The following is a 230,686-nucleotide window of genomic DNA, read 5'->3' as shown; positions in this document are numbered from 1 at the left end:
AATTTGTAACTTGTTCCCGTTAGGACAAATAACAATCGCTTTTGCGGCTTGTCCCCCTTCGGGGGGTCGGGGGCTATTTCGTAACTCGTCATTCGTAATTCGTAACTCGTATCTCGTCATTAAAATTATGTTTCAATTTCTTACTGACCTCGCTAAAAATAACAACAAAGAGTGGTTCGACGCTCATAAAAACGCTTATGAAAGCGCTAAATTGCAAGCTACCACATTCTTTAAACATATTTATGCTGAAATTGCAGCGCACGACACTGTAGCTCCTCTCAAAATATACCGCATCTACCGCGATTTGCGCTTCTCTAAGGATAAAACGCCTTACAAAACTCACTTCGGTTGCTACATACAGCGCAAACAACCTCATTATCGCGGGGGATATTACGTGCATATCAGTCCGCAAGAAACTTTTATAGGGGGAGGATTCTTCGACCCCAATAAAGATGATTTGTTGCGTATGCGTCAGGAAATCTCTCTCAACCCCGATGATTTCCTAAAAGTAATGACCGATAAAGGCATTGTAAAAGAGTTCGGCGGAAAACTATGGGGCGACGAACTCAAAACAGCTCCCAAAGGCTTTGAAAAAGATGATCCTATGCTTGATTATTTGCGCAAAAAGCAGTTCCTACTCAAACGCGACTACACGCTCCAAGAAGCTACCGCCGAAGGTTTCGATAAAAAAGTAGTACAAGGACTCTTAGCAATGCGCCCCTTTTTCGACTTTATGACCGAAGCCCTCACCACCAATCTCAACGGAGAACCCCTATTCCCTAACACCTAACAATGACCCTAACATTCAACAAAAAATACTTTATCTGGGCATTAGCCCTCTTTGGAGTAGAGTTCCTTATCGCAACGCTATTCAAGAATATCGGATTTATACGTGGCTATCTCGGCGATGTATTAGTAGTGATATTGCTGTATTACTTAGTGCTTTCATTTGTAAAAGTGAAACACAAAGGCAAACTCATTTGGGGCATATTTGCTTTTGCCGTTGCGGTAGAAATACTGCAATATTTTGGAGTAGCCTCTCATTTAGGCTTTGCTAAAGGAAGTATAGGCTATATCATTCTGGGCAATCACTTCTCGTGGGCTGATATAATATGCTATGCCATTGGTTGCCTCATATTACAATTAGCAAATAATAAATAACAATTAACAGGAAATGACACCCTAACCCCTATCCCCTAACCCCTATAAACAACTATGAAACATTTTTTAATAACCTTGTTACTATGTGCGCCGTCAATATACGCACAAAATCCCTTAAAAGGCGAATGGATAACCAACACTCTGTTGGGTAAATTCAAAGAAGAAGACAGCAACTTATTTGAACTTACAAAAGACGAAGATGAAATAGCAGGTTTTGCAACGGTATTTGAAAAGAACGACAAAAATCAATATAAATCATTTTACTTTGCCCCTTGTGGCAACGACTGTTTCCCCTCTATAACAGGAACATTTGAGCTTATTGCCCCCTCGTATGTACGCCTGAATGCCCTAAAATTTGAACAAAGAGGTGATTGTAAACACAAAAACGAAAAGTTGCATAACGATACCGCCGATTATTACATATGTAAAGTCTCAAATAAGAAAATCTTCTTAGTGAAAAGCACTTCAAAAAATGAAAAAGAAGATCAAGAAAAGGCTAAAAACTATTTGTTAGTAACCGGTATAAAGGACAATGTAGTGTATAAACAAAAAACAAAAATGAAGGTGGAAACTAAATATATAGGAGCATTACCTGCGCAAGTAGAGAAATATGCTACTGATATACTTCACTTGAAAAAATTCAAGATACTTGTTTACAATTCATTATATAGCCGAGTAGCTTGGATATTTGCAGTAAAAGACCTCACCACAGGAACGATAACCTATGTAATACAAGAAAATTATTATGATGTAAATAGTAAAGAGGTCGCTCGCTTCTTTGACTATACCGAAGCTGAAATGAAAAAGTTCAGACAATAAAATAACTAACCCCTAACAACTAATGATAGACATAGGCATAAATCTCACTAATAAGCAATTCGCAGGTGAGTACGACAAAATTATAAACCGCGCCATAGAGGCAGAAGTAGATACAATACTTCTTACAGGGACAAGCGTGCGTAGCAGTAATGAGGCTTTAGCATTAGCCAAAAAATACCCCAAAAGACTTTACGCTACCGCTGGCATTCACCCTCACGACGCCAAAACGATGAACGCCGAGAGTATCAAAAATCTGCACGCTTTACTCAAACAGAAGTATGTAGTAGCCGTAGGCGAATGTGGCTTAGACTTCGATCGCGATTTCTCACCGCGCCCCGTGCAAGAAGCGTGCTTTCACGCACAACTCGCTTTAGCTGAAGAAGTGCATAAACCCTTATTCCTGCACGAGCGTGCAGCCTTCGAGCGTTTTACTGCCATACTCGCCGAACACAACCGATTGCCCGAAGGGGTAGTACACTGCTTTACCGGTAGTTTAAAAGAAGTGAAAACTTATTTAGATACTGGCTATTATATAGGTTTTACAGGGGCTGTGAGCGATAGCAAACGCTTTGCTCATTTACAAGAAGTTGTCCGTTACGTGCCTTTAGACCGTATGCTCATAGAAACCGATGCTCCTTTTATGTTGCCCAAGAACGTACCCCAAAGTCAGCTATCTCAGTATCAATCGCGTCGCAATGAACCCGCCTTTTTGCCTTACGTGGCTCAAACCATAGCTCAGTTCAAAAATATACCATTCGAAACAGTGGCTTCAGCAACTATCCTCAATGCGCAAACTTTGTTCAAACTATAAAAACACACTATGGAAATCACTTCTATTATTTGGTGTTTCTAGAAAATTAAATGACTAACAATACTTTAACCACTATTTTATATCAATGAAAATAGCTATTACAGGAATGAGTACCCTCGCTGCCGAGGCTCTTACTCTTCATAACAACATACCCCAAGGCAAGCTCTCTGAACGTGACCAAGCCTTAATAGAAAAACTTAAAAACTCCAATCCCGCTTATGAACCCTTAGATGCTACGGTTCTCTATGCACTACACACCGCTCGTGAGGCTGTAGCGCAAGCTGATTGGCGCGATTTGTGTTTTGGTATCAATATAGGCTCTTCTCGCGGAGCTACGGCCTTGTTTGAAAAACATTATTCTCATTTTCTCGCTGAAGGCACTTGCCAAACCTTAGCTTCTCCTACCACTACTTTGGGTAATATCAGCACGTGGGTAGCCCAAGATTTAGGCAATCAAGGCTTTGAACTCTCACACTCCATTACTTGCTCTACTGCCTTGCACGGTATTGCCAATGCCATTGCGTGGCTAGAAAGCGGTATGGAACAACGCTTTTTAGTGGGGGGTAGTGAAGCACCGCTTACTCCTTTTACCATAGCCCAAGTAAAAGCCCTGAAAATCTATAGCAGTCTGCTCTTGCCTTATCCTTGTCGTGCAATGGATATGACCAAAAAACAAAGCACAATGGTGCTAGGGGAGGGGGCAGGTTGTTTTTGTTTAGAAAAAGGAGAACACACCAATGCCTTAGCTTATATTGTGGGGATAGGTTTTGCCACCGAAAAGCTCACCCATAGTGTATCCCTCTCCAAAAATGGCGATTGTCTGCAAGCCTCTATGCAACAGGCTTTGGCAAGTGCCGGAAATCCCAAAATCGATGCCATTGTAACCCATTGTACGGGTACTATCAAAGGCGATCAAGCTGAACTCAATGCTATAGAAGCTGTTTTTGGCGACAAGAAACCACTGCTCACCAATAATAAATGGCAACACGGACATACCTACGGTGCCAGTGGGGCGCTCAACCTCACTATGGCTGTCAGAATGTTGCAAAACAATCATTTTGAGCCAGTACCCTACCTGCCACCTCCCGAATCTATCCCTGATAAATTACAACATATCTTAATCAATGCGGTTGGTTTTGGCGGAAATGCTATAAGTGTGGTCGTGAGCTGTTAGTAATTTGTATCCCTACACTTTAGCAAAGTTTCACACTTTGCCAAAGTTGATTGCACTGGTAATCAATCATTTTTGAATTATGATATGTATGACGCTGTCCAAAAAGTATCAAAATCATTTTTGCGTCGCTACACTTTGCTAAAGTTTCAGACTTTGGCAAAGTTAATTACTCTGATTATCAACAGCTTTTATAGTATGTTATGTAGGAAAGCCAGCGATAGCTGGGTATGTGCTGCAAACGCCCACACAACAAACACCTGCACAACAAACGCCCGTACAACTAAAAACTGAAAAATACCGCGTAATAGCCAAATTTTTCCCTACACCCTATCTTTCAAACCCTATTATATAATTAATTATAAATGAGTATTTTAAAAATTTTAAACGCAAAAAAACTACAATATTTATCAGAAAAAGATTGTGTTTCAAAAAAAATGTTATACTTTTGCCGGCAGTAATTATTATTAAATTATAAAAAAAGAAAATTATGTCAGACATTGCATCAAGAGTTAAAGCCATTATCGTTGATAAATTAGGCGTAGACGAAAATGAAGTTACTGCAGAAGCAAGCTTCACTAACGACTTAGGAGCTGATTCATTAGACACTGTTGAATTGATTATGGAATTCGAAAAAGAATTTGATATTCAAATCCCAGACGACCAAGCTGAAAACATTGCAACTGTTGGTCAAGCAGTAAAATATATTGAAGACGCTAAACAATAATTGGCTCATAGGCAGTAGGCTATCACCATATCACAGTTGATAGCTTACTGCCTAATTGTTTTTTAAAACCTAAATGCTAAAAACTTAAAAAACTATATGGAGAAAAGACGTGTTGTAGTTACAGGTATAGGGGCTCTTACCCCTATTGGAAATACCGCCCCAGAGTTTTGGGAAGGTCTTGTCGCTGGTAAAAGCGGCGCTGCGCCTATTACCCATTTTGATGCTTCTAAGTTCAAAACTCAGTTTGCTTGTGAAGTCAAAAACTTTAATATCGAGGATTTTATGGACAAAAAAGAAGCCCGTAAACTCGATAAGTTTGCACAATATGCCGCAGTAGCTTCCGATGAAGCTATCAAAGATGCCCACCTTGATATCGAAGCTCTTGATAAAGATCGTGTAGGGGTGATTTGGGGATCTGGCATAGGTGGTTTGGAAACTTTCCAAAATGAGGTAACCAACTTCAATCAAGGCGATGGAACTCCTCGCTTCAACCCTTTCTTTATTCCTAAAATGATAGCCGATATCGCTGCTGGCGTGATTTCTATACGCTACGGCTTTAGAGGTCCTAACTTTACTACTGTATCAGCTTGTGCTTCAGCTGCTAACGCTATGATTGATGCCCTTAACTACATCCGTTTAGGCTATGCCGATATAATGGTGTCAGGTGGTTCAGAAGCAGCGGTAACCATTGCTGGTATTGGTGGTTTCAACGCTTTGCACGCTCTTTCTACTTTCAACGAAAATCCTGCTAAAGCCTCTCGTCCATTCGATGCCAATCGCGATGGTTTTGTATTAGGTGAAGGAGCAGGAGCTGTAGTGCTTGAAGAGTACAACCATGCGGTAGCTCGTGGTGCTACTATCTACTGCGAATTAGCAGGAGGCGGTCTCTCTGCTGATGCCTATCACATGACGGCTCCTCACCCCGAAGGATTAGGTGCTAAAAATGTGATGATCAACTGCTTGAAAGATGCAGGAGTATCAGCAAACGAAGTCGATGCTATCAATATGCACGGTACTTCTACACCGCTGGGTGATGTTGCCGAATCTAAAGCAGTGCTCGAAGTTTTCGGCGAACACGCTTACGATATCAATATCAACTCTACTAAGTCAATGACAGGACACTTGCTCGGTGCTGCGGGGGCAATAGAGGCAGTAGCGTCTATCCTCGCTATCAAATACGGTATTGTACCTCCTACCATCAACTTCGAAACCCCCGATGAAAAAATAGATCAACGTTTGAATTTCACCTTCAACAAAGCACAACACCGCGACGTAAAAGTAGCGATGAGCAACACCTTTGGTTTTGGTGGTCACAACGCGTGCTTATTATTCAAAAAGATATAAACTATAAGTGTTCAACTTAAAGAAAATATTAGCTTTTCCCCGTCTTTTTTCCAAAAAGAAAGACGGGATTTTTTATAATAAAATAAAGAATCTATTAGGCTTTGCCCCTAAAAACTTATCCTATTACAGCGAGGCTTTTACGCATCCTTCTTATCAATTCCAAAAGGCGACGCGCAAAAGTTATGAACGATTAGAGTTTTTGGGCGATGCCATACTTGGCGCAGTAATAGCCGATTATATTTTCACCAATGCCCCCGAGCAAGATGAAGGCTACCTCACTAAAATGCGCTCCAAAATTGTAGAACGCCGCAATCTCAACCAGTTGGGTAAAGATATGGGGCTCTTAGATTTTTTGCGTACCAAGCTCACTCCAAGGCAATTGGGTAATAATATTACGGGCAATCTCTTCGAAGCGCTCATAGGGGCTATTTATTTAGATAGAGGTTATAAAGCCTGCTTCCGTTTTATAGAGCGAGAGCTTATCTTGCCGCATATCAATATCAAAAACTTGGAAGGAAAAGTGATTAGCCACAAGAGTTTATTGATAGAATGGTGTCAAAAACACAAATTGGACTTTGCTTTTGAAGCTGAAGAAGATATGGAAGACCGTTCTGAAACCAAATATTTTGTTGCTAAAGTACACGTACAAGGTTTTTCGGTAACGCGCGCCCGTTCTACTTCTAAGAAAAAAGCCGAAGAAATAGCCGCTAAACGCGCTTGCTACAAAATTCAAGGCAAACAGCACCATAAATTGGACGTACAATGAAAATCCTCCTCCTATCCGATACCCATTCGTACATAGACGACCGCATCCTGCACTATGTCAATGAAGCCGATGAGGTTTGGCATTGTGGTGATTTTGGTAATTTGGCTGTGATTGAAGCCCTTCAAGCTGTCAAGCCTTTACGCGGGGTCTATGGCAATATCGATGGTACCGATGTGCGTCAGTACTTCCCCAAAGTCAATCGTTTTCAGTGTGAACAAGTAGAAGTATTGATGATACATATAGGCGGTTATCCTAATAAATACACTCCTTTAGCCAAACAAGAAATTTTAGCTCACCCTCCCAAACTCTTCATTTCGGGGCATTCACATATTCTAAAAGTACAATACGACCCACAATTTCAATTGTTGCATCTCAACCCAGGAGCTGCTGGCATTTATGGCTGGCAAACAGTACGCACTATGCTCCGTTTTGAAATTGAAGGTAAAGAAATCAAAAACTTAGAAATCATTGAATTAGCTAAGAGATAAGAAGTAAGAACCTCATAGCTGCAACCGCCTTTTTGTATATCTTCTCATTTTGAAAATAAAATAAAAAATTATATCTTTGTCCCTTAATTGATAAAATCATTTTATGGCAAAGAAAAACACAAAAACCCTTAAATTTGAGATATTAGACAAAGAACTACAAAACTTATTATACAGCCGCGACAACTCTAAACTGATTTCAGTACTCAAAGAGGAGAAAAATCCACTACACTTAGAACAACTTGCCCAGTTAGATGTGAAGAGTTGTAAAAATTTAGGTTTCCCTGTACTATGGTCGCTATATGAAAATGATTTTATCCCATTTGAGGAGAATTTTTTATTGGAAAAGCTATGTGATGCTTTGTTTCTAATGAGCAAACATAAGGAAATAGAGAGTTTTATACTAAAAAGACCAGTCATTGCAGAAAAACTTTGTACAAAATTACCTTTTTTTCTTACTGATAACTTTTCTACTAACACTTTCCTATACGATAGTTTGCTTATATTAGCAGAAAAAGGATACTTCAAAGATACCCAAGTACTCCCTAACTTCTTAGAGATATTACTCAGTCCACTAAAAACTACTACTGCCAACAGCTACTGTCGCTTAATTGAAGACTTCAACCCTACAACAGAAGAGCTCCTTCCTTCTCAACAGACTCTTTTTGCCCTGCTCAGTAGCGATAAGACCTCAGTAGTGAACTTTGCTATCAAACTCATCAAGCAAATAGCTGACGAAAAATCCTTTGACTTCCAAGCCTTTGCCGACAACTTTGCGCTTTGTTTTGGTACCCCAAAAATAGCCAAAACCCAGCTTATAGGTTTAAATATCTTAGAAAAATACTATAAAAAGCAAGCCCCTACTAATCCCGACTACCGCGAGCAATTAGCGGTACTTTTCACCGTCCCCGACGTGAAGCTCCAAGAAAAAGTTGCCAACCTCCTCACTACCTATTTTAATCACGAAGGCCTCCCCGAAATCATTGCCTCTTACCGCGATTACCTAAAAGGCAAAGCTCAAGACCTCCTTGCAACCCTAAGTCCATCAGAAAATTCTGAGAACTCCCAAACTGCCCGTGCGGCTCGCACCTCCCACACCTCCCACACAGCTCTCACCCTGACACCTGTTTCCTGCACCCCAACCCCTGAAAAACTCCTCTTCCTCCTTGGCAACTGCCTACGCGAGCGTACGGCTGCTACTATCGACCTTTTCTTTGAAGGACTGGTACAGCTACAAGACCAATTGCCTGAAAACTTCAAGGAGCAACTCGCCCCTTATATCCCGCAGGTCAATGGGATGTATTATTTCAATGTACAGTTGGCAGCCTTGCAACTGCTCCTTGCGGGGTGGGTAGAGGACAGACCTTTGGAGTCTCCTGAGGAGTGGAAAAAGATGAACGCCCAAGTAAGACGCCTTAACACCGAAGAAGAAGAACCTTTCAAGCAAGCGTGTGTGCTCCACAATGTTTGGTATTTGCGTGATGAGATTCCTTACCTACTCTATAAGGTAAAGGCAACGCTTAACAAACTCAAATCGGGTAGCAAACTGCCTTTCCTTTCCACCCCTACGCACGCACCTTTCTATATGGATGCTGAAACCCTTGCCGACCGACTGCTCGCTTATCAAACAGCAGGCAAAGAAGTAGATTTGGACGACTTGGTAGTGGCTTGCAACCGATTGTTATTGAGTACCATTACCCCTGAAGCACAGGAGAAAGTACGCTCACTCTCAGGACAATATGCACTTGCCTTGGGCTACCTCTTCGGACTTTCTGATGTGGTAACCCCTACAGAGGAGCTCCTGCCATTATGGACGCAAATCACCCGCCTAAAACACCCTGACAAAGTATTTACCGAGTTTGAAACTACGACTGCCAAAGACTATCTTTCGGCTGTAAAACCTTTCTTCCCGTCTTACGAGATAGAGGGAGAGTTCAAACAGTTTTTCTTGGAAAAGGTATATGTAGATGACTATTACAACTATACCTTGGCAAGTCCTTTTGATAGCAGCGTATTTGACCGATTGCCCTACAATTGCTACAATGCAGGGGCATACGATCGCTGGGATACTGATACTCTGCGTTATGTAATTTCTCTAAACCCTCAGTATGTAGATGTGCTCTTAGGTAAATACACCCCTCTCTATGTAGGCGATAGTGATGCCGAGACCCAGCGTAATCTGCGTGAGCCTTTGCAACTACTCTTGGAATACGACCTGCCTGTACATCACGGTGGGTGGATATTTATAGGGATGGCTTTGCTTCACGACAAAAAGGAAACCCGCAACCTCGCGGCAGAGTATATCCTCCGTGCCATTAGCCGTGATGAAGACCTCAGTTATTTGCAACACTTTATAGCCGATATCCTCGCCCAAAAACTCACCCCTATCAATCGCTTTGTGGAGTTTTTGGATATGCCCACCCGCGACCCTAAGATAAAGGCTTTCCAAAAAGCAGTAGTAGAAGCTTATTTGCCTTTGGCTGAAAAGCAAGAAAAGAAACCTATGAATCATAAAAAATTAGCCAATTGGCTAATTTGCTAATCAACAAATTATCCTTATCTTTGCCTAATAAATTGATAAATAAAATGAACGACTTTGAATATGCTTATCCGTTTGCCTCGGTTATTGAGGAGGTAACGGCTCACGAGAAGAATTTTATCTTTTCGCACTGCTCTGAACTTAAAGAAGACAATGCTGTGCCTTGTTTTTTCTGGGGTAATATCACTCAACCTTTTGTAGTAGCTAAGTGTCTCGCTACACTGGCGAAGACTGTAGCCTCTCAGTTTGCTATCGCCCCTGGGGTGCTTGCTAAACTACGTGACCCTATTATTTCGGTAGGGAATGGCGAATTGCTTTTTGAGGGGTTCTCGTCTTGTAATAGCGTCTATGCTCGCGTAGGCTTGCGCAACGATGTGTTAGACGGCGATTTCTTACAGAGCGGTTGTACCAATATCGATTTCAATGATGTAACCGTGCGTGCTTTCAATGCCGTAACAGCTTCGGAGAAAATGGTGCTTAGTGTAGGGCAAAAGCAAACACACTTTATTACTGAAAAACACAAAACCGTAGAGAAGAAAGTAACCCTGCCCAATAGATGGATTAAGGGCTTGGGCAATGTGCAAGTATATCTTTCCGAAATGGATTTAGCGCACCGACTTAATAAAGCCGAAGCCATTCAGCTCTTCAGCTCTTTGCCCAAACAAGCTGTGAAAAACGATTATTACTTGGTAAAACGTGGCGTAGGTTACACTTTTGCACCTACCGCTACAACAGGGGCTATCAAAATAGGAGGAGTACATCGTCTCAACCTTTTACAAGGCTTACTCCTGCTTGCCGATAGTCTTTATGTATATCGTAGTAGCAGTGAGCAGTCAGTTGCTTTTGTGTTGCATTTCAAAGGAGTAGAAATGCTTTTCTTGCTGTCAGACAATGTATATCGAGGTTTTTCGGGTGAAGGAAAATACTTGGAGAATATGATTGAAGAAGTGCCTATGGAATGGCTTGTAGGGATTAACAATTTCTTCAAAACTAACGAAGTATTCTCACCTGCAATGGTGGCTATTGAAAACGATGTAAATATGGGAACTATGACCACCCTTCAAGCATCGCTTTCGAGCATAGGGCTATTGGGCTACAACCTCACCGATGGCAATTATTTCTACCGCCGTTTGCCTTTCAAACCCCAGCGTTTGATAAGTCTGAACCCGCGTTTGCAAAATGCCAAAAAACTCACTGAAAATAATGAAGTACAAATCGTAGAACAACGCGGTGATTATGTGAAAGCCAATGTAAAAGGAACAGGGGGAGTGACCCATACCGTTATTCTCGACGGCGAGAAAGTACAATGCACTTGCAATTGGTACACCAATCACCAAACTAATAGAGGTTTGTGTAAACACATTTTAGCTACCAAGATGATAACGAGCTAATTAAGTTAATTTTTATATTAACCCTTATCTCTTATCTAAAAAAATCCCCAAAAGTATTGCAGTCAATAAAAATCTTTGTATCTTTGCAGCATATTTTTATATAAACCAAACATTACCTAACCCCTGACCCCTAGAAACTAACCATTAAATATAATGAATATGACAAAGAAATTCAACCCCGACTATGTGTTTGAAACCAGTTGGGAAGTATGTAACAAAGTAGGCGGTATCCACACCGTTATCGCTACTAAAGCCCCTGCTATTGCCAAACAATTCAGAAGTAAATATATTCTGATAGGTCCTGATATCTGGCAACACAATGAAAATAAAGAATTTGTAGAAAACCCAGGACTCTTCAAATCTTGGCGTGCCAAAGCAGCCTCCGAAGGCTTGCGCGTACGTGTTGGTAATTGGAAAATAGAGGGGAATCCTATTGTTATTCTTGTCGATTTTTCTCATTATGTAAGCGCTAAAAATGAAGTTTTACGTTACTATTGGGATAACTATAAACTTGATTCTTTCAATAGCCCTTGGGATTATGTAGAGTCTGTTCTCTTTGGCTATGCCGTTGGAAAAGTAATCGAGAGTTTCGTGAAATTCAACACAGCTTCACGCGAAAATGTAATCTGCCACTTCCACGAGTGGATGACAGGTAGTGCATTGCTCTATTTAGAAGGTGAAATGCCTAAAATAGGCTCTGTTTTCACTACTCACGCCACAGTCGTAGGGCGTTCTATAGCAGGCAATGGCTATCCGCTCTACAACGAAATGAAAAACTACAACCCAGAAGAAATGGCTTACCGTTTTGGGGTACAACACAAGCACTTCCTCGAAAAAGAAACTACTAAAGTAGCCGATTGCTTCACTACTGTAAGTGAAATTACAGCCCAAGAAGCTCAGCACTTCCTCAGTAGAAAAACTGACATTATCACCCCTAATGGCTTCAACGATGCTATTGTTCCTGCTGAAAAAGATTTTGATAAGAAACGCAAAGCAGCAAGAGAACGCCTCATCAATGTGGCACAAGCTCTGGTAACGCAACCTATTAATGAGAATACTAAAATCGTTGCTATCAGCGGTCGTTACGAGTTCCGCAACAAAGGAATTGATGCCTTTATCGATGCCTTGGGTGCCCTCAATCGCAATCCTAAAAACAAAAAAGAGTTATTGGCTTATATACTTATTCCTACAGCCTATGATGCTCCTAATCAAGGATTGCTCAACAACCTTCACCACCCCGAAAAAACAACCCCTAACGAACAAAAACACCTCACTCACATCCTCCCCGATGTTTATAACGATGCTATTGTAAAACGCATCAACGAGCAACAACTGTTCAATCGCAAGGAAGATAAGGTGAAAGTGATTTTCTGCCCAAGTTACCTCAATGGTAATGATGGTGTGTTCAACCTCTCTTACTACGATTTGCTCATTGGTTTAGATGGCACGGCTTTTCCGTCTTACTACGAACCTTGGGGCTATACACCACTCGAAAGTTTAGCCTTCAAAGTGCCTACCATCACTACTAATTTGGCAGGATTTGGCAAATGGGTGAATGACTACTATCCTCAAAAACAAAAAGCTATAGAAGTAGTCAATCGTACTGATAGCAACTATGGTGAAGTAGTAGGAGCTATCGTCAAAAATATACAAAATCTATTAGATAGCAAAGATGACGATTTTCAAGCATTGCGCGAAACAGCCGGTAAAGTTTCCGAAATCGCTCTTTGGAAAAACTTAGTACAGTACTATATCAAATGTTACGAACTCACCCTCGAAAATATAGAGGATAGAGTAGAAAGTCTTCCTCCGGTAGAAACCGATGGTGTAGCCTATTTAGAAAAATCTAAAGTGGTAAACACTCCTAATTGGCGCAGTGTGATTATCCACCGCGCTATCCCTGAAGCCTTGCAACCTCTCGAAGAACTCGCTAAAAACCTATGGTGGTGCTGGAATGATGAGGCTTACGAAGTGTTCAAATACATTGATAAAGCAAAATGGATAGAAGTGCGCAAAAACCCTATTGCCTTGCTTGATAGCATCTCCCTCTCTCGTTATAAAGAGTTGGAAAACGATGCGGTATTTATGCGTAACCTCTCCAAAGTATATGGTGATTTTCAGGAATATATGGCTAAAAAAACCGAAATGGTAAGTCCGTCTATTTCTTATTTTAGTATGGAATACGGCTTGCACTCTTCTTTGAAAATCTATTCAGGAGGTTTAGGTATCTTAGCGGGCGACTATCTAAAAGAAGCTAGTGATAAAGCTACCAAAATCACTGGGGTAGGTTTGTTATACCGCTATGGTTATTTCACCCAAAAACTGTCCTCAGCAGGTAACCAAGAAGCCGACTACGAAGCTCAAGATTTCTCTAAAATACCCGTAACCCCTGTATTCGACCCCGAGACTGGTAAGTGGATAGTAATTTCTATCGAACTACCTGGGCGTACCCTCTATGCTCGTGTATGGCGTGTCGATGTAGGTCGTATAGAACTCTATCTCCTCGATACCGATTTCGAAAACAACCGCGAAGACGACCGTTCTATCACTCACCACTTATACGGTGGTGACTGGGAAAACCGTCTCAAACAAGAAATGTTGTTAGGTTTAGGCGGTATCAAAATGTTGCGTAAATTAGGTATCAATAGTGATATCTACCACTGCAACGAAGGTCACGCTGCCTTTATAGGTTTGGAACGTCTCAGCGAATTTATCGAACACAACAACCTTACTTTCTCCGAAGCAATGGAAGTAGTACGCGCCTCATCTCTCTTCACTACACACACTCCTGTACCTGCAGGTCACGATGCTTTTGAAGAAGGATTATTACGCGCTTATTTAGGAAGTTACACCGATAAATTGCACGTGAATTGGGAACAAATTCTCGCTCTCGGTAAAATCAACCTGAGCAACCCTCACGAGAAATTCTCAATGAGTAACCTCGCTGCCAACCTCTCCCAAGAGGTCAATGGTGTGAGCTGGCTTCACGGTGAGGTGAGCAAAGATATCCTTAAAGATTTGTGGCCTGGCTATATGCCTGAAGAACTACATATTAGCTATGTGACCAACGGGGTACACCAACCTACTTGGACTGCTGGTCTATGGAAAGAAGTGGAAAACGAAGTCTTTGGTAAAGACTACAAAACGCATCACTACGACCCTAAGAGCTTTGAAGGTATCTATAAAGTATCCGATCAACGTGTATGGGAAATCAAAACTGCCCTCCGTTCTAAACTCTTGCGTCGTGTAGAACAAAAATTGCGTTTAGAGAAAAATACACCTTATTTCTCTCCTCGCCAATTAGTGGAAATCAAAGAGAATTTGCGTGAAGATATCCTTACTATTGGTTTTGCACGCCGCTTCGCAACCTACAAACGCGCACACTTGCTCTTTACCAATATAGAACGATTAGATAGAATTATAAATAATCCTGAACGCCCTGTACAGTTTATATTTGCTGGTAAAGCTCACCCTGCCGATAAAGCAGGTCAGGATTTGATTAAAAATATCGTCGAAATCTCTAAATTGCCACAGTTCTTAGGTAAAATATTGTTCATACCTAACTACGATATGGAACTCGCACGCCACATGGTACAAGGAGTTGATGTGTGGATGAACACCCCTACACGTCCGCTCGAAGCCTCAGGAACCAGTGGTGAAAAAGCAGCGATGAATGGTACAATGCACTTCAGTGTGCTTGATGGTTGGTGGGTAGAAGGCTACCGCGAAGATGCTGGTTGGGCACTGCCTATGGAACGTTCCTACGAAAACCAACAATATCAAGACGAAATGGATGCCGAGACAATTTATAACATCATCGAAGATGAAATCGCACCTATATTCTATGATAAGAATAAAGATGGTATATCATCTCGCTGGTGTGCCCTCATCAAAAATACAATTGCCAAAGTAGCCGTGAATTTCACCACTACCCGTATGCTCACCGATTACGAAAACCAATATTATTACCCCATGACTGAACGCGTAACTAAACTGAAAGACAATAAGTTCGCTACAGCTATCGAGCTTTCTAATTGGAAACGTAAAGTAACTCAAGAATGGGATAATATAAAGGTAGCCGATTTCAAAGTGCCTAATCGCAACGAGCAACTTATTTCTATCGGTAAAACTTACAAAGGTGAAATCACTTTAGAATTAGGTGATTTGCGCCCTGAAGATGTAGGGGTAGAACTTGTAGTCGCTCAACAAAAAGACGATAAATTCAAAGTCCTCTCTACAACTGAGTTCACAGTAGCAGCGCAAGAAGGTAATAAAGCTACTTATCAATTAGAGATTGCTTCCGAATATCCAGGCGCTTTACACTTGGCAATACGAATTTTCCCTAAAAATAATTTATTGCCACACCGTCAAGATTTTGCCTTGGTAAAATGGTTGTAATCTGAATGTAATTAACTTGTAATCAATAAATTAATAACAAATGGAGCAATGTGTAATACTGTTTTAAACACTGTGTTTTCAAGTCTTTTTTTTAGGGTTTATCAATTTTAACAAAAAAAAATGCACTTAAAAATTTATAGATATTAAAATAATACTTATATTTGCCCCCAAATTTAAATAGTAATCAAAATTCATTTTTAAGTATGAAGAAAATCAAATTAACTTTATTTGCTTTGGCTGCTGCTTTTTCAGTAGGAGTTCAAGCGCAAGATGAAAACAGTCCTTGGCAGATAGGATTTGGAGTAAATACCGTTGATATACGTACTCCAGATGCGTTCGGGGACTTGATGAAAGACTGGGGTGGACCAAGCGATATCAATATCCTTCCCGCTGTTTCTCGTCTTTCTGTAGGTAGATATATTGGTGCCGGTTTTTCTGCTGAATTATCTGGATCATTGAACAAAATCGAAAAAGGTTTCGGTTATAACAAAGATCTTGATAACAAAGTAGACTTATCTTTCTGGGCTGCCAATTTGGCTGTGAAATACCACTTGAACTCTCTTTGGAAAGGTGCAAGATGGTTCGATCCATTCTTACAAGTAGGTGGTGGCTATGCAGCTATTGATAACGAAGGTAAATTCCGCGGCTTAGGCGGTGGTGGTGTAAACTTCTGGTTTACTGAAAACATCGGTATCAACTTGCAAACTGCCTACAATCCTACTTTCAAATCTGGCTCTCAAGAAGACTACTTCCAACACGCAGCTGGTATCGCTATCAAATTTGGTAAAAAAGACCGCGATAAAGATGGTGTAGCTGATAAAGATGACCTTTGTCCAGATGAACCAGGTAAAAAAGAATTGAACGGTTGTCCTGATAGAGATGGTGATGGTATCGCTGATAAAGATGACCAATGTCCAGATGAAGCTGGTAAACCAGAATTAAATGGTTGCCCAGATAGAGATGGTGACGGTGTTGCTGATAAAGATGACGCTTGCCCAGATGAAGCTGGTCTTAAAGAATTCAATGGTTGCCCTGATACTGATGGTGACGGTGTTGCTGATAACATAGACCAATGTAAAGATGTAGCTGGTCCTAAAGAAAACAAAGGTTGCCCTTGGCCTGATACTGATGGTGACGGAGTTCTTGATAAAGATGATGAGTGCCCAGAAGAAGCTGGACCTGCTTCTAACAATGGTTGCCCTGAAGTAACTCAAGAAGTACAAACTCAATTGAATAGCTTTGCTAAAACTATTTTGTTCGATGTGAACAAAGCTACTATCCGCCCTGAGTCTGCTACTGTATTGAATAACATCGTTAATGTATTGAACAAATACAAAAACGCTAAATTCTCAATAGAAGGTTATACTGATACCAGTGGTAACAAAGCTAAAAACCAAAAACTTTCTGAAGATAGAGCTTACTCAGTTAAGGCTTACTTAATTGATAAAGGTATTGACCAAGCTCGTCTTACTGCTAAAGGTTTCGGTCCTGAAAAACCTATCGCTTCTAACAAAACTAAGAAAGGTAGAGAACTTAACCGCCGTGTTGAAATCAACTTGGTAAAATAGTTTTAGGAACATTTTTATCTTTATAAAACCAAAAAAAAGAGGCTGCCACTTTCGGTAGCCTCTTTTCTATCTCTAACCCCTAACCCCTATGTCCATAGATATCCAATTGCAAACCTTGCCTAATAACTCTGGCGTCTACCAGTTCTATGACGCCTCCGATATCCTTATCTATGTAGGCAAAGCTGTCAATCTCAAAAAACGCGTCTCCTCTTATTTCCAAAAAGAACACGATAATGCTAAAACACGCATTTTGGTGCGCAAAATCGTACGTATTGAGCATATCGTGGTAGCTACCGAAAGCGATGCTTTACTACTCGAAAACAACCTTATTAAAAAATACCAACCTCGCTACAACATTCTTTTAAAGGACGATAAAAGCTATCCGTGGATATGCGTCAAAAAAGAACGCTTTCCCCGTGTCTTCTCCACACGCCGAGTAGTGAAAGACGGCTCTTTGTATTTCGGTCCCTATACGAGTATGAAAACGGTGCACACACTATTAGATTTGATAAAAGAACTCTTCCCCTTGCGTAATTGCAACTACGATTTGTCGCCCCAAAACGTAGCCAATCACAAGTTTAAAGTGTGTTTGGAATACCATCTAAAAAATTGTAAAGGACCTTGTGAAGGATATCAAAGCGAACAAGATTATAACAATAATATCCAGCAAATAGTCGAAATTCTCAAAGGCAATTTCAAAGAAGCACTCAAGCATTTCAAAGAAGAAATGATGGCATTAGCTGCCGAAATGCGTTTTGAAGAAGCGCATCTCATCAAACAGAAAATACAAAGTTTAGAAAATTACCAAGCTAAATCTACCATTGTGAGTAGTAAAATTACCAATGTCGATGTATTCACTATTGTTTCCGATGAAGAATATGGGTATGTAAACTTCCTGCAAGTGGCTTATGGAGCGATTGTGCGCGCTCATACTTTGGAGATTAAAAAGAAATTAGACGAGACGGATAGAGAGCTTTTAGAATATGCTATTATTGATATTCGCGAACGCTTCTTCTCTGTATCTAAGGAAATTATCGTACCTTTTGATGTAACCCTTTCCGACGGATTACAAGCTACTATCCCTAAAGCAGGTGAGAAAAAACAACTTTTAGATCTCTCATTGCGCAATGCCAAACACTTCCGTCAAGATAGGTTCAAGCAAGAAAAAATACTAGACCCTGAACGCCATACCAATCGCATTCTCACCCAGATGCAACGCGATTTGCACCTCTCGGTACCTCCCGTGCATATAGAGTGTTTCGATAACTCTAACATTCAGGGTACAAACCCTGTATCAGCTTGTGTAGTCTTTAAAAATGCCAAACCAAGTAAAAAGGACTATCGTCATTTCAATGTAAAAACTGTCGAAGGTCCTAACGATTTTGCTTCTATGGAAGAAGCGGTATATCGCCGTTACCGCCGTTTGTTAGACGAACAACAACCGCTGCCTCAACTTATTATCATCGATGGAGGTAAAGGGCAACTCTCATCAGCTCTAAAAGCCTTAGAACAGTTAGAATTGCGCGGTAAGATAGCTATTATAGGCATTGCCAAGCGGTTAGAGGAAATTTATTTCCCCGAAGATAGTGTCCCTTTGTATTTAGATAAGCGTTCCGAAACCCTGCGTGTAATTCAGCAATTGCGTGACGAAGCTCACCGTTTTGGTATTACGTTCCACCGCCAAAAACGCAGCAAATCAGCTATCGTATCCGAACTCGATGGGGTAGGGGGGATAGGCGATAAGACCAAAGAAACGCTCCTCCAACACTTCAAATCAGTAAAACGCATCCGTGAGGCTACATTAGAAGAACTCACAAAGGTCGTAGGTTTTAGAGGTAAAAAAGTGTATGAGTATTTTCACCATCCGTAATTTGCTAATTTGCTAATTATTACATATCTTTGCACTTTCATCATCAATAATTTTAAGTAGTGAAGTATTGTTTCTACATAATAACCTTGCTCTTTTTGGTTGCTTGTACTTCTAAAGAAAAAAAAGCAACCCTCACTCCTTTTACTTTCCCCGAAAATACTGAGCTCATCTACCATATCAATAACCGCGACAACTTCCTGAGTGCCCTTACGAACAATAGCTTTTGGAAAGCTCATAACCCTCGTATATTGCGTTTGCACGAAGTAAAACTCTTAGAAACTTTACCCGTAAATGATGATATATGGGTAGCATTTTCTACTGAAGGCAATTGCTTTTTTATTTGTAAAAAAGAAAATAACGAGAAATCAGCTACTTGGAAAAACGCTTCTGCACAAGTGCAAAAACAAGCCTTGTTTGGCAAAGAGTGGTTCTATACAATTTATGGTGATTACTTGCTCATCAGCGATGGCGAAAAACTTTCTGAGTACACTTCTTTAAACAAACAAAACAAGAGCGATGCTCAACAGGATTTAGAAAAACTACAACAAATTAGCGGTACTGAATGTGTAGCAAACCTATTTTTACAAAAAAACGCTGCCAACGATTATTTCGAACCTTTCTTTGGTGAAAAACCACTTGCAAATTGTAAAAACTGGGTAGCTTTTGATCTCTTTTTAGAAGAAAACAATGTGCGTCTCAGTGGGGTAACCACTATTGATAAAGAGGCAAATACCGATGTGATGCTCCACACTGTTCCCTATCAAAACGATGCGTTAAGTCTAATGCCAGCTCGTGTACTCAGCATCGATGCTTATACTTTTGATGATGCCGAAAAACTGACACAAAACGACAGTATAGCGCAAGAAAGTCCCTTTAGAACTTCAATCAATGGGGTTGCTTTTGGGCGCGTAACCGAAGGTCAATTTGCAGTAGTTTCCTCATTTGATGTAGATGAAACCCTCCAACAGCTACCCGTGCTTTCCGAGGATTTCCAATACAACTTCCCGATGTACGAACTCAACCCCGACCTGCCCGTCGGTTTCTTCACTTCATTTGTAAAAGATTTCATTCCACGTTATGCAGGCGTGTATCAAAAGCAATTGGTACTCACCAAAACCAAAGAACTCCTCATCTCTGTAGTGAATGATATGCAGCGAGGTAATGTATTATCAGCGAATAAAGCCTTTGGTTTATTAGAGGAAAACAGCGCTTCAAATGTTACTTTCTCTCGCATTGTCAATCTCTACGACAATCCATCTTTTAGCAGTCGTTTTCCTGCGATAGCCGAAAATTACCGTTGGGCTCTCTTCCAACAAACACCTCAAAACGATTATTACGTGCTGAATTTTGTAAGTGAAAAACAAACTGAAAGCACCCTTTCTGATGAGATGCGCGAGCGTTTCCGCTTTGCCTTAGACGATGCTATGGCAAGTGAGCCTGTTATTCTCTTAAACCACCGCACCAAACGATTGGAAATTGCTGTGCAAGATGAGAATAACTACCTCTATCTCATAGGTAACAACGGATCACTATTGTGGAAAAAACGCTTAGATGGAAAAATACAAAGCCCTATCTATCAAGTAGATTTGTTCAAAAATGGCTTCCTACAAATGGCTTTCACTACCGAAAAATCCATTTGGGTTGTCGATCGCAATGGCAATAATGTAGCACCTTTCCCTTTACAGTACAAAACTCCCATTACGCCCTTAGAAGTCTTTGATTACGAAAGTAATCGTGAATATCGTTTCCTCTTTGCTGAAGGCAATACTCTTCACCTTTTAGATAAGAAAGGACAAGAAGTGAAAGGCTTCAACCAGAGTGCTAATGGCAAACCTTTGTTTACCCCTAAACACTATCGTTTCAATGGGAAAGATTATCTCATTTACTCATCTAACAATGGCACTTTCAACATCTTGCACCGCAATGGCGAGCCCCGTATTACCGTGAAAGGCGCCTATAGTTTTTCTAACAATCCGCCTTTGGTGTTAGGTAACCTCTTTATGTTCACTAATACTGATGGTACGCTTATCTCTATAGACGAAAAAGGCGGAATGACCCGCAAAAACCTATCACTTACCGAACCTTTTTATTGGGGAGGCAATCGCTATGTACTTACCTCACTTTCAGGAAATATACTCACTATAGGCAATCAGCGTATAGAACTCCCAGAAGGTAAGTACAGTCGCCCTAAATTGTTTCGCATCCGCGGAATGAACTATGTATCAGCAACCGAACAGAACACTCAAAAAGCCTATCTATACAACGAAAAAGGCAACTTGCTAAAAGATTTTCCCGTAGAGTCTATTTCGCCCATCGCTATAGATGTAGATTACGATAAATCTATCTGGGTAGTCACTGAAAAAAATACTACCGAATTGATTTTGTACACAATGAAACAATTTGCTAATGAGTAGATTTACCTTTACTCTGAGAATCCCGAGAACTCCGAGAATTCCTCTTGCCTTACAGTAATTTGCTAATTCCTCTAATTTCCCAACTCTCAACTACTTAAAAACTTTTTCAAAAAATATTCTCAAAAAACTATTGCCATTTCAAAAAATAGTAGTACTTTTGCACGATATTTTGTAAATAGGCTTCGTGGGGATTCCCCAATGAGGCCACATAAACTTATTATATTCACCATAACAATATGGCAAGAGAAAAAACAACAGCTGTTCCTAAATTTGATAAAATTTCGATCGGTTTGGCCTCCCCCGAATCTATCTTAGCCGTTTCACGCGGCGAGGTTACTAAACCCGAAACTATCAACTACCGTACTCACAAACCTGAACGCGACGGGTTGTTCTGTGAGCGTATCTTTGGTCCCGTAAAGGACTATGAATGTGCTTGTGGTAAATACAAACGCATTCGTTATAAAGGCATCGTCTGCGACCGTTGTGGCGTGGAAGTGACCGAGAAAAAAGTACGCCGCGAAAGGGTAGGACATATCAACCTCGTGGTGCCTATCGCTCACATTTGGTATTTCCGTTCTTTGCCTAACAAAATCGGCTATTTGTTAGGTCTTCCTTCCAAAAAGTTGGATATGATTATCTACTACGAACGCTATGTAGTTATCCAACCAGGTATTGCCAAAGGTCCAGAAGGTGAAGATTTACAATATTTAGACTTCCTTTCAGAAGAAGAATACCTCGCTATTACCGAGAGTCTTCCAGCTGATAACCAATACTTAGAAGATACTGACCCCAATAAGTTTATCGCTAAAATGGGAGCTGAGTGTCTCCTCGAACTCCTCGAACGTTTGGATTTAGACGCACTTTCTTACGACTTGCGCCACAAAGCCAACAACGAAAGTTCTAAACAACGCAAAACCGAAGCGCTCAAACGTTTGCAAGTGGTAGAGGCGTTCCGCGAATCCCAAAAGAACCGCGAAAACAAACCTGAATGGATGATAATGAAGGTGATTCCTGTAATCCCGCCCGAATTGCGTCCATTGGTGCCGCTTGATGGAGGACGTTTTGCAACTTCCGACCTCAACGACTTATACCGCCGTGTGATCATCCGCAACAACCGCCTCAAACGCTTGATGGAAATCAAAGCGCCTGATGTGATTTTGCGTAATGAGAAACGTATGTTGCAAGAATCTGTGGATTCACTCTTTGATAACACTCGTAAATCATCAGCGGTAAAAACTGAATCTAACCGTCCGCTCAAATCCCTTTCCGATTCATTGAAAGGTAAACAAGGACGCTTCCGTCAGAACCTCCTTGGTAAACGTGTGGATTACTCAGCACGTTCGGTAATTGTGGTAGGTCCTGAACTAAAAATGTATGAATGTGGTTTGCCAAAGAATATGGCAGCCGAACTCTATAAACCGTTTGTAATCCGTAAACTCATCGAACGCGGTATCGTAAAAACGGTAAAATCAGCTAAGAAAATTATCGACAAAAAAGAACCTGTAGTATGGGACATCTTGGAGAACGTGATCAAAGGTCACCCAGTGCTCCTCAACCGTGCCCCTACATTGCACCGCTTGGGTATTCAGGCATTCCAGCCTAAACTCATCGAGGGGAAAGCTATCCAGTTGCACCCTCTCGTGTGTACAGCGTTCAATGCCGACTTCGATGGTGACCAGATGGCGGTGCACTTGCCTCTTGGTCCTGAGGCTATCCTCGAAGCTCAACTATTGATGTTGGCTTCTCACAATATCCTCAACCCTGCCAATGGTTCACCTATCACTGTACCTTCTCAAGATATGGTCTTGGGGCTTTACTACATCACCAAAGGTCGTAAATCTACCCCAGAGTATCCTATCAAAGGTGAAGGTCTCACTTTCTATTCTGCCGAAGAGGTAAATATCGCTTACAACGAAGGTAAATTGAGCCTCAACGCTTTCATCAAAGTGAAAGTACGCGACCTCGACGAGAATGGCAATGTGTATTATCCTATAGTAGAAACTACTACGGGGCGTGTGCTCTTCAACGAGTTGGTGCCTTTGGAAGTAGGCTACGTAAACGAGGTACTTACTAAAAAATCTCTCCGCGACATCATCGGTCGTATCCTCAAAGCTACCAGCATCCCTGTAACGGGTGACTTCTTGGATAAAATCAAGAATATGGGTTACCGTTTCGCCTTCAAAGGTGGATTGTCATTCAGTTTAGGAGATATCATCATTCCTCAAGAAAAAGTGGATATGATTGCTGAAGCTAATGGTCTCGTTGATGGTATTATGATGAACTATAATATGGGTCTCATCACCAATAACGAACGTTATAACCAAGTGATTGATGTATGGACATCTACCAATGCACAACTTACTGAATTGGCGATGAAACGCATCAGTACTGATCAGCAAGGATTCAACTCTGTGTATATGATGCTCGACTCTGGAGCGCGTGGTTCTAAAGAGCAGATTCGTCAGCTTACCGGTATGCGTGGTTTGATGGCTAAACCTAAAAAATCTAGCGTAGGTGGGGGCGAAATTATCGAGAACCCTATCTTGTCAAACTTTAAAGAAGGTTTGTCAATCCTCGAGTACTTCATCTCTACCCACGGGGCTCGTAAAGGTCTTGCCGATACTGCTTTGAAAACTGCCGACGCTGGTTATTTAACTCGTCGTTTGGTCGATGTTTCACAAGATGTAATCATCAACACCGAAGATTGCGGTACCTTGCGCGGGGTAGAAGTACGTGCGCTCAAAAAGAATGAGGAAGTTGTAGAAACCCTTGGCGAACGCATCTTGGGTCGTGTGTCACTCCACGATGTATACAATCCTCTTACCGAAGAGCTTCTCGTAGCTGCTGGTGAAGAAATTACTGAAAAAATAGTAGATAAAATAGATGCTGCACCTATCGATATGGTAGAAGTGCGTTCTGCACTTACTTGTGAAGCTAAACACGGTATTTGTGCAAAATGTTATGGTCGCAACCTTTCTACCGGTCGTATGGTTCAGAAAGGGGAAGCTGTAGGGGTAGTTGCTGCCCAATCTATTGGTGAGCCTGGTACTCAGCTTACCTTGCGTACTTTCCACGCGGGAGGGGTTGCTGGTAACGTATCCGAAGAAAATAAAACTGAAGCGCGTTTCGATGGTATCATTGAAGTAGAAGATTTGCGCGTAGTAAGTGGTAAAGACAACGAACAAAACCCTGTAGATGTGGTAGTTCGTTCATCTGAGCTCCGCGTTCTCGACCCTACTACTAAAATGGTGCTTCAAACACACGATATCCCTTATGGTGCTCACATCTTTGTAAAAGATAAACAAGAAGTGAAAAAAGGCACTTTGCTTTTCCAATGGGATCCATACAACGCTGTAATCATCTCTGAATACTCTGGTAAAATCGCTTACGAAGATATCGAACAAGGGGTTACTTACCAAGTAGAAATCGATGAGCAAACTGGTTTCCAAGAAAAAGTGATTGTAGAATCACGTAATAAAAAGTTGATTCCTACCTTGCTTATCGTTGATAAAAATGGAGAAACGCTCCGTTCTTACAACTTGCCTGTTGGCGCTCACATTATGGTGGATAACAACAGCAAGATTGAAGAAGGTAAAGTACTCGTGAAAATACCACGTAGTTCTGCCAAAGCAGGGGATATCACAGGGGGTCTCCCTCGTGTTACCGAGCTCTTTGAAGCGCGTAACCCATCAAACCCTGCTATCGTATCCGAAATCGACGGGGTGGTATCATTCGGTAAAATTAAACGTGGTAATAAAGAAGTTATCGTTACCTCTCGTTTAGGCGACGAACGCAAGTACTTGGTTAAACTCTCAAGCCAAATCTTGGTACAAGAAAACGACTTTGTACGTGCTGGTAAACCTCTATCCGATGGCTCTGTAACTCCTGATGATATCTTGCGTATCAAAGGACCTTCAGCTGTACAACAGTACTTAGTAAACGAAGTACAAGAGGTATATCGTCTCCAAGGGGTGAAAATCAACGACAAACACTTTGAGGTTATCGTTCGCCAAATGATGCGTAAAGTCGAAATCCAAGACCCAGGTGATACCCTCTACCTCGAAGGTCAGTTGGTTCACAAAGACGACTTTATCGAAGAAAACGACCGCCTATTCGGTAAAAAAGTAGTAGAAGATGCTGGTGACTCCGAAAACTTGAAAGCAGGACAAATAGTGAGCCTCCGCGAATTGCGTGATGAAAACTCACTCCTCAAACGTTCTGATAAGAATTTGGTAATCGCTCGTGATATCATTCCTGCTACTGCTATGCCTGTGTTACAAGGTATCACGCGTGCTTCATTGCAAACTAAATCGTTCATCTCAGCAGCTTCCTTCCAAGAAACTACTAAAGTGTTGAACGAGGCAGCTGTAAGTGGTAAAATAGATACCCTCGACGGCTTGAAAGAAAATGTAATCGTTGGTCACCGTATCCCTGCAGGTACAGGTCTTAAAGAGTACGAGAAAATCATCGTAGGCTCTAAAGCTGATATGGAACCAGTAGTCGAAAAGAAAAAATCAAGATAAACAATGAACGAAGTAGAAGAAAAAGAAGGACAGTTGAGTATCGAGCTCGACGATAAGATTGCTAAAGGAGTGTACTCTAATTTAGCGATTATCAACCACTCATCTACTGAGTTTGTAGTAGATTTCGTGAGTGTAATGCCAGGGATGCCCAAAGGAAAAGTGCGCAGTCGCATTATCCTTACCCCCGAGCACGCCAAACGATTGCTATTTGCTTTAGATGATAATATCCAAAAGTTTGAACAAGCTAACGGAACAATCTCTAACAGCGACGACCGTCACGCCATACCTCTGTTTGGTGTAACCGGACAAGCCTAATCAACTAGTAGCTAACAACTAACAGTTAATAATATTTTGCCAAAGATGTAAACAGCCCGTGTGGCTCACATCTTTGGCAAATTTTTTTCCGCCATTCGTATTTTGTATTTCGGAATTATTTTGTACTTTTGCCGCCGTCTCATAAGGGGTGCTGTAACAGGCTGAGATCATACCCATTGAACTTGAACGGATAATCCCGTACAAGGAATGAAACTAAGCGAATGGAGCTTGTTTTTGCTTTTGGGTAGCATAAACAGGCTTTTTTTATTTTATTAACACACCAAATAATCACCTCTTTTATTTGTTAAAGAACCTTATTTTTTAATGAAAAATGTACTTTTGTACGCAGCTGTTGCTATCTCTATCTCAGCAATAGCACAACAAGCGGAATCTCCATTGGATTCTATTATCTCTCCAGCTAAGCCTATTCAGCTTGACGAAGTATTAGTATCGTCGGTGAGGGCTACCAAAAAACTTCCCGTAACCTTTTCTAATCTCTCTAAGGAGGAAATTAAGACCAAAAATTTCGGTCAGCAGTTGCCTTTATTGTTAGGTCAGTTGCCTAATGTGGTAAGCTATTCCGAAGATGGTTCGGGCTTTGGCAGTAGCAATATGTTTGTACGCGGGAGCGACTTGTACCGTACCAATGTAACTATCAACGGCGTACCGCTCAACGACTCCGAATCTCAAGGGGTATTTTGGTACAATCTTTCAGATTTTGCCTCCTCTGCCGAGAGCATACAATTGCAACGCGGGGTAGGTACTTCTTCTAATGGGGCAGGAGCTTTCGGCGCAAGCCTCAACGTCCTCACCGATGCCGTACAAGAGCACGCATCAGGGGAACTCGCCAACTTCTATGGCAGTTATAATACTCACAAACACAGCCTTAAACTTTCCACCGGAAAGCTCAACGATCGTTTTGAACTCAGCGGACGCTTTTCTGTAATCAAAAGTGATGGATATCGCGACCGCGCTTCCTCCGACCTTAAATCTTACTTCTTACAAGGCGCTTATAGCCACGGGGGTACGCTCATCAAAGGATTGGTATTTGGTGGCAAACAAAGTGTCTATCTTACCTATCTGGGAGTAGATAAAGAGACCTTAAATAGTAATCGCCGTTACAATCCTGCGGGAGCCTATAAAGATGCCACTGGTAACAAACGTTTCTATGAAAACGAAACTGATAACTATCAGCAAGACCACGCCCAACTGCACTGGACACAACAGTGGAATACGGCGTGGCATACGCAACTCTCCTTTCACTACACCAAAGGCAAAGGTTATTGGGAAAACTATGAGAAGAAAAAATATTCTAAGGTAGGCTTGCCCAAAGTACTCGACGGGGCTGGCAAGGAACAAAAAGCATACATCATTCACCAACAAGGATTAAACAATGATTTCTGGGGTACTACTTTTTCGGCAAACTATCAGAAAGACGGCGTGCAACTGCTCTTTGGAGGATTGCTCAATCGTTATGAAGGGTCGCATTACAAAGATTTGCTATGGGCAGAAAAAGCGCCTTTTGTGTATGGCAATCGTTATAGTTATGAAGGACTCAATACCAAAGAAGAAGCGGCGGGCTACGGCAAACTCACTTGGCAATTTGCCCCTAAATGGAGCTTGTTTGCCGATGTACAATTCCGTCACGTAGGGTATAAGGCGAATAAATATCAGATAGACGAAAGCCTTAACAGTTTCAACCCTAAGGCGGGTCTTACCTTCTTTTTGAATGAACACAACGACCTTTACGTTTCTTATGCACGTGCTACTAAAGAGCCTAACCGCTCCGATTACAAAAGTTATTACGAAGCTTTGCAGGACGATCCTAATGCTAAAAAACCTATCGCCGAGAAACTCAACGATATAGAACTCGGTTGGCGACTCACCACCCCCAAAGTACGTTTGAATCTCAATGGTTATTATATGGCTTATCAAGACCAATTAGTGCTTTCAGGGAAACTCAACAGCACTGGTTATCCTATCCGTGAGAATGTGGGTAAGAGCTATCGTGCAGGAGTTGAAGCCGATGCAATGGTAAAACTCTCAGAGCGTTGGTTCTGGTCACCCAATTTGGCTTTTAGCAAAAATCTAAACAGAGATTATAAGAGTCAAGATGCTGATGTAGCCACTCGCACTATTAGTTGGGGCGACACCCGCATTTCCTATTCTCCTGATGTAGTGCTCGGTAATACCATTACTTTTATGCCTATTGATGGCTTTCAAATAGGGTTGATTTCTAAATATGTGGGTGCACAATATGTAGATAACACCGAACGTGATGAAGCCAAACTCGATGCTTATTTTGTGAATAACCTCAGTTTGCAATACGAATGGAAGCCTAAAAGCACTTTCAAATCAGTGTTGTTTTCGGTAATGGGTAATAACATTTTCAACACCAAATACACTCCTTACGGCGATAATGGTTGGGGAATGGTGTATATTCCTGCTGCCGAAGCGAATTATTTAGCAGGAGTAACACTCAGTTTTTAGGTATATTGTAGGGGCGTTTTGCAAATGCCCCTACAAAACAAAACCTTTATAATATTAAAAAAGCTGTCTATTTAGACAGCTTTTTTTATTTTTCTTACCTCTTACCTCTTATCTTTTTAAGTATTTCTCAAAAGTAAAATTATAAGCGTGTCTTTCGTCTTTTTCAAAGGGTTCAGAGCTTACTAACTCCCATTCTTCAGTATTAAATTCAGGGAAAAACACATCAGCTTCTGGGAAAATATGGTCTACACGAGTGAGCTCTATCACATCGGCAAGAGGCAATGCTTGAGCGTAGATTTCACCCCCTCCTATCACATAAGGAGTGGGGTCTAAGGCAAGCGCTTTTTCAATAGCTTCCTCTAAGGAATTGACTACTATAATCCCCTCTTTAGCATAGTCTTTTTGGCGTGTAATCACTATATGGGTGCGATTAGGCAAGGGTTTAGGAAAAGTCTCAAACGTCTTCCGCCCCATAATAATACAATGCCCTGTAGTGAGGCGTTTGAAATGTTTGAAATCTTCAGGCAAATGCCAAAGCAAATCGCTTCCTTTACCTAAAGCATTGTGCTCATCGGCGGCAGCTATAAGAGTAATCATAGAATTTACACTGTAGGATTTGTGTTGGAAGTAGAACTTTGTGCAGTTTGTTCAACTGATAATTCGCGTTGTGCTTGTTCTTTTTGTGTGGCGAATTCTTTTTCCACAGCAGCTTCCATTTTAATGAGTTTTTTCTGTTGGGCAGCAATGAGTCGTTCGCGTTGTTTTTCTTGCCATTGTTTACCTAAAAATCGATTGAAAATGAACACGTTCATTGCGTGCCATAGCCAGAAGAAAAGCCAAATAAGGCTTGCCCAAATATACCAGTTATAGTCTACCCCATAACCTAATACTTTATTGGCAACAGCAAAAAATATACAGCCTAAAACCATTACAAAGAAGTGAATGTACAAAAGTCTCTTTTGTTTAAGGCGTTTTTCAGCGTTTTTGAAGAGTTCATATTGTTCGGGAGTGAGTTGTTGAGTGTCTGCCATTTTATTTATCATTTTAATATTCAGGTGCAAAAGTAAGAATAATTTGTGAATTAGCCAATTTGTTCTTACTTTTGTGCTTTCATTAGTAAATTGGTAGATTATGATTATACAAATACGTTCCAACAATCCTCACTTATTGGATGTTCTCAATAAAAACCCTAACACCGATTTTGGTATCTATGCCAAATCCCTTCGCAATGGGCAACTCATAGGTAATGCAGTAAATACGCATCAGTACGATGTAGTTTTTCAAGATACTCGTTACAGTTATCTACCTGAAGAGAGCAACCAAATTGATTTCCAAAGCTATTGTTCGCCTTTGGTAATCTTGCATTGTTGCAACGAATTTTTCAAAGACCAATTGCAGGAAAAAGAATCTTATTTCGAACAGGAAATCAAATGGTTGGGCAAAAAGCGCAGTGAAGTGGATAACCAGCCGTGTACTATTGAAGTGAAAAACCTCTATATCAATTCTTCTTGGTACAGTGGCGGACGTTTTTTAATGGAACGTTATTTCAAAAATTGCCAAATCACACCTCTTATCGGTAATAATGTAGCCCTTAAAATAGAAGGAAAAACCATTTTTGAGGCGCTCAACTTGCTCAGCTTTATAGCTGTGATTACGCATATTACCAATGAATACGGCGAATATACTTATATCGACGACTTTTTTGCACAGAAATACGCGCGTATCCTCACCAATATAGACGATGTGCCTTATTTTGTGTTCTATCTCTTTATCAAACGTGCTGTGAAAAGCGAACGCCAACTCAATGAAATTAAACCTGCTTTCGAGGCGTATTTCAAAGCTAAAGGACTCGACATTGAGTTCCAATTTACCGATACTCACGGTAGCCGTATGGAGTTTGCGGTGAAGGAGTTTGGTTTCGACTTTCCTATTTTGGATATAGGCTGTGGTGAACTGAAGTATTATCGTCGTTTTATGCGTAAGAACTACAGCTATAACCACCCTTATTTTGCAACCGATATAGACCCTGCTGTAGCCGAGTATGCCAAAAGTCTTTCTTACAAAATGGAGACTGACAACCTTGTGTTCCTGCGCAGTTTAGATGATTTTGCATACCAAAAACCGGTGAATATCCTCCTTACCGAAGTGATTGAACACAACACTCCTGCCGATGCTAAGACTTTGGTAGAAAGATGTTTGCAAATCCCTTTTCACAAAATGATTATCACCACCCCCGATAGCAGATTCAACAAGTATTATTTTGATGACCCTCAGAACGCTATCCGCCACGACGACCACCATTTTGAGTGGAATGATGTGGAGTTTCACGCTTTCATCAGCGAGGTACTCGCACCTTATCCTCAGTGCGAAGTGCGCTATGTAGGTATAGGTGATAAAATCAACGGTGTATGCCCTACACAAGCCGCTGTTATTCAAGCAACAGGTAAAGCCAGCAAGGGCTCATAGTTAGGTATGTAAGTTTTAGTATTAGAACTATTTTGCCCTCACTTCAGCGAAGTGGGGGCTTTTCTTTATGATGCAAAATTATCAATTGTCAATTAAAGTCTGTATCAGGAAATCCTATCAAATATACTTGTTGTTTGGCGCGGGTAAGAGCAGTATACAGCCAGCTGTAGTAACTTTCGTCAATTACGTAATCTTCAGGTAAGTAGGGCTTTTCAATGAAAATAACATCCCATTGTCCACCTTGACTTTTATGACAGGTAATAGCGTAGGAGAATTTCACTTGTAAAGCATTGAAGTACGGATTTTCTTTCAGTTGTTGATGTTTTTTGTATGATGAAGGTTCATCGTAATAATCGGCGAGCACTTCTTCGTAGAGTTGTTGGTTTTCAGCAGGCGTAAGGGCAGGCGCTTCGCTGTAGAGGGTGTTGAGGAGAATTACAGTATCAAAAGGCGGTTGGTTAGGGTAATCGATGAGTTGTGCAGAAACTTCAGCAAATCTAAAACCGTATTCTTCGTAAAAACTATAGATATGAAGCACCTCTATGATATCGCCATTGGCAATAAAACTCACTTCGGGGTTGTTTTTATACCAAAAATAATTGTTTTTCACGACCATTAGTAGGTCACCAGCAGCTATTTCATCTTCTATATCCAAAATAGTGCGGCGTATATAGGCATTCCACCCTACAGCACGCTTGTTAGAGCGCACAATAATAGCGGTTTCCTCACTTCCGTAAAGTTCATAACTCTCGTTAATAGCATCGGCAATATCCTCGCTACCCGTGAGTCGGGTTACATCAGGACTTTTGAGGTTGAACAGAAAATCGGGTGATTTAGCTTGTCCGAAAAGCGTTTTGCGCAGGCGGGTAGCATTGCGCAAAATCCCCGATTTGTTTTTTTGTCGTAGCACCTCAGTGAGGGTAGTGGAGAGCACCTCTTTGTTATATTGATATTCTAAATGACTCACACTCAATGCCGGACTCACCTCAGTACCCACAGGTGGTAGCTGGGCAGTATCGCCTATAAGTAACAACTTGCAATTTTTGCCCGAGTAGACAAAGCGCATCAGGTCGTCTATATCGGCGAGCATCGATGCCTCATCTACTATAAATAAGGTATTGTAGTGTTTATTGGCACGCAGTTTGAAGGATATTTCAGTGCCCATTGTTGTGGTGTAGTAAAGGTACTTATGGATAGTGAACGCCTGTTTTTTAGCGAAATGCGACATCACTTTAGCTGCCCTACCCGTCGGTGCTAAAAGTACCGCTTGGTGGTGAATCAGAGGAAGTGTAGCGATAAGGCAGCGCGTGATAGAGGTTTTTCCAGTACCTGCAAATCCTTTCAACAAGAATATTTTTTCAGAGGCATTAGCATCAAAAAGATAGTTGGTGAGCATTTGCAAAGCAACTTCTTGTGAAGGGGTAGGGGTATGTTTAAACGCCTGAAAGAGAGCGTTGAGAAAGGATTTTTCGTCCATTGTAAAAAGTATTGAGCGCACAAAAATATAAAAAAAAGTTAAAATAATTTTTTAGTTTCAAAAAAAGATTGTAGTTTTGCGCTATGCCAGTCAAAAAAATTTATTTAATATAATATTAAAACGATGAAAAAAATCTTACAAATTGCATTTTATCTATTAGGATTCGTGTTCTGCTTCCTAATTTACAGATCTATCACAGGTCCTATTGAATTTAACAAAATTAAGGAAAATCGCTACACTGAGGTGATCAAAAAGTTGAAGGACATTCGCAATGTTCAAGATGCTTATTTAAAAATTAATGGTGTTTACGCTAAAAATTTCGACGAACTTACTAAGTTTGTAGAAAATGCACGTTTTACTATCACTTCTCAACGCGATACCAGCTGGGTAGAGTTCGACAAAGGTTTTAACATTGACGTAATGCGTCAAGGAGTGCGTATTGATACCTTAGGATATGTATCAGTAAAAGATTCGTTGTTTAAAAACGATACTCGTTACAAAACTATGGGTGATTTACCTACTTTCAAAGGTGTGAAATCAGGTAAATTTAAAATGGAAACAGGTGAAATTACCGATAAAAACGGTGTAAAATCATCAGTCTTCCAAGTTTATGTGCCTAAAAAAGATATACTAGAAGGTTTAGACAAAGATTTAGTAGCTAAAGAAGTTCAAAAAACTTCAGTAGAAGATGTAAGAGGTCCTAATATCCAAGTAGGTTCACTAACAGAAATCACCGTAAATGGTAACTGGCCAACTTCTTATGACGCAAAAATCGCAAAACAATAAACAATTAGAAACGTATTTCAAGGAATTGTCCATTCAAATCAACTTGGATGGACTTTCTTTTTGTGTGTTTAACCCTGTGCTTACCTGCGTGGAATCTATCTACAATTTTCCTGTGAATTTTAGCTATAAAACTCAGGAAGAAATAAACGAGCAAGTAGAACGTGTCATCCAAAGTGAAGAAGACCTACGCCAAGATTTTACCACCATCAGGGTTTTGCACAACACTTCTCTTTTTGCCCTTATCCCACAATCTCTGTACGGCGGTAAGGACGAGATGTTGGACTATCTTAAGTACAGCATTGATATAAACAATGTCGCCCCCGAAACTGTGGAAATCGATAAGATTCTCTCTGTCGAAACAGTAAATGCTTACGTGCCTAACATCCTTGTAAACAATGCTTTACTCTCCTATTATGGCAGGTTCGACTATCAGCATTTCGCTACCTCACTGCTCAAAATGTTCCTCAAACATTACTCCTCACACGCTTTGGAAGTAATGTATATTTACGCCGAAGTAGGCTCTTTCTACTTTGTAGTCTTCAGAAATAAAAAACTCTACTATTTCAATCGCTTCAGTTATGAAACTATTGAAGATTTTCTCTACTACATCCTCTTTTCTATCGAACAATTAGATATCGATACCGAGCAAGTGCCTATCTATATCACGGGCGAAGTAGACCCTACCGCATTGTTCTACAGCAAAGTAAAATACTACGTACGACATATATACCTTATAAAATATCACAAACAACACTTTGCGGCAGGAATGGATGAACAGCTCATCCGTCGGAATTTCGTGCTCGCACAATCGTTTTAATTTAACGTTATGAAATTATCGAATATATTCATCAATGCATTGAGATTAGTACAAGCTACTTTTGGTATACACCTCTTGGGAGCTCTTCTCCTCTTTGTGGTGGTTTTCACTATATACGCTTTGCTACTCACCACCATTTGGGGAATGCCTATTGAGGGAATCGTAGAACTCAGCAAAAACCCCGAAAGATTGACTGCTTATGTAAATCAACCTCATTTCCTGATAAAATTTTGGTTTTTCTGCTTGCTAATCGATGGAATTATTACCCCTTTCACAGCGGGAGTTTATAAAAATTACGCCGAGGTGATAGCTGGTAGCCGCCCTTCCTTCCGCAACCTTTTTGCTTACTATCACGTGCGTGAAACCAATGATATTTTAGGACACGTGATTTTGCAAATGTGCTTAAAAACCTTAGTTTCAGTAGGTGCTATCGTTATAGGAACAGCCGCTTTAGGCTTAGCGCTTACCACTATCATATCCTTAGTGTTTGTACTCACTGTTCCTATTATCGTATTGGAAGGAAAATCGCTTTTCAGAGCAATGGGACATAGTTACCAACGGATAATGAGAGCACCTTTTACAGCCCTTATCGTTACCGCCTTTGGAATGGTATGCTTATTGATAGGGCTTTTTGCCTTTGGGATAGGAGTAACAGTTACTTATTCCTATTTGTTAGCAGGTATTTTTAGTATCTATCAAGCGACAAGTAACAAATAAGTAACAAATTAAAATATTTTATATTATGTCAGTATCCAATGTTTTAAGCCGCGCAGGCAATCTCTATAAGAGTAGCCTCGCAACCCTTATCTTGGGAGCTTTACTCCTCCTTATAGTCGTAACTATATTATATGTATTTTTCTTACCTTTGGCTTTAGGAGCAGGAATAGGTGAATTTACTGAAACAATAAGAAATTCTTATGATTATCAATCAGATACGCAAAGGATTATTGTAAAAGTGAAAATGAAACTATTAGGCATCTTTATCATCTGTGCCATAACACCATTGGTAGCAGGGTTCTATGAGAATTTTAGGAAAGTAGATCAAGGAGAACCTGCCTCACTTGATTATTTCTTTGTACACTATAACTCACCATACACGAGGCGCTTGCTAACCTATGCTGCCTTACTTACAGTGGCTACCTCATTGCTTTCCCTTTTGATGAATTTTTTTGAACTTCCTATATTGAGTACACTTTTCAATATTTTTATTTCTCTTATATTAACCTTTGTAATACCTATAATTATTTTTGAAAATCAGTCATTTGAACAAGCTGTAGGAGATAGTGTTGAGCGTGTAAGGCTCAATTTTGGCACAGTTTTTCTCTCAGGATTAGTGGGAGGGATTATAACTATATTGGGTGCTTTATTTTTTGGCATTGGGCTTATTTTTTCTTTGCCTTTTATGTTTGCTACATTCTATGCACTCTACACTGAAGAAAGAGGAATCACATCAAATAATAATAAGAATCTATGAAAAAACTAATGTTTTTAGGGCTCTTAGCTATGGGCTCTCTATCGTTGAACAGTTGCAACGAATTGCAACAAGTATTGAATAATACTTCACAAGGTGGCAGCGGTTTTAACGTAGCCAGCGGTCTCAAGCAAGCGCTCGAATTGGGTGTGAGTAGTGGGGTAGACCTATTGAGCAAGAACGGTGGTTATTTTAAAGACCAAGCGGTGCGCATCCTTTTGCCCGAAGAACTCCAAAAAGTAGATAAAACCTTGCGTTCTATCGGCTTGGGCTCTTTGGCAGATCAAGGGCTTAAAGTGCTGAACGAAGCTGCAGAAAATGCGGTGAGTCAGGCGAAACCTATTTTCCTTTCAGCTATACAAAATATGACCTTTACCGATGCGATGAACATCCTCAAAGGTGATAATACTGCCGCCACTACCTATTTGAAAAATACTACTTACAGCTCATTGGAAAGTGCTTTTGCTCCTAAAATCCAATCATCACTTAGCGAAGTAGGAGCTGATAAAGTTTGGGAAAATATCATCAATAAATACAACCAAATTCCACTGGTGAAACCCGTTGAGGCAAATCTCACCAAATATGTTACACAACAAGCTATCAATGGTTTGTTCGTGAAAGTAGGCGACAAAGAAAAAGAAATACGCACCAATGTAGCAGCGCGTACTACTCCTTTGTTGAAATCAGTATTTGCGATGCAAGATAACTAGGTATCAGGTGTCAGGTATTAGAAAATAGAAAAACTGTTTGAGAAATCAAGCAGTTTTTTTGTTTTATGTATGTAAAAAGCTATATTTGCACTCTCATACTAAAAAGACAATTTTATGTTTTATACTCCTTATGAATCAGCGCCATTTTCGCGCTTTACTCCTACTGACTATCTACCAGCTATTGAGAAAGCTATCGCCGAAAGCCTTGCTCAAATCAATAGTATTACACAAAATCCTGACCCCGCTACTTTTAAAAATACAATAGAAGCCTTGGCTTACACAGGCTTGGCGCTCGACCGACTTACAGCTATGTTCTTCAACCTCAACAGTGCCGAGACCAATGACGCCCTGCAAGCTGAAGCCCGACGCATCTCGCCCCTGCTTACTGACTACGGCAATGATATCCGCCTGAATGAAGCTCTTTTCAAGCGAGTAAAAACAGTATATGACCAGCGCGAAAACCTATCACTCACTGCAGAACAACAGACTCTCCTTGAAAAAACTTACAAAAGTTTTACCCGTAATGGGGCTAACTTATCACCCAATGATAAGGGGCGTTTGCGTGAGATTGACAAGCAGTTGGCTACCCTAAAATTGAAATTCTCTGAGAATGCATTGGCAGAGACCCAACATTACCAATGGGTGATTACCGATAAGGAACAACTGAGTGGGCTACCTGATTTTGTCCTTGAGATGCTCGCACAAGAAGCTAAAAAACGCAATGTACAAGGCTGGGTCATTACCCTCGACTTGCCCGTATATACTGCGGTAATGAAATATGCTGATAACCGTGACTTGCGTCAGAAACTCTTTACTGATTATCACAGTCGTTGTGCAGGAGAGAGTGCCTATAACAATGAAGACAATGTATTGCGTATCGCCCAATTGCGACAAGCGCGCGCCTCTTTGTTGGGCTACCCTAATTATGCTACCTTTGCTTTGGAAGAGCGTATGGCGGAAACCCCCGAAAAGGTGATAGCTTTCCTCAACGAACAGTTAGCAAAAGATAAACCTCAAGCTATTAAGGAATTAGAAGAGCTCAAAACCTTCTCTGGTCTCATCGATTTTCAGCAGTGGGATTTTGCTTATTATGCCGAAAAACTTAAACAAGAGCGCTACCAAATAGACGATTCGATCCTCAAACCTTATTTGACATTAGATAAGGCAGTGGAAGGAATGTTTGCGGTGGCACATAAGCTTTACGGCTTGCACTTCACCCTTACCGATGAGGTAGAAAAATACCACCCCGAAGTACAAACTTACAAAGTAACCGATGAAAACGGCAATTTTCTCGCCCTTTTCTACACCGATTTTTTCCCTCGTGCAGGCAAACGCAATGGGGCGTGGATGACCTCGTACAAGGAGCAGTATAGAGATGAACAGGGTAACGATTCCCGTCCGCACATCTCTATAGTGTGCAACTTCACCCGCCCAACAGATACCGCTCCTTCTTTGCTCACATTCAACGAGCTAACGACTCTCTTTCACGAGTTTGGACACGCTCTTCACGGAATGCTTTCCAAGGTAACCTATCCCTCGCTCAGTGGTACCAATGTAGCCCGCGATTTTGTGGAACTCCCCAGTCAGCTGATGGAAAATTGGTGTTATGAAGAAGAAACTTTGCGCCTTTTTGCCACTCATTACCAAACGGGGGAACCTCTGCCTATAGAATGGGTGAAGAAAGTAAAAGCTGTTGAAGACTTTATGAAAGGCATTTTGAATGTGCGTCAGTTAAATTTTGGATTCTTAGATATGGAGTGGCATACCTATCCTCATTTAGAACGTCTTGAAAATGTTCGCACTTTTGAACAGACAGTTACCAAAGCAACACAACTCTATCCGCCTATTGATGTGATGTCTATTTCTCCTGCTTTCTCTCATATTTTCAGTGGAGGTTATGCCGCAGGCTATTACAGCTACAAATGGTCGGAAGCCTTAGAGGAAGATGCTTTGGAAATATTTAAAGAAGCAGGATTTTTCAACAAAACAGTAGCTACACGTTTCCGCAAAGAAATCCTCGAGAGAGGTAGTAGCGAAAAGGAAAGTATTCTCTATAAACGTTTTCAAGGATAAGATGCAGTGCCCCTGCTTACTATGTTTGCCATATCAAATAAATAATCAAATTCAATAATAAAAAATCAAAAACAAAAATGAATCAAGCACTCATCACCGCCATTGCTGAAGGCGATTTCTCAGCTATTTTAAATATAACAAGTCAGCTTACCGATAGTGAGCGTTATGAAACTATAGCAGCTATTAGGGTATTAGACCCCTATTCAAAAAAAGATTTCCCGAGAAAGAACGTTGCACAAAAAGACACTTATTACCATAACCATCTGGTATCTCAAGCTTTTTACTACGCTCTTATCACTATGGTACGTGAGGAAAACGACATTGCTAAAGTGATGATGGATAGAAAGAATTATATAGGCGAACCTTATCAAGAAAACCCTTATAGGCTCTTCCGCTCTCGCTATATACAGCCCGTCATAGACTATTACGAGCAATTTCCTCCTGATGCTTATATCAAAAATGTGCTTAAAAAATGCTATACCAAAGAGATTAACGGACTCTCCTTTGGCTTTCAATGGTATTTCTACAAAAAAGGCTGGATTCCCTTTGACGAAGAGCGCTTCGTCAGAAACTTATTAGAAGTGGATCAAATGGATAACCGCTCGGTAACTGCCGATGCCCAATTCCTCTTCCAATACCCCGAAGCCATTGAAAAAGTACTCCTACAGCTCTATCGTATTGAGGCTAAAGTGCTCGACCTTTCCAAATGGGAAAGCGATGATACCCTGCGCAAGACCAATTATTTGGGTTCGGCTAAGGTAACTACCTATTGGGACGATGTATTTGAATTATTGGTGCATTATGGCTACCAAATCCCCCGTAGTTTTGTAGGGCAGCTTTTAGAATCATTGCTCAACCAATGGAAGAAACCCCACCTCGATTGGCACTGCCGTTTGCTCAAATGGCTTGCCCCTACCCAAGAGGAACTTTTGGCTCATCAACAAACGCTCTTTGCCGTTTTAGGCACTGGAGTAGGCAGTGTGGTAAAGACCGTTATGGAATACATCGTCTCTATTGCCAATGCGCCACAGTTTGATTTTGAGAGCTTTATGCAACAATTCCCGCTCGCCTTTACCGTAGAGAAACAACCTAAAGCACTCTTTCAAGGAGTAGAGATTTTGGCAAAGGAGTTCAAAAAACACCCTCCTACCGATGTCAGCTATCGCGAACAATTGGCAGTACTCTTCACCCAACCCGATGTAAAACTACAAGAAGCTGTAGCTGAACTACTCACCACCTATTTCAACCAAGAAGGTCTCCCCGAAGTCATCGCACTTTACCGCGATTACCTAAAAGGCAAAGCTCAAGACCTCCTTGCAACTCTAAGTCCATCGGAATCATCCGCCCCGTCCGACTTGTCCGACAGGTCAGCCTCGTCCGAGAACTCCAAAACTGCCTGTGCGGCTCGCACCTTAACCCCTATCATCTATCCCCTAACCCCTAATGAAACCCTCTTCCTCATTGGTGATTGTATCCGCGAGAAAACAGCCGCTACTATTGATGTTTTCTTTGATGCTCTCGTGCGCTTGCAAGACCAAATCCCCGCGGATTATGCTGAGCAGATAAAACCTTACCTCAAACAGCTTCTCGCTCGAGAGTGGTTTGTAGGGACGATGCCTCTACTATACTTATTTTTAGACTCTTGGAGTAACCAAAGCCCTACCCCCCTTGTATATGATCCCGACAAGGAATGGAAAGAAATTCAAAAACTCTACAAAGAACATAAATATACACAAGCCGACAAACTCGACAAACCAAGAGTGATGCACATAGCTGCCAATCAAGCACAGCAGACTTTCCCTTATCTCTTTAATAAAATAGCACGTACACTCCAAAAGCTCAAAGAGAAAGACACCTTGCCTTTCCTTTCTACCCCTACACACGAACCTTTCTATATAGAGGCAGAAGTGTTGGTGGATAAACTCTTGCAATACGAAGCCCAAGGCAAAGCCCCCGACTTCGATGACCTGATTGTCGCCTGCAACCGCCTGCTCTTTTGGGAGGTTTCGGCAGCAGCCAAAGAAAAAGCCCAACAACTCAAAGGCGACTATGCTCCTGCTATTCAGTATTACTTAGGTGTTACTGATAAAATACAATTAAACGAAGCACTTCTACCGCTATGGACGCAAATCACCCGCCTAAAACACCCCGATGAGGAGTTCAAAGTATTTGAAAATACTCAGGCAAAGAATATCCTTAGCGTGGTAAAACCTTTTTATATCAAATACGGTTGGGAGAAAAGAACTTATGCCAATGGTGAAGTAGGCGAAGAGTTCACCTATCACTGCAATCATTATTACAAATACAAGAATAAGAAAAGCCGTCCTGCCCTTTACAACTATTACAATACCAATGAAGGAGAATGCACTTCGGCTCAAGAGGCAGAGTATAAACTAAGCCTCAACCCACATTATCCCGATGCGATATTATGTGCTTACATAGCGCTCTGGGCAACGATGAATGAGGCAGACCAAGTGCGCGATATGACTTTGCCTTTGGAAGCTGTTTTGCGTTATGACCTGCGTGTGCGCCACAGCGGTTGGCTGTATATAGGCGCGTGTTTGCTCTTTGAAAAACGCCCCTCACGTGATTTGGCGTATGAATATATTTGTCAGGCAATTGCTCGTGGTGAAGACTTAACTCACTTGAAAACTTACCTTGCCCGAGTACTCGCTTGGGATTACCTGCCTATACCGCGCTTTATAGAATTCCTTGACCGCCCTAATCCACCAGCCGTAAAAGCCTTTGGCAAGGAAGTAGTGGAACTCTATTTAGAAGAAGTGAAAAAGCAGAACAAACTCCCGCGCAATCACAAAAAGTTAGCAGCTTTTAATGATTAGTCACTATTCATTTTTCACTATTAATTTTTTTAGTTATGAAAGAAAACTTACTTTCTGCCATTAAGGCACACGATTTTACCGCTATACGCAATATTTGCTTTGCGCTTTCAGAGGAAGAACGCAATAGCCTTATACATACTTTGCAGACAGCCCGCTGGGAACAACTATATCACAACACTCAAAAAAAAGCTCCTCGCTTAACTTTAGAGGAAAGAAATTATTTTTCGTATTCACTTTTATGTCTTTGTAGGACAAGTGAAGAATTGAAAGAAATAAAGTTGTCAGGAGAAACATTTTCTTCTAATGATCAGATGATACTCTATATGAGTAGAATTCACTTTTCAGAGATATTGAATTTGATAGAAACCCAAGAAGGAAAATACCTCATTACTTTGTTTAAATCTTTTTCTGAAGAAGATTTGCTAACCGAATTTGCCTTTCAGAACCTTTGGACTCTTTATCAAAAGGGTATTATTACCTATAATGAAAATCTCTTTATAGAAAAATTCTTCTTTAGAAACTATAGAAATATCACCGATGAACCTTTTGTCGATTTTCTATTGGAAAACAAGCAAATCTGCGAGAAGATTTTTGCCATAGTCCCCCAACATATCACCCAAGAGGTACCCTATCCTTCTGATGCTTGGAAAGAGTTGTACAGTATTCTGCAAGCTAAAGGATATTTCGCAGATCGTAGTATCGTTGGCAGTCATATAGAGGCATTACTAAATCCTTACAAAAAGAATATCCTTGACTTCTTTTGCCGTATTATTGAAACATTCGAGCCTACCCGTCAAGAACTTTTATCTCATCAAAGCACCCTTTTTGCCCTGCTCAGTAGCGACAAGACATCGGTGGTGAACTTTGTGATGAAACTCATCAAAGAGATATCCAGCGAAAAAGGATTTGACTTCCAAACCTTTGCCGACAACTTTGCCCTGTGTTTTGCTACCCAAAAGATAGCCAAATCACAACTTATAGGTTTGGATATTTTAGCAAAGCATTACAAAAAGCAAGCCCCTACTAATCCCGACTACCGCGAACAATTAGCGGTACTCTTCACCGTCCCTGACGTAAAACTCCAAGAAAAAGTTGCCAACCTCCTCACCACCTATTTTAACCACGAAGGTCTCCCTGAAGTCATCGCCCCTTACCGTGATTACCTAAAAGGCAAAGCCCAAGACCTCCTTGTAACCCTAAGTCCATCAGAAAATTCAGAGAACTCCGAAAACTCCGAGAACTCCCACACCCCAAAAATTGCTCCTGTCGCTCGCATTCCTCATACTTGGGACGACCTGCTCTTCCTTATTGGCGACTGCATTCGTGAGCGTTCGCCTCTTGCTTTAGATCTTTTCTTTGAGGGCTTGAACCAGTTACAAGCGCAAATTCCAGCTGACTTCTCTCAGCAGATAAGTCCCTACCAAAAGCAGTTGGGCGACCAGCCTTTTGAGTTCACTACTTACCGAAAATGTATGCGCTGGGTGATCGATGTTTGGGAGGGCAAAGCCTCGCTCTCTGATGATATTTTTGGCAGAAAACTCTATAACCCTGTGCCTTTCCTCCGTGATAAAACTAAGCGACTGCTACTAAAACTCAAGCAAGGCAACTCGCTTCCCTTTGTGAGTACCCCTACCCATAGTCCTTTTTATATAGATACACAGACATACTTGGAGCGCATTATCCAATATGAAAAAGCTGGCAAAACGCCTATGTTAGAAGATGTTATCGTGGGGCTTAACCGTTTGCTGCCTACGGAAGTTACCGAAGAGCAAAAGCAATTAGCTCTTTCACTCACAGGTGAGTATGCCACTGCCTTGCAATATTACTTTGAGGTAAACAAGCAAATAGCTGTAACTGATGCTACGCGAGTACTCTGGGGGCAAGTGTTACGCCTAAAAGACGTTGATGGGGTATTTTCGGAGTTAGAAATCCCACAAAAAACTAACTTACAAGGCTTGGTACGTCCGTTTTATCTGAAATACGAAGTGAAGCCTACCAAAATTAACGGTGTAGAACGGAATAAGATTATTTTGGAGGACAATTGGGATAAAACTTACGCCACTTATGTGTATTACAACGAGTTTGGAGCCAATTATTACAATGTATCGCCGATGAGCAAGGGGAAAGATGAGGATATTGACTATCAACTCAGTGTGAACCCACGCTATATAGATGGTTGGCTGTGCAAGTACCTGCTCACTTATGCCCAAGGTGTGGACGGAGAATCCCTTACTGAAGCTACTCGTGTGATGAGTCTGCTTTTGCAACACAACTTGCTTATTTATCACAGCGGTTGGCTAATGGTCGCTACTTGTCTTTTAGCCGAAAGGAAGGATTTGCGTGATTTGGCTACTGAATATATACTTTTAGCCCTCCAAAGAGGGGAAACGCTCACCTATCTCGCTGAAGCCATCGGGACGCTTTTAGCGCATAAATACGCTCCTATTGCCCGCTTTGTAGAGTTTTTGGATATACCAACCAGAGACCCGAAAATAAAGCAATTTCAGAAAAAAGTAGTGGAAGCCTATTTGCCTTTGGCTGAAAAACTAGATAAGAAACCTACAAATCACAAAAAGTTAGTAGCTTTTAGCGATTAGTCACTATTCATTTTTCACTTATGAAAGAAAACTTACTTTCTGCCATTAAGGCACACGATTTTACCGCGATACGCAATATTTGCTTTGAGATTTCTGAGGAAGAAAGACAAGAGCTAAAGAGTTATTTTGCCCGAAAGAATTTTAACTTTATCTTTCGGGAAGTTCTCGAAAAAGAAAAAAGATACCATTTCTCTAATAAGGAATTAGCCATTATCTCATACACTATTATGTGTGTGTGCAATACCTTAGAGGAGGTAAGAAAAATAGAACTTTTCCAGAATATAGAACCTTATGTAAAGGGGAATTACTACTATTTTCTATCTTCTTTAGAAGACGAAGTTTTATTAGATTTCGTTCAAACTCCACAAGGGGCTTATATGATAGAAGGTATCCAGCTGATGTATAAGGATAATCCTTTGGAGATGTCTTTTCAAATACTTTGGTCGGTATACAAGGCTGGGTATATTCCTCTTAATGAGGGTGTTTTTATACAAAGAATGTATGACCTCAATTGGTTTAAGGCAGAAGAGTATCTTACTAAATACCTGTTGAAACACCCAGAAACAGTTGTTCTTTTTCCTTCTGTACCAGCGTATATCCAAGATACTATATTTACTACAGAAGAATGGAAAAAAATATATCATACCCTAAACAAAAAAGGATATTTCACTAACAAAAATACGATTCTCCACGCTTTTATTGAAGCCCTACTGAACCCTTGGAAGAAGACTGTGTTGGATATGTATTGCCGTTGGATAGAAACCCTCGAACCCTCCCACCAAGAACTTTTATCTAACCAGCACACCCTTTTTGCCCTGCTCAGTAGCGACAAGACCTCGGTGGTGAACTTTGTGATGAAACTCATCAAAGAGATAGCCAGCGAAAAAGCTTTTGATTTCCAATCTTTTGCTGATAACTTTGCCCTGTGTTTTGCTACCCAAAAGATAGCCAAATCACAGCTCATTGGTTTAGGTATTTTGGAAAATAGCTACAAAAAGCAAGCCCCTACCAATCCTGACTACCGCGAGCAATTAGCGGTACTCTTCACCGTCCCCGATGCCAAACTTCAAGAAAAAGTTGCCAACCTCCTCACCACCTATTTCAGTGGAGAAGGCTTAGCAGAAGTTGTAGCACCCTATCAGGATTACCTAAAAGGCAAAGCCCAAGACCTCCTTGCAACTCTAAGTCCATCAGAAAATTCAGAAAATTCTGAGAACTCCGAAAACTCCCAAACTGCCTGTGTGGCTCACACCTCCCAAACTGCCTGTGCGGCTCGCACTCCTCGCACTTGGGACGATCTGCTCTTCCTCATTGGCGATTGCATTCGTGAGCGCTCTCCCCTTGTCTTAGATCTTTTCTTTGAGGGCTTGAACCAGTTGCAAGCACAAATCCCTGCAGATTACCCAGAGCAGGTAAAACCCTATCTCAAACAGTTACTCTCTAACGAAAGGGCTGTTACATCACTATTCTATCAGTTTTTAGACTTGTGGTGTAGCCAAAGCCCTATCCCTCTTGTTTATAATACCAATAAGGAATGGAATGAATTACAAGAACTCTATAACGAAAAGAAATACTCACAAGCCGAGAAGTTCAACAAACTAAGAGAAATACATGTAAGTGCTAATAAAGCGAAGAAGATCTTCCCTTTTCTCTTCAATAAGATAGCATGTACTCTACGAAAGCTCAAAGAGAAAGAGACGTTGCCATTTATCAGCACCCCCACTCACGCTCCGTTTTATATAGAACCGCTTACCTTTTTAGAACGCATTATTCAATATGAAAAAGCAGGTAAAACCCCTATACAAGAAGATGTTATCATAGGGCTTAACCGCCTGATCTCCACCGAGATTACAGAAGCACAAAAGCAATTAGCTCTTTCCCTTATAGGCGATTATGCTCCTGCCTTACAATATTACTTTGAGGTAAATAAACAAATAGCTGTAACCGATGCTACACGAGTACTCTGGGGGCAAGTTTTACGTCTGAAAGATATTGATGGGGTATTCCCTGAATTGGAAATCCCTCAAAAGCCTAATCTACAAGGCTTGGTGCGTCCGTTTTATCTGAAATACGAAGTAGAACTTACCAAAATCAACGGTGTAGAACGAAATAAAATCATTTTGGAAGACAATTGGGATAAAAAACATAGTACCTATTCGTACTATAATGAACTCGGAGCCAATTATTACAATGTATCGCCGATGGGCAAGGTAATAGATGAGGACATTGAGTATGAACTCAGCCTGAACCCTCGCTATATTGATGGCTGGCTGTGCAAATACCTGCTTACTTATACCCAAGGTATGGATAGCGAAAGCCTCTCGGAAGCTACCCGTGTGATGAGTCTGCTCCTTGAGCACCACTTACCTATCTATCACGGCGGTTGGCTAATGGTCGCTACTTGTCTTTTAGCCGAAAGGAAGGATTTGCGTGATTTGTCTACTGAATATATACTTTTAGCACTCCAAAGAGGGGAAACGCTCACCTATCTCGCTGAAGCCATCGGGACGCTTTTAGCGCATAAATACGCTCCTATTGCCCGCTTTGTAGAGTTTTTGGATATACCAACCAGAGACCCGAAAATAAAGCAATTTCAGAAAAAAGTAGTGGAAGCCTATTTGCCTTTGGCTGAAAAACAAGAAAAGAAACCTACGAATCATAAGAAGTTAGTTAGTTTTTTGATTAACTAATAATTATAATAATAAAAAGTACCTTATGAACAAAGAACTTATCTCAGCCCTTAAAAATGAAAATTGGGCAGAAATCCGCCGTATTGCCTTCGCCCTTCCCGAAGAAGAAAAGGCACAAATCAAAAAACAAACCCAGCACAAAGATTGGGAAAATATATTCGAGAAAAAGCATCTTAGCTACAAAATCGAGTATGTCATCACCTATCTGATGATGTGTGTTTGCCATAATGTAGAAGAACTGCTCAGCGTAGAAAAGCAATTGGATTTCACTTCTGTAAAGAGTTTTCATACACGTATTAAGTATCCTCTTTTCTTTCTGAATTCCCAACACACCCAAGCCTTTATGGATTTTATCCATACCTCCGAAGGAGCGTATATGATAAAAGGTGCCCAACTGGTTTTTGAGCAATCCCCGCGTAGTTTTTCTATCGAAATACTCTTAGCTCTCTATACAGAAGGGATGATCCCTTTCAATGAGGAGATTTTTGTCAAGAACCTATATGATATTGAGTACAGCCGTACACAAGAAACTGAAGTAGCTGAGGTATTACTTGAGTACCCAGAGTTGGCAACGCGTGTGATTCCTCATACGGCTAAGTATATAGATTATGTTATTAGTAGTAGTTTGGAATGGCAAAAAGTCTTTACTTTGCTTTGTAAGAAAAACTATTTCCCTGATAAGTGCTTCGTAACCAGCTTTATAGAAGTGTTGCTCAACCCTTGGAAAAAGAATGTATTGGATATGTACTGTCGATGGATTGAGGGATTAGTACCTACTGAAAAGGAGTTGATCCCAAGCCAGCATACGCTCTTTGCCTTACTAACCTTGGACAAATCATCGCTTATCAACTTTGCGATGAAGTGTATAGCTCAAATAAGTATTCATCCTGATTTTGATTTCGAAGCCTTTGCCAATAATTTTGCACTTTGCTTTACTGTCCAAAAAATCGCTAAATCCCAACTCATAGGGGTAGAGATTTTAGAAAAATACTACCAAAAGCAAGCCCCTACCAATCCCGACTACCGCGAACAATTAGCGGTACTCTTCACTGTTCCCGATGCCCAACTCCAAGAGAAAGTCGCCAGCCTCCTCACCACCTACTTTAACCAAGAAGGTCTCCCCGAAGTCATTGCTCCTTACCGCGATTACCTAAAAGGCAAAGCCCAAAACCTCCTCCAATCCTTACCCTCGCCCAACTCATCAGAGAACTCTGAAAACTCCGAGAACTCCCACACCTCCCACAGTTTCCGCACCCCCAAAACTGCCTGTGCGGCTCGCACCCTAACCCCTGAAGACCTCCTCTTCCTCCTCGGCGACTGCCTCCGTGAGCCTGTAGCTCATACAATAGATGTCTTTTTGGAGAGGCTTATCACCTTGCAAGATAACTTCCCTGCCGATTGGGCAAAGTCCCTTTCGCCTTATATCAAACAGCTCACCAAGCGAGTAGATAAGGAGGAAATCCCTACCGATGCCATTCTCTTGCGAGTTTTGCGTGCGCTGATAGACCGCCGTCCTTTAGCACTTGACCCTAAGTGTAGCTATACGTGGGAAGAACTCTGTAAAAAGCGCAAAAAGCTCTCCGAAAAAGAGTTTGAAGCCTATACGCAGGATTATTATTTAGGCAATGCCCGCCAAGTCCTGCCGTTTCTTTTCCGCAAGGGGCAAATGGTCATTGATTCCATTCTCCTGCACTGCCACTTGCCTTTGCTCTCTACCCCTACACACCTGCCTTTTTATATAGAAGCAGAGGTATTGGTGGATAAGCTTTTGCAATACGAAGTACAAGGCGTACAACCTGATATTGACGATCTCATTGTGGCTTGTAACCGCTTGCTTTTCAGAGAAGTTTCGGCAACAGCCAAAGAAAAAGCGAGACAACTCAAAGGAAATTATGCGCTTGCTATCCAGTATTATTTAGGTTTAACTGATAAGATACAACTAACCGAAGAGCTTCTCCCTCTTTGGGCGCAAATCACTCGTATCAAGCACCCCGATAGAGAGTTTCCAGAGTTTGAAAACACTTCAGCTAAGGATATTCTGGGGGTAGTGAAGCCTTTCCTAATTAACTATGGTTGGCAGGAAGATGAGGGTCATAAAAAATTTACTTTTGGACACCACACCGAGTGGGTAGGGGTAAGTTATACAGATCTAAAGAATGCCTTTCCGTATCGCTATTACAATGCTAATGGTGGAAGTTCGCCCATCAGTACTATTTTTGAATATAAGCTAAGCCTCAATCCTCACTACCCCGATGCAATGCTGTGTGACTATATCAGCACTTGGGTTACAGGCAACGAAGTGCGCGAAATTCGCAATATGTCAGTGCCTTTGGAAGTGCTTTTGCGCTACGACATTAGGGTACGCCATAGCGGTTGGCTCTATATAGGTACGGCTTTGCTCTTTGAAAAACGTCCTTCGCGAGATTTGGCGTATGAATATATCTGTCAGGCAATTACTCGCGGGGAAGACCTCACTTACCTCAAAACTTATCTCGCTCAGGCGCTCGCTTGGAACTTTTTGCCTATCACTCGCTTTATTGAGTTTCTCGATCGTCCCAATCCGCCTGCTGTCAAAGATTTTGGTATAGCAGTGGTAAAGCAGTATCTCAGCATAGTAAAAGAAGATGAATTGCCTAAAAACCATAAGAAATTGGCTAATTTTCTAATTAGCTAATATGCCAATTGCCTAATTGACAAATTATTTTTACCTTTGCCCTTTCAAAAAGAATCTGTACTGATGGAAGACAATACGCCTCAAAACACTGCTTCACAAGGAGATAGCATTATCAAAATCACGGGTATGTACCAAGATTGGTTCTTGGATTACGCTTCGTACGTAATCCTCGAACGCGCTGTACCAGCAATCGAAGATGGCTTTAAGCCCGTACAACGCCGTATTATGCACTCGCTTAAAGAATTAGATGATGGTCGCTACAACAAGGTGGCTAACGTGGTGGGAAATACAATGCAGTATCACCCTCACGGCGATGCGAGTATAGGTGATGCTATTGTACAAATCGGTCAGAAGGACTTGCTCATCGATACCCAAGGTAACTGGGGGAATATCCTCACAGGCGACGATGCGGCAGCGCCTCGTTATATCGAGGCACGCCTTTCTAAATTCGCTCTCGATGTGGTGTTTAGCCCTAAGGTAACCGAATGGCAATCGAGCTATGACGGTCGTAAAAAAGAGCCTATCAGCTTGCCGGTGAAGTTCCCGCTCCTCTTGGCACAAGGCACCGAAGGGATAGCTGTGGGGCTTTCTACCAAAATATTACCTCACAACTTCATCGAGCTCATCGAGGCTTCCATTGCTTACCTCAAAGGCAAATCGTTTGAACTATACCCCGATTTTCCTACGGCGGGCATTATGGACGTAAGTGGCTATAACGATGGCGCAAGAGGCGGACGTGTGCGGGTGCGTGCTAAGATTTCGCAACTCGACAAGAGTACCCTTTGCATCACCGAAATTCCGTTTACTACGAACACCACTTCACTTATAGATTCTATACTGAAAGCCAACGAAAAAGGCAAGATAAAAATCAAAAAGGTAGATGATAACACAGCTGCCAATGTAGAAATATTAGTGCACTTGCCCAACGGCACGTCGCCCGATAAGACTATCGATGCGCTCTACGCCTTCACTGCCTGCGAAACGGCTATTTCGCCCATTACCTGTGTGATAGAGGACAACAAACCGCATTTTCTCACCGTTTCAGAAGTGTTGCGCCGCAGTACTGACCGCACGGTAAGCCTGCTCAAACAAGAGCTCGAAATTGAACTTTCTGAACTCGAAATGCAATGGCACAGTGCCTCGCTCGAAAAGATTTTCATCAGAGAAGAGATGTATATCGACTTCAAAAACTACACCGATAGAGAGAGTTTGTACGAGTATCTATACAAGCGTTTTGAGCCTTTCAAAAAAGATTTACTCCGTGAGATTACCGATGATGATTTGGCTAAACTCACTCAAATACCAATGATTCGTATCACCCGCTTCGACTCTTATAAGGCTGATGAAAATATCCTCAAAATTGAAGCCGATATTGAGGAAGTAAAAAACCACCTCGCAAACCTTATCGACTATGCGATTGCTCATTTCGAGCGCCTGAAAAAAACATATAGCAAAGGACGTGAACGGAAAACTGAAATTCGCGTGTTCGATACCATTGAGGCGACCAAAGTAGTAGTGCGCAATACCAAACTCTATGTGAACAGAGCTGAAGGCTTTGTGGGTACAGGCTTGCGCAAAGATGAGTATGTAGGCGATTGCAGTGATATTGATGATGTGATTGTATTTACCGAAAGCGGTGCGATGTACGTTACCAAAGTAGCTGATAAACAATATATAGAGAAAAATATCATACACGTAGCGGTCTTTAAGAAAGACGACAAGCGCACCGTGTACAATATGATTTATAAGGACGGACAAACGGGCTTCTCCTATATCAAGCGCTTCAACGTTACGGGTATTACCCGCGATAAGAAGTACGAGCTCATTCCGCAACACAAAGAGTCGCGTGTGCTCTATTTCACCGCCAACCCTAATGGTGAAGCCGAAGTGGTAACTGTGAACTTGCGTCAGTTAGGTACTTTGCGCAAATTGCGATGGGATATCGATTTTGCCGATACCCTCATCAAAGGGCGTGGCGTGAAAGGAAATCTCGTGAGCAAATACGCTATCAAGCGCATTGAGCTAAAAGAAAAAGGCGTATCAACTCTCAAACCGCGCAAGATATGGTTCGACGACATTGTAAAACGCCTCAACACCGAAGAGCGCGGCACGTTACTCGGGGCTTTCAAAGGCGATGACCGTATGCTTCTCATTACCAAAGAGGGCGTTGTGAAGACCATTATCCCCGAATTGAGTCTGCATTTCGAGAACAATATTGCCGTAATGGAAAAATGGGTGCCTGAGAAACCTATTTCGGTGATTTACTACGATGGCGAGAAAGAACGCGTGTTTGTAAAACGCTTTGTGGTAGAGAATGAAAACCGCGAAGAGTTAGTAATTACCGAACATCCTAAATCGCAATTGCTTTTCGTCTCTGCCGATTGGCGACCTATGGCTGAGGTAATCTTTACCAAAGAAAAAGGTAAGGAGAAAGAGAATCTTACTGTGAATTTAGAAGAGTTCATCAGTGTAAAAGGTATCAAAGCCTTGGGTAACCAGCTCACCACCGACAAGGTGAAAACTATCAACACCCTTGAGTCTCTTCCCTACGAAGAACCTCAAGAAGAGGAACTTGTAGAAGAAGATTTAGGCGATGAAGAAATTGTCCCTACTCCTGAAAACGATAACAACGGCACCCAAACAGAATTAGAATTTTAATGCATCATACACTTTGCCAAAGAAAAAAACAAACCTTATGAAAAACTATATCACACTCTTTATCATATTGTTGTTGGGAAGGAATGCAGCGGTGGCACAAGAGAACAAAGAAGCTGTACTCCACCAACTCAACCAAACCATTGAGCAGAGTGCTACTTATATACAAGCCAAAGAACAACGTATAGCTTCTTTGGAAAAGGCTCTTAAAAAAGCCTCTCAACCAGCAGAAAAATACGATTTACACAAACAATTGTATGACGAATACCGAAAGTTTAAGGTCGATTCGGCAGTAGCCTATTTGCTGAAAAACGAACAAATAGCAATCTCTTTAAACGATACCGAAAAGCAGGACGAAACACGTATTCTGCTCTCTAAACTCTACTCAGTAAAAGGAATGTATGTAGAGTCGTTACAATTACTTTCTTCTATTGATAAACAGCGTTTAAATAAAACGTTGTTGTGTGATTACTACGAAACATTTCACACCTATTACAGTCATTATGGGCAAAGTACCAATAACCTCCACTATTTTAGAATGTCCGATAACTACCGCGATTCATTGTTGTTGTGCTTAGCCCCTCAATCAACACTCTTTAAACTCAATGATGCTATCAAGCAATTCTATTCTGCTGATAAAAATAACGCAACCCAGCTTTTTCTCAGTTTGCTCTCTCAAACTCCAGCCGATGACCCCCAACGTGCGGTGATAGCTTATTACTTAGGACTTATTTATCAACAACAAGGCAATGACGAGTTGCAAGAGTATTATTTTGCCCTCTCAGCCATTGCCGATATCAAAAATACTATCAAAGATAACGCTTCCTTGCAGAGTTTGGCGCTTACTTACTACAAACGCGGAAATATAAGTAAAGCCTATCAGTTTATCAAAATGGCAATAGACGATGCTGCCTTCTGCAATGTGCGACACCGCGCCGAAGAAGGTGCCTCTTTCTATTCTATCATCAACACTGCCTATCAAGAGAAAGAAGCTAAACAAAAGAAAGAATTACAGCTTTATTTAGTGCTCATCAGCGTATTGTCGGTAGCCCTTATTATTGCTTTGGTATATGTGTACAAACAAGTAAAACGGTTGGTAAAAACGCGTAAAGAGCTCTGCCATAGCAATCAGCAACTCGAAAAACTCAATGCTGATTTGCAACAGATGAACCAAAACCTTGAGGAGGCAAATCTCAACCTTGAGGAGGCAAACCTTATCAAAGAAGAGTACATTGCGCATTTCTTCAACCTCTGTTCAGCATATATTGATAAGATTGAAAACTACCGAAAATTGCTCTACAAAAAGGCTTCTAAACATCAGTTTGACGACCTTACCAAGGTGCTAAAATCTACCACTGTGGTAGAACAAGAATTAGAGGAACTTTATAAGAATTTCGATACTATCTTCCTGAATATATACCCACATTTTGTAACTCACTTCAATGCTCTTTTAGAAGAAGGAGAGCAAATCCTACCTAAAAAAGGAGAATTACTGAATACCGAATTGCGTATCTTTGCCCTCATCCGTTTAGGTATTACCGATAGCAATAAGATAGCCGAATTCTTGCGTTATTCTCTTCGTACAGTGTATAACTATCGCACTAAAGTACGGAATAAAGCGAAAGGAGAACGTGATGCTTTTGAGGAAAAAGTTAAACGAATACGCGATTAATCAAAAAAAGTGTAAAAACTGATTTTTCCTATGTAAAATCTTGCTTTTTCAGAGGCTTTTCTTTTGCAGGTTCGGGTACTATTTTGTGATTTACAAGTGAAAATTCGGTACTTTTTTAAGGCTTCTTTAGATTTCAAATTGTTAATATTCAGTTAAATAACTTTTTCAAATAGTACTTTTATAATACCTGATGACATTTCAATGTTTTTTTGCCATAATTTTGGGGCGTTGGAAATACAAAAATAACTTTCCGAAAAGCAACAAAAAAGAAACTAACAAATGTAACGTTTTTATTTTATGAAAGTACTCAAAAAACATTTAATGCTAATGATAGTACTGTTACTAGGCTTTACTGCTTTTGCGCAAGCGCAAAACATTAGTCAGCTAACAGGTACTGTAACCGATGACAAAGGAATGCCTCTTCCTGGTGTTTCTGTAGTAATAAAAGGTACTACCAAGGGGGTAGCTACCGATTTTGATGGTAACTTTTCGCTTAACAATGTGCCTAAAGGTGCTATGTTAGAGTTTTCATCAGTGGGGTATAAAACCCTTGATATAAAAGCGACAGGTGCCTCTCTAAAAGTTAAACTCCCCGAAGCTACTCAAGACCTCGATGAGGTAGTAGTAGTGGGCTATGGTACTCAAAAGAAAGGTGATGTAACCACAGCTATCACTTCAGTAAAAACTAAAGATTTAGACCAACGTCCTGTAACTTCAGCAGCGCAAGCTATTCAAGGGCGTGCAGCCGGTATCCAAGTAGTACAACCCAGTGGTGCTCCAGGTGCTGGCTTAGCAGTACGCATCCGTGGGAATACTTCTATCAGCGCTTCTAACGACCCTCTATATGTGGTTGATGGTATCCCAGTGCAAGACATCAGCGGGATTGCCCCTACCGATATCGAGAATATGCAAGTGCTCAAAGATGCCTCTTCAGCAGCTATCTATGGTTCACGTGCTGCCAATGGGGTAGTACTTATCACTACCAAACAAGGTAAACGCAATGAGCCTAAAGTATCTATCAATACGTATGTAGGTATGTCCGACATCGCTAAGAAAATTCCATCTCTCAACACACAACAATATTATGATTTGATGGCTGATTCTGGCGCAGTAGCTACTTCTTCATTGGCAGGTCTTACCGATAAAACCGATTGGTATAAAGAGGCTTTCCGTACTGGGTTTACCCAAAATACTCAACTCTCTGTATCCAACGCTACCGAAAATACAAAGTACTATGTTTCAGCAGGTCATACTAAAGAAGATGGTATTATCCGTAGCTCTTTCTTTGAGCGTTATAATGTGCGTTTGAACTTAGAGGCTAAAATGCGCAAATGGCTTACTTTTGAAACTAATTTATCTTATGCCGATTATGAATCTAATGGTATCATTTCAGGCTTAGGTGCTAACCGTGCAGGGGTAGTACTTTCAGTAATCAATACCCCTCAATACGCTCCTATTTGGAGTACCAAAGCAGGTGAAGAAGGCTGGTATTACTATGACTTCAAAGGGGCTAACCTTTCACACCCTGTAGAGAACATCTCTCGCCGTGCCGATAACCTTCTTAAAAACAATCGCTTTGTGGGAAGTGGCTCAGCTATTGTACAGCTAATGGACGGTTTGCGCTACAAATCTACCTTTGCTATCGACCGCTTGTCAAGCAAAGAAAACCGTTGGACAGACCCTAAACTCACTGCTTACGGACGTAGAAACTATGGTGAAGCAGCCGATATCAGAAAAAACCACACGCTGATGACTTTCGATAATATCCTTACTTTCGACAAGACTTTCAGCAAACACAACCTTTCTTTATTGGCAGGTACTTCTTTCACCAATGCCAAAATGGATGGTAGCGAAATGTATGCAACTCACTTCCTTACTTCGGATATCAAAACCCTCAATGCTGCCAATAAAATTGGACAAGGAAGCATCACCAATGCCGAAGAGTGGAGTATGATGTCATATTTAGGTCGTATTTCTTATAACTACGATAGCAAATACCTTCTTACAGCTAATTTCCGTGCCGATGGTTCATCAAAATTAGCACCTGGCAAACGCTGGGGTTACTTCCCTTCTGTATCTGTAGGGTGGAGACTTTCTCAAGAAAACTTCTTGAAGAATGTAGAATGGCTTAGCGAACTCAAATTGCGCGGTGGCTGGGGACAAACAGGTAACCAAGCGGGTATCTCTTCTTACGCCTACTTGCAACGCTATAAAATAGCACGCCAAAACTGGTGGGGCAACGGGGCTAATGCCAATGCGATGATTACCCTTACGCCTAATTCTTTCTCAAACCCTAACCTCACTTGGGAAACCACAACCCAATCTAATATAGGGCTTGATATAGCACTCTTCAAAAACCGTTTATCTCTTGCTGTAGATGCTTATCTTAAAAAGACTACCGATTTGTTGATGGATGTGCCTCTTCCTGCTACTTCACCAGTGCCTTCTATCTATCGCAATGAGGGCGAAATGACCAATAAAGGGTTAGAGTTCTCTGTGGATAGCCGTAACCTTACAGGTGATTTAGAATGGAATACCAACTTCAATATCTCATTCAACCGCAACGAACTTACCAAACTTAGCTTGCAAAAAGTGTATTACTACGCTAGTACCTCCGAAGCTACTTCTGAACAAGTAGTGCGTATCACCGAAGGACAACCTTTAGGCAAGTTCTGGGGATTGGTAAGTGAAGGAGTTGACCCTCAAACAGGTGATATCAAATACAAAGACCTCAATGGTGATGGTAGAATTAGTGTATCCGATAAAACTTATATAGGCGACCCTAACCCCGATTTCACCTTTGGACTTACTAACGACTTCGCTTATAAAAACTTTACGCTCAGTGTTTTCTTCCAAGGTTCTTACGGCAATGATATCTACAACGCCTCTCGTATAGAAACTGAAGGTATGTACGATGGTAAAAACCAATCAACAGCAGTACTCAACCGTTGGAGAAAACCAGGTGATGTTACCGATATTCCTCGTGCAGTAAAAAGCACTGATAACATCAAAGCATCATCTCGTTGGGTAGAAGATGGTTCTTACTTGCGCCTCAAAACGCTTACTTTAGCCTATAATGTACCTGTAGATGCCTTAGAAAGATACGGTATTCGCAAGATACAACCTTACTTCACCGCTCAAAACCTTTGGACACTTACTAACTACAAAGGCTTTGACCCCGAAGTAAACGAAGGGCTCTCTGGTCCTACAATGGGTATCGACTGGGGTACCTATCCTCAAACCAAATCTTTTATTTTTGGGTTAAACATTGAGTTTTAAGAAAAAACTTTCATTCATTTATTAATATACTTACCCTAATAGTTCGCCTTTGCGGATTGTCCCCCTTCGGGGGGGCGGGGGCTAATAAACCTATACAGAAATGAAAAAATATATATACCTTGCACTTTCGTTAGCAACTCTAACGGCGTGCAGTTTAGATAAAGACCCTATCTCCGATTTCAACGAAAAGAATATGAACGGTAAAGGAGGGACTACCATTGAAACCAAAGCTCAGATGAAAGCTCGCTATGAGGCTATCTACACCTTTATACAAGGAAGTGCGCAAGAGTTTTGGACGCTCGACTTACTGATGAATACTGAAGTACGTGCCGATAATGCTTACGCAGGAGGTACCGATGCTCCTATTACTTCTATCGAGCAAAATAGCCAAGACCCTTCTAACAAGAATATCACTCGTGACTGGCAAAAATACTTAGAAGGTATCAACTTAGCCAACGTAGTGATTGCCAATGTAGACAAAGTGCCCGATGCTTCTCTTAGTGATAGCGAACGCAAACAGTGGAAAGCTGAAGCTCGTATTTTCAAAGCGTGGTTGCTTTTTGATATGACACGTCTTTGGGGAGAAGTGCCTATCCCTTCTGAGGATATCCCTACCATTACTTCCGATAATATCGGAGAGACTTATGCTAAACTTTTCCCTCCTCGTAGTTCAGTAGCCGAAGTTTACAGCACTATCAAAGAAAACTTAGAAGCGGCTGTAAACGATGCACCTGCTGTAAATACTGCCAATAAGTTTATCCTTAGCAAGGCAGTAGCCAATGCTCTTTTGGCGCACGTATATGCCGAAAAACCTATACGCGACTACAACAAAACTATTCAGTATTGCGATGCGGTGATAGGAGCAGGCTTTTCATTAGTACCTAATTATGCCGACTTGTTTCAACTAAACGCAGCAGGCACTGATGTAAAATTGCGTAACTCTTCTGAGTCTATCTTCGAGATTACCTATTCTACTGGTGGACAAACTTGGTTGTCTATAATGTTTGGTAAAAACCACATCAACCCTAATAGCAAATACGATTGGCGCAAATGGTGTACGCCTGCACGTGACCTCACCGCTGCCTTTGATGCCGAAGGTGATACCGTGCGCCGAGACCAAGCCATTGTATGGGGGCAACCTTCTTGGAGCAATTACTATCCTTCCGATCATTATGCCTTTATGTACAAAATTCGTTCAGGCGCTAATAGCATCATCAAATTGCGTTTAGCCGATATCCTCTTGCTCAAAGCCGAAGCCTATGCAGCATTAGGTCAAACTGCCGAGGCAGCTGCCTTAGTAAACCAAGTGCGTGCAAGGGTAGGACTTGCAGCTATTTCCACTTCTCTTTCACAAGAACAAATGAAAGAAGCAGTGCTTAAAGAACGCCGTTTAGAGTTGGCTTTCGAAGGTTTCCGTTGGTTCGACTTGGTGCGTAACGACAAAGCTGTCGAAACGATGAATACCCTCAATAGCAGAGATTCTGGTAGACTCAGACAAACCTACCCGCTCAACAACAATACAGTGCTTTATCCTGTACCTCAAACCGAGATAGAAAAGAACTCTAAACTTACTCAAAACGCAGGATATTAAACCTATAACGAATGATAAATTTATAATGATACACAAATCATATTCATCTTTATTAATCCTTAGTTTGCTTTGGGCAGTAACAGCTTGTACTGCCCATAAGCAAGCTCATAGTCCCACGGTAAAGGTGATTACCACTACGGGCGACCGCAGTAAAGAGTTTAAAGCAGATACGTTAGCACTGTTTTCAGCTGATAAAACAACGAATGCTAATATTACCCTAAAACCTACTGAAAAATTCCAAACAGTCTATGGTTTCGGGGCTGCCATTACAGGCTCTACCTGTTATAACTTGATGCAGATGTCTCCCGCCGATAGAAAGAATTTCCTCATTCAAACCTTCTCCGAAACTGAAGGTTTTGGTCAGAATTTCGTGCGTATATCCATCGGCTGTTCCGACTTCTCTCTAAGTGAATACACCCTTTGCGATACCAAAGGAATTGATAACTTTGCCCTTACACAAGAGGAAACAAAATACGTGATTCCTATACTCAAAGAGATTCTCGCTATCAACCCCAAAGTGCAAATCATTGGCTCTCCTTGGACTCCTCCGCGCTGGATGAAGGTCAATAACCTCACCGACCTACAACCTTACGACCATTGGACAAGCGGTCAGCTAAACCCTGCACTCTATCAAGATTATGCGCTTTATTTCGCCAAATGGTTGCAAGCGATGAAAGACAATGGATTGAACGTCAATGCTATCACTATACAAAACGAACCTCTCAATAGAGGAAACTCGGCTTCTATGTATATGGGATGGGACGAGCAACTTGCCTTTGTCAAAAACGCCTTAGGAAAAACCCTGCGTGATAAAGGCTTCGCTGAGGTTAAAATCTACCTTTTCGACCATAACTACAACTATGATAATATGCCTTCGCAACAGCAGTACCCTCTGCATATCTATAAAGATACTGAAGCTTCTCAATACATTACAGGGGCTGCCTACCATAACTATGGTGGAAATCCCGATGAATTGAACAACATTCACAATCAATACCCTAATAAAGAACTCATCTTTACAGAAAGCTCCATAGGTACTTGGAACGATGGTCGTAACCTTCAACGCCGTCTTACTGAAGATATGCAAGAGCTTGGTATCAAAACCCTAAATAATCATTGCAAGGCGGTAATGGTGTGGAATTTAATGCTCGACGAACACGGAGCGCCCAATCGTGAAGGCGGTTGCAAGACTTGTTTTGGTGCGGTCGATATCCAAACATCCGATTATAAAACGATGCAACGCAATTCGCACTATTATGTCATAAGTCACCTTTCATCTGTTATCAAGCAAGGCGCAACCCGCATAGGTGTTGAGAAAAACACTGATGACAACGTGCAATGTACCGCTTTCCAGAATCCCGATGGCTCTTTGGCTTGTGTGCTACTGAATAAAAAGAAAGAAGCCACACACCTAACCCTAAGCACAGGCAAGCAGTATTTCTCTTATAAAGTACCTGCCAATAGCGTGGTATCTTTTTTGATACCCAAAATATAAGTAGAAATTACAAACTTTCTCAAAGTCAAATCAAATAGAGTAGAATAGCTCCTCTTCTACGGATTGTCCCCCTTCGGGGGGACGGGGGCTTAAAAATAATAAATTATACAAATGAAAAGAATATTATTGTCACTATTGGCAATTGCTTCTATAGCATTCGCCAAAGCCCAAACTGCAACCCCTACTACTGTTATCAAAACGGTAATCCCCTTTGAACAAACCGATGAAACTCCTTGGATTACCCGCTATCAAGGCGATATCAACTACTACCAAAAGGAAAACAAACGCCTCAAAGACCTCTCTTGTGATGCGTTATTTCTCGGTAGTTCGTCTATCAACCTATGGGATACTATCTATGAAGATTTTGCACCGCTAAAACTCATCCGCCGTTCTTATGGAGGGGCAACCTTGCGCGATATGATTTATAACTACAACACCATCGCACAAGGATACAAAACTAAAAGCATCGTTCTTTATGTAGAAAACGACCTCGGAAGCCACAAAGAAGGCGTGAATGCCGTAAAATGCTTCGACCTTTTCCGTATATTCATCGCTAAACTCAAAAAAGATTACCCAACAACTCCCTTGTTTGTAGTATCGCTAAAACCCTCACAGCACAAAGCCGACCAGCTGAAAGACCAGCTATTGGTAAACGCTCTTTTAGAGGAAAATGCCACCGCACAAGGTTATACTTACATTGATATCACCAAAGTAATGTACGATGAAGCGGGCAACCTCCGCACCGATATCTTTAAAGAAGACAACCTCCATATGAATGCCGAAGGCTACAAACTATGGACAGCCATTATCAAACCCTATCTTACAGCAGTTAAGAAATAACAATTAACAATTGATAATTAATAATTAACAAGCGTCTCTACACTTTGCCAAAGCCTTGCCTGTGCGGCTCGCACCTTTGGCAAAGTTGACTAAGTATAACAACAATAAGTACCCCCGTCGCTTTTGCAGCTTCTCCCCTCTCTTTGGGAGAAGTCCGCGAGAGCGAAGTATGTGAGAACGGGGAGAGGATTAAACGAATACAATATGAAAAATATAAAAACTTTACTGCTTTGCTGTGCCGTAGGTACGCTTTCAGCTCAGCAAACGCCTGTTTATTTAGACGCTTCGCAACCCATTGAGAAGCGTGTCGACGATGCCCTCTCGCGAATGACTTTAGAGGAAAAAGTAGCTATGTGCCACGCTCAATCTAAGTTCAGTTCATCTGGTGTACCCCGCTTGGGTATCCCCGAAAACTGGATGACCGATGGTCCTCACGGCATACGCCCCGAAGTACTTTGGGACGAGTGGAATCAAGCGGGATGGACAAATGATAAATGTACCGCTTTCCCCGCCCTCACTTGCCTTGCGGCTACGTGGAATCCCGCTCTCAGCAAAGCCTACGGAAAAGCCATAGGCGAAGAAGCCCGCTATCGCAACAAAAACGTACTCTTAGGTCCTGGGGTGAACATCTATCGTACTCCTCTCAATGGGCGCAATTTTGAGTATATGGGTGAAGACCCTTATTTGGCATCCAAAATGGTCGTGCCTTATGTACAAGGCGTGCAAGCCAATGGCGTAGCAGCTTGTGTGAAACACTATGCGCTTAACAATCAAGAAATCAACCGCCATACCGTGAATGTAAAGGTAGACGACCGCGCCTTGTATGAAATTTACCTCCCTGCCTTCAAAGCGGCTGTGCAAGAGGGAAAAGCGTGGAGCATAATGGGAGCTTATAACAAATACAAAGACCAATGGGCTTGTCAAAACCAATACCTATTGCAAGACATCTTGCGCAAAGAATGGGGCTTTGACGGTGCTGTAGTATCCGATTGGGGCGGAGTGAACAACACCGATGGCGCTGCCCTCCACGGATTGGATATGGAATTTGGTACGTGGACTGATGGAATGGCTGAAAACCGCTCAAATGCTTACGACCATTACTTCCTTGCCCAACCTTTTCTCGAAAAACTGAAATCAGGGGAAATAAAAGAAGAAGTAGTAAATGAAAAGGTGCGCAATATCCTCCGACTCATATTCCGCACCAATATGGCAGCCAATCGCCCCTTTGGGTCATTCGCCTCACCAGAACACTTTGCTGTAGCTCGCAAAATAGGGCAAGAAGGCATCGTACTGCTCAAAAACGATAAAAATGTATTGCCTATCGATACTAAAAAGGCAAAAACCATAGCCGTAATAGGCGAGAATGCTATCAAAATGATGACTGTAGGAGGAGGAAGTTCCTCATTGAAAGCTGTTCACGAGATACTCCCCTTAGACGGAATCAAAAACCGCGTAGGCAATACTGCCAAAGTGCTCTATGCACGTGGCTATGCCAGCGATGATTACAAAGACCAAGACGGACTTGCTGCCAACGATATCACCGATAAACGTCCTGCACAAGAACTCCTTGCCGAAGCTGTAAAAACTGCCCAACAAGCTGATGTAGTTATCTTTATAGGCGGACTCAACAAACACGACGGTCAGGATTGTGAGGGTAACGACCGCAAACAATACGGATTGCCTTACGGACAAGATGCCGTGATTGAGGCTTTGGCAAAAGCCAATAAAAACTTAGCTGTAGTACTCATTTCGGGGAATGCAATGGCAATGCCTTGGGTGAAGAGCGTACCGGCCATTGTACAAGATTGGTATTTAGGCTCAGAAGCAGGTAACTCCCTCGCCGATGTACTCTTCGGTGATGTAAACCCTTCAGGGAAATTGCCTTTCACTTTCCCAGTGCGTTTGGAGGACAATGGGGCTGTAGCCTTAGGTGAATACCCAGGGGATAAAGATGTTGCCTACAATGAAGGCATTTTGGTAGGCTACCGCTACGCCGATACGAAAGGAGTAAAACCGCTATTCCCTTTCGGTCACGGACTTTCTTACACCACTTTCAAATACGGCAAACTCACTGCCGACAAGAAAACCACCAACGGCGATATTAGTTTCTCGGTAACAGTACAGAACACCGGCAAGCGCGAAGGTGCTGAAGTAGTACAACTCTATTTGCACGACGAAGAAGCCTCAGTATTACGCCCGTACAAAGAGCTCAAAGGATTTGAGAAAGTATTCTTGAAAGCAGGAGAAACCAAAACCGTAACTTTCCATATCACCAAGCAAGACCTATCCTTCTTCAACCCTGAGCAACACGCTTGGATAGCCGAAAAAGGTACATTTAAAGCCTTAGTAGGCACCTCTTCAGGCGACATTAAAAGCACAGTAGATTTCACCTTAGAGTAGATTTTTTACTTTTCATATACCTAAAAAGCTCGAAGCCGTGAGGCTTCGAGCTTTTAATACTTTCCCGTGCGGCTCGCACTTTTGCCTGTGCGGCTCGCACTGTAACTTGTCATTAGACTATAGTTCTTTTCTGAGGCGTGCTACAGGTATATCCATTTGTTCGCGGTATTTGGCGATAGTGCGGCGTGCAATGGGGTAACCTTTCTCTTTGAGGAGCTGTGCCAATTCGTCATCGGGGAGGGGTTTACTCTTGTCTTCCTTAGCGATGATATGTTGTAATATCTGCTTGATTTCACGAGTAGAAACATCTTCTCCTTGGTCGTTCTTCATAGATTCCGAAAAGAAATCTTTAATGAGCTTGGTACCGTAAGGGGTAGTTACGTATTTACTGCTCGCTACCCGCGATACAGTAGAGATGTCCATACCTACTTTATCTGCGATATCTTTGAGAATAAGCGGTTTAATTTTCAGTTCATCACCTGTAAGGAAGTATTCGCGTTGGTGTTCCATAATAGCATCCATAGTGATGAGGAGCGTTTGTTGTCGCTGACGAATAGCGTCTATAAACCACTTAGCCGAATCCAACTTCTGTTTGATAAAGAATACTGCTTCTTTTTGTGAATTGCTCTTTTCCTTACTCTTCTTATAAGTGTCGAGCATAGTGCTGTATTCCTTAGAAACGTGTAGTTCAGGAGCATTGCGTCCGTTGAGGGAGAGTTCCAACTCGTTATCTACCACTTTTACGGTAAAATCGGGGATGATTTGCTCTATATGTACATTATTGCCTACATAGGAACTTCCAGGTTTAGGATTTAGGCGTTCTACCTCTTGTACCGCTTCTTTTAGCTGTTCTTCAGTTACCAAAAAGCGCTGTTGCAGTTTGGTATAATGCTTTTTAGTGAATGCCTCAAAGGCTTCGGTAAGCATTTTGATTGCCAATTCTATAGCAGGAGTTTGTTTTTTGCGGCGCAGTTGTATGAGCAAGCACTCTTGCAGGTCGGCAGCACCTACTCCTGCAGGGTCTAATTGGAAGATAATCTGTTGGCGTATTTGCTCTACGTGTTCCTCTTCAGTATAGATATTTTGAGTAAAAGCGAGGTCGTCGGTAAGGTCTTGAATAGAGCGGCGTATATAGCCAGTATCATCTATGCTACCCACGAGGAACTCAGCGATGAGGTAATCTTCATCCGAAAGGGTAAAGGTGTTTAATTGGTTGATAAGAGATTGGTGGAACGATACCTCCGCACTGAAAGGAATATCGCGATCCTCATCGTCGTCGCTGTAGTTATTAGCGTGCAAACGATAGTCGGGAATTTCGTCATCACTGAGGTATTCATCGATGTTGATATCGTCCATATCAATTACATCGTTGTCGTTATATTCATCGGAAGAGTTGTCGAACTCATCGTGAAACTCATCAAGGGCATCTTCTTCGCGCCCCGATTCCAAGGCAGGGTTTTCTTCCAACTCTTGTTTTACGCGCTGTTCAAAGGCAAGAGTGGGGAGTTGCACGAGTTTCATCAGCTGTATTTGCTGAGGTGAGAGTTTCTGTGAGAGTTTAAGTTGTAAATTCTGTTTGAGCATTTCTTATGAGATAGGGCGCAAAGATACGAAAAAAATTATTTCTTTTTTATAATTTCATTCACAATATGTCTGATTTTTTGTTTCTTCTTACGGATGTGATAGCTTCTGTTTACATAAAAGAGAAGTCCTGCCAATCCTATAAAAATAACTCCTAAAACGATTCCTAAATAGAGAGGAGAAAGAGAGGTGTTCAGTGATAAAATAGTAATAAATACACTTAGGTTGATAGCTGCTAATAGCAAGCTCGCTTGTGAGTGTGACAATTTCATATAGTCTATCATCACGTGGTGAATATGACTGCGGTCGGCTTTAAAAGGTTGTCCGTGGCGCAATAAGCGGGTAGTGAACACACGAGTAGTATCAAAAAATGGAATAAAGATGATAGAAAGCAATACCCATACCTTGTTAGAAGGGGTGATAACAGCGCTTTCTAACAGTTCTGTATTGAGTGAAAAGAATTTGATAGCCAATACAGCAATAAGGAAACCTACAATCATAGAGCCTGTATCGCCCATAAACACCCGCTTTTTAGCTGATAGATTATAGCGTAAGAAAGCCAATAGAAAACTGATACTCAATAATGATAGCAAGAAATAGAAGTTCATTTCGGCATCATAGAACACATAGGCAAAAGCCGAAAAAATCACAATACCTACCATTGCTGCCGAACCATTGATACCATCGATGAGATTGTAAGAGTTTACAATAGCCATCACTATAGCACAGCTGATGAGTATAGAAAACCAATAAGGAATATCGGTAATACCTAAGAAATTGTTTAATGTGGTGATTTTAAGTCCTGAACCGAAGAAAAGAATAAGGGTAGCAATAATTTGACCAATGATTTTTGTACTGGGGTTTACACCCGTTAGGTCATCTTTTAAACCTACAAAAAACAATACCCCAACCCCTGATAGAATATTAATTCCCACATTATCATTATCAAACGGACGAAGTAAAAATAAGGTGAAAATCAAGCTTACAAAAAAAGAAAGTCCTCCTAAAGTTGGAGTTTTTTCTTTGTGAGAACTGCGTTCATTAGGCTTGTCCATCAAGTTTTTTTGCTTTACCACATAAATGATACTTGGCAAAGAAAAATAAGCCACTCCTAATGAAAGGAAGCACACACAAAAAGCCGTAAACCATAGGTTTTCTGAAAAGAAAGTAACTATCATATCGTTTATTGTAAGCAGTATTTCACGGCAAAAGTATTAAATATATCACAAATAGCCAAAAATACTATGGTTATTTCTTATTTTTCATTAATTTTATGTTTTGCTATACCCGCTATGTTTTTCACATCCCATTGTATAGTTTGCACAAAAGGATTTTGCCTAAAAGGGCAATCAATAGCGCAAATTTCACACGAAAAAGGTTTACAATAGTCTAAGTGAAAATTGAATTCTATAGTTCTATCTACTTTTTCTGCTAACAGATGAATCACGTTTTCCATCTCTTGGTGGGCTTCTTTTAGCGAATAGTAGTAAGGTAGGGTGATATGGGCATCGATGTGCAAGTGAGCACCAAACTGCTGAATGCGCATATTGTGAATGTCTATCCACTCGGTTTTGCGGTTAGTTTGCAGTATATTTACGAGTTCGGCAAAGAGGGCTTCATCTCGTTCGTCCATAATACCACTGAGGGCTTTGCGCACAATCTTCCAACCTATCACTATGATATAAGTACCAAAGCCAATAGCAATTAGAGGGTCGAGCCATAGCCAACCGGTAAAGTGTACCAATACCAAACTCAACACAATAGCTGAAGTAGCAAAAGTATCCGATTGCAAGTGTTTACCTGCACTCATTAGCACTAAAGAGTTCTCTTTTTTTCCTTTTTGGTAAGAGATATACCCCATAGCGTAATTCACTATGGCGGTAGACCCGAAAAGGGCAATCCCCCAACCTAATTTGTCGAGGTGTATTCCTTTTATAAGTGATGAAAAGGCTTCAATGAGGATAAGTACCCCAGCGATAGCGATGAGTATTCCCTCAATACCAGCGGTGACAAATTCTACTTTGCCGTGTCCGTAAGGGTGGTCGGTATCACGAGGTTTGTTGCAAAGGTATAGTGAATAGAGCCCCATAAAAGCGGCAATGATATTCACAATGCTCTCCATCGTATCGGAAAAGATAGCATTAGAATTGGTAATGTACCACGCTATCAACTTTACGATGAAGAGCAATATGCCTATAAAAGTAACGAGTTTTTGAAACTGAAAACTTTTCACTCTCTAATTCCTAATTTCTACCCCCCTAAACTCTAACCTCTGCTACATCCAATAAGAAATTATGTATATCGGTATTGCGCATAAAAGGTTTTAGACGCTCGCTACCAGGTCCATACATTCCCAATTCAGTATAATCAGATGAGTGATCCATACTAATCCAACCTACTGAGGTATGAGCTTTTTGTATTTCGGCAAACAATCGGTAAGGGAGATGTTTGTAGTTGTACAAGCCATCTTCTTTTCTTTCGGTTTTAGCGTAATAAGCTAATAATTCTTTAGCTTGCTCTTCGTTGATGTTCATTCCACCACAGTATTGAGCTACGTGTTCACGTACTTTAGCTATAGAGTCATTAGGGTTGATTTGTTGCAAAATCCAATCGTTAGAATGGGTGAAGTTTTGCAATCTGTCAAAATTGTCATTACACTCTTTGCCATAGATGAGTCCAGGGTTAGCATTACCGTGGTCGGAAGTAATTACCACAAGGGTATTGCCATCGGCTTTTGCAAAATCAAGCGCTACCCCTACAGCCTCGTCAAAAGCTACTTGGTCGTAGAGCAAAGCTCCTATGTCGTTAGCGTGTGCTGCCCAGTCTACTTTACCACCTTCTACCTGCATTACAAAGCCGTTAGGGTGATTTTTTAGCTGGTCGATAGCCTTGGCGGTCATCTCGGCAAGAGTAGGCGATTTAGCTTGTTCTTCACTGTTTTGCGCGCGATCGATAGAGTAGGGGAGAGCCTCCTCAGCAAAAAGTCCATAGAGAGGTTTGTTAGTAGGGGCTTTTTGCATTTCACTACGAGTGCGAGCTACTGTATAACCTTTCTTTTTGAGAACAGCAAAGAGGTCTTTTTTGTCCTTGCGATGCGCAGGATCAAAATATTTGCTACCGCCACCTAACATCACATCGAAGCCTAATTCGGTGTAGTTGAGGGCAATCTCATCCATAGCATTACGGCTTTTGCTCCAAGTACAGAATCCAGCAGGGGTGGCGTGGTTTACCATTACGGTAGTAACACAGCCTACTTTCTTGCCTGCTTTTTTGAACTTTTGTAAGATAGGCATATTTTCTTTGCCATCCGGACTGATATTAAGGCTACCGTTCTTTACACGTACGCCACCGCCCCAAGATGAACTTGCTGCCGATGAATCGGTTACTACCGAACTCGCCGATGCCATATCCATTACGGCGCGTTGAGCGAGGTTCTGTTCGTATAGTCCCATCCAGTTAGAAGGGCGACCGAATTTGCGTTTGAGGTAGAGATCGGACATTACCAAAGTGCCGAAACTCATACCATCACTCACCATAAAGATGATGTTTTTAGTGCGTTTGTTTTTATGGGCTTCCCCAAGGGTTTGCGCTTGTAAATCAAAGGAAGGTAATACCAATCCTCCTAAAGCAGCTAAAGCCCCATTTTTAAAAAATGATCTTCTTTTCATATATTGTTAAATTATTAATTGTTAATTATTCATTGCTCAATGCATTCCACCCTCTCGCTATGATTGGGATGAACTGTCCTGCACGAGTAACGAGGTTTACACCCTCCTCCTTATCAGTGATGTAACCTATTACACTAAAATTAGGATTGCCTTTAATTTTGTCGTAATCGGCTTGGACAATAGTAAAGAGCAATTCGTAGTCTTCACCGCCACTTAGGGCTATGGTGGTGCTATCCAAATTGAACTCCTCACAAGTGCTAATCACTTGTGGGTCAAGAGGTATTTTGTCTTCATATAACCTACAACCTACTCCCGATTGTTTGCAAATATGCAATATTTCTGACGACAAACCATCACTCACATCCATCATAGCTGTAGGTTTTACACCTAATTGTTTGAGCAAAGGCGGAATATCCTTACGAGCTTCAGGTTTGAGTTGGCGTTCTAAAATATAGGAATACATCTCTATATCGGGTTGAGAATTTGGATTTACCTGAAATACCGCCTTTTCGCGCTCCAATATCTGTAAGCCCATATAAGCGCCTCCTATATCGCCCGTGAGTACTATAAGGTCGTTAGGTTGTGCCCCGTTGCGGTATACCAAGTCCTCTTCATTAGCTTCACCTATAGCTGTTACCGAGATGATAAGCCCGCGTGTGGAGGAGGTAGTGTCGCCTCCTACCAAATCTACTTTGTAACGATCACACGCTAAGCGGATACCTGCGTAGAGTTCTTCTAAGGCTTCCAACGGAAAGCGATTAGACACCGCTATTGATACCGTTATTTGGGTAGCGGTAGCATTCATTGCATAAATATCCGATACATTCACCGATACCGCTTTGTACCCCAAGTGTTTTAGTGGTACATAGCTAAGGTCAAAATGCACGCCCTCAATGAGTAGGTCGGTAGAGACAATGGTTTTTTTATCTTTAAAATCCATTACCGCGGCATCATCGCCTACGCCTTTGAGAGTAGATGGATTATGATTTTCAAACCCTTCTGTTAGGCGGTTGATGAGTCCAAATTCACCTAAATCGGCTAATGAAGTGCGGTGTGGCGTTTTATCTTCTATCATTTAGCAAAATAGTTTAAAGCAATTACCACCCCAAGGTGCATACCCTCGTGAGTGTTGTTGAAGTGTATAGCGTCTTCTATACAAGTGAGTGTATAGCCATAGCTGGTAGTATAAGGGGTAAAGTTAGAGAATACCCCGCGCTCATAGTCGGCTTGTAGTTGTTTTTGAGTGCTGATGAGCAGGCTACGCAATTCTTGAATTTCGTCAGCAGTAGGGATATGCCCATCGGGATAAGTACCTTTTTTATAAGTATCTATAAAATCATCTGAAACTACAGGTTTAACTCCTGATAGTCTGTAACATAGAATCTGTTGTGTAGCCACACAATGGGCGATATTCCACCAGATACTATTGTGAAATCCTGTGGGGATTTGCGCTAATTGTTCAGGAGTTACATTCTCCAAATAAGTTAAAAGATTGTTGCGGGTTGCCATGTGTAGGGCAAAAACTTGGTCTGTCATTATAATGAAAAGTTAAGAGTGAAAAGTGAAAAGTTGCTAATCACTGTATTTCAGCGCAAAAGTACAAAAAATAGACCAATAAACTACTATGTTTGAAAAAGATTTGTATTTTTGCGCCCTAATTTTAAAAGAATTCTTTATGTATCAACTAATTAAACAATTACACTCATTCACTGCCTATATTGTATTAGCAGTGCTTATTGCAGCAGTTATCAACGCCCTTATTGGATATTTTAGAAAGAAAGAATATTTTGAGGTAAAAGATCTTCGTTTAACACTTTTTGCCCTCATTTTTTCACATATACAAATGTTATTAGGTTTGTTAGTATATGTTACAACGCCTCGTTTGCAGATGTGGGGTGAGGGGGCTAAGGTAGTAATGAAAGACTCCTTATTGCGCCTTCTATTGTTAGAACACCCTTTGATGAATATCATTGCCATAGTGCTCATCACCGTTGGTTGGGTAAAACTTAAAAAGCAAAATGAAGTGCGCAAAATGTTTGGCAAAATAGCCTTGTTCTATGGTATAGCTTTAGTGCTATTACTTTCTAGAATTCCCTGGGGATTGTGGTTAGGTTTTTCGTAATAGATTTCGTTTTCTAACGAATTATTTTCAATAAAATATAAGTCTCTCGTTGTAAAATATCACTTACAACGAGAGATTTTGCATTTTATATAAATGTTAAATAGTGTTAAAGTTTTGAAGAGCAACAGTGATTTTAGCTTGTTATAAAAAATATTTATAACAGTATATATATTATTTATGTTGTTGAAAATAAATGATTTAGCTTATTTTTATATAAAAGTAATGATATGGCAAATAATTAGCTAAAAAAATGAGATATTTTCAATAAAAAATCTATTTTGATGAGAATATTTCAATATTTTAGTTGAAATATTAGTTTAAATTGAAAATAAGTCAAAAAGTATCTTTTTTCTAAGATATTTTTATGTATGCAAAAAAAAATCTGTAAAAACTTGTTTTCGTGTAAAATTATTCTATAACTTTGCGGCGTTAAACTATAAAATTAATAGCGATGAAGAAAAAACTATTTTACGTGTTTTTATTCGTTCTTTTCTTTTCCGCAGTCGCTACTGCACAAGAAAGGACGATTACAGGAACGGTGCGTGATGCCAACGGATTAGAAATGTTGGGTGTAGCCGTAGTAGTAAAAGGAGAAAACCACGGTACACAAACTGACATGGAAGGTCGTTACAGTATCAAGGTTGCTCCGGGTAAGACCTTAGAGTTCTCATTTTTAGGAATGAAGACCCAAAGTCACAAAGTTGGTACTTCAAGTCGTATTGATGTAGTACTGCAAGAGGAAGCCGTAGAGATCGGCGAAGTAGTGGTTTTAGGTGTTGTTAAAAAGAAAGCAGCTGAATCCACAGGAAATACTGTACAGCTATCAAGTAAAGATATAAGTACACCTTCGGCTATTTCTGTAGACCAAGCGTTGCAAGGGAAAACTCCAGGGGTTGTAATTAATGCTGCTTCAGGAACACCAGGAGCAGAACAGACCGTAATGATTCGCGGGGTAGGCTCTATGAATAGTAGCAATAAACCTCTTTATGTGATAGATGGGGTGCCAGTGATCTCAGAAAACTTAACAGAGGATAAGAATACAGTTTCTTCAATGTCAACCCTTGCAAGTATTAACAATGAAGATATAGAAAGTTTAACAGTGCTCAAAGATGCCGCTGCTACCGCTCTTTATGGAGCAAGAGGTTCTAATGGGGTTATTGTTATTACAACCAAGTCTGGTAAAAGAGGAAAAACAAAGTTTAATGTAAATACATCAGTGGGTTTCCAAAATGATGCGTATTTTAAAAGGTCGCCTCTTACGGGTGATCAACGCTATCATTTGTTAAAACAAGGATTGGCAAACCAGTTTGCAAGTAATGGAGCAGCTTACGATACAGCGATTGATTTCGCCCATACCAATGGTTTGAGAATCAACGGAGCAGAAAACTTTAATAGTGCGTTAAATAACAACAATTGGTCTGAACTTATAAAAAACAAAAATGCTGTAATGACCTCTGCCGATATATCAGCCTCTGGAGGAGATGAGAAAGGAACTTATTATGTATCGTTGGGGTATAACAGAACAGAATCTACTGTAAAAACATCCGACCCTTTTAAACGTGTATCTGGATTGATAAGGATTAACAGAGATTTGAATGATAAATTGAAGTTAGAGGCTTCAGTAAATGGCTCTTGGGTATCTCAAAATCCTATTACTGAGCAAGGGGCTTATTTTACAAATCCTTATGTGACAAAAATATTGATGTCTCCTTGGGTAAGCCCTTATAATGCCGATGGGTCATATAATGTTACTACATTTAATAGATATACAGGATTGTACAATTACTTGTATCTACAAGAACACGATGTATCAAAGAACAATACCCTAAGAGGGTTGATAAACTTTAAAGTAGATTACGAACTGCTTAAAAATTTAGTGTTCTCTACTCGTGCCAATGTAGATTACATTTCATCAGATTATAAAAACTATCAAAATAGGGTACATAGTAATGCTTCTAAAAATAACGGGTCATCACATCGTATAATGACTCACCACGCTACTTGGGTATATCAAAATACCTTATCATATAATTTCAATGTAGCTGAGAAACATAAATTTGGTCTTACAGCCCTCTATGAATATCAAAAGTACAAAAAGAATTATTTAGAAGGTTATGGTACTAATATAGCCGCTGATGGTTTAACCAATCTCGCTTCTGTAACCAAACAAAAAACAATATCTTCTACTTTTGAAGATTGGGCGAACGTATCATTGTTAGGAATGCTTAACTATTCTTATGCCGAAAAATATATTCTTGACGCAAGTATTCGTAGAGAGGGCTCATCTCGTTTTGCAGAAAAAAATCGATATGGAAATTTCTGGTCATTAGGTCTTGCTTACAACCTTCATAAAGAGTTTGATGTCCTTGCAAAAGTTTTCAACGACTTAAAATTAAGAGCATCTTATGGGCTTACAGGGAACTCTGGGGTAGATTTAAACCAATACCAAGTCCTTTTAGCCTATGATGAGAACTATGATGAAAATGGAGCTGCTTACCCTAAAACATTAGGGAATAATGCCCTTACTTGGGAGAAAAACCGTACTTTTGATGTAGGGCTTAATTTTGCACTGTTTAACCAGCGCTTAAGAGGGTCTGTTGCATATTACGATAAATATACTTATGATCTGTTGCTAAATGTGCCTTTGTCAAGAACTACAGGTTTTGAAGAGCAAGCTATTAATGCAGGAGCAATGAGTAATAAAGGTATTGAGGCTTCTTTGGGAGTTGATATTATCCGTAATGAAAACTTCACTTGGAACTTGTCGGCTAATATAGCAACAGTTAAAAACAGAGTAGAAGAATTAGCAAAAGATGGTACCGGCGCCGATGTAGACCCAACAGCAGGAAGTGAACACAAACAAACCAAAGTAGGAGAAACGTATGCTTATTGGTATATGCCAACTTGGGCGGGTGTCAATGTAAACACAGGGCTTCCTGAATGGTATGACAAAGAAGGCAAGAAAACATCAGACTATAACCTCGCAGAGCGAAGATTCCAAGGTATTGCCATTCCAAAATATTCAGGAGGTCTGTCTACTCACCTTCAATATAAAGGAGTATTTTTAGATGCTTCTGTTTATTTTACAGGAGGGCATAAAGTATACGAAGAATACTCTCGATTCTATTTGAGAACCAATAGTTTTGTAACGGTAAATTATAATGGAGACGCCGAGTTATTAAACGCTTGGCAAAAAGCAGGAGATGTAACTGATGTGCCAAAAATGAGCTATTCAGGTAATGATAATTTTCATAGTGTTTCTTCTCGTCACTTGTACGATGGTACTTTTGCACGCTTGAAAGACATTACATTGGGATATGAAGTGCCTTCTAAATACTTAGAAGGAACAGGATTTGATGGAGTTACCTTTACTGTTAGAGGAACTAACCTTTATACTTGGGTGAAAGACAGCGGTCTAAAACTTGACCCTGAAGTAGGTAACAAAAATAATAGAATGGGGTATACAACCCTTACTACCCCACCTGTAAAATCTGTAGTATTTGGTGTTAATTTAAAATTCTAAACAAAATGAAAAAAGTTATATATACACTATTTAGCACAGCCTTATTAGCTACAGGTTGTGCCGACTTAGACCCTACATTGGAGCAAGATAAATCATTAGAGGGAGGTATCAATTCTGTAGAAGATATCAGAAGTGTTTTAAACTCAGCATATAATTATATGAGTTTAAGAGAATACTACGGAAGAGATGTGATTATTTTTGGAGAGGTGCGTTCCGATAATGCATACTCCGACGCAAACTCAAACCGTTTTGTTTCAGTTGCTAAAATGGATATGACCAGAACAGATGCTTATGCTTCTGATACTTGGACACGTATCAATCAAACAATAGTATCAACCAACGTAGTTATTAATGCTGATAGAGCAAAAATTACGGGTGATGTTACTACGCTGAATCATTATTTAGGAGAAGCTTATGCCATTCGTGCCTTAGCGCATTTTGACTTGCTGAAACTTTATGGTCAACAATACCAACAGTCTGACAGAACAAAGGCATTAGGTGTTCCTTATACAAAAGTATTTGGGAAAGCCATCTATCCAGCTCGTGAAACAGTTCAGCGCACTTATGAGCTTATAATGGAAGACCTAAATGCAGCTATTAGCAATTTATCGGCAAGCAAAAATGATGCCTCTGCTCACTACATTACTACTTTTGCAGCTTATGCACTCAAAGCTCGTGTAGCTCTTTTCTTTGAAGATTGGGCAACCGCTCGTGATGCTGCTAAGTACGTGATTGATAACAAAGGTTCTCGCTTGGATATTGCAGCAGCTGATGATTTTGCAAAAACCTTTACTACTGATAATACTAAAAATCAAATTTTTTCTATTGCCAATAATGATAGTGATAATACCGGTGTCAATAGTTTAGGAAATATTTATTTTGGTTCTTATGGAGATGTGGTAATGCTCAACGATTTGTATTCAAAATACGAAGCAGGAGATGTTAGGAAAACTCTCTTTTCTGAAATAAGAGCAGGTAAAACTTACAGAATGAGAAAACAAACTGATATCATAGGGGCACAGGATATACCTGTTATTCGTTATGAAGAGGTGGTACTTACCTATGCTGAAGCTCTTTTCCGTTTGGGTGATACTACAAATGCCCTTGCTCAGCTGAATTTAATACCCGCAAAACGAGGAGCAACCGCTTATACATCGGCAACTCTTGAGAATATTTTGTTAGAAAGACGAAAAGAGTTTGCAGGCGAAGGATTTCGTTTTTATGATATTGCACGAAACAGACAGGATATGCCTCTTGTAGATACTGCCTTACAAACTTATGGAACGGTAACTTATGGAAGCTATAAATACTCATTTCCTATTCCAGATGCCGAAATGGGGGCTAATAGCAATATGAAGCAGAACCAAGGTTACTCTTCAAATCCTTAATTGTTGCTGTTTAGTAAACTAAAAAGTATAATAAAATTAGAAAAGGCTGTCCGGAAACAAACGGATAGCCTTTTTTATAAATTGTTGTTTATAAATATTTGCGTTATCTTTGCCCCCTTGAAGATAAGAAAAATGAAAATATTCAAATACATTTTTTGGCTACTTTGGAAGTCTTGGTTTTATGTACTTGTAGCCTCTATTATACTAATTTTTTTGCCCCTATTGCTCATTCTTACAGCTCATAAAAAGTGGTATCGCGCCTTGTACTGGGTGATGCGACATCTCTGGGCAATACCTATCCTCTATGCAATGGGCTTTTTCCCTAAAGTGAAACGCGAATATACAATACCTAATGATCATCATAGTTATATGTTGGTTGCCAATCACTACAGTATGATGGACATAATGCTAATGTTGTATTGCAGTAAAAACCCCTTTGTGTTTGTAGGGAAGAAAGAACTTTCTAAACTACCTTTATTTGGTTATTTCTACAAACGGGTGGCAATAATGGTAGATAGAAAGAGTCCGCAGAGTAGGAGGGAGGTCTATACTCAAGCGATGGAGCGCATAGAGGCAGGTTTGAGCATTTGTATTTTCCCTGAAGGAGGCGTCCCCGATGATGAGAGTATTGTACTTGATAGTTTTAAGGACGGAGCTTTTCGCATTGCTATACAGTGCCAAATCCCCATAGTGCCAATGGTGTTCTACGACACTAAAAAACGCTTTCCTTTCCGCTTTTTTGCGGGCAGTACGGGCACAATGCGAGTGGATGTACTACCCCCTATTTCTACCCAAGGCAAAACCCTTGACGATAAAGAGACTCTACGAGAAGAAGTGCGTGCGTTGTTGTGGGAGAGACTTATAAAATCTTCTGGAAGAACTCATTCTGAGGAAAAAGAGTAGCCCCCTTGTTAGCAGTTTCTTTAGCTTTTTCCTTTTCTCCTTTCTTCAGATAGAAACTCACTAATAGCTGATAGGTGTCCTCATAACCCCAACTTACGGGACTATCCTTAGGAACTTTGCTGAATAGAGCGATAGCTTGCAGAAAATAATTTTCAGCTTTGCGCTGTCCACCATACATTTCAGGAGTGTACATATCTTGTATGCCCATCACTAAAAAATACCGAGGATTAGCTTTATCTAACGAAAACGCTTCGTCTAAATCATTGCTAATTTTCATTGCTTTTTGGTACATATTGGCATTAGGAGCTACAAAATTTAAGGCATAGCTTTCACAAAGAGCCAAAAGCACCCAGTCTTCAGCATCTTTATCAGTCTTCTTTTCCAATAACTGAACAGCTTTCTCTATATCGGCTTTACCAAGTAGGCGAAGTGCCTCATTCTTAACACTTCCATAAGTACCTAATAGAGATGATTTTCTATACAAAAGATAGGCTTTCCAATAATCAGAAAGTTGCTTTTCGTTCTTTTCGTAAAAGTCACGCAAAGGCTGCTCGCTCTTTTGTTGGTGAGCAGTGGCTAAAACGGAGGCAATTTGCGCATCCGTGTTTTGTGCAGTAGCTATTCCGCTGAACAATAGCCAACACATTAAATACAAATTAAAATACTTCATCATATCGTTATTTTTTAGAGTTTGAGATAACTTTTTAGGGCTTCTACATAGCTTTCAAAGGCAAGCAACCCTTTGTGGGTAAGCTGAAGTTCGGTATTTGGATAATTGTCCTTAATGGATTTAGTTACAGTAACATATCCTGCCGCTTCTAACTTCTGTATTTGCACCGATATATTCCCCGATGTAGCTTTGGTAACCTCCTTGATGCGCACAAAATCGGCTTTTTCTTCCGATATTAACAAAGAGACTATTGCCAAGCGGAGTTGTGAGTGCAAAATAGGATCGAGTTCGCTAAACATTTTGTTGCTTTTTATAGTGAATATAGAGTTGAACACCAGGAATTAAAAACAGTAAACACGCTAATATCGATGAGAGTAAAGGTAGATACACACCATATTGACAATACAAAACGCTATAGATAATTACGATGGCAATGAGTGAAGTAGCGACCCAAAGGCGCATTTTCAAATGTAAGGCAACTGCCAAAGCTACAAAAGCAAAAGGAAAATAGATCGTTAGCAGGGCAATTTCATAATGATTCCACAAGCTAAAAGGCATACAAAAACTGAGCAATGCCACTATTCCTGCCACGCACCACGCCCAGTCAAGCCAATCGGCAGAAAGAAAAGCTTTGCTGTGTTGACCTCTATTTCTCAAGAGGATTCCAAAATTAATAACAAAGCCTAAAGGCATCAATACTGCCCATACCATTCCCGATTGTTTAGGGTAAAAATTGCTGATGAGCATTGTAAACTGCACTATTCCTGACAGTGCGATGAGTGCGCCCCAAAAGAGCAAGAAAAAGCCATTGGCTTCATACTTTTGTTTGCGTTGCTGGATAATCTCTTGAATGATTTTCAAGCTATCGGAAGGCTGTAATTCCATAACATTAAAAGGTTTTTACGTTTAAATATGCGGCAAAGGTAATTAAGTTTATTTTATAAACCAAATTTTTTACCTAAAAAAAATTGCCAAAGTCTCTGAACTCTGGCAAAATCTATATTTTATCGTTGCATAAGTCGGGCGACATATTTACCTATTACATCAAATTCTAAATTTACAATGCCACCTATTTGTAAATGTTGTAGATTGGTGTGTGCTAAAGTATATGGGATTACCGCTACACTAAAACTATCACGAGTGGCATCGACTACAGTGAGGCTTACGCCATTCACAGTGATAGAGCCTTTTTCTATTACTACATTACCCGTAGAAGGGTCGTACTGAAAAGTAAAGCGGGTGCTACCGGCTTCCTCTTGGATGGCACTACAAGTCCCTGTTTGGTCGGTATGACCTTGTACGATATGTCCGTCTAAGCGGGTGTTGAGGAGCATACCACGCTCTAAGTTTACTGCATCGCCTACTTGCAAACTGCCTAAGTGGGTTTTGGCAAGGGTTTCGGCAATCGCAGTTACTTGGTATACATCGCCGTCGATAGCTACTACGGTGAGGCACACCCCATTGTGGGCAACACTTTGGTCTATTTTTAGTTCATTAGTAAACGAACTTTTCACGTATAAATGCAGATTCGCTTGTTCGCGTTCTATTCGTACGATTTTACCTATTTCTTCTATAATTCCTGTGAACATAATAATCCTCACCCCGTTCCCCTCTCTAAAAGAGAGGGGACAAATCCATAAAAAGGATTTAAGGGGATAAATAAAAGTTTAACAATGATTTTCTCACGTGAGATCCTCTCCTTTAGAGGGGCAGGGGAGGAAACTAATCCAATTCTCCGGTGAGTTCTGAGAACACTATACTCGCTCTTTTGCTTTCGTATAATACTTTGTAGACGGCATTGAGTATAGGGGTACGGCTTGGTTTTTCTTGATTTTTGTTGATGAGGTAGGCGCTTTTGGTGGCGTAATAACCTTCGGCTACCATATTCATTTCAGCCATTGTACTCTTTACGGTATAGCCTTTGCCTATCATCGTGCCAAACATACGATTGCGACTGAAAAGCGAGTAGGCAGTTACGAGTAAATCACCGAGATAAGCGGAGTTGTTGATATTGCGTTTGATTTTGTAAATATGCTTGATATAGCGTCGCATCTCGCGAATGGCATTGCTCATCAGTACGCTTTGGAAGTTATCGCCATAGCCCAATCCGTGTGCGATACCGGCAGCAAGGGCATAGATATTTTTGAGCATAGCAGCGTATTCAATACCTACCACATCGTCGGATATTTTAGTCTTCACATAATGGCGTTTCATTGCTTCAGCCATAAAGCGTGCTTTTTCCTCGTCCAAACAAGCAATAGTGAGGTATGACAAACGTTCGAGGGCTACCTCTTCGGCGTGACAAGGACCTGCAATGATACCTATCTGAGCGTAAGGCACGTGATGTATTTTATTGAAATACTCACCTACGATGAGTCCGCTTTTAGGTTCGATACCTTTGATAGCAGAAAAAATATTTTTGTTAGATAGTGGTTCGGAGAGTTTTTCTAATTCGTCACTTAAGAAAGCTGAAGGGATAGAGAAGACGATATAATCGCTAAAAACTACTGCCTCGTTGATATCGTTAGTGAGGTATAGCTTGTTGATGTTCAAGTGTACGTCGCTGAGGTAGTTAGGGTTGTGTTTGGTTGCTTTGATATGCTCAATAGCTTGTTCATTGCGCATATACCAACACACTTGGTCGATATTGGCAGTAAGTATTTTGACGAGAGCTGTAGCCCAGCTTCCCCCGCCTATTACAGATATTTTGGTTTCCATTTGTTTAGGTGTTAGTTGTTAAATGAATGAGGGCAAATACAGCATAATTTACTATATCTTGATAGTTAGCTGCAATACCCTCGCTTACGAGTGTTTTGCCTTGGTTGTCTTCAATTTGTTTTACGCGTAAGAGTTTTTGGAGGATGATATCGGTGAGAGAACTCACGCGCATTTCACGCCATACTTCGCCATAATCGTGGTTTTTGGCTTCCATTAGGGTGCGAGCTTCTACTACTTTGGCATCGTAGAGGGCTGTAGCTTCCTCCAAACTGAGGTCGGGTTGAGAGGCGATGCCTTTATCTATTTGAATGAGTGCCATTAGAGCATAGTTGATAATGCCTATAAACTCGGTAGTTTCGTCTTCGTCTATTTTGTGTACAGCGTTTTCTTGTAGTCCGCGAATGCGTTGTGCTTTGATGAAAATCTGGTCGGTGAGAGAGGGGAGTCGCAATATACGCCACGCGCTGCCATAGTCTTTCATTTTGTTAGTAAAGAGGCTGCGGCATTGTTCAATTACTTTGTTATATTGTTCTATAGTATTCATTTTATTTAGGTAAGAGCTAATGCTTTATTCTATAATTATATTGTATTTAGGGTCGATGTTAGTGCGAGAATCGAATACAAAGTCAAAATAAGCAGCATCGTCTTTTTTTCCTTTAATTTGTTGTTTTACACGTCCTACTTCAACACCTTGTTTGTTGAGGATTTTTACCATTACGCTTCCTTCAAAGTCTTTTTCGAAAATGAAGTAGAGAGAAAGTTTGTTGTCATTGCCATTTTCATCACTAACGGTGTGATGACCTAATTTTAAACCGCGGTTGCTAAGAGATTCTGAAATTTTTAGCATAGAATTACCCGATTTATCAATACCTTCTCCTACGCCATCGCCGAAAGAACGCGCAGTACTTCCCATAATTTCACCTGCTTTAGTAGCAGTTGTATTAGCGATTTCTTCAGTAGTATTGGCAGCATCTTTAGCTGCATTAGAAAAGAAACTACAAGAACTAAAAGTTGTAGTTATAGCAAAAAGTGTGATTATTTTTTTCATTATTGTTCTTATTTTTGGGCAAAGGTATAAATAATTTGTCAATTAACCAATTTGGTGATTGGAAAAATTAGTCGTCAAACAAACCGAACTAATCCGATTTGTTTGACGACTAATTACTAATTTCTAACGGCTAATTTTTAATTCTTAATCTTTATTGTGTGAATCTTGTTGTAGCCAGTTTGGGGTTCCCATACTTCTTTATTAGCTAAACGGATACTATACTCGGGGCGAGTGGATAGGCTCTTGTAGGGGTCGGGGAGGTTGAGATATACGTTGTATTCTCCTGCGGTAAGATTTTTAGGAAGAGTTATCTCTGTACCCACTTCGGTAGTGCTGCCTGCTGCCCAACGGCGAGGGTCGGTATTTACTTTGAAAATGTGTTTTTCGTCAGTTCCTTTTTTTGTGAGCACTATCTGTACTTCACGCGGATTGAAAGGCGCTGCAAAACCTTCATTTTTAATCTTCAATTGCAGTTGTAATTTTCCTCCTACTTTGATATTATCATTCAATTTTCCCTCAGTAAGCACAAAGCGATAACCGAGACGCCTTTTGATATCATCCATACATTTGTTTTTCCAGAGGTTTAGAATCCCTTCATAATAGTCTTGGTTGAGGTAGCTCCAATGATAGGTAGCCATATCTTTTATAGCGTTACTACACTCGGCATAAGAAGAGTAGCCTGATGCCGGACGGCAGGTTTCGCCCCCCATTACTACGTATTGAGTTTCATTGGCTACATATTTGCGATGCTCTTGTATGTGGTGATAGGTGCCAGTATCGTCGTCATCGGCGAGGAAACAATCGTTGTGAAAACCTATACGAGAAAGGTCGCTACCACTAAAAGCCGTTTGTGCCGTTAGAGCATTGCCTACGCCTATGTTTTGAGTGTAGAGTTTGGCTTTGGGGTAACGCACACTTACCATTCTATCCTTAGGCAAAATACTCAACTCTTTGGCTAATACTTTCTTGCGCGGTTCATACGCTTGGGCGTTATCAGCAGGTTTAAAGGTGTAATGATTCGTGTAATACCATTCACCCCACACCCCTACAAAACCAGATTCCCACACGGCTATAATATCAGCATTTTCTTTGATGATAGGAGCTAATTGATTGAGATGTTTTTCTGTCCACTCCCAAGAAGCATCTCCTTTGCCATTATTGTAGTCGTTTTGATCGTACGAATAGGCAAAGCGCAACACAACCTTGCTACCTCCTTCGCGAATAGCACGCATATTATTGCGAATGCGATTTAAAAAGTTTTCTGAAATAGGTTGCTCGCGAAACTCATTCAAATAATAGATGGTGAGAACAAGGCTAAGTCCCTCTTTTTCTCTTTTTTCTCTTACCCAATTGGCATTTAATTGCCAGCTATCACTTTTTTGATCTTGGTGTGTTAAGAAACCTCTTTCGGGGTTTAAGAATATTTCATTAGTAGGTTGGTAATTCACTATTTGAGTGAGTTGGGTATTAGGGGGTAAGGGTTGGGTAGTTTGCGATTGGGTGGTAGAAGACTGCGTGCCTTCCCCACTGTTAGTGTTGTCTTCTTTGCTTTGGCAAGAGATAGAGACTGCTAATAAAGCATATAACGTTAAAAAGCATTTTTTCATATTGTTAAATTTTTAATAAGGTTTTCTTTTGTAAGGGCTTTTGCAAAACGCCCTTACATTGGTTATCAAAGCGCTATTATATTTATTACTTTATCTTTACAAAATAAGGCAATCGCTCTAAAGGTACTTTTAGGGTGTACTGTTTGCCTCCTTTGTACTTTTTGCCTTGTTCATCCTGCCAAGTGCCTTTGGGGAGTTTTACAGTGCGAACATCGCTTTCGGTCATTACAGGGGCTACTAAATACTTATCGCCCAGCATATATTGGTCTTTGCAATTAGCGAAACCCTGATGAGGAAAAGCATACTCCATACTGCGCACAATAGGTTCTCCTGTTTGTGCCGATTTTTTAGCTTCGGCTATGATATAGTCGCCTAATTGTTCGTGCCATTTGGCGTATTTGATACAGATAGCCAAATTCTCTTTCGAGAGAATGCGCCAAGGAGCTACTGAGAATTGCATCATAGGCATCATCGAATGTATTTGGCAAGAGCGCACGATGAGTTTCTGATTGAACTTAGTAGGGTCTACATTCAAGAAACTGCCGTATTCCCCTCCGCCTATCATATCGGGGCAGGCGAAAGCATAACCGTTGAGTCCTGCGGCTATCATATCAGGCACTAAACGGGCTACACCATCCCAAGAGTAACTCTTGTCCCCCAAACGCTGTACCAAAGCCTGTCCGCCTAATTTCCAGCAAGCGCGGAACTCGTTGTAAGGAAATTCTAAGCCTAATTTACCCCAAAGGTAGGTTTGTTCAGTATCGTAAGATTTTTTGTCGAAAACCTCTACATCTTCCGCCAAATAACGCTCGGGGTCACCGGCATCAAACTTAAATCCATCGATGCCGTATTCTTTTTGTAGGTCTTTAAGCATATTCACAAAGTAAGCAAAGGCTTCGGGATTGCTGAGGTCGTAGCAAGCACTAAGTCCGTTCCACCAATCGAGGATAGCAGGGGTATCAGCTCCTTTTTTCTTCACTAAATAACCTTTGTCACGCAAAAAACGGTACTCTTGGCTATCGGGAGATACGAATGGGCATACCCATACCATTACTTTGAAGCCCATTTGGTGGAGCTGGTTTATCATTTCCTTAGGGGTAGGAAACTTATCTGGACGAAATTGCCATACGCCATAGTCTTTTTGCCAGTTGTCATCAATCATTATTACTCCCGTTGGCATTCCGTTATCCAGAATGGCTTTGGCGTAGGCTAAAACGTCCTTTTCATTCTGATTGTAAATAAGTTCTATCCAAGTGTTGTATTGCGGTTTGGTAAAGAACACTTTGGGGGGGATTACCCCAGAAGGCGGAAAGTATTGTTTACTCACTGCCTGATAGGCACTTTTGAGGGTAGTGCCAGCTGTGTGGCAACTCACCTCAGCCCGTGAAGGCGTGATAAGTATCTTTCCTTCTTTAAATTGGTAAGCAAAAGGAGCTTCTGAAGCGATATAACGCCCTTGATTAGAGTACAGAAAGGGCACCGATTGGTTATTAAAATTCTCGGTGCGCAAGTTGTAAATGCGCTCCGATGGCTGGTAAGGCATTTCTTTGCCTACGCCCGTAAAGCCACCCCACCATTGTTCATTGGGTAGTAGGGTGATTTCAGTGGGCTGTTGTGCGCTCGCCCATAGCGAACTGCACAAAGTAACAAAAGCAAATATTCTTTTCATTAGTCGTTAGTTTTTAGGTGTCAGGTGTTAGGTATCTATTTTACCTCTTATCTCTTACCTGAAATAAATTCTGAGGGTGATACCCCAAATTGTTCTTTAAAAGCTCTTGTGAAATATGACGGACTATCGATTCCTACTTCGTAGCACACTTCACTGATGAGTTTATCGGTAGTTTTGAGCAGTTCGGCAGCTTTGTCTAAGCGTATTTTGCGAATGTAGTTTGCCAAGGTAAGCTCGGTAGCTTGTTTGGCAAAGCTGTACAACTTAGTGCGGTTCATACCGAGTTCAAGGCAGAGGTTATCTACCGAGAAATGTGGGTTTTGCATATTGGTCACTACTAAGTGAGTGAGCTTGTCTAATTGTTCTTGTTGTTTTTTATCAATTACCTTTTGACGAATATTCTCAATAGGAGCGTGCTGTTTGCTCTTGTTGAGCAAGTTGCGCACATTGGTTTTGAGTAGTTTCACATCAAAAGGTTTCGTAAGGTAGGCATCAGCACCTAACTCAATTCCTTCTATTTGCGATTCTATTTGCGATTTTGCGGTGAGTAAAATCACAGGGATAAAGCAAGTTTGTAGGTTCTTTTTCAAGATAGCACAAAGCTCAAATCCGTCAATTTTAGGCATCATCACATCCGATATGACCAAATTAGGAAAATGCTGATTGCACTTCTCAATCGCTTGTTCGCCATCGGAGGCGAGAATGATGTTGTACTCTTTGATAAAGATGTTTTTGAGTATCATCAGTACCTCGTGATTGTCGTCCACTAAAAGCAAGGTAGGTTTATCTTCCTGAGGCAAATTTACAAATTCATCTTCTTCATCGTTTAGATGTTCATACTCAACCGCATAGTCCGATAAGTATTCTTTTAGCTGAAAAGCACTGTCTTGCAATTTCTGTTCCGGCAATAGGTAACTATCGTCCATAGGGAAAGTGATGATCACTTCGGTACCTACATTAGGCTTACTGCTAATGATAATCCCACCGCGATGCGCTTCAACTAATGATTTTACCAAAGAAAGTCCGATGCCTGAGCCCACTCTTTTCTGTCCTTGTCCCTCTACACGGTGGAAGCGTTCAAAGATTTCGGGCAAGGCTTCTTTTTCAAGTCCTACCCCCTCGTCTTCTACTTTCACGATGAGTTGTTTGCCAGCTAAGGTGCGTGTAGTGTTCTCAAAAGTATTCTTGTAGAGCGGTGTAACTTCGTTTAAGTTACCCACTGATACTGATAGCTTTATAGTGCTGCTCGCATTGGAGTACTTAATGGCATTGGAGAGAATATTAGAAAGAATCTTACTAAAATATTTCTCGTCTAACCACAACTTCACTTCTTGTTCAGGCAGTGTTAATTGCAGTGTTATCGCTACTTGGTTTGCCCACTCCTTAAACTCGTTGTAGATGGATTGTACATAGCTATTTACTGAAATGTAATTAGCCTTCAACTGAGGGGTGTATACATCCATACGGTGTATTTCAAGGAGTTCGTTCACCATATTGCTGAGTTTGCCCGTATTGCGTTTAAGAGTATGTACATACTTATTGGTGGGCATTTCCTCTTCCATTTCGGTTACTGCGTGGCTCATAAGGGTAAGAGGGGTGCGGAACTCGTGAGAGACATCCGTAAAGAACTGCATTTTCATTTGCATAAGTTCTTCTTTATGGCGCTCTTTTTCCTCTTGTACAGCTATGGTATGCTTCATTTGTGTCCATCGGATAAAGTAACGAAATCCTATAAATAACAAGGAAACTAAAATGATTGCATACAACAAATACGCCCACCACGTGAGCCAAAAAGGCGGTTTAGAAACTACAATAAGCTCGGTTTGCGCTCCGCTCCACTGTTGCCAATCGCCTACCTCCACTAATAGTTTATAGGTGCCATAAGGCAGTTTTTGATAGGTAGCGTGAGGTACTTCGGTATTCGCAGCGATATAGTGCCAATCGGTGTCGTAATCTTCAAGTTTATAACGATAACGCAGGTGTTGAGGTGCTTTGTAGGAAAGGGTTGTGAAATAAACTGAAAAGTTGTTGTTAGGATAGCCTATAGTGAGAGTGTTAGTAAACTCTATAGCCGAATTGACAACCTTCCCATTATTCTCAAACCTACTAAAATGTGCTTTCAGTTTTGCCGATACAGGTATTTGTGCTTGTGGTTTGAAATAGTTAAAGCCGTGAGAGCCTCCAAAGTACAAATTCCCTTCAGCATCTTTGCAAGAGGAAGCTGTACCAAAACTATGTCCTTGCAAGCCATCGCTATTGTTGAAAGCTGCAAAACGTTTTAGCTTTGTATCAAAGAAACTCAAATAGAAACCTCCACACCACACATTGCCAAAAGCATCTACTTCTACACTTTCGATATCATTAGAGGTAGCCCCTTCATCTATGCCGTAATGTTCGGCAGTATAAGCAGGAGTTCCGTTGGCGTTATCGGTGAAGATAACCTTGTTGAGCCCGCTGCCCATAGTGCCTATCCAATAAGTATCTTTGTCTTTATCAATTGCCCAAAGATAATTGCTACTGAGGCTGTGAGAGGTTTGAGTATCGGCAGCGTATTTGAGCACACGCACTACTTCACCTTTAGCATTAAGTTGCAATCGGTTTAAGCCCATTACCGAGGTTATCACCAATTCATTTTTGGCTTTATCCACATATATTTTGTGGAGCTTGTTAGTAGATAACCTACGAGGTTCGGGAGTTGCTTCGGTAAAGGCATAGATATTTTGCCATTGTCCATTTCGCTCCTCAAAGCATTCTAAACCAGAATAGGTGGTAATCCACAAACGTTGAAAGGAATCGAGTTTGATATCAAAAATATAATCTTTACACTGCGGTTGAAAAGAACTGATGATGCGTCTACTCTGTTTATCAATCACAAATACACGTTCGCGAACCGATACGTACAAATGTGCTTTATCGCTCTGAATACTCGTGACGTTAGGTGAAAGTTCGGTAGCATTGCAATAAGGTTCTTCTAATTGCTGCTTGCGGGTATCAAAACGAATAACCCCTCCAAACTTATTGCCTATATACACATAACCATCGGGGTCGTAGTGCATTGTACTCACAAATTCCGACCCTACTTTACTTTGGGGTTTTATCCATACTGTTTTGAAGAACGCATCGCGCGTGCTGCTGTAGGATACGCCATTAGACCAAGCTGATACCCACAAATTGCTGTCCTTGTCTAAGAACACACTATTGATATGATTGCTTGCTGAATACGGATTGGAAGGTGAATGGCTATGTGTTTTTAGCAGGTTGAGCGTGTTTTTATCTAACTGAAAGATACTCTCTTCATTCACTACCCACACGTATTGGCTACCCACATCTAGTGAAAGCAGATGCTCGTTTAAAGCAAATTCTTTTTTAGCAACTATAGTATAGGTGTTGTTAGAATTACAAGCGTATTTCACCAAACTATCACGGTAAATCACCCATAAATAACCATCGGTATAGAGCATCTTTACGATACCTGAACCTATGTTGTTCACCTTTTCGGGTAGGGCTTTTAGTGTGCCTTTTTCAGGAACGTAAGCCGATAACCAAGGGAAACCCGAAAGCCACACTTCTCCTTTCTCGCTCACCGCTATTTGCGGATTGAGTTGCGAAGTAGTGAGTTGTGAGGCAGAGCCCATAGGCAATGTTTTTAGCGTAAGTGTTTTCTTATGCTGATTCCACACTACCTTAGCACGCCTAATTTGGTTTTCGCTCAAAAGCCAAAGTTCATTGTTTGTGCCTTTTTGTAAGAGTTTTACTTTGGTATAGAAAGCTAAATCAAGAGGGTCGTCTATTTTGAAATTGATAAACTGTTTGAGGTGTATATCAAAGCAAGCTACTCCTGCTTCGGTAGCTACCCAAAGATAACGCCCCATAGGTTGCAGGCTATACACACGATTGTAGTACACCGAATTGATAGGGTCTTGCTCGTACTTATAGGCATCAAGGGTATAGCCATCAAAACGGTTGAGACCGCGATGCGTGCCTAACCAAATAAAGCCCAACGAATCCTGAGCAATGCAAGTAACGTTGTCGTGCAACAAGCCTTCATTGCGTGTGAGATGGTGGAAAAGGAAAGTTTCTTGCGCTTGTAGCTTTATCCACAATCCTTCTCCTAAGAAAATAGAGGAAAGAAAATACCACAACAACAGGATTCGCAAGAGCTTTATCAATCTATTCATTTGTCAGTTTCATTATTCATTTAGAGCGCAAAAATATTAAACAATTGACAATTAACAATTAATAATTAACACAATTGTCATTCGTAACTCGTCATTCGTAATTATTACGGTGTTACGGTGATTTTGATAGTGCGATATTCGTTGTTGTACTTGTATTCGTTAGCACTTACAGCACCTACATCAGTTTTGTAGCCATCTTTGGAATAGCTTTTAAAACCACTGCTACTGCCTACTACCACAACCTCATAAGTACCTGCTTTGTCATACTTGTGAGTGTATTTGGTTACCCCAGAATTATCGGTAATGGTAATACCTTTTCCTGTATCGAAAGCCTTATAATCAATAGAACCAAATTTTGCTGATTCAACAAAGTAATCGCCTATATAGCCGATATTAGCCCCTACAGTAGTAAACAAAATCTGAATATAAGAAAGCGTTGCCATTTTTTTGTTTACAGCACTTTCCCACGCTGCGATGGTACGACCGATATCAAAAGTGTAATCAGTATATTCTGTCTTAGGAGTTACAAACAAATCCCAAACAGTATCATCTTTGAAAGTTACAGCTGTTTCTCCTTCAGCGATACCTCCTAAACGTATCACGATAGGGAATTTAGTTTCTTCAGGGTGTTCACTTTCGTCGTTTGCACTTTTTAGAGTAGTTGTCGCAAACTTCATTCGCAGTGTCATTTTTTTATCACTTCCTACTTTGGTGTTTACGTTCAATCGCAAAGCCTCATACCACCAGTTAGGGTGTTTGGCATTCACTTTCACTACATTTTTACCTATGGTAGCATCGGTTACTACTTCGGCTTGACTGCCAACTAAGTTATTACCGCTATTGGCATTACGCACTTCAAAAGCGCCATCGGCTAAAGTAGTGCTCCCTACTTGTGTAGAAGTAAAATCTACTTTGTAAGGTTTCACATCAGGGTCGGTAGGGCGATAGTTTTTACCTTGCAATTCCTCAGAAGTCTTTCCTTTGAGTACATTGTCTATACTCTTTAGGTAATCGTGTCCTTCATCACCGGTGTAGATAGCCAAAGCATTTACATTGTGATGAATTGTAAAAGTTACGGGGTCGCCTACCCTTACTTGGGTTTTATCGGCTGTTACTGATAGGTCTACATCTTCGGGTTTATCCTTAGTGCAACCACCTAAGGCCGTGAGTAACAACCCGCTAATGAGTAATATATGTGTTTTCATTTTAGTATCCAGGGTTTTGAGTTAAATTCTTATTTGCGTCTAATTCGCTAAGCGGAATAGGTAACAATTGATGATAAGGGCGAACATTCTCAGGAGCAGCAGGTGCAGGAATACGGCGTTCTTCTCCACTGATAAACGGATTGTTGATACGCCAATTTTGCAAGGCTTGTACCAAGATACCACGGCGTACGAGGTCACACCAGCGGTCGGTAGTTTCTCCTACAAGCTCGCGAGCGCGTTCGTTCAATATTTCGGTGCGGAAAGCGGTATAGTCATCGCTGTAATGTTTGGCTGTCCACATAGCAGTACCTGCGTAGTCATAGCCATAAGATGATGTTTTCCAATCGGGGACTGCTGTATTTACATCGTTGATATGAGTTTTATCCAAATCACGAGGCAAGGCATCGCGGTGTACGATGCGTCCGCCTGCTTTGTTAGAAATACGAGCGCGTTTGCGCACTAAGTTCACTGCATCGTAAGCACTTTGCACGTTGGTGCCATTCATCGCTAAAGAAGATGAGGGTGTATAAGCTCCAGGTGAATGATTAACTTCGTTATAAGCCTCTGCATAAATGAGGAGTACATCCGCAAAACGGAGGAGAGGCTCGTCCATACCAAAGTTTTTATAGTTATAGGAAGAGGCATCGGCTAATGGAAAGCGGCGGAATTTACCGATACTCCACATCACCCAGTTGTTGTTTTCGGTAGCGCTACTGAGGGGTTGATCTACACGGGTATCCCAATAGATTTTATAATCCCATCCCCATATTTTACCGTTGTCGAGCACTTGCACACGGGGGCAGTTCCACAATCGGCGAATAGAGTCGGAGGGTTCATAAATCATACGATGGTAATCGGAACTGGAAATGTTATCCCACGAGCCACCTAAGTTTTCATTACCTCTCATTCCGTAAAGCATCCCTGTGAGGGTACCAGTATCGTCGCCTGTAAGACCTTGTACGCACCATATCACTTCTTTAGGGGCTTCACTTACTTTGGTTTTAGCGTTGAATACATCGGGATAGTATTCCACTAATTGATAGCGACCGCCTTGTATGACCTCTTTGGCGTAATTCATTGCTTTGGTGTAGTTTTCAGTAGCTGAACCGAGTATTTCACGTCCGTCGCGTTGTGCTACTGAGGCGAGCCACAAGTGTACTTTAGCTAAGAAACCGCGGCAAGCATCTTTGGTAATACGTCCGTATTGATAACCATTGCCCGTATCACCTTTTTCGGCTACGTGATCCATTGCATAGATAAAATCGGCAATAATTTGCTCAAACACTTGCTTTTGTGGGGTACGAGATACTTTGAGGTCGTTGAGTGATTTGGTTTCTTTCACAACCAAAGGCACATCACCAAACCAGCGCACCAAATCAAAATACAAGTAAGCACGCACACCACGAGCTTCGCCTACATAACGTTCCCAATTGTTGATGCGACCTTGGTGTTCGGTTACATTATCGATTACTGAGTTACAGTTTTTAATAGCGGCATAATGCTGTTGCCACATTTGGGTAATATAATCGTTGTCTGACCCGAATTTGTAGTTACGCAAGCCTCCTCCTTCATCCCAATCGGCGCGTTTGGCAAGGTCAGTACTGATTTGTTTGGTACCGTGTCCTGTAACATATACATCGGTGAGGTAACGGTAAGTGCCGTTCATTGCTTGGCGAGCATCCAACTCATTTTCATAGAAAAATTGAGAAGTAGGAGTACTCTTGGGGTCTTCTTCCAAGAACTTGGCACAGCTGCTCAATCCGAGGCTTACCCCTATTGCTATAATGGTTGTAATATGTAATTTCATAATCTATAAATTTTTAAAAACCAACTTCTACTGAGAATAAAACCGATGTAGGTCGTGGGTACGGACTCATATCAAGCCCTGGTGCTAAACGAGCTATGGTGCCATAACCTGTATTAGCTTCGGGGTCAAAACCTGAATAACGTGTCCAAAGAGCGAGGTTAGTACCTGTTACCCCTATGCGCAATTTGTTGAGTTTATAAGGCTCTAATACCTCCTTAGGCAAATTGTAGCTGAGACTCACGGTTTGCAAACGCAAGAATGAACCATCTTCTACCAAGTCGCTGCGGAAAGCGTTTTCAGCCCAGAAACCACCTCCAAAGAGTGGGAAGTTGCGGTCGGGGTGAGCTTCCGACCACACGTTGTTATAAACACTTTGTGTGATATTGTCGATATTCTTAGTGCCAGTCAGGTAGTAAGCGTTACCATTTACTACATCGTTGCCATACGACCAGCGCAAGAAAGCGTATAATTCCCAGCCTTTATAGGAGAAAGTGTTGCCTATACCCCCTGTATGTAATGGGTTTACATCGGCTACTGGCACACGGTCGTTAGTATCGATTACACCATCGTGGTTGATGTCTTTCACTCGCAAACCTCCTAAAGCTACGTTAGGACCTGGTTGTGCATTGTCCACTTCGTTTTGGTTGTGGAATACACCATCGGCTACATAACCATAGTAAATACCCACTGGCATACCTACGCGCAAAAGCACATCACTTTTGATTTTGGAGTTGATGCCACGGTCGTAAAACTGTTGATACTGACCTTCGTCTAATGAAAGGATTTTGTTTCGGTAGAAAGAAATATTGAAATCAGTTGTCCATTTGAAATCGCCATCACGCAACCATTGTGCATTGAAACTTACTTCGAGACCTTTGTTTTCCATTGAACCTGCATTCTTCCACGCTTTTTGGAATCCTGAAGTAGAAGGGATATTCACTTCTAAAAGCATATCGTCTATGCGTTTGTAGTACAATTCGGTAGAAAAGGTGTAGCGGTTTTTGAGGAAGGACAAATCTAAACCGATATTATATTGCTTTTGGCTTTCCCATTTGAGGTTATCGTTAGCAATATTGCTGGTATAACGACCGATTTCCACTTTGTTACCGTCTAAAACTACTTTATTTTTAGCGAGTTGCGCTAAAGATTGGTAAGATGGGATTTGGTTGTTACCTGTCATACCAAAACTACCGCGCAAACGCAAATTGGAAATAGCTTCTATTTTTTTGATAAAGTCTTCTTCGTGAGCATTCCAAGCTAAAGAAATAGCAGGGAAATAACCGTATTTGTTATTCTTACCAAATTTAGAAGAACCATCAGCACGCAAAGAAGCATTGAGCACATACTTGTTGTTATAACTATAAGTTGCTCTACTGATGTAGGATACTAATTGGTTGCCATCATAAGTGTACAAAGGCGCATAGGTTACTAACCCTTGGTTGATACCCCAAATACCTTGTTTGGTATCCTCGAAGTTGGTAGATTTGTTATAAGTATAATCTGTCCAATACTTATTGGCTTCAAAAGCGCCCATTATAGAAAAATAGTGCTTATTGATGCTTTTAGAGTACTGCAAGCGAGCTTCGTATACCCAGCTGTTCTCATTGCGATTAGAGAGTTCCATACGTCCGCGTTCTGATTGTCCAAACCAAGTATCAGGACCCCAAAAACGGTCTTGACCAATAGTGTGCAAGCGGTAAGAAGCGCTGGTGTTAAAACTCAAATCTTTGAGCAGTTGATAACTGAGGTATACATTGGCGTTGAGCTCGTTGTATTTGGTATTGATATCCACTTGGTCTACTGCTACCTTAGGGCTCATTGTGCGAATGTTAGGATAGCTCATCAGGGTGCCAAAACCAGGGTAGTCTAAGAAAGGAGAAGTTTGCAAAGCCCTGAGTACCACTCCATTTTGAGACCAATCACTCACAGGATTTTTATCCTTAGAAACGGCATACGAAAGGTTGATACCTGCATTCATCTTGTCGTTAATTTTCTGTGAGAGGTTGAGGCGTGAAGTAAAGCGGTTGAAAGCAGAACGCTTGATAAGTCCTTTTTGGTTGAGATAGCCCACAGAAAGCATATAACGGGTTTGGTCGGTACCCCCCATAATGCTACCGTTAGCTTCGTTTTTAGTACCTGTTTGGGTAACTTCTTTCAACCAATCTTTCACAGCAGGGTGATTCCAGCCTTTTTCAGCAATCATTCGTTGCCAAAAGTCTATTTGAGGTTGGTTGCCCCAAGTGCCATAGTCGAGCATTTTGTGAGTGTAATCTTCAGCACTGAGCACCTTCAAAGGGATATTAGGCATCATTTCAATGGAACTTGCATAGCTGAAGTTAAATTTAGGTTTAGCGAGTTCCTTGCCTTTTTTGGTGGTGATAAGTACTACCCCATTAGAACCATTAGATCCATAGATAGCTGCTGCAGCGGCATCTTTGAGGATTTCCATCGACTCAATGTCGTTAGGGTTCAAACCGAGCAAAGGGTTGGTAGCCACATCGTCATTGGTATTGGTTACCCTTTGAGTAGGCATTGGCACCCCATCGATAACAAATAGCGGTTGCGTACCTCCTGTGATGGAGTTTACCCCGCGAATTCTAAAGGTGAGTCCGCTGGTAGCAGAACCATCAGAAGAGATGATTTGCACCCCGCTCACTTTACCTTGCAACGCTTGCAATACTTGTGACGGACTGCTTTGGGCGATATCTGCCATCTTCACCGAAGCTACTGCCGTAGAAATATCGCTTTTCCGTTGAGTACCGTACCCTACAATTACTACCTCGTCCATTTGAGTTACTTCAGGAGAGAGCGTTATTTTAAAGGTACGCGTTTTGCCTACGGCTATGGTTTTTGGCTGATACCCTATATAGCTCACTACGAGTTTATCAGTAGAGAGTACATTCAAGGAAAAACGCCCATCCAAATCAGTAGCCGTACCTGTGTGCGCTGGCTCTACTACTACCGTCGCACCAGGAAGGGGTTGTTGGTTTTCATCAGTAACGACCCCCGTAATGGTTACTTTTTGTGCCAACATCGGGATGCTGAACAACAAAATACAAATGCTAATGATGTTTTTCATTATACAAAAATTTAAAGTTTTTTCTTTGCGACAAAATTAAGAATTGATTAACAAAGTACTCTTTACCTATTGTACGTTTTTCTTTACTAAAGTTTGTTTTTCTTACGAAAACGTAAGTAATCAGTAAGTTAGGAAAGCAGTCGTTAATGACTAATCGTTAAAAAAAACTTTGTTAAAGTCGTTAGACTCTAACAAAGTTACTCGTTATTTGTTACCCAAATGTTACCTAAATAGTTCTTCAATTTCTTTCATAGTTTTTGCTACATCATTGTTTTGGGTGAGAATGACGATGCTCGTACCTACAATCACTCCATCGGCGTAATGGCGCATCGTTTGTACATCACTATTCGTTTTGATGCCAAATCCTAACGCTACAGGTAGGGTGGTATGTTGCTTGATGTTGGTAATGAACTGTTCCAATTTACCTAAATCAACCTGTTTGCTACCCGTTACCCCCAAAGACCCCACAGCATATACAAAGCCACCTTTAGCCAAAGAAGCGATTTTAGCAATGCGATCGCCAGAAGTTACACTCACCAAAGGAATAAAAGCAATGTTATGAGCGTTTAGCAGTTGTGCTACTTCGGTGGCTTCTTCATAAGGCAAATCGGGGATAATCATACCTTTGATACCTATTTCAGCACTTTGCTTTACAAAGGCTTCTACTCCATAAGCAAAAACGAGATTGTAATACACTAAAAACACTAAAGGCTTATGTATTTTTTCTTTTACTGAATTGAGAAGGTCAAACACTACATCGGTAGTAACCCCTGCTTGTGAGGCAGCAAATGAAGCTTCAGCAATGTGTTTACCATCGGCTAAGGGGTCGGAATAGGGAATGCCTATTTCCAAAATATCAATAGCCGAGTCGTCTAACTTCGTGAGAAATTCTTTTGTAAATTGAGTAGAGGGGTAGCCTGCTACTATATAGCCGATATTAACGTTTTTCTTTTCGGCAAAAATATCTGTTATAGTTTTATATTTCATCTTTTTCTCCTTTTAATACTGAAAAAACAGTGTGCATATCTTTATCACCTCTACCCGATACATTTACTACTATAGTTTGATTAGCAGGCAAGGTGGGGCATAATTTTTCTAAATACGCCAAAGCGTGAGCACTTTCAATGGCAGGGATAATTCCTTCAGAACGAGTGGTGCGCACAAGAGCCTCCATAGCCTCCGCATCGGTGATAGGTATATATGTAGCTTTACCACTTTCAAAGAGATAGGCGTGCTGAGGTCCTACCCCAGGGTAATCAAGTCCAGCCGAAATAGAATGTACCGGACTTATTTGTCCGTACTTATCTTGTAAAACATAAGTTTTCATTCCGTGAATAATACCTTCTTTGCCTAAAGTGAGGGTAGCAGCGTGCATATCGGTATCAATACCGTAACCACCTGCTTCCACTCCGTAGAGGTGTGTAGTATCATCATCTAAAAATCCTGAAAAGATGCCAATGGCATTACTACCACCACCTACACAAGCAATTACGTGATCGGCGTGCAAGCCTAAAGCACTAAGTTGCTCACGGCATTCTGTACCTATAATCGATTGAAAATCTTTTACCATTGAAGGGTAGGGGTGAGGACCTACTGCCGAGCCTATCACGTAGAACACTGTTTCAATCTCAGCTACCCACGATTGAATAGCAGCGGTAGTCGCTTCTTTAAGCGTTTTAAGTCCGTCGTGAATGGCTACTACGTGTGCGCCCAAGAGTTCCATACGGAAAACATTTAGCTTTTGGCGCTCCATATCTACTGCACCCATATACACATCGCATTCCAATCCTAAGAGAGCCGCCGCAGTAGCGGTTGCCACCCCGTGTTGTCCTGCACCAGTTTCGGCAATCACTTTTTTCTTGCCCATACGTTTGGCAAGCAATACTTGCCCCAGAGCATTGTTAATCTTATGAGCTCCAGTATGGTTGAGGTCTTCGCGTTTCAGGTAAATCTGCTGACCGTAGTGCGCACTTAAGTTTTTGGCGTGATAAAGGGGGGTAGGACGACCTACATAGTTTTTGAGTAGGTCGTTTAGTTCTTCCTGAAAGGTAGGGTCGGCTTTGGCTTTAAGGTATTCGGATTCTAATTCGTTTAAAGCGAACATAGCGGTTTCAGGCACGTATTGTCCTCCAAATTTACCAAAATAAGATTTTGTATTCATTATGTTAATTTTCTAATCTGCTAATTTACTAATTATCTTTTCCACAAGTGAGCGATTTTTGCGGTGGTTGCATTCTACTTTGCTGTTCACATCTAATATTGCAGGATGATAACACAAGGCTTCTTGTACATTATTTACCTCAAGACCTCCTGCTAAAATATAAGAATAAGGCGATAGGTTTTTAAGTATTTCCCAGTTAAATCGAGTGCCGTTACCACCTTCAGCAATGCCTTTGGTATCGAATAAAGGATATTGAATATAAGGATGATAGGGAGTAATATCAGGTAAAGCATCGTACACTGAAAAGGCTTTCCAAAGAGTGTAGCCTGCGTTGTGTAAGGAGCTGCAATCTTCAACGCTTTCATTGCCGTGTAGTTGCAGTATATCAATGTTTGTTTGTTGCTGAATTTGTTGCAGTTCGTGTATAGGGGTATTCACAAATACCCCTACTGCCACTTTGCCAACTGAGTGTATTTCAGTAACTATATCTTTTGCTAAATCCACACTCACATAACGCGGACTTTTAGGCGTAAAGATACAGCCGAAGTAATCAATAGGCAAATCCTTCAGTTCTTGGATTTCACTAAGAGAGCGAATTCCACATATTTTTAGTTGAGTGGTCATTTGTAAAAATACTGGTCTATATCAATCTCACCATTGAGTTGATGAAGTATATCAAGAATAGTAGTTTCAAAAGTCAAAGCTGCATTTATTTCATAGTGATTTACACAAAACCGTAATTGAGTGGTAAGTTGATGAGCTTTGATAAAAGCTGAAAGTTCTTTTAAAACAGGTTTTATCATTTGCTCAAATTCAGCTAAACAATCTTCAATAAGCAATGTTTCTATAGGAGCAAATTTGTATTCCCAAAAAGTTTCTTCACTAATGCGATACTTCAGTTGGTCTCCTTTATAGGCTTGATCTGTAGGAGTTACTCCTATAATGCGAGTGAGTTGCTCAATATCAAACATTTCACCATACACAATAAAAGTAAGTTTTATATTAGTTTTTTCTTTTGTCATCTTATCTCTCGTAATTTGCAACTCGTTCCTCGTCATTCGTCTCTCGTCATTAAAAAATCTCTCCTTTCATTAGGGCTTCTCCTATTAAAAGGGCATCAACGCCTAAACTTTCGGCATATACAATATCTTCTTTATTGTGATAGCCACTTTCGCTTACTATCAATAGTTCTTCTCGTTGGCTTTTGGGAATCGCTTTCAGTAGTTGCTCTGTTGTTTTGAGCGATACCTCGAAAGTATTGAGATTGCGATTATTGATACCTAAGAGTTCTAAATCAGGCACTTGTAAAGCGCGTTGTAGTTCTTCTTTATTGTGAACTTCTACTAATACTTCTAAATCCAAAGAATGAGCTAACAGATGCAAGAACATCAGCTCATCATCAGTAAGCATACGTACAATCAGCAAAATTGCCGAAGCTCCTAAACTCTTGGCGTGGAATACCTGAAAAGGGGTATAGATAAAATCCTTGCGGAGGATAGGCATCGTAGGGAAAGCTTTGGCTACAATGGGAATAAAAGCGTTATCTCCCTTAAAGTGAGCTTCTTCAGTGAGGATAGAAAAGGCAGCTACGCGGTTATTTGCGTAGTGTTGAGCTTGCTTTAGAAGGTCGAAATCTTCTGTTGCTATTTGTCCTTTAGAGGGAGAAGCACGTTTAATTTCACCAATAATGCTAATGCTAGGTTGTTGTATAGCCTGCGTTAAATAAGGGCGCGCCCATTCTTCTATTTCACGATGTAATTGTATTTCGCGTTGTTCTTTGATTTTAGAAAGAATATCCATAAATGAAACCTGTTAATTATTAATTGTTAATTGTTCATTGTTAATTGATAATAGTTCCATACTTTTCCACTCCTTAATGCTTCTTCAATAAGAGGTTTAGCTTCAGCGGGGTGTTTTACTACATTGGCGGTATAGAGAGCAAACATTGCGTTGAGTATCACGATATCGGCTTTAGCACCGCGCTCTTCACCTTTGAGAGTGCGACGTAGTATCTCAGCGTTTTCAGTAGGCGTGCCACCTTGTATATCAGTGTGAAAAGCACGCTTAAAGCCAAACATTTCAGGCGCTATGGTATACTCTAGTATTTGTTTACCCTTTACCTCTACAATCTTAGTCTCATCACAAATACTTATTTCATCTAAACCATCATTGCCACGCACTACTAAAGCGTGTTCGCGTCCTAAAAGCTGTAGTGTTTCAGCATAGAGGCGCATCACGGGCTCGTGATATAAACCTACTAATTGGTATTTTAGTTTTGTATTGGGGTGTAACAGAGGTCCTAATACATTGAACACCGTACGGATACCCAAACGTTGTCGCACTTCACGTACTTCGCCTACTAAGTTATGGAAGAAAGGTGCGTGGAAGAATGCTAATCCGTTTTTCTCCAAGCTATCTAATTGCTTCATCAAGTTGCTTTCCATCGCAATACCAAGCTCTCCTAACACATCGGTACTGCCACTTTGGCTTGTAACCGACCTGTTGCCGTGTTTCGCTACTTTCACGCCTAAGGCAGCTACTATAAAGGCTACCGTGGTAGAAATGTTAATAGTTTTGAGTCCGTCGCCTCCTGTACCACAGAGGTCTATCATTGGTCTTGGGTCGGCAAAGGTGGTGCTATATGCCAAGATGTTGCGCACGAAGGCAGTAAGTGATTCTGGATATAAACTTTTTTCGCTGATAAGCACTAAGAGCGCGCCTAATTGTACGATGTCGTACTGCTTGCTGTGCAATACCTCACATATCTGTTTGAAATCGCTATCGCCTAACGGCTGATTTTCTTGCAGTTTCTTCAAAGCTGTTTTGAACACTTCATTGGCGTAGGCTTTGGCTTTTTCCTCAGTATTTTGAACGCTTTGAACAGCTTGTGTTCCTATCAAAAAGTTCTTGAGTATATTTTTGCCGTATTCAGTAAAAAACGATTCAGGGTGAAATTGAATACTGTGAATAGGCTTTGTTTTGTGTTGTAATGCCATAATTACCCCATCGTCCGAGAGGGCAGTAATGATAAGTTCCTGTGGCAAGGTGTCTTTATCTACATATAGCGAGTGGTAACGCATCACGCTAAACTGCTGAGGCAAGCCTTTAAACAATACCGATTGTGGTTCGGTAACGGTAAGCACAGAAGTCTTGCCGTGTAAAGGCACTTCTAATCGTTTTACAGTGGCACCGTGCACCAATCCAAACGCCTGATGCCCTAAACAGATACCTAAAATAGGAATATCGGTAATTTCTTTTAGTATTTCCAAACAAATCCCACTGTCCTTAGGGTGTTTAGGTCCTGGTGAAAGCACTATACGTGAGGGCTTTAGAGCGCGTATCTCGGCAAGAGTGAGTTGGTCATTGCGCACAGTACGTACTTCTTCATCAGTGAGTTCACCGAGGTATTGTGCTACATTAAAAACAAATGAATCGTAATTATCTATTAGTAAAATCATTTTTAGTTGTTAGGTTTTAGTCATTAGTTATAGTCCTTTTTACGGATTGCCCTCCTCTCCTTGGTAGAGGGGTTGGGGGTGTAGATTGCAATTCTTCTCAAACACTTTCACTACCGAAGCTCTTTTGTGTTGTATTTCAGCATATTCTTTTTCAGGGATAGAATCGTAAACAACTCCTGCTCCAGCTTGTATAAATACACGGGTGTATTCTTTCTCTTCAAAAGCTGTTTTCTCAAAAAAAGCACTGCGTATCACAATAGCGAGCTGTACGTTGCCGTTGAAGTGTAAAAAACCAATACCTCCTCCATACACATTGCGCCGGTATTTTTCCAGTTCAGCAATGATTTCCATAGCGCGTATTTTAGGCGCTCCACTCAGCGTGCCTGCAGGGAATACGGCTCCAATCACCTCAAAAAGCGATACCTCTTTGCGCTTGCGACCGTACACATCGGTTACTATGTGCATCACGTGTTCTAACTGCTTGATGTGCATCATATTCTTCACCTGCACGGTACCTTTCTCAGCAAAGCGCCCTATATCGTTGCGTGCCAAATCAACCAGCATTCGGTGCTCAGAACACTCTTTAGGGTCGGCGAGAAGTTCTTGTGCCAAACGGGCGTCATCGTTGGCATCTTTACCACGTGGACGTGTACCAGCGATAGGTGCTATATACATAGTTTCCGAGTTCATTTCTACTAATATTTCAGGACTTGACCCCACCACCTCTCCATAAGGAGTAGGGAAGAAAAACATATAAGGAGAGGGATTGGCTTTGCTGAGTAGTTTATAAAATTCTAAAGAGTTGAGGTTGCTTTCCAAACAGAGTTGTTCGCTTAATACCACTTGAAAAATATCGCCAGCACGTAGGTATTCCTTAGCTTTTTCAACAATCTTGTAGAAGTGTATTTGCTCTTCATTCAGGTCGGTATTGATGTGATAAAAAGGTTTTTCAACAGTATCCAGAGGCTCTGCGTTCATTTCTTCCAAAAAGTTGAAATATAATACTTCATCGCCGTAAAAAGAGTACACTTTATTCACTTTGGAATAATGCAAATAGGCTTTTGCATTCGCAAATACAAAAGCGGGAAACTCGTATTGTGCTTGCTCTTGTGTGGGAATATTTTCAAAAAAATGAATTGATTCATAGCCTAATACCCCAAAAAGTCCCGCAAAGGGCGCGATGGGTGTTTGTTGCTGGTAATTGGCTTGCAAAGAGGTGTAATTATGACTGTAAGCATCGAAGTAATCGCAATCTATCCCAATGATAATCTGATGAATATCTTCTGCTAAGTAAGAATTTCTAAAGCGTTTTCGTATAGCAGAAAAATAATATAATGGTTCTTTTATCAGCATAAAAAAATTTTCTTTGAAACGACAAAAGTAAAAAATAATCAGCAATTTTGCAAATTTTAGTAATGAGTTGTTGGTAATTAGAAGCATCTCATTCACCTTGTCCTAAATTCTTCAACATTATCCAAAAAACTCAACTTCTCCCCAAACCCTCTAAAAAACTAAAACTTTTTTTGTCAATTCAAATAATTGTCGTACTTTTGCCGAACTTTAATTGAAAATTATATATGGCAACTTACAAAAAGAACAACAACCGACCTAATAGAAACAGAAATACCGAGCAACTCGACGAAGCTCAAGAAGCTCAATTACACCAAGAAAGCACTACTGCTGAGGTATTCGATGCCCTCGATGCAGGCGCTAATCGTACCGAAGATTGGGTAAAAAGAAATCAGAAAATTATTATCGGAGTTCTTGTAGCTGTAGCAGTAGTAGGCTTAGGCTATTTGCTCTATCAACAATTTGTAAAGGCTCCTAACGAAAAGAAAGCTGCTAACGAATTCTTCTTCGCTCAACAATTTTTTGATGAAGCTATGCAAGCTACCGATGCAAGAGCTAAAGATTCTCTCTTCAAAGTTTCTATCGAAGGCGGTAAAGGTAAATATGGCTTCCAGCAAATCGCTCAAAACTATAGCGGTACCAAAGCTGCTAACTTAGCTGAGTATGGTATGGGTATGGCTTATATGCGTTTGCGTGACTACAACAACGCTATCAACCACCTCAAAAAATTCAATTCTGATGATGATATTTTCGGTGCTTTGGCTTATGGAAACATAGGTGATGCTTACCTCCAACAAAAAAATAATGCCGAGGCTCTCAAATACTACATCAAAGCCTTTGAACATAGCAACAACGATTTTGTAACTCCTATATACCTCAAAAAAGCAGGTATCGTAGCTTCTCTACAAGGTAAAAAAGACGACGCTCTCAAATACTACGAGCGCATCAAAGATGAATTCCCTACTTCAGAAGAAGCTCGTACTATCGATATCCTTATCGGAAAAATCAGTCAATAAAACAAGATAAGAATAAAAGGTAGAAGATGAACATTCTTACCTCTTATCCCTTATCTCTTATCTGAAAAAATGGCAACAGAAAACAAGAATTTATCTCAATACGATAAAAGTACAATCCCAAATGCGAAAGCTCTTCGCTTTGGGATTATTACTTCTCAGTGGAATGAGCAAGTAACTTACGGAATGCGCAATGGTGCTATTGATACCCTTAAAGATTGTGGGGCTGTAGACAGCAACATCCTCCTTTGGGAAGTTCCTGGTAGTTTTGAATTGGTGCACGCTGCCAAACGAATGCTCGATACTCAGCAGTTAGATGCTATCATCGTAATAGGCTGTGTAATACAAGGTGAAACCAAGCACTTTGATTTTGTATGTCAAGGAGTTACACAAGGTATTGCTCAACTCAATGCAGCACAAAGCAAAGTCCCAGTAATCTTCTGTGTTCTTACCGATAACAACCTTCAACAATCACTTGATCGCAGTGGAGGTAAGTTAGGTAACAAAGGCGTAGAAGCAGCTATCACTGCTATCAAAATAGCTGTTTTAGGGAAGTAGTGAAGCTAATAGGGAAATAGGTAACTTGGAATAATTTTTGCAGTATGTTATGCAGGGGCGTATGCCATACGCCCTTAATAAAAAAATCACTATGAAAAATATCATCACATATATAAAATATTATCTCCTACCATTTATAGCTTACCTCTTACCTCTTACCTCTTACCTCTTGTTCGCTCAAGATTTTCACGAAGGTGATACCATCTACCTTCCTGAGGTAAACCTCTTTGGCAAAGAACGTTCCTTTGGTGATGCCGATGCTCAAAAACGATATCTACTGCTCAAAAGTCGTGTAAAACGCGTGTATCCTTATGCCAAAATAGCTGCCGATCGCCTTTATACTATGGAGCGCACTATGGATACTATGCAAAACAAACAACAGCGAAAAGTCTATGTAAAGCGCACCCAACGTTATATAGAAGACCACTTCACCGACGAACTCAAAAAACTCTCCCGCTCTCAAGGGCGCATCCTCATCAAGCTCATCCACCGCCAAACAGGGCGTACTGCCTATGATCTGGTAAAAGAACTCCGCAATGGGTGGAACGCCTATTGGTATAATAAAACCGCTTGGCTCTATGATCTTTCCCTAAAAAAAGGCTATGACCCTATGAATATCGAAGAAGATTATTGGATAGAAGAAATTATCCTTCGTGCCATTAGCAATGGTGAATTGGAAGATCAAACTCCTGCTCTCCAATACAACTTCTCTGAACTCACTGAACACCGACGAAAGCGATTAGCTAATTAGCAAATTTGTAAGTTTCCAAATTATTCGTACCTTTGCCCACAAATAAAATAGTAATATGGAGTTATACTACGCTTTTTCAGTGATTATTGTCTTAGCCGCCTTGTTTTCGTACGTGAATGTGCGCTACGTAAAACTACCTATGACTATAGGGATTATGGTGATTGCTATGATGGTATCAGTGGGCGTACGTCTTTTCGGTGGTGAGATATTCTCAGGTTTAGCACACCGTCTGGAATCCCTATTACAAGGATTCGATTTTACCGAAATCTTAATGGGAGCAATGCTTAACTTCCTCCTCTTTGCAGGAGCGCTCCATATCAATATTAACGACCTTAAAAGCCACCGGCTTCCTATTTTCACTTATGCAACAGTGAGTGTAGTGCTATCGGCTTTCTTCATATCAGCACTGCTGTACTATATAGCACCTCTGATAGGTATTAAAATTCCTTATCTCTATTGTTTGCTCTTTGGCACACTCATTTCTCCCACCGATCCTATCGTGGTACTTGGGGTACTCAAGCAAGCTAATGTGCCTAAACGCATCGAAAATAAAATTACTGGTGAATCGCTTTTCAATGATGGGGTAGCTGTAGTGATGTTCGCTGTAGTGCTCAAATTGGCTACCGATCACACTTTCGATCCTTCTTTCAATGGTGTTACCAAGCTCTTCCTTTTAGAAGCAGGAGGGGGTGTTTTCTTAGGGGTACTTTTAGGTTGGGTAACCTCCGAAATGATGAAAAAAGCCGACGACTATCACGTGAGTGTCTTGCTCACTTTAGCCGTAGTAATGGGGGGCTTCCTTATTGCCAAAACCTCTCACGTTTCCTCCCCTTTAGCAATGGTAATTGCAGGGCTTTTTGTGGGTAATGTAGGCAAAAAAGCTAATAGTGCCGAAAATAAGGATTATTTGGAGAAGTTTTGGGCGATTGTCGATGAAATTATGAATGCCATCTTGTTCCTATTCATAGGCTTTGAGATGTTGTTGATCGATAATCTAAATGAACAGTTCCTCTTAGGAGGAGTTACTATTCTCGTGTGCCTCTTAGGGCGCGGTTTAGCGATTTATATCCCCGCCAAAACCATATTGCGCAAAGCAACTACCTATTCCCGAGGTTCACTCATTACTATGGTGTGGGGGGGCGTGCGAGGAGGAGTTTCCATCGCTTTAGTGCTCTCTATCCCAGCCGATAAGGGCGGACTTAAGGAAACATTGTTGCAAATTACTTATATAGTAGTATTGTTTTCTATCTTGGTACAAGGGCTCACTGTAGGCAAAGTAGCCTCTAAAGCCTTACATCGCGATGTGGTGATGTTACGACTCAAAAGAATAAAGCAACTGCAAAAAGGAAAACAATCATAAAACTTTAATAACGAATGAGAATGCAAAAAGATAAAGGATTGGTGAGTGCCAAAGAAGTAGCCAAAGCAATTAATATTGATAAACTTGGCTTCTTGGGTACCTTTGGAGGATGGACGCTGATGAAGTTGCTCCGTCTTTCCAAACTCAATGCTATTTATAACCGAACCAAAAAATTTGAAGGCTTAGACTTCCTCAACAAACTGTTAGATGAGTTTGAAATAAAATTCGAAATACCTGAAGAAGATTTTAAAAATATCCCCAAAGAAGGAGCTTTTATCACAATTTCTAATCACCCACTGGGGGGGATTGATGGTATTTTGCTCCTCAAATTGCTCTTAGAAAAACGTCCTGATTTCAAAATTATGGCGAACTTTCTCTTGCAACGCATTGAGCCTTTAGCTCCTTATGTATTGCCAGTCAATCCGTTTGAAGACCGCAAGGATGCGAAATCTAGTATAGTTGGCTTCAAGCACACCATAGCACACCTTAAAGAGGGTAAACCTTTGGGACTTTTTCCTGCTGGTGAAGTATCGGTAACCAAAGAAGGGCAACTAATGGTCGATAAACCTTGGGAAGAAGCTGCAATGAAGCTCGCTAAAAAAGCTAAAGTGCCTATCGTTCCTATTTATTTCCACGCCAAAAACAGCAAATTGTTCTACTTTTTAGCGAGCCTAAGTGATACTTTGCGCACTGCTAAATTGCCTTCAGAACTCCTTACTCAAAAACAACGCACTATCTACATACGTATCGGTAAACCTATCTCAGTAGCTATGCAAGACGAACATACTGATTTAGCCGATTTTACCGAATTCCTCCGCAAGAAAACCTACATCTTAGCCAATGCTTTTGAACAAGATAAAAAATTCTTGCCTTTGCCTAATGTCTTGAAATCAAACAAAGGGACTCCTAATCCACAACAAATTGAAGCTCCTATACAGCAAGATCTTATAGAAAAAGAAGTAGAAAATGTCACTAAAAAGGATTACCGACTGCTGAAAAACAATAACTACGAGGTTTTCTTAGCGCCTTATCAGGAAATCCCTAATATAATGAAGGAAATAGGTCGCTTGCGTGAAATTACCTTTCGTGAAGTAGGGGAGGGGACTAACGCTTCTTCCGATGTCGATAAATTCGACCTCTATTATCACCATCTTTTCCTTTGGGATAATGAAGCTAAGAAAATTGCAGGGGCTTACCGTATGGGTTTAGGGGCTGAAATATTTCCTAAATATGGTATTGAAGGCTTCTATACACACGATTTGTTCCGCTTTGAGCCCGAACTCTACGATATGATGAGTAAAACCATCGAAATGGGGCGTGCTTTTATCATTTCAGAATACCAACAGAAACCAATGCCGCTGTTTTTGCTTTGGAAAGGGATTGCTCACACTACTTTGCGCTATCCTGAACACTCTTTCTTGCTGGGCAGTGTGAGTATCAGCAACCAGTTCTCTAACTTTTCTAAATCGCTGATGATAGAGTTTATGAAGTCTAACTTCTACGATCCTTACATCGCTCAATATGTACGCCCGAAAAAAGAGTTCAAAGTTAAACTAAAAGATGAAGATAAAGACTTTATTTTCGACGAAACTAAAGCCGACCTTAATAAGTTCGACAAACTAATTGATGAACTCGAACCTGGTAATTTGCGTTTGCCAGTGCTTATCAAAAAGTATATCAAGCAAAACGCCAAAGTTATCGCTTTCAATGTCGACCCGCTGTTCAACAATTCTGTTGATGGACTGATGTACATTCGTATCTCCGACCTCCCCGAAAGCACTATGAAACCCGTTATCGAGGAATTCCAAGCCGAACTAGAAGCGCGTATGAAAAATAACGAAGAATAACATCTTTTTATTATATTTGCGTTAAACTCAGCGAAATCGTAAGTCTAGTGCTAAAATTCAAAAAAAACATTGTAATAAACGTGAGTTCTATATAACAGAACATTGATTTACAGATTTGTAACATAATATATTCACAAAATAATTCACCGTCAGGTGAAAATTTATGAGATAATAAAAAATAAAAATTTTTATGCACTCCAAATTTCGTGAAAATTCGTGTAATTCGTGGGAGATTAAAAATATTTTAATTACTTATACCGAACTCGCGTTAAATAAATAAACCCAATGAAAAAAATATTATTTTTAGTAGTATTACTACCATTAACTCTTGTAGCACAAACCGTGATTGTCCCTAATCGCTATGCTTTCCAAAAAGAAGACAATCAGTACCAACTCAATATGCTCACAAAATTCTTGCTTGAGAAGCAAGGTTTCAAAGCCTATATGGAGAGTGAAGCTCCTGCCGAGCTACTTCAAAATCCTTGTGCTGCCCTAAAAGCCGATGTGAAGAATGAATCAAATATGATGACCTCTAAAGTGCAATTCCTCCTCACCGATTGTACTAATAAAGCGGTCTTCACTTCTCAAATAGGTAAAAGTCGTGAAAAGGAGTTTAAGAAATCCTACCAAGAAGCGTTGCGTAATGCCCTTTCAGGTACAGAATTAGCTACTTTTAAAGCAACTTATCAAGTTCCTTCAGTAGCCTCAAAACCCTCTATTCCCTCAGTAACAACCACAGTACCCGAACTTACAACTACTGCTGCGCCTATAAGCGAACCTCTTATTCTATTTTTGTATGCCAAACCAACTAATACGGGATATGAGTTGTTCGATAAAAAAACAAATCAATTGGAGTTCAAACTCAGAAAACTCAACACACCTGATGTATTTCTAGCTTTTGATGTAGAAGAACAAAAATATGGTGTTTTAGAAAAAGACGGTTCTACTTTCTATAAGTTTACTTTCTATAAACAAATAGATGGAGCGCCTATTACTTTCTCCGCCCAAATAAACTTTAATTAATCTATTATCATCTGTCACCACCTATTGTCTATCACCTGTTACCTAATTAAAAGTGTATAGCAAAGCCGAAGCAAAAAAACTACGCGAAGACTTTTGGATATCCTTTGGTAAATCGTTTCCTCGCAAATGGACGCTCTATGATACCAAAATCAAGGATTTCAGCTTTAAGTTTTCATTCGACACTCGTAAAGCACGGGTGTTACTCGCTGTGGAAGACTCTGATGAGGCAACACGTAGCTTGTATTACAACAAATTGCTATCACTTAAAACTATACTACAAGAAGAATATCTTCCTAACGCTGTTTTTGAAGAGAGTTTTCTCTTAGATAATGGTAAAGAAATTAGTTGTGTATATGTAGAACTGCAAGGGGTAACCATTCACAACAAAAATACTTGGCAACAAACAATGGAGTTTCTATATCAATCAATGTCGCAGTTTGAAGCCTTTTGGGAAGAATATAAAGATATCATTCAAGAAGAAAAATAATTTAGTTTATATGAAAAAACGTACCATACTCAATCTACTCCTTATCCTTTTTGTACTTTCTTTCTTCATAACCCCCTTAGGTTATGAAAGTAAGATTTTGCTACAACGAATTTTCGCTAGTTCGGTAGACATCATTCCCGCTGATAAAGCTCAAAAAATCGACTTCAGTTGGCAACTCAAAGATCGGAATGATGTGCAGTTCAACTACTCGCAAACTGAAGGAAAGAAACCCTCATTCGTATATTTCTTCTCCTCTTGGCGCGGCATTAGTATTGCCGACCTCTATGCAGTGGAAAAACTCTATGATGTTTATAAAGATAAAGTGGATTTCTATATCATCACTAATGAGAAACCTGAACCAGTGGAAGAAATGATGCAAAAACGCAATTTCCATTTCAAAGTAACCTACCTCATTATTGGTGAGAAAATGCCTTTTGACCCCGAGAAAATCCCAGCAGGTTATATCGTAGATAAAAACGGACTTGTACGCGCTCAAAAAGAAGGAATTGCTCGTTGGAATAGCGATGCTGTCCACGAACTCTTAGACACTCTAATTAAGTGATAAATTCTTACCTTTTTATCTTTTAATTTTATATGAGATAGAAAATAATTATAAAGATAGTATTTTAGATTTAATTTAAAGTACTATCTTTGCCCACTTAATTATTAATTGTAAATCGTTAATTGCTAAAAATGGCTAAATATACAGAAGAAGAACTTAAAGAAGAATTAGAAAACAGTGAATACAAATATGGATTTTATACTGATATAGAATCCGAAACTTTCCCTAAAGGACTCAATGAAGAGGTGGTAATTGCCCTCTCTAAAAAGAAAAATGAACCTCAATGGATGACCGATTGGCGTTTAGAAGCCTTCCGCGCGTGGCAAGCGATGGAAGTCCCTCCTCATTGGGCAAACCTTAAATTTGAAACTCCCGATTTTCAAGATATTGCTTACTATTCTGCTCCTAAACAAAAGCCTAAACTCAATAGTTTAGATGAGGTAGATCCACAACTCTTGGAAACTTTCCAAAAACTCGGCATCTCTCTCGAAGAACAAAAACGCCTTACTGGGGTGGAAGATAAACCTGCCGTAGCTGTGGATGTGGTAATGGACTCAGTGTCGGTAGCGACTACTTTCCAAAAAACTTTAGCAGAACGTGGTATTATTTTCTGCTCTATTTCCGAAGCTATCCAAAAACACCCTGAGCTTGTCCGCAAGTACCTTGGTACGGTAGTGCCTAAAACCGATAATTTCTATGCTGCGCTCAACTCTGCTGTCTTCTCCGATGGCTCTTTCTGCTATGTGCCTAAGGGAGTGCGTTGCCCAATGGAACTTTCTACATATTTCCGTATCAATCAGGCAGGTACAGGTCAGTTTGAACGTACCCTCCTCATCGTAGACGAGGGGGCTTACGTGTCTTATCTCGAAGGTTGTACAGCTCCTCAACGCGATGAAAACCAACTCCACGCGGCAGTGGTAGAACTCATCGCAATGGATAATGGCGAAATTAAATATTCTACAGTACAAAACTGGTTCCCTGGTGATAAAGACGGTAAAGGAGGGGTTTACAATTTTGTAACCAAACGCGCTTTAGCCGAGAAAAATGCAAAAATATCGTGGACACAAGTAGAAACAGGTTCAGCAATCACTTGGAAATATCCTTCTGTAGTGCTCAAAGGTGATAACTCTATAGGTGAATTCTATTCTATCGCAGTTACCAATCACTTTCAGCAAGCCGATACAGGTACTAAGATGATACATTTAGGTAATAATACCAAATCTACAATTATTTCTAAAGGTATTTCGGCAGGCAAATCACAAAATAGCTACCGCGGATTGGTAAAAGTAGTGCCTAATGCCAAAAATGCGCGTAATTTCTCTCAGTGTGATTCCCTTTTGATGGGCAACCTCTGTGGAGCGCATACTTTTCCTTATATAGAAGCTAAAAACCCTACAGCCCAAATAGAACACGAGGCTACTACTTCTAAAATTGGTGAAGACCAAATTTTCTATTGTAACCAGCGTGGTATTGATACCGAAAAAGCTATTTCGCTCATTGTAAATGGTTTTGGTAAAGAAGTACTCAACAAACTACCTATGGAGTTCGCCGTAGAAGCTCAAAAACTCTTAGAAATCTCCTTAGAAGGCAGTGTAGGATAATTGTTAATTGAAATTTGTTAATTATTTAATTGAAATTTGTTAATTATTAATTGAAAATATGATTCTTGCGCCTTCTCTCCTTGCTGCCGATTTCGGCAACCTACAACAAGCCATTGAAATGGTAAATGCCAGCGAAGCCGATTGGTTCCATATTGATATTATGGACGGCGTGTTCGTGCCTAACATCTCTTATGGTATGCCCGTGCTATCGGTGATCCACAAACACGCTACCAAGCCCCTTGATGTCCACCTGATGATTGTAGATCCTGACCGATACATCAGTACTTTTGCAAAGCTCGGCAGCGATATCCTCACCGTGCATTACGAGGCTTGCACACACCTGCACCGCACTTTGCAAGCCATTAAGGCAGAAGGAATGAAAGCAGGGGTAGCACTCAATCCACATACTCCTGTGGCGCTTTTAGAAGATATTATCCAAGAGGTAGATGTACTTTTGTTGATGAGTGTAAACCCAGGATTTGGAGGTCAGTCATTCATAGAAAATACTTATAAAAAAGTGCGACAAGCCAAAATGCTGATTGAGCAAGCAGGAGCCTCAACTCTTATTGAGATAGATGGAGGAGTGAGTCTAAAGAATGCCAAAGCATTAGTAGAAGCAGGTGCCGATGCTTTAGTGGCTGGTAGTTTTGTGTTCAATGCTGTCAATCCTACTCAAACCATTGCTGATTTAAAACACATATAGTCAATAAAAACAATGTTTCAAGGAGTACTTCAAAAAATGCTTACCGAATGGGCTGACCCTATTCGGTATTATTTGCCAATGGAAGGTGATTTTGTGCTGATGAACCAACTCATCGGCAAGGATATAACACTCCAATTTGTGCGTTTTCAGTGTATGAATTGTGGTGAAAACAAACCAATCTTCCGTCAGGGCTATTGCAAAGAGTGTTTTTTTGAAGTCCCTCAAACTGCCGATTGGGTGATGCACCCCGAACTCAGCAAAGCACACCTCAATATCGAAGAACGCGATTTAGGCTATGAACAGCAAGTGCAGTTGCAACCGCATTATGTATATCTTGCCAATTCTAGCGATGTAAAAGTAGGAGTAACCCGTAAATCACAAGCCCCAACCCGCTGGATCGACCAAGGGGCGCACGAAGCTCTCATCCTTGCCGAAGTTCCTAATCGCTATTTAGCAGGCATCGCTGAGGTCGCTCTCAAAGAACATTTAGCCGATAAAACCAATTGGCGCAAAATGCTCACCAACCAAATCACCCCCGTAGATTTATTGCGAGTAAAATTAGAAATGCGTGATTTTGTACCCAATGAAGTACAGCCCTACATCACCGAAGATATCACTCCCTTACGCATTCATTTCCCCGTAGAAAAATACCCTACCCAAGTGCGCTCTCTCCAATTGTCGCAAACCCCTACTTATAGTGGTAAACTAATGGGTATCAAAGGGCAATACCTCATTTTCAACGACAATACCGTTTTCAACGTACGAGGCAACGAAGGACTGGTGATTCAATTGATAATTGACAATTGATAATTAAAAAAACTCAGAGGGCTTGTTTTTTTATCTAATAAAAACAAGTGTATTTCCTTCTGAAAACTTTTCTGCAAAGGCATAACCATCAGCGTTAAACCCTTTCAAATCTTCTACTGATTGAATTTCATTTTCTGCCAAAAAACGTACCATACGACCGCGTGCTTTCTTCGCATAAAAACTGATAATTTTCAGTGTATCTCCTTTATAATCTTTGAAGATAGGTGTAATTACAGGCACTTTTAGCTTTGTGGTATCAATTGCCTTAAAATATTCTTCGCTGGCGAGATTGATAAACAACTCTCCTTCTTGTAATTCATCGTTCAATGCCTGAGTGATTTTTTCTTTCCAAAAAGCATAAAGGTTTGCCACCTTTCCTACGGGTAGTTTGATGCCCATCTCCAATCGATAAGGAGCGATAAGATCTAAAGGTTTGAGTACTCCATAAAGTCTAGAGAGAATACGCAAACTGCCTTGTAGTTTGTCAATTTGCATTTCAGAAAGTGAGTAGGCATCAAGCCCCTCATATACATCGCCATCGTAAGCAAAAAGCGCCTGACGTGCATTTTGTAGGCTAAAAGGCATTGCAAAAGTTTGGTTGCGTTGCCAGTTAAGTTCAGCAAGTTTAGATGAAATCCCCATCAAATTTGATAGTTTTTGGGGAGATAGCGGCTTAAGAGCAGCGTGTACTTCAGCAATTTCTTTTGCAAAAATAGCTGTTGAGTAACGTTCAGTAGGTAAAGCCGAGGTTTCGTTAATAGTTTTAGCAGGTGATATAACGATTTTCATAGTGATAAATAATTAGCGGGGCAAAGTTACAAAACTATTGTCAATTCACAATTAGCAGATTAGAAAACTATTAGTAAGAGTTTGTAGTTTGTGCTTACTATCAATAATTAAAACTTAGATTTGTATATTACTAAATAAACCTTTAATTTTGCCGAAAAGATAAACTTAATCCCCCAATGAATATATCAAAATAAAAATCAAGTAATTGATTCATTACCAAATTTACAAATTGAAAAAATTAACATTATGAAACATATAATTATCCTTATGGGACTATTTACTTTTTTTAATGCTCACGCTCAAATCGAGCGTGTAGAACCGCCTTTTTGGTGGGAAGGAATGCACTATGCTGAAATACAAATATTATTGTACGGCAAAAATATAGCACAATACCGCGTGGAAAGCGACTTGCCTATCACCAATGTGCTGAAAACCGAGAACCCTAATTATCTATTTGTTACTGTAGACACTAAGGGTAAAAAAGCGGGCAACTATAGCATTTCGCTATGGCAAAAGAAGAAACAGGTGGGGAGCGTCAGTTATGAACTAAAAGCGCGTCGTGAGGGCTCGGCTTATCGCAAAAGTTTCGACAGCAGTGATATGATTTATCTCATTATGCCCGATCGCTTTGCCAATGGTAATCCTAACAACGATTCACACCCTGCACTTACTGATAAACTCAACCGCTCAGCTGCTGATGGTCGTCACGGGGGAGATATTCAGGGGATTATCGACCATTTGGATTATATACAATCTTTAGGCGCTACAGCTATATGGAGTACGCCCTTATGTGAGGACAACGAGCCACAGCATTCTTACCACACTTATGCCCAAACCGATGTGTACAAAATAGACCCCCGCTATGGCACCAATGAGGAATACCAACAGCTATCAGCGGCTTTGCACAAGCGCGGTATGAAGCTCATCAAAGACTATGTAACCAACCACTGGGGCAGTCAGCATTGGATGGTGAAAGACCTACCTTGCTACGATTGGTTGCATCAATTCCCAGGGTATGGACAGAGCACTTTTAGGATGAGCACTCAGATGGATAGCAATGCTTCAGAATGGGATAAAAAGTACTGCGAAAAAGGTTGGTTTGCGCGCTCTATGCCCGACCTCAACCAAGCGAACCCATTGGTGCTTAACTACCTCACCCAAAACGCAATTTGGTGGATAGAATATGCCGACCTCGACGGTTTGCGCGTGGATACCTATTCGTATAACGACAAAGAAGGCATTGCTAAATGGACAAAAGCCATCACCGATGAGTATCCTCATTTCAATATTATGGGGGAAGTGTGGCTCAACCAGAGTGCCCAAGTGTCGTATTGGCAAAAAGATAGCCCTATCAGTGCGATACAAAGCTATAATACTTACTTGCCTACTGTGATGGATTTTCCACTTTTTAATGCGATAGGAGAAGCGTTTCGCTCTACGCCTTCGTGGGACAAAGGTATGATACAACTCTACGACAATTTCACTAATGATTTTCTGTATAAAGACATCAACAACCTACTTATCTTTGCCGAAAATCACGATACGGCACGTATCAATCACGTATATCCTAAGATAGAGGACTATAAGATGATTATCACATTGCTGGCAACGGCGCGTGGTATTCCGCAATTGTATTATGGTAGTGAGATAGCAATGGCAGGCGACAAGAGCAAAGGCGATGGCGATATACGACAAGATTTCCCTGGTGGCTGGGCAGGCGATGCACAGAATGCTTTCACAGCCTCTGGGCGTACAGCTACCCAGAAAGAGTATTACGATTTTACGGCTAAACTCTTCAATTGGCGTAAGGACAAAGCCGTAATTCACTACGGGAAGACCAAGCAATACTTGCCTGAAAATGAAGTGTATGTCTATTTCCGTTACAACGATACCGAGACCGTAATGGTAGTGCTCAACAACAGCGAAAAGAGCCAAACGCTCCACCTCAACCGCTTTGCCGAGAGTTTGGCGGGATTTTTGAAGGGAAAAGATGTTATATCAGGGAAAGAACTCAATTTGAACACTAATACCTTAGCAATACCCGCTAAAACCCCTATGCTCATTGAATTAAAATAACAAAGGTATATGATGAAAGAACCTATTAGTTTAGATACAGCATTACAGATTGTAGGCTCATTAAAAGTAAGGGCTATTAAGGAAAAATCTACTTTAACTAATTTGGTAGAGAAGGATGCGTTAGACCAAAAAATTAAAATGTATTTAAAGGAAGAAAAAATGCTATATGGCACTGATGATATGGCAAGGCTTTCTGTTATGGATAAAGTAGTACATTATTATAGTCCGTTAATAAAACAAATGAATGGAGTACTATAAAATTGAGGATATTTTTGAAAGAGAGAAAGCAGACCTTTTATCAGGTTTAAAATCTCAAGAAAATCCTATTGCCTTTATATTAGGAGGACAGCCTGCATCAGGAAAGAGTGGACTGGCAAAAGTCATTTTAAGACAATTTCCTGACAAAGATTTCCTTTTTGTAAATGGAGATATTTACAGAGAGTTTCATCCTAAGGCTAATGAGCTTATAAAATATCCTGATAGCTATTCAGCAGAGACTCAAATATTCTCTAACTTTTTTACAGAAGCACTCATACAAGAGGCTATTATCCATAAATACAATATCATTGTAGAGGGGACTATGCGCAATCCTGAAGTACCTTTGCGTACGGCATTAGCTTTTAGAGAAAACGGTTTTAATGTAGAAGCTTTTGCGATTGCCGCTCCTGCACTCTTTACCGAATTAGGTTTTTATTTGCGCTATCAAGAAGAAAAAGATTTTCAAGGATATGGACGATTGGCAGATAAAAATTCCCACGACAGAGCCGTAGAAGGCTTACTTCACTCATTAGACCATTTGTACAATGAAAAAGCCGTAGATAAAATACATCTTTACAATTATCAAGCTGAAAATCATTTGGTAACTTTCTCATTGAGTGAACAGCAATGGGATATAAATATTTTGCCTTCTACAGAAGTTATAAAAGCAAGGAGACAACAATTTCAGGATAATACACTTCGTTTGCAACTGATCGCACGAACTTACTCTGCTATACCGAGAATGTCTCCGCCTATAAAAACCATCGTAGAAGCGCTTATAGAGCAGTTAAAAAACTAAAGAATGAAAAACATTATCACAATCATATTATTAGCTATTGGTTTACTTGGGAATGCTCAAACCGCAGAAACTTATCTCAAAGAAATTGCTAAACAGCAACAGCTTGATATTCAGTGGCAGGAGCGCAAAACTTCTCTTGCCTCTGAGGGTATTCGCTCTTTTGTAGGTTACTGCAAAGGCAATTTTGTAGCTACCCTTTCAGTAGGTTCAAAAGCCGTATCAGGGAGTTTTCACTACCGAGATAAAACGTATGAAATCAGTTTACAAAAAGGAAAATTAGTCTTTTTACCTAATGAAAATTTTGAGTGTGGCACTACTGATACACCTCATTCACACTCGAGCCCTTCAACAGCACGCCCCACAATATTAGCCGAAGAAACCGCTCCTACCATTGCCAACACACAAACATTAAGGGTATACCGTTTGGCGATGCATATCCCTTATAGCACATTCAGTACAGGACACTTAGAGAAAAACGTACAAAAAGTAAAAACTTTTTGGGCAGATACCGAGGCTTTTCTCAACGAAATGTACTTGCGCGATTTAGGAGTGCGTTTTGAGGTAGTAAAGGATGAGCGTCTCATTATCAAAGACGAAAAAGATGAGACTTTCAACACAAAACACCGAGCTGATTATGTGATTAATCATTCTACTAATGTTATCAATAGGCTTATAGGAGAAAACAGTTACGATGCGGGTATTACCCTTGCTTATACCATTTCTTTATATAAAGGCATTCGTGGCTTGGCTGATAATATTAATGGTGTTTATGAAGCTAATACCAAAGCTGCTGCTGTAGCAGTACTTACCAAAGAAGTCATAGCTCACGAGATAGGACACTTATTCGGAGGGAGACACACTTTTGGTAACTATAATGGCTCAGAAGCCTACGATAGTGAAAAGACAGAGTATGATAGAGGTACTTCAGTAATGAGTTATGGCAGTCCGCGTGATTTCTTCTCACTCTCAAGCATTCAGCGCATACGTGAACGATTGACAAGAGTACCCGTGAAAGCTCACGACAAGACTTTCACAACTCAAGCTCCTCGCATAGACCATAGTGAGATTAAAAGTCATTATACTATCCCCAAGGGGACTTTCTTTCAATTCTATATCCCCGCTACCGACCCCGATAGCGAGCAGCTACTGTACAACGTAAACCAACACGATGTGAGAAATGGCGATGAAACTCCTATAACACAATACATTATCTATAAATCTACCCCTGCCAACCCTGTAACTATCAAAACCGAGTACCACGAAAACTTGGGAGATGTAGTAGCCAATAGTGGCTTAGCACAACAAACTACGGGTACTTTTACCTTTTGGTTGGGAGTGAGCGATGCCCCACTCCAATCGTCAGCCAACTATATAGTACAATATGATTTGGCTGAAACCAAAGTAACCGTAAAAGACGCTACCCCCTTCAAAATTACATCCACACCTAAAAATAAATACAAAGGTGGCGATAAATTCATCCTCACTTGGAGTGTAGATAATACCATTTTCAAAGATACCAAAGTGCGTATCCTGCTTTCTGATGATTTAGGTAAGACCTTTAAATATATAGTAGTAGCAGAAACTGATAATAGTGGCAGTAAGGAAATCACTTTGCCTAATATCAATACCGATAAGGCGGTACTAAAAGTAGAAGTAATCGATGGTTTAGCTTTTGATCTTACCAATTACAATCCTAAAAATGGAGGTTTTACTATTGAAAAGAACCCCGCCCTTCCTGAACCTCTTCTTTGGGCATCACTCCCTAATCATCTTATGCTTTCGTGTGAGCAATCTATTCCAGCGGTAACATTGCCTACAGTTACAGGAGGGTGTACTCCTGCGGTTACCCTTCAAAAAGAAGAACGCATCAAAGGCAATTGCGACTATACTTATACTATCAAACGCATTTTTATAGCTACCGACTCTTGCAACCAAACGCTTACTTATACTCAAACTATTAGCGTAACAGATAAAACTCGCCCTACTTTTGTAGGTACTTTGCCTCAAGATATAAGTATCAAAGAAGGTAAAACAATACCCGCTCAAGTAACGCTCACTGCTACTGATAATTGTGGAACTGCTGCGGTTACGACCTCTCATAAAGAAGAAAAAGATGCCAAAGGCAAACTTACTAAACTTATCTATACGTGGATAGCCAAAGATGCTTGTGGCAATGTTAGCACTCACCAGCAAATCATTACCATTGAGCCTAAAAAAGTCCCTACGCTCACTTGGGCAAGCGTCCCTAAAAATGTAACCGTTGATTGCGCCAAAGCCATTCCTGCTGTACAAACCCCTACAACACAAGGGGGCTGTGCTAAAGTAGTGATTACTCGCACCGATAAGGAACTGAACAAACGATGTCTCAACAACTACACCATAGAGCGCACTTTTACAGCTTCTGATGGTTGCACAACCCTTACCCATACCCAACGTATTACCATAGCCGATAAAACTCCTCCTACTTTCGTAGGCGACTTACCTCAAGATCTTACCATCGAAGAAGGAACAACTATCCCTCAACAACAGAGCATTTCAGCTGAAGATACTTGTGTAGGACAGCCTACTGTTACGATGCCGCCAAAAGAAGAATATCTCACTAATGGAAAACTCTCTAAAGTGGTCTATAAGTGGGTGGCTCGTGATGTCTGTGGCAATGAAAGGATATATACCCAAAATATTACTATAAAACTTAAACCGCAAGAATCTCCCCATATAGATACTAACCCTAATGAAGTGGTGATTTACAATGCTATTTCTAGCGAAAATGGCTCTGATAACTATTTTAAAATAGAAAACACCGATAAAAACCGACCCATTACTTTATTTATTTTTGATGAAATGGGGTTGAAAGTATATGAAAGTAATTATTACCAGCAAAACGGTGAATATTTTAGAGGCTACCCTAATATAAAAGGAGTAGTAGGTAGCAAACGATTAGCAGGAACTTATTTTTATGTATTGACGTATTATTTCAACGGACAACAACAAACAAAAAAAGGATTTTTATATGTGAGATAATTACACTCCTGTATAGGTTGTCCTAATATATTACCAATGAGCAACTTCTCCGAGATACTCCAAATCTCTTTGGTATTTTATAAAAAATGTTAATTTTTCCTTGCTAATTGTTAATTGTTTCGTACCTTTGCATCGTTTTTTAAAACCAAACTAATGAAACATCTACTACGCTACTTACTTTGGCTATGCCTAAGCATAGAAGTAGCCAATGCACAAACTAACATCCAAAGTATTATAACTCTTTTTGCTACAAAGTCTTCCGTAGAATGGGCACCCCCTATTCCTAACTCGACTTCTATACTTGTACAATGGCAGGCGCGAACCTCTTCTAATGGTTTCCGCTCATTTGTAGGTTACTACCAAGATCATTTTGTAGGCGTCATCAGCTTTGACAAACAGCAGTTGAGCGGCGAAATTTTTTACAGAGGAAAGTCCTATGTATTGGGAACTTCTCCCCAAGGAATGCTCACTGTTGAGGCAGTAACCGATGAACACGATTGTGGTGCGAGTTCTTTGGGAAAACAAGCCCTCACTGCCCGCAATTTCTTTCCCGAAGGCAATGAAGATAAGAACGACCCACCTATCGAGCAACCCGAGATTTACAATTCACTTTATCCTAAAGCGCTCATTCACACCGATGGTGTGTTCAGGCACTACCGCTTGGCAATACCGGTAGATTACAGCATTTACAATTCGACATATTTCAATAGAAATATACATAAAATCAAAGCGTTTTGGTATGCTACCGTTGCCTTTATGAATGAGTTATATCGCAATGATGTGGGGGTGGATTTTACTTTGGTAGATGATGAAGCACTTATTTTTACTACTGAAGAAAATCACTTATTCCGCAGAAGGGAAGCTGCTAATGAAGTGGTAAACAACGGTACTATCACGCTCAACAAACGTTACGATAAAAACAAATACGATATAGCAATTATCCTCACCGATTATCGCGAAAGGTACAATGGCTTGGCGATGGTCTATGCCGCTTATGAACAACACAACAAAGCCAATGCGGCAGCACGCCCTGTAAAACCTTCTACCATTGCCCACGAAATAGGACACATGTTTGGCTCAGACCATACATTCTCTAACGGAGGGCAATATTCTAGTAAAACCGAAACTGGATCGGGTCAATCAATTATGAGTTATGGACACGAGCACCCCCGCGATTTCTTTTCGCTCGTAAGTCTGCAAGAAATACGCAAGTTCTTGGGGAACTCTATGGCGTATTACGCCGATGAAGCACGTACCCAAGTGGCAGGGAAACGTGTAGAGGGTACAGGTTCTAACCTTGTTTATGGGGTAAAGAGCAACAACCGCCCCCCAGTGCTTGATAGAACACATCTTAAGAAAACCTACACTATCCCAGAAGAAACATATTTCCAATTCTATCTGAATGCTACCGACCCTGAGGGCGATGCGCTTACTTATATAGCTCACCCTGCTGATAGGCGCTTTCACTCTACCAAATCCAACGCTCGCTTTATGACCTACAAAGGAAAATCTGATGGTAATATACGCTTTGAAACTACTTGGTTCGAAAGTGAACGCAATACCTTTGTACCTATAGGGGCTGCTGATTCTTACAAAGAAGGTACTTTCACTTTTTGGTTAGCAGCCGCCGATCATAACAAAAGCGATAACAACCACGTAGTGAAATACGATGTAGAAGAGGTGCAAGTGAAAATAGCCAAAGGTAAAATTTTTCAAATACAAAACTTCGACAATGGCAGTTGGGAACAAAACAAAACCTACAAAGGAGGACAACTACTTTCACTTCATTGGCAGGTAGATGAGGCTATTTTTGGCAAGGATAGCAAGGTGCGTATCCTTCTTTCAACCGACTCTGGTAAAACCTATAAATACGTATTGAAAAAAGAAGCACCTAACAATGGAGCTTGTCAAGTAGTGCTTCCTAATATTTCTGTAGGCACTACTCACGGACATTTCGGCAAACAAAGAGGACAAGGCATCATCAAAATAGAAGTGATTGATGGCTTGGCTTATGCATTGTCTTGTACAAAACCTTATCACGTAGGGGGCTTTATGATACAAAAAGACCCTACAAAACCTGAAACTACCCCTGATCCTGAGCCACAACCAGCCCCACAGCCACAACCTCAACCAACCCCACAGCCTCAACCACAGCCACAACCTCAACCACAGCCACAACCTCAACCCCAACCCCAACCCAACCCTCAGCCCCAACCTAACCCCCAACCAACCCCACAACCCCAGCCACAACCTCAACCTCAACCCAACCCTCAACCCCAACCTCAACCCCCAATCAACCCTACCCCCGACCCGTCAGCCCCGTCCGACTCGTCCACCCCATCACCTATTATATATAATGGTGTCTCCATCTCTAACCCGAGAACTATTTCAAAGTAGAAAATGCTGATGATAACCATCCTATCTCGGTACTCATCTTTGATGAAATGGGACTCAAAGTATACGAGAATAGTAATTACGGCAAAAACGGAGAAGTCTTTAGAGGCTATCCTAATGTACAGAATATGAATAGGAGCAAAGATCTTGCGGGTACTTATTTTTATATTGTTACCTATTATAAAGATGGACAACAACAAACCCAAAAAGGTTTCTTATATGTAAGATAATTAGCTAAGTCCCTCTGAGATTTTCTAAGTCCCTCCGAGATTTTCCAAGCCCCTCCGAGATACTCCAAGCCTCTTAAAACAATCACTTTTGCGGCTTGTCCCCCTTCGGGGGAACGGGGGCTATAACACTAAACACTAACAACAAATGAAAATATCAAAACTCTTACTACTCTGCTTCTTACTAACAGCAGTAACCAACGCACAACAAAAAGCTACAGAGGTCATACGCCTTTTCGGTACAAATGCCTCAATACAATGGAATGTTCCTATCAAAGGAAAATCTATATCGCTCAACTGGCAAGCACGTCCCAACAGCCTTGCCCAAGAAGGATTCCGCACTTTCGTTGCCTATCACAATGGCAATTTTGCAGGAATGCTCTCAATGAATAAAACTACCCTATCAGGTGAAGTATGGCACGAAGGTCATTCTTATTTCATCAACACTGAAAATGGAATGATCAAAGTTACTACCGATAAAGAACACTTCACTTGTGGCACTTGCGCCGATGGACAATGCTCTCAAGCTACAACGCCCACTTCCCAAAGACTACCTATGCAACTCCCGCCTGCTAATGTGATGACTGCACGTGGCGCCATACTGCACGAAGAGGCACTTCCGTCTGAAGATAAAAAAGTGCTTTACAATACCAATGTACTCAGAACCTATCGTTTGGCTATGCTCATCGATTATAGTTTCTACAAAAAATATTGTTATAGTGATATAAATAAGGTAAAAGAATTTATGACAAAAGTAGAGGCAGGGCTCAACGAAGTATGCGGTAGAGAGATTGGCTGTCAATTTACTTTGGTGAACGACCCTCGCCTTATCATCACTACTAAAGATAAAGAAATATACGATAACCCTGTGGTGAGAGAGGCATTGAATAGAGCGACTTCAGATTTTAATAACCTTATAGGCGAAGAGAATTACGATGCAGGTATTGTCTTTTCTATATACCGTGATAATCGCGGATTGGCGCATTTGGGTGAAATTACAGGAAAACTAAAAGGAGGCTGTATCGCCAATCACGAGTTTTATATCATCCTTCACGAATTAGGACACTTATTAGGCTCTGCACACACCTTTACCATAGGAGGAGCGACCGCATCTTCTTTCACCGAACCCGATAGAGGAAACTCTATTATGAGCTATATCAACGACCCTTATGGCACATATTTCTCACTTCCTTCTATATACACCATTCGCAACCGTACCAATTTGCACGATGCCTATTACAGCGATAAAGCCCGTACACAGTTGGTAGGCTTACCACAAGATAATATCCCTTACGGTGAAGTTTCTACTAATCGTGCCCCTGTGATCCAGCGTTCTACATTAAAGAAGGAATACAAACTACCCAAAAATACTTACTTTCAATTCAATATAGAAGCAACTGACCCCGATGGCGACCCACTTCTCTATATGGCACATCAAGCTGACTTTAAGATATTTGGCAAAGCTCGTTTCCCTTCTAATCGTCCTACTGAGAGCAATCATATAGAGTTCTATCAGCCTTATAAAAAGAACAAAAGCAATGAATGGAAAGCTGTAGATTATAAATTTACGAAGCCCGGAGAAACAGGAGAATTTACTTTTTGGTTGGGCGTATGTGATGGCAAAGTAGGAGCTTATAAAAATGGCAAACCCCACGTGCCTCTTTATGATGTGTATGAAACCAAAGTAAATATAGTAGGAGGTACGCCTTTTAGGATAACCACCATAAGCAAAAGTAGTAGATATTTTAAACGAGGTAAAGAAGTAACTATCAATTGGCAAGTTGATAAAAATATCTTTGGTGAAGATAGTAAGGTACGCATTCTCTTTTCAGACGATTATGGAAAGAGTTATAAATATGTGTTGGCAGATGGAATTCCTAACAATGGCAAAGCTACTGTTATTTTTCCTACACAAGCTAGAGGTTGGAATGGAGGTACTCTTTTTGTAGAAGGACTTTTCAAAATAGAAGTACTCAACCATATCGCTTATGCTGTGAGTAGTGATACCCCTGCCTATTTGGATATGCACAGTCCTGATATTACCTTTAAGAATTTACCTGAGCCTGTGATAACTGTTAAAAAGAATGCTATTCCCGAAAAACCTAATGTTACCGCCGAATCTCATCATTGTCCTGCTAATAAAAAAGCTGAGGTAACTTTTTCAGAAGAAGACCATACTACCTATTTATTGCGCAAATGGGTAGCAACAGATAAATGCGACTATTCTGCTACAGCACAGCAATTTATCTATTACGAAAAAGAAGCGCCTACTAAAACCTTGCGTTTTGTAGCCCCTCTTCCTGAGGATAAACACGTACAATGTCGAGGCGATATCCCTGCCAAAGCTGAAGTAAAAGCAGAGGGAGCTGAAAACATTCGTATAGATTATGAAGAAGAAATGACTGAAGGAGATAAAAAAGCTTACAAACTCACTCGCTCTTGGATAGCCTATGCCGAGGGGGCTTTGCCTATCCGCCATACCCAACAAATTTTCCTTAAAGACACTCAAAAACCAGTGCTCTCGTCTTATCCTCCAAGTATGACCGTAAAGAGCGAAGCCGATGTACCTGTAAGAGAAAACCTCACAGCTACTGATAACTGCGATGGAACTTTACAAGTAGTATCTAGCCAAAGCAATGAAGAAAAAGACGGTAAAAAAATAACACGCTACGTGTGGTTCGTAGAAGATAGCGCTCATAACGAAAACCGTTATGAACAAGTAATCACTGTGGATCCTAATGCTCAAAATCCGCAACCACAACCACAGCCACAACCACAACCACAACCACAGCCACAACCACAACCTCAACCTAACCCTCAACCACAGCCACAACCTCAACCACAGCCACAACCCCAACCACAACCCCAACCACAACCACAGCCACAACCTAACCCTCAACCACAGCCCAACCCTCAACCACAACCCAACCCTCAACCACAACCCAACCCTCAACCACAACCCAACCCTCAACCACAACCCAACCCTCAACCACAACCCAACCCTCAACCACAACCCAACCCTCAACCACAACCCAACCCTCAACCACAACCCAACCCTCAACCACAACCCAACCCTCAACCACAACCCAACCCTACCCCCGACCCGTCAGCCCCGTCCGACTCGTCCACGCCATCACCTATTATATATAACGGTGTCTCAATCTCTAACCCCGAGAACTATTTTAAAATAGAAAATGCTGATGAAGATCGCCCTATCTCGGTGCTCATCTTCGATGAAATGGGACTCAAAGTATATGAGAATAGTAATTATGGCAAAAATGGCGAAGTATTTAGAGGCTATCCCAATGTGCAGAATGTAAACAAGAGTAAAACTCTTGCAGGAACTTATTTTTATGTTGTTACCTATTATAAAAATGGAGAACAACAAACCCAAAAAGGTTTCTTGTATGTCAGATAGATAAAATTAACATAACTCTTTTTTGACTTTCTTTTATAATCTAATAAAATGTGTTAAACTCTTGTTAAATAGTTTTTTTTGTGTGTAAGTGTAAAAATAGTTGAGTAATTTTGCGCCCAAATAATTACTAATAATGTATTTTTACAAAACAATAATGAAAAATATCACTAAAAAACTATTAGTTATAATATTTTTCTTAATCTCTTTTGAGGGGGTAGAAGCACAAGTGCAGTCTTGTAATTCTATGCCTGAGCCTGTTGCTTATACAAGAGTGGGTACGCCTACTGAAAAAAGAGTAGAAGAAACCGCTGTTGTTAGAGGTATTACAGTAACTCGCATATTGGAGGTACGCGGTAGTGCCGGCGATAAGATTATGTATTCTAATCAGGAAACTATTCCCGGAGACACACAAAGTGACGAAACCTATTGTGGTAAATCTCGTAAGAATACTTTTGGTGGCAAGAAATATCCTTTTATGGACTCTAACAAGGTAAGCAAAATTACCTATAAGTTTAGTAAGCCCGTAATAGATGTTGAAGTTTTTTTAGCAGCCTTTGGTTATAGTGGAACACGTAAGTCTGGTGGATGGCAATCTTATCCTCATATAGATGTGGTTAAAATAACAACTAATAAAGGAACGGCAACTTTACACGCACGTTCTACTTGTGGTGAGAATAATTTACTTACTGTCTCTGGTAATGAAATATCATCTATAGATCATAAGACTACGGATGCTAAAATAGGGATTACTTCTACAGAGCCTTTTACAGAACTTGTGTTACAAGTTATAGAAAAACAACGACAAACAGGTGGTTATGGTTTCTTCGTGGAAATTTGTTTAGCATCTATTATTGCAGATGCAAGTTGTGATACAATGCCTAACGCTCAGTTTGGAAGAGAACAAAATGCAACCGCCACTATGGGAGGAGTAAAGGTAACGCGTTCTTATACAGGCAAGGGTAGTTTTTCGAATGCAGGAGAGCCTAGAGGTCCTATTTATTGCCAAAGTAGCTATAGTGGCGATTTACCTTGGGTACTCAATAGTAACAACAATATTAAAACTCTTACTTATACTTTTGAAGAGCCTGTAACAGAAGCTGAACTTTGGTTTGTAGGAATGGGAGGTGGAAATGGTATTAGCGCTTATGATAAAGCAAAAGTTAGTGTGAACTGTGATAATATTACTCTCAGAGAGGCTTTTAGATGTAATGGAAGCTCTGTAGATGTAACTAATCCAAGTGCTAACAGTCGTCTTATTTCAGTAAGTAACCCTACAAAGGTAACAGATATAGCTTATAAAGTAACTTCTAGTAAACCTTTTACAGAAATAACCATAGAGGACAGTAGTGATGCACAAGCGGAAGGCTATTTGGTAGAGATGTGTCCTACCTCAGTAAAAAAAGCAAATATTATTACAGTAAATACAGCTCTCACAGAGCAAACAGTATGTGATAATACAGGAAATGCTCCTTCTTACCTTGCTAAAGCTACCATTACTCCAACCTATGCAGGAGGAACGCTTAACTATGAATTACAAGCTAAAAAGAAAGGTAGCACTACTTGGGAAACAATTACAACTAACAATAGTGTGACTAATGACCTTACCTATCAGCCTAGTGATTTAAAAGCATTAGCTTACAATGAGGCTACAGTAAGGATAAAATATACTTATAGTAATAGTGCAAAATTATGTGGTACCCTCACTAAATATTCTAATGAGGTAAAACTGAATGTAAACGCTAGTACTACTATTACAACTCAACCAGCAACTTCAGTAGCTTATTGTAAAGATGCTACACCTACGGCTCTTAGTGTAACAGCTACTGGGCAAGGAACGCTTAGTTATCAATGGTATTCTAATACAACTAATAACAATACCGGAGGCACTCTTATTACGGGAGCTAATGCAGCTACCTATACACCTCCTACTACAACTGCGGGTAGCACTTACTACTACGTAGCAGTTACCGGTACTTGTGGTACAGTAACCAGTACAGTAGCAAGAGTACAAGTACTTACCGCTTCGGATATCATTACTATTAATACTCCTAATTACAATAATATTAATGGTATTTGTAATACAAATAGTACTATAAGTGCTCAGGCTACTATTGCTCCCAATTATAGTAATAAAATTAAAAATTTGGGAGGTGGTAATTTCTTTGCTTACCAATTAGAATATCGTAAAACACCTACCTCTCCTTGGGAAAACTATTACAATCAAGTATATAGCAATAATGGAAATGGTTGGACACGTACTTTCTCTATAAATCCTAATAATACTCCAAGTGGTGCTACTTTTAGAGTAAGATATACAGCTGATATAGTAGGTTTATGTGATAATCTTACAGTATACTCTAATGAGTTTACTTACACTAAACAAGCGGTTACTACTATCACTACTCAGCCAGCAACTTCAGTAACTTATTGTAAAGATGCTACAACTACGGCTCTCAATGTAGTGGCAACGGGTGAAGGCACTCTTGCTTATCAATGGTATTCTAATACAACGAATAACAATACGGGAGGATCTCTTATTACGGGAGCTAATGCAGCGACCTATACACCTTCTATTACAGCTACGGGCACCACTTATTACTATGCGGTAGTAACTGGTTCTTGTGGCGTAGCTACAAGTACTGTAGCTAAGGTAGATGTACTTACTCCTCCCGAAGTTACTCAAATTATAGCAACTCCTCCAGCGTTCAAGCAAGGAGAAAGTGCTTCAGTAGTATTTACAATTAAAGGTACTCCTAATGCGCAAGTAACCTACAATATCAATGGTGCAGGTACACAAGTGGTAACGCTCAACTCAAGTGGTACCTATACGTTGCCTTCTCGCACCGTAAACCAAACAACTATTCTCAATGTTACCAAAGTAAAATTAGGTGCTTGTGAGCAAAACTATACCGACAAAAGTGGCGGTATATTAGCAACTACTGCTAAATGTACTACTAAGCCCGCTTCTCAGTTTGCTACCGCTTCTCCTAACGAACAAACAGCAGTGATGAATGGGGTTACAGTAACACGTACCTATTCAAAACCCTCAGCAACTACTTTAGTATATGGCAGTACAGATAATAATGGTTACTGTAGTGGAACTCCTTATCATAATTATACTATTATACATACTAATCCTAGTTTTAGCCCTAAAGTAATTTATACCTTTAGTCAACCAATAACTAGTGCAGAGGTATGGCTAATGATAATGGGTAGTCCAAATACAAGATATGATAAAGTAAAACTATCTACTAACAATGGTATACCTACTTTTACTAAAGTGTACGATTGTGCCGAAGGGAAGGGACAAGCAGGAGCTGCTTTAAGTAATGGAATAGTCACTTCACAGGATCGTATTATAACCGATGTGGCGGTGCGCATAACCTCTAATACTCCTTTTACTCAATTAATAGTAGAAGATATTAATGGTGCTGACTCCTCAGGGGTATTAGTAGAACTCTGTCCTACTTCTATCACTCCCGCTGAGACTATTAGTATCACTACACAACCGCAAAGCCAAACTATTTGTGCTGATAAGATGGCTACTTTTACCTCTAAAGCTCAATTGAAAGATGCTACAGGTAATATTCAGTACAAATGGCAACAAAGTAGTAATGGAGCAACTTGGACAGATATTCCTGCTTCTACGGGGGCTATCACAAGTGGAGGAACTGCCTCTTTAACGATAGATGGAACAACTAATTACAAATACAGAGTAGTATATACTTATCAGTTTGCACAAGGCATTGTGGTTACAGCTACTTCACAAGAAGCAACGCTTACCAAATTGCCTGCTGTAGCTCTACCTACACTCACTGGTAACAGAACCCTTTGTCCAACAGCAACTAACAATACAGTATCGTTTGCTAACTATGTAACTGCTCCTACGGGTACTACCTTGCTTTGGTACACTGCCCCTACAGCTACTGTTTCAAGCACTACGGCACCTGTTATCAATACTCACATAACTACTCGCACTACCCAAACGGCTTATGTGCGTGCTCTTAGCACTACTGGTTGTACTAGCGGTATTGTAACCGTTACCTTAACTGTGGACGATACTACCGCCCCTACTTTCAATGCTCCTGCAGCACTGAATATAGTGTGCAACTCAACTACGGCTACTACGGCTATCAGCAATTGGCTCGGTACGGCTACCGCCACCGATACTTGTGGTGCAATAGCAACTATTACAAATGACTATAATACTCCTGCTGACCTTTGTACAGTACCTGGCGGTATTATTACAGTTACTTTTGTAGCCAAAGACACTTTTGGCAATACACAAACTCGTACTTCAACTATTCACTTAGGAGTAACTCCTTTAGTAGTAAAAGACGATAGCTTTACAGTACCAGATGGTTTAAGAACTCAAACTACAATCAGTGTACTTGACAATGATAGTTTAGGAGGCACTAAACCAACAGCAGGAGCAGGAGGTACTGTAACTATTACCAATGTAACGGGAGCAACTCCAATCAACGGAGGTAATGTTCCTATCTTGAATCCTAACGATGGTAAGGTAACAATCCCAGCCAATACCCCAGCAGGCACTTATACGATTACTTATAAAGAGTGTGAAACACTTAACTTAAGCAGTAACTGTAGAACAGCTACAGCAGAGATTAAGGTAGGCACACCGACTATTACGGTAACCCCAGAAACCTTAACAGTAACGCCAAGTACAGCTACTCAAACAATACCAAATATCTTAAACAATGATAAGATAGGCGGTACCGTAACGCCAACAGTAGGCGTGGGAGGAAATGTAACATTAACAGTTACCAATCCAAACACACCAGGTAAGAAACCAACGCTTGATCCAAACACCGGCGAGGTAACCATCCCAGGTAATACCCCAGCAGGTACTTACACGATTACTTATAGTTATTGTGAGGTGTTGAACCCAACCAACTGTACAGGCACACAAACCTTGGTAGTAACGGTAGGAGCAGCAACTCTTACTGTACAAAACGATAGCTTTACAGTACCAGATGGTTTAACAACTCAAACTACAATCAGTGTACTTGACAATGATAGTTTAGGAGGTACTAAACCAACGGCAGGAGCAGGAGGTACGGTAACTATTACCAATGTAACGGGAGCAACTCCAATCAACGGAGGTAATGTTCCTATCTTGAATCCTAACGATGGTAAGGTAACAATCCCAGCCAATACCCCAGCGGGTACTTATACGATTACCTATAAAGAGTGTGAAACACTTAACTTAAGCAGTAACTGTCAAACAGCAACAGCGGTAATTAAGGTAGGCACACCAACGATTACGGTAACCCCAGAAACCTTAACAGTAACGCCAAGTACAGCAACTCAAACAATACCAAATATCTTAAACAATGATAAGATAGGCGGTACCGTAACGCCAACAGTAGGCGTGGGAGGAAATGTAACATTAACAGTTACCAATCCAAACATACCAGGTAAGAAACCTACCCTTGATCCAAATACCGGCGAGGTAACCATTCCAGGTAATACTCCCGCAGGTACTTATACAATTACTTATAGTTATTGTGAGGTGTTGAACCCAACCAACTGTACAGGTACACAAACCTTGGTAGTAACGGTAGGAGCAGCAACCCTTACCGTAGTAAACGACAGCTTTACAGTACCAGATGGTTTAAGAACTCAAACTACAATCAGTGTACTTGACAATGATAGTTTAGGAGGAACTAAACCAACGGCAGGAGCAGGAGGTACTGTAACGATTACCAATGTAACGGGAGCAACTCCAATCAACGGAGGCAAGGTACCAACCTTAGATCCAAACACTGGAGTAGTAACAATCCCAGCTAATACCCCAGCAGGTATCTATACGATTACCTATAAAGAGTGTGAAACACTCAATCCAAGCAGTAACTGTAGAACAGCTACAGCAGAGATTAAGGTAGGCACACCAACGATTACGGTAACCCCAGAAACCTTAACAGTAACGCCAAGTACAGCTACTCAAACTATACCAAATATCTTAAACAATGATAAGATAGGAGGTACAGTAACGCCAACAGTAGGCGTGGGAGGAAATGTAACATTAACGGTTACCAATCCGAACACACCAGGTAAGAAACCTACCCTTGATCCAAACACTGGCGAGGTAACCATCCCAGGTAATACCCCAGCAGGTACTTATACGATTACTTACAGTTATTGTGAGGTGTTGAACCCAACCAACTGTACAGGCACACAAACCTTGGTAGTAACGGTAGGAGCAGCAACCCTTACTGTACAAAACGATAGCTTTACAGTACCAGATGGTTTAACAACTCAAACTACAATCAGTGTACTTGACAATGATAGTTTAGGAGGCACTAAACCAACGGCAGGATCAGGAGGTACTGTAACGATTACCAATGTAGTACCTGCTACTCCTATCAACGGTGGTAATGTTCCTGTCTTGAATCCTAACGATGGTAAAGTAACAATCCCAGCCAATACCCCAGCAGGTATCTATACGATTACCTATAAAGAATGTGAAACACTCAATCCAAGCAGTAACTGTAAAACAGCTACAGCAGAGATTAAGGTAGGCACACCGACTATTACGGTAACCCCAGAAACCTTAACAGTAACGCCAAGTACAGCTACTCAAACTATACCAAATATCTTAAACAATGATAAGATAGGCGGTACCGTAACGCCAACAGTAGGCGTGGGAGGTAATGTAACATTAACAGTTACTAACCCAATAGGAACTAAAGTACCTACATTAGATAGAAACACCGGCGAGGTAACCATCCCAGGTAATACCCCAGCAGGTACTTATACGATTACTTACAGTTATTGTGAGGTGTTGAACCCAACCAACTGTACAGGTACACAAACCTTGGTAGTAACGGTAGGAGCTGCAACTCTTACTGTACAAAACGATAGCTTTACAGTACCAGATGGTTTAACAACTCAAACTACAATCAGTGTACTTGACAATGATAGTTTAGGAGGTACTAAACCAACAGCAGGAGTAGGAGGTACAGTAACGATTACCAATGTAACGGGAGCAACTCCAATTAACGGAGGCAAGGTACCAACCTTAGATACAAACACTGGAGTAGTAACTATCCCAGCCAATACCCCAGCAGGTACTTATACGATTACCTATAAAGAGTGTGAAACACTTAACTTAAGCAGTAACTGTAGAACAGCTACAGCAGAGATTAAGGTAGGCACACCGACGATTACGGTAACCCCAGAAACCTTAACAGTAACGCCAAGTACAGCAACTCAAACTATACCAAATATCTTAAATAACGATAAGATAGGCGGTACCGTAACGCCAACAGTAGGCGTGGGAGGAAATGTAACATTGACAGTTACCAATCCAAACACACCAGGTAAGAAGCCAACGCTTGATCCAAACACCGGCGAGGTAACCATTCCAGGTAATACCCCAGCAGGTACTTATACGATTACTTATAGTTATTGTGAGGTGTTGAACCCAACCAACTGTACAGGCACACAAACCTTGGTAGTAACGGTAGGAGCTGCAACTCTTACTGTACAAAACGATAGCTTTACAGTACCAGATGGTTTAACAACTCAAACTACAATCAGTGTACTTGACAATGATAGTTTAGGAGGTACTAAACCAACGGCAGGAGCAGGAGGTACGGTAACTATTACCAATGTAACGGGAGCAACTCCAATCAACAGAGGTAAGGTGCCAACCTTAGATCCAAACACTGGAGTAGTAACTATCCCAGCCAATACCCCAGCGGGTACTTATACGATTACCTATAAAGAGTGTGAAACACTTAACTTAAGCAGTAACTGTCAAACAGCAACAGCGGTAATTAAGGTAGGCACACCAACGATTACGGTAACCCCAGAAACCTTAACAGTAACGCCAAGTACAGCAACTCAAACAATACCAAATATCTTAAACAATGATAAGATAGGCGGTACCGTAACGCCAACAGTAGGCGTGGGAGGAAATGTAACATTAACAGTTACCAATCCAAACATACCAGGTAAGAAACCTACCCTTGATCCAAATACCGGCGAGGTAACCATTCCAGGTAATACTCCCGCAGGTACTTATACAATTACTTATAGTTATTGTGAGGTGTTGAACCCAACCAACTGTACAGGCACACAAACCTTGGTAGTAACGGTAGGAGCAGCAACCCTTACCGTAGTAAACGACAGCTTTACAGTACCAGATGGTTTAACAACTCAAACTACAATCAGTGTACTTGACAATGATAGTTTAGGAGGAACTAAACCAACGGCAGGAGCAGGAGGTACTGTAACGATTACCAATGTAACGGGAGCAACTCCAATCAACGGAGGCAAGGTACCAACCTTAGATCCAAACACTGGAGTAGTAACAATCCCAGCTAATACCCCAGCAGGTATCTATACGATTACCTATAAAGAGTGTGAAACACTCAATCCAAGCAGTAACTGTAGAACAGCTACAGCAGAGATTAAGGTAGGCACACCAACGATTACGGTAACCCCAGAAACCTTAACAGTAACGCCAAGTACAGCTACTCAAACTATACCAAATATCTTAAACAATGATAAGATAGGAGGTACAGTAACGCCAACAGTAGGCGTGGGAGGAAATGTAACATTAACGGTTACCAATCCGAACACACCAGGTAAGAAACCTACCCTTGATCCAAACACTGGCGAGGTAACCATCCCAGGTAATACTCCCGCAGGTACTTATACAATTACTTATAGTTATTGTGAGGTGTTGAACCCAACCAACTGTACAGGTACACAAACCTTGGTAGTAACGGTAGGAGCAGCAACCCTTACCGTAGTAAACGACAGCTTTACAGTACCAGATGGTTTAAGAACTCAAACTACAATCAGTGTACTTGACAATGATAGTTTAGGAGGCAATAAACCAACGGCAGGAGCAGGAGGTACTGTAACGATTACCAATGTAACGGGAGCAACTCCAATCAACGGAGGCAAGGTACCAACCTTAGATCCAAACACTGGAGTAGTAACAATCCCAGCTAATACCCCAGCAGGTATCTATACGATTACCTATAAAGAGTGTGAAACACTCAATCCAAGCAGTAACTGTAGAACAGCTACAGCAGAGATTAAGGTAGGCACACCAACGATTACGGTAACCCCAGAAACCTTAACAGTAACGCCAAGTACAGCTACTCAAACTATACCAAATATCTTAAACAATGATAAGATAGGCGGTACAGTAACGCCAACAGTAGGCGTGGGAGGTAATGTAACATTGACAGTTACCAATCCAAACACACCAGGTAAGAAACCAACGCTTGATCCAAATACCGGCGAGGTAACCATCCCAGGTAATACCCCAGCAGGTACTTATACGATTACTTATAGTTATTGTGAGGTGTTGAACCCAACCAACTGTACAGGCACACAAACCTTGGTAGTAACGGTAGGAGCTGCAACTCTTACTGTACAAAACGATAGCTTTACAGTACCAGATGGTTTAACAACTCAAACTACAATCAGTGTACTTGACAATGATAGTTTAGGAGGTACTAAACCAACGGCAGGAGCAGGAGGTACAGTAACGATTACCAATGTAACGGGAGCAACTCCAATCAACGGAGGCAAGGTACCAACCTTAGATCCAAACACTGGAGTAGTAACAATCCCAGCTAATACCCCAGCAGGTATTTATACGATTACCTATAAAGAGTGTGAAACACTTAACTTAAGCAGTAACTGTCAAACAGCAACAGCGGTAATTAAGGTAGGCACACCGACTATTACGGTAACCCCAGAAACCTTAACGGTAACGCCAAGTACAGCTACTCAAACTATACCAAATATCTTAAACAATGATAAGATAGGCGGTACAGTAACGCCAACAGTAGGCGTGGGAGGAAATGTAACATTAACGGTTACCAATCCAAACACACCAGGTAAGAAACCAACGCTTGATCCAAATACCGGCGAGGTAACCATTCCGGGTAATACTCCAGCAGGTACTTACACGATTACTTATAGTTATTGTGAGGTGTTGAACCCAACCAACTGTACAGGCACACAAACCTTGGTAGTAACGGTAGGAGCAGCAACCCTTACCGTAGTAAACGATAGCTTTACAATACCAGATGGTTTAACAACTCAAACTACAATCAGTGTACTTGACAACGATAGTTTAGGAGGCAATAAACCAACAGCAGGAGTAGGAGGTACAGTAACGATTACCAATGTAACGGGAGCAACTCCAATCAACGGAGGCAAGGTACCAACCTTAGATACAAACACTGGAGTAGTAACTATCCCAGCTAATACCCCAGCAGGTACTTATACGATTACCTATAAAGAGTGTGAAACACTTAACTTAAGCAGTAACTGTCAAACAGCAACAGCGGTAATTAAGGTAGGCACACCGACTATTACGGTAACCCCAGAAACCTTAACAGTAACGCCAAGTACAGCAACTCAAACTATACCAAATATCTTAAACAATGATAAGATAGGCGGTACAGTAACGCCAACAGTAGGCGTGGGAGGTAATGTAACATTGACGGTTACCAATCCAAACACACCAGGTAAGAAACCAACACTTGATCCAAACACCGGCGAGGTAACCATTCCAGGTAATACCCCAGCAGGTACTTACACGATTACTTACAGCTATTGTGAGGTATTGAACCCAACCAACTGTACAGGTACACAAACCTTGGTAGTAACAGTAGTAGGAACAGTTACTCCTACCGCATTGCCAATAGCAGTAGATGATAGAGCTTCTACAGCTATGAATACGCCTATAAATATTGCCGTGTTAGCGAACGATACCCTCAACGGAGCAACTACTCCTAATGTAGTAACTTCTCCAGCGAATGGTACAGTAGTTGTAAATGCTGATAATACGGTAGAATACAGACCTCATACAGGTTTTGTAGGAACTGATACCTTTGTATACGAAATCTGTAACTCCGCAGGATGTAGCTCTGCTACTGTAACGGTAGATATAGTCAATAAAATCGTACCTTACAACGGTATGTCTGTAGATGGCGATGGTAAAAACGACTACTTCCATATTGGCGGTATAGAAAACTATCCAAACAATGTGGTACGTATCTACAACCGTTGGGGTGTGAAAGTATTCGAGGTGAGTGGTTATGACAACGTAACCCGTGTGTTTAAAGGAATTTCCGATGGTCGTGTAACAGTGGAAGCTTCCGATAAACTACCTCAAGGTACTTACTATTACGTAATCGAATACTACGATCAGAATAATAATAAACAATCTGAAGTAGGCTGGTTATATCTCAAAAAATAATTAAATGAGTTCATAGATAAAAAGGACTGTCCAGAGTATTTCTGGCAGTCCTTTTATTATTTTGCTAATTGACAAATTGGCTAATTGAAAAATTATTGCTACCTTTGTCGCCATTAAAAATATTTAAAAATGAAAAAAACAGTATTATTAGCAGTAATGACCCTTAGTTTGTTCTCTTGTAAAAAAGATGACAACAATGAAACTACTTATGGCGGTGCTTTCCCTAAAACAATTGTAAAAGAAGAAGTAAGCAATATAGGTATGGTTAAAACCACTGAGAGCTATACTCTTGATAGTGGTAATAAAATCACCTCTTTTACCAAAAAAATAGTTGATAACGGCACTCCTACTACCGATGAAGCTTACACTATCAACTACAATGGTAATCTAATTACCTCTATAGCTGTTAATAGTAACTCTCAAAGCAATAAAAATCATACTTATACCTTCGATTATAACGGAGGTGTGTTGCAATCAATCACTCGTAATGATAATGTTCTAAAAATAAACTATCAGTATGTAGAAGGGAAAGTGAGCACCAAAACGATAACATATAATTCTAAGAAAACGAATTATGCTTATACTTATAGTGCCAACACAATAAAAATGATTTCACAAGAAATAGGAAAAGCTGAAAATGACCGCTTTACCTATACACTTAATGCTGATGGTACTATTGCCTCTTTCAAAAAAATAACCTATATTGGTAATGTTCCCGATGCCACAACTGAAGGTACTTGTTCTTATCAATACGACAACAAACCTAATATCTTTCAGCGTGATGTATTTAAGTATTTAGCTGAAATAGAAATAGCAACAAACAACAACTACTATGGCGATTATTACAGAGACCCTCTTTTGAGAACAGTCGCTCACAATGTTGTTGCTTATACAAATAATTTGTACAACAACACTCACGCAGATTACCAAGATTTAGAAAATGCCACTCGCTCTTTCCATTACCAATGGAATAGCGACAACAGCCCTAAATCAATGGAATACAAGAAAAACAGTAGCCATAAAGCCAATTATACTTACACTTATTAGAAAAACTTAATTACTGATGTTTATAGATTATCTTCTTTCAGCAGTATTGATGCTTATCACTTTTGCGATAGGCAGCTCCCTCCGCTTTGCCGATTTCGAGAATATATTCAAAAAATCAAAGCCCCTATATTTGGGGCTTTTCTTGCAGATGGTCTTCCTGCCTATCTGCGCTTTTATTATTGCTGAATTAGCTAATCTTACTCCAGCCGAAAAAGTAGGACTTATCATCGTCTCAATATGTCCTGGCGGAACTACTTCTAACTTTATCAGTTATCTCATCAAAGCCGATACCGCTTTGGCAGTAGCGCTCACCGCTATCAATAGTCTGCTCATTCTACTCACCATTCCGTTGCTTTCTAATTGGGCAGTAGCAGCCTTTATGGGCGGTCATACTGAGGTTTCCTTGCCTATCCTTAATATGGTATGGGAAGTAGCTAAAATTATTATTATTCCAGCTTTGTTGGGTTTATTTTTCAACCGATTTTTCCCTAATATATCTCTTAAAATCCGTCTCCCTTTAAAGGTGATCAATACAATATTATTAGGAATTGTGTTTTTTATCAAATTCTTTGGTGATGAACAATCAGGAGGTAGTGGTATCTTGGTAGACGAAATAATTCGTCTTTTGCCTGCTACACTACTAATGCATCTCAGCGCAATGATACTCAGTTATTTTATTGCTTTAAAAAACTTTAAACTTTCAGGCGTACAAGCAACAACTATCAGTATAGAAGTAGGTTTGCAAAACACCGCTTTAGCCATATTGGTAGCAGGTACCCTTATAGGCAATACCGATATGACCAAACCTGCCCTTGTCTATGCAATTTTTTCTTTCTTTACAACTTTTGCTTTTGCCCTTATCACCATCAGACTAAAAAGATAACAACTGATAAATAAAAAGCGCGATGAACATCGCGCTTTTCTTATCTCTTATCTCTTACCTCTTACTTGTTAGCTAATAAATAAATTACCGCCATTCGTATGGCAACCCCATTTTCTACTTGTTGTAAGATAATCGATTGGTCACTATCAGCTACTTCACTGGTGATTTCTACCCCTCGGTTGATAGGACCTGGGTGCATAATCACTATTTCTTTGTCAAGACTATCCAATATTTCTTTAGTAAGTCCGTATTGTTGTACATATTCGCGTGTAGAAGGAAAATAACTAATGTCCAAACGCTCGTTTTGAATGCGTAACATATTAGCTACATCGCACCAATTCAGTGCTTTGCGCAAGTTAGTTTCTACTTTCACATCTAACTCGTGTATATATTTAGGAATGAGTGTTTGAGGCCCGCACACCATTACTTCAGCACCTTGTTTATGGAGGGCAAAAATATTAGAGAGTGCTACACGCGAGTGCAATATATCGCCTACAATCACTACTTTCTTGCCAGCAACCTCGCCCAAGCGTTCTCGTATGGAATATGAGTCTAAAAGTGCCTGAGTAGGGTGTTCGTGTGCCCCATCACCAGCATTTACAATCGATGCTTTTACGTGTTGTGATAGAAATACTCCCGCACCAGGGTTAGGGTGGCGCATTACTATCATATCCACTTTCATTGAGAGGATATTGTTTACGGTATCTACTAAGGTTTCACCTTTGGTTACTGAAGATTGTGAAGCCGAAAAATTAATCACATCAGCAGAGAGGCGTTTTTCTGCCAATTCAAATGATAGGCGGGTGCGTGTACTATTTTCGAAGAAAAGATTAGCAATAGTAATATCGCGCAGTGAAGGCACTTTTTTAATAGGACGGTTGATGACCTCCTTAAAATGGTCAGCAGTCTCAAAAATTAACTGTATATCCTTTTCAGTGATATACTTGATACCCAATAGGTGGTTCACACTCAATGCACTCATTTTATATTCTTTTTTAAGTGGTTGTGCAAAAGTAATAATAATTTCTCAATTAACAACAATTTTTTACTCCACTGTTCCCACCACTCCCACTGTTCCCACCGCTCCCACCACTCCCACTGTTCCCACCACTCCCACTGTTCCCACCGCTCCCACCACTCCCATCATTCCCACCGCTCCCATCATTCCCACCGCTCCCATCATTCCCACAGCTCCCATCATTCCCACCACTCCCATCATTCCCACCGCTCCCACCATTCCCACCACCTCCCATCATTGCCCGTGCGGCTCGCACCTCCCTCCAAAACAAAAAGTGCGATGTTCAATATGAAACACCGCACTTTGTCAATTATCAATAATCAATTGATTATACCACTTCATTAAGGTAGGCTTTGAGCATCCAGATTGTTTTCTCTTGTCCAGAGATAAAGTCGCTCATTAGTGAGTTGGTACCTTCATCGCCTATTTCGTCAGAAAAGTTCAACAATTCTCTTTCCAAAGGCAATAGCGCACTAAGAGTATCGATTACCAAACGCACAGTTTTATCATCGTCAAAAATATTTTCACCTACAGGTACAGAAGTGTGTTTCACATAGCTTTCGAGAGTGTGGAAAGGTACACCTCCAAGGGTGAGAATACGTTCAGCAATTTCGTCTACTTGTTCTTGTGCGGTAGTGTAAAGCTCTTCAAATTTCACGTGAAGTTCAAAGAAGCGTTTTCCCTTGATGTTCCAGTGTACACCGCGCAAGTTTTGGTAATACGTTTGATAGTTGGCAAGCAAAACATTTAGCAAGCCGATTTCTTTTTCTACTTTGGCTTTATCAAGCCCTAAGGTATTTAATTTCATAATGTTGTTATTTTTTTAATTCTACGCTGCAAAATTACAATAGTTTTATCAAATAATGTAATTAAATTCAATAGATTTTTCTAATAACAGTATTACCTCCTTTGAGACACTCCAAGATTATCTGAGTTTTTCTCGCTGATGCAAACTCCCCGCTGGCGCGAGCTTATAACTCGTGTTTTTATTTCGTTTCTCAATATGATTGAAAATCAACCATTTGTAAAAATATTGTTTTTTTTAATACAAATCTCCTTGTTAATTCAAAACAAAATACTACCTTTGCCTATTATTAACGAAAGACAAACGAAACAATTGCTATTTTATGGATAAGTATTCTTTCTTGAATGCCGCAAGTACGGCTTTTTTCGGTGATTTATACGATAAGTATTTAGAAAACCCCGATGCGGTAGAACCTAGTTGGCGCGCTTTCTTCCAAGGTTTTGATTTTGCCCAAGAGCAATATGGCACTTCCGTTGAAGAAGCCGTACCAGTAATGGCACAACAAGTAGTAAATGGCGAGAACCCTGCCCTTCTCGATAAGGTCAAAAAAGAGTTTGCTGTGCTCAACCTCATCAATGGTTATCGCACTAACGGACACTTATTCGCACAAATCAACCCTCTACGCCCTCGCGAGCCTTATACACCTACTTTGGCTATCGAAAACTACGGACTAACAGCAGCCGATTTGAATACTACTTTCGATGCCGCTCGCGAAATAGGCTTAGCCCCTTCACCTCTTAATATTATTGTAGAAAAACTCCAAGCTACCTATTGTAAATCTATAGGGGTAGAGTTTCAACACATTCGCAATACCGAAGAGCGTGAGTGGTTCATTAAACGACTACAACAAAACCATAATACTACTCAGTTTTCCAAAGAAGAAAAACTTCAAATTCTTCAAAAACTCAACGAAGCTGCTTCTTTTGAGAACTTCCTTCATACTAAATATGTAGGTCAAAAACGATTTTCATTAGAAGGAAATGATAGCCTTGTAGCGGGGCTCGACTTCATGATTGAAACAGCTGCCGAACAAGGTGTAAAACACGTAGTACTTGGTATGGCACACCGTGGTCGACTAAATGTATTAGCTAATATATTCCACAAAAATCCACAAGATATATTCTCTGAGTTCGACGGTAAAGATTACGAAATGGACGATTGGTTCGATGGTGATGTGAAATACCACTTGGGTATTACTATCAATCGCACTACTCGCACTGGAAAAACAGTAGATATGAACTTAGTGCCTAACCCCTCACACCTCGAAGCTGTTAATGCTCTCGTAGGAGGAATTACCCGCGCTAAACAAGATCGTTATTGTCAAGGAAATATCCGTCAAGCCCTGCCCATACTCATTCACGGTGATGCTGCTGTTGCAGGTCAGGGTATAGTATACGAAACGGTACAGATGTGCGGCTTGCGTGGCTTTACTAATGGAGGTACTGTTCATATCGTAGTGAACAACCAAGTTGGTTTTACTGCTAATTTTTCCGATTCGCGTTCTTCTCTCTACTGCACTGATATTGCAAAAATGAACGAATCTCCTGTGCTTCACGTCAATGCCGATGATGCCGAAGCTGTTGTACACGCTTTCATTTTAGCTACCGATTACCGTCAAACCTTTGGCAAAGATGTGTATATCAATCTTTTTGGCTATCGTAAATACGGTCATAACGAGGGTGACGAACCGCGTTTCTCTCAGCCAATAATGTATAAAACCATCAGTAAACACGACAATCCTTTCCATATCTATGCACAAAAACTAATAGGGGAGGGGATCACCCAACAAACGTATGTTACCGAAATAGAAAATGCTTACAAAGCATATCTCGATACTTGTCTTGAAGCCTCACGCAAAGAACCACTTACGATATTAAAACCTTTTATGCAAACCGAATGGCAGGGCTTTGAAATCGCCTCACCTCAGGAAATGCTACAAAAGGTAGATACTTCTATCCCTAAAGAAAAACTTGATGAAATAGCTGCTGTCCTTACCGAATTGCCTGCCGATAAACCTTTTATTAATAAAGTGAAAAAGATTATCGCTGATCGTAAAGAGGCGTATGCTAATAACCATATCGATTGGGGAATGGCTGAACTATTAGCCTATGGTTCGCTCCTCACCGAAGGTTTCGATGTGCGCATCACTGGGGAAGACGTACAACGCGGTACTTTCTCACATCGCCACGCTGTGATTAAAACTGAAGATACTGAAGAAGAAGTATGCTTCTTGCAAGATCTTAAAGCTAAACAACTCGCTACGGGTACTTTCCATATCTATAATTCATTGTTGTCTGAATATGGAGTCTTGGGGTATGAGTATGGCTATGCAATGGCAAGCCCACGAACACTCACAATTTGGGAAGCGCAGTTTGGCGACTTCTCCAATGGCGCTCAAATAATGCTTGATCAGTATGTTTGTTGCGGCGAAGGCAAATGGAAAACTCAGGACGGTATAGTGATATTACTCCCTCACGGTTATGAAGGACAAGGGGCTGAACACTCCTCAGCACGTATAGAACGCTATTTGCAACTCTGTGCCGAAAATAATATGTATGTAACCAATTGTACTACCCCTGCTAACTTCTTCCACCTCTTGCGTCGCCAAATGAAAACAAACTTCCGCAAGCCATTAGTAGTATTCACTCCTAAGAGTTTGTTGCGTCACCCACAAGTGATTTCAACCGTCGACGATTTGGCTAAAGGTCATTTCCAAGAAGTGTTAGACGACCCTATCGCCAAAGCCGAAAAGGTAAAACGCGTGGTATTCTGTTCAGGTCGTTATTACTACGACCTCTATGCCGAGCGTGAAAAGTTAGGTAGAGACGATATAGCCTTGGTACGTATTGAGCAGTTGTTTCCATTGCCTGTAGAGCAACTCAAAGCAGTAATTGCCAAATATGCTCACGCCACCGATTTTGTTTGGGCGCAGGAAGAACCAAAAAATATGGGCGCTTATGGCTATATGCTAATGAATTTTGATTTGGTAAAATGGCGTTATGTAGGTACACCTGCTTATGCAGCCCCTGCCTCTGGTAGCCATACTCGTGACCGCAAACGTCACAGCCAAGCCATAGCTGAAGTATTTATCCCGTAGGGGTGAATGGCAATTCGCCTGTCCCATCGCTACAACTTTTGTCAAAGTTTTCAATTGCTCGTCGTCCTACGACCTTTGCCAAAGTTTTTAATTGCTCGTCGTCCTACGACCTTTGCTAAAGTTGATTACTTTGATAATCAATCATTTTTAGAGTATGTTGTGTAAGGGCGTTTTGTAAACGCCCTCACAAATAGATTTTTTTGAACACCTCAAAATTGTTAATATGAAAACAATTATTACATTCTTGTGTTTATTTATCATCGGAACTGTATCAGCACAGCGAAAGCCTATTGCTGCTTTGGTTGTATTAGATAGCATTCCTCTTGTAGAGCCCCAACTAAGAGAGCTTGCCTTAAATGTTTTAGACCCTGAAAAAATTAAAAGTATAAAGGTATTTACAGGTGCAGAAGCTACTGATAAATATGGTGATTTAGCCAAAGAAGGAGTGATTGTAATTACTCTTAAGCCTTCAAAGAAGAAGGCTTTTGATAAGAAATCTGAAAAAATCTATCATCCACTCTATATATTAGATAGTGTCCCCCTTTTTGATGCTAAATTAAAAAAGGTGATTTTGGAAAATATAGATAGACATAGAGTTAAAAGGATAGAAAAACTTGAAACAAAAGCCGCAGCTAAATATGGTGACGCAGCTAAGAATGGAGTAATCAATATTGAACTCAAGCCGCAAAAAGCTAAAAAACAAAACCTTAAAGACAAAGAAACTATTTTTCTTAGATGATATATCTCTTAAATTAGCACCTAACCCCTAACACCTGACACCTGATACCTAACACCTAGCAAAAGATGAGTCGAACTTTTTACATTAAAAACACCCAAGCACCTGAGGAAATGTCCCCTCAGCAATTGCTTAACCTCCAACGTGAGGGATTTATGCAGTACAATATTGATGAAGATGACGAACATTATGCTCAGGTGATGCATAGCCCTATCAGTGAATGGGGGTGTATGATAATGGGACAAAAAGGTATTAGCGGTCGCGGTTTTGAAGTCTCTTACGACCCCGAAACCCAAGACTATGGTGTGCGTGTGTTCACCCCTAGCACCGAAAATGATTGGTTAGGAGCTATAGAATTCATTGGCAAAGTAGCTACAGCTTTGGCTACTAATGTAGTTGATGAAGAGGGTGAGACCTATGAACCCAATGCTATTACGTACGATTATAGGCACGATATTAGCTTTGGTGTCAGATGCTATGACGATAAAGAAGAAGGTGCTTATATTTTCAGTGTTTATCGCCCTATATGTTTATCTAAGCAAATGATCAACGAACTATTAGAAGCCGAAGATAAAGTAAAAGCATTTAGTCAGCTCGTAGAAAAACAACTATATGAACACCCCGATGTATATATTGCACGCCAACAGTTTTTTAGTAACGACAAAGAGGAAGTGATGGGAGTTTATGCCCTTACACAAGGAGTACCTACTGTCTTGCCTTATAAATATCCACCTTTTGTAGATTTTACGCAAGTAAACCTCGGTCAAGACGACGTAAAGCTATGGCGTATCAGTTTAGTTGTCATTAATGGTGATGAAAACGACCCTAATGCTTATGAAGTACTTGATGGCCTTGATTACAAAACCTTTTTGGAGCGTTTGCCTCAAAACAAAATCAAAAAACTCGATGGTCACTATATGCTTATAACACTCAACCGACAAGAACTCGAAGCCCTCTTGCAAAATGATAAACAAGAACGAAAGGGCTTATTAGCAAAATTGAAAAAATTTTTAACGACGAAATAACTAACACCTAACACCTAAAAAACTATGCTAGAAATGAAAGTCCCCTCACCTGGGGAATCTATCACCGAAGTAGAAATAGCCCGTTGGCTTGTGAAAACGGGGGATTACGTAACTAAAGACCAAGCGGTTGCCGAAGTAGATTCCGATAAGGCAACCCTCGAACTTCCTGCTGAAGCTAGCGGAATTATTACATTGCAAGCTGAAGAAGGTGAAGCTGTAAAAGTAGGACAAGTGGTATGCTTGATCGATACCGAAGCAAAAGCACCAACAGCTGCTTCATCAGCAGCCCCTTCAACATCACAACCTGTGAAACAAGAGGTTCCTGCAGCTCCAGCAGCTTCCGCCCCTTCTCCCGTGCAAGTCACTTCCCCAGCGCAACCTACTCCCCCCGTGCGGGTCGCACCTGCAGCTCGTAAAATATTAGCCGAACGCGAAATCCCTGCATCAACAGTAGTAGGTACAGGTAAAGACGGTCGTATAACTAAAAATGATGCGCTCAAAGCATCTAAACCATCAATGGGTACACCTACTGGTGGCGTGCGCAGTGAAACCCGCGCTAAGATGAGTATGTTGCGCCGAAAAGTAGCCGAACGTTTGGTGAGTGCTAAAAACGAAACCGCTATGCTCACTACTTTCAACGAGGTTGATATGACAGCTATCTACCAGTTGCGCAATGAATATAAGGATGCTTTCAAAGAACGTCATAATGTGGGGCTCGGCTTTATGTCATTCTTCACTTTGGCAGTAGTACGCGCCCTTAAACTCTTCCCCGATGTCAATTCTATGATTGATGGTCAAGACAAAGTTACTTACGACTTCTGCGATATTTCTGTAGCAGTATCAGGACCTAAAGGTTTGATGGTACCCGTAATTCGCAATGCCGAAAACCTCTCTTTCAGAGGTGTAGAAGCAGAAGTAAAACGTTTGGCAACCCGCGCTCGTGACGGACAAATCACTGTCGATGAGATGACTGGAGGTACCTTTACCATTACCAATGGAGGTGTATTTGGTTCTATGTTGTCTACACCTATTATCAATCCTCCACAATCCGGTATTTTAGGTATGCACAACATCGTCGATCGCCCTATCGTGCGCAATGGTCAAATAGTAATCGCCCCTGTGATGTACGTCGCCCTTTCTTACGACCACCGCATCATCGACGGACGTGAATCAGTAGGATTTTTAGTAGCAGTAAAAGAAGCTCTCGAAAATCCTGTAGAAATTCTAATGAACGGCAATCCTAAACAAGCCCTTGAGCTCTAATCTAAAGAATTAATAACTAAAGCTCTAATAGGTAAATTAATAGCCAAGAGGTAAGAGATAAAAAGTTTTTTGTCTCTTACCTCTTTTACTTTCTATCCCATATCTCCTATTCATTTTCTTTCAATCGTTAATTTTCTGTTAAAATTTCTTTTACTTTTTTTCTGTGTAAAAATAATATTGTACATTTGCGCCTTAAAGTGTAAGTGTGTCAAAATACTACACAATTTCAGTAATTAAAAAAGAAATTCACTCATATATCTATGAAAAAACTAACAGTTTTCTTAGCAATTTTCTTTATTACATTCACTTCTTTTGCACAGAAAAATTTCAGCTTGCGCCAAAATTTTTCTGGTCAAAGTATCAATGGTGATTTTACGATGATTGGTAACCAAAACATCAATCTTCGTAATAATGATGTGGGTAAATTTTGGTATCATCCAGATCCTAATAAGCCATTGGATCGCAAAGATAGAGATGATACAGATCCCCTATATCGTTATACTCCTTACCCTCCAGGAGATTATAGACATAATCCTAATGCTTGGAATAACCGTACACTTGATTATATCCATATTGATAAGAATTCTACAGCAGCCAATGCTCCTAGATTCCAATCAAGTGCAGCTACTCTCAATTTGCCTACTTTGCAAAACGGTTGTCCATTACGCATCCGTTATGCTGCATTGTACTGGTCTGGTTACACCTCTAATAGTAATTACAGAAAAGTAAAACTCAAGCTACCTGGTAAAAATGAGTATCACGATCTTACTGCTGATGAAAGTGGTACTATTGGCACACAATCAGCTAAGCAATATTATTGTTTTAAAGATATTACAAATCTACTCCAAAACCAAGGGGTAACTACTGGTGAATATATAGTAGGTGATATTTATGGAGAAATTGCTAATCCTGGAGGAATGAGCCGTAATATGCATGGTCTATCGGGAGGTTGGTCTATCTTGGTAGTATATGAATATCCTGGTAGTAGTGTTACTTCTAAAAAAATAAATATTTACGATGGTTTCCAGTATGTAACACGTTCTGGAATAAATATGAACCTTACTGGTTTCACTACCGTACCTTCAGGTCCCGTAAACGTCCGTATGGGCGTAATGTCTGTTGAAGGACAGCTTGAGTGGGATGGCGATTATATGGAAGTAAATGGTCACAAAATGGGGCAAGCCAATAGTGCCCTCCCTAATTGGACAGATAACTTCTTTGATTCATCAGTAACCCTCGATGGTAGCAATGTATCTACCCGTCGTCCTGCTTCTATCAATAATTTAGGTTTTGACTTAGATGTCTTCAATGTACCTAACCCTGGTAACTCTATTATAGGTAACAATACCAATGCTTTAAACGTAAAATTAAGAGCTACGGGTGACGTGTATCTCCCTGTAGTTACTGCCGTTTCTGTAGAGAACTACGAGCCTAAACTCGAAGTTGAAACTCGTGTCTTTAAAGGTGGAACCGATATCACCAATATCAACAATCCTCAAAATGTAAATAAAGGTGATGTCCTCACTTATCAAGTAAAAGTAAAAAACGTCGGTAAAGCCGATGCTAACTTTGGTCCTTCTCAAGGAGGAGCCCTCCCTGGTATTGGTGTTGTGCTCTATTATCCTAACAAACTTTTGGAGCCTCTCAAAACAGGTGTAAAACCTAATGTAGACCTTATCAAAAATGAATTAGTCTTCTCAAATGGAGCAAATGCGAGTCCTTTCGATTCAGCTTATTATATAACAGGAGATACTCCTGCTGTATTTGGTTCCATACAGTCTACTATGGGAACAGGGCAGCGAACTTTGGCTCCTGGTAAAGAGTTTATCGTAAAATTCCATCTCAAAGTAACTACAAACGATTGTGACTTCACTACTTTTGCTTGTAGTGAATATATCCGTACCTATGCGCGCTTCTTCGCCGATAACCTTTCCTACTACCCTGATTTCAACGTGAGTAGCCCTCTCAAATTAGACGAATGTGGCGACCGCGAACCTAAACCTACTGAAGTACGAGTGAGTGACATCAGTACAGCGTCTTGTAACTCAGAAGCCGTACTTTGTGGTAATGATATAAAAATCAAAGCTCAAGGCATCGACTACAACCACCCTATTGCTAAAATAGCAGGTAAGGACTATGGTATTTTCTACGGTAATTACGATACTTTCAAATGGAAATTCCAAGCACTTGGTCAAACAGGGTGGACTAATATTTCTGGTAACAACCAAGAAATTACAATCAATGCACCTGGAGTATACCGTGTCGAAAAATCCCGTACTGGTGCTAACAATTGCCAAACACGTGTTGAGGAAATCACCGTAAAAACTCACGCCCAGTCACTCAGTCAGCACCCGCTTATTCCTTTTGCGCAAGAGGTCTATACTTGTCCAGATAATGGGGTGGTGTATCCACAACTCTATCTTTGTGGGGCAAATGCCAAAGCGGTAATCAACCTCAGATTGACTAATGCCAAAAACTATACTTGGCAAAAACGTGACAATTGTAATATTCCATCTAGTCACGATAAAGAATGCCCTGTTTTAGAAAATACGTATGGTTGTAACTGGGTAACCAAAGCTACAACCACCACTAACGACTATGTAATTACTGAGGCTGGCGATTACCGTCTAACGGTAACTTTCCAAAACAACTGTGTCTCTACTTATTACTTTAAGGTAACCAAAAACAACCTTACCTATAAAGTAGATGGCAAAGATATCATTTGCGGTAAAAAAGGTAAAATCACCATAACAGGGGTGAACAACACTCAATATAAATTTGCCCTAAAAAAAGGAACTGCTACAGTAACTAATTATCAAACCAACCCAGTATTCGAAATCGCTACTCCTGATGCTTATACTGTGCTTATTAAGCAAAACACAGTGAGCAATACAATGTTGCCTTGTGTATTCTCTGAAAATGTAGTGATCAAAAAACGCACTCCTTCACTTACAGTTACAAATACCGAGATACTTTGTAAAGATGGAAGAACAACTATTCAGGCAACAATTGCCGATGCTTATCCTCCATTCTCCTTTACCCTCCGTCGTGGCGGAGCTACAGGAGCAGTGCTCGATTCTAAAACAATTAGCAGTACTACCTATACCTTCCCTGCACAACCTGCAGGCACTTACTTCGTGCAGGTAACTTCTGAAGATATCAATGCCACTTGCTTACCTGGAAAATCAGTGGTTATCAATGATAGCAACCAACTTAAAATAACGGCTGCTCTAGCACAACCGCTAATGTGTGGTGCTGCAAAAGTAGTACTTACCGCTATAGGTGGCAAAAAAGCACCTTATGGCTATAACTTCCAGCTTATAGGTAATGGTGTAAACTTAAATGGTACAGCTCAATCAACTTATACATTTACCGTTTCTACAGTAGGTACTTATACAGCTAAAATAGTAGATGCTAACAACTGTACCGTGCAGGAAACAGTAGCTGTTACTTCACTTCCAGCCCCTACAAATACAGTAACTAGCAAACTCATCAATTGTGGTGCAAATGGCCAAATTACTTTCAGTGAACCTCAAAGTACAGTAAGTTATACTTATGAATATAGTGTAGATGGAGGTACTACTTTCCAAACGGGACGTGAATTTATAGTAGCCCCAGGTACAACTTATAACACTGTCTTCCGTTACAAATATGGTAGTTCTGCCGCTTGTACAGTAGAGCGCGATGTAACTATAGGAACTGGGGGTAATAACGAATTGATTGCATCAGCAGGTGTAGCTCAACTTGTGAGTTGTGGTACAGGTGCCAATATAGGTAAAGGTTTAGTACACTTTACTAATGTACAAGGAGGTCAAACTCCTTACGAGTACAATTTTGGTGATGGCGTGTGGACAAGCACTCGCGAACGTTGGTTAGCGCCAGGTACTTATCTTCTATCAGTACGTGATGCAGCAGGTTGCGCACGTACAAACCTTAGTGTTACAGTAAAAGATAAACCTGATACTCCTATCTTCACACCTTCTGCAATCACTTATGATTGTCAAGGAAAAGGAACTCTTACTCTTGGCAACAACAAGCCTAATTATATCTATAAATATCTGATAGATGGTACCGAAACAACTACGAGAACCTTTAAAAACCTTTCTCCAGGGGTGCATACTATCACTGTTTACTACGATGATCCATCAACTACCCGCCCTGCTCCTTTGCTTAAAGAGGACTTCGGTAAGGGCAATCCTTATACTACCCCTCCTTCAGGGATGACCACAGCTTATACCTTGATAGATCCTCGTTACAATCGTTTAGATTGGAATAAATACTTTGTTGCAGGTAAACGCGATATCTATAATCATATTCAAACAGGTTGGTGGCAATCTAGTGCAATGTTCCCTAACGACCATACAGATCGTTTAGACAATACCTCTCGCTATTTGGCAGTAGACTTTGGTCAACTTATTGAGGAGGGTGCAATCTTTTATGAGAAAGACGTAATGGACGTAATGGAAAACCAACCTATCGAGTTTGAAATGTTTGGTTATAACTTAGTGAGTTCTTATGCTGCTCCAGGTTGTGCTTTACCTGTGATGATTATGGAAATTGTAGCTTTGGACGATGCTGGTAATGTAGTGATTGAAGGTGGTCGAGACAAAGTGTTAGGACGTATTGAATCACAAGAAATACCTACCAATGGAGGCAATGCCGATGCGTGGTTCCGCTTTGCTTCTGATGGTACAGGTGTGAATACAGCTCTAACCCCTGTAGTACGTGTAAATCCAGGAACTTATAAGCGTCTTAAAATACGTATACGTACCAAATGGAATACTACAGCTTGTAACGACTTTGCTTTTGATGATATTACAGTATACCAATTGCCAAAAACTTGCGGTTTCACTTATACCCTTACAGTAAATGTAGCTAACGACAAGGCTTTTGGTGTAGATCCATCTAGTGAGGTGATTACTCAGCCTAAGTGTAATGGAGACAGAGGGTCTTATCAAATTACATTAAAGAATGCACCATCTACTTATTATGTAAGTAAAGATGGGGGAGCTTTTGTAGCGATGACAGGTAATCTCTTTAGATGGATTAATTTAAATGGAGTTAGTCATACTGTAAAAATCCGTGCAGAGCAGAATAATGCTAACTGTGAGGTAACCCGCACTTTCACCATTGTAGATCCTTCGGTTATTACAGTTAGTGCATCTAATGTAATTTTAGGCTGTAATGGTACTACAAACATCACAGTTACAGCTACAGGAGGTACAGGAGTTAAGCAATTCTCATTGAGAAAAGGAGGCACAGTGTTGTATGGTTATCAAAATTCACCAGTCTTTACAGTAAATCAAACAGGTGCTTATACGGTATATGTACGAGACGCTAATAATTGTGAGAAAAACACGACTGTAAATGTGTTGAGTGCTCCAATCCTTACCCTTACAGGTACTACCAATACAGCGAATAACAATTATTGTTTACAAGGGGGTCAGAAAGGTAAAGTAGAGGTAGAGGTACGTACTTCCGATAATACGAGCACCGCACCTTATGTATTCCAACACAACGGAGTTACAAAAGCAACGCAAAATACGAATACTTATATATTCGACAATTTAAATGCAGGCGTTCATACTTTCACAGTAACAGATAAATATGGATGTAAAGCCACCTATAGTGTTGAAATTAAGAATCCACTTTCAATAGATGGTACGGGAGCAAGTGTTTCAAAGGATATTTCTTGTAACGCAGCCCCAGCTAACCAAGGAGAAATCACCCTTAAGGTAAAAGATGGTTATCCGCCTTATCGTTATGTTGTAAAACAAGGAGGAGGTATTGTACAAAATACCCAAAATGTACCTACCAACAATACAGTTACTTATAAAACAGCAACCTCAGGGTCTTATACCATTGAAGTGACAGACAGTAAAGGTTGTATGGTTTCAGGCAGTGCTACTTTGTTAAATGCAGTAGCGCCAACAGTAACAGTAAGTACAACAACAATAGGTTGTTATGGAGCTAATAATGGAAGTTTATCTTTAACTATTACGGGCGGCAAAGCCCCTTACAAAGTATTCTTAGATGGAGTAGCTAAAGGTAGTCAATTGGTTTTCAACAACTTGTCGGCAAAGAGTTATACTATAAAAGTAGTAGATGCGAACAATTGCGAAACCACTAAAAATGCGACAATATCTCAACCGGCTAATCCATTGCAAGCCTTTGCAGGGGTATCACAACTTATAGGATGTGGAGGAACAGGAGCCAATAAAGATAAGGCAGAGGTGCGTATTACCAATCCAAGTGGAGGTACTCCACCATATCAATACAAGTTTGATGGTAATTACGGTAGCAGTAAAGTAGCTTGGTTGCCAGCTGGAGTTCATACAGTCTATGTAAAAGATGCTAATGGATGTGAATTAGGAATGACTGTAACGGTAACAGCTAGAATATCAGAGCCTACAGGAACCACTTACACTATAACAAGTTATGATTGTGATGGTAATGCAACGGTACGCTTTACAGGTATTCCTACCACTTACGATTATACGTATGAGATAGGTGGCAAAACCGCTACAGGCACAACCGCTACCATTACGGGACTTGCCCCAGGTAATTACACAGTAACGATCAAATATAAAGATGCTAATCCACCAGCTTCAAGTATTCTCATTAAAGAAGATTTTGCCTCAGGTCCTGATACTTGTAGTTCAAATGTGTCTTCAGCATTTACTTGTTCACCTAATGGTTCAAATGGAATAGGTCCTGGAAAATATGTGATATTGAATAAAAATTCAGCATATTTACCTATGGGAGGATATCCAAGTATTTGGATCAAACCTAATGACCATACTTCAGCAGGTGCAGATTCTAGTGGTAGATATTTCTTTGTTGATGTAGGAAATGTGGGGACAGGAGATATATTATATCATAAACAAGTAAATGATATAATGCCAAATGTTCCGATTAAATATGAATTATATCTATTGAACTTATTTAGACCTGGTCATGGAGCAAAATTGCCTGATGTAGAAATTCGTTTGGTAAGTAATGGAAATACAATAGCTTCGAAACAATCAGGCCCTCTTGCCGACAATCTAAATCCTGATAATTGGATACGTTTTGCGGGAGAGTTAAATCCAAGTAATAATACATCTATAGATATCCAAATACGTACAAACTCTTGGGCAAATTGGGGTAGTGACTTGTGTATGGATGATATTTATGTTTACCAAGAGGCAAAATCTTGTGAGCAATCAATCACCAAGCAGGTAGTAGTTCCCTCAGGCAAAGAGTTTAAAGCCAGTGTAGTGAGCATCACTCACGCTACTTGTAAGGGAGCACAAACCGGTAAGGTAACCTTCAAGGTAGAGAACTTAGGCGGAGCGGGTTATCGTATTTCTGAGGTAAATGGAGCGATACGTTCAGGAGCAGGTTATGCCACCGAGATTACCGCACCAACCTTTGAGGTAGATGGTCTAAGACCAGGAGTTAATACCATCAAGTTCTCTAACCGCACTTGTGGAATAGTTCGCACAGTAACCATCACCGAGCCCGATGAGCTTACCCTTACGGCAACTATTAGTGAGCCAGCGATGTGTTCAAACAACACCAAAGCCCGTGTAACGCTTACAGCAGGCGGAGGTACGCCACCATATACCTATATCTATCAAGTAGGCAGCAATGTAACTACCCAAACAAGCAATGTCTTTACGGGAGTAGCGCCAGGTACGCCTACCTTTAGAGTGGTAGATAAGAATGGTTGTAGTACACAGCTCACAGGAATCTTTACGGTAACAACCCCTACCACCGTAGCCTTTACCACTTCGGCAACCACTTGTTATTCAAACAACAACAATGGAGAGATAGCGGTAAAAATCACTCAAGGTAACGGAGGTTATAAAGTAAAATTAAATAATAATGCAGCCATAAGTTTAGCAGCAGGCGCCACTACGCACACCTTTACGGGTCTTACCCAAGGCAGCTATAGTGTTACAGTTACCGATAGTTATGGTTGTAGTAGTGCCACACAAGTGCGTATCTACCCATCGCTTAACAGCACGGTGAAAGTAACAGACCAAAGTTGTAAGAAAGGTAAGATAGAAGTAACAGCTTCAGGCGGTAATGGCACGATAGAATTTGCTTATAAGAAACAAGGCGATCCAGCGCCAACTGATAGTGAATACAGTAGTACAGCAAGAAGCTTTGATGTACCTGATTTTACGGCAGCATCAGAGACTTGGATAGTATATGTACGTTCAGCAGCTTGTGTGAAAACCCACCAAGTAGTGGTGAAGAAAGCGGACAATGTAGCCTTTACAGCGGCGACAGTAACGCCTACTTGTCAAGGATCAGCAACTGGTAAGATCGTATTGGGTAATATCAAAGGCGATGGCAACTTCAAGGTAAGTTATGGTAAAGCAGGCACACCAGTGATAGCCAACTATACAGGTATTGCAGGTAGTAGCTATACGATTACCAATGTAGCGGCAGGCGTTTACTCAGTAACATTAACTGATAAATACGGCTGTAGCACAACCCAAAGCATCACCTTAGCCGATATGCCAGCACTAACAGCGAGCATCAGTGTATCAACAAGTGCTGGATGTTTAAAAGCAGGAAGCGCAGCAACACTCACTTTGAGTATGACCACTGAGTCTTGGAATGCCTATACAGCAGGTGGTAATCAAATATACTATAGCATTGATAATGGAGCTAGCTGGCATCCAATGCCAACGAGAGTTTACGATATAGGAGCTATATCAGGAGTAACAGAACCAGGTAAAACCATCCAAGTACGTTTTGCAACACGTCCTAATGCTACAGCACCTAATGTATGTACTACAGCAGCGATTGCTTATATAGTACCTAAACCATTAGCAACATTAAGTATAACGACTAATATCGATAAGTTCACTTATAACTGTACAGCGGCAGGTACACAATACTTTACAGCAACGGTAACAGTACCTACGGGAGTGGGATCAGATCCATTCTTATTCAATGTAAATGGAGGAGCTTATCTAACACCTACACCAGCAAATTCACGTATGTATGTGTTTACGGGCTTGGTAGTAGGACGTACTTACACCTTTGGAGTAAAAGATAAAAATGGTTGTGAAATTGAGGATACGCAAGATATCTATGCTAATGTAGCCACTCCAGCGATGACAGCAACATTGATAGCCAATCCAGCTTGTAACGGAGCAAGTAGCAGTCAGGCAACCATTAAGATCCACCGTAGCGCTTCTTATACAAGTGCTAGCACGGGAGCAACTCTTAACTGGACGATATATGAAAAACAACCAGGTTTAACAGTAGGTACCCCAATACATACAGGGTCAGCAGTAATGCCAGGAGTAGGACAAGATGCTACATCATTTACTCCTTCAGCAGGACCTTACGCTTTAGCACCTAATAAAACTTACTATGTGATAGTAAAAGAAGGTACTAATTGTGAGTGGGGTAGTAGAGATCTTTACATCAGAGAGATGGAAACACTTTCAGCCACTGTATCACAAACATCAGTTATTACTTGTAACAGTGATGGAGTATTAGAGGTACAAAATCCTACTGGAGGTGGCGGTACTTATCGTTACACCGTAACCCCAATAACAGCAGGAGTTACTTTTAGAGCACCAATAGTTACAGGTAGTTCAAGAGTACAGATAGTAAAAGATAACATAGCAACCCCAGCGATGCCAAGCTATCCAAGTGCTGCTTATAACTTTGGAGTAAAATTAGAAATGGAAGACCAATATGGTTGTAAAGCAGATTTAGGTACTTACACCTTTACGGTAACCCCAGCTCCAGATATTGCAGCTACTCCAATAGTAGGTTGTGCCGATGGTCAGTATACACTTACCATCCAGCCACAAGCTAAAACAGGAGCATCAGGAGCAGTAGCACCAGCAGCAGAGATTGCAGGCTATGAGTACTCTATAGATAGTGGTATCAATTATCAAAGCAGCAATGTATTTGGTAACTTGGTAGCAGGAGCTTACGATGTACAAATCCGTGATAAAGCTACAGGTTGTATAGCTACCAAAACGGTGAGCATCACCAATGCTTTAGAGGCAAGTGTAGCTTTAACAACTCCATTAGGATGTACAGGAGGAGCTGCTGGAATCACTGTAAAAGTAGACAATGGTTCAGGCGACTACGAATATACCTATACCAGTCCAGGAGGTACGCCAACAACCCCAGCTGCAATCCCACAAACAGCAGGCGAGTACAAAGTTACCTTCAATGTAACGGCAGTAGGTGTATATACAGTAACGGTAAAAGACAAGAACGCACCGAGCACTTGTAACACTTTCACAAGGTCAGTAACGGTAAATGCAGCCGAGAGACCAGAGATTACCACTTCGGTAAAATCAGTAACTTGTGCGGGCGGTAGCGATGGGGTGATCTACATCACCGAACGCAATACAGCAGCCTTAGGAGTAGCCTTTACTTATGCAGTACAAGGACCTGGAGGTGTAACCCCAGCAGTGGGTACTAACCGAGAGATAACAAATGTCAAAGCCGGTTTATACACCATTACTGTAACGGCTAATGGCTGTCAAAACACTTATACAGCTACGGTGAAAGAGCCTACTGCTCTTACCCTTAGCAAAACGCTTATAGAGAACAACAAACGCGAGTTTAGTTGTGGTAGTTCAGGAAGCGTACAACAAGCAGAAATCACAGTGCCAAGTGGTGCAGTACAAGGAGGAACATCACCTTATAGAATAGAGTACTTATATGGTACGGTATCAGGCACAGGCAATAGCTTTAGCATTGGTAATACCGCAGGAGGTATTGTAACCATCACCGCTATTGATGCCAATGGATGTAGCACCCAAACCTCAGTGGTTATTAAACCGTTCGAAGCCTTCGATGTAGATAAGATCGACTTTGCGGTAACCACTACAGGAACTTGTAACGCGAGTGAAACTATTACTATCAATGCTACACAAAGTTCAGGAGCACCATTTACAGGTCAGTTGTTGTACTATCAAGGTGCAACTGCCCCAGCGGGAACCCTTACCCCAACAGCAGGTGGCTGGCAAACAAGCAATAGCTTTACCATAGCCCCTAACAGAACTTATACGTTCTGGGTAGCCAATAGAGCGACGGGCTGTATAGCGAGCAAGTTGTACATCTCGCCTAATCCAAACAACTTTAGCATAGTAAACCCACAAGTGAAGAATGTAGGTTGTAAAGGAGCAAACAATGGAACAGCTACCTTTACCCTTAGCAATACAGTAAATGGTCACGCTTATAATGTAACGTTGAGTCCAGCAGGAGGAACCATAACCCCTGCGGCACCATTTACAGCAACGGGAACAACAGCTAGCTTCAACATAGCAGGTTTAGCACCAAATACCTATACAGTAACAGTAAAAGACAATAATACAGCTTGTGAACAAACCTATAGCTTCAAGATAGAAGAGCCAACATCGGCTATCACAGCAAGTGTTACAGTACATCAAGCCACTTGTGCGAGTGCCCCTACTTACAATAGTGGAGAGATAGCTATAGAGAATGTAACAGGAGGTTGGGGTACTTATCAGTACTATATAGGTCAAGCAGCCGCAGGTTTAGAAGTGTGGACAAATACAAGTGTACGTACAGGCTTAACCCCAGGAACTTATAGAGTATTGGTAAAAGACAACAACGGTTGTGCTACAACACTTAGCAATACAGTAACGATAGCTACGCCAACCACTATCAGTGGTACACTTACGGTAACCAATGCGAACTGTACTAATGGTACGGGCGCTATAGGAGTGAGAAGTGTAACGGGAGGTGAAGGAGCGAACTACTTGTATCAACTCATCAAAGATGGAGTTGCTCAAGGCGGAGCTCAAACCAGCACCGAGTTCCAAAACTTAAGTGCAGGTAATTACCAAGTAGCCATATCCGATTCTTGGGGTTGTACCACCACACTCACCCAATCGGTAACCTTGTACGAACCGGTAGAAGGAGTAGGCGTACGCTTTATCAAGCAAGTAACTTGTACCCCAGCAACGGGCGCAACCATTAGTGTAACCTATGCAGGAGGCGATTCACCAAGTTTGCGTTATACCCTTAAGAACGTAACTACAGGAGTGAGCACAACATCCACTACTAATGGATTTACTAATGTACCGGCAGGTAATTATGAAGTATCGGTATACGATGTGGCAACAGGTTGTCCTACCCAAACCCACACCTTTGCAGTAACCGATGCAGCAACAGTGAGCTTCACTTACACCACTACAGCAGTAAGCTGTAATGGCAGCAGTGATGGTAAGTTAAAAATTACCATACCAGGTACACAAACCCAAACCGATTATCAAATCAATATAGTAGGTAGCGGCGGCTTTACCCGCAGTGAAATGGTGAACACCACACCTAAGGACATAGAGTTTATAGCTATGCCAGCAGGTACTTACACGGTAACACTCACCTCTGCACGTAACTGTACAGCTACTCAAACGATAATTATAGGTGCACCAGCAGCCTTGATAGTGAGCAATACCACCACGGTAACCACCCACTATAAGTGCGATGCCGATAACAACGCTCAACAAGCGATTATCTCGGCAGTAGCCCAAGGTGGTACGCAACCTTATAAGTACAACTATCAAGTATTTGATGGAACAAACACAAGCACTTCAGGCTGGATAAACAGCAGTGTATACAGTCTTACCAGTGCAGGTAGTGCTACCCAAACAGTGATAGTGAATGTAGAGGATGCCAATGGTTGTAGAGCAGTCTATACTCCAATGGTAGTACCACCACTACAACGCATCAGCGCGGTGAATGCTACCCGTATATCAACTTTGAGTTGTAACCAATCCGAAACAGTGAACTTCACTATAGTAGGAGGTAAGAACCTCGGTTATGTAGTAGAGGTAACAGCCAATGGTAGTGTGGCAACGCCAACGCCATCAACACAAACCCTTACAGCAGGAACAAATGTAGCAACGGTACACTTCAATGCAGCAGGTTACTACACTATTAAAGTAACCGATAGAGATACAGGCTGCTATGCAACAGTATCTCACACTGTAAACGAATACAGAACGATGGAAGTAAGTGCTGCACAAAGCAAGCCAGTGAGCTGTGTGGGAGATAGCAATGGAGAAATCACAGTAACTTTCAGTGGTTATCAAGGTGCAATTACTTACCAAGTGTTCAATGCTACAACTTTAGCTCCAGCACCAGGAACTGCAGGAACAGTACAAACACAGATAGGTAGCGGAGCAGCAACAAGAACAATAGTTATAGGCGGTCTTGCCAAAGGTAGCTATGTGGTGAGAATGGTTCAAACAACTGCACCGAACTGTACAGTAACCAGTTCAGTGGTAATGGTATCCGAACCAGCAACCACTATTACCGCTACCCCAACAGTTACCGACCGCATCAAGTGTGGTATAGGTCAAACCGGAGCCTTTAGTGTAGAGACAACAGGTGGATGGGGTAATTATCAGTACCGATTACTTGTAGGAGGAGCACCTCATAGCAAGTATGGAACTTATACCAGCACAAGCCTCTTTGAAGGATTGGTATCTAATACCTATACAGTAGAGGTGAAAGATGAGAATGGCTGTGTGGCTACCCTCACCCAAGTAATGGCAGCACCAGCGCCAATAAGTGCCAATGTAACCCATACCGATGTGACTTGTTTTGGAGCCCGCGAAGGCAGCATAACAGTACAAAGCATCAGTGGAGGCAGCGGCAACTATACTTATGAGCTTAAAGAGTTAGGAGGTGCGATTGTACGAGGAGCACAAACCAGTACCACCTTCACCGGCTTAGATGCTCGTACGTATGTACTGAACATCATCGATGGTTGGGGTTGTGATGCCCAAGTAGAAATAACCATTGATGAACCATCAGAACTTGGAGTAGTAGCAAGTATTGCTAGTCCGCTTACTTGTAACAACCCAGCCACTGTATCGATTACTGTTACGGGAGGAACACCACCTTATACTTACTACCAAGTAGGTAATGCTACCCCATTGGCAGGCAATAGCATCCAGGTAGGTAACGGAGGTCAGCCATTAGGCGACTACGAGTTCTATGTAACCGATAGTAAAGGATGTAGATCTAAAGTATCAAATAAAGTAAGTATTACAGCCTTAGAAGCACTACAGTTACACGTAAATACAGAGGATGCCTTTGTAAAATGTAATGGAGAAAGTTCAGCGCGTATTACCTTCTCGGCAACGGGAGCATTGGGTAACTATCAGTACAAATTGTACAAATCAGGCGTACACTCAACTACGGCTAGTGCTACCCAAGTAAACGCGACCGACTGGGCATTTACAGGCTTGAATAAAGGTAAATATCAAGTAGAGGTCATCAGCGTAGACTGTACTGTATCGAGAACAGTAGATGTAGATGAATCACCAGCCTTTACAGTAGCAACAGCTACAACCGATATCACTTGTAACGCAATGCGTGATGGTACCATCTCAATGACGGTAACCGGAGGTGCAGGCGATGTACAATATGCTATCAGTCCTCGATTAGACCGATTTGTATCCGAAGGTTACTTCACGAATTTAGGTAGAGGACAGTATGTAGTAAGAGCACAAGATAAGAATGGCTGTTTTGTAGATGAAGTATTTACCATCCACGAACCCGATGTATTGAATGCAGTAATCCACAAACAAACCGATGAGGTATGTTATGGAGCAGGTGATGGTACAGTATCGATTACCATTACAGGAGGAACACAGTCTTATAGCACTTCAATTGATGGAGGCGCTTGGACAGTAGATAAGACCTTGTATACAGGTTTATCGGTAGGAGTTCACACCATTACGGTAAAAGATGCACGTTCTTGTACAACAGAAGTGCCAGTAACTATCAAAGAAGGAGTAGACTTGCAAGCTACAGCTACGGTAAGCTACGGTTGTGGTAACAATACAGTAGTGAACACCATTAATGCAACGGTGAATGCTAGCTACACAGGAGCGGTAAGCTTCAGTTTAGATGGTGGAGCGCCACAAAACTCAGGTAAATTTACAGGAGTAACAGCAGGGGTTCACAGCATCACCTTTACCCACCTCAATGGATGTACCACTACCCTTACAGTCAATGTAACGGCTTACAATAGTCTTACAGCCACCACAGCAACGAAAACCGATATGAGTTGTTATGGAATAAATGATGGTACGATAACCTTTGCGGTAAGTGGAGCAACTAATAGTTACACTTATACCATTACCCCAGAGGCAGGTACGTTCGATGGAGTAAGCAAGTATACCGGTCTATCGGCAGGTATCTATACAGTGAAAGTGAGATCTAATGGCGAGATAAACTGTGAATTAGAACAAAGCTTCACTATAGAGGAACCAGAGTTGTTGAAAGCAACAGCCTCAACAGTATCCGAAACTTGTTACCAAGCCAATGATGGTAGCTTGAGCTTTAGTATCCGAGGCGGTAGAGCACCGTATAACTTTACGATTAAAACAGCCTCAGGCACCACAGTAACCAATGGTACTTTAGCTACAGCAGGAGCGGTATATACACAAACCAATGTAGCAGGAGTTTATCTCTTAGAGTACAATGATGGTAACTGTTCACAAACCTTAGAGATAACAGTGCCAAAAGCACCAAATCTCGAGATGAATGTGAAGACGATGTTCAACTGTTCAACAGTATCGACTACTTATACTACAAGTTACTTGCGCATAGAGTTCCCATACGCTGATGAAAATCAGATAAGGAATATGCAGTACTCATTAGGTGGAGGACCAATGATAGCCTTTGATAGATATGAAGGTAAGTATGCTTATACGAGAACTATTCCAACGGGACAATACACCCTTACGGTACAATATCAATCTTATCCAGGAGCGCCATATTGTACAAAAGTATATGGAGAAACAGTAAGCTTGACCCGTTATCCAGGATTAGAATTAGAAGATAAGAGTGATCCACGATCTATCAATACGGTAAAGGTACAAGCCAAGGGAGGAAACTCAACGCAGTACATTTATTACTTCAATGGCTTTACCAATGGTACTAACGAGTATATGTTGCGTTCAACCGATCCAACCACACGAGTGGTAGGTAATAGAGTGTACAAAACAGTAGTAGTAGAGGTAACCGATGCTAATGGCTGTAGTTCAACGCTCACTATAGAGAAAGAGTATATGAAGTCAGTACCACCAGACTTCTTCACGCCAAACGGCGACGGACAGAACGATGGTTGGGATCCAGATAGATACCGCAGTTATCCAAATCTAACGGTAGACATCTACGATCGTTACGGACGTTATATCACCACTTTGCGTTCAGGACAAACTTGGGACGGTCGTTATAACGGCAAGGAATTACCAACAGGCGACTATTGGTATATCCTCAAAACCCACGAAGAAGGCGAAGACGACCACGAATATATGGGTCACTTCAACCTCTATAGAGCCGCTGATTAACAAATAAATTAATTCCGCGAGGCACACGCCTCGCGGAATTTGTTTATTTACTAATTTGCTAATTTGCTAATTTATCTTTACCTTTGCACAACTAAAAACTAAAAAACTGATGAAATATCTAATAACTTCTATGCTATTAGTAGCTACTGCTACGCTATTTGCTCAACAGCAAAACCCCACTGATTGGGAAATCTCTGGACTTAAAGGTAAGGTCAAAACATTGCGCTCTATCCCTTATCAGATAACCGCTCAAGGAAAATCTTTCGCCAAAGGTGCGGTAGACCTCGATTTAGATACAGTAAATAAAATCGCTAACCTCGAAAACCTCCAAAAAGATTTTAACGCTAAAGGTTATCTCAGCCAAACGCGTTTCTTCTACAAAAATGGCGACTTGTATAGCCGTATGGAATATTATTACAATCCACAAGGGCAGTTGTTTGAAACTCGCTATAATTCCGATAAAACCCTCTATGCTTATAACCCTGAAGGTTATCTTATCAAAGATGCAACCTATTCACCTGGGGGCTTTCTCAAATCGCATTACACCTATCAAGTAAATGCTGAAGGACAAATACTTAAAGAAGAAACCTACCGCGCCAATGAATTAGAATCTGCTGTTACTTATACTTACAATAAACAAGGCGATCCCGTGGAAATGCGTTATTATGATGCTCAAAATAATTTATTGCAAATAGTAAAAAATAAGCTAAATAAACAGCATCAGCTCGTGAGCAATCAGGTGTATGATAAAGATAATAACTTAGTGAGTACCACTACTAAAAAATACAACGCCAAAGGGGATTGTGTAAAACTGCAAGCAGAAACTAAACTGCCTAAAAAACAGAAAAATGTAGCGACTTACGAGTATAAATATGATGCTCAAGGTAACTGGATTTCCAAAACGACTTTCATCAATGGCGAGCCTCGTCAGATTATAGAACGCACCTTCACTTATTATGAATAACCTTCACTTTTTTGGTGTACGACACTTGTCACCCTCGGCTGCCTATCACCTCTTAGACTTCTTAGAAAAGCACAAACCTAAATGCATTCTTATAGAAGGACCTGCCGATGCTACTCCTCTGATGTCTCAAATCGCTCAGAAAGGGGTAAAACCTCCCATTGCGATGTTGGGCTATACCACCGAGCTACCTATAGAAACAGTGCTCTATCCGTTTGCGTCCTATTCTCCCGAATATCAAGCAATATGCTGGGGAGTAAAGAAAAAAGCAACGCTTAGGTTTATAGATTTGCCTACCGAAAATATGCTCAAACTTCGTCAGGAACAACCCTCTGATGAAGAAGGCGAAAAAGCACGTGAGTTCTACAAGTACCACAATGCTCTCTACAAACAACTTGCCGAGCAGGTTGATGAAACCGATTACGAAAACTATTGGGAACGCCATTACGAACACAATCTCAACACCGATACTTTTGCGCCTACACTTGCCTTACAATCCGGTGAAATGCGCCAAATGGTCATAGATAAGGAATATGAAGAAGCACCTTTTGATTTCTCGTACAACCTCATTCGTGAGGCGTATATGAAACGCGAAATCGCTAAGGCTTGCACCGAGTTTAAACCTGAGGAAATAGTAGTGATTGTAGGTGCTTACCATTTGTTGGGCATCCAAAATAGCCTACCTGCAATGAGCGACGACGAGCTCAAAAAGCTCCCTAAAGCTACAGCTCAGCTTACTCTAATGCCTTATTCCTACCTCCGCCTCAGCAGCCGTACGGGTTACGGAGCGGGCAATATGGCGCCTTACTACTTCGAACTGATGTGGCGTGCAATGCAAACCAATACAATGGATAAACTTGCCGCTACCTATCTCACCAAAATAGCCAAAATACTTCGCGACCAAGGGCAAAATGCCTCTTCTGCCAGTGTGATTGAAGCTGTCCGACTTGCCAATGTACTCTCCGCTATGAAAGGCGGTACTTATCCCGTGCTCGAAGATTTGCACGATGCAGTAGTAACTTGCTTTGGCGGTGGCGGACTCTCCTCAGTAGCCGAAGCTATCAATAAAGTAGATATAGGTACAGCTATTGGAGCATTGCCCGAAGGAGTGAGCCAAACGCCCGTGCAGGAGGATATGAATCAGGAGCTGAAACGCTTGAAACTCACCAACTACAAATCGGCAATAGCACAAGACCTCTCTCTTGACCTCCGCGAAAACCTCAAAGTAAAAACCAAAGAAGCTGCTTTCATAGACCTGAATCGCTCTACTTTCCTCCACCGTTTGGAAGTCTTAGGCATTCACTTTGCCACTCAACAACGCGTACAGCAAGATAAAGCCTCGTGGGCTGAAAAATGGGTCTTGCAATGGAGTCCTGAAGTAGAAATAGAAATCGTTGAAGCCAACCTTAAAGGTGAAACGCTTGAAATTGCAGCTGCCTTTATACTCAAAGAACAACTGAGCGAAGCAACCGACCTTTCTGTAGTAGCCAAAATCATCAGACAGGCTTGCGAATGTCAGCTTACGCATATTTTTGGCAATGCACTCAGCACCTTGCAAAGCCTTTTGGTAGATAGTAATAATTTTGTCGAAACTGCTTTTGCTGCTCACGAGCTTTCAATGCTCATTCAGTATGGTGACCTCCGCCAGTTCAACCTCGAACCGCTGAAACCTATCTTGCAACAACTCTTTTTGCGTGCCTCTTTATTGTTGATTGATGCCTCATCTTGTGATGATAAAGCCTCAAAACCAATCGTAGATGCGATGAATACAATGGAGTTCATCTCCGAACAGCAATACGAACTCGTAGATACCGAAACGTGGCAAAAAGAACTCACTCACCTTGCGTGGCGCGATGATGTAAATACTAAATTATCAGGGGTAGCTTTTGCAATATTGTTAGAACACAATTTAGCAACTGAAGAAGAATGTGCACGCGAGGTATCACGCCGCCTTTCAGCAGGTGTTCCCGCCGATTTAGGAGCTTCGTGGTTTGAAGGATTTTCTGGAAGAAATAGATACGCATTGTTATCGCGTACAATTATATGGCAAGAATTAGATAATTATGTGCGCCAATTAGACGAAGAACAGTTTATGCGCTCAGTAGTGTTCTTGCGCCGTGCTTTTGCCGATTTTGAGCCTAACCAAAAGAATAGCATAGCCGAACTTTTAGGAGACCTTTGGGGTACTGGCAAAGAAGCAACAGCCGAGCTTTTACAAGAAGTGCTTACGGAAGAAGAAAGTACCAAATTAGACGAACTCAACGACTTTGATTTTGATTTTTAAATATATGAAAGAAGTATTTACCTTATACCGAAAATTGCGTGAGCGACAACTCAAATTGCTCAATAGTTTCACGCCTGAAGAGTTGGCAATCATTCCTGCGGGCTTTAAAAATAATATCTTGTGGAATCTCGCTCATTGCGTAGTTACCCAGCAAAATTATTGTTATGCCAATAGCGGCCTGCCTACTTATCTCACCCCTGAATTTATAGAGCGTTATCGCAAAGGTACCATCCCCGATGGACATATTCCTACTGCTGCCGAGATAGAAGAACTACAGCAACTCCTCATCCGCACAGTCGATTTACTTGAAACTGATTACCAAAAAGGAATTTTTAAACAATACAATCATTATGTAACAGGTATAGAGTATGAACTCAATACCATTGAAGAAGCGATTTATTTCAATATCTCACACGAAGGAGTGCATTTAGGAAGCGTATTGGCTTTAAAATGCGCTATCAACGCAATGAAAAACGAATAGAGTTTGCTTGTGCGACTCACACAAAAAAAACTTTGTCAAAGTCCTTAATTGCCTTTGCGGCTCGCACTTTGACAAAGTCTATAAAAATTTCTAATTGTTTGTCGTACTACTACTGAAATAAAGCATTGCTTACTTCATTAAGACTACATTCTTTTTGAGTGCCCTCTAACATATTTTTTAGTACAAAAGTACCTTTAGCGAGTTCACTTTCGCCTATAATCACTACATAAGGGATATTACGCTTGTTGGCATAATCCATTTGTTTTTTAATTTTAGCAGCATCAGGGTAGAGTTCTGCAGTTTTGCCAAGCTGGCGCAAGGCTTTGAGTAGTTTCATACTCTGTAGCGCTTCAGCATCGCCAAAGTTGATACAAAGCACCTCTACAGTACTATTGAGCGATTCAGGGAAAAGGTTTAGTTCTTCCATTACTAAGCCAATGCGGTCTAACCCAAATGAAATACCTATCCCACTTATCCCTTTGAGACCAAAGATACTAGTAAGGTCGTCATAGCGTCCACCACCACCAATAGAGCCCATTTGTACGCCTGCTGGGGCAGCAATCTCAAAGATAGCTCCCGTGTAGTAATTGAGTCCGCGAGCGAGGGTAACATCGAGGTCTAAGATAGCTGTTTGCAAACCAAGCTGATTGATTTGTTGGGCTATAAATTCTAATTCCTCCACACCTTTCAATCCTGTTTCCGAGTTTTTGAGAATTTCTTTTAGGGCAGAAAGTTTTTCAGCAAAAGAACCTTTGAGTGCGAAGATAGGTTGCAATTTAGCAATTGCCTCCTCACTGATGCCTCTTTCTTTCATTTCTTTGATTACCCCTTCTTCACCTATCTTGTCTAATTTATCGAGTGCTACCGTAAAATCAGTGAGTTTATCGCTTTCGCCTATCATTTCGGCAAAGCCACTGAGGATTTTTCGGTTGTTCATTTTGATAGTTACCCCTTTGAGATTGAGGGCTGTGAACACGGTGTCGTAGAGTTGTACGAACTCCACTTCCTGCCACAAACTGGTGCTACCTACAACATCGGCATCACATTGATAGAATTCTCTAAATCTACCTTTTTGCGGACGGTCAGCACGCCATACAGGTTGTATTTGATAACGTTTGAAAGGGAAAGTTAGTTCGCTTTGGTGTTGCACTACATAGCGAGCAAAGGGTACGGTAAGATCATAGCGAAGGGCTTTTTCGGAGAGTTGAGGAGTGAGTTTTTGAGGGTTTTTAGCTTCCCAATCTTCTTGGTTTACACCTTGTGTAAAGTCACCTGAATTGAGTATCTTGAAGATAAGGCGGTCGCCTTCTTCGCCGTATTTACCCATTAGGGTATTGTAGTTTTCAAAACTTGGGGTTTCTATAGGTTGAAATCCAAAGGTATTGAAAGCATTTTTGATAGTGTTGATAATGAAGTTGCGTTTAGCTACTTCAGTAGGTGAAAAGTCACGAGTGCCTTTCGGTATGCTTGGTTTTTGTATTGCCATTGTTTTTTAGGTATTTTTTATATTAATATATGCATCTATATGTTTCTATATGACCAAAGTCTTGATTAAGATGTCTAAATCTGTGGTCATAGTTTTGTTGTTTTATAGGTTTTTAGCTTCTTGCCAATAGGTCTCCATTTCTTGCAAGGTCATATCTTTGAGTGATTTGCCTTGTGCCGTAGCTTTTTCTTCTAAGTACTGAAAGCGAGCGATGAATTTGCGATTAGTGCGCTCTAAGGCATCTTCGGGGTTTACCTTTAAAAAACGAGCATAGTTGATGAGACTAAACAGCACATCGCCAAACTCACTTTCTATATTGCTTTGCTTTTGAGCTTTTACTTCGGCGTGTAGCTCATCTATTTCTTCTTTTATTTTTGCAAAAACATCGTCGATATTGTCCCAATCAAAACCTACACCAGCGGCTTTATCTTGTATGCGAGTGGCTTTCACTAAGGCAGGCAGACTCTTGGGTACACCACCCAAAACGCTTTTGTTGCCTTCTTTGAGTTTTATTTTTTCCCAATTACGCTTTACATCTTCCTCGTTGTTTACCTGCACATCACCGTAGATGTGGGGGTGTCGCTCAATGAGTTTTTCGCATACGCCATTGGCTACATCAGCGATGTTAAAACTATTGGTTTCACTGCCTATTTTGGCATAGAAAACAATGTGTAAGAGTAGGTCGCCTAATTCTTTTTTTACTTCTTGAAGGTCGTTGTTAAGGATAGCATCGCCTAATTCGTACGTTTCTTCAATGGTGAGATGGCGCAAGCTTTCCATAGTTTGCTTTTTATCCCACGGACATTTGGCGCGCAGGTCGTCCATTATGTTGAGGAGCCGCTCGAAAGCTACTAATCGTTCGTCTTTCATATCAATCCGATGAATTTACTGCGAGCGAGGAGGCTAGCCCCTAAAAGACCTGCTTTTTCGCCCAATTTAGATACTTTAATTGTGGAATCTTTACTTACTAAGTTCAATGAATATTTTCTAATAGCACTTCGCAAGGGGAGCATTAGGTAGTCGCCTGCATAGGCAAGAGTTCCTCCAATAACAACTAATTCGGGGTTGAAAAGATTGATGAGCCCTGCGATGTGTTTTCCTAAAGAATTGCCTATTTCCTCGATAAGTTCGATGGCGAGCATATCTTCTTGTAAGGCAACCTCTATGATGTCGTTCAAGCTAATAGGAGCATTGGGGTTGTATCCGCTTTTTTGGGTAAGCAGAGAGGAATGTCCGCTATGCAGTTTTTCCAAGAATTTGCGATGTAAGGCTAAGCCAGAAGCCTCTGTTTCGAGGCAACCTTTTTTGCCACAGTGGCAGAGTATTTCGTTGCCAAAGGCAGGAATATGACCAAATTCTCCTGAAAATCCTGATTTGCCATAGTACAATTGTCCGCCTACGATAATGCCGAGACCTAAGCCCCAACTTACATTCACGTACAATACGTTTTTCTCACCATTTACGCATCCTTTGATGTATTCGCCATAGGTCATTGCACGGGAATCATTATCAATAGAAACATTGATGTTCAGTTCGTTTTCGAACATTTCGGTAAGGGGGCGTTCATCAAAATAGAAGCTGCTATAGCTATGTCCAGTAAGAGTATTTACACGTCCGGAAATATTGATACCCATACTGAGGATTTTGTGTTTGGGTACTTTTGAGTTATGTATAAATTGAGTGATAATTTCGCAAAGTCTTTGAAATCTTTCTTGAGGTTGAGATTCAATAAAGGGAATGGAGAGTTCATCACTGATGAGTTCACCTTTGAAGTCGGTGATGCCTATGTTCACGTGAGAATGGCAGATATCTACGCCAATGAAGTAGCCAGAATTTTGGTTAAGCCCATAGATATTAGGGCGGCGACCACCTGGGGTTTCTATTTTTCCAAAATCCATTACAATGCCATCATCAATGAGTTCTCCTACCATTTTGGTAACAGTAGGTACGCTCAGGTCTAATTCTTTACCAAGGTCGGCAAGGGTATTATCGCCATTGTTGATGTAGTAGCAAATGATATCTTTTTTAAGCGAAGCACTGCGAATGCCAGCTTTTATATCATCTAAAAATTTGAGTCCCATAGCTTGCAATTTTATTATAAATTAATTACGATGGCAAAGTTAAGTATTTTTTTTTGAATTGAAGCAAGAATTAAAGATTATTTTTTGAGTTGAGGATTGATTATGAGTTCTAAAATTTAAGGTCTTTAATGAAGTTTGGGATACAAAGGTGATTTTGAGACTTTTTACTGTTATTTCATCAAAAAATTTTCAGCAATAATATAGCCTCCCGTCCAAGCGTTTTGAAAGTTGAATCCTCCAGTAATGGCATCGATATCAAGTACTTCACCAGCTAAGTAGAGGTGAGGGTACAGCTTGCTCTCGTAGGTTTTGAAGTTGATTTCAGAGAGTTTTACGCCTCCAGCTGTTACAAATTCATCTTTAAAAGTAGCTTTACCTTCTATAGGAAAACGGCATTGGGTAAGGATTTCGGCAAGGTGTCGCAATTGCGATTTGTTGAGCTCTGCCCACGACTGCGCAGGGGCAATTCCGGCACTATCTAAAAGGGCATTCCACAAGCGTTTAGGGAGGTCAAAAAGCGCGAGGTTTTGCATAGTTTTGCGTCCGTTGTGTTGTTTGCAATCTTGCAAGAGGAGAAGCGTTTCGTCATAAGTAAGTGCTTCGCTGTTCTGAGCAGTGAAGTTTACTTCCATTAGGCATCGGTAGTTACATTCGGCTAACACGCGAGCCCCCCAAGCCGAAGCACGCAACACCGCAGGACCACTAAAACCATTGTGAGTGAAAAGCATAGGAGCAGTTTCGGCAATTTTGAGCGATTTTCCATCTTGACTGAGCAAGCGTACAGAGGCATTTACCGCAATACCCGATAGCTCTTTTGCCCATTGGGTAGAAGTGTTGAAAGTGAAAAGCGAGGGGACAGGAGAAATAATAGTATGTCCTAAATTGGCTAATAGTTGCCATATTTTAGGGTTGCTTCCGGTAGCAATTACTAGATTATGAGCTTTGTAGGTTTGATTAGATGTAATTACTTCCCAACCCTCGGGGGTAGGGGAGAGGGTTTGTACATTTTGCTGGGTGAAGAGCTCAATATGGTGTTTTTTAATTTCTTTGAGGAAGCAATTTATAATGCTTTCTGAAGAGTTAGAGGCTGGGAATACACGACCATCGGGTTCTGTTTTGAGAGAGACGCCGTGTGCTTCAAACCATTCCATTGTATCGCCACACATAAAGCGGTGGAAAGGGCTAAGGAGTTCCTTACTGCCTCGAGGATAATTCTTTACGAGTTCTTGAGGGGTGAAAGTAGCATTCGTTAGGTTGCAACGCCCCCCACCCGAAATTTGCACTTTGTGAAGTACTTCTTTGCTTTTTTCGAGGATAGCGATTTTGAAATCAGGACGGTTTTCGGCGGTATTAATAGCGGTGAAGAAGCCTGCAGCTCCTCCACCGATAATGATTAGGTCGTACATTCAATTAACAATTAACGGGAGATTACTTTACCCCAATAAAATTGAAGTTTTCGTCAAATTTGAGTTCTTGCTCGTCAGTAAGTTCAGCTTTATATCTCTTTTTGGTGAGATTGCGTGATACTTCTTTGATAGATTCAAAAGGGAAAGTAGCGCGTACGTGAGCCAATATTTTTTCGGGAACTACGTGATCAGGCACTTTGCCGTGACGAGCTTTGAGCTCTTTCCAATCGCCGTTGCCATTGAATTCTATTTCAAGTCCGTCGCGGAAGATAACGGTGTACTCTTCGTCGTTGTAATCAGTGTCTTTCCAAACCGAAGCAATATGATCTACCAAGAAATGCTCACGCACGAAGTTGATAGCATCGGCAGGAAGGTCGTTGAAAGTTACTTTAGAGTCTTGAGCTGAGGCTGCGCTGAAGGTAAGTGTAGCAGCAATGAGTAATAAAAAACGTTTCATATTAGTCGTCTATTTTTAAGAATTTACCATTTAAGTTGAAGATGAGTTCTACGCCATTAGTAAGGTCTACTTCGTATTTAGCGCGCCCTTTTTTGATTTCTTTAATCATCGCTTTAGGGAACTTTTTTTGTACGTACTTAGTTATTTTAGCAGGAACGATTTTAGGCGATACTTGTCCGTTGCGCGCTTTTACTTCTTTCCAGTTGCCATCCGCGTGAAATTCTACTTCAGTGCCATCGGCAAAGAGAACGGTGTAATCTTCTATTTTTCCTTTTTCAGTATCTTGCCATACTGAAACGATATTGTTAGCAGAAAAATACTGATTTACAAAAGTTTGTGCATTAGCGGGTAGAGCACTCGCAGGCACAAGACCATCTTCTTCTTGAGCAGTAGCTACTCCAAAAGCAAGTATAGAAAAAGCTACAGTTGATAGTGTTTTAAGTGTATTCATCTTTTTATAATTGATACGTTTATGACGGCAAAAGTAAGTAAAAGCAGGAAGAGTACAAAATGAATTACCATTTTTATTTGATATTTGATAAAAAGTTGTACATTTGCACGCAAATTTATAATGTTTTTTACACAATGAAAAAAGTAATTTTATCAGCTTTGTTTTTAACAACAATGGCAATGGAAGCTCAGCAATCGTTTGCAGGGCTTAGAGAGAGTTTTTACTCGGGGGTGATACAAACTACAGCAAATCCTGCTTATATGATTAGCAGCAAGCGCCCTTGGGATGCTAACTTGTTTTTGGTAAATTTTGATTTGGCGAATAATGCTATCAAAATGGATACTGGTCTAATGAACAGTTTTAATGATTATACTCGTAGCGATGCTAATAATCCACTGCTCAGTCATAACATAAATGCCAAGCTAAATATAGATGTGTTGGGTCCATCGCTTTTTATAAAAATCAATAACCAACACACCGTGGGCGTTTTTTCTCGTGTACGTGCTTTGGGTAATGTGAGAAATTTTGATGCTAAACTCTTGCAATCAATATTTGCTGATGAGAAAGATTTAGATTTGACTCAGCCATATAACTTGAGTTTGAACAACCAAGAAATAGCAGCACATATTTTTTCAGAAATAGGCTTTTCTTGGGCAGGAGAGCTCTATTTTGATGGGCATAATGCTATCAAAGCAGGGGCAAGCTTGAAAATAATACAAGGATCAGGAAATGTGTACGCAGGTTTTAGAAACTTTGAAGGGGCTACAGCTTCACTTACAGTGGATAGATCTACTAAAAGTACTATACTTAACATCCAGTCACAAAATGGGGTAGTGGAAGTACTCAATGGAGGAGCTTCTTTAGTGAATTTTGATAACCTCAATGCAAATGATTTATACTTCAAATCAAATGCTTCTACTGTAGGATTTGATATAGGAGCTACTTATGAGTTTAAAAAAGATGGCTGTCCTCATTGCCATAATAACTCTCACGATTTAAGAGTAGGCTTTTCTATAATGGATATTGGAAGATTGAAATATACACCTACTAAAGATTCTCAACGTTATCGCATGCCAGCTTCTGGTGTTGCCAGCCTTACTATGGATGATTTATCAGAAGAAAAACTAAAAAGTGCCTTTGCTGATAGTAGAGCTACTACCGAGAAGATAAAAGTATCTTTGCCTACTACTTTGAACTTGAGTGTAGATTACCGCATAGCGCAGCCTTTCTTCGTGAATTTATCAACTCGTTTTAATCTTACTAATAAAAGCAATGCTTATACAGCAGCTTACGCTAATGAAGTGTCGCTTACACCACGAGTTGAATCAGAGTTTTTAGGAGCTTATTTACCTATTTCATACAACCAAATTTCTAAAACAAACATAGGTCTTGCCTTGCGTTTAGGTCCTTTTGTTGTAGGTTCTAACACTATATTAGGTAATCTTACAAAATCATCTAAAGAATTTAACTTCTTCTTTGGAGTGAGATTTGGACACAGAGCTTATCAAAGTATTTAATTATTTGATATGAATTATAAAATCGGGGAGAGTTTCTTGTGAAGCTCTCCCCGATTTCCGTTTTAAAAATATGATAATAATGCTATGAATTTACAATTACATCATTCCTGGCATTCCACCGCCCATTGGAGGCATAGCCATTGCTTTATCGTCTTTGATATCAACTAAAGCACACTCGGTAGTGAGGATCATACCAGCTACTGAAGCAGCGTTCTCAAGGGCAACACGAGTTACCTTTTTAGGGTCGATGATACCAGCTTTAAACATATCGGTATAAGTACCTGTTTTGGCATTGTATCCGTAAGCATCTCTTGAAGCATCGAGTACACGAGCTACGATTACAGAACCTTCAACACCAGCGTTTTCTACGATAGTACGCAAAGGAGCTTCCAATGCTTTGAGGATAATTTTAATACCTGTTTCTTCGTCGGCATTTGCAGGTTTAAGTTTTGCTAAAGCGTTTTTAGCACGGAGAAGAGCAATACCACCCCCTGCTACGATACCTTCTTCAACAGCGGCACGAGTAGCGTGAAGCGCATCGTCTACGCGGTCTTTTTTCTCTTTCATTTCTACTTCTGAAGCAGCACCTATATATAATACAGCTACCCCACCAGAAAGTTTAGCCAAACGTTCTTGTAGTTTTTCACGATCGTAATCAGAAGTAGTGTTTTCAATTTGAGCTTTTATTTGGGCTGCGCGTGCTTTAATGTCTTCAGATTTACCTGCACCATTTACAATGGTAGTGTTATCTTTGTCGATGCTTACTCTTTCGGCAGTACCGAGCATATCTACAGTAGCGTTTTCGAGAGTAAAGCCTCTTTCTTCAGCGATTACAGTACCACCAGTTAGGATAGCGATATCTTCGAGCATTGCTTTGCGACGGTCACCAAAACCAGGTGCTTTTACAGCAGCGATGCGAAGGGTACCACGCAATTTGTTTACTACTAAGGTAGCTAAGGCTTCCCCATCGATATCTTCAGCAATAATCAAAAGTGGTTTACCAGATTGAGCTACAGGCTCTAATACTGGAAGCAAATCCTTCATAGTAGAGATTTTCTTGTCGTACAATAAGATGTAAGGGCGATCGAGTTCAGCTACCATTTTTTCTGAATCGGTAACGAAGTAAGGAGAAAGGTAACCGCGATCAAATTGCATACCTTCTACTACATCTACGTAAGTATCAGTACTTTTGGCTTCTTCTACGGTGATAACACCTTCTTTACCAACTTTCTCGAATGCTTGAGCGATAAGTTCACCGATAGTATCATCGTTGTTAGCTGAGATAGAAGCTACTTGTCTGATTTTTTCAGAAGAAGAACCTACTTCTTTAGCTTGTTTAGCCAAGTGTTCTACGATTTTTACAACAGCTTTGTCGATACCGCGTTTCAAATCCATTGGGTTAGCACCAGAAGCTACGTTTTTCAAACCTTCTTTTACGATAGCTTGAGCCAAAACGGTAGCGGTAGTAGTACCATCACCAGCGAGGTCGTTAGTTTTAGAAGCTACTTCTTTTACCATTTGAGCGCCCATATTTTCGAGAGCGTCTTCTAATTCAATTTCTTTAGCAACGCTCACCCCATCTTTAGTTACTTGAGGAGAACCGAATGATTTGCTAATAATTACATTACGTCCTTTAGGACCTAAGGTTACTTTTACTGCATTAGCTAATGCATCAACGCCGCGTTTAAGACCTTCGCGAGCGTCTATATCAAATTTAATGTCTTTTGCCATTTTTTTAATTTTTAATGTTTAGATTAGATAACTGCTAACACGTCGTTTTCACGCATAATAAGGTAGTCTTTACCTTCTAATTTGAGTTCAGTACCAGCATATTTGCCATAGAGTACAGTATCACCTACTTTTAGGGTAACAGGGTTGTCTTTAGTACCTGTACCTACGGCTACAACGGTACCTTTTTGAGGTTTTTCTTTTGCAGTATCAGGAATGATAATACCTGATGCAGTAGTAGTTTCTGCCACTGCGGGCTCAATCACTACTCTATCAGCTAAAGGTTTGATATTCAATTTTGCCATTATTGTTTAGTTTTTAATTATTTGTTTACTTAGAAAGTTAGGGGAAAGAAATTAGGTGTTAGAAAACTTTGACAAAGTCCTAAAACTTTGTCAAAGTTCTATTTTCAACCTTTCATTTAGTATTTAATTCCTTTTATAAAAAATCGAAGAGGATATTTCAGAAAGTGTGCCAATCTGAAATAACTGACTTTTTGTCAGTTTAGTTTCCTGTATTAGAAGATGTGGCAGGAGTAGCAGGCACTTGTTGAGTAGCGTTGTTGTTAACGGGTGCTTGCTGATTGAGTTGGTTTATTGGAGCGGCGGGAGTACTACCGTCTAATAATTTAGAGTCGCCAGTTACACCATTACTATTGTTGGCTATTAAGGTGTTGGCAATAAGGATGAGCACAGCTAAAGCAGTAGCAAATGTCCAAGTACTGCGTTCAAGGAAGTCGCCAGTTTTCTTTACCCCTCCTACTACTTGAGTGTTACCTCCGAAAGTAGAAGAGAGTCCACCTCCTTTAGGATTTTGAACCATAATTACCAAAGCGAGTAGCAAACATACTACCACGATGAGCACTAAAAAGATGTTAAATGTTGTCATTTTTCTTATAAATTATTTTGCTGTAGTTTTTTAATTTTTTCTATTTGGGCTGCAAAGTAAGCACTTTTTTCTGGATTTTTCAAAATTAATATTTCATAAGCTTGAATGGCTTGCTTGAATTTGCGCTGATTTACATATACTTGCGCCAATGTTTCAGTCATTAATTGTTTAGGGTCGGGCTTTACTTCATCGGCTAAATTCACGTTAGAAACGTAATCTCTTGAGGCTTCAATTTTAGGATTACTTTCTAAGAACTTATCAATGAGTTTAAATTTCTCGGCTACTTTATCGTCTTTGTAAGCGACTTCGGCGTGTTCTTCCGAGATATTTTCCAGCCATTGAGAGATATTGTCGGCATCGGTTTTAGGTTTTTCTTCAGGTTCTTTGGCTATAAAAACATCGGCTAACTCTTGGTGATTTACCAAATCTTCAGGAAAGATAGGATCTTCAAAAATTGATTTATTGGGTAAATCGGGGCGGTAAGGATGTGGTTCGTGGTCGATATAACTTACTTTAGGCGGTGTGTTTTCTGTTTCTTCAGCTTCTTTGCGTTCACGAGCTTTGCGAATGCGCTCAAAATCACGGCGCAGTGCTGAAAAATCAGGAATGATGCTTTTAGAGTTGATAAAATCGAACAATACTGAACGATCGGTTACGTGTACCGCAGCTAATTTTAGAGCCTTGTTGTATTTGTAATTTCCTTCGGAATGTAATATTTTGAGTTGTAACACCCTTGCTGCTTGAAAATAAGGATATTCCTTCACTATCTCGTCGAGTTCATATACTTGATCATCGTTAATAGTGTAGGGATGCCTAATAATCTCTATGAATTCCTTTACAGTCAATGTGTTATTTTGTCGATTTGCTGATTTGTGGATTTACCAATCGGCGAGTGAGGCATTGAAAATATCTTGGGTGATACGTTCGAAAATTTGAGGGATAGCCTCTCCTTTTACAGAACTCAACTGGGCTGCAGCGGGATAATCGTAGTAAAAAGAAAAGCGTTTTTCAAAGTCTTTTTTCTCTTCAGTATGATTGGTAAAACGTACATTTACACTTATGGTAAGGCGGTTTTGTGCAGCGGTTTGTCCTGCGGTAGCGGTCATAGGAGTAATGTTGAACTCTACAATTTCACCTTCATACACAAGGTCGCCATTGCGGTCGGTAAGGCTGAGGTTAGTTTGGTTGTTGATTAAATCTTGCAAGGCGATGGTAAAATCGCGGTCGAGCCCTGGTTCTACTAAAGGTGCATCATTGCGGAAGAAGTTGACTTGAAAGGTTTTAGCATCGCCGGTACTACCCCCCGTAAAGTTGTAGATACCACAACTTACAGCAGTGAAAGCCAATAGTATATATAAGAGATATTTCATTCTATCAATCAATTAGCGGGCAAAGATACGAAAATAATTACGAATGACAAATTACGAATGACGAAATTTTTTACAAACGTTTGAGGGCTTGCTTGATAATTTCTTCTACCGAAAGCTCTTCACTATTTGATTTGATAATGCTATCGACCACTTTTTCAGCTTGTTTGCGTACAAAACCTAATACCTCTAAGGCGGCAAGTGCTTCTTCTTTGTTAGTGTTTAGAGTGCTGATAGAAACCTCTTCAAAGTCCTGTAGTTTGAGCATTTTATCTTTTAGGTCAAGTACTACACGCTGCGCTGTTTTAGCACCTATGCCTTTTACGGCTTGAATGGTAGCCACATCACCGTTGATAATTGCACTGCGCACGTGGGCAGCAGTGAGCGATGAGAGCATAGTGCGGGCAGTACTAGCACCCACTCCCGATACTGAAAGTAGCAATACAAACACTTCGCGTTCGGCTTTGGTGAGGAAGCCATAAAGCGTGTGGGCGTCTTCTTTGATTTGCAGATAGGTGTATAGTTTAATTGCTTCCCCTTCGGGTAGTGCTGAGTAGGTATTTAAGCTGATATTTACGAAATAGCCCACCCCATGGCAATCAATCACTACGTGAGTAGGGTTCTTTTCTACGAGTTTTCCTTGTAATTGTGTAATCATTAGTTTAATTTGCTAATTTGTTGATTTGCAAAAGTACAAATAATTAGAAAATTAGCAAGATTTTACGGGGTAGAAGTAAAAAACTTTGCCAAAGGTGCGAGCTGCATAGGCAGTCGTAACACGACGGGCAATTAACTTTGGCAAAGTGTGTGATTGTTCATTCTTAATTGTCAATTGTGAATTGAGAAAGTAGCTCTTCCGAGCGTTTGCGCCCTGCTAAATAGTGAGGGTCAAGCTCTATAGCTTTTTGCAGATAGGCGATGGCTTGCGCGCGATATTTACGCTGAGGGTGTTGCTTTGCCCACGCCCAATACACAAAACTCATTATTTTCCACGAAGCGTACTCGGGGTTTTGGGCTTCTTTGCGGATGATATTTTCAAAGTCAATTTTAGCTAAAGCACGCTTGCTGAAATAAAACCAAGGTAAGTTCTCGGCTACGCTACCGCGCATAAATTCAGGAAGATAGTGCACCTCTCCGTATTTTTTAATAGCCGTTTCAAAAAGCTTAAAACTCTTGCCGATAAGTGAGAGCTTGAAAGTTTCGCCAGCTACCAAAGCCATTGCCGAAGCCTCGTAAGAAAGGATAAAAGGCTCTAACGCCTCAGGTGTTTCAGGATTGGCTTCGCATTCTGATAAAATAGTGAGACTTTTTTGCGCATAGCCTTTGTACTGCTTGCTAAAAAAGCCTAAATTTAAGGCTACTTCGTGATAGATAATTCCTAAGCGCACTTTGTTCAGCAAGGAAGGGTTTGCCTTGTAATCAGCTTCTACTTCAGGAAGTTTGGCTTGCAAAAGGTCATTGTTGATGAATTCCATTACATCGTCTAAGGCGATTTGATAATCATTAAGTGTTTTCATTACGCGTTCTTTTTTTAATTTGGGGCAAAAGTACGGCGCAATGAGCTCCTCACTCGTTGACTTAAGTTAAGATTTTTTTTGTGTGTATACGTTTTTGCAATCGGCTTAAACTTTCAGGGCTGATACCTAGTAGATTGGCAATGTACTTCTGTGGTACTCGCTGAAAGAGTTCAGGGCGTGAGTGCAACAGATGCTGAAAGCGCTCTTCGGGTTTATCGGCAGCAAGATACATAGCGGTATCGGTGGCGCGCTGCAAGATTTGTTCCGCCATCAACCTGCCGAAAGTCTCAAAGTTGTGATGTAGGGCATAAAGGGTAAAGAGTTTTTCTTTACTGATACTATAAACGGTGGTCTCGTCTAGGGCTTGCAATGATAGATTGGAAGAGGTACCGTTATTAAAACTCATAAAAGCAGTTGTCCATTGATTTTCAAGTGAAATATCACAGGTCTTCTCTGTTCCGTCCTCTTTGGTGTGAAAATGGCGCACACAGCCCTTGACAATAAAAAAGAGATATTTACAAGGCTGAGGAGATTCTAAGAGCATTGCTTTTTTAGCAAAGATGCGCTCTTCAAAAAAATGGTCTACTGCGCTGAGTTCTTCCTCAGTAAAAGAGAGGGCTTGCCGAAAATGATTTTTTAAAGAATCGTACATATTTGTTTATATGGCTAATGATATTTTACTTGTTGTAATAAAAATGTACAGAAGCATCTCTATCGTTTTCTCCTTCTGTAGTCATTGCTCTGAAACCACAACAATACCATGCATCACAAGAAGTAAGAGTTAAGACTACAATGAAAGTAATAAAATATGAGAATCTGTTCATAATTTTTATTTTGAAAGGACAAAAGTACAAATAATTAGTTAATTAGCAAGGTTTTAGTAGCTACCTGCACATCACACTAATTGCTCTTTCCTCCCCTTTTTCGTTGATGATGCGCAAGATATGGTCGCCTTTAGAAGCAAAGATATTCATTTCGTGAAAAGTTTCGGTAGTGCCGAGAAAAGCATCGTCTAAATACCAAAAAACCTTGCCTTCGCGATTGGCAGCTTTCGCTGTAAAGGGTTGTTGCTCGCCCCCAAAAGTTTTAGTGGTGTAGAGTACACTTTGGTGTTTGGGGTAAACAAAATCTAAGCCCCTTTGCAGATTGCTTTGTGTACAGTCTTCACGTAAGGGGGGGAGTGGCTTGTAGTGAATGTGTTGCTGTTTGTAATACCATTCCATTACGGGAGGTAATACGAACCACGCTTTGTTTACAATATTTTGTGGAGACTCACACGAGGTGTTTACTTGGTACTGCTCATTAAGGTCGAGGTGTACGAGTTTGTGATAAGGGCATTGCCCCACTTCCTTAGGAGCGATGTTGCTGAGTACTATTTGCTTAGGGCATTCGGGTTTAGCAAGGAAACCAGAACTGGCACAGACGGTTACCTCACGCAGGTCGTCTAAGGGCTGTGAAAACCATGAAGTAGGAGGGAGAGCGTTGAAGATACTGAACATCACCGGAGCGGCGTAGGTAGCCCCTGTGAGGGTGGGACGTCCTTCGCCTGTGGCATTACCTACCCACACAGCCACCACATATTCAGGTGTAGCACCAATAGCCCACGCATCTTTGTTGCCAAAGCTAGTCCCCGTTTTCCACGCTATCTTGCGTGACGACTCGTAGTAGCGCCACGCTATATCATCGGTAGGGCGGTTCACTTCCTTCATTGCACTGAACATCTTGTAGAGCGCTCCCGCCCTGAGGGTAGGTAGTTCGCGAGTGTTTTTTCCGAAATCTAAGGGGGCAGTATCGGTATAACGCAAGTGCTGAAATTCTTGAGTACGATAGTGCTGAGTGCGCGCAAAAACTTCCGTTTCCGAAGCCAAATTGGTATACGCCTGTGCCAAATCCCACAGATTGCTCTCCGCACCTCCGAGGATAATGGAAAGCCCATAATGGTCGGGGTGGCGGTTGATGTTTTTCAGTTGCAAGTGTTGTAAGACATCGTAGAAACGATAGGTAGTAAATTGCTTCAAAAGCCATACAAACGGAATGTTTAATGATTTAGCTAAAGCCATATCGGCAGCAACGGCTCCTTCAAAACTATTGCTAAAATTCTGGGGTGAATAGCCACCTATTTGAGTAGGAATATCAGGGATTAATTGGGTAGGCAGGAGTTCTCCCTCGTGCAACATCGCTGCATAGAGAAAAGGTTTGAGCACACTGCCTGTACTGCGAGGTGCGTGCACGATGTCCACATCTTTTTGATGGTCGGTATCGGTAGGGGTATTGCCTACGTAGGCGAGCACTTTTCGTGTTTTCACTTCTACCACCAAAGCTGCCATATTATAGATTTCGGACTGCGAGTAATGGGTGTAATACCCTGCTACAAGACTGTTCACTTTCTCTTGTAACTCTAATGATATTGTAGAGCTAATGCGCTGACCTTCTTGGGTTTTGGAAGCAAAAGTAAGCAGGTGAGGCGCGAGTTGAGGAATAGGGTGAGGCTCAGCAGGAAGAGGCTCGAGGAGCGCCAAATCGTATGTTTCTTTATCAATGATATTTTTAAAGAGGAGTTTGTAAAGCAACGCATTGCGTTTCTGCAAGAGGCGTTCTTGGTTCTTACCAGGGAAGATGAGGCTGGGAGCATTAGGGAGAACTGCCAACGTAGCCGATTGTGCCCACGAGAGTTGATGAGGAGCGACACCAAAGTAACGCCAAGCTGCCATATCGAGTCCTACCACATTGCCACCAAAGGGAGCGTGAGAGGCGTAGAGTTTGAGGATACTCTCCTTAGAATAACGGAACTCCAAGCGGGTAGCCCATATCATTTCGATGAGTTTCTCAAAATAAGTGCGCTGCTGGTGCTCACGAGCGATGCGTATCACCTGCTGGGTGAGCGTACTCCCCCCTCTTGTAATCTTTCCGTTGGTAATATTGCGATACAAAGCTTTGGTTACTGATATAGGATTTACGCCCCAATGGTAATAAAAATGAGCGTCTTCAAACTGTAAAACCGACATTTTAAAGCGGTAGGGCACACTGTCTACTTCGGGAAAACGCCATTGTCCGTCGTCCGCAATCTTAGCCCCAAGTAATTTACCCTCGTTGCTTTCCAACACTGTGGCATAAGGTTGTGGGAAGAGTACGCTTGGCAAACAGAATATATACCACACAAGGCAGCATACCAATATTGCTGTTTTAATAGGGTGCTTGCGGACTTTTTGTTTTAGAAAATGAAAGGTATGTAAAAGACGTTTTTTCATAAAAATCGCGCAAATATAAGGAAAAGTTTTTATATTTTGCACAAAGAGAGCACCATTGAGTGTCCGCCACCTACCACTCGCTGTGCGTTTTTGATATATCTAAAAGGAAGTATATGGTCGTTATCGCCGTGGTAGTGAACAAAATTCGTAGGGATTTTAGTATTTTGCCACCCTATGATGGCGCTTATCGCCCAACGCAAAAAAGGAGTAGATGTCTCCTCTAAAATGCTTTTTAGAAGGGCTTTATCTTCAGAGGTGTCTACTCCAAACAGCCAATAAGTGAATGCATTAGCTCTCTTCATTAGTGAATAAGGCAAAAATTTGTGTAAGCGCAGTTTTCCTAAAAAACGGTACGATGGAGGCAATTCATCACGTGTTTTTGCTGAGGAAATCAAAATCACCTTTTCCACAGGTAATATTTTAGCGATTTCTACAGCAACCATCCCTCCGAAAGAGAGTCCCACAAGCACAGGATGAGGAGCCGTAATTCGCTGAGCGATGCGCTGGGCGTATTGAGCAAGTGTTTCAGTAGCCAAAGGCGGTATCCAGTGGATATGTTCTACTTCAGCCTCGCCAAACGATAGGTTTTTAAAAACCCTTTCATCAGCACCCAAACCACTGAAAACATAATATTTTTGAGCCATAGAAAAATGATTTAGATAGGCAAAGGTAAAGAAAAGTTTGGTAATATGCAGCCATTTATACAGATGTTTTTTGCTAATTCCTCATTATTCCCTACCTTTGCCCTCACAAAATGAACTCTTATCTCTTACCTCTTATCTAAACGAAAATGTACTTAATATTCGATACTGAAACCACGGGTTTACCCCGCCGTTGGGATGCCCCCCTTACCGATAGTGACAACTGGCCTCGCGCCGTGCAAATTGCTTGGCAATTGCACGACCAGTGGGGCGCACTCATAGAACATCAGGACTTTTTGATAAAGCCCGATGGCTTTGATGTGCCTTATGATGCCGAAAAAGTACACGGTATCTCTACTCAATTAGCAGAAGCACAAGGGGTACCTATCGCTGAGGTATTCAAAGCTTTTAATGAGGCACTCAGCAAAGCAAAATACGTGGTAGGACAAAACATCGGCTTCGATATCAATATTATGGGGGCTGAGTTTTACCGCTATGGGGTGGAGAGTCCGCTTACGCAGATGCCCGTAATCGATACTTGTACTGAGGCAACTGCCAATCTCTGCCAGATAGCTGGCGGAAAAGGAGGTCGTTATAAGTTGCCCACCCTCACCGAGTTGCACTCTTTCCTCTTTGGTGTACCCTTTGCCGAGGCGCACAATGCCACTGCCGACGTGGAAGCAACTACACGCTGTTTCTTTGAATTGATACGGCGTGGTGAAGGCTTCCAAGAAGGCACTTTCAGTAGTGACTATATCAAAGAATTTCAAGGACATCACACTTCACCTATAGGTCTTATCGGACTCAAGCACGTGAACCTCAAAGAGGCTTCCGATGCCTTGCGAAAAAGTAGTAGTACTGCGCAAACTACCGAGCCTCACGCCGATGCTTCACTGTTAGAAGAGGCGGTGTTTGCCCACCTCCACAACCATACGCAACACTCTATATTACAATCTACTACCTCTATAAAAGACCTCGTAAAAATCACCGCTAAAGAGAAGATGCCTGCCGTAGCACTTACCGATAGTGGCAATATGATGGCTGCCTTTCACTTTGTACAAGCCGTACAAGGGCATAACAAAGAAGCGGAAGCTAAAAACAAAGAGGCTGAAGAAAAGGGTGAAACACCTACCGAAACGCTCATCAAGCCTATTATAGGTTGTGAGTTCAATATCTGCGAAAATCACTTAGATAAAAGCCGACAAGATAACGGCTACCAAGTAGTGATTTTGGCTAAAAACAAACAGGGCTATCACAATCTTACCAAAATGACTTCTATCGCTTCTACCAAAGGTTTTTACTATGTGCCTCGTATAGATAAGGCGATTGTAGAGCAGTACAAAAGCGACTTAATGGTGCTCTCAGGGGGTATGAATGGCGAAATTCCGTCTAAAATACTGAATATCGGTACCAAGCAAGCTGAAGAGGCGCTCTTGTGGTGGAAAGAACAGTTTGGCGATGACTTCTATTTGGAGGTGATGCGCCACAACCAAGAAGACGAAAATCGCGTAAACGAAACCCTTGTAGAGTTTTCTAAGAAATACGGGGTCAAACTCATTGCTACAAACAATACTTTTTATTTACATAAAAAAGATGCCAATGCACACGATATTTTGTTGTGTGTAAAAGATGGCGAAAAGCAAAAAACACCTATCGGGCGCGGTCGTGGCTATCGTTTTGGAATGCCTAACAATGAGTATTATTTCAAAACTTCAGCCGAAATGAAGGCGCTTTTCAAGGATATTCCTGAGGCGATTCTCAATATTCAAGAAATTATTGACAAGGTAGAACCCTATGGCTTGGCGCGTGATATCCTCTTGCCTAAGTTTGATATCCCCGAAGAATTTCAGGTGGAAGACGACCCTACAGGCAAAAAAGGAGAAAACAACTATTTGCGTCATCTTACTTATGAAGGAGCTAAACGCAAATATCCCGAAATTACCGATGAAGTGCGCGAGCGTTTGGATTTCGAGCTTTCCATTATCGAAAAAACGGGTTACCCAGGGTACTTCCTTATTGTGCAAGACTTTATCGCAGCAGCGCGGAAGATGGGTGTATCAGTAGGACCTGGTCGTGGGTCGGCTGCAGGGTCGGCAGTGGCGTTCTGTTTGGATATTACCAATATGGATCCTATTAAGTACGATCTCCTCTTTGAGCGTTTCCTTAATCCCGATCGTGTGTCTATGCCCGATATCGATATCGATTTTGAGGACTCAGGGCGTCAAGATGTTATCAACTACGTGATTGATAAGTATGGCGAGAGTCAGGTAGCACGGATTATCACCTATGGCAAAATGGCTGCCAAATCGGCTATCAAAGATACGGCTCGCGTGCTGGATGTACCTCTGCAAGAGTCAAATAGATTAGCAGGATTGGTGCCTAATGGGGTATCGTCTTTAGGGAAGATGTTCGGTTGGGACGATAAAACCCTTAAAGAAAAAGTGCGCAGTGAAGAACTGCCAAAAGTAGATGAACTGAAACGCCTTTTAGCAGGAGAAGGGGAGGAGGATAGTACCCAAACCATTCAACAAGCAAATATTATTGAAGGTTCAGTGCGCAACACGGGTATCCACGCTTGTGGGGTGATTATCACCCCCGACGATATCACCAACTTTGTGCCAGTAGCTTTAGCTAAAGATTCCGACTTATTTGTGACTCAGTTTGATAACTCGGTAGTAGAGAGCGCAGGATTGCTAAAAATGGACTTCTTGGGGCTTAGTACTCTCACACTTATCAAAGATACTATTGAAAATATCAAACAAACGCATAATATAGAGCTAGATGCCGAGGCTTTTCCGCTCGACGATAAAAAGACTTACGAACTCTTCCAGCGCGGTGAAACGGTCGGGATTTTCCAGTACGAGTCCACTGGTATGCAGAAATATATGCGAGAGCTTAAACCTACGGTCTTTGCCGACCTGATAGCGATGAATGCCCTCTATCGTCCAGGACCATTGGAGTACATTCCTAGTTTTATCAAGCGCAAACACGGTATTGAGCCCATTGAGTACGACCTCCCCGATATGGAGGAATACCTCAAAGAAACTTATGGGATTACTGTCTATCAAGAGCAGGTGATGTTGCTATCGCAGAAATTGGCAGGTTTTACCAAAGGTGAAGCCGACGTGCTCCGTAAGGCAATGGGTAAGAAACAAATAGCTGTGCTAGCTAAGATGAAACCTAAGTTTATTACCCAAGCCTCCGAAAAAGGACACGACGCTCAAAAACTCGAAAAGATATGGGCAGACTGGGAGAAGTTTGCGGCTTATGCATTCAACAAATCACACTCCACTTGCTATGCTTGGGTGGGTTATCAAACAGCCTTTTTGAAAGCCAATTACCCTGCCGAGTATATGGCAGCAGTATTGTCTAACAATATGAACGATATCAAAACGATTACTTTCTTCTTAGAAGAGTGCCACCGTATGGGAATCAAGGTGTTACCTCCTGATGTGAATGAATCGTTGTACAAATTTACCGTAAATAAAAACGGCGATATACGCTTCGGGATGGGGGCTGTAAAAGGGGTAGGAAAAGCAGCCGTCGATACGATTGTAGAACAACGCCAAGAGCGTCCTTATACTTCTATTTTCGATTTGGCAAAACGCGTAGATTATAAGAGTATCAACAAAAAAGCCTTTGAAAGTATCGCCTTGGCAGGAGGTTTTGACTCATTTACCAATGTACACCGTGCTCAGTACTTCCACGCCGAAGCCGATGGTATTCCATTTCTTGAAAAAGCCATTCGTTTTGGCACCAAATATCAAGAGAGCAAGAACTCTGCCCAGATGAGTCTCTTTGGGGGAGAGAGTGAAGTAGATGTCCCTGAACCTGCAGTACCTAAGTGTGAAACTTGGGGCAACCTCGAGCAGTTGCGCCGTGAGAAGGAGGTAGTAGGTATCTATATCTCAGGGCATCCATTAGACGATTTCAAACACGAATTGCACAATTTCTGCAATATCAGTCTGTCACAATTGCAAGACTTGAATTCTTTTATCAATCGCGAACTCACAGTAGCGGGTATGGTAGCCGATTTGCAGCACCGCACTAGTAAAAATGGTAAAGGATTTGGCTTCCTCACCCTCGAGGATTACGATGGCTCTTATGAGTTTAAACTCTTTGGAGATGATTATTTGAACTATCAGAAATATATGATTTCAGGAGCGTTTTTGTATGTCAAATTCAAAGTAGTAGAAGGATTCCTTAATAGAGAAACCAACCAAAGAGGAGAGCCTCGCATACAGTTTATGCAGGTAATGCAGTTACAAGATGTAATGGAAAGTCTTGCTAAGAAACTTACTTTGCACGTAAATATTAAGGATATCACCCCAAAATTCATTACCGATTACAGAGATTTACTGCAAAAACACAAAGGGAGTCAACCTATTTATTTTGTAGTGCACCATCAAACGGAGAATATCCATCTCAATATGGAAAATGGCAATTTAAAAGTAGCAATTACCAAATCTTTTTTAGACGATTTAGACAATTTATTAGCTCAATACAATCTCAACGATCGCCGTATTGAGAAAATTATAGCTAAAAAGGCTGAAGAGACTCAAGATGATGAAGAAATGGTAATGGAAGATTTAGGACTTTCTGATTAAAAAAATCTTCCTCATTACTTGTTAATTGTTAATTATTTTGTACCTTTGCGCTCAAATTAAGCAAATAGCACAATGAAGTATCAACAAAAGAAAAAAGCAGTTTTGCTCCTTGCCGATGGCACTGCCTTTTATGGCAAAAGTGTTGGTTATGAAGGCACTGCTTTTGGCGAAGTGTGTTTCAATACAGGTATGACGGGCTATCAAGAAATTTTTACTGATCCCTCATACTTTGGTCAGATTATGGTTACTGCCAATGCTCATATTGGTAATTATGGCATTGCTGCCGATGATTACGAATCAAGTGGTATGAAAATTGCAGGGCTGGTTTGCAGAAATTTTAGTTATGATGCCTCCCGCTCCCTTGCTGAGGAAACCTTAAAAGATTTTTTAGACCGTAACCACTTAGTAGCTATTTGCGAAGTTGATACACGTGCTTTAGTCAGCTACATTCGCGACAATGGCTCAATGAATGCTGTTATTTCCACTGAAACCGATGATTTAGCACTACTCAAAGCTCGTTTACAAGAGGTTCCCAATATGAAAGGTTTAGAATTGGCATCGAAAGTGTCAGTTACTGAACCTTATTTTTTTGGCAATCCAGAAGCGAAGTACAAAGTAGCAGCACTCGATTTTGGTATCAAGCGAAATATCTTGCGCAACTTGGCAGCTCGTGATATGTACATCAAAGTATTCCCGTACAACACGCCTTTAGCTGAGCTCAAAGCGTGGAATCCCGATGGCTATTTCTTGTCTAATGGACCTGGCGACCCCGAGCCACTCACCGAGGTCATTGCTCAAGTAAAACAAATGATTGCTGAGGATTTACCTATTTTTGGTATTTGCTTAGGACATCAAATTATTGCACTTGCCAATGGTATTAGTACTTACAAGATGCACAATGGTCACCGCGGTATCAACCACCCCGTGAAAAATTTGCTTACCGGCAAAGATGAGATTACCTCACAAAATCACGGTTTTGCAGTGAATAGGGCAGAGGCAGAAGCTAATCCTAACGTCGAAATCACCCATACTCACCTAAACGACAATACCGTGATGGGTTTGCGTGTAAAAGGGAAGAAATGTTTTAGTGTACAGTACCATCCTGAAGCAGCCCCAGGTCCTAACGATGCAACCTATTTGTTCGACCAATTTGTAGAAATGATAACTAAAAAATAATAATGAAAGAATTACTTACACCCCAAGCACTGCTCACTAATCTAAAAGATGTGCGTGCTCTCACCCGCAAGGTGATTGAGGCTTTTCCCGAGAAAGACCTCTTTGAGTTCAATATTGCAAACTTGCGTCCGTTTTCAGCAATGGTAGAAGAGTTTTTGAGAGTTATGGACTATCTTTTCAAAGAAAGATTTCAAGAACAACACACGCTTTTCTTAGAAGGAACTTTCCCTACTACCAAAGCAGAAGTATTAGCTTTGTGGGATAGAGCTACTGAAATTCTCGACCGTGAATGGCAAAAAGTAGGCGATTATACCCAGCCACTGACTATCTATCAAATGACTTTTAGCTTTGCCCAATGGATATTGTATTTTATTGAAAACGAGAGTCACCACCGCGGACAAGGGTATACTTACCTCCGCGCTTTAGGTATCGAACCTCCTTCCTTTTGGGGAAGAGAAAGTTTTAACAATTGATAATTAACTCAGATAAGTCAGATAGGTCAGAAATGTCCCCCTAGCACCTGACCCCTAAACAAAGTAAATAATTAAATAACAAAATATATGAGTATTATTGTAAGCGTGCACGCACGTCAGATTTTGGATTCAAGAGGAAATCCAACCGTAGAAGTAGATGTAGAAACTGAAAATGGTTTCCTTGGTAGAGCTGCTGTTCCTTCAGGAGCTTCAACAGGTGAATACGAAGCTGTTGAATTGCGCGACGGCGGTAAAGATTATATGGGTAAAGGCGTACTTAAAGCCGTTGCCAATGTAAACGATATCATCGCTGAAGAAATCGTAGGTATGGACGTTTTTGAACAAAACCTTATCGACCAAACTATGATTGCTCTTGATGGTACTCCTAACAAATCTAAATTAGGAGCTAACGCTATTCTTGGTGTATCATTAGCGGTTGCTAGAGCTGCTGCCGAAGAACTCGGTTTGCCTTTGTACCGCTACGTAGGTGGGGTAAGTGCTCACACTTTGCCAGTGCCTATGATGAACATCATCAATGCTGGTGCTCACTCCGATGCGCCTATTGCTTTCCAAGAGTTTATGATTATGCCTGTGAATGCAAAAGACTTTTCACAAGCTATCCAAATGGGTGCTGAAGTATTCCACAACCTTAAAAAGGTATTACACGACAAAGGTTTAGGAACTGCTGTAGGCGACGAAGGTGGTTTTGCTCCTAACTTCAAAGACATCGAAGATGCACTCGACTCTATCAAAGAAGCAGTAAACAAAGCTGGTTACAAATGGGGTGAAGATATCAAAATCGCCTTAGACTGTGCTTCTTCTGAGTTCTACAAAGATGGTAAATACGACTATACTATCTTCGAAGGCGCTAAAGGTAAAGTACGTACTTCAGCTGAACAAGCTGACTACTTGGCTGAGTTAGTAGCTAAATATCCTATCATCTCTATCGAGGACGGTATGGATCAAAACGACTGGGATGGTTGGAAACTCCTTACTGATAAAATCGGTAACCGCGTTCAATTAGTAGGTGACGACTTGTTCGTTACTAACGTATCTATCCTTGAAAGAGGTATTGCCAAAGGTATTGCAAACTCTATCCTTATCAAAGTAAACCAAATCGGTACTTTGTCTGAAACTATCGCAGCCGTAGATATGGCTAACCGCGCTGGTTATACAGCCGTAATGTCTCACCGTTCAGGTGAAACTGAAGACAATACTATTGCCGACTTGGCTGTAGCTTTGAACACCGGACAAATCAAAACTGGTTCTGCTTCACGTTCTGACCGTATGGCTAAGTACAACCAATTGCTCCGCATCGAAGAATCTTTAGGTTCAGTAGCCTACTATCCTAAAGAAAAAGCCTTCAATGTGAAGAACTAATAACCTCACAAACTTTGCCAAAGTTTCACACTTTGGCAAAGTTTATAAATATTGATAGTTCTGTTAATCAATTATCACACCTTAAAAACCTCTTTTTTACCCTTAAAAAGAAATAATTATGATGAAGAAGATATTGTGGTTTTGTATGTTGTTGTTTGTAAGTACGCTGGTAGCTCAAGAAACTGAGTTGCATGGTCACGTGTATAGTGTGCAGAACAACAAACCAATGGCTAATGTACATATCTTGAATCTCAACAAAGTACGAGGAACCACAACTAACGAAAAAGGAGATTTTACCATTAGAGTAACTGCTAATGATACGCTTTATATATCTTTTTTGGGGTATAAATCTACTAAAATAAGGATTACCAATGATATGATAAAATTCCAAGGACTTAAAATAGGTATGACCGAACTCGCCTACGCCTTGGAAGAGGTCGTGGTTACCCCTTATAAACTCACCGGATACTTAGATATCGATGCTAAAAATGCTCCTATTAATAACAATACTCGTTATAGCGTTTCGGGCTTAGAAATAGGCTATGAAAGCCGTGCCAGTGCTAGTGCCGTAGGGCGCGTGCTCAGTGCTGTAATGAACCCCGCCGATTTGCTCAGCCGCTCTTTCAGTGCTAAAGGAAAGGAAATGCGCAAACTCAGAGAGATGCGCAAAGATAATCAATTGAGTGATGCTCTTTCCACCCGTTATGATCGCGAAACCCTATTAGAACTTTTGCAAGTAGATCGCTCTGAACTCGAAGAAATCATCCGTTCTTGCAATTATTCTAACGACTTTATAATGACCGCAAACGACCTGCAAGTGCTTGAAGCTATCAGTCAGTGTTACGAAGAATATAGAGTCTTACACAAGAAAAAATAAGAAGGTATAACAACAATTTTATTTCAATTAAAATATTGTAAAATAAAGGTTTAACAGTTTCTTGTCTCTTACCTTTTACCTTTTACCTATAAAAAATTTTGTCATTCCAAAAAAAAGATGTACTTTTGCCCCGCTATTGATAAAATAGAGAGACAAAGTATCATTTTTAATAAGATTTTAAAGATTAACAAGCAATGAAAAGAACATTTCAACCTTCAAAAAGAAAAAGAAGAAATAAACACGGTTTTAGAGAACGTATGGCAACTGCCAATGGTAGAAAAGTATTAGCACGCCGTCGCGCTAAAGGACGTAAAAAACTAACTGTATCCTCAGAACCACGTCATAAAAAATAAACCTTTCTATAAGGTAAAAAGTAAGAGGTAAGAAATAAGAGCTAAAGTTCTTATTTCTTACCTCTTACCTCTTATCTCTTACCTGAAAAATGAAGATTACTTTCCTCGGTACAGGCACTTCTCAAGGAGTCCCTGTAATAGCAAGCGACCACCCTGTAGGCAAAAGCACCAATCCTAAAGACAAGCGTTTGCGCACTTCGGTACTCATCAGTTGGGATAATACCAATATTGCAATAGATTGTAGCCCCGATTTTAGGCAGCAGATGCTCACTAACAACGTGCAGCATTTAGAGGCTATCCTTTTTACTCACGAACACGCCGATCATACTGCCGGTATGGACGACATACGCCCTTTTGTGCGCCTCCAAGGTGATATGCCTATCTATGGACTCAAACGCGTAATTAACGAGTTGAGAGTTCGTTTTGCTTATATCTTTGCTACCGAAAATAGATATGAGGGCGCTCCCTCAGTAATTGCTCACGAAATAAATAGTACGCCCTTTAGCCTACACGGAAAAATAGTGCAACCTATACACGTGATGCACGGCAATTTGCCCATTATAGGCTACCGAATTGAAAATTTCGCTTACATCACAGATGCTAAATATATAGAAGATAAAGAAATAGAGAAACTGAAAGGGGTAGATACCTTAGTGTTAAATTGTTTGAGAGAACAAGCGCACCCTACACACCTTAATTTATCAGAAGCATTAGAGATTATAGCACAAGTACAACCCAAACGCACTTTTCTCACACACGTGAGTCAAACCTTTGGTTTTCACGATGAGATACAACAAAACCTCCCCGAAAATGTTTTTTTAGCCTACGATAATTTAGTGATAAAATGTTAATATTTAGTTAATTGTTGTGCAAGTTATGAATAAAAACTGTATTTTTGCCCGCAAAACAAAATATTTATCAAGATGAGAAAAATTGCACTTCTATTTGTAATAGCAGCATTGGTGATGGCTTGTAAGAGCTCTAACTCTATGACTGCTAAACCTAAAGAAACAAATGTAGCCGACAAAGCTATCAAAGGTGAATGGACTCTACAGTCTATTACTTATAGCGAACAAGGTAAGTTTGATGTTACCTTATTGAACGATACCTCAAAAGAATGTTTTGAAGGTAGTACTTGGAAATTTGTTCCTAACAACAACCGCGGGCACTATACTATCAATGCAGGTGGTTGCTCTACAGGACAAAGAAACTTCATTTTCGTAGTACAACAAATCGATAAATCTACTGGATATTACGATTTCTTGTTGAAACCTACCAATGAAAAATACAAATCTGAAACCAATGCAGGTATTCGTTTGCACTTAGCAAGCATATCAGAAAATGCAATGGTATGGCAACAAACCGTAAGAGTAGATGGCAAACCTTTTGTAATCTCAATGAACTTTGTAAAATAATTAAAAAAAAATAAGAAATAATGAAGAAATTCGTAGTTTTAGCCTTATCAGCAGCTGTATTGCTTACTGGTTGTGAGGCATACAATAATACAAACAAAGCACAACGTGGAGCTGTAATTGGTGCAGCAGGAGGAGCTCTATTAGGAGCTATCTTAGGTAACAACGTCGGTAACGGTCAAAATAGCGAACTCGGCGCAGTACTTGGTACTGTAGTAGGCGGTGCAGCTGGTGCTGTTATCGGTAACCAAATGGATAAACAAGCTAAAAAAATTGAAGAAGAAATCCCTGGTGCCGATGTAAAACGCGTAGACGATGGTATCGTGGTTACTTTTGACGAAAACAACGGAGGTGTTTACTTCGATACTAACAAGTACAACATCAACGAAAAATCAAAACAAACCTTAGATAAGTTAGCAGCTATCCTCAAAGAATACCCTGATACTAATGTGTTAGTAGCTGGTCATACTGATAGCGTAGGTAAAGATGAGTATAACTTAGGTCTTTCACAACGCCGCGCACAAGCTGTTACTAACTATTTTAAAAGTAAAGGTTTAGCAAGCAGTCGTTTTACTACCAAATGGTACGGTGAAAAAAATCCTATAGCAAGCAACGATACTGCTGAAGGTCGTGCTAAAAACCGCCGTGTGAATGTGGTAATCGTTCCTAACGAAAAAATGAAAGCCGAAGCTAAAAAACAAGCTGGACAATAAGAACATAACACTTCAAATAGAATAAGCGTTGAGTATCCCTCAGCGCTTATTTTTTAGTTATAGATATAACAACAAATTATCTAATTGACTTTTTTCGCATTTCTCTTTTCTCTTTTCATTAAAATGCACTACTTTTGCCTTGTCAATTTCGGTAAAAGGCTTTAGATATAACTCTTACTTTTTACCTCTTACCTAATTAAAATGCAGATATTCAAATTTGGAGGTGCCTCAGTGAAAGATGCTGCAGGCGTGCGCAATGTCGCTAAAATATTAGAAAATGTAGGCTATGCCAATACCCTCATTGTCATTTCGGCAATGGGGAAGACTACCAATGCTTTGGAAGTGGTAGTGAACAGTTATTTCAAAGAACAAGAAAAACTCTCCGAAAGTATTCAAGTGATAAAGGATTTTCACTATCATATCATTCGCGAGTTATTCACCGATGAAAATCATCCTGTGTACTGGAAAGTCGATGGACTTTTTGCCGAACTCACTTCCTTTTTAGAACGCAACAAGTCACCAAAACACAGTTTCGTGTACGACCAAGTAATTTGTTTTGGCGAGCTCATTTCTACCACTATTATCAGTCAGTTTTTGAATGATAATGGTATTAAAAACACTTGGATAGATGTGCGTAATCTCGTGAAAACCGATAGCAACTATCGCGATGCCTCTATTGATTGGGAAGAGACACAAAGTAATATCCGCACCCATATCAACAAATCACTGCTAAATATTACTCAAGGATTCTTGGGCAGTGATGCCAATTTCTTCACCACTACTTTAGGGCGTGAAGGCTCTGATTATACCGCTGCAATTTTTGCTTATTGCCTTAATGCCGAGAGTGTAACAATATGGAAAGATGTTCCAGGGGTGCTCAATGCTGACCCCCGTTATTTTGAACATACCGAGCTCTTACACAAAATCCCGTATAAAGAGGCTATAGAACTCGCGTTCTATGGAGCTTCGGTGATTCACCCTAAAACCTTACAACCTCTACAACAAAAGGAAATTCCTCTCTATGTACGTTCATTTGTAAATCCTACAGCCGAAGGAAGTGCCGTGTGTAATGTCTCTGAATTAGAGCCTAAAGTACCTTGCTTTATCCTCAAAAAAGACCAGATATTACTCTCGCTCTCCTCTCGTGATTTCTCGTTTATAGTGGAAGAAGGTATTAGTTATATTTTCAAGAGTTTGCACAAAGCACAAATGAAAGTGAGTGTGATACAAAACTCAGCGATTAGTTTCTCGGTATGTGTAGACAACAAGTTTGATACCTTGGCAGAACTATTAGAAAAATTAGAAGAGCGTTTTAAAGTCTCAGTAACCGAAAAAGTAACACTTTATACCATTCGCCACGCCACCCCAGCGGCTATACAAACAGTAGAAACAGGAAAAACCGTATTACTCAAGCAAGTAGCTGCCGATACGGTACAAATAGTAGTAGCATAAATAAAGTAGTATAGTATAAATAAAGAGGCTGCCCCCAGTGCAAAGGGCAGCCTCTTCTTTTTATAAAGTAATTATAAGTGTTACCTATCTCTATGTCCTTTATGGTATTTACCAGAGAATATACATTCTTCACCATATAATAACCTAGTAGCATTACTTAGGTCTCTAGTTGTTCTTCCACTTTTTATACTATTTCCATTGATATTGAATATCATCACCAATCCATAACAACCATCTAAGTTAGATTGAGCTGAATAGCTTGCTGCATAAAGTCCACTATTAGCCTCAATAGAGTATTGTCCGTATTTTTCTTTAGGAACGCCTATATAAGACCCGTGTTGTTCCCAATAGTTAGCCCAACTATAGTCTATGTAGTCTTTAGCTTCTTTTCCTTGGTCATCAGTTGTACTGCCATATAATCCATGTCCATAATCATATAACGTAAGAAGTTTATTAGGCATTACTTCTTTCATTGCACGCATAAACCATAAGATAGATTCATCTCCTACATAAGGTTTGTCTTCAACTTTTCCATACCCTGCATATTCTTCATCTATATCGTAACCGTCAAAACCGTATTTATCAGCATATTGTTTGCATTCACGAGCAAACTCAAGAGCTTCTTCGTAGTTTTGGAAGTTGAGATAACCTACTCCTTGGTGGTTAGGCAAGATATCTACTATCACTTTGATACCTCTATCTTTCAAAGGTTTGATATACTTATCGGGGTCTTTGAGAATAGGTTGCAATTTATCGTTGAAAGATAAATAACGTTTGCCTTTTTTGGCATCATAGTTCATATTGGCAGCGAATAAAATCACAATGTCAAATACTGGTTTTTTACTGTCTTTAAGTATAAACTGCCCCATATTGCGGATATCCCAGTCGTTAGTTTCTACATAAGCGACCATTTTCATAGGTTCTTTACGATTAGAACAGCTATAGCTTCCGGGGGGCAAAGGTTTTTTAGAGGTTTCGCTAAGAGCAGAATATTCTCCATCTTTATGTATTTTTACCAAATGGAATACTTGTTGTCCTGCCATCTCCACTTTTAAAGGGAGCAAATACTCGCCATACGCTAAAGAAGCATAATCTTTAATGGTGAGTTTTGCTTCAGCCTCAGTGGCACCTTTGGAATAACTATTGCCTTCAAAAGTATAGTGGGCTGAAGGTAACAAACTATAATCTGAAACTCCTTTAAAAGCGTTGTAATCTTTAACGATTTTTTCCAAAGAACCAGTGAGCAAAGTAACAGTTCCTGCATCGGAGGCTGCTTTTCCTACTTTGGTTACAAAAGTATAAGCCCCATCGGCAGTAAGGTTAGTTTCCTCTTGTTGAGGAACCGTTTTGTAATACAAGACACTGCCTTGGCTATTCATAGTATTGTTCTCGGGTTGAGGCAATTCTATTTTGTCTTTCTCGCAAGCGTACAGCAATGCTGCACCTATCATTATATTGGCTATGATGTATTTTGCTTTCATATTATTCAGTTATTTTTACACCTTTTTCTTCTTCGTGTAGTTGGATAGTTTGTCTACCACTTTTGCCTGCTTGACCTTGTAAGGTAAGGAATCGGTTATTGCCAGAAGCATCAGGTATTTTATTGTCTTTCACTTCGTTCATTTTCCAGTAAGCGTACAAGCCACTTTCAGTAGGATTCACTTCGTACATACCGTCTTTTATTTGTTCAGCAGTACGAGCTACACTCCATAAGCGGAGTTCACTAAAGCGCGCTACAATACCTCGATTTTCGCTCCAACTCTTTCCAATATAGAAAGTGTGAAGACTTCCTGATTTTGTAAATTCAGTTATTTTTTTACCGTTTACATAAGCAATGGTTTTACTGCCGTCCACTACTAAAGCAATATGATACCATTGGTTAGTTTTGAATTTTACGCCTATGTCTTGACCATTGGCTTGTAAGTGATCAGGCTCTACTCCACTATCGCCGAAGCGCAATAAAGTTTTTCCTTCTGTACCCATAAAGGTAGAAATGCCAGCTTCACCTGGATCATCAGGATTACTTCTAAATTTCTGTATATTGATGAGTCCTTCCATAGTGAAGGTGCGACCAATATCACTAACGCTAGGATATCCTCCGTTATCTACTTCTAAGTACTCATCGCGAGTAACAGCCAAGGTGCTTTTAATTTGACCTTTTACTTTTTCAAAGCTTACCATTAGCAGTTGGGTATTAGGCGTAACTCTCGCTCCGCTTACTGAGGAGAGGCGCAAGGCAAACATATAAGCAGTGTTGTCCTTCATCTCATCAGAAACGGTTACTTTGGCAGTCCCTTCGTCCGATAGAATATTACCAGCTTTGATGTTCAAGGTTTTAGTATACGAAATAAACTTAGCAGGCAACACAGTATAATTGGTGCCATATAAGCTATTGTATTTAGCTACTTGGCTTTCGTCTAAGGTGACAAAAGCAGCCAAATTGCTATTGTTCTCTTTAAACAATTGTACTTGGTAGGCTACGATTTTTTGAGTACCTACTTCATTAGCTTGAGCCGAAATGGCTACTGGAGAAGAAAATTCAGCGGTTTTATTGCCATCTTTTTGGAGCAACACTGCCGATTGACCTCCTGCTTTAGCTCCTCCTCCTACATCTTCTTTAGGAGCGCAAGCCGCAAGGGCGAGGAACATACCTATTATTAAATTGCGTTTCATTACTTCTATTTTTGTTGTTGTACTTTGTGAATGATACCTCTTAAGGTTTTGGAAGTAGTTTTACCAGAGAGATTGTAGTAATCTTTTTCGATGTGGTAAAGGGCTACACCAGCTCTGTTGTCGGCTTTCCAATTGACGATATCTACTGTGCGTGGATAACGACCATTCTTTCCATCGGGGTTGAAATTGGTAGAGTCGCTATAACCATCGTCAAGACCTTCTTCGGTGAAATCGGTTGAAGGTAAATAGCGAAGCGTTTTCCACTTTTCAGCCTGATCGGTGAAACTGCGTAATAGCTCATTGTCCTTTTTGCGGAATATGACCCAATTAGCTTTGTCAATCGGTTTTTCCTCACTTGTTAGTCCATACTCACCATACATATTTTCAACGGCAAAGAGCAAGTTACCTTTATTAGCAACAATAGCCGAAAGAACTGCATCAAAAGCTACTTTAGAAAAGTAGTCGCTACTTTCTTGCGGAAATTCTACACTCACACCGTTAAAACCATTGGCTTTGGCAATAGCAAGAGCATCGTTAGCTTGTTTGGTAAGCTTGGTAGTATCGGTAGTAGTAGCTTCAGAAAAATCAATACCGAGCAATACTTTAGTCGCTTTCTTTTGTTGTACGTTTCTCAAATCGTTTTGGAGCATTTCGTCGATAGCGTTGTAGTTGTTTTTCACTACAATCACATCTAAACTATCGGGGGTATTCATCAGGATAGCACCTGCTTCTTTTCCCCAATTGTAGAGCATTCCCATAGTGATTGGTCGCTTGTTCAGGTCGGCTTTGTATTGAGTAAGCGCCTGAGTGTTGATTTCACGTTTGGGAGCCTCTATATCTATTGGTTCAATATCGTTACAAGCAACAGCGAGTAACGAGGCTATGATCATTATTTTTTTCATTGCAATAACATTTAAAAGTTAAGTTATTTCTTCACCCACCAAAGGTCGGTAGCGCCATTATCAGCACCTCCTAAGTAACCTACAGCGGTGTTGCGGTTGGTAGGGTTATTAGTAGTCTCTTTAGAAGAGAAAGGCAAGCGGCGCATACCTCCAGTGTCTTTACCATTTACTTGGGTTACCGACGTAATCACTCCATTGCTGCGATTTTCTACTGGAGCCATTAGGTTAGGATAGCCAGTTCTGCGCCATTCAGCCCACGCTTCGTGTGAGTTGTAAGGGTACATCGCAATCCATTTTTGAGTGATAATCTTTGATAATTTCACTTCATTACTATCACTGCTATTCCATTTTACAGTAATAGCCGATGAGAATGTAGGGTTGTTGTAAGCATTTTGACGAGGATCGGTATAAGCACCACGAACACTAGTGTTGCTCAAGTAACTTCCTATGGCAACATTGTGTTGAGCAAATGATAGTTCTATACCTTTTTTGTACAAGTTTTCGGCAGTGTCGCCTACAAAAGTCCAACCTTTGAGAGCCATTTCAGCTTTGATAAAAGCTACTTCCGATGCAGTAATCCACACCATAGGAGACTCTTTAGTAATTTTTGGGGCTGAAAAAAGAGCAGGGTCTACAGTGATACCAGTAAGTCCACTTCTTAACCCAATGTATTTTTGACTTAAACCAGTAACTTCAGTGAAATAGGCTTCACGACGAGGGTCGGAAAAAGCATTCATATAGGCTACAATATCGGCACCTGCACGTGAGTCACCCCAACTTACTGCTACTTTGAAAGCTGCATTATCTTTATTTTCAAGCATGGCGTTATCAGCATTTTCAGTAATCACTCCGTTAGTAAGAGCAAATTGAGCATAAGCTTTGGCATTAGTTTCGTCTACATCACTCATACGTATAGCCATACGCAACAATAAAGAGTTAGCGTATTTCACCCATTTAGTCATATCACCCTTGTATACAAGGTCAAAATCGGCATATTGGCGGTCGGAAGCGTCTACAGCTTTCAAGGTGTTGATAGCCGCTTTCAAGTCCTCAGCCATATATTTATACAAATCCGATTGTTTGTCGTAAGGAGTTTGGGTTTTACCAGCTTCCATTTGAGAGTAGGGTAGAGGTCCATAACTATCGGTAAGCCAATGAGTAATAGCTACGCGCAACACAGTTCCCCAAGCAAAATAGTATTTGCTCATATCTCCTTTAGAGTAGCTTTTTAGAGCGAAATAAGCAGGGTATAGATGCTTGGTGTAAGTATCATCGAACACATAGTCAGTCCAGCCTGTACGTGGGTTATACACAGGGTAATCGGCTTGGAATTTAGGTTGTGAAGCATAACCTGCATAAGGAGTAGCAGGCAGGTCAAAACACATTTGGTAAGAGTTTTCCTGCTGAGGTACTACTAATTTTTGCAAGGCGACAAGTTCATTCCCTCCTTGTGGGATTCTACTAAGCTGTTCATCGGTAGCTCCGTAAGGGTTTGTATTGAAATCTTTAAAATCTTTAGTACAGCCTACAGTGAGTAGTGCTAGTACAGGGATAATATATTTTTTCATTCTTTTTGCGCTTATTTAAAAATTTGCTTTGATACTAAAACCATAGCTTCTAAGGCTTGGCAACATAAAGTAGTCTAAACCTTGAGCGTAGTTACCAGTAGATGAAACCGCTTCAGGGTCGAAAGGTGCTTTGCAGTAAAGCATTGCTAAGTTTCTACCTACTATAGAAAGGGTGACATCTATCTTATCGTTCACGAGTTTGCGTGGCAAATGATAAGAAACATAAGCCTCTTGCAAGCGGAAGTTAGTAGCCGAATAGGTATAATATTGTGCTACACGTCCTTTTCCGCGTTCTTCAAAGTAACTTTGTGCAGGTACTTTGTAACCGTCGAGGTTTACGCCTCCTGCATTGCGAGCTTCAGCTGATTCTTTAGAAACACCATAGTGGTCTAAGGCAGCCTGAGTCATAGAGATAGCTACACCTCCTATGCGTCCTGCGAACATAGCACCAAAACCTATATTACCAATATTGAAATCATTGCGCCAACCTAAGTTGTATTTAGGTAGTACGGTGCCTAATTTCACATAGTTGTCTCGGTTGCCATATTCTTCTACATTCACTTTGCCATTGCTATCTACAAGTAGGTTGCCATCTGCATTGCGTTTGAAATCGTTAGTAGCGTACACATCGCCTAAAGTACCTCCTGTTTTAAGGATATAGCGAGCTCCACCAATACCTCCTTTTTCTAAGTAACTACGGCCTTCGCGTTGTCCAGTTACAGGGTTAATGTAATCTTCTACAAGCGACATAATTTTGTTTTCGTTGTAGCTCATAGTGAAATAGCTGTTCCAGTTGATTTTGTCTTTGATTTTCAAATCATAACCCAATCCTACTTCAAGTCCGCGGTTGCGTACATCACCTGTTTGCAAGTAGATGCCGTCGAAACCTGTAGAAGGTGAAATCTCAGCCTTGATAGTTTGGTTGTAAGTGTTAGTTTGATAAACGGTAGCATCTAAACTTAGTGTTCCTTTGAGCCATTTGGTAGCAATACCTACTTCGTAAGAATCGGTGCGTTCAGGACGCAATTCACCAATAGGGAAATAGGAAACTGCTTTCCATACTTTAGTATCTTCGTTGAAAGTGAAAGTAGGGGTAGTAAGTTCTCTGTCAAAAGGAGAGGCTACCGAACTGAAAGCTACGCGCATTTTAGCAAAAGATAAGGTGTTATACCATTTAGCTTTTGTTTCAGGTGAAAGCAAATCAGTAAGTACTCCTGAAAGTCCCACAGAAGGATAGAAGAAAGAAGATTGTGGAGAGTTCGCTAACTGTGAAGCCCAATCATTACGACCGGTGAGGGTAAGGTAGAGCCAACTGTTATAACCTACCTCCAAACTACCGAAAATAGATTGAGTTTGCTCAGTATAACCTGATTGGTAAGGGCGCGTTTTAACAGCACCTTGGTCTATATTAAAAGCGTTGAATACATTAGGAATACCATCTTTGCGCAAAGGTCCTTTATAACCTAATTCGTCATAACGAGTGTCTTGCAAAGAAGCGCCAATATTAGCTACTAAAGAGAAACGACCTACGCCTTCCCATTCAAAATTTTTGTTGAGGTTAGTAAGCACATCAAGGTAAGTTTGTTTTTCATAACCACGAGCAATGCCAAAATAACCTGTTTTGCTCATATCTAATAACGACAAAGTAGAAGCATAACGTTTGTCGGTACTAGTGAAATTGGTATTATCAGTGCGTACACGTCCTGAAATATCCCATTTTTCAGTAGGGCTCCATTTTTTGAGGTCGAGGGTAACTCCAAGTGAAAGCAAATAGCGTTCGCGTTTGCTTTCGCGCAAGTTGCGGTAAGCTACCCAATAAGGATTTTGCAAACTGTAATCACCTGCAAAGCTACCATTGAAAGTACCGTCAGGCCCAGCAGTCAAATCACCCCATACTTGTTCGTAAATATGAGTGGTAGGGTTATAACGCTCAAACTGGCGTGCGCGTTGCAAACCATAACCACGAGGCATCAAATAAGCACTTACTAAGGGGTTCATATATTCCCCTTGGTTAATCATATTAAGGTGGTTTTGGAGGATATAACTTGCTGAAGCATCAATGCGCAAACGGTCGTTAAGCAAGTGGGTAGTGTTGCGCACTGTAAAGTTATAGCGGTTGTATTGATTGTTAGGTACCAAACCTTCAGCATTGGTAGAAGCTGCTGAAAAATAAGTTTGATTCTTTTCAGTTCCTCCAGAGAGCGCTACCGAATTGGTAAGGGTAGTTGCCGTTCTAAAGAAGTCTTTCACATCATAACGACTGGCATCATCGGGCAATTTTGCTCCCCAAGAAGTTACTTTTCCATCACTGCCATAAGTATTTTGGAATTCAGGTAAAACAAACGGATTGCCAAACTCTGTATTAGAAGATAGCTGAATATTCATTTTACCCTCTTTACCTTTTTTAGTAGTGATGAGGATAGCTCCATTGGCAGCAGCCGAACCATAGAGCGCAGCAGCCGAAGCCCCTGTAAGTACAGTCATACTTTCAATATCATCAGGGTTAATGTCGGCAATACTTTCAGTAGTTCCTTGTGAATTAAATCTACCACTACCTTGGGTAGAAGTAGTGGAGAGCATAGGCACACCATCTACTACATAAAGAGCGTTGTTGCTCTTTTCAATAGATTTAGCGCCGCGCATCACTACTTTGGTAGCACCTCCCACGCCTGAAGAACTGCGGTTAATCGTTACTCCCGCTACTTTACCAGTGAGCGAGTTGATAAAGTTCGCATCTTTCACTTTAGTAAGCTCTTCGACGTTTACCTGTTGTACATTGTAGCTTAAAGCCTTTTGTTCACGCTTGATACCTAACGCCGTAACTACTACTTCGCCAAGCTGTTGCGCTTCTTCTTTAAGGACGATGTTTAAAGTAAACGTCCCTTTTTTAGTATCAATCTTTTTGAGTTGAGAAGCATAGCCTATAGAACTAAATTCAAGTACTTCATTAGGAGTGACTTGAATTTCGTACTTCCCATCAAAGTCGGTTGAAACACCACGAGTTGTCCCTTTGACAACCACACTCACCCCAGGAAGGGGCAGTCCATCATTACCTGTAACAGAACCTATTACAGATACTCTCGTTTGTGCCATTGCTACAGTGCAGCATAGCAACAAAACGAATAGCAACATTGATTCTTTTACTTTCATTTACTAATAATTTATTTTCGACAAAGGTAGAAAGTTCTTAATAAACTGCCAAATTTTAACGAACAAATTTATTAACAAAATTTAAATTTTAACATTTCAATTTCTGTAACTTTTTATTAATCAATCGAAAAGAATTTTATCAAAAAAGCACTTTTTCAATCTAAAAAGAATAAAAATCGAAAATTTTAATTCATTCCATTGAAAAATATTTTTAGTTATTTTTAAGAAAAAGATATTGTCATCTTATGAAAAATATAAGTTTCTTTATTTCTAAATAAATGTTAATATTTTTATTTTGTATAGAATCGTAGAATACTTAATTTGTACTCGTTTTTGTAGATTGTCCTCTTGTTTATTTGTTAATTCTTAATTAATTCGTACCTTTGCCCAAATTATAGATCATAAACGAATAAAACTAATGAAGAATTTTATAGAAGAATTGCGTTGGCGTGGTATGATTCAGGATATTATGCCAGAAACCGAACAACACCTTATGGAAGGTTTACGCGCAGCTTATGTGGGAATCGACCCTACTGCCGACTCGCTGCACATCGGTCATTTAGTGGGCGTGATGATGTTGCGCCATTTCCAAAATTGCGGTCATAAACCTTATGCACTCGTAGGAGGTGCAACAGGTATGATAGGTGACCCTTCAGGTAAATCAGTAGAACGCAATTTGCTCACCGAAGAAGTATTAGCACACAATATAGCAGGTATCAAAAAACAATTAGCAAAATTTCTCGATTTTGAAAGCACTGCACCTAATCGCGCTGAACTCGTGAATAACTACGATTGGATGAAAGAGTTCTCATTCCTTTCATTCATTCGCGATATCGGTAAACACATCACCGTAAATTATATGATGGCTAAGGATTCAGTAAAAAAACGCTTCGACCCTAATGAAAATACTGATGGGATGTCGTTTACTGAATTTTCATACCAACTCTTGCAAGGTTATGACTTTTTGCATCTTTATCAAGAGAAAAACCTCACCTTGCAAATGGGTGGGTCAGACCAATGGGGAAATATTACCACTGGTACCGAGCTCATTCGTCGCATTGCAGGAGGAAAGGCGTATGCCCTCACTTGCCCACTGATTACCAAAGCCGATGGTACTAAATTCGGTAAAAGTGAAGGTGGTAACGTATGGCTTGACCCCGAGAAAACTTCGCCCTACAAGTTCTACCAATATTGGATTAATATCTCCGATGCTGATGCTGAGCGTTATATCAAAATCTTTACAATGCTTAGTAAAGAAGAAATTGATGCTCTCATCGCGCAACACGCCGAGGCGCCTCATTTGCGTCTATTACAAAATAAATTAGCTGAAGAACTCACTGTATTAGTACACGGACGTGAAGAACTTGAGAAAGCTAAAAAAGCATCACAAATCCTCTTTGGTAACTCTACCTCTGCCGATTTGCGTACTTTAGACGAAAAAACTTTCTTAGAAGTGTTTGATGGTGTACCTCAAGCCGAAGTAAGTGCAGCCGATATTGCTGGAGGGCTTGATATGATTGCCATTCTTTCAGCAAAAACAGGTTTTATCAGTTCTAATTCCGAAGCACGTCGTGCCTTGAAAGAAAATTCTATTTCGGTGAATAAAGAAAAAGTAGGTGAAGACTACCAAATAGCTGAAAAAGACCTTGTAGATGGTAAATTTATTCTACTACAACGCGGAAAGAAAAACTACTTTATAGTAAAGAAAGTATAACTCTTTATAATATCCGACTTTGCCAAAGGTGCGAGCCGCACAGGCAGAAAAACTTTGGCAAAGTCTATTATTCTTCACTTTTTACTTTTCACTCTTCATTTTTCACTATGAAAACATTCCTCCCCCTTATATTATGTTTTTTATTTATCGCTTGTAAAACAGTAGATATGACCGTGCTAAATGATGTGTCTTTTTATGCTTTTTCTAAAGAAAAGGAAGAAGATAATGAACGCAAATTTCCTTTTGTACCTTTGGAATACCAACAGCAAAAGGCAGCAGTGAATAGTTTTTGGTTGCATTTTAAAAAAGATTCTTTGTTTGTGACTTACGACTCAATTGCTAATGGCTCAACTATTCCTATAGTAAGAGGTTTTAAAGGCAAACAAAAAAGGCGTTTTTGGCGCTATTATGCCGCTCGTGAAATAGTGCCTTATTTTCCTATTTATATGAGAATTTATATTCACCGACTGCGTTTGCGCCCTACTGAAGAAGGGAATTTGAGAGTAGATACTTATATAGATAGAGAGGGAGCTGTATTAGCTGTATTAGGATCTGGTTATTCCTATAAATTAAAGCATATTTACAAGCGTATCAATGATGAAGAGCTGATGATTCCTTTTTTTGAAAATGGTAAATATGGTATCAACAAGGGAGGAAAGTTGCTTATACCTGCTCAATATGATTATATCAGTGCCTATACCGATGGTTTTTTTATTGTAGAACGAGAAGGGAAATGGGGTACCATTGATAAAAATGGTCAGATGATCATTCCTTTAGAATACGATGCTTTGCAGTATGACAAATCAGTAGATAGTCACCCTTTGTTTATAGCACAAAAAGAAAGACGATACGGATTTTTAGAACCTTCAGGAGTGCCTATATTGCCTCTTATTTATAGTTATATAGAAAAACAATCTAATGAGAGAAGTTACATTTTAGGGATAGGTAATAAAGTAGGGTATTTTACTTACAATACTAATTCCCCATCTCAAATGCCTTATTTATTTATTCCTGCTGTATATAGCAAAATAGAAATGCGCACTCTTAATTCAGATCATATATTAGTATACGATGGACTAACACCTCTTTTTATAGATCACAAAGGTAATGAATATGATTTGCAAATAGTTCATCTAAGCAAGTGGGAAACTTTTATGGGGGAAAAATTGGGGAAGGAATGCATAGTAAAGATTGATAATAGTTTTTATAAACCTAACTTAGAGACTAAGCGCCCCGCAATGCAATCTGAAAAACCTATAAATATTCAAGAAAAATGAAAAAACTCTTTTGCCTTATTCCCTTTCTCTTAATAGTAGCTTGTAGTAGCTCTAAGATGGATATGTCCGCGCTAAACAATCGCACTTATTACGCTTATTCTTATGAAACAAATGGTAGTAAAGGCAATTGTTTCACCTTTTTGCCTTATAGTTATTTAGATAAAGAGAAAATTCCAATGCGTTTCAAACTGCAGTTTAAGGGTGATTCGCTCCACGTGAATTATGAGATTTTTAAAGAAGGAAAAGTACTTACAGAAACTAAAAGTATCAAAGGAAAACTTAAAAAAGACGGCTGGAAGTTTGTATCGCGTAGATTGCTGCCTTTCTTTCCTATATATTTCTATTCCTCAGTTTACAAGGTGTTGATATATCCTAATATTGAAAACGATATGCGTGTGGATACTTATAGTAGTAGTGGGGGCTGTCTGTTCTTCTTTTGTGCAGGTGGAGCAGGATATTCATCGCTTAATACATATAAAAATGAAGAAGATATTCAAATAGCTATTCCTTATATAGAAAATGGTAAATTTGGTCTTAAACGTCAAGGGAAAATCATCGTCCCTGCTTGTTATGATCACATTGATATTTTTGATAAAGGAGTCGCCAGAGTAAAAAAGGATTCACTATGGGGAACGATTAATAATGACGGAAAAATTGTGATTCCTATTGAATATAAGGTGTTAGAAAAAGAAAATTACACTACCCCTAAATTATTTTTAGTGCAAAAAAATAAGCGTTGGGGCTTTTTAGATGAGCAAGGAAACACAGTCTTGCCCATTATTTATGATGTAATTGATAGATCAGGCTCTAACTTCAACTTGTACTTAGGTGATAAAAAAGGATATTTCAAATATTATAAAGGCAAAGATGATGAAAGTAGATTTATACCTGCTTGCTATACAGTTATAGACCAATCAACTTTATGGAGCAACTACATTTTAGTTTACGATGGTGATACTATATTATTTGTAGATAAAGAAGGTAATGAGTATGATGCTCAAGTTACTGAAGTACGAAAAATAGATGCTTTTTTTGGTTATCCACAGCGTGACAATGAAGTAAAAATAGGTGATAAATACTATCGCCCTAATATAGAGAGTAAACGCCCTCCAAGAAAAGAATAGGGGCGTTTTGCAAAACGCCCCCTGTGCATATTTATAATTCTTTAAATGAATTGATAATCTCCTTCATTTGTTGGTAATGTTTCTCTTTTTTGTTGGCTAATGTCCACGTAAAGATTTGGTAGTACGTTTTCTTTGTTTGGATAATTGCTACCACATAGAACACTCCCATACCATTCACTTCTTCTGTAGTTTCTACTACAATAGCAGGATACTTGTTAATGGTCGTCTCGGTGATTTGCTTAGCAGTAGGGCGCATCATATTAGCTTCAGCCCAACCTTTTCTGCAAATCTCAAAGTAATTTCTGAGTTTAAACTTTTTGGCAAAAGCCTTTTTGCTGCGAATGCGTAGCGAATCTTTCAAAACCTCATAAAGCAAATCATTCACTTCCTCTCGATTTTCATCAATTACAGCTACAAAAAAATCTGTTTTGCGGTCACCATACTGCAGAGAGGCTTGCTCGTAGAGGTTGTTCTGGTTAGTAAGAGAGTTAGGTAGTTTTACTTCATACTTGTCTTCTATGTTCACTACTTGAGAAGGTTCTGTTGAATTTTCACTTACTCTACAAGCAGTAGTCAAAAGAAAGAGCGCGATGAAGTGTAGTTTGCTGAAACGTTTCATCTCTTGCTAATTTAGTTTTTTCCGCTACAAAAGTAGATATAAATTTTCAATAAATCAATTTTTGTTAAAAAAAATAGTAAAAATGTTTTTTTTCTTCAGAAAAAAGATGGAATTTTGTGCCCAAAAATAACATAATGCTACCGCTGAAAGACACATTAAAACACCAAGGATTACGCAATCAATTAGCTGATTTACTCAAAGAAAAAGGAATTAAAGATGAACGAGTGTTAGCTGCTATTCGCGCTATTCCTCGCCATTTGTTTATGGATAGCAGTTTTGAAGATCATGCCTATCAAGATAAAGCCTTCCCAATAGGTGAAGACCAAACCATCTCTCAACCCTATACTGTCGCTTTCCAAACCGAATTACTACAAGTAGCTCCACATCAAAAAGTATTAGAAATAGGTACAGGTAGTGGTTATCAGTCTAGTGTACTCTTGTATTTAAATGTAAAACTCTACACAATTGAGCGCCAACAAAAACTCTTCAAGCAAGCCCAAATGCTGTTGCCTAAGCTCATCAATAAACCAGTGCGTATGTATTTTGGTGATGGTTACAAAGGCTTGCCTAACGACGCTCCCTTCGATCGTATTTTAGTAACCGCAGGAGCGCCTTACGTGCCCAATGCACTTCTATCACAATTAGCTATTGGAGGTCGTTTAGTGATCCCCATAGGTAATGATACTCAAACAATGACACTCTACGAACGCATTTCAGAAAAAGAATTTCACAAAACTGATTATGGTACTTTTCAATTCGTACCAATGTTAAAAGAAAAAAATTAGCAAATTGATAAAAATAAGCCCAAAATTATGAAATATATACTTCCATTACTGTTCTGCTCTTTGAGCGTTTTGGCACAAAACAAAGATATACAAGGAGTCTACAAATTTAATTTACAGGATACTGGTGAGTTGCATCTCAATAGCGACAATACCTATAATCTTACACTCTTCTCAGGGAGTTATTCCCTTGAAGGTGATAAAATTACCTTCACATCGGCACCTAATCCTTCATTTGAACTCCATAAAGAAGAGGGAAAATCATCCCAATTAGAACTTACATTTTATGTAGCTAATGAATTGGGAAACTATATCTATGTGGGTTATGAAAATGCTAAAGGTGAAGTGACCTATACTGCTCTAACTGCTTTACACCCAGTAAAATATTCTGAAGCCTTACGAGTAACTATTCCTCGCACCGAATATCTCTATTTGGTAGACACCCAAATGGCTGAATATATACAACAGTTTACGGAACATCAGAGCAATGCTAAAGTGAAAGTAGAAAAGTTTGCTATAGGAAAACAAACCAATGCACTGAAAATAAATTATCTATCTCATCCTCACAATATGTTAGAAGAGGTTAATTTTGTATATGATGCTCCTACCCAAAGTTTGATAGTCGTCGATGAACATATAGATTCCATAGCCCTATTCAAAAAGAAAAATAAAGCCACCTCTCCTCAGTTTCCTTTAGTGAGCATCAACCCTTTACCTAATTGGCAACAGCAGCTTCATAAAGCCTCTGCCGAATTAGAAATTACTCCGGAAAAGACTCTAAAAGAAGCCTTGCAGAAAGCTAAAAAAGAACAACAACTCTTGGTGATACTCACGGCTACTGAGGGTTGGAATGAGAAATTAGTGAATTATCTCACCGATAAATATAGCAAAGATTGGGAAGAGGATGATGATAGCGAAGAAACGCCTCAAATCACTCTGCCTTATGTTTATTATATAGCGAGTCGTAAAGACCATAAATGGCTGAAAAAACACGGATTCTCTACCATAACTCCCCAGCTGATAGTAGTAGGTGAGAACGAAACTATTGTCTATTCACAACCGATAGACCCCGAGGCTGAATATTTCAATAATGCTATGGATGCCGAGGTGTATCAGGCTATAGAGCTCGCACGCAAAGTGGATAAAACACTCACCAATCCACAAGCACCCATCACCGAAGTGCTACAAGTGATGAATGATGTGTTTCAAGCTAATTACAAAGTGAATTTGTACTATTTGCTCCCTAAAGTTGCCGAAACGGATGAAGAGGATCAAACTGATTACTTTTTAGGCTTACAACCTGAACGCATCTATCGTTTGCAACTTACCCCTGCACAACTCGCTACTCAGTGGGAGCGTTTAGTAGCTCACTACAACGAAAAGAAACCTCTAAATCAATCTTATTATAATTTGTTGGCGCGCAACTTTGGAGCAGTTTCCCTCTCACATAAAGTATTCAACACTCCCAATCCATTAACCCTTACCGATTATAAAGCAATTTGCTATTTGGTCGAAAATTACTCTGCTGTAAAAGATGAAAAAATAGATGTATACACTACCTCTCTCTACCGCACGATTAAAGAATTAGCAACCAATAAAGTTGTACCTTTTAAAGAATTGCAACACACACTTTTAGAAGCTGAAAAACAACAATTGTTATCTCTTAATAACTTAGTAGATTTCTATGAAAAGTACACCCCTAATGAGCTTACATCTTTCTTTGTAACCTACTTCAATACACTGAAAGCTGAAGGAGGTGGAAGTGTGCTTGCAGCCTTAGACAAGCGTTTTGAACAGCAAAAAGAAAATAACGATTGGAAGCGCTATAAATATCAATTTGCTTTAGTAGCTAATAATATAGCGTGGAAAGTTTTTGAAGAAGAAAATACCGATGTTTCTAAAGTAACCCAAGCTGTAGAATGGGCAAAAATAGCAGCAGACTTAGTCCCAGAGAACCCTTTTATGCTTGATACTCTGGCTTGTTTGCTCTATACTCAAGGTGATAAGGCTACCGCTTCATCTATTCAGCAAAAAGCAGTGAAACTGATGAAAATATTGGTAGAAACCGAAGAAGAGAGTGTTTCTGACTTCAAAGAAATGGAAAAACACCTTTCTATCTTCAATGCAAAATAACGGACTTTTGATAAAAAATATACTCCTTTTTGCTGTTAAATAAAAATAATTATGTACTTTTGCCCAAAATTTAATACAATGGAGAAAATAACCGCTGCCATTACGGCTGTCGGAGGTTATGTACCTGAAGATGTTCTAACCAATGAAATGTTAGAAAAAATGGTAGATACTAACGACGAGTGGATTTACACCCGTACAGGCATCAAAGAAAGACGCATACTCAAAGACCCTAATAAAGGTTCTTCATTTTTAGGAATTGAAGCCGCTAAAGACCTAATTCGCAAAAAAGGTCTCGACCCTAAAGAAATAGATTTAGTTATTTTAGCAACTGCTACCCCCGATATGCCTGTAGCTCTAACAGCTCCTTATGTAGCTTCACAAATAGGTGCTGTAAATGCTTTTTCATTCGATTTGCAAGCAGCTTGCTCAAGTTTCTTGTTCGGCGTTTCTGTAGCTGCTAAATACATAGAGTCAGGTCGTTATAAAAAAGTTCTCTTGGTAGGTGCCGATAAAATGTCATCTATCATCGATTATACCGACCGCGCTACCTGCATCATCTTTGGTGATGGAGGAGGAGCTGCACTCTTTGAACCTAACTATGAAGGTTTAGGTGTGCAAGACGAATTGTTGAGAAGTGATGGTATAGGGCGTAATTACCTATACATAAAAGCAGGTGGATCTCTCTGCCCTACTACAGCCGAAACAGTAGCTAACAAAGAGCATTTTGTCTTCCAAGATGGTAAAACTGTCTTCAAATATGCCGTTACTGGAATGGCCGATATAGCCGAAGAACTCATCAAACGCAACGGCTTAACACGTGATGATATACAATGGCTCACTCCTCATCAAGCTAACAAACGTATCATCGATGCCACTGCCGAACGTATGGGCTTACCTGCCGAAAAAGTAATGCTCAATATCTATAAGTACGGCAATACTACTTCTGCAACCATCATCTTAGCCCTTAATGATTACGAACAACAACTCAAAAAAGGTGATAACATAGTATTAGCCGCCTTTGGAGGTGGTTTCACTTGGGGAGCTGTTTACCTCAAATGGGCTTACGATGGAACTCACTATCACAAATAAAATAACAACCATAGAGAAAAAATACAATATATAATATATAACGTATGGATTTAAAAGACATTCAAAATTTAATTAAGTTTGTTGCCAAGTCAGGAGCAAGCGAAGTGAAATTGGAAATGGAAGATGTAAAAATCACCATTAAAACAAACCCTGATGAAAGTGGCAAAGAGCAAGTGTTTGTACAACAATTGCCTATAGCACAACAACTACCTCAGTTGCCTTTGCAACAGTCAATACCTGTACAACAGCTCCCTGCAGCTGAACCTGCCGACAGCAAACCTGCAACACCTGCCGATGACGATAGCAAATATATTACTATCAAATCGCCAATGATTGGTACTTTTTATCGCCGTCCTGGTCCAGACAAACCTTTATTCGTAGAAGTAGGCTCTACCATATCAAAAGGTAGCGTGATTTGCATTATCGAGGCAATGAAACTCTTCAACGAAATAGAATCAGAAGTTTCTGGTAAGATTGTTAAAATATTGGTTGATGACTCTTCTCCTGTAGAGTTTGACCAACCTTTGTATTTAGTGGATCCATCCTAAACCAAACAACTATGTTTAAAAAAATATTAATTGCCAACCGTGGAGAAATTGCCTTGCGTGTCATACGTACGTGTCGCGAAATGGGTATCAAATCGGTAGCCGTGTATTCTACTGCCGATGCCGATAGCTTGCACGTACGCTTCGCCGATGAAGCTGTGTGTATAGGTCCTCCACCAAGCAAAGATTCATACTTAAAAATACCTAATATTATTGCTGCTGCCGAAATTACCAATGCCGATGCCATACACCCTGGCTATGGCTTCCTTTCGGAAAATGCTAAATTTTCTAAGATTTGTGCAGAACACGGCATTAAATTTATAGGTGCATCACCCGAAATGATTGAAAAAATGGGGGATAAAGCATCTGCCAAAGCTACTATGAAAGCTGCTGGGGTGCCCACAGTACCTGGTTCCGACGGACTTGTAGAATCATTAGAACACGCTAAAAAAATAGCCGCTGAAATCGGTTATCCTGTGATGCTAAAAGCTACTGCCGGTGGAGGTGGTCGTGGTATGCGCGATGTATGGAAAGAGGAAGACCTCGAAAAAGCCCTCAATAGCGCAATGCAAGAAGCAGGAGCTGCCTTTGGTAACGATGCTATGTATATGGAAAAACTTATCGTAGACCCTCGCCATATCGAAATTCAAATCGTGGGCGACCAATATGGTAAGGCTTGTCACCTTTCTGAACGCGATTGCTCTATCCAGCGCCGCCACCAAAAACTTACCGAAGAAACACCATCGCCTTTTATGACCGATGATCTTCGCAAACGTATGGGGGAAGCTGCTGTAAAAGCTGCCGAGTTTATTAAATACGAAGGAGCAGGAACAGTAGAATTCTTGGTAGATAAAGATCGTAATTTCTACTTTATGGAGATGAACACTCGTATACAAGTAGAACACCCTATTACCGAACAAGTAATTGATTACGACCTTATTCGCGAACAAATATTAGTAGCAGCTGGAGTGCCTATTTCAGGCAAGAACTATACACCTAAGTTGCACGCTATTGAGTGCCGTATCAATGCCGAAGATCCTTACAACGATTTCCGTCCATCACCAGGTAAAATTACTACCTTGCACGCTCCAGGAGGTCACGGGGTACGTCTTGATACTCACGTATATAGTGGCTATGTAATTCCACCTAACTACGATTCTATGATAGCCAAGCTTATCACTACAGCACAAACTCGTGAGGAGGCGATTGCCAAAATGAAACGCGCTTTAGATGAATTTGTAGTAGAAGGAGTAAAAACCACAATTCCATTCCACTTGCAACTAATGGACGACCCCGATTACTTAGCTGGCAACTACACCACTAAGTTTATGGAGGACTTCAAAATGAAACCTCAAGTGGCAGAATAAGCAACTCAAAAATGAATGTATTAATAAAAGGGACTGTCTAACTCACAAGGAAGATAGTCCCTTTTATACCATTTTAAAACCATAACACAATGAACGATAATATCAAAAACATCGACACTACTTTTGAGCTTACCCCTGGGCTCAAAAAGCTACAAGGAGCTACTACCTATTTTGAAAAACTCAAAGAAATGACCCTCTTAGGGGTAACCTCTGGAATGAAATCTTCAGGAAGTATAGTAGTACTATTCCTATTAAATTTTTTGTTTCTTATAATAGGGGGCTGTATACTCGCTTTTTCAGCTAAGTTTGAATATATACAATTAGTTTATTTAGCTATTATCCTACTTATAGGAGCTCTTTTTGTATTTTTGGCTGTAAAACGTATGGTTTCTTTGTTACAATTAGATTATGTGCTGTACGTTTTTAATCAGTTTGATCCTTTTATTCGCAAAATCTGTGCTGCTATTGTAGATAAAGCTGAAAAAAGCACTGAAAAAGTAGTAACTGTAGATCAAGTAAAGGGAGTGTTTAATTCATTTATCCCTAAAATACCTCCAGTATTTCAAAAAGTATTGTGGCTATTACTCTCTCAAGTACCCGTCGTAGGTTTCGTAGCCGAAATTTATCGTACTCCTCTGCTTGATACCTATGAGAAGCGCAGTGATAGATTGGTAGCACGCGTAAAACAATATATACAAAACAGCATAGAGATGCGTCGCAAAGCTAAATTTTTAGCTTGGGTACTCCCACTAAATATACTTTTGCAAATTATAGTAATATACTTATTATCAAGATAGAAATATGAAAATAATTGCAATGATACCTGCCCGTTATGGAGCAACTCGTTTCCCTGCCAAACTGATGCAAGATCTCTGTGGCAAGCCCGTAATTGTACATACCTATGAACGTGTAGCACAAACTCATCTGTTCGATGAGGTATATGTAGTAACCGATGACGACCGTATAGAAAATGCGATTCGTGAGGTAGGAGGTAAGGTAATCCGCAGTCAGAAAGAGCACAATAGTGGTAGCGATCGCTTAGCCGAAGCCTCTAAGGATTTAGAAGTAGATATAATCGTAAATGTACAAGGAGATGAGCCTTTTACCGATGTAGAGAACCTACAAAAAATAATAGATATTTTTGCTAATGATTCTCAGCAAAATATAGCAGTAGCTAGTTTGATGGAATGCATTACCAACCCCGAAGATATCGCTAACCCTAACAATGTGAAGGTAGTAGTAAATAAATTTAATGAAGCCCTCTATTTTTCTAGAAGTGTAATTCCTTTTCCACGTGACCCCAATACAGCAGTGCCTTACTACAAACACATTGGTATTTATGCCTATCGTAAAGATGCTTTGCAACAATTCACTCAGTTGCCTCCCTCCTTGTTAGAAGAGACCGAGAAATTAGAGCAACTTCGCTACTTAGAAAATGGTTTTAAAATACGCCTCGCAGTTACTGATATTCCCACTATAGGTATTGACACCCCTAAAGATTTGGAAAAAGCTCGCCAAAGACTCTCAAAATAGAGAATAAAAAGTTATTAACAGATTTTTTAACATTTTCTTTAACAATGATTTTCAAATACTTATAAGAATGTTGATAACTTATTGATAAAAAACTACTATACAAATTGCTTTTTTTATTTATCTTTGCTACCTGCAAGACATAGTTATGGATAAAACTGCCTAATTCCTTAAGACATATAATAACAAAACAAACAAAAAAATATCAATCTCATAGAGATATGGGATTGTTTTATGTGAAAAAATGAAATATAAAAAGTATTACGTAGGGTTGGATATCGGTACTACCAAGATTGTAGCTATGGTAGGTGCCAGAAACGAATATGGTAAAATTCAGATCTTAGGATATGGGCAAGCAAAAAGCGAAGGAATAAACAAAGGAGTGGTGAATAATATTGCCCAAACTTCTCAATCCATAATGGATGCTATCCAAGATGCAAAAGAAAAGACTGGTTTAGAAATCGAAAATGTAGTGGCTGGTATTGCAGGACAAAATATTATCAGTCGCTCTCATTCCGATTATATTATACGTGAAGACCCCGATAAACTTATAGATTTTGAAGACTTAAAACACCTCAAAGATCGTGTTGATTCTATCCCCTTATCTCCAGGTCAGGAAATTATTCACGCTTTACCTCAAGACTATAAAGTAGACAACAATCTTGATGTGAAAGAACCTATTGGAATGATGGGCTCACGTTTAGATGCTACTTTCCACTTAGTCATTGGGCAAGTCAATGCTATAAGAGCTATTTCTCGTTGCGTAGTGATGGCTCATTTAAAACCCGTAGGGCTCACCTTAGAACCTATTGCTTCAGCAAGTGCTGTACTTAGCGATGAAGAAAAGGATGCTGGAGTTGTGTTAGTAGATATAGGAGGTGGTACTACCGATGTAGCTATTTTTAAAGATGGTATTATTCGCCATACAGCAGTGGTGCCTTTAGGTGGGAATATCATTACCGAAGATATCAAAGAAGGTTGTGGTATATTAGCACGCCAAGCTGAAATGTTAAAAGTACAATACGGCTCCGCTTGGCCTGGTGAGAATCGCGACAACGAAATCGTTTCTATACCAGGGATTAGAGGTAAAGAGCCTCGCGAAATATCTCTTAAAAACCTCTCCAAAATTATTCACGCCCGCGTAAGCGAAATTATCAATTTGGTGTTCAACGTAATCAAAAGTTATGGACACGAAGAACCTAAAAAGAAACTTATTTCAGGCATCGTGCTAACTGGTGGTGGAAGCCAGCTCAAACATATTGTACAGTTAGTAGAGTATATCACCGGAATGGATACCCGCATAGGTTACCCTGATGAACACTTAGCAAGCAATTCCGATAATCGACTCACTTCTCCTATCTATGCTACAGCCATAGGATTGGTGATGAGTGCTATTGAAAATGAAGCTGAAGAACAATTCAAAAAACGATTGGAAGAGCTCAAATTTCAAGAAGTTGAAGCTGCAAAAAATACAGAAACTACCCTATTCCAAGAAAAACCAATAGACCCTGTAGCTCAAAATATTACCATAGTAGATGATACTGTTACTACTACTGTTACTACTACTAAAGAAGAACTACAACCTATAGGAGATGACGAGGATGAAAAACCTAAAACAAGCGAGAATTTTTGGGCAAGATTCAATAAATTTGTCTCTAAATATATAGGAGAAACAGACGACGAGTAAAGTATAAAACAAATAATTATGATTTAGATATGGAAGAGAACTATCAATTTAACTTTCCTAAAAACAACAGTAACTATATCAAAGTTATTGGTGTAGGAGGTGGAGGATGTAACGCCGTGAATTTTATGTATAACGAAGGCATAAAAGGCGTAGATTACGTAGTATGTAACACCGATGCTCAAGCTTTAGAGTATAGCCCTATTTCTAATCGTATTCAGTTGGGTGTTACCCTCACCGAAGGATTAGGAGCTGGTGCTAATCCTGAAATCGGAGAGCAAGCTGCTCTTGAAAGCATTGAGGATATTAAGCGCGCTTTAGAAGGAAATACCCAAATGGTATTCATCACCGCAGGTATGGGAGGTGGTACGGGTACAGGTGCTGTGCCTGTAATCGCTAAACAAGCTAAAGATATGGGAATCCTTACAGTTGCCATCGTTACTACCCCTTTCAACTATGAAGGTCTAAAAAGAAGCCGACAAGCTCAAGCGGGAATTAAAAAATTACGCGATTGTGTAGATTCACTTCTCGTAATCAATAACAATAAAATAAGTGAAATTTACGACGACCTTACCGTGGAAGAAGGATACGGTAAAGCCAACGAAATACTCCTCAAAGGAGCTAAAGGTATGGCAGAGGTAATCAGTAAACACTACCTTGTAAATATCGACTTACGTGATGCCCGTACAGTTTTAGAAAATGGAGGTACAGCTATTATGGGATCAGCAATGGCTGAAGGTGATAATCGCGCTATCGATGCCGTAGCAGGTGCTTTGAACTCCCCTCTGCTCAACGATAACAAAATTGTAGGTGCTAAAAATGCTCTTGTCCTTATTACTTATGGAGATAAAAAAGCTACTCAACGCGAGGTCAATGAGATTATGGGCTACATCCAAGAAAAAGCTGGAGATGATATGGCTGACCTTATCTATGGTATAGGGGTAGACGAAAGTTTAGGAGAAGCTATCTCAGTAATCGTGATTGCCACTGGTTTTGATGCCGAACAACAACAAGAAATCGTTAATTCCGAACCTCGCCGCGTGATTCACGTACTCGAAGAAAACCAAACTATCATTCGTGATTTAACTGAACAAAAAGGAACAGTAGTTAAAACCTCTATCTCCCCTGAGAGTACAACTTATCCTACTCCTGCAGTTCCAGAAATTAAAAAAGAACTTTCTCTTTCAGATTTATTCAATATCTGGACAGATTGCGAAGTTGTAACCGCTGATGATGCTTTTGTAATTGTTGATAAAACAGCTCCTACTCAGTTTGACGACAATTTTCAGACACAATCTATAGTTAAACAGCAACCAATTCAACAACAATCAATTCAACCACAGCAACCGCAAACTAAAGCTCCTGATGCTCCTATCATTCATACTTTGAGAGATGAACCTTATGAGTTTTCTTATGCAACAAAATCTCCTATAAAAGAGGAAGAAATGTTTGATATGTATGTAAGAGATATCGAGTTTGAAGAAAAATATACTCAGCCTGTGGTAGAAAAGAGAAGCCAATCTGAGTTTGTAAGTAATAAAGGTGGTGAAGCTCCTCAACCTTACAATCCTAATACTTCTGTAGGAGTACAAACAAGAATGTTTGCTGAAGATGAAGAACAAAAACTCAGTCCTATGGATGCTCCCATCTCTGATGTGCTTAACAAGCGTTCATCTAACCTAAAGACCTATAATCACACTTTTGGTAATGCAGGTCAATCACGTACTACAGTAGGTAAAGATAGTGCAGGTGAAATGCAAATAAGACGTAACAATTCTTTCTTGCACGATAATGTAGACTAAAGTTAAATATCCTTAAAAAGAAAAAATCTGAAAGCTCATAGTGAACTTTCAGATTTTTTTTGTTGTTATAAATCAGTTGTTAAATATTTCTGTTCATATCCCATTTTTCGAGATATTCGGCAACACGTTGTACAAACATTCCGCCTAAAGCACCATTTACCACGCGATGGTCATAACTGTGGGAGAGCATCATTTTGTAACGGATACCTATCACATCACCTTCAGGAGTTTCTATTACAGAAGGGACTTTGCAAATAGCGCCAATTGCTAAAATTCCCACTTGTGGCTGATTGATAATAGGAGTGCCAAATAAAGTGCCAAAAGAACCTATATTAGTAACTGTATAAGTGCCGTCTTTTACTTCATCAGGTTTTAACTGACCTGCACGTGCTCGTACGGCAAGATCATTTACAGTTTTTACCATTCCACGTAAGTTAAGGGCATCAGCGTTTTTAATTACAGGTACAATGAGGTTACCGTCGGGGAGGGCAGTTGCCATACCTATATTGATGTGTTTCTTCTTGATAATTGTATTGCCTTCTACCGAAATGTTCATCATCGGGAAATCTACCAAGGCTTTGGCTACTGCCTCCATAAAGATAGGGGTAAAGGTAATTTTCTCACCTTCACGGGCTTCAAAGGCTTTTTTTACTTTGTTGCGCCATTGCCAAACACGAGTAACATCTACTTCAGTAAAACTTTGTACGTGTGCTGAGGTTTGCTTGCTCATCGTCATGTGTTCAGCGATGATTTTGCCCATACGACTCATCTCTATGCGCTCATCTCCTTCAACAAAAGAAGAGGTAGGCGTTGCAAAAATTGATGATTTTTGAGTTCTATGTGCTAAATAACCTAAAATATCGTCTTTGGTAACGCGGTTATTCAAACCTGTACCTTGTATATGATTTAGTTCATCGAGGGTGATACCTTCTTTTTTAGCGATATTCTTCACCAAGGGCGAATAAAAGCGTTCACTACTGCTAAAATCAATGGGTGCAGCAAGTGTTTCTTTTATCTCAGCGATTTGCTGTGTTAAGTTTTTAGCTTCATTTTCAGCATCATCTTCATTTCCATTTTCAGCTTCAATTTCAGCATCATTTTCAGTTTCTATGATAGCCATTACCTCACCTACTTTCACTACTTCATCTACTTTGAAGAGTATTTCGGCTACTATGCCCGATACATCACAGGACACTTCGGAGTCTACCTTATCGGTGGCTACTTCTGCAATAGTTTCTTCGGCTTCAATAGGATCGCCTACTTTTTTAAGCCAATTGGTAATAGTAGCTTCAGCTACACTTTCGCCCATTGAGGGCAATTTCAATTCATATTTTGCCATTTTGTGCTACTTTAGGTCTTTCACCTCTTGAGGGAGGTTCATATTTTTGGTTAATACACCTATCTTGTTCAGGTTGATGTCACCTGTGAGTGATAGAACAACGGTTTGTTTAGAGGTTTCTGAGGGTTCTACTAACATTAGGAGTTCGGCTACATTGTTTGCATCTTTTCCTCCTTTGGTGTAGAATTTCACGTTTTGAGCTTTGTCTTTCACGCGCATCAATTCTGATAGTGCAGCGGTTTTTACATAAGCTAAGGCTTCAGTTTTCATTTGGGCAGCCGCTGTACTATTCTCGGTAGTGAATATTTTCATTCCTTTGAGTTTGTTGGCTACTTCCATAAATTCTTTAGCATCGGCATCTTTACTATCTATTTTAGAGAGCATTTGAAACATTTTTTGAGACACTACTACTGTGTTAATGTCTTTATTAGCTTCTAATTTCTCAAAAGAGGCTTGAGCACTTACGCTCATTGATACAAAAGCTGCTGATAGAATTGCTAAACTTTTTATTTTCATAAGATTATTATTTAGGATCTTCTTTTATTATTTTGAGTTTTGCTTCCTCATATTGCTGGAGGAGTTCTACTTTTTCAACGCCTTTGTTGTATTCTTTAGAAATCATCAGTAAGCCTTGTTTTACTTCGTTGTACACTTTTTGAGCGGCTTGCTGTTCTTCTTGGCGTTGTTTGAGGAAATAGCCTATACCTGCTACTACAAGTACGACTATTAAACTTATCAGTATTGTTTTTTTCATCAGTTACGTTTGAATATAGATAGGTCGAAATCAAGGAAATAGAGCGTAATGAGTATGAGTATAGCCAGTATAATCCAAAAGGTTTTATTTACTCCTGCATTTTTTTTGTTCCTACTCTCATTGCGGATAGTGCGCCATTCTTCAGTGAAATGGTTGGTTACTGTTTCGCGGTCTCTGCGGATACGTGACCCCATTTCAAAAGCGTTGCCTTGTTCCTTTCCTTCGTAGTAACGAGGGGTATAGTTGAAACGTTTATTCTTCTGTAATTGAAATAGTTTAATCTTCATAATGCGCAAAGGTAAAAAAATATTGAGAATTAACAATGAACAAATTACAAAAATTATTCCAATAGGCTATCCATTTGGGAGATAATATCTCTAACGATATGATTTTCATCTATTACATTTTCAAATAGTTCAGTTTTGTTTTCTTGTAGTTTGATGATTTTTTCTTCTATACTATCCTTGCTTACAAATCGGATGACGTTCACTTTGTTTTCTTGTCCTATGCGGTGGGCGCGTGCAATGGCTTGGCGTTCGGAAAATGGATTCCACCAGGGGTCTAATAGCAATACATACGAGGCTTTGGTGAGGTTGAGCCCTACTTCACCAGCTTTGAGTGATATGAAAAAGAAACTCACATCTTCTTGGTTTTGAAAAGCTTCTACTTGGCTTTTTCGTTCGTGAGTAGCGGTAGCTCCCGTGAGTTTGCTATACTTTATTTTATGGGTTTTGCACCACGCTTCAAAGAGTTCTAAATGTTTTACAAAACTACTGAATATAAGAGCTTTGTGCTGTGCAGTGTGGAGAGTTTCCATATAGCTAATTACCTCTTGATACTTGCCTGAAGGGATAGTGCTTTCGGCATCAGCTAATACAGGGTGGTTGCTTATCTGTCGCAATTTGGTGAGCATTTGCAGAGCATTGAACTCGCTGATGGGTTCTGAGGTTTCTAATAGCTGGTTGCGTACTTTAGATTTTTCTCTCTCGTACCATTGGGCTTGGGCTTCACTCATCGGGCAGTAGGCGAGTTGTTCTTCTATATCGGGTAAATCGCTGAGTACTTGTTCTTTGGTACGGCGCAAAATGTGTTTGCCTACCAAAGTTTTGAGTTCTTCCAAGGCTTGCGGATTCTTTTTCTTGCTGATTTCTACCTCATAATGTTTGTAAAAGAAAGGATAAGTCCCTAATTGATTGGGGTTGATAAACTGCATTTGCGCCCATAAATCGCTGAGGGCGTTCTCTATAGGCGTGCCACTGAGAGCGATGCGATGCTCAGCTTTCAAAGCGTTGATTGCTTTAAAGGTCTTGGAATTCTTGTTTTTAATACGCTGACTCTCGTCTAAAATGATATACCTAAATTCGAGTTTTTCGAGTTCTTTGCCGTCGCGTTCCACAATGGGGTAGGAGGTGAATACCACATCGTAATTGGTAAGCCGGCGTACTTTTGTTTTGCGTTCACTGCTACTGCCTATGTATTGGGTGCATTTGAAATGAGGGGCAAAACGTTTGGTCTCGTCGTACCAATTGAAGAGCAAAGACGAGGGCAATATTACTAATACTTTTAGAGCTTCTTTTTGAGGCTCGGTAGCTGAAAAAAGATCGGTGAAATCATTTTCTTTTAGGGGGAGAGTATCGTGAATGGCAACTAATAAAGCTATGGTTTGCAAGGTTTTACCCAATCCCATATCATCGGCTAAACAAGCGCCTACCCCGTTGTGATAGTGTTGCAAAAGCCATTCTACGCCTTCCACTTGGTAAGGTCGCAAGGTTGCGCGTAGGTTAGGGGAGGGGGTATAGGTTACCTTTTCGACAATATTATGCGGTTTGAGTTCAGGAATAGCCTCTAAAAGAGCATAATTATTCTTTGCTAATTGCAGTTTTCCGTCTTGTTGCTTGCTGTGTTTGGCTATACTGCTGAATTTACTAAACCATTCTTGCGGAATAATAAAGATTTTTCCGTTAGGAAGTGTGTAAATAGGATTATTTTCCTTGATATTACCGATTAAATCCTTAAAATGGAAGCTGTTTTCACCTTGTTTTACCTCAATAGAAAGGTCAAACCAGTCGTTTTGGGAGCTAGTATTGCTATAAATAAGCTCTGAAGTGCTCATATTCACCTCTTTTCCGTCTACCAAAAACGGGCGAAAGGTAAATCCTTGTTCACTAAGCCTTTGCTGGTGGTGTAACAAGTGAAAATAAGCTGCAAAAGGGTCGGTGTTTTGTAGTGAAAAAATACCGCTTTCCTCACTGAAGTCTATATCGGTGAGGTGTTGCTTCATTTGAGTTTCTTCCTCGGTATTTCTCTTGTATTTGTAGATAGTAATACGGTTGTTTTCGTCAATTTTTAGTTGAGAATGTACATTTTTGTTTTGATTGCTTTTAAAAGTATAGCCTTCGTAATCAAAATGAAGTACAATTTTGTACTGATTGGCAAAAAAATCGTTGATAAGTTCTATTTCAGTATTTTTTAGACTTGTCTTTTCAATGATTTCAAAACCAATAGCTTCTACTTGGGCATTGCGCAGTATTTTTTGAAGAAATTTATCAAAATATTCTTGTAGATTTTTTTCAGGAATAAAAGTCTCCTCTTTGTTGAGAAAAGGTTTCAAGTGAGACGCTTTGATGTGAGCGATACGCACCACTTTTTGGTTTAGAGTAATCCACGTGTGAGTGTTGTTGAGCAGTTCAATTTGGCACTGATGAGGCAAGTGTTTTTGTCCGTTTTCTTCTATATACAAGCGGTAGGCAATACCCTCTTCTTTTTTCTCGAAAACTAATAGAGGTTCGAGTATTTCGTTAGTTATAAAGCGTCTTTTTTTGGGAATATCGTCCTTAGGGGAATAGTTGATGGTTAAAAACAACTCTTTTTCAGCAATAAGTAAAAGCAATTGGTGAGTTTGTTCCTCTATTTGCTCTTGGATATACTTTTTGGTGGCAGGATTTTGGAATAGTTTTTCAAAAGTCTCTCCTTTTTTAGTGTATTTATTGTAAAGAACATTGGTTTGCAGATTGTTTACTAACGCCAAAGCCTCTTTTTCGGCAGATGATAATTGCCAATTGGTTAAACTTTCGAGTACTTGAGGAGTAGCTTTTTTGTAGAAAGAAAGGAATCCGTTTTGCGTTTCACCTATATAGGCAGTGGGCAAATGGAGTTCTAAGAGAGGCGTATACGAAAGGTCGAAAAATAAAAACATTGGATAATTTGTCGATTTGTTGATTTGTCAATTAGTGTTGTTGTGAGAGTGTTATAATTTTAGTTTCAATGAGTCGTTGAGAAATATTGTTTGCATACTTTATCAATCTGTTATACAAAGCGTTTATTCCAGTTTTTTCACCTTCTTCAGCAGGCATATAATATATAAAACTATGCCATTCGACGGGGAAGTCAAACTCTGAATGTATCATATCTACTTCGTATAATTTATCTTTTTTATCTTTGTTTGAAGCAATTATTTCTGATAATTTTTTCACTTCCCAAAATTGATAATAACTTTTATTTATATCTATTTCTCTTTCAAAAATTTCCTTATCTATATCGTCCCAAATAGAGTTAGGATATATTTTTCTTAGTAGTTTAACAAATTCCTCTTCAGAAAATGTAGGTAATAGATATAAACCAGTGAACATTTTTTCAGTACATTCTATATATCCATATTCACAGTAGGATAAAACCTCTTCAGGAGTGATCCAATGTTTTCTTACTCCTACATATACCGTTCTCCAATCGTTTAAAACAAAACCTTTTTCAAATATTTTTATTGGAGTATGTTGGTAACAATAAAGTTCTTCTTCGTCTTGATATTGTTCCCAAATACGCATAGATCTAAAACGTTTACAAATTCCTTTTAAACGAATCATCAAATTGTGTATAGCTTTTATAGCTCGTCTGTTTTTTTCAGGGGGTATCATATTGTAGTGTTGTGAATATCGGTTATGATGTTGTGACAGCCTAATTTGTCAAGCACTTCTTCAATCGTATCAAAAGTTTGTCCGTATAAATCGTTTTGATTGTAATGTTCTACATAAGCATATTTTTTCCGATTGCTAAAAAAGAGTTTTAATTCTAAATAGCTGTAAATATTAGCTGTAAACTTAAAAATTTCATACCTTAACTCATAAGCGGGGTATGGCTTTTCTTTTACAAAAAGGATAAATTTGTTAAGCGTTTCGTACATAGCAATGTATCTCAATTTAATTTTTTCTTGCTGCGTCTTTTTCTTCAATAAACGTTGAGCATATAGGTAATATTTCATTCTTTTGGTGAAAAAAGAAAAATACGCTTCTTTTTCTGCGTCATTAACCCTTTGTATTGAGAGGTATATTTGCCTAAATACTACCACTAAAAATTTTATTTCTTCTTTTGTCATTTTGGCGAAAAATTTATCTAAATGCCAATTGACATCCATTTTTTCCTTTTCTTCATTTGTACTATAGCTTGAAATAAGGCAGCAGTCATTTCTTCTATAGATTCTTTAGTGTTGATATTCATTTCTTTTCTCTCCCAAACCCATAATTTGTTGTCAATTACATCTTTGGCAGTAATTGTATCTAAACTTTTAGGTTCTCCAAATCTATACATAGCGCTATAAAATATAATGTTCGTGATGCAAAGGTAGCAATTATTTTTTAGAAGAATGAGAGAAAAGTTTTTTCGTTAAGAGACGGATTGAAATTTGCTAATCAACAAATTGGCTAATTTGTTAATTATTTATATCTTTGCCGCGATTTTTAAACTACAAAAAGAAATGTCTGCAGTTAGAAAAGAATACAAACGCGTAACTACCAAATCGGTAGTAGAGATGAAAGCCAATGGCGAGAAGATTTCAATGCTTACCGCCTACGATTATACTTTTGCAAAATTATTAGATTCCGCTGGTATCGATGTACTTTTGGTAGGCGACTCAGCCAGTAATGTAATGGCAGGACACGAAACAACCTTGCCTATCACCTTAGATCAGATGATTTATCACGCTTCATCAGTAGTACGTGGGGTAGAACGCGCTCTTGTGGTGGTGGATTTGCCTTTTGGTACTTACCAGTCCGACCCTAAAAAGGCTTTGCGTTCGGCTATCAGAATAATGAAAGAAAGTGGAGCGCACGCTATTAAATTAGAGGGAGGTAAAGAAGAAGCCGAGAGTATCAAGCGCATTGTGAATGCAGGTATTCCTGTGATGGGACACTTGGGGCTTACGCCACAATCAATTCATCAGTTTGGTTCTTTTGCTTTGCGCGCTAAAGAAGAAGCCGAAGCACAAAAACTCAAAGAAGATGCTAAACTGCTCGAACAATTGGGTTGTTTTGCTATTGTATTAGAAAAAATACCTGCTAAATTAGCAGAAGAAGTAGCTAAAAGTGTGCGTGTGCCTATCATTGGTATTGGCGCAGGTAGTGCGGTAGATGGACAAGTGCTTGTAATGCAGGATATGCTTGGAATGAACAATGAATTTCAGCCTCGTTTCTTGCGCAAATATGCAAACTTGCAAGAGGTGATTACCAAGGCAGTGTCTCATTATATTGAAGATGTGAAGAACGTTGATTTTCCTAATGAAAAAGAACAGTACTAATGTTCCGCCATCAAGGTAAAAAGCGTACCGCTAAACACAATTTACAAATAGCCGTAGTGCTCTCATTCGTTGCAGGAATGGTGAACGTTACGGGCTTTTTGTTTGTGGGCAAACTCACCACTAACGTAACAGGGCACTTTGCTTATTTTATTTATGATGTATCGGTAGCCGAATTTTGGAAAGGATTGATTTATTTTCTCTATATCTTTGCTTTCTTGTTAGGCTCTTTTACTTCGGGGTTGCTCATTGAAAATGCTAATTACCATCGTACCCAAAATAAATATCTGAAACCTACACTCTTAGAGTGCTTTGCTTTGTTATTGGTAATGGGGTTGCACTTCTTTTTTCCCGAAGCAATTCCTACAGATGTAACGGCTTGTATCTTGCTCTTTGCGATGGGGTTGCAGAATTCTTTTGTAACCAAAATCTCCAACTCGGTAGTGCGCACTACTCACCTTACAGGACTTTTTACCGATTTGGGTATTGAACTCGCTCAAAGGCTTTATTTAAATCGCAATCACTATGAAAATCAACACGCGCAACTGAAAAACACTATCCGCTTGCGACTTTTCATCATTGCATTTTTCTTTTTAGGCGGATTTAGTGCGGGGTATTTTTATATTGAACGCGGGCTTTCTATATATACACTGCTGATTTCAGTAATCATACTTCTCATCGGACTTTTTTACGATGGAATACGTTTTCTCTACTTCACTAATAAACGACATTATGAAACTTATCACAAACGCCGAAAACGTAGACGTGCTTTACGAAGACAATCACGTTATCGCCGTAAACAAGCGAGTGGGCGACATAGTTCAGGGCGACAAGACGGGTGATATACCCCTAAGCGAAATTGTTAAGGCTTATCTTAAGAAAAAATACAACAAACCTGGGGAGGTGTTCCTCGGGGTAGTTCATCGTTTAGACCGACCTACTACAGGGGTGGTGCTTTTTGCTAAGACATCTAAGGCACTTGCGCGTCTTAATGCGATGTTTGCTAATAAGGAAGAAGTGCAAAAAACTTATTGGGCTTTGGTAGATGCGATGCCTCCGGCCGAGGAAGGGACGCTTATCCACTGGTTAGTGCGCAATGAAAAACAAAATAAATCAGTAGCGTATCAAAAAGAAGTGCAACACAGCAAAAAGGCTGTATTGCACTACAAACTATTAAAAACTTATGATCGTTATTATTTATTGGAAATCGACCTTATCACAGGACGACATCACCAAATAAGAGCGCAATTGGCTGCCATTGGCTTGCATATCAAAGGTGATTTGAAATATGGAGCTAAACGCTCAAATCCCGATGGCGGTATCTGTCTTCACGCTCATAGTCTTCGCTTTTTACACCCCGTTAAAAAGGAGAATGTTTCAATTGAGGTAGCTCCTAATTGGCAAATTGGCTAATTAGTTAATTTATTTGTACATCGCTTCTATTTCACGACTGTAATTAGCATAAATCACCTTTCTTCTTAACTTTAATGAAGGGGTAATTTCGTTGCGTTCAATTGTAAAAGCTGAAGGAAGTAACGTAAACTTCTTAATTTGCTCGTAGTCAGGTAAGTCTTTTTGGAATTTTTGCAATTGCTTGCCTATGTATTCTATCACCTGACTGTGTTTGATCAAATCTGCTGTGTTTTTATACTTAATATTAAGGTCTTTTAAGGCTTGCGACAGCATCTCAAAATTAGGAACGATAAGAGCTGAAACAAATTTCTTTCCATCGGCAACTACAGCTATCTGTTCAATAAGGTTATATTTGCCCACTTTACCTTCAATCATTTGTGGAGCAATGTATTTGCCATTAGAAGTTTTCATCAATTCTTTGATGCGTTCAGTAATAAAGAGACTATTGTTACCATCTAACTTACCAGCATCACCAGTACGCAAATAACCATCGGGAGTAAATACTTTGGCTGTTTCTTCAGGGTTTTTATAGTAACCCTTCATCACCATTCCTCCTTTTACTAATATTTCGTTATCTTCACCTATACGCACTTGTACGTTAGGCATTACTTCCCCTACCGATTGAGGGTTGATACGATTGTCACCCCAGCAAGATATGGTGGCAACTGTTTCGGTCATTCCATAACCCAATTTCAAATTAATACCAATTGATTGGAAAAACCTACCTATACTGGGTTCGAGATTTGCACCCCCACAAGGCATAAACTTAATGCGACCACCAAGAGCTTCTTTTAGTTTTTTGTATACTAATTTATCAAAAAGGTTATAGGCTTTTTGTAGTGCTAATGACGGTTTTTTGCCTTGTTCGCGCAAGTTCAACACGCGTCTACCGGTAGCAATGGCTAAACGGAAGAGTTTGCGTTTCACAAAGGAAGAAGCATCCGCTTTGTCATGCACTGTTGCAAATATCTTCTCGTAGAAACGAGGTACAGCACACATCAAAGTGGGGCGCACTTGGGCAAGGGCTTCACGCACTAAATTAGTATCGTCTAAATAGTATACCGTAACAGCTTTATAAAGACAGAAAAATGTCCAAGCGCGTTCAAATACGTGTGATAAGGGTAAGAAAGCTAAAGAAATATCGGTGTTATCCACAGTTGATAGGCGCTCGGTGTGTCCTATCATTTGGAAAGCTAAGTTCTCGTAGGAAAGCATTACTCCTTTGGGTTCACCTGTGGTGCCCGAGGTGTATATAATCGTGAAAAGATCGTCTAGATTGCGTTCGGCAATGCGCTTTTCAAACTCAATATCATATTGAGAACTACTACCCAATGCTAAAAAATCGTTCCAGTGAATTGAATATTGTTTTTCGGTAAGAGCAACCTCGTTGTCGCATACTATAATCATTTGTAATGATGGACATTGATTAGCAACTTGAAGTACTTTTTGGTATTGTTTTTCATCGCCTACAAATAGTACTTTCACTTCAGCGTGATTCATCACGTAAAGAGCTTGTTCGGCTGTGTTTGTAGTGTATATAGGCACCGTAATAGCGCGTATTTGCAAGCAAGCGAGGTCGGCAAGCGACCATTGAGGAGTGTTTTGAGAGAGAATCCCTATTGTTTCTTGAGGTTGTATCCCCAATGAAAGTAGAGCTTTAGAAAGAAGGGTAGTGGTATTGCCTAAAGTTTCCCACGTGATGCCTTTCCATTGAGAAGCAGCGTCTCTTCCCATTAAGGCATCTTTTTGTGGGTATTGCTGTACATTATTGCGGAACAGCGACACAAAATGATAGGCTGTTAAATCCATTTTCGTTATTGAATTAATTAGTCGGGGCAAAAGTATAAAATATTTTTCAATTAGCAATATACAAGTAACAAATGTTATACCACAAAAAAAAGGAACAGAGCATTGCTCTATTCCTTTATATAATCAATAAAAATTTATTACTAAGAAAACAAACGTTCAAAGAAGTTTTTATGTTTTTTATTCATCGAATCATCTACGTGTAGGATATCGTCAGACACAGGTGCTACTGCAGGTGTGT

At 40.4% G+C, this 230,686-nt stretch carries 159 protein-coding genes and 1 pseudogene (1 of these 160 cut by a window edge); 94 read left to right on the top strand and 66 right to left on the bottom strand.

Translation table 11 applies throughout. The features are described 5' to 3' along the window. The first annotated feature begins 124 nt into the window (after positions 1-124). From CGC57_RS04220 to CGC57_RS04135, 18 genes are all read left to right on the top strand, one after another. Positions 125-790, top strand: a complete 666-nt coding sequence (locus CGC57_RS04220; RefSeq protein WP_095899455.1) for a DUF2461 domain-containing protein — start codon at positions 125-127, stop codon at positions 788-790. A gap of 2 nt (positions 791-792) precedes the next feature. After that, positions 793-1,161, top strand: coding sequence for a ribosomal maturation YjgA family protein (locus CGC57_RS04215; protein WP_095898093.1), 369 nt, complete (start codon positions 793-795; stop codon positions 1,159-1,161). A 54-nt stretch (positions 1,162-1,215) separates the two neighbouring features. Further along, positions 1,216-1,980 carry a hypothetical protein gene (locus CGC57_RS04210; RefSeq protein ID WP_095898092.1) on the top strand — a complete coding sequence of 255 codons (765 nt, stop codon included), beginning with the start codon at positions 1,216-1,218 and terminating at the stop codon, positions 1,978-1,980. Positions 1,981-2,002: 22 nt separating this feature from the next. Then, the gene (locus CGC57_RS04205; protein ID WP_095898091.1) at positions 2,003-2,791 is read left to right on the top strand and encodes a TatD family hydrolase; all 789 of its coding nucleotides are present in this window, start codon (positions 2,003-2,005) and stop codon (positions 2,789-2,791) included. An 85-nt stretch (positions 2,792-2,876) separates the two neighbouring features. Beyond that, positions 2,877-3,965 (top strand): beta-ketoacyl synthase N-terminal-like domain-containing protein, encoded by a 1,089-nt coding sequence (locus CGC57_RS04200; RefSeq protein ID WP_095898090.1) that lies wholly within the window; start codon positions 2,877-2,879, stop codon positions 3,963-3,965. A 487-nt stretch (positions 3,966-4,452) separates the two neighbouring features. Beyond that, on the top strand, positions 4,453-4,689 hold the full coding sequence (locus CGC57_RS04195; protein ID WP_002680600.1) for an acyl carrier protein: 237 nt from the start codon (positions 4,453-4,455) through the stop codon (positions 4,687-4,689). A 96-nt stretch (positions 4,690-4,785) separates the two neighbouring features. Beyond that, positions 4,786-6,033 (top strand): beta-ketoacyl-ACP synthase II, encoded by a 1,248-nt coding sequence (gene fabF / locus CGC57_RS04190; RefSeq protein ID WP_002680603.1) that lies wholly within the window; start codon positions 4,786-4,788, stop codon positions 6,031-6,033. Positions 6,034-6,040: 7 nt separating this feature from the next. After that, on the top strand, positions 6,041-6,799 hold the full coding sequence (rnc, locus tag CGC57_RS04185; protein WP_002680618.1) for a ribonuclease III: 759 nt from the start codon (positions 6,041-6,043) through the stop codon (positions 6,797-6,799). After that, on the top strand, positions 6,796-7,287 hold the full coding sequence (locus CGC57_RS04180) for a metallophosphoesterase family protein (RefSeq protein ID WP_002680644.1): 492 nt from the start codon (positions 6,796-6,798) through the stop codon (positions 7,285-7,287). The genes rnc and CGC57_RS04180 overlap by 4 nt, the downstream gene beginning before the upstream one ends. Positions 7,288-7,390: 103 nt before the next feature. Continuing rightward, on the top strand, positions 7,391-9,826 hold the full coding sequence (locus CGC57_RS04175) for a DUF6493 family protein (RefSeq protein ID WP_095898089.1): 2,436 nt from the start codon (positions 7,391-7,393) through the stop codon (positions 9,824-9,826). Positions 9,827-9,870: 44 nt separating this feature from the next. Continuing rightward, entirely contained in the window at positions 9,871-11,214 is a 1,344-nt protein-coding gene (locus CGC57_RS04170; protein ID WP_095898088.1) for a hypothetical protein, read from the top strand. A 153-nt stretch (positions 11,215-11,367) separates the two neighbouring features. Then, on the top strand, positions 11,368-15,612 hold the full coding sequence (gene glgP / locus CGC57_RS04165; RefSeq protein WP_095898087.1) for an alpha-glucan family phosphorylase: 4,245 nt from the start codon (positions 11,368-11,370) through the stop codon (positions 15,610-15,612). Positions 15,613-15,815: 203 nt separating this feature from the next. After that, positions 15,816-17,180: an OmpA family protein gene (locus CGC57_RS04160; RefSeq protein ID WP_095898086.1), complete on the top strand. Its 1,365-nt coding sequence runs from the start codon at positions 15,816-15,818 to the stop codon at positions 17,178-17,180. Between the two features lie 88 nt (positions 17,181-17,268). Then, complete coding sequence (uvrC, locus tag CGC57_RS04155) at positions 17,269-19,050, top strand: excinuclease ABC subunit UvrC (protein ID WP_095898085.1); 1,782 nt, start codon at positions 17,269-17,271, stop codon at positions 19,048-19,050. A 59-nt stretch (positions 19,051-19,109) separates the two neighbouring features. Continuing rightward, the gene (locus CGC57_RS04150) at positions 19,110-21,464 is read left to right on the top strand and encodes a hypothetical protein (RefSeq protein ID WP_095898084.1); all 2,355 of its coding nucleotides are present in this window, start codon (positions 19,110-19,112) and stop codon (positions 21,462-21,464) included. A 236-nt stretch (positions 21,465-21,700) separates the two neighbouring features. Continuing rightward, positions 21,701-25,987 carry a DNA-directed RNA polymerase subunit beta' gene (rpoC, locus tag CGC57_RS04145; protein WP_095898083.1) on the top strand — a complete coding sequence of 1,429 codons (4,287 nt, stop codon included), beginning with the start codon at positions 21,701-21,703 and terminating at the stop codon, positions 25,985-25,987. 3 nt (positions 25,988-25,990) lie between these two features. Then, positions 25,991-26,302, top strand: a complete 312-nt coding sequence (locus CGC57_RS04140; protein ID WP_002680598.1) for a DUF3467 domain-containing protein — start codon at positions 25,991-25,993, stop codon at positions 26,300-26,302. A gap of 324 nt (positions 26,303-26,626) precedes the next feature. Beyond that, positions 26,627-28,792: a TonB-dependent receptor gene (locus CGC57_RS04135; RefSeq protein WP_095898082.1), complete on the top strand. Its 2,166-nt coding sequence runs from the start codon at positions 26,627-26,629 to the stop codon at positions 28,790-28,792. Positions 28,793-28,900: 108 nt separating this feature from the next. Here the strand turns inward: CGC57_RS04135 and CGC57_RS04130 are convergent, their stop codons facing one another. Both CGC57_RS04130 and CGC57_RS04125 read right to left on the bottom strand, forming a co-directional pair. Further along, positions 28,901-29,389, bottom strand: a complete 489-nt coding sequence (locus tag CGC57_RS04130) for a dihydrofolate reductase (protein ID WP_095898081.1) — start codon at positions 29,387-29,389, stop codon at positions 28,901-28,903. Between the two features lie 5 nt (positions 29,390-29,394). Further along, positions 29,395-29,823 (bottom strand): 2TM domain-containing protein, encoded by a 429-nt coding sequence (locus CGC57_RS04125; protein WP_002680634.1) that lies wholly within the window; start codon positions 29,821-29,823, stop codon positions 29,395-29,397. Positions 29,824-29,923: 100 nt separating this feature from the next. On the opposite strand from CGC57_RS04125, the gene CGC57_RS04120 reads away from it, so the two are divergent. Continuing rightward, positions 29,924-31,258: a class I SAM-dependent methyltransferase gene (locus CGC57_RS04120; RefSeq protein WP_095898080.1), complete on the top strand. Its 1,335-nt coding sequence runs from the start codon at positions 29,924-29,926 to the stop codon at positions 31,256-31,258. Between the two features lie 88 nt (positions 31,259-31,346). Here CGC57_RS04120 and CGC57_RS04115 read toward each other — a convergent pair whose 3' ends face one another. Next, entirely contained in the window at positions 31,347-32,735 is a 1,389-nt protein-coding gene (locus CGC57_RS04115; RefSeq protein WP_095898079.1) for an ATP-dependent DNA helicase, read from the bottom strand. Between the two features lie 123 nt (positions 32,736-32,858). Between CGC57_RS04115 and CGC57_RS04110 the strand changes: the two genes are divergently transcribed. The 17 genes from CGC57_RS04110 to CGC57_RS04030 all read left to right on the top strand — a co-directional run bounded on the left by CGC57_RS04110 (position 32,859) and on the right by CGC57_RS04030 (position 63,325). Continuing rightward, a complete protein-coding gene (locus CGC57_RS04110) occupies positions 32,859-33,521 on the top strand; it encodes a hypothetical protein (protein ID WP_095898078.1) in 663 nt (220 codons plus the stop codon). Next, a complete protein-coding gene (locus CGC57_RS04105; protein ID WP_095898077.1) occupies positions 33,496-34,338 on the top strand; it encodes a DUF3822 family protein in 843 nt (280 codons plus the stop codon). Before CGC57_RS04110 ends, CGC57_RS04105 begins: the two co-directional genes overlap by 26 nt. A 9-nt stretch (positions 34,339-34,347) precedes the next feature. Then, the gene (locus CGC57_RS04100) at positions 34,348-35,055 is read left to right on the top strand and encodes a beta-carotene 15,15'-monooxygenase (protein ID WP_095898076.1); all 708 of its coding nucleotides are present in this window, start codon (positions 34,348-34,350) and stop codon (positions 35,053-35,055) included. A 25-nt stretch (positions 35,056-35,080) separates the two neighbouring features. Beyond that, positions 35,081-35,812 (top strand): DUF2189 domain-containing protein, encoded by a 732-nt coding sequence (locus CGC57_RS04095; protein ID WP_095898075.1) that lies wholly within the window; start codon positions 35,081-35,083, stop codon positions 35,810-35,812. Continuing rightward, the gene (locus tag CGC57_RS04090; protein WP_095898074.1) at positions 35,809-36,519 is read left to right on the top strand and encodes a DUF4197 domain-containing protein; all 711 of its coding nucleotides are present in this window, start codon (positions 35,809-35,811) and stop codon (positions 36,517-36,519) included. Before CGC57_RS04095 ends, CGC57_RS04090 begins: the two co-directional genes overlap by 4 nt. A 114-nt stretch (positions 36,520-36,633) precedes the next feature. After that, complete coding sequence (locus CGC57_RS04085) at positions 36,634-38,592, top strand: M3 family metallopeptidase (protein WP_095898073.1); 1,959 nt, start codon at positions 36,634-36,636, stop codon at positions 38,590-38,592. 77 nt (positions 38,593-38,669) lie between these two features. Further along, positions 38,670-41,432 carry a DUF6493 family protein gene (locus CGC57_RS04080; RefSeq protein ID WP_095898072.1) on the top strand — a complete coding sequence of 921 codons (2,763 nt, stop codon included), beginning with the start codon at positions 38,670-38,672 and terminating at the stop codon, positions 41,430-41,432. A gap of 35 nt (positions 41,433-41,467) precedes the next feature. Continuing rightward, positions 41,468-44,029, top strand: a complete 2,562-nt coding sequence (locus tag CGC57_RS04075; protein ID WP_095898071.1) for a DUF6493 family protein — start codon at positions 41,468-41,470, stop codon at positions 44,027-44,029. A 20-nt stretch (positions 44,030-44,049) separates the two neighbouring features. Next, complete coding sequence (locus CGC57_RS04070; RefSeq protein ID WP_095898070.1) at positions 44,050-46,719, top strand: DUF6493 family protein; 2,670 nt, start codon at positions 44,050-44,052, stop codon at positions 46,717-46,719. A gap of 25 nt (positions 46,720-46,744) precedes the next feature. Beyond that, positions 46,745-49,393 (top strand): DUF6493 family protein, encoded by a 2,649-nt coding sequence (locus CGC57_RS04065; protein ID WP_095898069.1) that lies wholly within the window; start codon positions 46,745-46,747, stop codon positions 49,391-49,393. 63 nt (positions 49,394-49,456) lie between these two features. After that, positions 49,457-52,051 (top strand): DNA gyrase/topoisomerase IV subunit A, encoded by a 2,595-nt coding sequence (locus CGC57_RS04060; protein ID WP_095898068.1) that lies wholly within the window; start codon positions 49,457-49,459, stop codon positions 52,049-52,051. A gap of 37 nt (positions 52,052-52,088) precedes the next feature. Then, positions 52,089-53,720, top strand: coding sequence for a SusR family glycan utilization regulator (susR, locus tag CGC57_RS04055; protein WP_095898067.1), 1,632 nt, complete (start codon positions 52,089-52,091; stop codon positions 53,718-53,720). Between the two features lie 297 nt (positions 53,721-54,017). Next, positions 54,018-56,999, top strand: a complete 2,982-nt coding sequence (locus CGC57_RS04050; protein WP_095898066.1) for a SusC/RagA family TonB-linked outer membrane protein — start codon at positions 54,018-54,020, stop codon at positions 56,997-56,999. Between the two features lie 100 nt (positions 57,000-57,099). Next, the gene (locus tag CGC57_RS04045) at positions 57,100-58,590 is read left to right on the top strand and encodes a RagB/SusD family nutrient uptake outer membrane protein (protein ID WP_095898065.1); all 1,491 of its coding nucleotides are present in this window, start codon (positions 57,100-57,102) and stop codon (positions 58,588-58,590) included. A 25-nt stretch (positions 58,591-58,615) separates the two neighbouring features. Next, a complete protein-coding gene (locus tag CGC57_RS04040; RefSeq protein WP_172595614.1) occupies positions 58,616-60,085 on the top strand; it encodes an endo-1,6-beta-glucanase in 1,470 nt (489 codons plus the stop codon). 111 nt (positions 60,086-60,196) lie between these two features. Then, positions 60,197-60,925, top strand: coding sequence for an SGNH/GDSL hydrolase family protein (locus tag CGC57_RS04035; protein ID WP_095898064.1), 729 nt, complete (start codon positions 60,197-60,199; stop codon positions 60,923-60,925). Between the two features lie 204 nt (positions 60,926-61,129). Continuing rightward, positions 61,130-63,325, top strand: coding sequence for a glycoside hydrolase family 3 C-terminal domain-containing protein (locus CGC57_RS04030; protein ID WP_095898063.1), 2,196 nt, complete (start codon positions 61,130-61,132; stop codon positions 63,323-63,325). A 117-nt stretch (positions 63,326-63,442) separates the two neighbouring features. On the opposite strand, the gene rpoN is transcribed toward CGC57_RS04030, so the two are convergent. From rpoN to CGC57_RS04000, 6 genes are all read right to left on the bottom strand, one after another. Then, a complete protein-coding gene (rpoN, locus tag CGC57_RS04025; RefSeq protein WP_040361462.1) occupies positions 63,443-64,909 on the bottom strand; it encodes an RNA polymerase factor sigma-54 in 1,467 nt (488 codons plus the stop codon). A gap of 35 nt (positions 64,910-64,944) precedes the next feature. Continuing rightward, positions 64,945-66,084, bottom strand: coding sequence for a glycosyltransferase family 4 protein (locus tag CGC57_RS04020; RefSeq protein WP_198537262.1), 1,140 nt, complete (start codon positions 66,082-66,084; stop codon positions 64,945-64,947). A 77-nt stretch (positions 66,085-66,161) separates the two neighbouring features. Then, positions 66,162-67,139: a cation diffusion facilitator family transporter gene (locus tag CGC57_RS04015; RefSeq protein WP_095898062.1), complete on the bottom strand. Its 978-nt coding sequence runs from the start codon at positions 67,137-67,139 to the stop codon at positions 66,162-66,164. 25 nt (positions 67,140-67,164) lie between these two features. Continuing rightward, positions 67,165-68,574: an alkaline phosphatase gene (locus CGC57_RS04010; protein WP_095898061.1), complete on the bottom strand. Its 1,410-nt coding sequence runs from the start codon at positions 68,572-68,574 to the stop codon at positions 67,165-67,167. Between the two features lie 25 nt (positions 68,575-68,599). Beyond that, positions 68,600-69,649, bottom strand: coding sequence for a thiamine-phosphate kinase (gene thiL / locus CGC57_RS04005; RefSeq protein WP_095898060.1), 1,050 nt, complete (start codon positions 69,647-69,649; stop codon positions 68,600-68,602). Further along, positions 69,646-70,110 carry a DinB family protein gene (locus CGC57_RS04000; RefSeq protein ID WP_095898059.1) on the bottom strand — a complete coding sequence of 155 codons (465 nt, stop codon included), beginning with the start codon at positions 70,108-70,110 and terminating at the stop codon, positions 69,646-69,648. The genes thiL and CGC57_RS04000 overlap by 4 nt, the downstream gene beginning before the upstream one ends. Positions 70,111-70,249: 139 nt before the next feature. Here CGC57_RS04000 and CGC57_RS03995 point away from each other — a divergent pair, with 139 nt between their 5' ends. The 4 genes from CGC57_RS03995 (at position 70,250) to CGC57_RS03980 (ending at position 76,510) form a co-directional block, all read left to right on the top strand. Continuing rightward, positions 70,250-70,696 (top strand): hypothetical protein, encoded by a 447-nt coding sequence (locus tag CGC57_RS03995; RefSeq protein WP_095898058.1) that lies wholly within the window; start codon positions 70,250-70,252, stop codon positions 70,694-70,696. A 451-nt stretch (positions 70,697-71,147) separates the two neighbouring features. Next, the gene (locus CGC57_RS03990) at positions 71,148-74,219 is read left to right on the top strand and encodes a SusC/RagA family TonB-linked outer membrane protein (RefSeq protein WP_095898057.1); all 3,072 of its coding nucleotides are present in this window, start codon (positions 71,148-71,150) and stop codon (positions 74,217-74,219) included. 5 nt (positions 74,220-74,224) lie between these two features. Continuing rightward, complete coding sequence (locus CGC57_RS03985) at positions 74,225-75,607, top strand: RagB/SusD family nutrient uptake outer membrane protein (RefSeq protein WP_095898056.1); 1,383 nt, start codon at positions 74,225-74,227, stop codon at positions 75,605-75,607. A gap of 132 nt (positions 75,608-75,739) precedes the next feature. Beyond that, complete coding sequence (locus CGC57_RS03980) at positions 75,740-76,510, top strand: lysophospholipid acyltransferase family protein (RefSeq protein ID WP_095898055.1); 771 nt, start codon at positions 75,740-75,742, stop codon at positions 76,508-76,510. Here the strand turns inward: CGC57_RS03980 and CGC57_RS03975 are convergent. The 20 genes from CGC57_RS03975 to CGC57_RS03880 form a co-directional block, all read right to left on the bottom strand. After that, positions 76,467-77,183 carry a hypothetical protein gene (locus CGC57_RS03975; protein ID WP_095898054.1) on the bottom strand — a complete coding sequence of 239 codons (717 nt, stop codon included), beginning with the start codon at positions 77,181-77,183 and terminating at the stop codon, positions 76,467-76,469. The genes CGC57_RS03980 and CGC57_RS03975 overlap by 44 nt on opposite strands. A gap of 11 nt (positions 77,184-77,194) precedes the next feature. After that, the gene (locus CGC57_RS03970; protein WP_095898053.1) at positions 77,195-77,479 is read right to left on the bottom strand and encodes a winged helix-turn-helix domain-containing protein; all 285 of its coding nucleotides are present in this window, start codon (positions 77,477-77,479) and stop codon (positions 77,195-77,197) included. Next, on the bottom strand, positions 77,472-78,065 hold the full coding sequence (locus tag CGC57_RS03965) for a hypothetical protein (protein ID WP_095898052.1): 594 nt from the start codon (positions 78,063-78,065) through the stop codon (positions 77,472-77,474). Before CGC57_RS03965 ends, CGC57_RS03970 begins: the two co-directional genes overlap by 8 nt. Before the next feature lie 119 nt (positions 78,066-78,184). Further along, the gene (locus tag CGC57_RS03960) at positions 78,185-78,769 is read right to left on the bottom strand and encodes a riboflavin synthase (protein WP_095898051.1); all 585 of its coding nucleotides are present in this window, start codon (positions 78,767-78,769) and stop codon (positions 78,185-78,187) included. Between the two features lie 133 nt (positions 78,770-78,902). Next, the gene (locus CGC57_RS03955) at positions 78,903-79,898 is read right to left on the bottom strand and encodes an NAD(P)H-dependent glycerol-3-phosphate dehydrogenase (protein WP_095898050.1); all 996 of its coding nucleotides are present in this window, start codon (positions 79,896-79,898) and stop codon (positions 78,903-78,905) included. A gap of 4 nt (positions 79,899-79,902) precedes the next feature. Then, positions 79,903-80,442 (bottom strand): DUF1599 domain-containing protein, encoded by a 540-nt coding sequence (locus tag CGC57_RS03950; protein ID WP_002680534.1) that lies wholly within the window; start codon positions 80,440-80,442, stop codon positions 79,903-79,905. 24 nt (positions 80,443-80,466) lie between these two features. Continuing rightward, a complete protein-coding gene (locus tag CGC57_RS03945) occupies positions 80,467-80,946 on the bottom strand; it encodes a hypothetical protein (RefSeq protein ID WP_095898049.1) in 480 nt (159 codons plus the stop codon). A gap of 137 nt (positions 80,947-81,083) precedes the next feature. Continuing rightward, positions 81,084-82,553, bottom strand: coding sequence for a DUF4832 domain-containing protein (locus tag CGC57_RS03940; RefSeq protein WP_095898048.1), 1,470 nt, complete (start codon positions 82,551-82,553; stop codon positions 81,084-81,086). An 85-nt stretch (positions 82,554-82,638) separates the two neighbouring features. Then, entirely contained in the window at positions 82,639-84,222 is a 1,584-nt protein-coding gene (locus tag CGC57_RS03935; protein WP_095898047.1) for a glycoside hydrolase family 31 protein, read from the bottom strand. A 47-nt stretch (positions 84,223-84,269) separates the two neighbouring features. Further along, positions 84,270-88,400, bottom strand: a complete 4,131-nt coding sequence (locus tag CGC57_RS03930) for a hybrid sensor histidine kinase/response regulator transcription factor (protein ID WP_095898046.1) — start codon at positions 88,398-88,400, stop codon at positions 84,270-84,272. A 104-nt stretch (positions 88,401-88,504) separates the two neighbouring features. Then, positions 88,505-89,605 carry a DUF5017 domain-containing protein gene (locus tag CGC57_RS03925; protein ID WP_002680456.1) on the bottom strand — a complete coding sequence of 367 codons (1,101 nt, stop codon included), beginning with the start codon at positions 89,603-89,605 and terminating at the stop codon, positions 88,505-88,507. 1 nt (position 89,606) lies between these two features. Further along, positions 89,607-91,412: a RagB/SusD family nutrient uptake outer membrane protein gene (locus CGC57_RS03920; protein WP_095898045.1), complete on the bottom strand. Its 1,806-nt coding sequence runs from the start codon at positions 91,410-91,412 to the stop codon at positions 89,607-89,609. Positions 91,413-91,425: 13 nt separating this feature from the next. Continuing rightward, positions 91,426-94,491 carry a SusC/RagA family TonB-linked outer membrane protein gene (locus CGC57_RS03915; RefSeq protein ID WP_095898044.1) on the bottom strand — a complete coding sequence of 1,022 codons (3,066 nt, stop codon included), beginning with the start codon at positions 94,489-94,491 and terminating at the stop codon, positions 91,426-91,428. A 222-nt stretch (positions 94,492-94,713) separates the two neighbouring features. After that, complete coding sequence (trpA, locus tag CGC57_RS03910) at positions 94,714-95,478, bottom strand: tryptophan synthase subunit alpha (RefSeq protein ID WP_095898043.1); 765 nt, start codon at positions 95,476-95,478, stop codon at positions 94,714-94,716. Beyond that, the gene (trpB, locus tag CGC57_RS03905; RefSeq protein ID WP_095898042.1) at positions 95,468-96,652 is read right to left on the bottom strand and encodes a tryptophan synthase subunit beta; all 1,185 of its coding nucleotides are present in this window, start codon (positions 96,650-96,652) and stop codon (positions 95,468-95,470) included. Before trpB ends, trpA begins: the two co-directional genes overlap by 11 nt. Before the next feature lie 12 nt (positions 96,653-96,664). Then, the gene (locus CGC57_RS03900) at positions 96,665-97,276 is read right to left on the bottom strand and encodes a phosphoribosylanthranilate isomerase (protein ID WP_095898041.1); all 612 of its coding nucleotides are present in this window, start codon (positions 97,274-97,276) and stop codon (positions 96,665-96,667) included. Then, positions 97,273-97,674 (bottom strand): DUF4279 domain-containing protein, encoded by a 402-nt coding sequence (locus tag CGC57_RS03895; RefSeq protein ID WP_095898040.1) that lies wholly within the window; start codon positions 97,672-97,674, stop codon positions 97,273-97,275. Before CGC57_RS03895 ends, CGC57_RS03900 begins: the two co-directional genes overlap by 4 nt. A 49-nt stretch (positions 97,675-97,723) precedes the next feature. Next, on the bottom strand, positions 97,724-98,452 hold the full coding sequence (locus CGC57_RS03890; RefSeq protein WP_095898039.1) for an indole-3-glycerol phosphate synthase TrpC: 729 nt from the start codon (positions 98,450-98,452) through the stop codon (positions 97,724-97,726). A 26-nt stretch (positions 98,453-98,478) separates the two neighbouring features. Further along, entirely contained in the window at positions 98,479-100,110 is a 1,632-nt protein-coding gene (trpD, locus tag CGC57_RS03885) for an anthranilate phosphoribosyltransferase (protein WP_095898038.1), read from the bottom strand. 39 nt (positions 100,111-100,149) lie between these two features. Beyond that, complete coding sequence (locus CGC57_RS03880) at positions 100,150-101,463, bottom strand: anthranilate synthase component I family protein (protein WP_095899452.1); 1,314 nt, start codon at positions 101,461-101,463, stop codon at positions 100,150-100,152. 224 nt (positions 101,464-101,687) lie between these two features. Between CGC57_RS03880 and CGC57_RS03875 the strand changes: the two genes are divergently transcribed. From CGC57_RS03875 to CGC57_RS03825, 11 genes are all read left to right on the top strand, one after another. Then, positions 101,688-102,476: a tetratricopeptide repeat protein gene (locus CGC57_RS03875; protein ID WP_095898037.1), complete on the top strand. Its 789-nt coding sequence runs from the start codon at positions 101,688-101,690 to the stop codon at positions 102,474-102,476. 69 nt (positions 102,477-102,545) lie between these two features. Then, on the top strand, positions 102,546-103,031 hold the full coding sequence (gene ribH / locus CGC57_RS03870; protein ID WP_095898036.1) for a 6,7-dimethyl-8-ribityllumazine synthase: 486 nt from the start codon (positions 102,546-102,548) through the stop codon (positions 103,029-103,031). A 91-nt stretch (positions 103,032-103,122) separates the two neighbouring features. Continuing rightward, positions 103,123-103,782 (top strand): DUF4294 domain-containing protein, encoded by a 660-nt coding sequence (locus tag CGC57_RS03865; RefSeq protein ID WP_040361484.1) that lies wholly within the window; start codon positions 103,123-103,125, stop codon positions 103,780-103,782. Between the two features lie 55 nt (positions 103,783-103,837). Beyond that, positions 103,838-105,142: a cation:proton antiporter gene (locus tag CGC57_RS03860; RefSeq protein ID WP_095898035.1), complete on the top strand. Its 1,305-nt coding sequence runs from the start codon at positions 103,838-103,840 to the stop codon at positions 105,140-105,142. A 14-nt stretch (positions 105,143-105,156) separates the two neighbouring features. Next, positions 105,157-106,989, top strand: a complete 1,833-nt coding sequence (locus tag CGC57_RS03855) for a GNAT family N-acyltransferase (RefSeq protein WP_095898034.1) — start codon at positions 105,157-105,159, stop codon at positions 106,987-106,989. Between the two features lie 285 nt (positions 106,990-107,274). Beyond that, on the top strand, positions 107,275-108,012 hold the full coding sequence (locus CGC57_RS03850) for a hypothetical protein (RefSeq protein ID WP_095898033.1): 738 nt from the start codon (positions 107,275-107,277) through the stop codon (positions 108,010-108,012). A gap of 52 nt (positions 108,013-108,064) precedes the next feature. Then, positions 108,065-108,499 carry a DUF4268 domain-containing protein gene (locus CGC57_RS03845; protein ID WP_095898032.1) on the top strand — a complete coding sequence of 145 codons (435 nt, stop codon included), beginning with the start codon at positions 108,065-108,067 and terminating at the stop codon, positions 108,497-108,499. Between the two features lie 10 nt (positions 108,500-108,509). Continuing rightward, positions 108,510-109,061: a TlpA family protein disulfide reductase gene (locus tag CGC57_RS03840; protein ID WP_095898031.1), complete on the top strand. Its 552-nt coding sequence runs from the start codon at positions 108,510-108,512 to the stop codon at positions 109,059-109,061. 131 nt (positions 109,062-109,192) lie between these two features. Next, positions 109,193-110,662, top strand: a complete 1,470-nt coding sequence (gene sufB, locus CGC57_RS03835) for a Fe-S cluster assembly protein SufB (protein WP_095898030.1) — start codon at positions 109,193-109,195, stop codon at positions 110,660-110,662. 58 nt (positions 110,663-110,720) lie between these two features. After that, the gene (rpe, locus tag CGC57_RS03830; protein WP_095898029.1) at positions 110,721-111,365 is read left to right on the top strand and encodes a ribulose-phosphate 3-epimerase; all 645 of its coding nucleotides are present in this window, start codon (positions 110,721-110,723) and stop codon (positions 111,363-111,365) included. 12 nt (positions 111,366-111,377) lie between these two features. Then, positions 111,378-112,172: a DUF2797 domain-containing protein gene (locus tag CGC57_RS03825; RefSeq protein WP_095898028.1), complete on the top strand. Its 795-nt coding sequence runs from the start codon at positions 111,378-111,380 to the stop codon at positions 112,170-112,172. 30 nt (positions 112,173-112,202) lie between these two features. Here CGC57_RS03825 and yaaA read toward each other — a convergent pair whose 3' ends face one another. Beyond that, positions 112,203-112,961, bottom strand: a complete 759-nt coding sequence (gene yaaA / locus CGC57_RS03820) for a peroxide stress protein YaaA (protein ID WP_095898027.1) — start codon at positions 112,959-112,961, stop codon at positions 112,203-112,205. A gap of 246 nt (positions 112,962-113,207) precedes the next feature. On the opposite strand from yaaA, the gene CGC57_RS03815 reads away from it, so the two are divergent. From CGC57_RS03815 to CGC57_RS03775, 9 genes and pseudogenes are all read left to right on the top strand, one after another. Next, positions 113,208-115,037 (top strand): glycoside hydrolase family 13 protein, encoded by a 1,830-nt coding sequence (locus CGC57_RS03815; protein ID WP_095898026.1) that lies wholly within the window; start codon positions 113,208-113,210, stop codon positions 115,035-115,037. Positions 115,038-115,049: 12 nt separating this feature from the next. Then, positions 115,050-115,295, top strand: a complete 246-nt coding sequence (locus CGC57_RS03810; RefSeq protein WP_009417563.1) for a hypothetical protein — start codon at positions 115,050-115,052, stop codon at positions 115,293-115,295. Continuing rightward, entirely contained in the window at positions 115,282-116,094 is an 813-nt protein-coding gene (locus CGC57_RS03805) for a zeta toxin family protein (protein ID WP_095898025.1), read from the top strand. Before CGC57_RS03810 ends, CGC57_RS03805 begins: the two co-directional genes overlap by 14 nt. Positions 116,095-116,097: 3 nt before the next feature. Continuing rightward, positions 116,098-119,115, top strand: a complete 3,018-nt coding sequence (locus CGC57_RS03800; protein WP_095898024.1) for a T9SS type B sorting domain-containing protein — start codon at positions 116,098-116,100, stop codon at positions 119,113-119,115. 153 nt (positions 119,116-119,268) lie between these two features. Then, a pseudogene (locus CGC57_RS03795) lies at positions 119,269-121,739 on the top strand (M12 family metallo-peptidase). A 145-nt stretch (positions 121,740-121,884) separates the two neighbouring features. Next, positions 121,885-125,154, top strand: coding sequence for a M12 family metallo-peptidase (locus CGC57_RS03790; protein ID WP_095898023.1), 3,270 nt, complete (start codon positions 121,885-121,887; stop codon positions 125,152-125,154). Positions 125,155-125,308: 154 nt separating this feature from the next. Next, positions 125,309-136,411, top strand: coding sequence for a T9SS type B sorting domain-containing protein (locus CGC57_RS03785; protein WP_157909304.1), 11,103 nt, complete (start codon positions 125,309-125,311; stop codon positions 136,409-136,411). 129 nt (positions 136,412-136,540) lie between these two features. Beyond that, positions 136,541-137,458: a hypothetical protein gene (locus tag CGC57_RS03780; RefSeq protein ID WP_095898021.1), complete on the top strand. Its 918-nt coding sequence runs from the start codon at positions 136,541-136,543 to the stop codon at positions 137,456-137,458. Positions 137,459-137,474: 16 nt separating this feature from the next. Beyond that, a complete protein-coding gene (locus CGC57_RS03775) occupies positions 137,475-138,341 on the top strand; it encodes a bile acid:sodium symporter family protein (protein WP_095898020.1) in 867 nt (288 codons plus the stop codon). A gap of 61 nt (positions 138,342-138,402) precedes the next feature. On the opposite strand, the gene CGC57_RS03770 is transcribed toward CGC57_RS03775, so the two are convergent. The 3 genes from CGC57_RS03770 to CGC57_RS03760 all read right to left on the bottom strand — a co-directional run bounded on the left by CGC57_RS03770 (position 138,403) and on the right by CGC57_RS03760 (position 140,167). Next, positions 138,403-139,323: an aspartate carbamoyltransferase catalytic subunit gene (locus CGC57_RS03770; protein WP_095898019.1), complete on the bottom strand. Its 921-nt coding sequence runs from the start codon at positions 139,321-139,323 to the stop codon at positions 138,403-138,405. A gap of 63 nt (positions 139,324-139,386) precedes the next feature. Continuing rightward, complete coding sequence (locus tag CGC57_RS03765; RefSeq protein WP_198537261.1) at positions 139,387-139,578, bottom strand: hypothetical protein; 192 nt, start codon at positions 139,576-139,578, stop codon at positions 139,387-139,389. 109 nt (positions 139,579-139,687) lie between these two features. Next, positions 139,688-140,167 carry a Dps family protein gene (locus CGC57_RS03760; protein WP_002680493.1) on the bottom strand — a complete coding sequence of 160 codons (480 nt, stop codon included), beginning with the start codon at positions 140,165-140,167 and terminating at the stop codon, positions 139,688-139,690. Between the two features lie 319 nt (positions 140,168-140,486). Between CGC57_RS03760 and CGC57_RS03750 the strand changes: the two genes are divergently transcribed. From CGC57_RS03750 to CGC57_RS03715, 8 genes are all read left to right on the top strand, one after another. Continuing rightward, the gene (locus CGC57_RS03750) at positions 140,487-143,261 is read left to right on the top strand and encodes a 2-oxoglutarate dehydrogenase E1 component (protein WP_095898016.1); all 2,775 of its coding nucleotides are present in this window, start codon (positions 140,487-140,489) and stop codon (positions 143,259-143,261) included. A 223-nt stretch (positions 143,262-143,484) separates the two neighbouring features. Next, positions 143,485-144,000 carry a hypothetical protein gene (locus tag CGC57_RS03745; protein WP_095898015.1) on the top strand — a complete coding sequence of 172 codons (516 nt, stop codon included), beginning with the start codon at positions 143,485-143,487 and terminating at the stop codon, positions 143,998-144,000. 65 nt (positions 144,001-144,065) lie between these two features. After that, positions 144,066-145,022: a DUF4299 family protein gene (locus CGC57_RS03740; protein WP_002680517.1), complete on the top strand. Its 957-nt coding sequence runs from the start codon at positions 144,066-144,068 to the stop codon at positions 145,020-145,022. Positions 145,023-145,046: 24 nt separating this feature from the next. Further along, positions 145,047-146,285 carry a 2-oxoglutarate dehydrogenase complex dihydrolipoyllysine-residue succinyltransferase gene (gene odhB / locus CGC57_RS03735; RefSeq protein ID WP_002680494.1) on the top strand — a complete coding sequence of 413 codons (1,239 nt, stop codon included), beginning with the start codon at positions 145,047-145,049 and terminating at the stop codon, positions 146,283-146,285. Positions 146,286-146,545: 260 nt separating this feature from the next. Then, a complete protein-coding gene (locus CGC57_RS03730; RefSeq protein ID WP_095898014.1) occupies positions 146,546-162,655 on the top strand; it encodes a T9SS type B sorting domain-containing protein in 16,110 nt (5,369 codons plus the stop codon). A 109-nt stretch (positions 162,656-162,764) separates the two neighbouring features. Beyond that, positions 162,765-163,619: a hypothetical protein gene (locus CGC57_RS03725; RefSeq protein ID WP_095898013.1), complete on the top strand. Its 855-nt coding sequence runs from the start codon at positions 162,765-162,767 to the stop codon at positions 163,617-163,619. Then, positions 163,612-165,900, top strand: a complete 2,289-nt coding sequence (locus tag CGC57_RS03720) for a DUF5682 family protein (RefSeq protein ID WP_095898012.1) — start codon at positions 163,612-163,614, stop codon at positions 165,898-165,900. The genes CGC57_RS03725 and CGC57_RS03720 overlap by 8 nt, the downstream gene beginning before the upstream one ends. A 4-nt stretch (positions 165,901-165,904) precedes the next feature. Next, the gene (locus CGC57_RS03715; RefSeq protein ID WP_095898011.1) at positions 165,905-166,381 is read left to right on the top strand and encodes a DinB family protein; all 477 of its coding nucleotides are present in this window, start codon (positions 165,905-165,907) and stop codon (positions 166,379-166,381) included. Between the two features lie 109 nt (positions 166,382-166,490). Here CGC57_RS03715 and hisS read toward each other — a convergent pair whose 3' ends face one another. The 6 genes from hisS to CGC57_RS03685 all read right to left on the bottom strand — a co-directional run bounded on the left by hisS (position 166,491) and on the right by CGC57_RS03685 (position 172,262). Beyond that, positions 166,491-167,867, bottom strand: coding sequence for a histidine--tRNA ligase (hisS, locus tag CGC57_RS03710; protein WP_095898010.1), 1,377 nt, complete (start codon positions 167,865-167,867; stop codon positions 166,491-166,493). A 102-nt stretch (positions 167,868-167,969) separates the two neighbouring features. After that, a complete protein-coding gene (gene mazG, locus CGC57_RS03705; RefSeq protein ID WP_095898009.1) occupies positions 167,970-168,737 on the bottom strand; it encodes a nucleoside triphosphate pyrophosphohydrolase in 768 nt (255 codons plus the stop codon). Next, a complete protein-coding gene (locus tag CGC57_RS03700; protein ID WP_095898008.1) occupies positions 168,734-169,948 on the bottom strand; it encodes an ROK family transcriptional regulator in 1,215 nt (404 codons plus the stop codon). Before CGC57_RS03700 ends, mazG begins: the two co-directional genes overlap by 4 nt. A gap of 170 nt (positions 169,949-170,118) precedes the next feature. Continuing rightward, positions 170,119-171,354 (bottom strand): BaiN/RdsA family NAD(P)/FAD-dependent oxidoreductase, encoded by a 1,236-nt coding sequence (locus CGC57_RS03695; RefSeq protein WP_095898007.1) that lies wholly within the window; start codon positions 171,352-171,354, stop codon positions 170,119-170,121. 22 nt (positions 171,355-171,376) lie between these two features. Then, on the bottom strand, positions 171,377-171,811 hold the full coding sequence (locus CGC57_RS03690; RefSeq protein ID WP_095898006.1) for a PepSY-like domain-containing protein: 435 nt from the start codon (positions 171,809-171,811) through the stop codon (positions 171,377-171,379). A 1-nt stretch (position 171,812) separates the two neighbouring features. Next, positions 171,813-172,262: a PepSY-like domain-containing protein gene (locus CGC57_RS03685; protein WP_095898005.1), complete on the bottom strand. Its 450-nt coding sequence runs from the start codon at positions 172,260-172,262 to the stop codon at positions 171,813-171,815. A 134-nt stretch (positions 172,263-172,396) separates the two neighbouring features. Here CGC57_RS03685 and CGC57_RS03680 point away from each other — a divergent pair, with 134 nt between their 5' ends. Continuing rightward, the gene (locus CGC57_RS03680; protein WP_095898004.1) at positions 172,397-173,779 is read left to right on the top strand and encodes a DUF5723 family protein; all 1,383 of its coding nucleotides are present in this window, start codon (positions 172,397-172,399) and stop codon (positions 173,777-173,779) included. 96 nt (positions 173,780-173,875) lie between these two features. On the opposite strand, the gene groL is transcribed toward CGC57_RS03680, so the two are convergent. The 11 genes from groL to CGC57_RS03630 form a co-directional block, all read right to left on the bottom strand. Further along, positions 173,876-175,510, bottom strand: coding sequence for a chaperonin GroEL (gene groL, locus CGC57_RS03675; RefSeq protein WP_095898003.1), 1,635 nt, complete (start codon positions 175,508-175,510; stop codon positions 173,876-173,878). Between the two features lie 23 nt (positions 175,511-175,533). Further along, positions 175,534-175,812 (bottom strand): co-chaperone GroES, encoded by a 279-nt coding sequence (locus CGC57_RS03670; RefSeq protein WP_095898002.1) that lies wholly within the window; start codon positions 175,810-175,812, stop codon positions 175,534-175,536. A 199-nt stretch (positions 175,813-176,011) separates the two neighbouring features. Then, entirely contained in the window at positions 176,012-176,395 is a 384-nt protein-coding gene (gene secG, locus CGC57_RS03665; protein ID WP_095898001.1) for a preprotein translocase subunit SecG, read from the bottom strand. Positions 176,396-176,400: 5 nt separating this feature from the next. Then, complete coding sequence (locus CGC57_RS03660) at positions 176,401-177,240, bottom strand: DUF8458 domain-containing protein (RefSeq protein ID WP_095898000.1); 840 nt, start codon at positions 177,238-177,240, stop codon at positions 176,401-176,403. Positions 177,241-177,273: 33 nt separating this feature from the next. Beyond that, positions 177,274-177,765, bottom strand: a complete 492-nt coding sequence (locus tag CGC57_RS03655; RefSeq protein ID WP_095897999.1) for an LptE family protein — start codon at positions 177,763-177,765, stop codon at positions 177,274-177,276. 70 nt (positions 177,766-177,835) lie between these two features. Continuing rightward, the gene (gene ruvA / locus CGC57_RS03650; RefSeq protein WP_095897998.1) at positions 177,836-178,420 is read right to left on the bottom strand and encodes a Holliday junction branch migration protein RuvA; all 585 of its coding nucleotides are present in this window, start codon (positions 178,418-178,420) and stop codon (positions 177,836-177,838) included. A gap of 163 nt (positions 178,421-178,583) precedes the next feature. Further along, on the bottom strand, positions 178,584-179,279 hold the full coding sequence (locus CGC57_RS03645) for a hypothetical protein (protein WP_095897997.1): 696 nt from the start codon (positions 179,277-179,279) through the stop codon (positions 178,584-178,586). A 61-nt stretch (positions 179,280-179,340) separates the two neighbouring features. Beyond that, positions 179,341-179,931: a Crp/Fnr family transcriptional regulator gene (locus CGC57_RS03640; RefSeq protein WP_095897996.1), complete on the bottom strand. Its 591-nt coding sequence runs from the start codon at positions 179,929-179,931 to the stop codon at positions 179,341-179,343. A gap of 25 nt (positions 179,932-179,956) precedes the next feature. After that, positions 179,957-180,103 (bottom strand): hypothetical protein, encoded by a 147-nt coding sequence (locus tag CGC57_RS12865; protein ID WP_157909303.1) that lies wholly within the window; start codon positions 180,101-180,103, stop codon positions 179,957-179,959. A 60-nt stretch (positions 180,104-180,163) separates the two neighbouring features. After that, positions 180,164-182,527 carry a penicillin-binding protein 1C gene (gene pbpC / locus CGC57_RS03635; protein ID WP_095897995.1) on the bottom strand — a complete coding sequence of 788 codons (2,364 nt, stop codon included), beginning with the start codon at positions 182,525-182,527 and terminating at the stop codon, positions 180,164-180,166. 29 nt (positions 182,528-182,556) lie between these two features. Continuing rightward, positions 182,557-183,171 (bottom strand): alpha/beta fold hydrolase, encoded by a 615-nt coding sequence (locus CGC57_RS03630; RefSeq protein WP_095897994.1) that lies wholly within the window; start codon positions 183,169-183,171, stop codon positions 182,557-182,559. 146 nt (positions 183,172-183,317) lie between these two features. On the opposite strand from CGC57_RS03630, the gene dnaE reads away from it, so the two are divergent. The 10 genes from dnaE to CGC57_RS03580 all read left to right on the top strand — a co-directional run bounded on the left by dnaE (position 183,318) and on the right by CGC57_RS03580 (position 195,611). Next, on the top strand, positions 183,318-187,775 hold the full coding sequence (dnaE, locus tag CGC57_RS03625) for a DNA polymerase III subunit alpha (protein ID WP_095897993.1): 4,458 nt from the start codon (positions 183,318-183,320) through the stop codon (positions 187,773-187,775). 72 nt (positions 187,776-187,847) lie between these two features. Further along, positions 187,848-188,951, top strand: coding sequence for a glutamine-hydrolyzing carbamoyl-phosphate synthase small subunit (gene carA, locus CGC57_RS03620; protein ID WP_095897992.1), 1,104 nt, complete (start codon positions 187,848-187,850; stop codon positions 188,949-188,951). Positions 188,952-188,953: 2 nt separating this feature from the next. Continuing rightward, positions 188,954-189,424, top strand: coding sequence for a DinB family protein (locus CGC57_RS03615; protein WP_095897991.1), 471 nt, complete (start codon positions 188,954-188,956; stop codon positions 189,422-189,424). Between the two features lie 87 nt (positions 189,425-189,511). Beyond that, positions 189,512-190,804, top strand: coding sequence for a phosphopyruvate hydratase (gene eno / locus CGC57_RS03610; protein ID WP_095897990.1), 1,293 nt, complete (start codon positions 189,512-189,514; stop codon positions 190,802-190,804). Positions 190,805-190,922: 118 nt separating this feature from the next. Further along, positions 190,923-191,681 (top strand): carboxypeptidase-like regulatory domain-containing protein, encoded by a 759-nt coding sequence (locus tag CGC57_RS03605; protein ID WP_095897989.1) that lies wholly within the window; start codon positions 190,923-190,925, stop codon positions 191,679-191,681. 194 nt (positions 191,682-191,875) lie between these two features. After that, positions 191,876-192,034 (top strand): 50S ribosomal protein L34, encoded by a 159-nt coding sequence (gene rpmH, locus CGC57_RS03600; protein WP_002669412.1) that lies wholly within the window; start codon positions 191,876-191,878, stop codon positions 192,032-192,034. 89 nt (positions 192,035-192,123) lie between these two features. Beyond that, the gene (locus tag CGC57_RS03595; protein ID WP_095897988.1) at positions 192,124-192,885 is read left to right on the top strand and encodes an MBL fold metallo-hydrolase; all 762 of its coding nucleotides are present in this window, start codon (positions 192,124-192,126) and stop codon (positions 192,883-192,885) included. A 72-nt stretch (positions 192,886-192,957) separates the two neighbouring features. After that, positions 192,958-193,449 carry a lipocalin family protein gene (locus CGC57_RS03590; protein ID WP_095897987.1) on the top strand — a complete coding sequence of 164 codons (492 nt, stop codon included), beginning with the start codon at positions 192,958-192,960 and terminating at the stop codon, positions 193,447-193,449. A 20-nt stretch (positions 193,450-193,469) separates the two neighbouring features. Next, positions 193,470-194,159 carry a YiaD family glycine zipper/OmpA-like lipoprotein gene (locus CGC57_RS03585; RefSeq protein ID WP_095897986.1) on the top strand — a complete coding sequence of 230 codons (690 nt, stop codon included), beginning with the start codon at positions 193,470-193,472 and terminating at the stop codon, positions 194,157-194,159. Between the two features lie 201 nt (positions 194,160-194,360). Continuing rightward, a complete protein-coding gene (locus CGC57_RS03580; RefSeq protein WP_095897985.1) occupies positions 194,361-195,611 on the top strand; it encodes an aspartate kinase in 1,251 nt (416 codons plus the stop codon). 80 nt (positions 195,612-195,691) lie between these two features. Here CGC57_RS03580 and CGC57_RS03575 read toward each other — a convergent pair whose 3' ends face one another. From CGC57_RS03575 to CGC57_RS03555, 5 genes are read right to left on the bottom strand one after another with little or no spacing between them, the layout of a single operon-like run. Beyond that, positions 195,692-197,092, bottom strand: a complete 1,401-nt coding sequence (locus tag CGC57_RS03575) for a BT_3987 domain-containing protein (protein ID WP_095897984.1) — start codon at positions 197,090-197,092, stop codon at positions 195,692-195,694. Position 197,093: 1 nt separating this feature from the next. Continuing rightward, a complete protein-coding gene (locus tag CGC57_RS03570; protein WP_095897983.1) occupies positions 197,094-198,284 on the bottom strand; it encodes a DUF1735 and LamG domain-containing protein in 1,191 nt (396 codons plus the stop codon). Between the two features lie 5 nt (positions 198,285-198,289). Then, complete coding sequence (locus CGC57_RS03565) at positions 198,290-199,186, bottom strand: glycoside hydrolase family 18 protein (protein ID WP_095897982.1); 897 nt, start codon at positions 199,184-199,186, stop codon at positions 198,290-198,292. A 23-nt stretch (positions 199,187-199,209) separates the two neighbouring features. After that, the gene (locus tag CGC57_RS03560) at positions 199,210-200,754 is read right to left on the bottom strand and encodes a SusD/RagB family nutrient-binding outer membrane lipoprotein (protein ID WP_095897981.1); all 1,545 of its coding nucleotides are present in this window, start codon (positions 200,752-200,754) and stop codon (positions 199,210-199,212) included. A gap of 15 nt (positions 200,755-200,769) precedes the next feature. Continuing rightward, positions 200,770-203,904 carry a SusC/RagA family TonB-linked outer membrane protein gene (locus CGC57_RS03555; protein WP_095897980.1) on the bottom strand — a complete coding sequence of 1,045 codons (3,135 nt, stop codon included), beginning with the start codon at positions 203,902-203,904 and terminating at the stop codon, positions 200,770-200,772. Between the two features lie 418 nt (positions 203,905-204,322). Here CGC57_RS03555 and tyrS point away from each other — a divergent pair, with 418 nt between their 5' ends. From tyrS to CGC57_RS03540, 3 genes are all read left to right on the top strand, one after another. After that, on the top strand, positions 204,323-205,618 hold the full coding sequence (gene tyrS / locus CGC57_RS03550) for a tyrosine--tRNA ligase (RefSeq protein ID WP_002680671.1): 1,296 nt from the start codon (positions 204,323-204,325) through the stop codon (positions 205,616-205,618). Positions 205,619-205,725: 107 nt separating this feature from the next. Next, positions 205,726-206,895: a WG repeat-containing protein gene (locus CGC57_RS03545; protein WP_081450879.1), complete on the top strand. Its 1,170-nt coding sequence runs from the start codon at positions 205,726-205,728 to the stop codon at positions 206,893-206,895. Then, the gene (locus tag CGC57_RS03540) at positions 206,892-208,019 is read left to right on the top strand and encodes a WG repeat-containing protein (protein ID WP_095897979.1); all 1,128 of its coding nucleotides are present in this window, start codon (positions 206,892-206,894) and stop codon (positions 208,017-208,019) included. The genes CGC57_RS03545 and CGC57_RS03540 overlap by 4 nt, the downstream gene beginning before the upstream one ends. A 31-nt stretch (positions 208,020-208,050) precedes the next feature. On the opposite strand, the gene CGC57_RS03535 is transcribed toward CGC57_RS03540, so the two are convergent. Continuing rightward, a complete protein-coding gene (locus CGC57_RS03535) occupies positions 208,051-208,638 on the bottom strand; it encodes a hypothetical protein (protein ID WP_002680766.1) in 588 nt (195 codons plus the stop codon). A gap of 134 nt (positions 208,639-208,772) precedes the next feature. Here CGC57_RS03535 and CGC57_RS03530 point away from each other — a divergent pair, with 134 nt between their 5' ends. The 9 genes from CGC57_RS03530 to ftsZ all read left to right on the top strand — a co-directional run bounded on the left by CGC57_RS03530 (position 208,773) and on the right by ftsZ (position 219,570). Further along, complete coding sequence (locus tag CGC57_RS03530; RefSeq protein WP_002680772.1) at positions 208,773-209,423, top strand: protein-L-isoaspartate(D-aspartate) O-methyltransferase; 651 nt, start codon at positions 208,773-208,775, stop codon at positions 209,421-209,423. Between the two features lie 27 nt (positions 209,424-209,450). Further along, the gene (locus CGC57_RS03525; protein ID WP_095897978.1) at positions 209,451-211,553 is read left to right on the top strand and encodes a hypothetical protein; all 2,103 of its coding nucleotides are present in this window, start codon (positions 209,451-209,453) and stop codon (positions 211,551-211,553) included. Between the two features lie 78 nt (positions 211,554-211,631). Then, a complete protein-coding gene (locus tag CGC57_RS03520; protein ID WP_095897977.1) occupies positions 211,632-212,642 on the top strand; it encodes a beta-ketoacyl-ACP synthase III in 1,011 nt (336 codons plus the stop codon). 44 nt (positions 212,643-212,686) lie between these two features. Continuing rightward, positions 212,687-213,190, top strand: coding sequence for an acetyl-CoA carboxylase biotin carboxyl carrier protein (gene accB, locus CGC57_RS03515; RefSeq protein WP_095897976.1), 504 nt, complete (start codon positions 212,687-212,689; stop codon positions 213,188-213,190). 11 nt (positions 213,191-213,201) lie between these two features. Next, positions 213,202-214,554, top strand: coding sequence for an acetyl-CoA carboxylase biotin carboxylase subunit (accC, locus tag CGC57_RS03510; protein ID WP_002680793.1), 1,353 nt, complete (start codon positions 213,202-213,204; stop codon positions 214,552-214,554). Between the two features lie 89 nt (positions 214,555-214,643). Beyond that, entirely contained in the window at positions 214,644-215,351 is a 708-nt protein-coding gene (locus tag CGC57_RS03505; protein ID WP_095897975.1) for a hypothetical protein, read from the top strand. 4 nt (positions 215,352-215,355) lie between these two features. Beyond that, a complete protein-coding gene (kdsB, locus tag CGC57_RS03500) occupies positions 215,356-216,087 on the top strand; it encodes a 3-deoxy-manno-octulosonate cytidylyltransferase (protein ID WP_095897974.1) in 732 nt (243 codons plus the stop codon). A 241-nt stretch (positions 216,088-216,328) separates the two neighbouring features. Then, complete coding sequence (ftsA, locus tag CGC57_RS03495) at positions 216,329-217,771, top strand: cell division protein FtsA (protein ID WP_095897973.1); 1,443 nt, start codon at positions 216,329-216,331, stop codon at positions 217,769-217,771. A gap of 29 nt (positions 217,772-217,800) precedes the next feature. Then, complete coding sequence (gene ftsZ / locus CGC57_RS03490) at positions 217,801-219,570, top strand: cell division protein FtsZ (RefSeq protein WP_095897972.1); 1,770 nt, start codon at positions 217,801-217,803, stop codon at positions 219,568-219,570. Between the two features lie 79 nt (positions 219,571-219,649). Here the strand turns inward: ftsZ and CGC57_RS03485 are convergent, their stop codons facing one another. From CGC57_RS03485 to CGC57_RS03445, 8 genes are read right to left on the bottom strand one after another with little or no spacing between them, the layout of a single operon-like run. Beyond that, positions 219,650-220,909: a dihydrolipoamide acetyltransferase family protein gene (locus CGC57_RS03485; RefSeq protein WP_002680760.1), complete on the bottom strand. Its 1,260-nt coding sequence runs from the start codon at positions 220,907-220,909 to the stop codon at positions 219,650-219,652. Between the two features lie 6 nt (positions 220,910-220,915). Further along, complete coding sequence (locus CGC57_RS03480) at positions 220,916-221,425, bottom strand: GFO_1090 family protein (protein ID WP_002680673.1); 510 nt, start codon at positions 221,423-221,425, stop codon at positions 220,916-220,918. Positions 221,426-221,432: 7 nt separating this feature from the next. Beyond that, positions 221,433-221,663: a hypothetical protein gene (locus CGC57_RS03475; protein ID WP_002680660.1), complete on the bottom strand. Its 231-nt coding sequence runs from the start codon at positions 221,661-221,663 to the stop codon at positions 221,433-221,435. Then, a complete protein-coding gene (locus CGC57_RS03470) occupies positions 221,663-221,950 on the bottom strand; it encodes a hypothetical protein (RefSeq protein ID WP_002680739.1) in 288 nt (95 codons plus the stop codon). Before CGC57_RS03470 ends, CGC57_RS03475 begins: the two co-directional genes overlap by 1 nt. 53 nt (positions 221,951-222,003) lie before the next feature. Beyond that, positions 222,004-224,859, bottom strand: a complete 2,856-nt coding sequence (locus tag CGC57_RS03465) for a DEAD/DEAH box helicase (RefSeq protein WP_095897971.1) — start codon at positions 224,857-224,859, stop codon at positions 222,004-222,006. A 31-nt stretch (positions 224,860-224,890) separates the two neighbouring features. Beyond that, positions 224,891-225,574 carry a DUF2247 family protein gene (locus CGC57_RS03460; RefSeq protein ID WP_232034022.1) on the bottom strand — a complete coding sequence of 228 codons (684 nt, stop codon included), beginning with the start codon at positions 225,572-225,574 and terminating at the stop codon, positions 224,891-224,893. Next, positions 225,571-226,032: a hypothetical protein gene (locus CGC57_RS03450; protein WP_095897970.1), complete on the bottom strand. Its 462-nt coding sequence runs from the start codon at positions 226,030-226,032 to the stop codon at positions 225,571-225,573. Before CGC57_RS03450 ends, CGC57_RS03460 begins: the two co-directional genes overlap by 4 nt. A 17-nt stretch (positions 226,033-226,049) precedes the next feature. Continuing rightward, entirely contained in the window at positions 226,050-226,244 is a 195-nt protein-coding gene (locus tag CGC57_RS03445) for a hypothetical protein (RefSeq protein ID WP_095897969.1), read from the bottom strand. A 166-nt stretch (positions 226,245-226,410) separates the two neighbouring features. On the opposite strand from CGC57_RS03445, the gene panB reads away from it, so the two are divergent. The 3 genes from panB to CGC57_RS03430 are packed head-to-tail and all read left to right on the top strand — an operon-like array spanning position 226,411 to position 228,639. Further along, positions 226,411-227,229: a 3-methyl-2-oxobutanoate hydroxymethyltransferase gene (panB, locus tag CGC57_RS03440; RefSeq protein WP_095897968.1), complete on the top strand. Its 819-nt coding sequence runs from the start codon at positions 226,411-226,413 to the stop codon at positions 227,227-227,229. Continuing rightward, positions 227,229-228,068, top strand: a complete 840-nt coding sequence (locus CGC57_RS03435) for a YoaK family protein (protein WP_095897967.1) — start codon at positions 227,229-227,231, stop codon at positions 228,066-228,068. The genes panB and CGC57_RS03435 overlap by 1 nt, the downstream gene beginning before the upstream one ends. Continuing rightward, entirely contained in the window at positions 227,959-228,639 is a 681-nt protein-coding gene (locus CGC57_RS03430) for an RluA family pseudouridine synthase (RefSeq protein WP_095897966.1), read from the top strand. Before CGC57_RS03435 ends, CGC57_RS03430 begins: the two co-directional genes overlap by 110 nt. A gap of 9 nt (positions 228,640-228,648) precedes the next feature. On the opposite strand, the gene CGC57_RS03425 is transcribed toward CGC57_RS03430, so the two are convergent. Both CGC57_RS03425 and CGC57_RS03420 read right to left on the bottom strand, forming a co-directional pair. After that, positions 228,649-230,448, bottom strand: a complete 1,800-nt coding sequence (locus CGC57_RS03425) for an AMP-dependent synthetase/ligase (protein WP_095897965.1) — start codon at positions 230,446-230,448, stop codon at positions 228,649-228,651. A gap of 140 nt (positions 230,449-230,588) precedes the next feature. After that, positions 230,589-230,686, bottom strand: partial view of a PAS domain-containing protein gene (locus CGC57_RS03420; RefSeq protein ID WP_095897964.1) — the 3' portion only. The gene runs 589 nt beyond the window's last position; 98 of the gene's 687 nt are visible here — the last part of the coding sequence; its start codon lies beyond the right edge, outside the window — the gene reads right to left on this strand; it ends in the stop codon at positions 230,589-230,591.

It is taken from the genome of Capnocytophaga sputigena, assembly GCF_002302495.1.
GTDB classification, from domain to species: Bacteria; Bacteroidota; Bacteroidia; order Flavobacteriales; family Flavobacteriaceae; genus Capnocytophaga; species Capnocytophaga sputigena.
This window is presented reverse-complemented; position numbering and strand designations above follow the sequence as displayed.

What these genes read in the sequence shown, in the direction of transcription:
- CGC57_RS03800 (WP_095898024.1), top strand. Translation starts at nt 116,098, where the DNA reads ATGAAAAACATTATCACAATCATATTATTAGCTATTGGTTTACTTGGG.
- CGC57_RS03655 (WP_095897999.1), bottom strand. Translation starts at nt 177,765, where the DNA reads ATGAAATATCTCTTATATATACTATTGGCTTTCACTGCTGTAAGTTGT.
- CGC57_RS03555 (WP_095897980.1), bottom strand. Translation starts at nt 203,904, where the DNA reads ATGAAAGTAAAAGAATCAATGTTGCTATTCGTTTTGTTGCTATGCTGC.
- CGC57_RS03575 (WP_095897984.1), bottom strand. Translation starts at nt 197,092, where the DNA reads ATGAAAGCAAAATACATCATAGCCAATATAATGATAGGTGCAGCATTG.
- ruvA (WP_095897998.1), bottom strand. Translation starts at nt 178,420, where the DNA reads ATGATTACACAATTACAAGGAAAACTCGTAGAAAAGAACCCTACTCAC.
- CGC57_RS03430 (WP_095897966.1), top strand. Translation starts at nt 227,959, where the DNA reads ATGAAACTTATCACAAACGCCGAAAACGTAGACGTGCTTTACGAAGAC.
- CGC57_RS03580 (WP_095897985.1), top strand. Translation starts at nt 194,361, where the DNA reads ATGCAGATATTCAAATTTGGAGGTGCCTCAGTGAAAGATGCTGCAGGC.
- CGC57_RS04140 (WP_002680598.1), top strand. Translation starts at nt 25,991, where the DNA reads ATGAACGAAGTAGAAGAAAAAGAAGGACAGTTGAGTATCGAGCTCGAC.
- susR (WP_095898067.1), top strand. Translation starts at nt 52,089, where the DNA reads ATGAAAAACTATATCACACTCTTTATCATATTGTTGTTGGGAAGGAAT.
- pbpC (WP_095897995.1), bottom strand. Translation starts at nt 182,527, where the DNA reads ATGAAAAAACGTCTTTTACATACCTTTCATTTTCTAAAACAAAAAGTC.
- CGC57_RS03685 (WP_095898005.1), bottom strand. Translation starts at nt 172,262, where the DNA reads ATGAATACACTTAAAACACTATCAACTGTAGCTTTTTCTATACTTGCT.
- CGC57_RS03965 (WP_095898052.1), bottom strand. Translation starts at nt 78,065, where the DNA reads ATGGAATTACAGCCTTCCGATAGCTTGAAAATCATTCAAGAGATTATC.
- CGC57_RS03560 (WP_095897981.1), bottom strand. Translation starts at nt 200,754, where the DNA reads ATGAAAAAATATATTATCCCTGTACTAGCACTACTCACTGTAGGCTGT.
- CGC57_RS03530 (WP_002680772.1), top strand. Translation starts at nt 208,773, where the DNA reads ATGCTACCGCTGAAAGACACATTAAAACACCAAGGATTACGCAATCAA.
- carA (WP_095897992.1), top strand. Translation starts at nt 187,848, where the DNA reads ATGAAGTATCAACAAAAGAAAAAAGCAGTTTTGCTCCTTGCCGATGGC.
- ftsA (WP_095897973.1), top strand. Translation starts at nt 216,329, where the DNA reads ATGAAATATAAAAAGTATTACGTAGGGTTGGATATCGGTACTACCAAG.
- CGC57_RS04090 (WP_095898074.1), top strand. Translation starts at nt 35,809, where the DNA reads ATGAAAAAACTAATGTTTTTAGGGCTCTTAGCTATGGGCTCTCTATCG.
- CGC57_RS03520 (WP_095897977.1), top strand. Translation starts at nt 211,632, where the DNA reads ATGGAGAAAATAACCGCTGCCATTACGGCTGTCGGAGGTTATGTACCT.
- CGC57_RS04125 (WP_002680634.1), bottom strand. Translation starts at nt 29,823, where the DNA reads ATGGCAGACACTCAACAACTCACTCCCGAACAATATGAACTCTTCAAA.
- CGC57_RS04205 (WP_095898091.1), top strand. Translation starts at nt 2,003, where the DNA reads ATGATAGACATAGGCATAAATCTCACTAATAAGCAATTCGCAGGTGAG.
- secG (WP_095898001.1), bottom strand. Translation starts at nt 176,395, where the DNA reads ATGACAACATTTAACATCTTTTTAGTGCTCATCGTGGTAGTATGTTTG.
- CGC57_RS12865 (WP_157909303.1), bottom strand. Translation starts at nt 180,103, where the DNA reads ATGAACAGATTCTCATATTTTATTACTTTCATTGTAGTCTTAACTCTT.
- CGC57_RS03680 (WP_095898004.1), top strand. Translation starts at nt 172,397, where the DNA reads ATGAAAAAAGTAATTTTATCAGCTTTGTTTTTAACAACAATGGCAATG.
- glgP (WP_095898087.1), top strand. Translation starts at nt 11,368, where the DNA reads ATGAATATGACAAAGAAATTCAACCCCGACTATGTGTTTGAAACCAGT.
- CGC57_RS03570 (WP_095897983.1), bottom strand. Translation starts at nt 198,284, where the DNA reads ATGAAACGCAATTTAATAATAGGTATGTTCCTCGCCCTTGCGGCTTGC.
- CGC57_RS04010 (WP_095898061.1), bottom strand. Translation starts at nt 68,574, where the DNA reads ATGAAAAGAAGATCATTTTTTAAAAATGGGGCTTTAGCTGCTTTAGGA.
- CGC57_RS03790 (WP_095898023.1), top strand. Translation starts at nt 121,885, where the DNA reads ATGAAAATATCAAAACTCTTACTACTCTGCTTCTTACTAACAGCAGTA.
- CGC57_RS03605 (WP_095897989.1), top strand. Translation starts at nt 190,923, where the DNA reads ATGATGAAGAAGATATTGTGGTTTTGTATGTTGTTGTTTGTAAGTACG.
- CGC57_RS03425 (WP_095897965.1), bottom strand. Translation starts at nt 230,448, where the DNA reads ATGGATTTAACAGCCTATCATTTTGTGTCGCTGTTCCGCAATAATGTA.
- CGC57_RS03470 (WP_002680739.1), bottom strand. Translation starts at nt 221,950, where the DNA reads ATGAAGATTAAACTATTTCAATTACAGAAGAATAAACGTTTCAACTAT.
- CGC57_RS03825 (WP_095898028.1), top strand. Translation starts at nt 111,378, where the DNA reads ATGTTTCAAGGAGTACTTCAAAAAATGCTTACCGAATGGGCTGACCCT.
- CGC57_RS03720 (WP_095898012.1), top strand. Translation starts at nt 163,612, where the DNA reads ATGAATAACCTTCACTTTTTTGGTGTACGACACTTGTCACCCTCGGCT.
- CGC57_RS03865 (WP_040361484.1), top strand. Translation starts at nt 103,123, where the DNA reads ATGAAAAATATCATCACATATATAAAATATTATCTCCTACCATTTATA.
- trpD (WP_095898038.1), bottom strand. Translation starts at nt 100,110, where the DNA reads ATGATTTTACTAATAGATAATTACGATTCATTTGTTTTTAATGTAGCA.
- CGC57_RS03690 (WP_095898006.1), bottom strand. Translation starts at nt 171,811, where the DNA reads ATGAAACGTTTTTTATTACTCATTGCTGCTACACTTACCTTCAGCGCA.
- CGC57_RS03480 (WP_002680673.1), bottom strand. Translation starts at nt 221,425, where the DNA reads ATGAAAATAAAAAGTTTAGCAATTCTATCAGCAGCTTTTGTATCAATG.
- CGC57_RS04040 (WP_172595614.1), top strand. Translation starts at nt 58,616, where the DNA reads ATGATACACAAATCATATTCATCTTTATTAATCCTTAGTTTGCTTTGG.
- CGC57_RS03525 (WP_095897978.1), top strand. Translation starts at nt 209,451, where the DNA reads ATGAAATATATACTTCCATTACTGTTCTGCTCTTTGAGCGTTTTGGCA.
- CGC57_RS03740 (WP_002680517.1), top strand. Translation starts at nt 144,066, where the DNA reads ATGAGTCGAACTTTTTACATTAAAAACACCCAAGCACCTGAGGAAATG.
- CGC57_RS04080 (WP_095898072.1), top strand. Translation starts at nt 38,670, where the DNA reads ATGAATCAAGCACTCATCACCGCCATTGCTGAAGGCGATTTCTCAGCT.
- CGC57_RS04120 (WP_095898080.1), top strand. Translation starts at nt 29,924, where the DNA reads ATGATTATACAAATACGTTCCAACAATCCTCACTTATTGGATGTTCTC.
- CGC57_RS03815 (WP_095898026.1), top strand. Translation starts at nt 113,208, where the DNA reads ATGAAACATATAATTATCCTTATGGGACTATTTACTTTTTTTAATGCT.
- CGC57_RS03915 (WP_095898044.1), bottom strand. Translation starts at nt 94,491, where the DNA reads ATGAAAAACATCATTAGCATTTGTATTTTGTTGTTCAGCATCCCGATG.
- CGC57_RS03860 (WP_095898035.1), top strand. Translation starts at nt 103,838, where the DNA reads ATGGAGTTATACTACGCTTTTTCAGTGATTATTGTCTTAGCCGCCTTG.
- CGC57_RS03770 (WP_095898019.1), bottom strand. Translation starts at nt 139,323, where the DNA reads ATGAGTGCATTGAGTGTGAACCACCTATTGGGTATCAAGTATATCACT.
- sufB (WP_095898030.1), top strand. Translation starts at nt 109,193, where the DNA reads ATGGCTAAATATACAGAAGAAGAACTTAAAGAAGAATTAGAAAACAGT.
- CGC57_RS03715 (WP_095898011.1), top strand. Translation starts at nt 165,905, where the DNA reads ATGAAAGAAGTATTTACCTTATACCGAAAATTGCGTGAGCGACAACTC.
- CGC57_RS03775 (WP_095898020.1), top strand. Translation starts at nt 137,475, where the DNA reads ATGTTTATAGATTATCTTCTTTCAGCAGTATTGATGCTTATCACTTTT.
- CGC57_RS03760 (WP_002680493.1), bottom strand. Translation starts at nt 140,167, where the DNA reads ATGAAATTAAATACCTTAGGGCTTGATAAAGCCAAAGTAGAAAAAGAA.
- CGC57_RS03630 (WP_095897994.1), bottom strand. Translation starts at nt 183,171, where the DNA reads ATGGCTCAAAAATATTATGTTTTCAGTGGTTTGGGTGCTGATGAAAGG.
- CGC57_RS04100 (WP_095898076.1), top strand. Translation starts at nt 34,348, where the DNA reads ATGAAATTATCGAATATATTCATCAATGCATTGAGATTAGTACAAGCT.
- CGC57_RS03805 (WP_095898025.1), top strand. Translation starts at nt 115,282, where the DNA reads ATGGAGTACTATAAAATTGAGGATATTTTTGAAAGAGAGAAAGCAGAC.
- ribH (WP_095898036.1), top strand. Translation starts at nt 102,546, where the DNA reads ATGGCAACAGAAAACAAGAATTTATCTCAATACGATAAAAGTACAATC.
- CGC57_RS03980 (WP_095898055.1), top strand. Translation starts at nt 75,740, where the DNA reads ATGAAAATATTCAAATACATTTTTTGGCTACTTTGGAAGTCTTGGTTT.
- CGC57_RS03900 (WP_095898041.1), bottom strand. Translation starts at nt 97,276, where the DNA reads ATGACCACTCAACTAAAAATATGTGGAATTCGCTCTCTTAGTGAAATC.
- CGC57_RS03700 (WP_095898008.1), bottom strand. Translation starts at nt 169,948, where the DNA reads ATGGGACTCAAATTTTTAGATGATATAAAAGCTGGCATTCGCAGTGCT.
- CGC57_RS03975 (WP_095898054.1), bottom strand. Translation starts at nt 77,183, where the DNA reads ATGATGAAGTATTTTAATTTGTATTTAATGTGTTGGCTATTGTTCAGC.
- CGC57_RS03435 (WP_095897967.1), top strand. Translation starts at nt 227,229, where the DNA reads ATGTTCCGCCATCAAGGTAAAAAGCGTACCGCTAAACACAATTTACAA.
- CGC57_RS03565 (WP_095897982.1), bottom strand. Translation starts at nt 199,186, where the DNA reads ATGAAAAAAATAATGATCATAGCCTCGTTACTCGCTGTTGCTTGTAAC.
- thiL (WP_095898060.1), bottom strand. Translation starts at nt 69,649, where the DNA reads ATGATAGAAGATAAAACGCCACACCGCACTTCATTAGCCGATTTAGGT.
- CGC57_RS03890 (WP_095898039.1), bottom strand. Translation starts at nt 98,452, where the DNA reads ATGGATATTCTTTCTAAAATCAAAGAACAACGCGAAATACAATTACAT.
- CGC57_RS04085 (WP_095898073.1), top strand. Translation starts at nt 36,634, where the DNA reads ATGTTTTATACTCCTTATGAATCAGCGCCATTTTCGCGCTTTACTCCT.
- CGC57_RS03920 (WP_095898045.1), bottom strand. Translation starts at nt 91,412, where the DNA reads ATGAAATTACATATTACAACCATTATAGCAATAGGGGTAAGCCTCGGA.
- CGC57_RS03595 (WP_095897988.1), top strand. Translation starts at nt 192,124, where the DNA reads ATGAAGATTACTTTCCTCGGTACAGGCACTTCTCAAGGAGTCCCTGTA.
- CGC57_RS04200 (WP_095898090.1), top strand. Translation starts at nt 2,877, where the DNA reads ATGAAAATAGCTATTACAGGAATGAGTACCCTCGCTGCCGAGGCTCTT.
- CGC57_RS03925 (WP_002680456.1), bottom strand. Translation starts at nt 89,605, where the DNA reads ATGAAAACACATATATTACTCATTAGCGGGTTGTTACTCACGGCCTTA.
- CGC57_RS03930 (WP_095898046.1), bottom strand. Translation starts at nt 88,400, where the DNA reads ATGAATAGATTGATAAAGCTCTTGCGAATCCTGTTGTTGTGGTATTTT.
- CGC57_RS04180 (WP_002680644.1), top strand. Translation starts at nt 6,796, where the DNA reads ATGAAAATCCTCCTCCTATCCGATACCCATTCGTACATAGACGACCGC.
- CGC57_RS03780 (WP_095898021.1), top strand. Translation starts at nt 136,541, where the DNA reads ATGAAAAAAACAGTATTATTAGCAGTAATGACCCTTAGTTTGTTCTCT.
- CGC57_RS03540 (WP_095897979.1), top strand. Translation starts at nt 206,892, where the DNA reads ATGAAAAAACTCTTTTGCCTTATTCCCTTTCTCTTAATAGTAGCTTGT.
- CGC57_RS03785 (WP_157909304.1), top strand. Translation starts at nt 125,309, where the DNA reads ATGAAAAATATCACTAAAAAACTATTAGTTATAATATTTTTCTTAATC.
- CGC57_RS04130 (WP_095898081.1), bottom strand. Translation starts at nt 29,389, where the DNA reads ATGATTACTCTTATAGCTGCCGCCGATGAGCACAATGCTTTAGGTAAA.
- CGC57_RS03990 (WP_095898057.1), top strand. Translation starts at nt 71,148, where the DNA reads ATGAAGAAAAAACTATTTTACGTGTTTTTATTCGTTCTTTTCTTTTCC.
- CGC57_RS03945 (WP_095898049.1), bottom strand. Translation starts at nt 80,946, where the DNA reads ATGAAAAAAATAATCACACTTTTTGCTATAACTACAACTTTTAGTTCT.
- CGC57_RS03765 (WP_198537261.1), bottom strand. Translation starts at nt 139,578, where the DNA reads ATGGTGGGAGCGGTGGGAATGATGGGAGTGGTGGGAATGATGGGAGCT.
- CGC57_RS03450 (WP_095897970.1), bottom strand. Translation starts at nt 226,032, where the DNA reads ATGACAAAAGAAGAAATAAAATTTTTAGTGGTAGTATTTAGGCAAATA.
- rpoN (WP_040361462.1), bottom strand. Translation starts at nt 64,909, where the DNA reads ATGCTCAAACAGAATTTACAACTTAAACTCTCACAGAAACTCTCACCT.
- CGC57_RS03895 (WP_095898040.1), bottom strand. Translation starts at nt 97,674, where the DNA reads ATGACAAAAGAAAAAACTAATATAAAACTTACTTTTATTGTGTATGGT.
- CGC57_RS04115 (WP_095898079.1), bottom strand. Translation starts at nt 32,735, where the DNA reads ATGGACGAAAAATCCTTTCTCAACGCTCTCTTTCAGGCGTTTAAACAT.
- CGC57_RS03960 (WP_095898051.1), bottom strand. Translation starts at nt 78,769, where the DNA reads ATGTTCACAGGAATTATAGAAGAAATAGGTAAAATCGTACGAATAGAA.
- CGC57_RS04035 (WP_095898064.1), top strand. Translation starts at nt 60,197, where the DNA reads ATGAAAAGAATATTATTGTCACTATTGGCAATTGCTTCTATAGCATTC.
- CGC57_RS04175 (WP_095898089.1), top strand. Translation starts at nt 7,391, where the DNA reads ATGGCAAAGAAAAACACAAAAACCCTTAAATTTGAGATATTAGACAAA.
- CGC57_RS03955 (WP_095898050.1), bottom strand. Translation starts at nt 79,898, where the DNA reads ATGGAAACCAAAATATCTGTAATAGGCGGGGGAAGCTGGGCTACAGCT.
- mazG (WP_095898009.1), bottom strand. Translation starts at nt 168,737, where the DNA reads ATGAAAGACGAACGATTAGTAGCTTTCGAGCGGCTCCTCAACATAATG.
- ftsZ (WP_095897972.1), top strand. Translation starts at nt 217,801, where the DNA reads ATGGAAGAGAACTATCAATTTAACTTTCCTAAAAACAACAGTAACTAT.
- CGC57_RS04060 (WP_095898068.1), top strand. Translation starts at nt 49,457, where the DNA reads ATGGAAGACAATACGCCTCAAAACACTGCTTCACAAGGAGATAGCATT.
- CGC57_RS03670 (WP_095898002.1), bottom strand. Translation starts at nt 175,812, where the DNA reads ATGGCAAAATTGAATATCAAACCTTTAGCTGATAGAGTAGTGATTGAG.
- CGC57_RS03855 (WP_095898034.1), top strand. Translation starts at nt 105,157, where the DNA reads ATGAGAATGCAAAAAGATAAAGGATTGGTGAGTGCCAAAGAAGTAGCC.
- kdsB (WP_095897974.1), top strand. Translation starts at nt 215,356, where the DNA reads ATGAAAATAATTGCAATGATACCTGCCCGTTATGGAGCAACTCGTTTC.
- yaaA (WP_095898027.1), bottom strand. Translation starts at nt 112,961, where the DNA reads ATGAAAATCGTTATATCACCTGCTAAAACTATTAACGAAACCTCGGCT.
- CGC57_RS03750 (WP_095898016.1), top strand. Translation starts at nt 140,487, where the DNA reads ATGGATAAGTATTCTTTCTTGAATGCCGCAAGTACGGCTTTTTTCGGT.
- CGC57_RS03985 (WP_095898056.1), top strand. Translation starts at nt 74,225, where the DNA reads ATGAAAAAAGTTATATATACACTATTTAGCACAGCCTTATTAGCTACA.
- panB (WP_095897968.1), top strand. Translation starts at nt 226,411, where the DNA reads ATGTCTGCAGTTAGAAAAGAATACAAACGCGTAACTACCAAATCGGTA.
- CGC57_RS03950 (WP_002680534.1), bottom strand. Translation starts at nt 80,442, where the DNA reads ATGAATACTATAGAACAATATAACAAAGTAATTGAACAATGCCGCAGC.
- CGC57_RS03995 (WP_095898058.1), top strand. Translation starts at nt 70,250, where the DNA reads ATGTATCAACTAATTAAACAATTACACTCATTCACTGCCTATATTGTA.
- CGC57_RS03745 (WP_095898015.1), top strand. Translation starts at nt 143,485, where the DNA reads ATGAAAACAATTATTACATTCTTGTGTTTATTTATCATCGGAACTGTA.
- CGC57_RS03645 (WP_095897997.1), bottom strand. Translation starts at nt 179,279, where the DNA reads ATGAAAACACTTAATGATTATCAAATCGCCTTAGACGATGTAATGGAA.
- CGC57_RS03460 (WP_232034022.1), bottom strand. Translation starts at nt 225,574, where the DNA reads ATGATACCCCCTGAAAAAAACAGACGAGCTATAAAAGCTATACACAAT.
- CGC57_RS03485 (WP_002680760.1), bottom strand. Translation starts at nt 220,909, where the DNA reads ATGGCAAAATATGAATTGAAATTGCCCTCAATGGGCGAAAGTGTAGCT.
- CGC57_RS03590 (WP_095897987.1), top strand. Translation starts at nt 192,958, where the DNA reads ATGAGAAAAATTGCACTTCTATTTGTAATAGCAGCATTGGTGATGGCT.
- rpoC (WP_095898083.1), top strand. Translation starts at nt 21,701, where the DNA reads ATGGCAAGAGAAAAAACAACAGCTGTTCCTAAATTTGATAAAATTTCG.
- CGC57_RS03810 (WP_009417563.1), top strand. Translation starts at nt 115,050, where the DNA reads ATGAAAGAACCTATTAGTTTAGATACAGCATTACAGATTGTAGGCTCA.
- CGC57_RS04195 (WP_002680600.1), top strand. Translation starts at nt 4,453, where the DNA reads ATGTCAGACATTGCATCAAGAGTTAAAGCCATTATCGTTGATAAATTA.
- CGC57_RS03475 (WP_002680660.1), bottom strand. Translation starts at nt 221,663, where the DNA reads ATGAAAAAAACAATACTGATAAGTTTAATAGTCGTACTTGTAGTAGCA.
- CGC57_RS04135 (WP_095898082.1), top strand. Translation starts at nt 26,627, where the DNA reads ATGAAAAATGTACTTTTGTACGCAGCTGTTGCTATCTCTATCTCAGCA.
- hisS (WP_095898010.1), bottom strand. Translation starts at nt 167,867, where the DNA reads ATGGCAATACAAAAACCAAGCATACCGAAAGGCACTCGTGACTTTTCA.
- CGC57_RS04170 (WP_095898088.1), top strand. Translation starts at nt 9,871, where the DNA reads ATGAACGACTTTGAATATGCTTATCCGTTTGCCTCGGTTATTGAGGAG.
- CGC57_RS04020 (WP_198537262.1), bottom strand. Translation starts at nt 66,084, where the DNA reads ATGATAGTTACTTTCTTTTCAGAAAACCTATGGTTTACGGCTTTTTGT.
- CGC57_RS04030 (WP_095898063.1), top strand. Translation starts at nt 61,130, where the DNA reads ATGAAAAATATAAAAACTTTACTGCTTTGCTGTGCCGTAGGTACGCTT.
- CGC57_RS03640 (WP_095897996.1), bottom strand. Translation starts at nt 179,931, where the DNA reads ATGTACGATTCTTTAAAAAATCATTTTCGGCAAGCCCTCTCTTTTACT.
- CGC57_RS04095 (WP_095898075.1), top strand. Translation starts at nt 35,081, where the DNA reads ATGTCAGTATCCAATGTTTTAAGCCGCGCAGGCAATCTCTATAAGAGT.
- CGC57_RS04105 (WP_095898077.1), top strand. Translation starts at nt 33,496, where the DNA reads ATGACGCAAAAATCGCAAAACAATAAACAATTAGAAACGTATTTCAAG.
- CGC57_RS04075 (WP_095898071.1), top strand. Translation starts at nt 41,468, where the DNA reads ATGAAAGAAAACTTACTTTCTGCCATTAAGGCACACGATTTTACCGCT.
- tyrS (WP_002680671.1), top strand. Translation starts at nt 204,323, where the DNA reads ATGAAGAATTTTATAGAAGAATTGCGTTGGCGTGGTATGATTCAGGAT.
- CGC57_RS04070 (WP_095898070.1), top strand. Translation starts at nt 44,050, where the DNA reads ATGAAAGAAAACTTACTTTCTGCCATTAAGGCACACGATTTTACCGCG.
- CGC57_RS04210 (WP_095898092.1), top strand. Translation starts at nt 1,216, where the DNA reads ATGAAACATTTTTTAATAACCTTGTTACTATGTGCGCCGTCAATATAC.
- fabF (WP_002680603.1), top strand. Translation starts at nt 4,786, where the DNA reads ATGGAGAAAAGACGTGTTGTAGTTACAGGTATAGGGGCTCTTACCCCT.
- dnaE (WP_095897993.1), top strand. Translation starts at nt 183,318, where the DNA reads ATGTACTTAATATTCGATACTGAAACCACGGGTTTACCCCGCCGTTGG.
- accC (WP_002680793.1), top strand. Translation starts at nt 213,202, where the DNA reads ATGTTTAAAAAAATATTAATTGCCAACCGTGGAGAAATTGCCTTGCGT.
- accB (WP_095897976.1), top strand. Translation starts at nt 212,687, where the DNA reads ATGGATTTAAAAGACATTCAAAATTTAATTAAGTTTGTTGCCAAGTCA.
- CGC57_RS03615 (WP_095897991.1), top strand. Translation starts at nt 188,954, where the DNA reads ATGAAAGAATTACTTACACCCCAAGCACTGCTCACTAATCTAAAAGAT.
- uvrC (WP_095898085.1), top strand. Translation starts at nt 17,269, where the DNA reads ATGTCCATAGATATCCAATTGCAAACCTTGCCTAATAACTCTGGCGTC.
- CGC57_RS03695 (WP_095898007.1), bottom strand. Translation starts at nt 171,354, where the DNA reads ATGTACGACCTAATCATTATCGGTGGAGGAGCTGCAGGCTTCTTCACC.
- trpA (WP_095898043.1), bottom strand. Translation starts at nt 95,478, where the DNA reads ATGAAATATAAAACTATAACAGATATTTTTGCCGAAAAGAAAAACGTT.
- CGC57_RS04160 (WP_095898086.1), top strand. Translation starts at nt 15,816, where the DNA reads ATGAAGAAAATCAAATTAACTTTATTTGCTTTGGCTGCTGCTTTTTCA.
- CGC57_RS03535 (WP_002680766.1), bottom strand. Translation starts at nt 208,638, where the DNA reads ATGAAACGTTTCAGCAAACTACACTTCATCGCGCTCTTTCTTTTGACT.
- CGC57_RS03725 (WP_095898013.1), top strand. Translation starts at nt 162,765, where the DNA reads ATGAAATATCTAATAACTTCTATGCTATTAGTAGCTACTGCTACGCTA.
- rpe (WP_095898029.1), top strand. Translation starts at nt 110,721, where the DNA reads ATGATTCTTGCGCCTTCTCTCCTTGCTGCCGATTTCGGCAACCTACAA.
- rpmH (WP_002669412.1), top strand. Translation starts at nt 191,876, where the DNA reads ATGAAAAGAACATTTCAACCTTCAAAAAGAAAAAGAAGAAATAAACAC.
- CGC57_RS03850 (WP_095898033.1), top strand. Translation starts at nt 107,275, where the DNA reads ATGAAAAAAATATTATTTTTAGTAGTATTACTACCATTAACTCTTGTA.
- CGC57_RS03875 (WP_095898037.1), top strand. Translation starts at nt 101,688, where the DNA reads ATGGCAACTTACAAAAAGAACAACAACCGACCTAATAGAAACAGAAAT.
- CGC57_RS03970 (WP_095898053.1), bottom strand. Translation starts at nt 77,479, where the DNA reads ATGTTTAGCGAACTCGATCCTATTTTGCACTCACAACTCCGCTTGGCA.
- eno (WP_095897990.1), top strand. Translation starts at nt 189,512, where the DNA reads ATGAGTATTATTGTAAGCGTGCACGCACGTCAGATTTTGGATTCAAGA.
- odhB (WP_002680494.1), top strand. Translation starts at nt 145,047, where the DNA reads ATGCTAGAAATGAAAGTCCCCTCACCTGGGGAATCTATCACCGAAGTA.
- CGC57_RS03730 (WP_095898014.1), top strand. Translation starts at nt 146,546, where the DNA reads ATGAAAAAACTAACAGTTTTCTTAGCAATTTTCTTTATTACATTCACT.
- CGC57_RS03940 (WP_095898048.1), bottom strand. Translation starts at nt 82,553, where the DNA reads ATGAAAAAATGCTTTTTAACGTTATATGCTTTATTAGCAGTCTCTATC.
- groL (WP_095898003.1), bottom strand. Translation starts at nt 175,510, where the DNA reads ATGGCAAAAGACATTAAATTTGATATAGACGCTCGCGAAGGTCTTAAA.
- CGC57_RS04000 (WP_095898059.1), bottom strand. Translation starts at nt 70,110, where the DNA reads ATGACAGACCAAGTTTTTGCCCTACACATGGCAACCCGCAACAATCTT.
- trpB (WP_095898042.1), bottom strand. Translation starts at nt 96,652, where the DNA reads ATGAATACAAAATCTTATTTTGGTAAATTTGGAGGACAATACGTGCCT.
- CGC57_RS03880 (WP_095899452.1), bottom strand. Translation starts at nt 101,463, where the DNA reads ATGCTGATAAAAGAACCATTATATTATTTTTCTGCTATACGAAAACGC.
- CGC57_RS03935 (WP_095898047.1), bottom strand. Translation starts at nt 84,222, where the DNA reads ATGAAAAGAATATTTGCTTTTGTTACTTTGTGCAGTTCGCTATGGGCG.
- CGC57_RS03445 (WP_095897969.1), bottom strand. Translation starts at nt 226,244, where the DNA reads ATGTATAGATTTGGAGAACCTAAAAGTTTAGATACAATTACTGCCAAA.
- CGC57_RS04045 (WP_095898065.1), top strand. Translation starts at nt 57,100, where the DNA reads ATGAAAAAATATATATACCTTGCACTTTCGTTAGCAACTCTAACGGCG.
- CGC57_RS04050 (WP_095898066.1), top strand. Translation starts at nt 54,018, where the DNA reads ATGAAAGTACTCAAAAAACATTTAATGCTAATGATAGTACTGTTACTA.
- CGC57_RS04065 (WP_095898069.1), top strand. Translation starts at nt 46,745, where the DNA reads ATGAACAAAGAACTTATCTCAGCCCTTAAAAATGAAAATTGGGCAGAA.
- CGC57_RS03840 (WP_095898031.1), top strand. Translation starts at nt 108,510, where the DNA reads ATGAAAAAACGTACCATACTCAATCTACTCCTTATCCTTTTTGTACTT.
- CGC57_RS03585 (WP_095897986.1), top strand. Translation starts at nt 193,470, where the DNA reads ATGAAGAAATTCGTAGTTTTAGCCTTATCAGCAGCTGTATTGCTTACT.
- CGC57_RS03465 (WP_095897971.1), bottom strand. Translation starts at nt 224,859, where the DNA reads ATGTTTTTATTTTTCGACCTTTCGTATACGCCTCTCTTAGAACTCCAT.
- CGC57_RS03545 (WP_081450879.1), top strand. Translation starts at nt 205,726, where the DNA reads ATGAAAACATTCCTCCCCCTTATATTATGTTTTTTATTTATCGCTTGT.
- CGC57_RS03505 (WP_095897975.1), top strand. Translation starts at nt 214,644, where the DNA reads ATGAACGATAATATCAAAAACATCGACACTACTTTTGAGCTTACCCCT.
- CGC57_RS04215 (WP_095898093.1), top strand. Translation starts at nt 793, where the DNA reads ATGACCCTAACATTCAACAAAAAATACTTTATCTGGGCATTAGCCCTC.
- CGC57_RS04110 (WP_095898078.1), top strand. Translation starts at nt 32,859, where the DNA reads ATGAAAAAAATCTTACAAATTGCATTTTATCTATTAGGATTCGTGTTC.